This is a genomic window from Glycomyces sp. NPDC047010 (assembly GCF_040644205.1).
Lineage (GTDB): Bacteria > Actinomycetota > Actinomycetes > Mycobacteriales > Micromonosporaceae > Glycomyces.
In genome coordinates this window covers 280,067-498,447 of sequence record NZ_JBEYVY010000003.1, presented here as the reverse complement: position 1 = coordinate 498,447, position 218,381 = coordinate 280,067, and the positions used below count along the sequence as shown (strand labels likewise).

The window sequence follows — 218,381 nt, the reverse complement described above, 5'->3', positions numbered from 1 at the left end:
GCACCCTGGGGGACGCGAAGTTGCACCGGGCCGTTTCGGGGCCGGGACACGGGGGGCGGGCCGCCCCGCGGCCCGCCCCCGATCGGCTTCTGGGAGTGGGGAATCCCATATTGGCGGGCTTCGATGCTTGACGTTCGGGCTCGGTTGTATCAGGATGTTGTAGAAAGCGATTTCTATCGCTTTGGCGGGCTGAACAGAGCGGTCCACGCCGTTATCGGGTCGTGATCGGTACCCGATGGCAGAAACCGGTTCCCGGATCACCGGAGCGGTGGAGCGGACCGCGTGCTCGGCCCGGGGCCCGCCGCTCCGGTGACCGGACCGATGGTCGCGGTGGTGCATGCCGGGGTGGCCGCCACCGCCGGAGCGGCGGGCCTCTACTCCGCGCGATGCGGCCTTCCGCCGTGCGGCGCGGCGCGATGCGGCCGCGGTGGAACGCCCCGCGGGCTAGGGTGAATCGCCCGATTTCAACCAAGATTCAGGCCGTGTTCAACTACGGTCCCGCGCGAATACGGTCGCGCACGGTTGGCTGAGGGTGACCCAGACCCCCCGACGGGCCGACGTCCCGTCAGAAAGGTGGACGCACATGTCCCGCAAGGGCGCCCTCCTTCGCGGCGCGGCCGCACTCGCCGCCGCCGCAGCGCTGATCGGCGGCATCGCCTCCCCGGCCGCCGCCAAGCCGCACCGCCCCCACCACGACCCGGGCCCGGTCGTCATCGCCCACCGCGGTGCGAGCGGCTACCTGCCCGAGCACACGCTTGAGGCGTACCAGCTCGCCGTGGAACTCGGCGCCGACGTGGTCGAGCCGGACCTGGTGCTCACCAAGGACGGCGAGCTGATCGCCCGCCACGAGCCGGTGCTGGACGAGACCACCGACGTCGAGGACCACCCCGAGTTCGCCGACCGCGAGACCACGAAGCTCATCGACGGCAGCCCCGTCACCGGCTTCTTCGCCGACGACTTCACCCTCGCGGAGCTTAAGACCCTCCGGGCCGAGGAGCGCCTCCCCGACCTCCGGCCGCAGAGCGCCGCGCACGACGGCGAGTTCCAGCTCGTCACGTACGACGAGATCCTCGACTGGGTCGCGACCCTGGACGAGCCGGTGGTCACGTACCCGGAGATGAAGCACCCGTCCTACTACGCGGACAAGGGGATGAGCATCGAGGAGTCGCTCGCGGACCTGCTCGACGAGCGCGGGCTCGACAAGCGGCGCTCGCCGGTGTGGATCCAGTCGTTCGAGTACCAGAGCCTGCTGAACATCGACGAGCTGGTGGACAACCGGATCGGGCTGAACATCGACGGCCAGGGCGAGATCCCGAACGCGACGCTCAACGAGTACGCGCGGACCCTCGACACCATCAGCCTGAACAAGAACCGCATCTTCCCGCGCGACGCCGACGGCTACCTCCAGGAGCCGACGGACATCGTGGAGCGGGCGCACCGGCGCGGGCTGGACGTGCACGTGTGGACGTTCCGCGCCGAGAACGCGTTCCTGCCCGCGGACTTCCGGTCGGGCAGCGACCCGGCCGCGCGCGGGGACTACCTCGCCGAGTTCGAGCTGTTCTACGACCTCGGCGTGGACGCCGTGTTCTCCGACTACCCGGACCTCGCCGTCGAGGCGCGCGAGGAGTGTCGCCGGGGCTAGCCCAGGAATCGCAACACCGGGAGAAGAGGGGCCGCCCTGCCGCCGGGGCGGCCCCTCCTCGCGTCCGCGGTCTTGACCGGGGGAGGGCGATCTACTAGTTTCGATATATGAACGAGTATTCGCATGGCGAACACTCGGTGCCGTCACCTCACTCCTCCCGGAAGGCACCCTCATGAGACGCCAGCTCGCCCACGCCTCCATGTCCGCCATAGCGATCGCCCTGGTCGCCACCACCACCGCCGCCTGCGGCGGCGGCGGCGAGACCGACGACGGGGGGACGGACACCGTGTCGGTGGGCGTGATCCCCATCGTGGACGTCGCGCCCATCTACCTCGGGATCGAGCAGGGCTTCTTCGAGTCCCGCGACATCGAGGTCGAGCTGACCGAGGCGCAGGGCGGGGCCGCGATCGTGCCCGGCGTCGCCGCGCAGGAGTTCGACTTCGGGTTCTCGAACATCACCTCGCTGCTCCTCGCCCAGTCCTCGGGCCTGCCCGTCGAGATCGTCGCGAACGGCGTGGCCTCCACCGGTGTCGCCGGGGAGGACTTCGGGGCCGTCATGGTCCCCGCCGACAGCCCCATCCAGACCCCCGCCGATCTCGCCACCGCCACCGTCGCGGTCAACACGCTCAACAACATCGGCGACACGACGATCCGCGAGTCCGTGCGCATCGACGGCGGCGACCCCACGGACATCGGGTTCACCGAGGTCGCCTTCCCCGACATGCCCGCGCAGCTCAGCGCCGGGAACGTGGACGCCGCGTGGGTCGTGGAGCCCTTCAAGTCGATGATCGAGGCCGAGGGCGGCCGGCCCGTCGCGTGGAACTACGTGGACGCCGCGCCCGACCTGACGGTGGCCGCGTACTTCACCACCGCCCAACTGTCCCAAGAGGATCCGGACCTGGTGCGGCGGTTCTCCGAGGCCATCGCCGAATCGTTGCAGTATGCGACCGACAACCCCGACGCCGTACGCGATATCCTGGGGACTTACACCGACATCAGTCCCGACATCCGCGCAGCCCTGACCCTGCCGGCGTTCCCCGCAGAGGTCAACCGGGACTCCGTGGAGCGCCTCGCCGAACTCGGCGAGGCTGACGGCATCTTCGAGAACCCCCCGGACGTGGACGCGCTCCTGCCATGAGCGACGACAGCCCCGACGCCTTGAGCGGCAAGCGACTCCACTCCCCAAGACCACGCTCGAAAGGACCCCGGCCGCGTCCAGTCCCACCGCTGCTCCTCGGCGCGGCCGGGGTCGCCGCCGCCCTGCTCGCCGGGCAGCTCCTCCCGCTCACGCCCCTGGTGAACCCCAGGTACTTCCCGACCACGGGCGCGGTCCTCGCCGCGCTCGCCGACGACCTCGCGCGCGCCGAGTTCTGGCGGGCGCTCGGCGACACGCTCGTCGCCTGGGCCGCGGGGCTCGCCATCGCGGTCGCCGCGGGGGCGGCGCTCGGCATCCTCATCGGGTCGCTGCCGCCGGTGCGCGCCGCGACGGCGTCCACGATCGAGTTCCTGCGCCCGATCCCCTCGGTCGCTCTGGTGCCCTTGGCGGTCCTGCTGTTCGGCACCCGCCTGCCCTCGACGCTCCTACTGGTCGTCTACGCCGCGTTCTGGCAGGTCCTCGTGCAGATCCTCGCCGGGGTCCGGGACGTGGACCCCGTCGCGGCCGACACGGCGAAGAGCCTGCGGCTCACCGCCTGGCAGCGCCTGACCCGCCTCGCCTGGCCCACCGCCCTGCCGTACCTCATGACCGGGGTGCGCCTTGCCGCCACCGTGGCGCTCGTCCTGGCCGTGACCGCCGAGCTCGTCATCGGCTCGCCCGGCCTCGGCCACGAGATCGCCGTCGCGCAGACCTCCGGTGCGGCCGAGCGCATGTACGCGCTGATCCTCGTCGCCGGGGCCCTCGGGGTGGCCGTCAACCTGGGCGTCCGCGCCCTCGAACGCGAGGTGCTCGCCTGGCACCCGGCCGTGCGGGGTGAGGCGCAGTGGTGACCGTGCTCCGCAAGGCGCTCCTGGTCCTCGGCCTGCCCGCGGTGCTGTTCGCGGTGTGGTGGCTCGCCTCCGCGGGGTCCACGAGCTTCTACTTCCCGCCGCTCAGCGAGATCGTCGCCGAGTTCGGCGAGACGTGGACCGCCGAGCGGTGGAGGGACGACGTGCTGCCCAGCGTCGCCCGCCTCGGCGCCGGGTACGCGGCGTCCTGCGTCGCGGGGGTCGCGCTCGGGCTCCTCATCGGACGCGTCAGGTGGCTCTTCCATGCGACCGAACCGGTCCTCGAGTTCGCGCGGGCCGTGCCGCCGCCGGTGCTCGTGCCCGTCATCATGCTGTTCGCGGGCATCGGCGACGGCATGAAAGTCGCCGTGATCGTCTCGGGTTGCCTGTGGCCGATTCTGCTGAACACCGTCGCCGGGGTCCGCTCCGTCGAGCCGGTGCAGCTCGACACGGCCGCCGCGTACCGCCTGGGCCGCACCAGGACCCTCGCCACCGTGGTCCTGCCGGGCGCGAGCCCGCGGATCGTCACCGGGATGCGGCAGGCCCTCGCCATCGGGGTGATCCTCATGGTCATCTCCGAGATGTTCGCCGCGCAGTCCGGGCTCGGGTTCGCGATCGTCCAGTTCCAGCGCAGCTACGCGATCCCCGCGATGTGGAGCGGCATCCTGCTCCTCGGCTGCCTCGGCGCGGCCCTCGCCGCACTGTTCACCGTGTTCGACCGCGCGGTCCTGCACTGGTACCACCGCCAACGGACCGAGGAGGCCTGAGTGCTCGAAGTCGCCGGGATCGGCAAGGACTACCGCGTCGACGGCGGGGTCCACACCGCCATCGACGCCCTCAGCTTCCAAGTGGCCGAAGGGGAGCTGGTCTGCATCGTCGGGCCCTCGGGCTGCGGCAAGACCACGCTGCTGCGCATGTGCGCCGGGCTCCTCGCCCCCACCCGCGGCACCGCCGCCGTGGACGGGCGCGAAGTGGACGGCCCGCCCGAGGGGACCGCCGTCGTCTTCCAGGAGTACGGCCGCAGCCTCTTCCCGTGGATGCGCGTGGGCGCCAACGTGGAGCTGCCCCTCAAGCGCCTCGGCCTCACCCGAGCCGAGCGCCGCGAGCGCGTCGCCGAGGCCCTGCGCCTCGTGGACCTCGAAGGGAAGGAACGGGTCTGGCCCTGGCAGCTGTCGGGCGGGATGCAGCAGCGCGTCGCCATCGCCCGCGCCATCGCGTTCCGGCCCCGGCTCCTGCTCATGGACGAGCCGTTCGCCGCCGTGGACGCGCAGACCCGCGCCGACCTCGAAGACCTCATCCGCGACCTGTGGTCGCGCCTCGGCATCACCGTCGTGTTCATCACCCACGACATCGACGAGTCCGTGTACCTCGGACAGCGGGTCCTCGTGCTCTCCTCCCCGCCGACGACGATGCGCGCCGAGATCCACATCGACCTCGGCCCCGACCGCGACCAGCTGGAGACCCGCTCCGGGCCCGCGTTCGCGAAGCTCCGCGGCCAGGTGTGGGGCGAGATCCAGGCCGCGAAGCGGCGAGCGGCGTGAGGCGGCGACCGTGAAGACCGCGCCCTTGAAGACCTCGGTCGGGATCATCGGGGCCGGGCCCGCCGGGCTGCTCCTCGCTAATCTTCTGTCCGCCAAGGGGATCGACGTTGTGGTGTTGGAACGCCGCAGCCGCGCATACTGCGAGTCGCGGGTGCGCGCGGGCGTCCTCGAACAGGGCACCGTGGACACGCTGGTAGCGGCGGGCCTGGGGGAGCGGATGCTCGCCGAGGGGCAGGTCCACCACGGGATCGAGCTGCGCTTCGGCGGCGAGGGCCACCGGATCGACTTCGAGGACCTCGTGCCCGGCCGCGCGATCACCGTCTACGGGCAGCAGGAGGTCGTCAAGGACCTCATCGCGGCGAACCTCGCACGCGGCGTGGACATCCGCTTCGAGGTCGAGGACGTCGCGGTCGGGAGCCTCACCGATCCGTACCTGACCTTCGGCGGCCGGCGCCTCGACTGCGACTTCATCGCCGGGTGCGACGGCTTCCACGGCATCGCAAGGGAATCCGTGCCCGCCGGCGACATCGCGGTCTTCGAGAAGACCTACCCGTTCGCGTGGCTCGGCATCCTCGCCGACGTCGCCCCCTCCGCGCCCGAGCTCATCTACTCCGCCTCCGAGCGTGGCTTCTCCCTGCACTCCATGCGGTCCGACACGGTGAGCCGCTTCTACCTCCAGGTCCCGCCCGAGACCCGACCCGAGGACTGGACGCACGAGGCGATCTGGGCCGAGCTCAAGGCCCGCCACGAGACCGTCCCCGGGTTCACTCTCGCCACCGGGCCGATCACGCAGGTCGACGTGGCCGCGATGCGGTCGTTCGTCGCCGAGCCCATGCGGTTCGGGCGGCTCCTCCTCGCCGGGGACGCCGCGCACATCGTGCCGCCCACGGGCGCAAAAGGTCTCAACCTCGCCGTCGCGGACGTGCGGGTCCTCGCCCGCGCCCTGGGGGAGTACTACCGCACCGGGAGCGAGGCCCTGCTTGACGCGTACTCGGCGACCTGCCTCGACCGGGTCTGGCGCGCCCAGCACTTCTCGTGGTGGATGACGACCCTGCTGCACCGCTTCGAGGGCGACCCCTACGACCGGCGCCTCCAGCGCTCGCACCTCGCGTACGTGGCCCGCTCGCGGGCGCAGGCGACCGCGCTCGCCGAGAACTACACGGGACTTCCCTACACGGACTTAGCCGGGGATGCGCAGTGCGAAGTGGACGGTCTCGAACGGCTCCTCGCGGGCGTCCCGGGCCTCGTTGACCGCCAGGCGCTCGTCGAACAGGACCGTGCCGCGCCGCGACCAGAACTCGACCGCGCCCGGCGTGCGCGCGTCGGTGTGCAGGTACACGCCCGTGTACCGGTCCCGCGAGGCCACGAACTCCAGGCACGCGCCGACCATCGCGCCCGCCAGCCCGCGGCGGCGGTGCTCGGGGCGCACGTACACCCGGTACAGGCTCGCCGTGCGGCCCCCCTCGAACCGGGACGCGACCTCCGCCGGGTGCGGCGGCGACGTCGGCGTCTGGCCCCGCACCCCCGCGGTCGCCACGACCCTCCCGTCCCGCTCGGCGACGAACAGCGCGTTGTCCTCCGGAGCGAGGTAGTACGCCTCCAGGTCGATGATGTCGGAGTGCCATTGCGGCAGGTAGCCGTGCCCGAAGTCCCGGTACACCGTGTCGAGCATCACCGACCGGGCCTGCGCGAGGTCCGAGCGGTCGGCCTGGCGCAGAACGTAACCAGAGACATCCAGTGCTTCGCTCGCGGTTGCGGTACTCGACATGTGTGCCATTATTGCACCCGATTTGCAATAAGAAGAAGTTCGCGAGAAGAGACGAGGCCCACTCCGATGCCGCTGACCAGGCGCACCCTGCTCGCCGCCTCCGCGCCCCTGGCGCTGGCCGCCGGCGGGTGCTTCGCCGACGACGGGTCCGGGCCCGCCCGCCTCGTCCTCGCCAATGCCCTCACCCCCGCCGCCGGGCTCTCCCCGCACTCCGAGGACGCGTTCCTCCTCGCCCGCTGGTCCGTCGCCGAGACCCTCCTGGCCCTCGGCGACGACGGCCTCCCCGTCCCGCTCCTCGCCGTCGAGTGGACTCAGAACCCCGACGGCTCATGGGACCTCGCGCTCCGCGACGGCGTGCGCTTCCACGACGGGACCGCCCTCGACGCCGCCGCCGCGGCCGCCGCGCTCAACGCCGCCGCCACCGCCCCGGCCCCGCCCCGCGTCGTGGACGGCCTCGGCCTCACCGCCGAACCCACCGGCGACCTCACCCTGCGCGTCACCACCGCCGACCCCGACCCCGTGCTCCCGCAGCGCCTCTCCAGCCCCCAGCTCGCGATCCTCGCCCCCGCCGCCTACTCCGGCGACACCGTGGACCCCGTCGGCTCCGCGACCGGGCCCTACGCGATCACCGAGTCCACCGCCACCGGCGTCGAGCTCTCGCGCCACGACGACTACTGGGGCGAGCCCGCCGCCATGGACGGCTACCGCGCCGACTACGTCCCCGACGCCGCCACCCGCGTCGCCGCCCTCCGCTCCGGCGAGGCCCACGTCATCGAAGCAGTCCCCTACGCGCAGATCGCGACCCTCGACGAGGCGCGACTCCAGGACGCCCCCACCGGCCGCACCGTCAGCCTCTACCTGAACACCGGCGCCGGGCCCCTCGCCGACCCGGCCCTGCGCGCCGCCGTCGCCGCCGCGGTCGACCCCGCGCCGATCACCGACGACATCTACGAAGGCCGCGCCGACGCCCCCGAAGGGCTCTTCGGCCCCGCCCTCGCCTGGGCCGCCGACCACCGCCCCCGCACGCTCCCCGAGCCCGCCGCCCCCGGCGGCGAGACCCTCGCGCTCGCCACCTACTCCAACCGCGCCGAACTCCCCGAGGCCCTCACCGTCATCGCCGCCCAGCTCGAAGCCGCCGGATTCGCCGTCACCACCGAGGTCCGCGAGTACAACGACATCGAACCCGACATGCTCGCCGGGGCCTTCGACGCGTTCCTCATGTCCCGCTCCGTCGTCCAGGACTCCGGCGACGCCTACACCTACCTCGCCTCCGACTTCACCTCCGAAGGCGGCTTCAACGTCTCCCAGCTCGCCGACCCGGACGTGGACGCGGCCGTGGCCGCCGTCGCGACCGCCGCCGACGGCACCGCCGACCCCGCGGAGGCCGCCGCACTGCGCCAGGGCGCCGTGCTCGACGCCGAAGCCGTCGTCCTCGCCACCGTCGCGGTCGTCCCGGTCGCCCACGAACGGCTCGTCACCGGTGTCGCCCAAGGCGTCACGGACGTCGCGGCCGACCCCCGCGAGCGCCGCATCATCACCGCCGCGACCGCGATCGACTCGGGCCCGCACCGGTGACGTATTCGCAAGGCCCACAACGCGGCGAGCGGACGAACGGCGGCCGCCCCGACCCGCAGGACGGGGTCTAGGCCGTGGCGCTCCTGCGCGGCCTGCTCACCCGGCTCGCGGTCCTCGCGGCCGTCCTCGCCGCCATCGGCCTCCTGCCCTGGCTCGCCTCCCGCGACCCCGCCCTCACCGTCCTGCGCGCCCGCTACCCCGGACGCGAGGCCACCGAGACCGCCCTCGCGTCCGTCCGCGCCGACCTCGGCCTCGACGCCGGGCCCCTCGCGATCCTCCGCGACCGGCTCACCGGCCTCGCGCAAGGGGACCTCGGCACCTCCTGGGTCAGCGGCGAACCCGTCTCCGCCTCGGTCCTCCCCGCCCTCGGCGTATCCCTCACCGTCATGGCCGCCGCGTTCACCGTCGTCCTCGCCATCGCCTGCGCCGCAAGCCTCCCCGCCCTCAACCGCGCCGCCGAAGGCCGTACCGCAAGGACCGGCGGCATCGCCGTCGCCGGACTCGCCGCCCTCCCGGAGTTCCTCGTCGCCGCCCTCGGCGTCGCCGTCTTCGCCGCCTGGCTCGGCCTCCTCCCCGCCTACGGCTTCACCGGACCCGAGCACCTCGTGCTCCCCGCGCTCGCCATGGGCCTGTCCGGCGGCGGCGTCCTCGCCCGCCTGTGCCGCGACGCCATCGGCGCCGTCGGCGGCGAGGACTGGGTCCGCCAGTGGCGCACCGCCGGATACGACCGGGCCCGCATCGTCCGCGGCCTCGTGCGCCGCGCCCTCCCGCCGCTGCTCCCGCAGCTCGCCATCATCGCCGTCTCCATCACCGGCGCCGCCGTCGCCGTCGAGACCGTCTTCGCCGTCCCCGGCCTCGGCCGCACCGCCCTCGCCGCCGCCGACGCCCAGGACCTCCCCGTCCTCCAAGCCTGCCTGCTGCTCCTCGTCGGCCTCGGCTTCACCGCCGGCGCCCTCGCCCGCCTCGCCGCGAACCGCCTCGCCGGACCCGGCACCGCCGCCCCCGCCGCCCCGCCCGCCACCGGCACCCGCCGCACCGCCCTCATCTGGATCGCCTGCACCGCAACCCCACTGCTCGTCGCCCTCGCCTACGGACTCGCCCGCACCGGCGCCATCGCCCCCGGCGGGCGCCTCGCCGCACCGGACGCCGCGCACTGGCTCGGCACCGACGAACTCGGCCGCGACGTCCTCGCCCGCCTCGGCCAAGGAGCACTGTGGACGATCGGCGCGGCGGTCGCCGCATGCGTCCTCTCCTACGCGATCGCGCTGGCCCTCGGCCTGGCGCCGCGCCTCGCCCACCCGCTCGCCGAAGCCTGCAACTCGTTCCCCGTCGCCATCGCCGGAATCATCGTCGTCGTCATCCTCGGCCGCGGCCAGACCGGCGCCGTCCTCGCAGTCGTCGCCGTCTCCTGGCCCCCGCTCGCCGCCCACGCCGCCTCCCTCGTCACCCAGGCCCGCGCCGCCGGGCACCGCGAAGCCCGCCTCGCCCTCGGCCCCTCGCGCTGGTGGATGCTCCGCCGCCACACGCTCCCGCTCGTCGCCGGGCCCCTCGCCTCCCACGCGGGACTGCGCCTGCCCGGCATGGCCCTCGGCATCGCGTCCCTCGGCTTCCTCGGCCTCGGCGCGGGCCCCGACTCGCCCGAATGGGGCGCCAGCCTCGCCCGCTCCCTCCCGTACCTCGAACGCGCCCCCCTCGCGGCCCTCGCCCCCGCCGCCGCCATGATCGCCATGACCCTCGCCGTCATGGCCGCCCTCGCCCTCCCGCGCCGCCGCTGACCCGGGACAGAGGAACGCCCCGCCGCGATCGCGACGGGGCGTTCGGGTCCCGGCTACACCCAGGCGCGCGGGGAGTGGACGCCGACCACGGTGCCGCCCGGGGTGGCGACGCCCGCCACGCGGAGGCCCGGGACGTCCATCGGCTCGGCCGCGACCGTGCCGCCCAGTTCCTTGGCCTTGGCGCACAAGGCGTCAGCGTCGGCGACCGCGACCATGACGCTCCACTGCGGGGGCATCGACTTCTCGAAGCCGTCCGCCGCATGGCAGCCGCCGAACTCCTCGCCGCCGCCCCGCGGCGACAGTGCCGCGTACGGCGTCGGGTTCGCCGGGTCCTCCCACGGCGGCGTCACCGCCTCCCAGCCCAGCAGGTCCACGTAGAAGCGCATCGCCTCCGAAGGCGCCCCGTCGTAGTGGTACTCGGCCCACGCGATCGAGCCGGTCTCGCCCCACACGCCGAACCCCGTCGAGGGGTCCAGGGCCTCCACGAGGCCGAACGAGGCGCCGTTGGGGTCGCTGAGCATCGCGAAGCGGAGCATCGAGCCGACGCTCTCGGGCCCGGCGTCGACCGCCGCGCCCAGGCCGCGGGCCCTGCCCACCGCCTCGTCGCAGTCGGCGACCCGGAACTGGAGGTGCCAGGTGCGGGACGGCTCCATGCCGGGCGGGCACGGCATGATCCCCATGACCGGCCGCGGCGGCGCGTCCGGGGTCGCGCCCGGGAGGGAGAAGGTGGTGTAGTCGCCGAAGTCCGGGCCGGCGTTCTCCGACGACCAGCCGAACAGGCCCTCGTAGAACGCGGTGTCGCCCGCCAGGTCGGCGGTCAGGGAGTCCGACCAGATCGGTGCTCCGAGCGGGATCGATGGCATGGTGCGCTGCTCCTTCGCAGAGACGTCGTGACCATCCCAGGGTCGCAGGAAGGACCGACATCCGAGACGGATTCGGCTACTCCCGCGAGGACATGACCGTGAAGTACGCGCCCGTCGGCGACGCCAGCACCGCCATCCGCCCGCCCGGGTCGTCGACCGGCGCCACCGCGACCGCCCCGCCCAGGTCCACGGCCTTCGCGGCCGTCAGGTCCACCGAGTCGGTCCCGAAGCAGACCGTCCAGTGCGGCTTCATCTTCAGCTCCGGGCCCAGCGCCATGCGCGCCCCGCCGAAGTCCGCCGACCGCGTCCGCCCCTCGCGCGTCCGCAGGCCCACGTACGGCGCGTCGTGCCCCGGCTCGACCCCGTCCGGCGTGTGCAGCGACCAGTTCAGCAGCTCCGAGTAGAACTGCATGGCCTCCGCGGGCGCGCCGTCGTACACGTACTCCAGCCACACGATCGCGCCCGGCTCGTTCCGGGCCGTGAACCCGACCTTCTCGCTCAACGGCTCGAACAGCCCGAACGCGCCCCCGTCGGGGTCCTTCAGCGCCGCGTACACCAGGTCGTCGCCGACCCGGATCGGATTGGACGTGATCTGGGCGCCGAGCTTCTCTGCGTCGGCCGCCGCCCGCACGCAGTCGCCCACGTGGAACGCGACGCCCCACGCGGAGCCCCGGTCGCCCGAGACGGCCTCGGCGATCCCGGCCACGGCCCGCGCCTCGGAGACCGTGGTCCCGAGGCACAGCTCCGTGTAGTGCCCGAACTGCTCGCCCGAGTCGAACGCGGCCCAGTTGAACAGCCGCATGTAGAAGTCCACGTCCCCGGCCAGGTCCGGGGTCACGGCGTCGGCCCAGATCGGGGCGCCCAGAGGAATCGAGGTCGGCATGGCGTGCCCTCCCGTCGCGGTCGGTGGGGTCCAGCGTCCCAGGCCGGTGCGGGACTGGCAAGGGGCGGCGGCCCGGGGGAGTGCCCGGTGCCGCCGCCCCTGAAACGGGTTCAGCGCTGGCGCTGCTCGCGCAGCAGGTCGCGGATCTCCTGGAGCAGCACGACCTCGGCCGCCTCCAGCTCCTCCGACAGCTCGTTCTTGGGGCCGAACCGCTCCATGAGCTTGTTCATGGGGTACACGACCACGAAGTACACGGCCACCGCGGTCAGGAAGAACACGAGGATGCCGTTGAGGAACACGCCGTACGGGAACACGACGCCGTTGACGGTGAAGCTGCCGCCGACGTCCCCGCCGCCGGTGACGAGCGTGATGAGCGGGTTGAGGAACGCGTCGCCGAACGAGCCGACGAGCGCCGTCAGGGCCGCGCCCATGACGACCGCGACGGCCAGTTCGATCACATTGCCGCGCATCAGGAACTCTTTGAAACCTTTGATCATGCCCCTGATCCTCGCATCCGGGCCGGTCCCGGCCGCGGTCGTGGTCCGCGGTGTCGCTGTGACCGACGCGATATCACCCGTGCGGGAACACGCGGGCCCCCGCGGCGGTTGGACCCGTCATGCGACCGCGGCCGAGCAGGACCGCGGCGAACCCGAGAGAGGCAGAAGAGCCATGGGCGACATCACCATCGGCGGCGACCTGACCGTGGACCGGCTCGGCTACGGCGCGATGCGCCTGTCCGGCGACCCGGGCATCTTCACGCCGCCGAAGGACCGGGCCGCGGCCGTCGCGGTCCTGCGCCGCGCCGTCGAACTCGGCGTCGACTTCATCGACACCGCCGACTCCTACGCCCTCGGCGACAACGAGTCGCTCATCGCCGAGGCCCTCCACCCGTACGCCGACGGCGTCGTCATCGCCACCAAGGGCGGCAACACCCGCCCCTCGCCCGAGGAGTGGGTCGCCGTCGGGCAGCCCGCGTACATCCGCCAGCAGGCCGAACTCTCCCTGCGGCGCTTGAACACCGAGACCATCGACCTGTACCAGATCCACCGCCTCGACCCGAACCTGCCGATCGCCGAGCAGATCGCCACCGTCGCCGACCTCCAGCGCGAAGGCAAGATCCGGCACATCGGCCTCTCCGAGGTCACCGTGGAGCAGCTGAAGGAGGCCCAGGCGGTCGCCCCGATCGCGAGCGTCCAGAACCTCTACAACCTCATCAATCGCCAGAGCGAAGCGGTGCTTGAGTACACGGCCGAGCAGGGCATCGCGTTCATCCCGTGGTTCCCGATCGCCGCGGGCGAGCACGCGGGCCCCGACGGGCCCGTCGGCAAGATCGCCGCGGAGATCGGCGCGACCCCCGCGCAGACCGCGCTCGCGTGGCTCCTGCGCCGCTCGGACAACATCGTGCCGATCCCGGGCACCAGCTCGATCGCGCACCTGGAGGAGAACGTCGCCGCCCGCGAGGTGGTCCTCACCGACGCCCAGTACGCGGCGCTCGACGGCCTCGCCACTGCGCAGTAAGCAAGCCCCCGAACGGGTCCGCGTCCTCAGGCGCGGGCCCTTCGGTGTCCTACGGGTTCAGCGGGGCGATCCTGAACCGCTCGAACTCCGCGGTCGGCCCCGCCTCGTTGCCGAACGCGATCGTGTTGCGCCCCTTCACGAGGTCCACGATCACCGGGTACGTCCAGAAGTCGTTCCACGTCCACGTGCCGCGCATCGGGTACCGCCCCGCGGGCTTGCCGTTGACGACCAGGTCGCAGTGGCGCGTCACGATGTCCGTCCCGGACTGGCGGCCCTCGGCGCGCTCGCCGTTCGCGTACGACACGAGCAGCGCGTGCGGCCCCGCGGCCGCCTCGAACGCGATGGCCGCGCCCGCGCCACGCCCGTTCCAGCCGATCACGTGCCCGCGGTACGCGAAGTCGTTGACGATCAGGCACGACCCGCCCGAGCGGACCGCCTCCGCGGCGTCCACATCGACCAGTGCCGGTCCCTCCGCGGGCTCGACGTCGAGCCGCTCGGCTGCGGCCCGGAGCCGGTTGATCCCCGCGTGCAGGAACACCGGGCGCGTCAGATCGACCGGGACGCACTGGTTCTGCGGCCCCAGCAGCACGCCCTTCTCGGCCCCCGTGAACCGGTGGTACCGGTCCTCGGCGGCGTACACGTCGAACACCGGGTCCTCGCCCGGGTCCTCGGCCGCGCCCTCGTATCTGGCGAAGGCCCCGTCGTAGGAGCAGCGCACGGGCCGCCGCTCGACCAGGTCGATCTTGTCGAGCGCGACCTCGCCACGGGCGGTGCCGATCGCGCCGGACTTCGACAGCTCCACGGTGTTCGCCCCCTCGCGCAGCCGCACCGGCACGTGGACGACCGACCGGTGCTGCCAGTTCATCGTCGAGGGGTACTCCACGAACCGCTCCGCGCCGTTGACGGCCAGCACCTGCTGCGCGGGCTGCGGCTCGGTCGCCTCGGCGCCGCGGCCGTACATGTGGGAGTAGAACACCGCGAGGTCGTACTCGCCCTCCGCGGGCACCTCCACCGTGAACGTCACGGCCGAGTCGTTCATGTTCAGGCCGCTCACGTCGTGCTCGCCCGACGCGGCGAACCCGTCGCCCTCCCCGGGGTGCCCCTGCCGCGCGACCTCACCCGACGTGACCCGCGCGTGCTCGGCCTCCCACGTGCCGCGCCACGGCGCCGCCGGGACCGGCCCGGCCGCGCCCGGCGCCAGCGTGATCCAGTACGCGGCCATCCGGTCCGCTTGCGGTACGAGTACATCGAGGCGGCCCGGCGGTCCGGTGACCCGGCTCAGCGCGACGGGCGGGCCCGCGGCCCCCTCGTACCCGGTCCAGTCGATCCGGTGGACCGTCGCCGTCACGACCGGCCCCCACTCGTCCAGGCCCCGCACGGCCACTGTGAAGTCCCCGTCGCACCCGCCCGCGAGGACCTGCGCGGTCCGCCGCTGCGGGTCGATGCTCGCGATGCCCTGCAACGTGTCCGGCGTGTCCGGCCGCGGCGGCGTCACCTCCACCGTGGACCCGGTCATCCCCGAGTACGCCTTCAGCAGCCACCACGCGCCGCTGGGGATGTTCGTCTGCGGCGCCGCCCCCGAGTAGCCCCCCGCGGCCGTCCAGAACGCCATGTCCGCGTGGACCTTCGCGTCCTCGAACAGCGCCGCCCACTGCACCAGCTGCCCCGGCACCGACAGGTCCCGGTTGTTCGCGTACTCGTCGATGTTCACCGGCCGCGCCTCGATCCCGAGCTCGCGCTCCAGCTCCCGGTACGCGGCGTGGTGCCCGCGGAAGTCCGCGAGGGACTTCGGCGACAGCTCGTGCCAGGCCGTCCACTCCGGGAGCGTCCCGGTGTCGCGGGCGCGGCGCAGGAAGTGGCGCAGGAACTCGCCGTGGAAGTACGCCTCGTTCGGGCCCGCGAGCGGCACGCCCGGCGCGAGGCGCCGCAGCAGCCGCACCGTGGTCGTCCAGTCCGCCATGAACCGGTCGAACCGGGCCGGGTCGTTCTCCTTGAGCGCGTACCAGATCCAGTCGGGCTCGTTGAACGGCACGAACACCAGGCGGCCCTCGTTCGCCTCCGTCAGCATCGGCGGCACCACCGCGCACAGCCGCTCGTGGTAGACGTCGATCCCGACGTCCTCATAGGGCCACTCGGCGAACAGGTCCTGGAGGTACACGAACGCGACGCCCGCCCGCCCCCGCGGCCTCCCGTTGCGCCGCAGCACCGCCACCGCCCCCGACGCGTCCCCGCCCGGGTGCTGCGCGCCCCCGTCCGGCTTCACCGCGAGCGTGGTCAGGTCGAGCGCGTCCAGCAGCTCGTCGCCGGGCACGCCGTCCTCGGCGACGCCGTACAGCGACCCGGTCGCGCCGTGCAGCACCGGGCCGGTGGGGGCGGCGAAGTCGGCCTTGAGCACGGCCGCCGGGGGTACAGGGCCGGGCGGCCCCGCCGGCGGATCGGTGGGGACGGGGTTCATCAGCTGGGCCTTTCGGGGTTCTGCGGGTCGCGCCTCCAAGGGGGTCAGGAGGAAGGCGGCCCCGAGGTCTCGCGGACGATGAGCTCGGGCTCGGGCCAGCCCGGCACGGGCCGCGGGATCGAGCCGTCCACGCGGTGGCGCAGCAGCTCGAACGCGCCGCGCCCGACGCTCTCGAAGTCCTGGTTGACAGTGGTCAGTGCGGGGGTCGTGAAGCCCGAGAAGGGGGTGTTGTCGAAGCCCACCACCGACAGGTCGCCGGGGATCGAGCGGCCCGCCAGGTGCGCCGCGCGCATCGTCGCCAGCGCCAGGTGGTCGTTGCCGCACAGGATCGCGGTGACCTCCGGGTCGGCCACGAGCGGCTGCACGGCCTTGAACGCCTCGGCGATCGTCCACCCCGAGGGCACCGGCTCGGGGACGGCGCGCCCGGCCTCGCGCAGGACGCGCGCCCATCCCTCGGCCCGGTGGGCCTTGCCGCCGCCGAACGTTCCGGTCGACGTGGGGATCGCCAGGTGGTGCACCGTCTCGTGGCCCAGGTCCAGGAGGTACCTGGTGGCCTCGGCGGCGGCCTTGCCGTCGTCCATGCCGACCAGCCACGGCGAGGCCGCGAGCTCCTCGGCGGTGTAGGGGCCGATCGCGACCATCGCGTGGGGCTGCTGGTCGAGCAGGACCTGCTTGGCGCGCATGCCGGGTTCGTCGTGCGCCATGATGATCGTCGGCTCGCCAGCGCGCGGCAGGCGCGCGATGATGTCCGCGTCGGAGTGGGTGTCGGCGGGGTCGAGGACCGAGATCTGGACGCTCCAGTCGAGGGCCCGCGCGGCCTTCTCGATCCCGCGCAGCGCCGCTTCGGGCCCGTAGAGGGAGGTGTCGGCGGTGAGGACCGTGACCGACTCGGCCGCCCCGCCCGCGAGCGAGCGCGCGAGCCGGTTGGGCCGGTAGCCGAGCTCCGCGATGGCCTCCAGGACCTTGTCGCGGGTCGCGGCCGCGACCCTGGGGGAGCCGTTGACGACCCGGGAGACCGTCTGGTGCGAGACGCCGGCCAGCCGCGCCACGTCCCAGATACTGGCTGCCTTCTTCGGTTGCGCCATCGCTGCCGTCGCTTTCCATGTTTCGTTCGCGCGCACGCCTTCCGGGGCGCCGTGGGCGCCCCGGTCCCATACGACGATACGCCGCCCGGTGTGAACGTTCACCTATCTGTCGGTCCAAAGCCATTAGAGCACAGTTCCGTAACGGAGCGGTCATGCCGAAGTCACGGTTCATTCGAACTCATCAATGCCCTCAAAAGCCGCACAGGCCTCGTCAGCGCCCCTGGCCCCGCCGAAAACCCGGCCTGTGAGGGTGAGTTCACACACTCGAAATCTTTGGCGACAGCTTCTTAACACGCAGGCCGGGGCCGCGTAACACGTCCCGGTGAAGCTGGCTTCACTCCGGTAGGTAGGAGCGTCACGCGCCGGTCGCAAGGCCGGCGCGTGACAACCGCTCCCGAGCACCGTCGCTCCCCCTCAACGCCGGAACCTACTCAGCCCGATGCAACTACCTATTGGAGAGGAGGCGGCACGCCCATGGAGGAGCTCAACACCGGCAACACTGCCTGGATTCTCGCCTCAGCCGCCCTGGTCCTGCTCATGACCCCCGCCCTGGCGCTGTTCTACGGCGGTCTCACCCGCGCCAAGAGCGTCATCAACATGATGATGAAGTGCCTGGTCGCGATCGGCATCGTCTCGGTCGTGTGGATCCTCGTCGGCGAGTCCATCGCCGTGGGCGAGGGCACCACCCCGTTCTTCGGCTCGTTCACCTCGCTGTTCGGCACCCCCGACGCCGTCGCCGGAGTGATCGGCCTCAACGGCGTGCCCAGCGCCGTCTGGACCGCGTTCGGCATGATGTTCGCGATCATCACCGTCGCCCTCATCGCGGGCGCCGTCGCCGACCGCATGAAGTTCTCCGCGTGGGTCATCTTCGCCACCGCGTGGGTCGTCCTCGTGTACTGCCCCGTCGCGTACTGGGTGTGGAACTCGGGCGGCTGGATCAAGGAGTGGGGCGTCCTCGACTTCGCCGGCGGGACCGCGGTCCACGTCAACGCCGGCGCCGCAGCGCTCGGCCTCGCGGTCGTCGTCGGCCGCCGCATCGGCTGGAAGGACGGCAACTTCGCGCCGCACAACCTGCCGCTCGTCCTCCTCGGCGCGGGCCTGCTGTGGTTCGGCTGGTTCGGCTTCAACGCCGGCTCGGCCTTCGCCGCCGACGGCTTCGCGGGCCTGGCCTTCCTGAACACCCAGGTCGCCACCGCCGCCGCCGTCCTCGCCTGGCTCCTGGTGGACCGCATCCGCGGGATCAAGCCCTCGATCATCGGCGGCTGCTCCGGCGTCGTCGCGGGCCTCGTGGCGATCACCCCGGCCGCTGGCCTCGTGAGCCCCCTCGGCGCGGTCGCCATCGGCGCCGTCGCCGGCGTCATCTGCCCCTTCGCGATCGGCCTGAAGCACAAGTTCGGCTTCGACGACGCGCTCGACGTGGTCGGCCTCCACATGGTCGCCGGGTACTGGGGCTCGATCTCCCTCGGCCTGTTCGCGGTCGAAGAGGCCGCGGGCGTCAACGGCCTGTTCTACGGCGGCGACGCCAGCCTCCTCGGCAAGCAGACCGCCGCCACCGGCGCGGTCCTCGTGTACTCGGCGCTCGTGGCCTTCGTCATCGGCCTGATCCTCAAGTACACGATCGGCATCCGCATCAGCGAGGAGGAGGAGCTCGCCGGCATCGACGCCTCCGAGCACGGCGAGGCCGGGTACGACCTCCCCGTCAACGGCAACACCAGCGTCGACGCCCCCGTCGCCGCAGGAGAGCCCGAGAAGGTCTCCGCCTAGCACCCGCTTCCACCGCACTGCTGAGGACGGCCGCCCCCGCCACGGGGCGGCCGTCCCCTTTTTCGCGCCCCGGCGCGCACCCCGTTAAGCTCGTAGGAGTCCAGCCAACCCACCGAGAGGTCGTCAGCCCGTGTTCGACGCATTGTCAGATCGACTGTCGGGAATCTTCGAGTCGATCCGCGGCAAGGGCCGCCTGACCGATGCCGACATCGACGCCACCGCCCGCGAGATCCGCCTCGCGCTCCTTGAAGCCGACGTCGCCCTCCCGGTGGTCAAGACCTTCATCGCCCAGATCAAGGAGCGCTGCAAGGGCGCCGAGGTCTCGAAGGCCCTCAACCCCGCCCAGCAGATCGTCAAGGTCGTCAACGAGGAGCTCGTCGCGATCCTCGGCGGCGAGACCCGGCGCATCAACTACGCCAAGCAGCCCCCCACGGTCATCATGCTCGCGGGCCTCCAGGGCGCGGGCAAGACCACCCTCGCCGGGAAGCTCGCCAAGTGGCTCAAGGGCGACGGGCACTCCCCGCTCCTGGTCGCCGCCGACCTCCAGCGGCCCAACGCCGTCGGCCAGCTCCAGGTCCTCGCCGAGCGCGCGGGCGTGGCCGCCTACGCGCCCGAGCCCGGCTCCGGCGTCGGCGACCCCGTCAAGGTCGCCACCGACTCGATCGCCGAGGCCAAGCAGCGCGGCCACGACGTCGTCATCGTCGACACCGCCGGGCGCCTCGGCATCGACGAGGAGATGATGCAGCAGGCCCGCGACATCCGCGACGCCGTCAACCCCGACGAGGTCCTCTTCGTCATCGACGCCATGGTCGGCCAGGACGCCGTGAACACCGCCGAGGCGTTCCGCGACGGCGTCGGCGTCACCGGCGTGGTCCTCTCCAAGCTCGACGGCGACGCCCGCGGCGGCGCGGCCCTCTCGGTCCGCCACGTCACCGGCCGCCCCATCCTCTTCGCGTCCACCGGCGAGAAACTGGAGGACTTCGACGTCTTCCACCCCGACCGGATGTCCTCGCGCATCCTCGGCATGGGCGACATGCTCACCCTCATCGAGCAGGCCGAGGCCGTCTTCGAGGAGAAGCAGAAGGAGGAGTACACCGAGAAGCTCCTCAAGGGCGAGGACTTCACGCTGGAGGACTTCCTCGACCAGATGCAGGCCATCCGCAAGATGGGCCCCATCGGCAACCTGCTCAAGATGATGCCCGGCATGGGTCAGATGAAGCAGCAGATCGACTCGATCGACGACAAGCAGATCGACCGCACGACCGCGATCATCCGCTCCATGACCCCCGCCGAGCGCCGCGACTCGGCGCTCATCAACGGCTCCCGCCGCCTGCGCATCGCCAACGGCTCCGGCGTCACCGTCTCCGAGGTGAACCAGCTCCTCGCCCGGTTCAAGGAGGCGCAGAAGATGATGCGCCAGATGAGCGGCGCGATGGGCGTGCCCACCGGCAAGGCCACGAAGTCGCCGTACACCAAGCGCAAGGGCAAGAAGGGCGCGAAGAAGAAGGTCGTGCGCCGCGGCGGCCCCGCCTCCCAGCAGCAACAGCAGCAGGCCCCCCAGCTGCCCGCGGGGCTCGGCGGCCAGATGCCGGACCTGAGCCAATTCAACCCGGCCGACCTGCCCGACATCGACCTGGAGCAGTTCTTCAAGCAGCAGGGCCCCAAGGACAAGGACAAGTAGCGGCCGCGCGACGGGCCCCGGTGCTGGACATCGGGGCCCGCGCGGGCGATACTGCGAGGCGATGACTGCACTCGAACCGCTCGCGCCGCTGCACCTCCGGGTCGTCTGGCTCCCGTACGACACGGTCTGCGACCTCTACGTCGACGGCGACCGCATCACGTTCGACCCCGTGCCCGGCGCGCGCACCGTCGCCACCTCCGGCTACGCCCTGCCCGGCCTCGTGGACGCCCACTGCCACATCGGCATCCGCCGCGGCGCCGCGCCCATCGAGAGCCTCGACGAGGCCCGCGCGCTCGCCCGCACCGACCGCGACGCCGGGGTGCTCGCCATCCGCGACGCCGGATCGCCGTACCCGTACCCCGAGCTCGTCGGCGAGGACGGCCTCCCGCGCCTCATCCGCGCCGGGCACCACATCGCCGCCTCCAAGCGCTACCTCCGCGGCATCGGCCTCGAATGCGAACCGCACGAGGCCGCCGCCGCGCTCGCCCGCCAGGCCAAGCTCGGCGACGGCTGGGTGAAGCTCGTGGGGGACTGGATCGACCGCGGCCGCGGCGACCTCGCCCCCTCCTTCGAGCCCGAGGTCCTCACCGCCGCGATCCGCGCCGCGCAGGCCGAGGGCGCCCGGGTCGCCGTCCACACGTTCTCCGAAGAGGCCGCGGAGTGCGTCGTCGCCGCCGGGGCCGACTCGGTCGAGCACGGCACGGGCCTGTCCGCGGACCTCCTCGACACCATGGCCGCCAAGGGGATCTCCCTGGTGCCCACCATGATCAACATCGAGACGTTCGACGACATCGCGGCCGGTGCCGACGCCAAGTTCCCCCGCTACGCCGACCACATGCGGCGCCTCAAGCGCGGCTTCCCCGCGGTCGTGCGCGCCGCCTACGAAGCGGGCGTGCAGGTCCGGCTCGGCACCGACGCGGGCGGCGGCATCGACCACGGCCTCGCCGCCGAGGAGATGCGCCTGCTCCACGAGCAGGCGGGCATCCCCGCCGCCGAGGTGGTCGCCTCCGCCTCGTGGAAGGCCCGCGAGTGGCTCGGCCTCGCCCCCGACCTCGGCGACGTCGTCGTCTACGACCGCGACCCGCGCACCGACCTGTCCGCGGCCCGCGAACCGGCCCTGATCGTCCTCCGCGGCCGCGTCGTCCAGCACTGAGGGGCCGCCCGGCCCGGCCCCGCCCGGACGCCGGAGCGGACCCCGACCCGCCGTCCCACGCCCGGTTCGCGAAGCGGCCTCGTCACCACGCTGTGGTGCGAGTCGGTTATCGTGAACGTCCCCGCGCCGTTTCCGCCCGAGCAGAGAGTGCAGCGATGACCTATCCTCCGACTCCGGACCAGCCCGGACAGGGCGGCTTCCAGTACGACCCGTACGGCAGCCAGCCCGGTTCCCAGCCCCAGCAGCCGCAGCAGCCCGGCTACCCGCAGCCCCAGCAGCCCGGCTACCCGGCCGCACCGCAGCTCCCGCCCGCCGCCCCCGGCTACCCGCCGCCGTACGGCCCGGGCGGCTACGGCCCGCAGCTGCCCAAGGGCCAGGCCATCGCCTCGATGGTCCTCGGCATCATCGGCGTCGGCATCCTGTGCCTGCCGATCCCCTACGTCAGCGGCATCATCAGCCTCGGCTGCGGCGTCACCGCCGCGATCCTCGGCGGCATCGCCCTGAAGAAGGTCAACCAGGGCGTCGCGGCCGGCAAGGGCCAGGCCATCACCGGCCTCGTGCTCGGCATCATCGTCTGCGCGCTCGCGGTCATCGGCATCATCGCCGCCGGCGCGCTCATCGCCATGTTCACCGGCGCGGGCGCCGCGTCGACCACGTACTAGTCATCGCAACCGCTCAGAGCGGCGCGGGCCCCGGCCCGCGCCGCTTTTTCGCGCCCTCTAGATGGTGACCAGGCAGAACGGGTGTCCGACCGGGTCGGCGAAGACCCGGTACGTCTCCCCGCCGCCGTCGAGGCGGCTCGCCCCGAGCCCCAGCGCCGCCGCCTCGCCCGCGTCGAGGTCGGGCACGCGCACGTCGAAGTGCATCTGCTGCGGGTGCGCCCCGCCCGGCCAGGTGGGCGCGGTGAAGTCGGGGATCTGCTGGAAGGCCACGCCGGGCCGGTCGGGGGCGTCGCCGATGACGACCCAGTCGCCGTCGTCCTGGACCCGGACCATGCCGAGCAGCTCCTGGTAGAAGGACGCGAGCGCCGCCGGGTCGGGGCAGTCGATGATGAGGCCGTGCCAAGTTCCGATCATGCGGCCAGTCTGGCAGCGGGGTCCGACGTCGATGTCGCGATTCGGCCGACGGATTCAGGCCGGGGGAGCCGCGCGGACCGGCTCAGGGGGTACCGATCGGGTGAACCGGCTCAGGTGACGTCGTCGAAGCTCGCGGAGCGCCCGCGGGTCCGCTCGGAGGCGGGGGCGTCGTCCTCGGCGCCGGTCGCCGCACCGTTCGCGCCGTTCGAGGACCCGTTCGTGCCGCGCGTGATCGCGCCGCGGTTGACGCTGCGGCGGGTGGTCTCGACGTCGCGGGTGGCGTCCGTGAGGCCCTCCTGGAGCGGCTTCGTGCCGTCCTGGAGGTCGCGCATCGTGGACTTGAGGGGGTTCGTGAGCATCTCCTGGTCCTCTTCGGTCAGGATGTGCTTGCGGACGAACGTCTTCGGGTTGAGGTCCTCGGGCTTGATGTCGGTGCCGATCTCGCGGCTCAGGTCGGCCGCGGCGTTCGACGCCATGTTCCGGGCCTTGGAGATGAACCGGCGGAGGTTCGCGAGGGCCTTGGGCAGCTTGTCGGGGCCCCACAGGAAGATCGCGATGAGGATGATGACGAGGAACTCGGTTCCGCCCAAGCCTCCGAACACGCTGACCCTCCGATGACCGACTGTGACTGCTGGTACCTGAAAAACCTCCGCCTAGCGTACCCCCACGTCAGTCCGCGGCCGCTTCTAGAGTGACCTGGGCGCTGTGCTCCTCGCCATCGCGCTCGTACACCACGGTGACCACCGTTCCCGGCGCGAGCTTGCGGATGAGCGCGATCAACTGGGTGTTGTCGGTGACCCGGGTGCCGTCGAAGCTGGTCAGGAGGTCGCCGTCCTCCAGGCCCGCGTCGTCGGCGGGGGAGCCGTCCACGACCTTGCTCAGGGTCACGCCGGTCCCCAATTCGGATTCTCCGAGCTCCGCGCCGAGGACCGTGTGGGCGGCGCTGCCGGTCGCGATGATCTCGTCGGCGATGCGCTTGGCCTGGTTGATGGGGATCGCGAAACCGATGCCGATGTTCCCGGCCTCGCCCTCGGCCGCGGTCGAGGCGATGGCGGTGTTGATGCCGATGACCTGCCCGGCGATGTCGGTGAGCGGCCCGCCGGAGTTGCCGGGGTTGATCGCCGCGTCGGTCTGGATCGCGGCCATCACCGACTCGACCTCGCCGTTGTTGTTCTCGGTGAGCACGGGCCGGTCGACCGCTGACACGATCCCTTCGGTGACCGTGGACGACAGCCCGAGCGGCGCCCCCACGGCGAGCACCGGGTCGCCGACGGCGACCTTGTCGGAGTCGGCCAGGACCATCGGCGCGTGGTCGCCGCCCTCGATCTGGAGGACCGCCACGTCCGAGTCGGGGTCGGAGCCGATGACGGCCGCGGTGGTCACGGACCCGTCGCTGAACAGTACCTGGAGCTGCTCGGCGGGCTCGGTGCCGCCGCCGACGACCACGTGGTGGTTGGTGAGCAGGTACCCGTCGTCGGAGACGATGAAGCCCGAGCCGTTGCCGCCGTCCGCGGTGAGGACCGTGACGACCGAGGGCATGATCTGCTCGACCACGCCCGCCACGGACGTGAGGTCCCGCTGCGTCTCGGGGTCGGCGCCGGTGATCGCGCCGCCGACGTCGCCGCGGGTGGCCCAGATGCCGACGGCCGCGCCGAGCGTCCCGGCGATGAGCGCGGTGACCGCCGAGACCGCGATGACAAGCCCGAGCCCGATCCGCGCGTTCTGCTTGGGCCGCTCGGGGAGCGGTTCGACGGGGGTCGCCGTCGGCGCCGGGCGCGTCTCGATCACGGCGCGGCTGCCGGGGTCGCGCCACGGGTCCGAGGCGGCCGCGGGATGCCACCACGCGGCCTGGTCGGCGGGCGCCTGCGGGGCGGCGGGCGGCTGCGGGGCCGCGGGCGCGGGCCGCGGCGGGGCCATGGCGGGTTCGTAGTGCCCGTCCGCCGCGGGTCCGGCAGGGTGCGGTCCGGCCTGCTGCGCTCGGGGCGGCTGCTGCCATGGCTGCTGGGGTCGCCACTGGTCGCCCGGTTCTGCCTGGGGCGGCTGGGTGCCGGAAGTCATGTGAAGAGTCTATGCCGCATTTGCCGCCCCTTCACCCGCGCTGCGATTCCGGTCCGGACCGTGACGGAGCGTCCACACGGCACACCGGAGCGCGTCCACCCCGCTCGGCGGCGCATTCGCTCGGGCCGTGGTGCGGACAGAGTGAGAGCCCGCCCCAAGCGACGGCTTGGGGGCGAGCTCCCTTGTCGGATCGGCGGCGGGGTGACCACCAGCGGGGTGTTGGACCGTGAGGCCGCTACTCCAGAGCTCCTTCGAGCTCCTTCTGAAGCGTCTGGGCTTCCTCCGGCGTCATCTCCACGACCAGCCGGCCGCCGCCCTCGAGCGGAACGCGCATGATGATGCCGCGGCCCTCCTGAGTGACTTCGAGCGGTCCGTCCCCGGTCCGCGGCTTCATGGCCGCCATATTCGTCTCCCCTCGATCCAAGGCCGCAGGTTGCGACTCGACGTTGCTAGATCAAGTTTCCCCGATCCGCAGGCCGAGAGCCAACTCGCCCCTCCGAGTATGTGACAAAGTTGCGGAGAAAGTGCCTAAAACCGTTTAAATCGGACACCCGATTTGCGGTTTTTCGTTTCCCGTGCGCAGACCCCTGGAATACTGCCGGATCGTGACGATTGGTCCCGGTCAGGGGCTACTCCTCCGGCTATTCCTCCGGATCTTGCTCGTGCTCGGCCCCGAGGAGGAACGCGGTCCCCTCGATCTCGCGCCCGTACGGCGACACGAACGTCGGCAGCTCCTTCGGCCCCAGCGACCGGATGTACGACCAGAACAGGCGCACCGCCTCCGCCTTGTCGACCGCCTCGATCGGCATCGACAGCGTCACGAGCCAGTCGCTGCGCCGCTCCGGGGTCGGCAGGCTGCGGACCAGGTCCTCCCACGCGTCCGGCATGAGCTCCGTCCAGCCTTCGTCGGCCGCGGTGCTCTCGTCGGTCTTCTCCGGGTCCTCCAGGCGCCGCCGGTAGACGACCGCGGGGCCCACGAGCTCGCCGAGCGCGAAGACGCCCTCGGGGCCGGCCAGGGCGACCTCGTCGCCGTCCGCGGCGCCCTCGGGACGGGCGCCCTCCGGCTCGACCGACTCGACCTCGTACGCCTGTTGCTCCGCGTACTCGTCCTCGTGCAACACCAGCAGCCAATAACGCATGGGCTTATCCCATCACGACTCGCCGCGCGGCGCCGCGTCCCCTTCATCCTCGCGCCCTGCCTCACGTCCGGCGTCCCCGCCGTCCGCGCCGGACTCCTTCGCGAGCCGGAACGTGTCCTCGTCGAGCGGCTCCTCGAACGGCTCCGCATCGAACGCCTCCGCCTGGGTCTCCGGCTCGACCGGACCGTCCCCGTCGTACTCGGCGAGGGCCTCCTCGCCGCGGTCCTCTTCCACCGCAACGGGAACCGGCCCGTCGAGCTCGGCCCGCAGCTCGGCCAGCTGCTCGTCGCGGCGGCCGATCTCCCACGCGAGGCGGTACAGCGCCGCGTCGACCTGGTCGGTCCGGTAGCCGCGCGCACCGGTGTCGAACCGCAGGGCGCCCACGGACGCCTCGCTCACCGGCTCCCCGTCCCCGAGCCCCGGGGGCGCGCCCGCGGGCGCGAGGTCCAGCAGCGTGTCGCGGCCGGTGGCCCACACGACGATCGAGAACGCGATCCACACGCCGACGACGGCGACGATGACCGGGAGCACGAGACCCACGGGACCCTCCAAGCAGCTCTAAGCGAAGAACGCGAAATAGGCGAACAGCGCCATTGTGCAGACCGCGAGGGTCACTCCCAGACGCGGGTTGTGGGGGACGACCGCCTTCACCGGCTTCCCGTGGCGGTCCGTCAGCGGCAGCCGGGGCCGGTTCGCGGCCCCCACCAGCAGATACCCCACCAGCGCGGCCATGACGGGCGGCAGGAACATGACCCACCACGCGGCCTCGCCGCCCCCGCCGCTCGCCGCCAGGTAGATCAGCTGCCCCAGGAGGCACGCGACCATGCACGACCCGTAGATGAGGAGCTCGCGCAGCACGTGGTGCACGTTCGGCATCAGCGTCGGCCGCTGCGCCGCCCGCACCGTCGCCCGCAGCGACAGATCGGCCTCCCGCAGCGCGGTCTCGGCGTGCGCGAGCGCCGCGTCCGGGTCGTCCACCGCCTCCTCGGCCTGCTGGACCTCGTTCGAGGGCATCAGGTCCGGCGTGGACTGGCGCAGCCGCACGCTCAGCTCCACCACCTCGGAGGTCCGCGCGTCCAGTTCGGTCCGCACGCCCGCGAGCGCCGACCGGCGCCGTTCCAGGCGCCGCGTCGCCTGCGCGCTGCTCGCCGCCGAGTCGGCGTCGAGGCGCGCCAGCTCGTGGACCAGGTCCTCGTAGGCGCTCAAGCCCATCGGTCCTCCTGCAAGCTCAAAGGGACACCGCTCATCACGCCACCGCCTCGTCCAGGCGGCCCGGCCGCACGTACGGGACCGCCAGCGTCTCCGTGCCGGCGTGCCGGTCGATGACCAGGCACCGGTTCGCGCGCGCGTCCCAGGTCCGCTCGTACCCGCCGGTGATCGCCGCCAGGTCGTTCGCGGCGATGTTCAGCGCCACCACCCCGGCCACGTGCTCGCGCCCGGCCGTCCCTCCGATGTCGTCCAGGAACCGCCGCGCGCCCCGCCACCAGCCGATGACGTGCGCGCCCGTCGCTGGGCCGTGCAGCAGCAGGTCCCGCAGCGTCCCCGGCTTCCCGTCGGCGCCGTCGGCCCCGAACCACACCAGGTACACCGGCTTCCCGCGCGGCGCCGTCAGGATCGTCCCCGGCTCCAGCTCCCGGCACTCGTGTCCGGCGTCCTTCAACGCTTCCACCAGGTCCCGCGCGATGTCCTCCGCGCCCGCGGCCGTGGCCGCCACCTGGAACTCCACGCTCCCCGGCTCGTGCTGCCGGGCCACCGACAGCGCCGCCGACGTCAGCACGTCCGCCGCCACCGCCGAGGTCCCCAGCACCGCCAGGTGCCGCCCGGGGCTCCGGTCGAACTGGTAGCCCACCGTCGACATGTGCACGTCCACCGCGCGACCGACCAGCGCCCGCGGCGCGTGCGTCGGCGCCAGCGCCGCGAACTGCGGATCGGCCTCCAGGTGCTGCTCGTCGAACCCGCGGAACACCACCGGCTCCACGTCCGAGTCCCGCCGCTCCCACAGGTCCCGCCGCAGCTGCGCCAGGAGGTCGTCCGCGCTCGACGCGTCCGGGAACCGGCAGGTCCGGTTGCGGCCCTTCAGCCCCCCGGCGTCGTTCAGGATCGCCTGCCCGATCGACTCGACCGCCGCGTCGTTCCCCTCGTCCAGCAGGTGCTTCGCCCCCGGCAGCGCCACGCGCAGCGGGAACTGCCCGAAGATCGAGTCCTTCTTGGAGTACAGCGCCTCGATCCCCGAGATCGTCTGGGACGCCAGCACCAGGTGCACCCCGTACGAGCGGCCCTTGCGCGCCAGCTCCTCCAGATGCGCCACCGCCTCGCCCGCGAGCCGGTCGTTCCCCGCGAACAGCACGTGGAACTCGTCCACGACCGCCACGATCCGCGGCAGCCGCACCTCCGGCCGCAGCTCCCGCAGCCGCGCCAGCCGCGTGGCCCCCGCCCGCTTCATCAGCCCGGCGCGGCGCGTCAGCTCCGCGCGCAGCGCCGCCAGCACCGCCACCCCGTACTCGCGGTCGGACTCCACGCCCACGGCCCGCACGTGCGGGATCCACGACGGGTCCAGCGGCGAGGGGGTGAACTCCGTGAACGACACGCCCTCCTTGAAGTCCAGGAGGTACAGCTCCAGCTCCTCGGGGGAGTACCGGGTCGCGAGCCCGTACAGCACGTCGAGGAGGAACACGGTCTTGCCGCCGCCGGTGCGCCCGCCGATGAGCCAGTGCGGGGTCGCGTCGTCGAACGACACCTCCACGTCGCCTCCGGCGGTGCTCCCGGCCTGGTTGCGCCCGATCACCGTCGTCAGCCCGTTCCGGCTCGACTCGGTCCACAGCTCCTCGGGCACCAGGTCGGCCACGGACAGCTCGCCGGCCTCCTTGCGCTGGCGGGCCCGGGACCCGAACACGTTGCGGGTCAGGCGGGGCGGCGGCGCGGCGTCGAGGACGACGGGCAGCGGGAGGCTCCCGAGCCGGACCTCGTCGCCGCATTCGAGGTACGTGGCGTGCTCGATCGCGGGGAGCTGCTCGCGGTGCGGGTGGTTGCGCCAGCCGCACAGCACGAGGTGGCAGCGGGCGGAGGGCCCGGCGTGGGCGAGGGCCGCGAGGCGCTCGCGCATGGTCTTGCCGACCTCCGGCGGGAGCCCGGCGATGACGATGAGGTGGTAGGGCCGGTCGGCGATCGACTGGCCGCGCGCGGCGATGTCGCGCAGCTCGGTGAGCCGCTTCTCGGCGGCGGTGAGGACCCGCCCGAGCGCGAGGTGGTCGGTGGCGACCGTGGCGGCGATCCCGGCGTCCACGAGGGCGGTCGCGGGCGCGAACACCTGCCCGAGGGTCACGCCGTCCACCAGGGACAGTTCGAGGTCGGGGTGGGCGGCGGTGACCCGCACGAGCAGCGACTGGAGCATCCCGGCGACGCGCGGGTCGGCCGCGTCCCCGTCGCACACCAGGTGGCCCTTGCCGAGCAGGCCGGTCAGCGCGGGGAACGCGGCCTCGGCGGACCCGGAGTCGTCGTCCAGGAGGGCCGTCCCGATCCGCACGGCCTCGGTGCGCGACGGCTCGGTCCACAGGGGTGTGTCCGGGTCGGTCTTCGCGAGGTCGTCGCCGAGCCAGCCGGTGGCGGCGGTCGCCGCTGCGGCGCTGAGTCGTTGGGCCAGTTCACTTCTGCGGCGCTCGGTGTCGTCGGCGGCGAGCTGCGAGGCCGCCTCCACGAGGAGCCGCTCGGCCCGGTCGGCGGCCCCGGCGGCTTCGCGCAGCCGCGCCGCGGCCCGCTCCAGTTCGGTCCGCCAAGTCAATGCCGCCTCCAAGGGGGTGCCGTGAACGACACCACCTTACCGGGGGAGCGCAGCGCGTGAGGAGTCCGGAGCGGGGAGCGACACCCCTAGTGCTCGAACAGACCCAGCGCCAGATCGGCCAGGCGTCCCGGGTCCTCGGCGCCGCACAGCTCGCGGGCCGAGTGCATCGAGAGGATCGGCAGGCCGACGTCCACTGTGAGGATGCCGAGCTGCGTGCCCGAGAGCGGGCCGATCGTGGTGCCGCCGGGGATCGAGTTGCGGTTGACGTAGTACTGCCACGGGATGCCGGCGTGCTCGGCGGAGCGGCGGAATAGCGCCTCTTCTTCGGCGCCGCTGGCGTACCGCTGGTTGGCGCTGACCTTGATCATTGGCCCGCCGCCCGCGATCGGGCGGTGCGTCGGGTCGTGCTTCTCGGGGTAGTTCGGGTGGATCGAGTTGCCGGTGTCGGAGGACATCATCCCGGAGGCGGCCATGGCGCGGGTGAACGCCTGGGAGTCCTCCCCGAACAGGCGGCGCAGGACGGTCTCCAGGAACGGGCTCTGCGCGCCGGAGTAGGTCATTGACCCGATCTCCTCGTAGTTGAACGCGGCGAGCACGGGCACGTTCGGACCGGTCCCCTCGGCGGCGATGAGCGCGGCGACGCCGGCGTGGAGGCTGGTGAGGTTGTCGAGCCGCCAGGCCGCGAACAGCTCCTCGTCCTTGCCCAGGTAGGAGGGGGCGTCGAGGGCGACGGCGAACAGGTCGTGGCCGAGCACGTCGTCGGGGTCCACCCCGGCCTCTTCCGCGATGAACTCCAGGAACTCGCCCTCGCGCGGCTGGCCCAGGCCCCAGATCGGGGTGAGCTGGCCCTGCGGGTCGAGCGCGCGGCCCTCGTTGGCGCCGCGGTCGAGGTGGATCGCCAGGCGCGGGACGCGCAGCAGCGGCCGGTCCACGTCCACGAGCACCTCGGTGCCGTCGCGCAGGACCAGGCGGCCCGCGACGCCGAGGTCGCGGTCCAGCCAGGTCTGGTGCGGCACACCGCCGTAGACCTCCACGGCGACCTGCTTCCAGCCCGCCGCGCCGGTGTCCGGCCGCGGCTTGACCTTGAACGTCGGGGTGTCGGTGTGGGCGCCGAAGATGCGGAACGCGCGGGCGTCCTCGCCGGGGGTGCGCCAGGCGACGACCGAGCCGTCGCGCACGACGTAGTACCCGGGGGCGTCCCCGTTCGACCCGAGCGGCCACTCCTCCGTCTCGGCGAGCCGCCGGAACCCGGCCGCCTCAAGTCTCCGGCCCGCCTCCGCGCACGCGTGGTACGGCGTGGGGCTCGCGGTGATGAACGCGGCGAGGTCGTCGGTGTGCGACCGGTCGAAGCGGGGCATGATGCTCCTTCACTGGCGGGTGGCTGGTGCGGCTGTCAGCATAGAGCCATGCGTGCTCTGAGACTTGGCAGACGGGTGTTCGATGGCGGCGATTACGCGGTGATGGCGATCGTCAACCGCACGCCCGACTCGTTCTACGACGCCGGGCGGACCTTCGCGTTCGACGCGGCGGTCGCGGCCGTGGACAACGCGGTCGCCAGCGGTGCCGACATCGTCGACATCGGCGGGGTCAAGGCCGGGGACATCGGGCCGGAGGTCACCGCGGCCGAGGAGATCGACCGGGTCGTGCCGCTCATCGCCGAGGTCCACGACCGTCACCCCGAGCTCGTGATCTCCGTCGACACGTGGCGCGGTGAGGTCGCCCGCGAGGCGGTCGCGGCCGGGGCGGAGCTCATCAACGACACGTGGGCCGGGTGGGACCCGACGGTGATCGAGGTCGCCTCGGACACCGGCGCCGGGTTCGTCGTCTCCCACACGGGCGGGCTCGCGCCGCGCACGATCGCCGAGAAGGCGGTCTACGGGGACGTCGTCAAGGAGGTCCGCGCCGAGCTGGTCGAGCGCGCCGAGGCCGCGGTGGCCGCGGGCGTGCGGGCCGACGGCATCCTCATCGACCCGACGCACGACTTCGGGAAGACCACGTACCACTCGCTCGACCTGACCCGCCGCCTCGACGAGCTCGCGGACACCGGCTGGCCGGTCCTGGTCGCCCTGTCGCGCAAGGACTTCGTGGGGGAGACCCTGGACCTGCCGGTGGACCGGCGCCTGAACGGCACGCTCGCGGCGACGGCGATCTCCGCGTGGAACGGCGCGCGGGTCTTCCGGGCGCACGACGTGGCCGCGACCCGGGAGGTCCTCGACATGGTCGCCTCGATCAAGGGCGACCGGCCCCCGAAGGCCCCGCTCCGGAGCCTCTGACCCGGCGTCGCGACGCACGGTCACCGGCATGCCGGTGACCGTGAACACCATGCGGGGGTCTACATTCGAGACGGCTCACCCCGTCCCCGAGCGGCCCGACGCGGGCCCGGGGACACCAGTCAGAGATCTCGGAGGCCACCGATGAAGTTCAACCGCAGACGGCGTACCCCGGCGGAGACCGCCGCGGTTGAGGAAGCCCCGGTTGAGGAGGCTCCGGTTGAAGCCGTGGTCGAGGAGGCCCCGGCGGCGGGACCCGAGGCCGCCGCCGCGCCTGAACCGAAGGGCAAGAAGGAGTTCCCCGGCTCCGCCGCGTACTGGGAGAAGCGCTACGCGAACGGCGGGAACTCCGGCGGCGGCTCGCGCGGCACCAACGCCGAGTTCAAGGCCGAGGTCCTCAACAAGTTCACCGCCGAGCACGGGATCGAGTCCGTGATCGAGTTCGGCTGCGGCGACGGCGAGCAGCTCTCGCTCGCCGACTACCCCCGCTACCTCGGGTTCGACGTGTCGCCGACGCAGCTGCGCCGCACCATGGAGCGGTACGCGGACGACCCCACGAAGAGCTTCGCGCTCTACGACGGCGACAGCTTCGCCGACCCGGCCGGGTTCATCACCGCCGACATGGCGATGTCGCTCGACGTGATCTACCACCTCATCGAGGACAAGGTCTACGACCTGCACCTCAAGCACGTGTTCGGGGCCGCCCGCCGGAACGTCGTCCTGTTCACCGGCGACGCGAGCGACCCCTCGCTGGCGGGCGACTTCGCCGCCCACGTGCGCATCCGCCCCGTCCTCAAGGACGTCGAGGAGCGCTACCCCGAGTGGCGCCTGCGCGAGCGCATCGCGAACCCGCGCCCCTGGAGCGAGTACGGCGCCGACGGCTCGATCGCCGACTTCTTCATCTACGAGCGCGCGGAGGACTGAGCCGGGCGGGCCTGCTGCATGTGGGTCACGGCCTCGTCGAGGTCGTCGGTGACCAGCAGCAGGTCCAGGTCCTTCGGGCTGATCTTGCCGTCGCCGAGCATGGAGGCGCGCAGCCACTCGACCAGGCCGCCCCAGTACTCGGTGCCGATGAGCGCGATCGGGAACTTGCCGACCTTGCCGGTCTGCTCCAGGGTGAGCGCCTCGAACAGCTCGTCCATGGTCCCGAAGCCGCCGGGCAGCGCGCAGAACCCGCACGAGTACTTCAGGAACATGACCTTGCGGACGAAGAAGTACTTGAAGTCCAGCTCGATGTCCACGAACTCGTTGATGCCCTGCTCGAACGGGAGCTCGATACCCAGGCCCACGGACTTGACGCCCGCGTCGTAGGCGCCGCGGTTCGCGGCCTCCATCGCGCCGGGGCCGCCGCCGGTGATGACCGAGAACCCGGCCTCGCCGAGCTTGCGGCCCAGGTCCACGCCGAGCTTGTACTCCTCGGAGTCGACCTGCGTGCGGGCGGAGCCGTAGACGCACACGGCGTCGCCGAGGTCGGCCGCTTCGAGCGTGTCGAAGCCCTCCACGAACTCGGCCTGGAACTTCATGACCCGCCAGGCGGCGCGCTGCTTCCACTCCTCGCTGTGTTCGAGGTCGAGGAGCCGCTGGTCATCGGTGATTCGGGAGTCTGAAGTCATGGTGCCTCCACATAGGCCCGCAGCGCGTCCGCGCAGGAGCGGATGCGGGGGATCTCGACGCGTTCGTCCTGCTTGTGGGCGAGGTTCGGGTCGCCCGGCCCGAAGTTCACGGCGGGGATGCCGAGGGTCGCGAAGCGCGCCACGTCGGTCCAGCCGAGCTTGGCCCGGAACTCGCCGCCCGCGGCGGCCACGAACTCGGCGGCCTCGGGCCGGTCCAGGCCCGGGCGGCACGACGGGGCCGTGTCCGAGACCTCCACGTCGAACCCCGAGAACACTTCGCGCACATGGGCTTCGGCGGCGGCCTCGTCCCGGTCGGGCGCGAAGCGGAAGTTCACGTCCACCCAGCCCTCGTCGGGGATGACGTTCCCGGCGACCCCGCCGCCGATGAACACCGCGTTCAGGCCCTCGCGGTACGTGCAGCCGTCCACCTCGACCTCGCGCGCCTCATAGGCGTTGAGCCGCTCCAGGACCGGCGCCAGCCGGTGGATCGCGTTCTCGCCCTTCCAGGACCGCGCCGAGTGGGCCCGCTTGCCGCGGGTCGTCACGCGCACCCGCATGGTCCCCTGGCACCCGGCCTCGACCAGGCCGTACGTGGGCTCCAGGAGGATCGCGAAGTCCGCGGCCAGCAGCTCGGGCCGCGACTTCGACAGCTTGTTGAGGCCGTTGTGCACCGCCTCGATCTCCTCGCAGTCGTAGAACGCGAAGCTCAGGTCGAACTTCGGCTCCGTCACCGTCGCGGCGATCCACAGCGCCAGCGCGGTACCGGACTTCATGTCCGAGGTGCCGAGCCCCCACATGACGTCGCCTTCAGTGCGCGTGGGGAAGTTGTCGTTGACCGGGACCGTGTCGAGGTGCCCGGCGAGCATGACCCGCCGCCCCCGGCCCAGCTCGGTGCGGGCCACCAGGGTGTTCCCGACCCGCTCGACCGTCAAGTGCTCCAACCGCTTGAGGGCCGCCTCCACCGCATCGCAGATCGCCGCCTCGTCCCGCGACACCGACGGGATGTCGCACAGCGCCCGGGTCAGCTCGACGGGGTCGGCGAGGACTGCCTCACTCAAAACTGTCACATCCGCAGACCTTACCCGCCGCGTGGATAGGCTCTGAGGATGAGTGAATTCCTGACTGACGCAGCCTGGGGTGTCGGCGTGGCCACGGTCGCCGCCGACGGCACGGTCCTCGACGTGTGGTTCACCCGCCTCGGGCTCGGGGAGGCCCCGACCGGTGTGGCCGCGCCGGAGATCGACCGGGAGAACCCGACCGGGACCCGCTCGAAGGGCGTGTCGGTGCTCGTCAAGTCCCTCGCTGAGGAGCCGGTCGACACCGCCGACGTGTACCTGCGCCTCCACCTCCTCTCGCACCGCTTCGTCACCCCGCACACGATCGACCTGTCCGGCATCTTCGGGCTCCTCCCGAACAACGCGTGGACGAACCACGGCCCCGTCCCGGCGGACGCGGTGAACGCCGCGCGCCTGAAGCTGCGCGGCGAGGGGCAGACCCTCGAAGTGAAGTCGCTCGACAAGTTCCCGCCGATGGCCGACTACGTGACCCCCGTGGGCGTGCGCATCGCCGACGCCTCACGGGTGCGCCTGGGCGCGCACCTGGCCGCGGGCACCACGGTCATGCACGAGGGCTTCGTGAACTTCAACGCCGGGACGCTCGGCAACTCGATGGTCGAGGGCCGCATCTCCGCGGGCGTCGTCGTCGGCGACGGCTCGGACATCGGCGGCGGCTCCTCGATCATGGGGACGCTCTCGGGCGGCGGCAAGGAGGTCATCTCGATCGGCGAGCGCTGCCTCCTCGGCGCGAACGCCGGCATCGGGATCTCCTTGGGCGACAACTGCGTCGTGGCCGCGGGCTGCTACGTCACGGGCGGCTCGAAGGTGACCCTCCCGGACGGGACCGTGGTCAAGGCCGCGACCCTCTCGGGCAAGGACAACCTCCAGTTCTGGACGAACACGCAGACCGGCGTCCTCGAAGTGCGCCCGCGCACGGGCACGTGGGGCGAGCTGAACGCCGCCCTGCACAGCGCGCAGTAGCGTCCGCGCCTCCTCGTAGTACCTGGGTACCGCCCCTCATGCCTGAGCATGAGGGGCGTTTTCGTTCTTCGGACCGACGCGCGGGCCTGCGGATTCGCATAGCGTGGACCGCATGGACTATGTCGGAGAATTCGGCGGCGCGAATCCCACCGCCTCAGGTTTCGTCGTCACCACCACGGAGAACGTCCCGGGCTACGAGGTCCTGGAGACCCACGGCGAGGTGTTCGGCCTCACCGTGCGCTCGCGGAACATGTTCTCGGACATCGGCTCGGGCTTCAAGTCGATCCTCGGCGGCGAGCTGAAGGGCCTCTCGAAGGCCCTCGCCGCCTCCCGCGAGGAGGCCCTGACCCGCATGGTCGACCAGGCGAAGACCCTGGGCGCCAACGGGGTCGTGATGATGCGCTTCGACGTGTCGGACGCCCGCGACATGGGCACCGAGGTCTGCGCCTACGGCACGGCCGTCACGGTCCGCAAGCTTTCCTAAGGAAACCGGGAGAAAGAAAACGGCGGCACCGATCCGCAAGGGTCGGTGCCGCCGCTTCGTCTTCCGAAGAACTAGACCACGCTGAGCCCGAGCGGCTTGCCCGCGAGCGAGACCTTGCGGACCGCGAGCTGGTCGGCGATCGCGCGGATGGCGCGGGACGCCTCGCAGTCGGGGTCGGAGAGCACGAGCGGGATACCGGCGTCGCCGCCCTCGCGGAGCTTCGGGTCCAGGGGGATCTGGCCGAGCAGGGGCACGTCGGTGCCGACGTCGCGGGTGAGCGCCTCGGCGACGGTCTTGCCGCCGCCGGAGCCGAACGGCTCGATGTGGGAGCCGTCGGGCAGCTCCATCCACGACATGTTCTCGACGACGCCCGCGAGCTTCTGGTGGGTCTGCGTCACGATCGCGCCAGCGCGCTCGGCGACCTCCGCCGCAGCCTGCTGCGGGGTGGTCACGACCACGAGTTCGGCGGTCGGCAGGAGCTGCGCCACCGAGATCGCGATGTCGCCGGTCCCGGGCGGCAGGTCGAGCAGGAGCACGTCGAGGTCGCCCCAGTAGACGTCGGCGAGGAACTGCTGGAGCGCGCGGTGCAGCATCGGGCCGCGCCACACGACCGCGGTGTTCCCGGGCGTGAACATGCCGATCGAGATGACCTTCATGCCGTGCGCCTGCGGGGGCATGATCATGTCCTCGACCTGCGTGGGCGCGCCTTCGACGCCGAGCATCCGCGGGATCGAGTGCCCGTAGATGTCCGCGTCGGCGACGCCCACCGAGAGGCCCTTCTGCGCGAGCGCGGCCGCGAGGTTCACGGTCATGGAGGACTTGCCGACGCCGCCCTTGCCGGAGGCGATCGCGAACACGCGGGTGCGCGACTCGGGCAGGTTGAACGGGATGACCGGCTCGGCGCCGGCCTTGCCGCGCAGCTTGACCTGGAGGTCGGCGCGCTGCTGCTCGCTCATGACGCCGAATTCGAGTTCGAGCTCGGTGACGCCGTCCACGCCGTCGACGGCGGCGGCGATGTCGCGCTGGAGCGTGTCGCGCATGGGGCAGCCCGCGACGGTGAGGAGGATGGTCAGGGACAGGCGCCCGCCTTCGACCGCGACGGTGTCGACCATCCCCAGCTCGGTGATCGGACGGCGGATCTCGGGGTCGTTGACGTGCGAGAGCGCTTCGTGTACGGCCTCGACGACGGCGGCGTTGTCAGACATGACCCAATCGTAACCACGTGCCCGTCGGCGCCAATGTGAGCGTAGCCTTACCGACCGCTCGTCACCCGGTGCGAGCTATAAGTGCCATATGCTTCCGTTCGCGATCTACGACGTCTTCTCCGACCGCCCGTACGCGGGCAACCAGCTCGCCGTCGTCTACGACGGCCAGGACCTCACCACGGACCAGATGCAGGCCGTGGCCAAGGAGTTCGGTTTCTCAGAGACCGTGTTCACCCTCCCCGCAACCGATCCCGGGGCCGACTACCTCGCCCGGATCTTCACCCCTGCGGAGGAGCTGCCGTTCGCCGGGCACCCCACGATCGGCGCCGCGGTGGCCGTCACGGCCGCCGGTCGCGTCGCGCCGAAGGACGGCGAGGTCGTCCAGGAGTGCGGCGCGGGCCTCATGACCGTCGCCGTCGAAGGGGACGCGGCGAAGCTCACGTCCACCGCCATCTCGGTCGGCCCCGAGATCGACCGCGAGACCGCCGCCGCGGCCCTCGGCCTCGACCCCAACCGCATCATCGGCACGCCGAAGAACGCCAGCGCCGGCCTCGACCACAACTTCGTGCGGGTCGCCGAGGAGGACGTGGCCGCCGCGGTCGACGTGCCAGGGCACCTCGACAAGGTGTACGTGTTCAGCTTCGACGCCGACCACGCCGCGGTCCACGCGCGGCTGTTCCACGTGGGCGTGGGGGAGGACCCGGCGACGGGTTCGGCCGCGGTGGCGCTGGGGGTGCACCTGGTGGACGCGGGCCTGATCGCGGGGGACGGCGTGCACGCGTACGAGATCGCGCAGGGCGCGGAGATCGGGCGCCCGTCGTCGCTGTACGGCGAGGTGGTCGTGGAGGGCGGTGCGGCGGTGTCGGTCTCGGTGTCCGGTTCGGCGGTCAAGACCGCGGAGGGGACCCTGGTGGCGCTGCCGGACTAGCCCGGTACTCGGTGGTCGTGTACCGCTCGGCCCTGAGGCCCTCGGGCCACGGGGCCGGGCGGAGGTCGCCCGACCACAGCTCCTTCGGCCAGCCGCCCTTGCGCAGCAGCGCGGCGACGAACCGGTGCGGGCCGCCCGCGTGCCCCCACACGGCGGGCAGGAACGTGGCGCGGCGGCCTTCGGGGTCCTTGAGGGTGAGGCCATCCTCGCCGGGCCGCAGGGCGTCGAGGAGCGCCGGGAAGTCCCGCGCCTCCACGGGTTCCGAGGGGCCGAGGACGGCGACGGTGACGGCGAGTGCGGGGACCTCTTCGGGCCGTACGGGCTCCATCCGGGGGTCCTTCGCGGCGAGCCGGGCGTTGCGGACGACGTCGATGCCCAAGGGCCGCAGTGCGACGAGCGTCCCGATGCAGCCCCGCAGCACGCCGTCGCGCTCCAGGGTCACGAAGGTCGCGGCGCGTTCGGCGAGGCCGGGCGGGGCGTCGGCGAGGAGGACCGCGGCGCCGGGCGGGTGCGGGCCGAAGGAGGTCGCGACCGCGCTGCGCGCCAGCGCCGTCAGGACCGGGCCAGGGTTCGGCTCCATCCCCCGATGGTCCCACGTCGTGGGAGTCCGCGGGCCGTCCCCTGCGGTTCCGGCGGCGGGCCCTGTTGCGGCCGTGGCGTTCGGGTCCGGTGGTGCCCTGATGGTGGCGGTTTCGCGCCGTTCGGCCCGGCGCTGGTGCGTTTGGTCGGAGCACCGTGAGAGACTGCCCGCATGAATGAACCGCGACCGAGCCCCGACGCTTTCGTAGACGGCCTCGCCGAGGTGATCGACCTGCCGTCCGCAGGTCAGGGCCCGTTGACCGAGCTCGGGCGGCTCCAGCAGCTCGATTCGCTCGCAGGGAAGATCGCGCTGGTCACCGGTGCCGGTGCGCCCGACGGGATCGGGATGGCGATCGCGACGCGGCTGCGGCTGGCGGGCGCGACGGTCGCGATCGTGTCGACGACGAAGCGGATCCACGAGCGGGCGGGGGAGATCGACGCGGTCGGCTTCGTCGCGGACCTGACCGACGAGGCCGAGGTGGGCGGCCTGGCCGACGCCGTGGTGGACGCGGTCGGCGAGGTGGACATCGTGATCAACAACGCAGGGCTGACGTCGAAGTCGAACCCGGCGGTCGTCAAGCCCGTCGCCCAGCTGTCCTATGAGGACTGGCGTTCGGAGCTGTCGCGGAACCTCGACACGGCGTTCCTGGTGTCGCGGGCCTTCGTGCAGCCCATGGCCGAGCGCGGCTGGGGCCGCATCGTGAACGTCGCCGCCACCGCGGGCGTCGTCAATGCCGTCCCCGCCGAGGCCGCGTACGCCGCCGCGAAGGCCGGGGTCACGGGCCTGACGAAGGCGCTCGCCACGGAGGTCGTCGCCGACGGCGTCACCGTCAACGCGATCGCCCCGGGCCTCATCCGCACCGGCTCCTCCACCGTGCCCGAGCTCCAGCAGGGCCTCGACGGCCCGATGGGCCGCCCCGGGACGCCCGAGGAGGTCGCGGCCGCGGCCGTGTTCTTCTGCGCGCCTTCGGCCTCCTACGTCACCGGGCAGACCCTCGTGGTCGACGGGGGCCGGTCCCTGCGCGTCTGAGCCCCCGAACGGAGCCCGCCGAGCGCTTCGACGCCGGAGCGCCCCGCGCGGTTCCCCGGCGTCCGGATCGCCACATTCGCCGCTTTGCGCGCAACTCCGATCGCGCCGCGCTCGTTACCCTTGCGTGATCACATCGACGGCAACCACGACCCGCACCGAGGGGGCGCTCATGGACGAGGCGTTCGGCGAGACCGGAAGAGAGGCCCGGGGGCGCACCGTCACCGGGCTCGTCCTGCTCGTCGGCGGGCTCGTCGGCCTCGCGGCCGCGTTCGACCTCACCTACGAGCGCATCGCCTCGCTCATCGACCCGAACCACGCCATCTCCTGCGACTTCAACCCGGTGCTCTCGTGCGGCACCGTCATGAACACGTGGCAGGCGTCGGTCTTCGGGTTCCCCAACCCGATCATCGGGCTCGCGGCGTTCCCCTTGGTCATCTTCACGGGGGTCCTGTGGCTCTCCAAGACCGAGCTGCCGCGGTGGATCGCGCTGGCGTTCAACCTCGGGACGCTCGCCGGGCTCGGCTTCGTGTCCTGGCTGATCTTCCAGTCCGTGTACAAGATCGGGGTCCTGTGCCCGTGGTGCATGGCCGTGTGGACGGTGGTCCTGCCGATCTTCTGGTTCACCACGATCCGCAACCTCCGCACCGGCGCGATCCCGGTCGCGGCCGACTGGCGCGACGCCGTCGACGACATCCTGCGCTTCCACTGGATCGGCCTGGCCCTGCTCTACGTCGCCGTGATCGGCATCGTCGGCACGGGCTTCTGGGACTACTGGTCCACGCTGCTGTAGACGAAAGGCCCGGACGGGAACGTCCGGGCCTTCCTCTCGTCTTCTCCTAAGCGATCTTGAGGCCGATCGGCTCCAGCCAGCCGCCCTCGGACAGGAACTCCAGGACCTGCTCCACGCCCTCGCCCACGGTGATCTCGCTCGTGTCGATCTCCAGCTCCGCGTTCGGCGGCGCCTCGTACGGGTCCGAGACCCCCGTGAACTCCGGGATCTGGCCCGCGCGCGCCTTCGCGTACAGCCCCTTGCGGTCCCGCGCCTCGCACACCTCGATCGGCGTCGACACGTGCACGAGCACGAAGTCCGCGCCCGCGGCCTCGGCCATGCGCCGGGCCTCGGCCCGGTCCGCCTCGTACGGCGCGATCGGGGCGGCCATGCCGATGCCGCCGTGCCGCGCCACCTCGGCGGCGACGAACCCGATCCGGCGCACGTTCACCGACCGGTCCGCGCGCGTGAACCCCAGCCCCGAGGACAGGAGCCGGCGCACCACGTCGCCGTCGAACAGCGACACCGTGCGCGTCCCATCCTCCAGGAGCGCCTCGTGGACGCCCCGCGAGATAGTGGACTTCCCCGAGCCCGACAGGCCCGTGAAGAACAGCACCAGGCCGCGCTGGCGCCGCGGCGGGCGGGCCTTGCGCAGCTCCGCGGCCACGCTCGGCGGCGTGTGCCACTCCGGGAGCCCGAAGCCCCGGTCGAGCATGTCCGCGACCTCGGCCTCGCTCAAGGCGGTGCGCCGGAACGGCGGCTCGATGTCCTCGATCGGCCGCCACTGGCCGTCGCGCGTGTCGTACGCCAGCTCGCGCGGCACCATCGACCGGACGCCGTCGCCCCCGCCGAGCCCGTCCGGCCCGGTCATCAGGTGCGTCGCCCCGTACGCGGCCGCCACCTTCGCGGTCAGCAGCCCGTCGCGGAGCCGGTCGCCGCGCTTCGACAGCGGCACCGTCAGCACCGTGGCCGTCGGCAGCCGGTCCTTCGCCGCGAGCACCGACCGCACCAGCGCCGCCGTCGGCAGCCGCAGCTCCCGGCCGCCGTTCGTCTCGTCCCCGGTCGGGATCATCACCAGCACGTGCGCCGCGAGGTTGTGGGCCGCGCGCGCCAGCTGCGCGAGCTGCGGCCGGTGCAGCGGCCGCTCCGCGACCAGCGCCAGCACCCGCGGCTTCGTGTACGTCGTGCGCGCCTGCTCCGGGGTCGCCCGCAGGCCAGTGAACACCCCGTGCGCCGCGTCCGCTATCCGCCGCACCGGGCCGCCGACCCGCACCATGTCCGGCCCGAGCGCGTCCAGGCTGTGGCACTCCACGGCCGCGACCGGCGCCCCCTCCGGGTCGGTGATGCGAAGCACACGCCGCTTCGGGTCGGGGTTGTCCAGGAGCCGCGCGATCGCGATCGGCACGTCCAGGGTCACCGGCACCGGCCACGCCGTCCCGTCGGGGAGCGTCCCCGTCCTGGTCACCGACCGCGCCTCCGCCTCGCCCATGAACCCCCGCAGCGGCGCGTACGCGCCGTACAGCAGCAGCTCCAGGTCGGCCAGCTCGTGCGGGAGCGGGGTGTGGCTCGGCGCCTCGGCGAGGATCTCGTCGGGCAGTACCCAGTCAGACATCGGCGGTCGGGGTCCCTTCGCAGCGGATCGATCGGGGCGGCTTCGGTATCGGTCGAACCAGGGTATGCCACGGGTCCGACTCCGCACACTTACGGCTACGCAAGCGGGCGCCGTGGCTAGCCTCACCCGTCGCCGCCGCATCCTCAGCGGACCGTCCCGCATGCCGGACTGAGAAAGTGGCGCGGGCATTACCGGTAAGTTACGCTGACATCGCTCTATAGCACTAGTGCACAGCAGTTCACCGCGGACAAGGACGTCGGCGCGAGCGGCCCCTCAGGGTTTGCCCAGACCAGCAGTGGAGACCTCCATGGACTACTACGACTCCTCCAGCGGAACCGACGACAAGCAGCTGCGCCGCGACATCAGGCGCCTCGGCAACCTCCTCGGCCAGGCGCTCGTCCGCCAAGAGGGCCCCCAGCTGCTCGAACTCGTCGAAGAGGTGCGCGGCCTCGTCCGCCACCGGCCCGAGAACGTGGCCTCCCGCCTCGCCAAGCTCGACGTCACCGAGGAAGTGGACCTCGCCCGCGCGTTCGCCACCTACTTCCACCTCGCGAACATCACCGAGCAGGTCCACCGCGCCCGCGACATGCGCCGCTCCCGCGCCGAGAACGGCGGCTGGCTCTCCCAGGCCCGCGCCGAGATCACCCTCGAAGACGTCCCCGCCGACCAGATCGCGGCCGCCGCCGAGCGCCTCGAAGTCCGCCCCGTCTTCACCGCCCACCCCACCGAGGCCGCCCGCCGGTCCATCCTCATCAAGCTCCGCAACATCGCCGACCTCCTCGACGCCGAGGCCGCCGAGCGCGCCGTCCTCGGCTCCGCCGACGTCGACGCCGTCAACTCCCGCCTCGCCGAGATCATCGACCTCCTCTGGCAGACCGACGAGCTCCGCGTCGAGAAGCCCGAGCCCACCGACGAGGCCCGCAACGCGATCTACTACCTCACCGACCTCTACCGCGACGCCGCCGCCCGCGTCCTCACCGACCTCAACGCCACCCTCACCGACCTCGGCGGCTCCCCCCGCCCCGGCACCGCGCCCCTGCGCTTCGGCACCTGGATCGGCGGCGACCGCGACGGCAACCCGTTCGTCACCCCCGAGGTCACCAAGCAGGTGCTGCTCATGCAGCACGAGCACGGCATCGCCGCCGCCGAAGGCGCAGTCGCCTCGCTCATCAACGAGCTGTCCGTCTCCCAGTCCGTGCGGCCCGCGTCCCAGGAGCTCCTCGACTCCGTCAGCGCCGACCTCGACCGCCTCGGCACCGCGATCCCCGCCCGCTACAAGCGCATCCACGCCGAAGAGCCCTACCGGCTCAAGGCCCGCGCCATCGAGGCGAAGCTCGCCAACACCCGTACCCGCCACGCCGAGGGCCTTCCCCACCGCGCCGGGTTCGACTACGCCGACGGCCGCGAACTTCTCGCCGACCTCCAGGTCATGCGCGACTCCCTCGCCCGCCAGCGGGGCCAGCTCCCCGCCAAGGGCGTCCTCGACCGCGTCATCCGCACCGTCGCCGCGTTCGGCCTCCAGCTCGCCACCATGGACGTCCGCGAGCACTCCGAGGCCCACCACGCCGTCCTCGCCGAGCTGTACGACGCCACCGGCGAACTCGACCGGCCCTACGCCGAGCTCACCCCCGAGGAGCGCAGCGACCTCCTCGCCCGCGAACTCTCCGGCCAGCGGCCCCTCGCGCCCGCGAACGTCGAGCTCACCGACCTCAACCGCAAGACCTTCGACGTCTTCCACGCCGTACGCGACGCCCAGGAGCAGTTCGGCAAGGCCATCGTCGAGTCCTACATCATCTCGATGACCCACGACGCCGGCGACGTCCTCGCCCCCGTGATCCTCGCCCGCGACGCCGGGCTCATCGACGTCGCCCGCGGCCGCGCCGACGTCGGCTTCGTGCCCCTCCTCGAAGAGGTCGAAGAACTCGCCGGCGCCGACGTCCTCCTCGACCGGCTCCTCAGCCTCCCCGCGTACCGCGCGATCGTCGCCGCCCGCGGCAACGTCCAGGAGGTCATGCTCGGCTACTCCGACTCCAACAAGGACGCCGGGATCACCGCCTCCCAGTGGAACATCCAGGCCGCCCAGCGCCAGCTCCGCGACATCGCGCACAAGCACGGCGTGCGCCTGCGCCTCTTCCACGGCCGCGGCGGCACCATCGGCCGCGGCGGCGGCCCCACCCACGAGGCGATCCTCGCGCAGCCCTCGGGCACCCTCGACGGGGCCATCAAGATCACCGAGCAGGGCGAGGTCCTCTCCGACAAATACACGCTGCCCGCGCTGGCCCGCGAGAACCTCGAACTCACGGTCGCCGCGTCCCTGAAGGCGACGCTGCTGCACACCGAGCCGCGCCACCAGCCCGAGGTCCTGGCCCGCTGGTTCGACGTCATGGACCAGACCTCCGAGGCGTCCAAGGGCGCCTACCGGGCCCTCACCGGCCGCGACGGGCTCGCCGAGTACTTCTGGGCCGTGAGCCCCACGGAACTCCTGGGCGCGTTGAACATCGGCTCGCGCCCGTCGAAGCGCCCGAACACCGACGCGGGCCTCTCGGGCCTGCGCGCGATCCCGTGGGTGTTCGGCTGGACGCAGTCGCGCCAGATCGTCCCCGGCTGGTACGGCGTGGGCTCGGGCCTCGCGGCCGCCCGCGAAGCCGGTCTCGGCGGCGACATCGCGGAGATGTACGAGAAGTGGCACTTCTTCCGCAACTTCGTGTCGAACGTGGAGATGACGCTCGCGAAGACCGACCTGTCGATCGCGGGCCAGTACGTCTCGACGCTCGTGCCCGAGCACCTGCGCCCGATCTTCGACGCCATCAAGGACGAGCACGCCGCCACGGTTCGCGAGGTCCTCGCGCTCACCGGCGGGGAGCGGCTCCTCGCCTCCAGCCCGCAGCTGGCCCGCACCCTGGAGGTCCGCGACCGCTACCTGGCGCCGCTGCACCACCTCCAGGTGTCGCTGCTCAAGCGGTACCGCTCCGAGGGCGGCGCCGACGGCGACGTGGACCCGCAGCTCAAGCGCGCGCTCCTCATCACCGTCAACGGCATCGCCGCGGGCCTGCGCAACACGGGCTGACGGATACGAGCGTCGCAAATCGACCACGGGACCGGAGCGGTGCTCCGGTCCCGTGCTAGTTTCGCGCTTCGAATCCATCGGAGCGGAGACCATGGCGAGAAGTCTGCGAGTGAGCGTCCGGAACGCGAAGTTCCAGCAGTGGGAGACCCTGCTGCGCAACCGGACCAAGCGGCACCGGGCCGGGTCGTTCCTGGTCCAGGGGGTGCGGCCCATCACGATGGCCGTCGAGCATGGCTGGACCGTGCAGGAGCTGCTCTACGACGCCGACCGGCCGCGCCTGTCCGCGTGGGCCGAGGGCCTCCTCGACGCCCCGCACACCGAGCGCGCCGCCGTCTCCGCGGACCTCATGGCCGAGCTGGGGGACAAGGACGGCGAGGCGCCCGAGCTGCTCGCGCAGGTCGCGATCCCCAAGCGCCGCCTCTCGCAGCTCTCCTCGCGCCCCGGCTGGACCGGGCTCGTCATCGACCGGCCCTCCGGGCCCGGGAACGTCGGCTCGCTCATCCGCTCCGCCGACGCGTTCGGCGCCGACGCGGTCATCGTGACCGGCCGCAACGCCGCCGACCCCTACGACCCCAAGGCCGTCCGCGCCTCCACCGGATCGCTGTTCGCCCTCCCCGTGGTCAACGCCGCGTCCGCCCACGAGGTCGCCGAATGGGCGTCCAAGCAGGACCACAAGCCGTCCATCGTGGGCACCGACGAGCGCGGCGAGCGGGCCCTGTCCGAGCACGACCTCACCGGCGCGGTGCTCCTGGTTGTCGGCAACGAGGCCGAGGGCATGTCGAAGGCGTGGCACGAACTCGCCGACGCGGTCGCCCGCATCCCCATGGCCGCCAAGGCCGCCTCGTCCCTGAACGCCGCCAACGCGGGCACCGTCGCGCTCTACGAGACCGCCCGGCAGCGCGCCGAAGCGGGGAAGGCCGCCTAGGCCGCGTTCTCCAGGGCCTCGGCCTGCGCGTCCTCCGCGAGCTTGCGCTCGTGCTGGGCGACGGCCTTCGCCCACAGCTCGGTGGTCTCCGCGTCCGAGAGCGTCAGGTTGAACCGTCCCCTCAGGAGGGACGCGAACTCGCCGGCGTCGGCGACGACCCGGACGGTCTTGAGGTCGGGGTGGCGCGGGTCGTACACGGTGAGCGTGCGGGCCCGCAGGACCCACATGTCGTTCTCGCGCGGGTTCTGCACCGCGAGGGTCTTCACGAACGGCGACTCGGGCGAGGTGGACAGTTCCAGGCACCGCTCGGCGAACTCCTCAGGACGCCTTGCGGCGAGCTGGAAGTCGAACGTCAGGTTCGCGACGCGCGGGTCGATCGAGCAGCGCCAGGTGTCGCCGCTGAGGTTCCACACGCCGAAGTTGAACGCGCCGACCCGGTAGCTGCCGTCGCGGACCGGGAGCGGTTCGCGGAAGCCCGTGCCGATCCCCGCGTCCGCGAGGTACTCCGTGCCGCCGCCGCCGTGCCTGCCCTCGAAGCGCACCACCAGCGGCATGTGGTTCCACCAGGCGCCGTCGCCGTCGATCTCGCGCCGGACCCCGCCGAGGACGCGGCGCACGTCGAAGCCCATGGCCTCCAGTGCGAGCGCCAGGACTCCGTTGTGCTCGTAGCAGTAGCCGCCGCGCCCGCGCTCGACGAGCTTCGCGAAGAGCGCGTCGGGGTCGAGGCTGATGGGCCGCCCCAACTGGATGTCGAGGTTCTCGTAGGGCATCGCGGCGACGTGGGCGCGGTGGACCCGCCTGAGTGCGTGCAGGGTCGGGCGCCGCGGGGCCGTGATGCCCACGCGTTCCAGGTACGCGGTCAGCTGGGCGGAGTCGAACACCCCTCGACCATAGCGCGAACCGTCCCGGCCCGGGCCCGTCGTGATCGGACCGGTATGCGAAACCTGTTGCGGCGTCCGGACACTCCTGGGACACCGCGATTGGTGCCGGTGTGGGATAGTGTCGCCAGCTTCTCGACTGCTCACCGCCGCCCTGAGAACACCGCCCTGAAAAGCTAAAGCATTGCCCTGAAGGAGTCCCCCTATGGTCATGGGTCCGACCCACGCCATGTCCGGCGCAGCCCTATGGCTCGCAGGATCGGCCGTCGCGGACATCGCGTTCGGCATCGACCAGTCCTCCGCGGAGCTGGTCGTCGGCACGATCGTCTGCGCCGGCGCATCGCTCTACCCCGACATCGACTGCGCGGGCAAGGTCACCGAGAACAAGGGCGGGTCCACTGTGGCCCGCTCGTTCGGCGTCGCCTCCCTGATGGTCGCCGAGGTCGTCGAGCGGCTCTGCTACTGGTTCTACCTGCTCACCAAGTCCAAGAAGGACAAGCCCCGCAAGAACGGGCACCGCACGTTCACGCACACCTTCGTCCACGCCGCGATCGTCGGCACCGGCACCGGCTACCTCGCGTACTGGTTCGGGAAGCCCGCGGTGGTGGCGATCCTGTTCGTCCTCACCGGTCTCGCCGTGCGAGGACTGCTCGCCGAGACCGTCGAGAAGAAGGGGTGGATCGTCGTCACCGGCGTCTCCCTCGTTGCCGCCTACGGCATGTTCCGGCTGCTCCCGGAGGGCCGCGACTACTGGATCCTGGGCCTCGCCATGGGGATCGGCTGCTTCATCCACATCCTCGGCGACATGATCACGAAAATGGGGTCGCCACTGTTCTTCCCGCTCCCGATCCAAGGGCGCCGCTGGAAGGACATCGGCCTGCCGAAGAACATCGCGCTGCGCGCCGGCGGCAAGGAGGAGAACCGCATCCTCCTGCCGATCCTCACCGTCCTCGTCGTCATCGGCATGCTCTACAACCTGCCGGAGATCCAGGCGCTCCTGTTCGACCAGGGCGGCCGCGGCGCCTCCAACTAGCGCTCGGATAATCGCGGGCGCCCCTCGGGGCGGCGCGAGGTAGACTCGACCGGTCGCCGGAACAGCCCCCCGTCAGGGCTGTCTCCGGCCATCAGTCGTGCCCGCGATCCGCCGGGCGGCACCGTCTCGCACAGGGAGCCCGCGAATGTCCGAAGGCCAGCCGAAGCTCGCGAGCCTGCTCGATGCGGCCGCGGGGGAACCGAAGCTCGCGCGCCTCGCCGAACTGGCCTCCGGGTCCGACCGCCCGGTCGACGTCGTCGCCGTCCCCGGCGCCCGGCCCCTGGCGCTCGCCCAGGCCGCCCGGCACGCGGCCGGGCCGGTGCTCGCGATCACCGCGACCTCCCGCGAAGCGGAGGAGCTGGCCGAGTCCCTCGCGTCGTTCATCGCCGAGGCCGACATCGCCTACTACCCGGCCTGGGAGACCCTCCCGCACGAGCGGCTCTCCCCGCGCTCGGACACCGTCGGCGCCCGCCTGGACCTGCTGCACCGCATCCACGCCGGGGACGTGCCGCGCGTCATCGTCACGCCCGTCCGCGGCGCCCTCCAGCCGCAGCTCAAGGGCCTCGGCACCCGCGAGCCCGTGCACCTGCGCCGCGGCGACGAGACCGACCTCACCGACCTGGCCGCGCACCTCGTGGACCTCGCGTACGAGCGCGTCGACCTGGTGGAGAAGCGCGGCGAGTTCGCCGTGCGCGGCGGCATCCTCGACGTGTTCCCGCCGACCGCCCAGCACCCGCTGCGCCTGGAGTTCTTCGGCGACGAGGTCGACACGATCCGCGAGTTCTCCGTCGCCGACCAGCGCTCCCTCGACGCCGCCTCCGGCGAGGAGCCCGCCGAGCTGCGCGCCGTCGCCTGCCGCGAACTGCTCCTCACCGAGGACGTGCGCGAGCGGGCCGCCCAGCTCGGGGAGGCGTACCCGGGGCTCGGCGAGATGTGCGCGAAGCTCGCCCAGGGCATCCCCGTCGAGGGCATGGAGTCGCTCCTGCCCTCGCTCGCCGGGCCCGGGAACCTGGAGCTGTTCCAGGAGGTCCTGCCGCGCGACGCGCTCGTCGTCGCCATCGAGCCCGAGCGCATCCGCACCCGCGCGCTCGACCTGGTCGCCACCTCGAACGAGTTCCTCGAAGCGTCCTGGGCCGCCGCCGCGGCCGGGGCCGAAGCGCCCGTGGACCTCGGCGCGGGCACGTTCCACGACCTCGCCGAGGCCCGCACCGCCGCGCTCGCGAAGGGCCAGCGGTGGTGGACGATCTCGCCGTTCGCCGTCGCCCCCGAAGAGGACGCCCTCGGCGACGCTCCCGACGCCGCGGAACTCGCCGCGATCACCGGCGAGCCGCTCACCTACGGCACCGGCGTCTCGGACGACGGCCTCACCGTGGACCTCGGGTTCGCCGAATCCCCGCGCTACCACGGGAACACGGCCCAGCTCGTGGAGGACATGCGGACCTGGACGCGCGCGGGCCGCGCCGTCGCGGTCGTCTACCCGGCCCTCGGCGGCGCCGAGCGCGCCGCCGAGCAGCTGCGCGCCGAAGGCATCGGCGCGCACCTGGAGTCCGCGCCGGAGGGCTTCGCGCGCGGCGAGGTCGTCGCGTGCGTGGGCACGCTCGCGCTCGGGTTCGCGGCCGGGAACGTCGTCGCCGTCACGGCCGCGGACATCGCGGGCGGCAAGGCCCTCGCGGCCCAGCGGCCCCGCAAGGGCAAGGCCGCCAAGCGCAAAGGCGTGGTCAACCCGCTCGAACTCTCGCCCGGGGACTTCGTGGTCCACGACGCGCACGGCGTCGGCAAGTACGTGGAGATGGTGCGCCGCACCATCGCCGGGGCCGAGCGCGAGTACCTCGTCATCGAGTACGCGCCGTCCAAGCGCGGCCAGGGCGCCGACGTGCTGTTCATGCCGACCGACGCGCTCGACCAGCTCACCCGCTACGTCGGCGGCGAGCAGCCCACCGTCCACAAGCTCGGCGGCGCCGACTGGCAGAAGACGAAGCGCCGCGCCCGCAAGGCCGTCCGCGAGATCGCGGCCGAGCTGATCCAGCTGTACGCGGCCCGCCAAGCGGCCCAAGGGCACGCGTTCGCCCCCGACACGCCGTGGCAGCGCGAGCTCGAAGACGCGTTCCCCTACATCGAGACCCCCGACCAGCTGTCGGCGATCATCGACACCAAGAACGACATGGAGGCCCGCGTCCCCATGGACCGCCTCGTCATGGGCGACGTCGGCTACGGCAAGACCGAGGTCGCCGTGCGCGCCGCGTTCAAGGCCGTGCAGGACGGCAAGCAGGTCGCGGTCCTCGTCCCGACCACGCTCCTCGCGAGCCAGCACTACGGCACGTTCGTGGAGCGCATGGGCCAGTTCCCGGTGAAGATCAAGCAGCTCTCGCGGTTCCAGTCCGCGCGCGAGGCCGCCGAGATCCAGCGCGGCATCGCCGCGGGCGAGGTGGACATCCTCGTCGGCACGCACCGGCTCCTCCAGGCCGAGACCCGCTTCAAGGACCTCGGGCTCATCATCGTCGACGAGGAGCAGCGGTTCGGCGTGGAGCACAAGGAGAAGCTGAAGGCGCTCCGCACCGCCGTCGACGTGCTCACCATGTCCGCCACGCCGATCCCGCGGACCCTGGAGATGGCCGTGACCGGCATCCGCGAGATGTCGCAGATCTCCACGCCCCCCGAGGAGCGGCACCCCGTCCTCACGTACGTGGGCGCGTGGGAGGGCAAGCAGGTCGCCGCGGCGATCCGCCGCGAGCTGCTGCGCGACGGGCAGGCGTTCTACCTGCACAACCGGGTCGAGTCGATCGACCGGGCCGCGACGCGCCTGCGCGAGCTCATCCCCGAGGCCCGCGTGGCGGTCGCCCACGGGAAGATGAGCGAGACGCAGCTGGAGCAGATCATGCAGGGCTTCTGGGAGGGCGAGTACGACGTGCTCGTCTCGACCACGATCATCGAGTCCGGCATCGACATCCCGAACGCGAACACCCTCATCGTGGAGCGCGCCGACCTCCTCGGCCTCTCGCAGCTGCACCAGATCCGCGGCCGCGTCGGGCGCTCGCGCGAGCGCGCGTACGCGTACTTCCTGTACCCGCCGGAGCAGCCGCTGTCGGAGACCGCGCACGAGCGGCTCGCGACCATCGCGCAGCACTCCGAGCTCGGCGCGGGCATGTACGTCGCCATGAAGGACCTGGAGATCCGCGGCGCCGGGAACCTCCTGGGCGCCGAGCAGTCCGGGCACATCGCCGACGTCGGCTTCGACCTGTACCTGCGGATGGTCGGCGAGGCCGTGACGTCCTTCAAGGGCGGCACCGAGGAGCCCCCGCCGCCGGTCAAGGTGGAGCTGCCGCTCGACGCGAACATCCCGTTCGACTACATCGAAGTGGAGCGGCTGCGCCTGGAGATGTACCGCAAGGTCTCCGAGGTCCGCGACGAGGCCGAGCTGGACGAGGTGCGCGAGGAGATGGAGGACCGGTACGGGCCCTCCCCGGAGCAGGTGCTCACCCTGTTCCACCTGGCGCGCTTCCGGCTCCTCGCCCGCCGCCACGGGCTCACCGACATCGCCTTGCAGGGCAAGAACCTTCGGTTCTCCACAGTGGACCTGCCGGACTCGAAGCAGCTGCGCCTGGGCCGCCACTACCCGGACGCGCACTACAAGGCCCCCGCCGGCCTCATCAGCGTCCCGCGGCCCACCACGTCCCGCGTCGGCGGCAAGCCAGTGGAGGGCCTGGCGCTCCTCCAGTGGTGCGCCGACCTCATCACCGACATCGTCCCCGAGCCCGCGCCCGCCCCGGCCTGACCCGGGCTACGCCTGCTCGAAGTAGAAGCTCTTGATGAAGCAGTCGCGGGGCTGCCCGATCGCGAAGCGGACGCAGTCCACGACCGACCGGGCGCCCAGCGCGTCGCCCGTCCCGCGCGCCTCGTCCCAGCCCGGCCCCAGCGGGTCCGCGCCGTCGAAGTCCGGCGGGTACAGCGAGATCACCCGGACCCCGCTGGGCCGCAAGCGCTTCGACAGGACTTCCGTGAACCCGGCCTGCGCGGACTTCGCCGCGTAGAACGCCTCGTGCGCGGCCGACCGGTGGTTCCCGTACTCGCCGCACCCCGACACCATCGTCACGATGTCGGGCCGGGCGCTGCGCAGCAGCAGCGGCAGCACCGCCTTCGTCACCAGCACCGTCCCGGCCGCCCCCGCCGCGATCACCTCCGCGACCTGCTCGTCTGTGCACTCCATAAAACCGGCCGCCCCCAGGAACCCGCCCGCGTCCAGGTACGGCGCACCGTTGTTGACGAGCACGTCCACCGCGTCCGCGGTCTCGCCGAGCGACTCGGCGAACTCCCGCACCGACACCGGGTCCGCGAGGTCGCACTCGAACGCGTGCGCCCGCCCGCCGACCCTCCGCACCGCCTGCGCCGTCTCCTCCGCCGCGTCGAAGCGCCGCGCCGACACGAACACCTCCGCGCCGTCCCGTCCCAGCGACACCGCCAGCGCCCGCCCGAACCCGCGCCCGGCGCCCGTGACGACCGCCCGCAGCCCTGAGAACCCCATCCCGACCTCCCCATCCGTCTCCACCCCAGTGTCCTCACCCCCGCGGACGCGTCAAGTCCTCGGACCCGGTCCCGGGACCCCCGGCGGTCCGCGGCCCGCCGCTCTGATTGCATGGGGCCGATGGGAGCACCGATCGCCGCATTCCGCATCGACGTCCCGCAGGCCGCGCTCGACGACCTGCACGACCGCCTGCGCCTGGCGCGCTGGCCCGCCGCGAGTCCCGAACCGGGCTGGGCGAGCGGCGTCCCGGTCCTGTACCTGCGCCGCCTCGCCGACCACTGGCTCCACGACTACGACTGGCGGGCCCACGAAGCTGCCTTGAACGCGTTCCCCCAGGGCCTCACCGACATCGACGGCCAGCGGATCCACTTCCTGCACGTGCGCTCGCCCGAGCCCGACGCGCTGCCGCTCGTCGTCACCCACGGCTGGCCCGGATCGGTGGTCGAGTTCATGAAGGTCCTCGGCCCGCTCGCCGACCCGCGCGCCCACGGCGGCGACCCCGCCGACGCGTTCCACGTCGTCGCCCCCTCCCTGCCCGGGTTCGCGTTCTCCACGCCGCTGTCCGCGCCCGACTGGGACCACTCGCGCATCGCCCGCGCCTGGCTCGCCCTCATGGACCGGCTCGGCTACGACCGGTTCGGCGCGCACGGCGGCGACACCGGCTCGAAGGTCTCCCCGGCCCTCGGGCGCCTGGCCCCCGACCGGGTCGTCGGCGTCCACGTCAACGGCGGCCTCGAACTCCCGCCGCCGGGCGACCCCGGGCTCGCGTCCCTCACCGCGGACGAGCGCGCGCGGATCGCCTCCGTGCGGGACCTGGTGCGCGAGGGCACCGGCTACGCCGACCTCCAGTCCACGAAACCGCAGACGATCGCCTACGCGCTCAACGACTCACCGGTCGGACAGCTCGCGTGGATCGCCGACAAGTTCCACGACTGGACCGACCCGGCGGCCCGCCTTCCCGAGCACGCCGTGGACGTCGACCAGCTGCTCACGAACGTCACCCTGTACTGGCTCACCGGGACCGGCGCGACCTCCGCGCACCAGTACCGGGCCGTCCGCGACGAGCCCGCGGCCTCGTACTCCGACGTGCCCACCGGCGTCGCCGTCTTCCCGACCGACCCGGCGGTCCGCGGGCTCCTCGAACGCTCGCACCGGATCGTCCACTGGTCCGAGTTCGACCGCGGCGGGCACTTCGCGGCCATGGAGGCCCCCGACCTCCTCGTGCGGGACCTGCGCGAGTTCTACCGCCCCCTGCGCCGGGCCGCCCCCGGTGCCGCACAATGAGCCCATGGGCACACCGACCGCGCCGCGGCCGCTGACCGTGCGGCTGCTCATGGCGCTGCTCGTCCTCTCCTGGATCGACTTCATGGCCGTCCTCGTCCCCGAGTACTTCGCGTGCGGCCCGCACGACGTCCAGTGCGGGCGCATGGGGTACACGAGCCCGGCGTTCCTCACCGTGCTCGTGGTCGCCGCGTCGCTGCTCCTGCTGTACGCCTTCGGGATCTGGCACCGGCGCGCGTGGGCCTGGTTCCTCGCGGTCGTCACCACCGGCGTCCCCGCGATGGTGCTCCTCGCCGACGCGGACGCGTGGCTCTCGGCCCCGCCCCTGGAGAAGCTCGCGGGCGTCCTCGACCTCGCCTGCCTCGGTGCGCTCGTCTCGCCCCCCGTGTGGCGCTGGGCCGGGCCGCGGCCCCGCGACCGGGGAAACTAGTTCCCCACCAGCGGCTTCGCGGACGTACCCTGGAGGCAGCCCAGTGTTTTGGAGCCGCCCCGTGAACTACCGCGTCTCTCATGGCCCCGCACCGCTCTACGACAAGCCGCATTCGGTGGACCTCGCCCAGGTCATGATGGTGTTCCAGTACTTCATGCTGGTCAGCGTCAGCCTCGGCCTCGGGCCGCGCCTGCTGCGGTGGGTCGAGTCCCGCACCGCCGACGTGCCCGGCGTCTCCGAACTGGAGCAGGCGCTGCCCGTGGGCACGTCCTTCCCCATCGCGATCGTCCTGCCGCTCATCGCGCTGCTCACGATCCCCTACGCGGCCATCGTGTTCCAGCTCGGCCGCGGCCGCCGCTGGGCCCGCACCTTTGCGCTGGTCTTCGCGATCGCGAACACCGCGATCGGCATCGTCGGGGTCTCGCGGACCTACGGCGACGTCACCGCGCTCGTCATCTCCCCGATCTGGATCGTCATGGGGCTGTGCGTGATCGGCGGCCTCGCCTCCCGCAGCGGCCGCCAGTGGTTCACGCAGGGCGGGTGGGCGCCCTGGTACGCCCGGTACGAGATGGACCAGCTCGAACACCGCCGCTCCGGGCGCCGCCGCGTCCCTGCGGGCGACGAGGACAGCGCCGACTGAGATGCACTGCACACCCCGCTCCTGTCATGGAACCGGCCGCTGCCCCGTTCAGAGGCCGAACACCACCGGACAGGAGTGAGACCATGCAGCACCACCAGCACCGCATCATCGTCCTCGGCGCCGGATACGCCGGGACCTGGGCCGCGGGCGCCCTCGCGCGCCGCCTCCACCCCGCCGACACGGCGATCACCGTCGTCAACGCCGAACCCGACTTCGTCGAGCGCCTCCGCCTCCACCAGGTCGCCGCCGGGCAGGACCTGCCCAGCCGCGACCTCGCCGACCTGTTCTCGCGCAACGGCGTCCGCTTCCGCCAGGCCCGCGTCACCGCCCTCGACCCCGACGCCCGCACCGTCGCCCTCGACGGTGCTTCCGGTACCGGCGACGACCTCGCCTACGACACGCTCCTGTACGCCCTCGGCTCCACCGCCGCCGCGCAGGTCCCCGGCGCCGAGCACGCCCACCACGTCGCGTCCCGGCCCGCCGCGCTCCGCCTGCGGCGGCGCCTCGACGAGATGGACGGCGGCACCGTCCTCGTCGTCGGCGGCAACCTCACCGCGATCGAGGCCGCCACCGAGATCGCCGAGTCCCGGCCCGGCCTCCGCACCGTCCTCGCCACCTCCGGCGAACTCGGCGGCTGGATCGGGCCCAAGGGCCGCGCGCACCTCCTGCGCGCCTTCGACCGCCTCGGCATCGCCGTCCACGAGCACGCCGACATCACCGAGACCACCGCCACCGGGGCCCGCGCCGCCGACGGCCGCACGTTCACCGCCGACGCCGTCGTGTGGGCCGCCGGCTTCGCCGTCCACCCCATCGCCGCCGCCAGCGGGCTCGCCGTCCGCGACAACGGCCAGATCCTCGTCGACCGCCAGATGCGCTCGGCCTCCCACCCCGGCGTCTACGCCGCCGGCGACGCCGCGTTCACCCTCGCCGAGGACGGCGAACCGCTCCCGATGTCCTGCGCCTCAGCGGGATTCACCGCCATGCAGGCCGCCAGCGCGATCGTCGGCGACCTCACCGGCGCCCGCACCGGCCGCACCTCGCTCATGTACTACGGCAACCACATCAGCCTCGGCCGCCGCGACGCCCTCTTCCAGGCCCTCGCCCTCGGCTCCCGCGACACCACCTGGTCCCTCCGCGGGCGCACCGCCGCCCGCCTCAAGAACGCCATCCTCAAGGGCGCCGCGTTCGGCGTCGCCCACCCCACCTACGGCCTGCCCGTCCGCAGGCACCGGCTCACCTCCGCGCCGTCCCGCCGCGGCGAGGCCGTCCCGGCCTAGAGTCGGAGCATGGACGCCGTCGAGCGCTTCGAGGCCAGCCGGACGCGGCTGGCCTCCCTCGCGTACCGCCTCCTCGGCTCCGCCGCCGACGCCGAGGACGTCGTCCAGGACGCGTTCCTGCGCTGGCACGCCGCCGACCGCGACCGCATCGACGTCCCCGAAGCCTGGCTCACCAAGGTCACCACGAACCTCGCGCTGGACCGCCTCCGCTCGGCCCAATCCCGCCGCGAACGCGCCGTGGGCTCGTGGCTCCCGGAACCGCTCCTCGACGGAGACCCACTGCTGGGCCCGCTCGACACCGTCGAACAACGCGAATCGGTGACGATAGCCGTGCTTCTCCTACTGGAACGGGTCCCGCCCGTAGAAAGGGCGGTCTACATACTTCGGGAAGCCTTCTCCCACTCCCACAAGGAGATCGCCCGAATCCTCGACATCACCGAGTCCGCGAGCCAGCAGTACGCCCTGCGCGCCCGCCGCCGCGTCCGCGCCGAACGCCGCACCGAGGTCGACCGCGCCGCCGCGCGCGAGATCGTCGAGGCGTTCGTCTCCGCCGCGGCCTCCGGCCGCACCGACCGCCTCGTCGCCCTCCTCACCGACGACGCCACCGGCCTCTCCGACGGCGCGGGCCTCTCCGCGACCCTCATGTCCCACACCGGCGCCGCCCAGCTCGCCCGCGTCATGCGCGGCGGCTTCAAGCCCACCCCCGCCAAGCGCCGCCTCGCCGGGGGCTCCCCCTCCATCCACGCCGCCATCGTCAACACCACCCCGGCCCTCATCGCCGCCCTCGGCGACCGCGTCGTCGGCACCATCCTCTTCACCACCCACCACGGCCTCATCACCAACGCCACCTCGATAGCCACCCCCACCCGCCTGACCCGCCTCACCAAAACCTGGCAGACCACCCCCCACGAGAACCCCCCGATCATCGCCGAGTGGTGACCGGGCGACACTGCGAGGCCCGAGGGGTGTTGCCGTGTGCAAGCGGGCGCTGGATCCGCCGCGGTAACGGCTGCGGCGCCGATGTGGAGACTGCGGGCCGCTGGCGACCGGAAGCCGTTGCAGGGCTGGAATACCGCGCCGTCGACGAGGTGATGGCGCTGAGGTCGGTCTGATCCTTGGGCCTGCCGAGCCGCCGTTTGTAATCGGCGACCGTCGCGAGTGAAGGGTAGCGAAGCCCTTCGATGATCTCGGCTTCCTCGATGAGTCGGTAGGGATCCGCGTACGGTGAGAGCCAGGAGTTGGAAACCTCGATCCGGTTCCCATGGAGTCGGATCAGTTTGGCGTGGTTCAAAGGCCCTTCGAAGAACACGCCTTCGCCGCTGAGGGCCATTTCCCAGGCGTTGTCCCAAGTCGAGCCGATGGCGACGATATCGAGGTCTGACAGGGCCGGGATGTATCCCTCGACCCAGAGCCGGGCGCTTCCCGCGATCACGAACTCTTGCGGATCGAATCGGCCTTGCTCGATCAAGTCGCGGACCAGGCCGAGCAGCCCGTGTCCGGAATAGATCCTGTTGCCATCTGGAGGAGGCTTCACTACTCCTGCTTCGCCTGCGATCGAGTCCGTGGGGGTGCGCTCGATCGCGGGCCGACGATCCGCTACGGATCGAGATCGCGTTCGCGCAAGTACATGAGCGTCTCGCGGAGCCGCTCGGTCTCGGAGCGCTCCTTGAACTTGACGGACTGATGCCTGATCCAGGCGCGCACCGTCAAGGCCAGGGCGGTGACCACGGGTACCAGTAACGGCAGGCCGTTCAGCTCGAGAAGATCCATCTTGGCTCACTCCGCTCGCTCGTGTTCTTCATCGGACTCGCGCTCATAGATCGCGTGCACCGCATCCATGTCAATCACCAGGAGCTTCTGGCGCCCGGTGGACACGATTCCTGCCTCCCGGAATCGACGCAGAATGACCGACGCCGAATCCCGCGACACCTTCGCGATTCCCGCGATGTCCTGCTGACTGATCCCGGTGAACTGCGTACCGTCCGGCGTCGTCACGCCGATCCCAGCCTCCGCCAGGTTGACCAGGGCCCTGGCCACGCGGTGTTCGCTGCTGGTGAAGGAAAGCCCCTTCACATCGTCGAGCCCCACCTGACGCCTCGCCAGGTCCGCCCAATGGGCGCATGCGGCTCGGGCATTGGAGCGGACGAAGTCCACCCAGACCGCGCTGGGCAGGATCAGTGCGTTCACGGCTCCGATGGTGATGACGTCGGCCGTCCTCGATTCAGAGGCCATCAGCGCCAGTTCGCCCACGACCGAGTCCGGCCCGTGCAGCCCCAGAATCACGCCCGACGCGGGAGAGACCGCCTTCATGTGGCCGTCGATGAGATAGAGGACGAAGGCCGATCGCTCCCCCCTGCGGATCACGACGGTGCCCGGCGGGTAGGACACCTCATGCCCTTGAGACGAGAGCGATTCCCTCTCGTCGGCTGTGAGGAGTGGACCCCAGTTGTATGTGACCGCCGCCATGTTCTTAATCGTAGCAATGCGGATAGCTTGATCGGGGGACCCGGATTGCGATGTCGGAAATCCGACAAAGCCTCGCATCTGAGGGTGTTGTCGCCGAAGGCTCGGAGCTGCGCCGGTCTCCGAAGGCGCCGGAGGCCGCTTGGGCTGCGGTGGGCGGATTGTGGAGCGTTTGCTTGTGAGGTTAAGGTCACAGGGGCTGTCGATCGGGCGGCCCTGCTGAGGAAGTCCGTGCTTTGGAAGGAAATGCTGTGCGCACACTGAGACTGGCGGGTGTCGCCGCGGTCGGGCTGCTCGTGCTGGGGGCCTGCGGGAGCCAGCAGGGGGCGGCGCTGTTCGTCGGGGACGAGCGGGTGCCCGAGTCCACGATCGACGGTTACGTGACGACGATCGCGGACTTCCGCGCCGAGCAGGGCGAGGACCTCAGCGTCTTCAACTACTCGGACGACCGGAAGCAGATCGTCACGTACGTGCTCTACTCCGAACTCGGCCAGGCCGTCGGCCTCGACCCCGTGAGCAGTGCGGGCGCCGACGAGCTGGAGTCCGTCGCCGTCGAGGCCGAGCAGTACTTCCAGGCCCTCGTCGCCGAGGCGGAGCCGCGGGCGCTGACCGAGGACGAGATGGCGCGCGTCGTCGAGGCCGCGCAGACCGACGCGAACGTCGCGGGCTACGGGCAGGCGGACCTGGAGCTCCTCGCCGGGTTCACCGACGACCTCGCCTCCTATGTAGAGGAATACGACATCTCCGTGAACCCCCGCTACGGCGAATTCGACCTCAGCCCGCTCCCCTCGGTGTTCCCCGTCGAGGTCCCGCAGCGTTGAGCACCGTCACCTGGCTCCTGACCTCCCCCCGCATCCCCGCCGGCCTCCTCTCCGTCGAGGCGTGGGACGCACTGCAAGAGGCCGAGGCGGTGGCCGCGTTCGACGAGACGCCCGCCGTGGAGGCGATCCGCGGCGCCGGGATCGACGTCGACATCGTCGAGGACGCCGCCGAGTTCCTTGAGGAGGGCGGCGTCTGGATCGTCGGCGAAGAGGGCGACGAGGAGCTGCGCGAAGCGCTCGCCGAGTACGTGGCGGGCGGCGAGATCGAGCTCGAAGTCGTCTACGGCTCCTGGGACCCGGCCGGCGCCCGCCTGCTCGACCTCGTGGAGGCCGTGTCGCGGCTCCACGCAGAGGACGGCTGCCCGTGGCACCGCGGCCAGACCCACCAGAGCCTCGGCCCGTACCTGCTGGAGGAGTCCTACGAGGTCCTCGACGCGATCGCCGGGGGCGACCCCGACGAGCTGCGCGAGGAGCTCGGCGACCTGCTGTTCCAGCCGCTGCTGCACGCGTCGCTCGCCGAGGACTTCGACATCGACGACGTCGCGGGGGACCTGGTCGAGAAGATCGTCCGCCGCCACCCGCACGTGTGGGGCGACGCCGACCCCGACGACCTGTACGAGCACTGGAACGAGGCCAAGGCCGCCGAGAAGCCGCACCGGGACCACCCGGCCGACGGCGTCTCCCGCCAGCTGCCGTCGCTCGCGCTGGCCGCCAAGGTCATCGAGCGCTTCAGCGACCAGGGCGAGCCGCTCGACCTGCCGGAGCTTCCGGACGGGATGAAGCTCGCGCCGGAGGACGTGGGGGACTTCCTGCTCGCCGCGGTGAGCGCCGCGCGTGAGGCCGGGGTCGATCCGGAACTCGCGCTGCGCCAGGCGATCGGCGAGCGCGCCGGGCTCGAACGCCTTGACCCGCAAGGGCACGGGGCCGAGATCGAGTACGAGGACGAGGACGAGTACGACGAGGAAGAGGGCGACACCGAGGACGAGAACGGCGAAGGCGGCCGACAAGGGTAGACGCTTCTAGTCAACCTTTGCGGAAAACTTCACAATAACGTTCGGTTGGGCTTAACAATCGGTCCGATCTTTGTTACGGTCGTCCCCATGCCATCCGGTGACGCAAGTGTTCCGAGCCCGGCAGGGGCCGGCACCCAGGTCAAGGAAACAGACGGCCCTTCGGGGCCGTCCGTTCCGGGTTCCCCGACCCGCTTCGCACTGGGCTCGCCGAGCCCGGCGGACGGGGGCCCCATGGAACGGCTCGCCCGTGAATCGGGGGGCCTCGACGTCAACTCCAGGTACGCGTACCTGCTGTGGTGCCGCGACTTCGCGGCCACCAGCGTCGTCGCTCGTGCGGGAGACCGCCTGGCGGGCTTCATCACCGGATACCGGCGCCCGGCCGCGCCCGACACGCTCTTCGTGTGGCAGGTGGCCGTGGGCCCGGACTTCCGCAGGCGCGGACTGGCATCGCGCATGCTCGGCCACCTGGCCGGGACCGTGCGCGCCGACCAAGGGGTCCGCTTCGTCGAAGCGACCGTGACCCCCGACAACAAAGCGTCGATGCACCTGTTCGAGTCGTTCGCGAAGGCGAACGGCGCGGACCTGACGCGCGACGTGCTGTTCTCCGAGCACGAGCTCGGCTCCGGACACGAACCCGAAGTGCTGCACCGGATCGGGCCGCTCGCGCGCCCGATCGGGAAGCGGGGTGGGCCGCTCCCGGCCGTTCCGCGCGGCGACCGGAGCTGAGCCCGCCCTACCCGGGCACCGACAAGAGCCGGCCCGGGTAAGCGCCCGTCCGCGGAAGCGGACGGGGAGCGGAGGGCCGCCTATCAGGCCGACCCAGAGAGACTCATGCAGGTTTTCGAACAGGTCGAATCAGAAGTCCGCTCCTACTGCCGCAACTGGCCGACGGTGTTCGCCACCGCCAAGGGCAGCCGCATCACCGACGAGCAGGGAAGATCCTATGTGGACTTCTTCGCCGGGGCGGGGACGCTCAACTACGGGCACAACCACCCCGCGCTCAAGGAGGCGCTGCTCGCCTACCTGGCCGAGGACAACGTCGTCCACACCCTCGACACGTACTCGGTCGCCAAGCGCCGGTTCCTCGAATCGTTCCGCGACCTCGTGCTCTCCCCCCGCAACCTCGACTACAAGGTCCAGTTCCCCGGGCCCGCGGGGAACAACGCCGTCGAGGCCGCGCTCAAGCTGGCCCGCAAGTACACCGGCCGCGAGACCGTCGTGTCCTTCACGAACGGCTTCCACGGCATGACCCTCGGGGCCCTCGCGGTCACCGGGAACTCCATGAAGCGCGGCGGCGCGGGCGTGCCGCTCAACAACGCCGCGACCATGCCCTACGACAACTACATGGACGGCCGCACGCCCGACTTCCTCTGGCTGCGAAGCCTTCTGGAGGACCCGGGCTCGGGGCTCGACCGGCCCGCCGCGGTCATCGTGGAGACCGTCCAGGGCGAGGGCGGCGTGAACGTCGCCTCCGACGCGTGGCTGCGCGGCCTCGAACAGGTCTGCCGCGAGCACGAGCTGCTGTTCATCGTCGACGACATCCAGATGGGCTGCGGGCGCACCGGCCCGTTCTTCTCCTTCGAGCGCGCCGGGATCAGCCCCGACATCGTCACGCTCTCGAAGTCCCTGTCCGGCATGGGCCTGCCGTTCGCGCTGACCCTCATGAAGCCGCACCTCGACGTGTGGGAGCCCGGCGAGCACAACGGCACGTTCCGCGGGTTCGCCCCCGCGTTCGTCACGGCCACAGCGGCTCTGGAGACGTTCTGGCGCGACGACGACCTCACCGCCGCGGTCGACGACCGCGCCGCGTGGCTCGACGGCGAGCTCCACGGCATAGCCGAGTCCCACCCCGAGCTCGGGATCACCACCCGCGGCCGGGGCCTCGCCCGCGGCCTGGTCTTCACCGAGCCCGCGCACGCGGGCCTGGTCTGCCAGGAGGCGTTCGCGAACGGCCTGCTCATGGAGACCTCCGGCGCCGAGGACGAGGTCGTCAAGCTCCTCCCGCCGCTGACCACCACCAGGGACGACTTCGAGGAGGGCATCGGGATCGCCCGCGAAGCCGTCGCCGCCGTCGCGAAGGAGCAGGAAGCGAAGGAGGCCGCATGATCGTCAGAAGGCTCCAGGACCTCATCGGCACGACCGCCGACGTCGAAGGCGGCGACCGCGACCGGGCCGCCGGGACGTGGCGCTCGCGGCGCCTGCTGCTCGCGGGCGACGGGACCGGGTTCTCCCTGCACGACACCGTCCTCTACGCGGGGACCTCCACGACGATGCACTACGCCAACCACGTCGAGGCCGTCTACGTCATCGAAGGGTCCGCGAAACTCCGCGACCTGGAGAGCGGCGAGGTCCACCGGCTCGCGCCGGGGACCATGTACGTCCTCAACGGACACGAGCGGCACACCCTCGACGTGGAGGAGGACCTGCGCTGCGTGTGCGTGTTCAACCCGCCGGTCACCGGCCGGGAGGTCCACGACGCCGACGGCGTGTACCCCCTCATCACCGAAGAAGCCTGACGGAACGCGCCGCATCCCTTGCGGCGCAGAGAGGAACGAACGACCATGTCGCCCACCGACCTCTATCCGACGCGCCGGTTCGACGAGCCGCGCCTGATCTACCGCACCGAGGACCCCGCCGTCTGGGGCGGGGCCGCCGACGGGCCGCTCGCGCAGCAGCACCTCGACGGCCACACGCAGCACGGCTTCACCCCCGTGGAGCAGCTCCTCACCCCGGCCGAGCTCGCCGCGGCCCAGAACGAGATCGAGCAGCTCCTGCGCGACCCGTCCCTCGCCGGGGACGAGCGGGTCGTGCGGGAGCGGACCACCGACGAGGTCCGCTCGGTCTTCGACGTCCACAAGATCTCGCCGTTCTTCGCCGCGATGATCCGCGACGACCGGATCGCCGGGGTCGCCCGCCAGATCCTCGGCTCGGACGTGTACGTCCACCAGAGCCGGATCAACTACAAGCCCGGCTTCGGCGGCGCGCCCTTCGAGTGGCACTCGGACTTCGAGACCTGGCACGCCGAGGACGGCATGCCGCGCATGCGCGCGGTCAGCCTGTCCCTCGCGATGACCGAGAACTACCACTTCAACGGCTCGCTGATGATCATGCCGGGCTCGCACCAGACGTTCGTCTCGTGCATGGGCGAGACCCCCGAGGACAACCACAAGGCGTCGCTCGTCAAACAGGAGATCGGCACGCCCGACCAGGCGTCGCTGCGGCTCCTCGCCGACAAGTACGGCATCCACCAGTTCACCGGCCCCGCCGGGTCGGCGGTCTGGTTCGACTCGAACTGCATGCACGGCTCGAACGGGAACATCACGCCGTTCCCGCGCTCGAACCTGTTCATCGTGTTCAACGCCATCGACAACTCGCTGGTCGAGCCGTTCGCGGCCGACCGGCCGCGTCCCGAGTACCTCGGCTCGCGCGACTGGCAGGTCCTCAACTAGGCGCCCTAGGTGAGGACCGGGGGCGCCCCGCCCCTGGCAGGAAACGGCGCGGCCCCGGCTCCAGTGGAGCCGGGGCCGCATCGCGTCCGCGGTCGGCGGCGGCACCCGCAGCGGCGGCCGCCCCCGCGGAGGTTCACTCGCCGAGCGCCGGCTCCGCGTCCTCGTCGTACACCGGCGCCGGGAGGGCCGCGACGATCGCCGTCAGCTCCTCCACGGTGAGCCCGATGTCCGGTTCGGAGAACGAGACGCGCACCATGACCGCCCAGCCGTCAGGGTCGACCACCGTCACCTCGTACTCGCCCTCGAACCACGGTTCCTCCACGCCCGCTTCCGGGTCCGCCTCGTGCTCGATGCGCTTCTCCGCGATGTACGCGGTCCCGCCGTTCTCGGTCCCGGCCTCCGTGCAGTCGAAGTTCCGGCCGCACCTCGCCAGGTACGGCCCGGCGAAGTCGGCGTCGCTGAACCCCGGCACCCACCCGCCGGGCAGCGTGTACACCAGGTCGAACTGCCCCGACCCGCCCGCGAGCGGCAGGCTCCCGTTCATCACGTACTCGCGCAAGGCCACCGCGTTCTCGTCCACTGGGTCCGCCGGGTCCAGCTCGGGGAGCACCCACGGGTCGAACACCACCGCCCCCGGCACGAGCCCGTCGAGGACCTCCCCGGCCGCCACGGCGGTCGACTGCGCGCCGTCCCGGGCCCACGGCCGCCACGAGTCGTCGGACGCGAGCCACCCCGGCGGCACGTCCACGACCTCCCCGACACCGTGCAGGTTCGTCGTGTCGAAGTCCGCCTGGGGCATGGCCTCGACGGCGGCGACGAACCGCTCCAGGTCCGCCTCCGGGTTCCCGTCGCAGCCGTTCCAGGCCGCCCGCAGCCCGGACCCGTCGGGGTAGACCACGGCCGCGTGCAGCTCGCAGCCGTCGTCGGCGGTGTACAGGACGCGGCCGTCGTCCAGCTCGGTCCGGTCGAACTCGGCCGCGTCGTCGTCGATGAGGTGCTGCGGGAAGTACTGCTCGCTCGTGGGGCCCGGCTCGTCGGTCCAGCCGCCCGGCAGCAGCGCCTCCACGTCGAGCAGGACCCGGCCGCCGGCACCGCTCTCGTCCAGGCCGACCCGGACCGTCGCCGAGTAGCCGCGCAGCTGCACCTGCCCGTAGTTCCCAGGCCGCAGGTGCGAGAGGAACGCGAAGTCGCCGTTGTCGGCGACGTACGCGAGGGCCTCCTCGGCCTCCTCCGGGCTCACCGAGTGCTCGGCCGCGTACTCCTGGATCTCCTGCTCGGTCGGCTCGCTCATGACCGTCTCGAAGTCGGACGCCGTGAACAGGCCCGTGTCCAGCAGCAGCGGCACGAACGCGTCCCGGCCGGCCTCCGTGAGCGCCTGGGCGACCTCCGGGTCCCCGAAGCCCTCGTCCCCGGGCGCCGGGTAGCCGGACAGGGCCGTGTCCGGGTCCTCGCCGGACGCGGGCGGGCCGTCCGGATCGTCGACCAGGCCCGGCAGGCCCGTGATCGAGACGGCGAGGACTCCGGCGATGACGGCGACGCTGGTCGCCGACGCGCCCGCGAGGACCGCGCGGTGGCGGCGCCGCGCCTTGTAGCCGTCGCGCACGATCCCGTCGAGGTCGAACGCGCCCGCCGGGGGCTTCTCGGGCATGAGCTCCCGGAGCACCGCGCCGGGGTCGTCTTGCAGATTCATGGTGGTTCGCTTCCTTCCGCTACGCCCGGGCAGGGACGGCGGCGTCGGTGAGGAGCTCGCGCATCTTGGCGATTCCCTTGGCGCACTGGCTCTTCACGGTCCCCGTCGAACAGCCCATGGCCGCGGCGGTCTCGTCGACTGACAACTGCTCCCAGTACCGCAGGACGAGCGTCGCCCGCTGGCGCGGCGGCAGCCGGTCCAGCGCGGCGGCGAGTTCGAGCCGCACGTCGACCTCCTCCTGGGGGCGGTCGAGGCGCCGCACCGGCAACTCGTCGCTGGCGCGCTCCCGGCGCACCCACGACAGGCGGCGGTGCGAGAAGTACACGTTCGTGACGATGCGCCGCACGTACGCGGGCGCCCCGCCGGGCTCGACGCGCCTCCACGCGGCGAACATCTTCGTCAGCGCCTTCTGCACGATGTCGTCGGCCTCGAACCAGTCCCCGCACAGCAGGTAGGCGTACCGCCGCAGGCTGTCGCGCTGGGCGATCGCGAAGGAACGGAACTCGGCCTCTTGCTGCTCCTCGGACTCCACTGGGCCTCTTTCAGATGACGGGTAGGGGCCCGGCCCCGCGCACGGTGGTGGATGGCGGCGTGGCCCGGCACGCTACATACGCCTCCCGCGCCGTCCCGGTTGTCCCGTGCGGGGCGTTTTCTCGGGCCCGCGGCGCCTCCGAGACGGGGTCCTCAGCGGCCCTAGGGGATCGCCGCGCGGGCCGTGCGCAGCGCCCGCACCGATGTTGCGCACACCAGGACCGACCCCACTGCGGACGCCGCCGTCAGGGCGGCCCAGGCCGTCGTCGGGCCCTGCCCCTGCGCTACTGCTGCGATGAGGGCCGAGCAGCCGAGCGCGGTGGCGATCTGGACGAGGCCGAGGACACCGCAGAGGCGCGCGGCCCGGCGTTCGAGGTGGCCGGTGAGCACAAGCGCGGCGGCGCCGAAGGCGACGGCGGTCGCGGCGTCCACGACGCGCGCCAGGAGGGTCGCGGCCAACCCGGGGTCGCCCTCGCCGCCGAACACGTCCCACATGATCGTCATGGCGGGCAAGGCGATCACGAGCGTCCACGCGGTCCGCCGGGCCTGCGCGGCCTCCAGCTCCCGCTGGAACCCGGCGGCGACGGCCCGCGGCTCGCCGAACTCCGCGGCAGCCGCCTCGACGGCCTCGGCCCGGCTCAACCCGGCCGCGACGTGCTCGGCGACGGCCTCCTCGAAGCCGTCCTCGATCTCGGCGAGCATGTCCCGGCGGACCCGCCCGGGACCGCGCAGCGGCGCGGCGACCGCGGCGATGTACTCGTTCATGCGCCGAGGACCGCCGACATGACCTCGCGCAGGGACCTCCAGTCCCGCACGCCCTTGTCGAGGGCCTTCAGGCCGTCCTCGGTGAGCGCGTAGACGCGGCGGCGGCGGCCCGTGTCCTGCGACCAGGTGCCGCTGATGCTCCCGGCGCGCTCCAGCCGCCGCAGCGCCGGGTAGACCGTGCCGCTCGGGAGGTCGAGCCGCTCGCCGCTGTGCTCGCGCAGGGCCGTGATGATCGCGTAGCCGTGGGCCTCACCGCGTCTGAGGGTGGCGAGGATGAGGGTGTCGAGCTGTCCGTGAATGCCGTCCGCGTCCATGGGCCCAGGCTACGCCCCGATAGGTAGACGGTCTTGTTATGTAGAGCTTCTACATGTAGTCTCTCTACATGAACAGACACCTCGCCACCGCCTCCCTCCTCCTCGGCCCCCTGCTCGGCGCGATCGCCACGTTCCTGTGGGAGGGCGACCGCTACGGCGCCACCGCCTCCGTCGTCCTCATGTGCTCCACCGTCGCCTGGATCTACGGCCTCCTCGCGGTCTGGACCCGCGTCGGCGAGCGCAAGCCCTGGCTCGGCGCCATCGGCGCCGTCCTGTCCCTCGCCGGGTTCGCCGGCGGCATGGCGTTCAGCCTCCAGGGCTACTTCGAGGCGATCTTCGGCGTCTCCGGCGCCGACTCCCTCGCCGCGGCCGCCGAGCACCCGGTCGCCTCCGCCGTCGTCCTCTGGATCCCCGGCCCCGCCTTCCCCCTCGCCCTCTGCGCCCTCGGCGCCGCTCTCCTCTGGACCCGCCTCGCCCCTCTCTGGCCCGGCCTCCTCCTCATCGCCTCCGGCGCCCTCTTCCCCTTCAGCCGCATCACCCGCACCGAATCCCTCGCCCACGCCGCCGACCTCCTCATCCTCGCCGCCTTCATCGCCCTCACCCTCACCTACCTGCGCCCCGACCGCCCCACCCCCGCACCCGCCCCGTCCTGACCCCTGCGCCCCCGCACCGCTCCACCCGCGTAGTCCCGGTCACAGGAACCCGTTTGAAGGCCCCCGAGCCCGTCCGGTACAGTTACATCCCGTCAGCGCAACAAGCTTCGATGCGCTACGACACCATTGGGGTATGGTGTAATTGGCAACACAGCTGATTCTGGTTCAGCCGTTCTTGGTTCGAGTCCAGGTACCCCAGCCAATTTGGTGAAATCCAAACAATCAGGCCCGCCACCGTGCGGGCCTTTTTGTTTGCCCGCGGTCGTTCCCTGAGCCGCGGATATCAGCGGTTCGAGCAGCTCCGACACTTGGTTACCGACCACCTTCGGCTCCCGTTCCTCGTCCGCGACGGTGACGTAGAGCCGTCCGAAGAACCCGAGATGCACGGCTCGGTGCTGTGCTTCGGGCAGCACGTCAAGGAACCGCCGCGGATCATCGAGCAGCTCAAGCAGCATGGCAACCGCTCGCCCGGCCGCTTCCATACCGGTGCTGCCGATCCGTTCCAACCGCTCGGTTACTCGTGCGACCTGATCCCGGAGGTCGCGGATCTTCTCGTTGAGCCGTGCTTGCGGCCAGTCGGCATCACCGACGAGATCGAGAACCTGATCCTGCTGCCGCTCCAGACGTACCCGCTCGGCGGAAAGCTGCTCCCGCACAGCCGAATCAAGGCGCTGGCGCTCCCGCAACGCGAGATCAAGCTGAGTTCGAAGCTCGCTCGCGACACCCGTGGGAATCCGAAGCCTGCTGTAGTGCTCCTCCACCTCGGCCTCCATGACCGCGACGGGAACCCGCTCACTCCGGCACGTCTTGTTCGCCCGGCCGCTACAAACGAAGTAGGAGTACTTGCTGCCCTGACCGTTCGTCACCGTGTCGAGGTAGAACCGCGTCCGGCAACGCCCACACCAGAGCACGCCCTTCAGCGGGTGGTCATACACCCGCTTCCTGATGCCGCCGTTCTTGTGCCGTAGCACCTCCTGCACGCGGTCGAACAGCTCCTGGCTCACCAACGGCGTATGCCGCCCCTGGTGCTCCGCACCCTTGTAGGAGACCCGCCCCAGGTAGTAGCGGTTCTGAAGGATCGTCCCGACGGTGTACATCGGAATCTCCCGCCCGGCCGGGCACCGCTTGCTCGGCCGAGTCCTCAGTCCAGCGTCGGTCACTGTCCGCTGCAACTCCTTGAGCGAATAAGTCCCACTCCCGTAAAGCTCGAACATCATCCGAATGAACGGCGCCCGCTCCTCGTCCACGACCACCGTCCGGACCTGGCGCCCCTCAACCGTGGCCCCGGCATTCAAATACCCGATCGGAGCCTGGAACGGCGTACCTCCATTGGCAGCCTTCGCGCCCATCTTGTAGGCCACGTCCGCGCCCGAGGCCCGCGACTGGTACTCGTTGACCCCGTCCAGGATCGCGGCCACCAGATCACCGACATAGCTGTCCTCGGTGTAGTCCATGATCGAGATGAGCTGCACTCCGAGCTTCTTCAGCTCCCGCCGCGTCAGCGCCGCATCGGCCGAGTCCCGGTGCATCCGCGACCGCGCGTACACGATGATCGCCCCTACATCCTTCTCGTTCCTGATGCGCGCCATCATCTCCATGAACTTCGGCCGCCCGTCGACCGTCATTCCCGACTTCCCCGGCTCGACGTACTCGCCCACGACCTCCATCCCAAGCTCCTCGGCCCGGCGCTGGCACGCCTTCCTTTGCGCCGGAATCGAGTTCCCCTCGGGGTCGTAGTCCGTCTCCACCTGCCCCCGCGAGGACACCCGCAGATAGAGCACGGCACGCTTCGCCCTGACGTCCTGACTCATGATCGATCGGCCTTCCGCCTTGATGACTCGGTCCGACCTGCCTCCGCGCCCCCGGGCTCCCCCTCGCCACTCCGCTCCGACTCCAGCACGGCATCGATCAGACTCTCCACGATCAACCGCACATCAACGTCATCCCGAAGCGCCCCGGTTACCCGCACGCGCACCTCTCTGCCACCCACGAGGCTCACCGCCCCGCCACAGCAAAACAGCAGGTCAACCCCAAGGTAGACCTGCTTCTCTGCAACGTCGAGCGACGCGAATTATCCGACTCCGGAGCACCCCGAACCGCCCCGCGAACGGGAAGACCTTCGGGAACACCACAAGAACGCGCGCTGGCTACACGCACAAAGAAAACGACCAATGGCGATGTCTCGCCGCGATCGAACGGCCTGGACTCGTCGATTCTACCATTCGCCAAGTCCCAGAACTAGATCCAAATACCGGACTACCAGCCAAAACAGGGTCGACACGCGACAGCGACCGCGGATACGCTCAGGCCGTCGTATCAAGCAGGAGGCGGGACGTGGGACGCAAACTAGCGAAGTTCACTGAGACGAACCAGCCCGTCAAGTACATGGGCGGCTTCGATCATGCGCTCATCCACTGCCCGAGATGCGACGGCATGGCGGTCCGCCGTGCGGGCCGGGTGACCTGTGAGTCCTGCGCTTATACGAGCGAACTCGACCCCAAACCCCGGTCGAAGCCCGTCGAGCCGCCTCGAATCATCATGTGTCCTGAGTGCGACCGGTATGTGGGTTCCCAATGGTCGCTTCAGCAAGTGAAGGTCGTTCGTTGTCTCCGGTGCGGCTGGACCAAGGAACCCGACAAGCAAGGGTCTTGGAAGGTGCAGAAACGGCGGCGCCCCACCAGACTCTGGCTTGAGGTGGGCTTCCGCGGAGAGCGGCTCTGGGCGGTGAACGAGCAACACCTGAGCTTCCTGGAGGATTACGTCGCCGCAGGAGTCCGCGAAACCGGCCCGTTCAACAGCACTATCGCGAGCAGGCTCCCCGCCTGGATCAAGTCAGGCAAGAACCGCAACAACCTCCTCCGCGCGCTGGCGAAACTGCGGGCACGACTGCCAGGGAACATGCCGCTGACCCGCTAAGGGGTGTCTCGGTCGGTGAGGTTCTTGTGACAGGTGAGAACATCTCTACGATGGTCGACGCGAGGGATGGACAGTTGTCCTTAGCAGCGATCATGAACAGCACTTCGAAGGAGGCACCATGTCCGTGATCGCGAGACTGGAGTCCGCGATTCCTGCAATGGTGCAGTTTCGTGCCGCGCAGGCCCGTGGTGTGCGCTGGGGGGTGCTGCGCGGAGAGCTGGGGGTCGAGCTTCCTTCTGACTTCCGTGCCTTGGCGGAGGCATATCCAGCGCTTGAGTTCGAGGATTTTCTCCGTGTTGAGTTGCCCGAACCGGGGAAGGAGTCGTCTTTTGTGACGACTCACCGCCAAATGGCTGAGATCCTCGATGACTGGCGCCAAGAGGGTTACGCCGCAGGATATATACCGTTCCCCGAGCCTGGTGGACTGCTGCTCTGGGGCTTGTCCAACCAAGGGGACTCCTTCTTTTGGCGAACCTGGTCGGAGTCGCCCGACAACTGGTCGGTCGTAGTTTCGGGCAGGAACGGTGACTGGTCGGAGTATGCGATAGGCGTCGTAGATTTCCTCGCTGCGCTCTACCGCAAAGACTTCACCATTCCGGGCATGCCCAGGAATTGGCCGGGCGATGACCCCGATGTAGTAGCTGTCTGACCGCAATCCGGCCCTGAAGGTTCAACGGATCGGTGGCCGGGAGGTCTCCGCCGCGATCGTGGTTCCTCGCCGGGGAGGACCAGTGCCGCCGCCGATTCCAGCGTGATCACCCTGTGTGGGATACCGCAGCGATGAGCCACCGCGAGACAGGCGCCGACCCCAGTTGACTCACCTCGTTGATCCAACGTGCCTCAGCCAGTTCAGGAGAGAGCGAAACCTCCTCCCTCGAGGCGACTGCGCGCAAGATCGTCAAGGTGTCTCGTTTGCCCTCCAGGGTTGTCGTCACCGTGTCCAGGACCGTAAAGGCTTGCGCCGGGAGCGAGAGAGAAAGCTCCTCAGCTATCTCCCGAGAGATGGCTTGCTCGGCTGTCTCCCTGGCGGGTTTATATCCGCCTCCGGGGAGGCCCCAACGGGTGGTATCGCTGTAGGAGTGGCGGACCACGAGGAACCGACCCGACCCGTCCGGATGCAGCAGAAGCGCCTTCACCCCATACGTCGCCGGCTTGCGAACCTTCCACCACAGCCGCATGCCCGGCGCGATCACTCGGAGGACCGGCGCGGGCAGGCGGATGTGTCTCATTGGGCGATTATGACGGTCTTGAAGTTCGGGTCGTCGTATCGGAAGCGAATCATCCGGCGCGTGCCGGTGAACGGCTCGCGCGAGTGGATCATGGCCCGGTTGTCGACTATGAGCAGATCGCCAGGCCGCCAGCGATGCACCACCGCGATCGCTTCAGAGAGCGCCGCCTCGACTGCGGCGTAGAGGCCCTCCTCCGAGATCGAGAGAGGCAACGGCCCCTGAACGGCATTGGTCTCTAGCACAGACCGGAACCGCAGAACAGCGCCGTGCTGCGGATCGTGGACGACCAAGGGATGCGTGGCGGTAGACGGCCGCCATTCTGTCCTGTAGGTGATGCGAACCTGCGCCAGCTCGGGTCGCAACTTCAGCAGTGCATGGGCAGCGATACGGCCGTCGTAAAGGCAGGTCGCTCCGCCATCGCTCGCCGTCTCCAGACACCCGAGCGCGAAGTAGTGCAGCGGTTCAGGATCGTCCAACTGCTCCGTATGGCGAGGCAGCCAAGCCGCCGAGCCGGGGGACTCCAACAGTCGGACTCCTATCCAGCCGGCGCCAACATACGCTCCGAATCGAGCGGCGGCCATGGTCATCGCTTCCTGGTCGGGTTCGGCGCGGATGAGGCCATATCCGCGAACGTCCAGATCCAGGAGCAGTTCGCCGAGATCGATTGCAGCAGAACGCACAACAGGCTCCAAAGCCAAAAAGAGAAGAGGGTGCGGAGCCACCGCCCACCCGGTGGCTCCGCGGGGGAGAAGGGTCAGAGCGCGCCGCGTTCGGCGGCGCGAAGAAGGATGGACTCGACCTCGGCACGCCAGCGGCGCCGCCGAGCTTCAGGAGCAGCCTTCCAACCGGGGCGGGTGACCATCCCGCAGATCCGCCCACCTTCGTGAAGAAGATCGGCGATGGGTGTCAGCTCGTTCATCGCGCTGACGAGGCAGAGCACCACGTGCTCGGCGGCCGTGATGGGCTCGACGGCGAACCGGAACCCATCTACCTCGAACGTCCCGACCACACTCGCCGGAAGCGGCTCAGGCTCCTGCGGTTCTGGACGCTCGGCGTGCCAGGCCGCAACCAGTGCCGCGATCTGGCTCCGCTGCTGCGACTTCCACGCATCGGTCTGCTCCCGCCACGGCTCCTCCCACCGCACCTCGCGAACAACGCCGCCCGCGTGGACCGCGTACCCGATCTTCACGGGCGTCCCCTGGTAGTCCAGCCACACGGATGCGTAGCCCGTGCCTCGCCGCGCCATGACCGTCAGCTTGTTGCCTCTGCCGGTCAGCCACGATCCGAGGATCTCGGGGGCCGACCGGTTGCCCTTTCCATCGTTGACTCGTAGTCTCTGAGCCGTCACCATTTCTCCCTTTGGTGGATCTGGTGAGGCGGCCCGCCTGAAGTGTGGAAGCCGAAGGCGGGCCGCACAACACTGGCTTGCGCACCGCCTGAGCAGCCAGGGCTCATGTGTAAGCGGTGGATGACTCTCGGGAGCCATGCTTGTAGCATCGTCTACAGCGAAGCCGACAGGAAGACTCAAACCGTCTACAAGGTGTCTACAGATGACCCCAGGCCAGCAACTCAGAGCGGCACGAACCGCCGTCGACCTCAGTCTCGGCGACATGGCCCGCCGCTTGCCCTGGAGCAAAGCGGCCCTAGGCTTTTACGAGACCGACCAACGCCCGGTACCGAACGAGGTGATCACGGCCTACCGTGATGTGGTCGCCCAAGAACGGCATCGGCTCGCAGAGGAGGACGTCATTCGCCGCAGAGCCCTGCTTTCCCTCGGTGTCAGTTCGATCCCCGGCTTGCTCGGGGCCGATGGCGGTCCTACCGCTGCGCCTCAGCGAATAGGCGCAGGCGACGTTTCAGCAGTCAAGGACATGATCGCGCTGTTCTCCCGAGCCGATCAACGGCGAGGTGGCGGACATGCGCGCAATGCGCTCGCCGAATACCTCAAGACCGACGTGTCCGAGGCGCTCGCCGGAATCTTCCGAAGTGAGGCCGTTCGCCAGCAGCTCTTCTCCGCGGCAGGTGAAGCTTCGTACCTCGTCGGCTGGATGGCATTCGACGACGGTCGCCATCAAGAGGCGCAGCAAGCCTTCGCGCTGGCGGTCGAACTCGCTTCAGAGGCTGGAGACGCACCGCTCAGTGGGCACGTCCTGCGTGCGATGGCGCATCAGGCGAACGACCTCGGACAGACCGCCAACGCCGTCAACTTCTCCGCAGCTTCCATCACTGGCCCATCCATCGAGCTAGCCACGCCGCGCGAGCGAGCGCTCCTCCGAGTGGTGCGAGCTCGAACGCTGGTTTCGGCCGGCGAACACCGCACTGCTGCCCAAGTTCTCCTCCAAGCCGAGGATGATCTCGCATCCGCCGATCCGGGAATCGAAGAACCAGACCGCGTTTTCTTCTTCGGCGAAGCTTCCCTCGCCCACGAAACCGCCTGCGCATTGCGCGACATGGGCGACCTCGACGGAGCCGCTCGGGAGTTCGAGCGAAGTGTGGATGCACGCCGGGCGGAGACCTTCGCTAGGACGCACGCCGTCACCCTTGGGTATCTCGCCGAAGTGTTCGCTCAGCAGGGTGAACTCGAATCAGCCTGCGATGCATGGTCGCGAGCACTGGACGCCATGAACGGCATCCGTTCCGGCCGCGCCCGAAGCGTCGTCAAGACGCTGATCACGACGCTCGACTCCCACCAAGGTGCCGACGTCGAGGCCGCAGTCGAGCTCCGGGCCAGGGCCGAGGACCTCCTCCTCGCCTCCAGATAAGAAATCCAGGGAGAGCCATGTCAGAGGACATCACCGTTCGTCCGATCGCCCACGTTATCGGAGGGCGGAAGGAACCCACGGACGACTACTGGGGCGGCACCCAGGCGATCATCCGAATCGACGACCCCAACTTCACCGCAGAGTCGGTACAGGGCCTCGACGAGTTCTCCCACCTCGAAGTCGTCTTCCACTTCCACCTCACCGACAAGACCGACCTGCACTTCGGCGCCCGTGCAGCCCGCGACAACCCCGAATGGCCCAAGGTCGGCGTCTTCGGCCACCGCAACATGAGGCGAACCAACTGGCTCGGAGTAAGCCGCTGTAAGCTCCTCAAGGTCGACGGCCTCGACCTGCACGTCGAAGACCTCGACGCCATCGACGGAACCCCAGTCCTCGACATCAAACCCTGGTTCCAAGAAATGGGCCCTCGGGGCGACCTCCACCAGCCCGCCTGGGTAGGAGAAATGCTCAACGACTACTTTGCGCCCAAGCAAGATTAGTTCGACGAGCGAATTTAGTTATCTGGTGCCCATGGAAATCGGATCGCCGAATCCCACAAACACCAGATGCTTTTTGCGAAATGCAATCAGGCGCCGGAGTCAGACAAGTTGGCCTACGCCATGTCCGTGCAGTGCTGGCAGCGCCGACGACCTGCTGTTCCACTACGTCGGTTTTTGGGTGGAATCTGCTGCCCGGCCGGACAATTGCCTTGGTCGTGGTAGACGTCGGGGTCCGTGGGATTGATTGAGTGGTATGGCGAAACCTTCATTGGTTTACTCCCATCGCTGAGATTGACCATCGTACGACGAGACCTTCAGGGGTAAAACATCCATTCGATTACTTCGAATTGACTGCTTGTATTGATTCATAACATTCAATTCAATCCGAAGAATTCGGCCAAAGGTGATGTAGGGTGCGCATACTCCTATTCGCCATAGCTTTCGCAAGGAGCAAAAGTTGCGAATCGGTGTCACTGGGCATATGGATCTCACGCCTCTGACTGAGGACCTGGTGCGATCAGCTTTGAGAAATGAGATAGGAGCATACCAGGATGGCGACTTGGTTGGATTCAGTTGCCTTGCAACGGGAGCGGACTCGCTCTTTGCTCATGCGATCATCGATGTTGGCGGAAGCCTAACCGTGGTCGTCCCCTCCGCGGACTACCGGGACAGGCGGGTCGGTGCAGAGGACCAACCCGCCTACGACCTCTTGCTTCTCCGGGCGAGTGCTGTCGCCACAATGCCGCACGAAACCGGAGGTCGAGAAGCATACGCGGCGGCGAATGACCACATCCTCAGCTCGATTGGCCATCTCTTCGCAGTCTGGGACGGTCAACTGCCAGCGGCCAAAGGCGGAACGGCCGATGCCGTAGGCCATGCTCGGGCTCGAGGAATCCCCGTAACGATAATCTGGCCCGTTGGTGCGGAACGGACTCAATGACAAGTCCGAACCTCAAGACGACAGTACGCCGGGTAACGGCAGCGGCGAATTTCACTCCCAGCTAGATCGGGGTACCTCCGCTCTGACCTGCGTATCCGTCCGGGCGTCGTTGGTCGTTGTCGGTCATCCCGGTCGCCCTGGAGCGCCCCCAGCGCGCCCCCGCGCCCCGAGCGCGCCCCAGATAGAGCCGTCAAGAGGGGAGCGTACGTCTCTGGGCGAGTGGCTACGCTCGTTCCATGCCAGCCGACTACCCCCTGCTGCGAGAGGTCTTCCCCGATCTTGTCACCGAGCTGCGCGACCTCCTCGAACTTCAGGAGGAAACCGCCCTGGCGAGTGCGACCGAAGACCTCCGGCTCGTGGAGCGGTGCACCTGCAAGGACCGGAGCTGCCAGAGCATCCGGACCGTGTACCGGCCCGAAGGCGGCTCGTACGGGCCCGGCCATCGCAACGTGGTCCTGCGCCCGGCGAAAGGCATGCTGATCCTCGACGTCGTGGACGGGCAGATCATGTACGTCGAGATCCTCGACCGCCCGCGAATGCGCCGCCGTCGGCCGTGGTCCAGGAAATAACCCTCTGCGGAACAGACCTGCCACCTTTTCGCAGCCGACGCTTGTGGCGGCAAGTAGCCCTCGATGATCCTGCGGCGGTGCCGCTGACCGGCACGGTCTTAACTTCAGGCGACCCGGACGCCGTTCATGCCGGCCGCGCCCCTACGGAGCCGGAGTCTCGCGCAAGTGGCTCCGGCCGTGGTTCGAGGTACGCGACGTTCCCCGCGATCCGCTGTCGCTGCCCTGCCGCCCCTGCGCCCACCGTGCTTGACGCTCGCCTGCATGTCGCCTTCGTTCTCGCGCCGTCGTTCTGCTGGCGCCCGCCGCCGACCGGGCACCGGCCGAAGGTCGCATGCCCCGGGCGAGCGGCGCGCGCCAGGCGCGCGCAGCGCGCCCTTGATGACGTATAGAAAGTTTGAACATGAAGGGCAAGATGCGGAACAAGAACGGAATCCAGCCGGAGAAGACCGGACGCTGCGCCTATTAAGAAAGTCGCTAGAATCGATGACATCCAGTGGAAGGAGAATCAGGATCATGAAGAAGATCGAGCCGGACCATAGGAGCAAATCGGGTCCAGTTCACATGTACTTGGATGATCTAGACGAAATTTACAAGGCTATATCTCGGATATCAGTGCCCGAGGTGATCGTGAACGAGCAATATCGAACGGAAGAATTGTCCGATATTCGTGAAACGATTCCCGGGAAACTTAGCTCGATTTCATTTCGGGCAACAAACAGGGAAACATGGACTAGGGCCTATATCGATATAGATTCAAAAGGTCTTTATCTGAGTTCGTCGAGACGCCCTGGCGATGCGATTACCGATGCGGAAAAGGCAACAATTAGTGAAATCGAAGCTATTTCTAAGCGTTGCCTAAGGCGAGTTCGGCATTGGCGTTTTATAGATGTAATTGGCTGGGCACTGCCTCCTTTGGGTTTCGCGGCGATGTTTCAATTGATTGCGCAAGATGATATACCTAGAAGTAGCAAGGTAATTATTGTATGTATTATTGCATGCTTGTCTATTATTTCTGTAATTTACACTTGGAATTCTGAAAGATTCCGACGTTCAATAATTTATCCGATCTATCGTCGCGAGAAAGCTAGCTTCTGGAGTCGAAAAAGAGACGACCTTCTGCTATTGATAATCTCATCCGCGCTATCGCTACTTTTCGGATTGATAGGCGGATTGATACTGGGAGTGATTATTGGATGATTGCTTCTCGGTTTAGCTATTTTGGATTTTGATAATCAGGTTTTCGTAGATATCCTGCCAGAAGTATAAGCACGGCCCCAGAATAAGCTGTAGATGTAGTATCTCGCTTAGTGCGACAAGTCCTAGAATTATTGATTCAACCGGAAGCAAGTAAACTACAATAGATGCTGCGGTTGGGCCGTCGTCGGTGATGATTTGATAATTCAGTATGTAGGAAACCCCGGTCCCGAAGGTGCCGAGAATGAACACTGCTAGAACCGAAGTTAGCTCGAAATGGGGTATGGTCCATTCGAAGAATGGAACCATTGCCAGTGTAAGTAGCGTGGCACAGATAAGCTGACCAGTCGCCATTCGGAGCACGCCGAGCTCCTGGCTGACGAGGAACTTGCCGATGTAGACGTAGGAGATGCCGTAGGAGGCTGCGGCGCCGAGGCAGGCGAGTCCTCCCCAGCTTGCTATTTCGGTGGTGTGGTTCCAGGGGGAGAAGATCAGTAGGACGCCTGCGAAGCCGAGGGTGAGGCTCCAGGCGTTTTTGCGTGCCGAGGATCTGCTGCGGTAGGCGAGGACGGCGACGAGGACGGTCCAGAGCGGGGTGCTGGCGTTGATGACTCCGGCGGTGGCGGAGGAGACGGTCTGTTCGCCGATGCCGAAGAGGAGGTAGGGCAGGGCGTTGCCGAAGAAGGCGGCGACGGTGAGGTGGCCCCAGGTTTTGCGGTCGCGGGGGAGGTGCAGTCCGCTGAGCCGGAGGATGACGAGGAGGACGGCGGCACCGAGGGCCATGCGGAGGAGGGTGATCTGGATGGGGGTGAATCCGGTGAGGGCGATCTTGATCCAGAGGAAGCCGGAGCCCCAGAGGAGTGCGAGGGCGGTGACTCTGAGGCTTCCGGCGAGGCGGGGATTCATTCAGTCCTCGATGTGGATGCGGTAGTCCAGGCCGTTGAGGTCGGCCCGCATGGTGAAGGTCGTGACCTCGAAGGGCTGCTCGTCCTGGTCGATGCCGGTGTGGATGACGTCGATGACGGGGACGCCGGCCGGAATCTGGAGGCGCTCGGTCTCCTCGGGGGTCGGCATCCGCGAGCCGATCTCTTCCCGAATCCAGGTGATGCGGTGCCCTTGGTCCTCGAAGCGGCCGTAGAGGCTGCCCTTGCCCATGTTCGCAGAGGTCGCGAGGACGGTGCCTTCGGCGATCGCCCACGGGATGTAGGTGATGCCGACCTGGACGGGGTCCTCGTCGGCGAAGTACCAGTTCTCGCGACGGACCACCGTGTTGTCGTCGGCCGGGAGGTCCAGGCGCTCGGCGATCTCTTCGGGTGCCGGAACGCGCTCGATGGAGGTGCAGTCGACGCGGGCAGTCTTGCCCTGCTTCTCGACCTCGGCGCGGAAGGGCGAGAGTCCGGTCTCGCTCCGCAGGCGGTTGGAGTAGCGCTCGGCACCGAGCCGCAGGGGCCGCTGCTTCTCGCGGACGGTCGGGCGTGCGCGGTTGCGGCTCTCGATGAGTCCTTCTGACTCCAGGATCTTCACGGCTTCGGCTGCGGTGTTGCGCGCGACGCCGTAGTTGACGGCTAGCTCCCGCTGCGAGGGAATGAGGCTGCCTGGCGTGAGGGCCCCGCTGAGGAAGCTGTTGTTGCCTAGCTCTGATCTGTTCTATTCAGCCGAGATCAATCTTCTGGTGCGAATCCCAAGCGATCTAGGTTGCCGAGACCATCGCTCCGGAGTGATTTGGTTGCCTGCTGGTGTACGTGGTTGAGACAGGGACAGGTTTCGAGCATTCCGGCTACTGCGCAGTGCCAGATGCCCGCGAAGCGGAGTGCTTTTGCGACGTCCTTGAGCGAGTTAATGCCGGTCAGGCGTTGAATGAGCTTCTCGGTCAAGGTTCGGATCAGGCTGGCTGTGGCTGAGCCGCAGCGCGCTTCGACTTGGTCGAGGAGAGGGCCTGGTTCGAGACGGGCAGCTTGGTCTAGGTAGTGGGCGACCTTGGCGAGGTCTTCGCAGTCCTTCAGGCCGCGCAGCTGGCGGGCTTTGGGCGATCCGAGAAGTTTGATGAGTACTTGCCCCTCCTGGCGTTGCCAGTTTCGGTCTCGGTATCGGCGTAGCTCATCTTCGTCGGGTCGCTCGGTTGGGGCCGTGCCGGAGCGCAGCCTTGAGGCCGGGTATTGACCGCTGCTGTGGTCTTTGCACGGGTAAAAGCGGGGGCGACGGCAGGGTTGTCCGTCCTTCTTCGTGGGGGCTCCGCATTCAGGTGCAGACATGGAATCCAATTTCCCATGTCTTGGACGATGATGGTGTGGAGCTGTCGCTAACCGGACAACCGGGCGTCTAGCGGGAGTGCTCTGGGAGAGTTGATGTGGTTGGTTCCGCTGTCGATGTCCTGGACTCCGGGAGGGTAGGCCGGGAAACCGGCATTGGCGGGTCCTCTGAAAACTCCTCGCCCTGGGACTATGTATTAGGGGTTCTGGGGTGTAGTTGGTTACTGGGGATGAGCTGCGTAAACGTGGGTTTCGGCTGTGTCGGTTATGGGTGGGGTTCATGCGCGGGGTTGGGTGGGGGTCGACCTTGTGGGGTCGACCCCCTGGGGGTCAGGCGGGCCGGTTTGGGTTTCGCATTTCTGCGGCGAGGGTGGGGAGTTCGGTCAGGTTGTAGATGCCGGACCAGCCGATGATGTGCCAGCGGCGGTCGTCGAAGGCGTCTGGGAACTCCTCGGGGTGGGTGAAGGTGCGCTCGTTCCGAGTCGCGACGCTGATGCCCACGATCAGACTGGGGTTCTCCCATTCGGCCATGCATGATTTCCACCTGTCGGTTGCGACTGGAAGGAAGTTGAGCAGGCGGCGCTGGCTTGAGAGTTCGAAGAGCAGGACCGTGTCTCGTCGGTCCGCGTATCGGCGGACCTTGTCGTCGTACGCCGTGATCTTCCTGGCGAGGTACTTCAGGGTCTCGGTGCCGCGGTCGTGTTCTAGCCAGAACCGGAGGTTTTGGCCGTCTTGCCAGGAGACTTCCCCAGTGCCGTCGGGCTTGATGGAGATCAGGCCCAGGTCGCGGTCTGACCACTCCTCGACCTGTACGTCGGATCGGTGCCGTGCCGAGTCGTAGAGACGGCAGAAGAATGCGTTCACGCCTTCGGTGTGAGCGCGGTGCTGGGACAGGAATCGGTGTTGGGCCTGGAAGATCGCATCCTGTTTTCGCGGCGGTTTCTCTCCCTTGATCGCTGCGCGGATGTGCTGACCTCTCCAGCCGAGGACGTAGCGGTACGCCTTGCTGTCCGGACTTCGCCAGCGGTCCAGAAGGCCCAGCTCGAAGAGCGTCAGCAGGCGGGCTCCTGCCTGGTGGCGGGAGGGGAAGAACAGTGCTTCGAGCATGCCGGCGGTCATGATCTTTCGGAGTTCCAGCGTCTCGAGGATGTCGTAGTCTCGGCTGGTCAGGCGCTCGGTGAGTTCGGTGAAGTCGCCTGTGTTCGTGCCTGGGATTCGCTTTGCGCACATCTGCCCTCTCACCGCCCTTCCGTTGCTGCCGGGGCGGTTTGGGTGGCATAGGAGGGTGTGGTGAGGCGCTGGTACAGGGCCTGTACTTGAGGCAGGGCGTGCCCGTACGTCTCCAACAGGCCAGCCAACAAAGGCCCGCTGAAAAGCGGGCCTTTTGTTTGGCCCTGTCATGGCTTCGACAACCGGACAGCGTCTCCGGAATCGCTCGGCCGGTCGTAACTTCGTCGTCCTCGTTCCGCGATCTCCGTCTGTCGGACCGGTGTACTACGTTGAGCGGATGGTTGAACCCGAGGTGCCAGATATGCAGGTGGAGTTGCCCGCGTATGCGATCGAGATCGGAACCGAGCAGCTGGCCGGACCGGTGCGGGACTCGCTGGGCGGCTGGCCCTACCTCGCGGAGGGCCAGGAGTGGCCGGAGTGCTTCTGCGGCGAGCGGATGACGCTGTTCTTCCAACTCGACCTGCCTGCGGACCTAGGGCCGTTCGGCGGCGATCATCTTTCGGTCTTCCATTGTCGGATCCACAACGACTGCACCAATCCGCCCTTGGTCGAAGGCCGTCTCATGGACAAGTACTGGGACGCGCCGCAGCCGCCCGAGTCGGGTCCGTTCTGGAGGGTGCTTGTGCAGCGCGGGGCGACACTGCCTGCGACGGATTTCGAACCGTTGGTGAGGGCCCTGCCGTTGACCCTGCGCGCCTTCGATGACGAGCCGAGTGCGTACGGGATAGGAGCGCAGAAGTTCAAAGTCGGCGGGATGCCATCATGGGCTCAATACCCTGAGAGCTATCAGTGCGCATGCGGTGCCGATCTGGTGTACCTATGCCAGGTGCCGGAAGACTGGGAGTTCGACGTGTATCCAGGCTCTCCGAAGCAGCCCAACGGCATCGGCAAGACATTTCACCTGTTCCTCGGCAATGAAGTCTACCTGCTGGCTTGCCCGGCCCACTGCAACCCGGCGGGCAGTCTGGCCGGTGAACCAGAACTGAATCCGAGTTCCGGTAAGTCCGTGTGTGAGACGGCGGCGATCAGCCATTGCGAAACCGAGGCACACGGGCCCGCTCTGCGGGCTTTTTGTATGTTCTCGGCACAATGCCCATTCGCTGTTCATTTTGCTGTGGTGCGGCCACCTCGAAAATCTCTGCTTCGATCGCAACTCGCCGGGGGTTGGACGCGTTCTGTTCATAGAACCGGCTCACCGGACGCCGCCAAGGCCCGGGTGATCGAGAAGGACCCCTCATGCGACCCTCATCTGACCTACGCGCCCGATGGCGTGTGCCGGCCGCCATTGTGGCGGCCGTATTCGGAGCCGGTGTGTTCGCTGCACCCGCTCAGGCCCAGTCGTTCGAACCGGTGGACGTGTTCGTCGACGACGGTTCCCCGACTTCTCCTTTCGATCTTCCCGCGCTGTTCCAGGCCCGCATCGAGTTCGGTGAGGACTTCGAACCCGGGGAGCACACCGTCACCGCGACGGTGACGGTCGACGCCCCCGGCGGCCTGTTCGCGTTCGGGCCGGACGGGTCCGGTGGGGGGTGCACGTTCGACGCCGGGAGCACGGTGGCCACCTGCGTGAGCGAGGGCGCCGAGGCGGAGACCGCGTTCGGGTTCCGGTACAGCGTGCCCGACTTCGAGGCCGAGCCCGGGTACTACGACTACACGCTCGTGTTCGCGGTGGACGGCGAGACCGTCGCGACCGTCGAGGACGCGCTCAGGATCCTCGGGAACGACATGGGCGATGAGGCCGAGTACGTCTACTCGTTCTCGGACCACGGCTTCCCGTCGGTCGAACCCGGGGGCACCATCGAGCTCGTCCCCACGATCTACCAGCACACGGCCTTCTCGGACTACGCCGCGGCCGCCGTGGTCGCGTTCAGCGGGGCCGAGGTCGATGTGGAGTTCGCGGCCCCGGACGCGATCGCCGACTTCGACAACTGCATGGAGTCCTTCCGGGGCGTCACCTGCCTCATCACCGATATCGAGAACTCGCCGGGTACGGTCTTCGGCCTCACCGACCCGATCACGCTCGCGCTCGACGAGCAGTTCCCCGGCCCCTTCAACCTGTGCGGCTGCGACTACCGCGTCTACGTGATCAACGACGACACCTTCGAGGAGGAATTCGGGGGCGTCTTCTGGGACGAGGACTCGGACAACCTGATCGGCATGGTGCCGGTGGACGCGCCGCCTCCTTACGAGGGCACCGGCGTGGTCACCTTCCGGACCGCGGAGAACCACTTCGACCTGTCCGTCGCCGACACCGAAGCGGCAGGGCCGGAAGGCGAACGGGTCACGGTGACGGTGCCGGTCGCCAACGCCGGGACCGCGGCGGCGGTGCCCTTCTTCGACCCGCCGGGCTCCTATGTCGTGACCGGCGACCTGCCCGACGGACTGCGCCTGCACGCGGTCGAGGGCGGCGACGCCGCGACCTGCCCCGACGACTGGGCCGACCGCCTCGACGGGATCGACACCGAGGGCCTCGACTTCGCATGCTTCTTCCAGAGCCTCCGCGCCGGGGACCAGCTCGAACTGGAAGTGGCCGTTGACATCACCGACGCCGACTCCACCGACGTCGGGCGCCTGGAGGTGCTGGCGCTCGGCGACCGGTACTACCCCGGTGACTTCGAGGCCGACCCGAGCGACAACGTCGCCGACTTCACGGTCGACGGGCATGGCGGGCATGGTCAGCTGCCGAACACGGGCGCTTCCCTGGGCCTGGTCATCGCCGTCGCGGCGGTCGTCGTCGTGGCCGGCGCGGTGCTCCTCGTGGTGACCGCCCGGCGCCGCAGGAGCGGAGCGGAGTAGACGGGAACGGCCCCGCCGAGGCGGGGCCGTTCATCGTCTGTCTCAGCGGATCAGTTCGTAGTTCTCGTCGAGGACTTGGCCTCGGTGGGGTTTGTAGAGGTCGTAGCCGCGGGAGTCGCATTGGAGGCCGCCGTTGATGCAGTGGTCGACCATGGCGGCGAGGGTGTCGGGGGCCCAGGCGTTGAAGAAGTCGTAGTGCCAGGAGTAGCCGGGGCCGCTGGCGAGTTCGACGCCGGTCATGTCGCCCTGGACGGGCCAGTGGATCTTGAACTCGATCATGGGGACGGGGACCGGGTGCGTGGCGGGGCAGGAGCCGTTCACGGGGTAGGCCATGTGGCTCTTGTGGTTCGGCGAGTCCAGGTTGACGCCGTCCCAGCAGCTCGGGGACTGGTAGCGGATGTTCAGCCACGACGTGCAGTAGTCGGGGATGTCCCAGTTGAAGAAGGACTCGCCGCACTCGTAGCCCTCGACCTGGCCCGGCGCGTCCGCGAACTGCTGCTCGGTCGCCATCATGTCCCCGGCGACGAAGCGCAGGCCCTCCGGGAACGGCTGGACCGCGGTGTAGTCCTCGATCCCGGACTTGTAGTAGACGACGAGGTGCCAGTCCGTGAGGATCGGCTCGCCGCCGCGCATGAGGGTCGGGAACCAGTACGCCGAGTGGTCGTCGGGGACCAGGCAGGTCGTCTCGCTCTCCTGGAGGGACTCCAGAGTGGTGTACGCGTCGACGTCCTCGGCGCCGATGAACGTGTGGTCGTGGGACGCCCCGGGGACGCCGGGGTAGACGATCGGGTCGTCCTGGGCGGTGTGATGGATGGTGCAGTTGGCCTGGAACTCGTGGTGGGTCACCTCGTCGGCGGCGTTCGCCGCGGGGGTCACGACCAGGGCCGCGGCGGCCGCCGCGAGGCCCGCCAGGGCGATCGCGGCGTGGCGCAGTCGCATCTCGGTCTCCTTTCGAAGGGGGCGGGCCGCGGGGGCGGCCCGCCCGCGGATCATCAGGTGTAGACGCCGAACTCGTAGAGCGAGAAGCCCCACTCGGTGGCGCGGTCGGTGCACAGGACGCGCACGTAGCGGCCCGTGCCGGAGATCTGGAGGGTGTCCGCGCCGCCGTTGCCGCCGGTCGCGGTGTGGATCGTGGTCCAGTCGGTGCCGTTGTCCGACACCTGGACCTGGTACCCGGTGGCGTACGCGGTCTCCCAGACCAGCTGCACGGCGTCGAAGTCGCGGCGCGAGCCGAGGTCGACGCGCAGCCACTGGTCGTCGGCCCACTCGCTGGCCCAGCGGGTCGCGAGGTCGCCGTCGAAGGCCGCGGCCGGAGTGTGGCCGCCCCACTCCTGGAACGTCGAGGCGTCGGCGGGCCGGCCCAGGGCGATGTTCTCGCCCGCGACGTCGGGGAGCGTCACCTCGAAGGAGCGGCTCTCGACGCCGACGTTGCCGTGCCCGTCCTCGACCCAGACGTACAGCTTCCACACGCCGAGGATCTCGGGCGCGCGGATCGCGATGGTGCCGTCCGCGTTCACGGTGTAGTCCGCGAGCAGCATGTCCCACGAGCCGTTCACGTAGGCGCTGTTGACCATCGGGATGTATTCGAGCGCGTCCCCGTCGGGGTCGGACACGTCGAGGTCGACGGTGAACTCCTCGCCGCCGACGACCGGGCCGTCGAGGCCCAGGTCCATGCCGGTGATCACCGGGGGCGTGTTCGCCTGCGCGGCGCCGCCGTACGCCTCCGCGACCGCGTAGAACGACAGGCGCCGGTTGCCGCCGGGGTAGAGGTTGAACCAGACGCCGCCGAAGTCGCCCTCGGTGCCGAAGTGGAACATGGTGGCGCCCAGGGCCACGCCCTCGTGGCCGGTGATGCACTCCCACGCCTCGGTGTAAGCCGCGGCCTTGTCCACGTCGGACGGTTCGTCGGGGACGCCGTTCGCGTCGTCGGGGACCTCCCACTCGCCGGCCGGGCCGGTCTCGGTGACGACGTACGGCCGGTCGTACCCGCCCGCCTCCCATGCTTCCTGCACACCGCAGATGTCGCCGTAGGAGTTCACGGCCAGCAGGTCCAGGTCGGGGGAGTTCGCCTCGTAGTAGGGCCACGCGCCGGTCCACGCGTCGGTGGAGGTCACCGGGTGGTCGGCGTCGATCGCGTGGATCGCCACGGCTACGTCGTTGACGAACGCGGTGTACGCGTTGCGCTGCGCTTCGAGCGCCGCGCCCGAGTAGCAGTTCTGGAGGCCGAGCACCGACTCGTTGCCGACGTTCCACATGAGCACCGCCGGGTGGTCGCGGTAGGTCTCGACCCAGCCGGTGATGTCGCCGAGCGCCTGGTTCTTGTAGGTCGTGTCGGTGGTGTAGTCGATGCACCCGCCCGAGCCCGGCCCGCCGCCCGGCAGGAGCCAGAAGCCGAGCATGACCCGCACGTCGTGCGCGGCGGCCGCGTCGAGCAGCGGCAGCGAGGAAGCGTCGGTGCCCCACGTGCGCAACGTGTTCACGCCCATCGCGGCGACCTCGGGCATGAGCGCGGCGGCCTCGGCGGGGGAGGGGCCCCACGTGAGGCCCTTGATCACGAAGGGCTCGCCGTCCACGGTGAGCTGCCAGTTCCCCTGGGAGCCCACGACCTCCACTTCGGCGGGCCCGTCGGGGACCTCGGTGCCCCCGCCGGCGGCGCAGCCGTACACGTCGAAGCTCCACAGCGAGTAGCCGTAGCCGCCGACGCGGTCGAGGCCCTGCATCCGCACGTACCGGCCGGTCGCGTCGAGGGTGATCGACTCGGACCCGCCGCCGCCGGAGGACTCGGTGAAGGCGGTGGTCCAGGTGGAGCCGTTCGCCGACACCTGGATCTCGTACGCGGTCGCGTAGGCCGCCTCCCAGACGAGTTCGACCCGCGTCAGGTCGAACTGGCCGCCGAGGTCGACCTGGATCCACTGGTCGTCGCTGAACTGCGAGGACCAGCGGGTGCCCGGGTCGCCGTCGAACGCGGCCGACGCCGGGGTGTAGTCCGGGCTCTCCTCGGACGAGGCCGAGGCGGGCCGCTGGTGGGACAGCAGCGCCTCCTCTTCCTGGGCCTGGGCGGGCGCGAGGGCCACCGCCCAGGCGGCGGCCGCGCAGAACAGCGCGGTCAGCATCGCGGTCGCTCTGCGGGACATGGGGGTTCGCATCGTCGCTCCTGTTCGGGGTTGCGGGGTCACGGGTACGCCACCACGTAGGCGGTGAACGACCCGGCGTCGACCTGGTCGCCGGTCTCGTTGACGACCCGGCGGATGGTGCCGACGCCGCCGAGGGAGACGCTGACCAGGGAGGTGAGCCGGATGCCGCCGTGGCCGGGGGTCTCGAAGACCCGGTCGCACACGACGTCCGGGTTGACGTTGAAGAAGCAGTAGCCGCCCCCGCCCCACAGGGCGTGCTCGGCCACGGAGTCGTCCACTTTGTACGAGGCCCAGCCGTTCGCGCCGGTGCGCCAGGTCGCCTGGTCCGGCGGGTCGTACGGCATCTCGTTCTGGAAGAAGTAGGTGCGGCCGCGCTCGCCCGCCCAGATCACCTGGTACTCCTGGTAGTGCTCGGCGAAGAGGCCGTAGGCGACGACGTCGTCGCCGTGGACGACCATGCCGTTCGCGGCCGGGTTGACGTCCCAGCCGACCCCCTCGCCGTGGTCGCCGCGCCACAGCCACAGGTGGTCGGCGATGACGTTGCGGGAGTTGATCTCCAGGCTCACCTTCGCCGACCCGGGGTGCGCGCCGCCGATGCGCGCGAACAGGTCGTGGAGCGAGACCGGGTCCGCGCTGTGGTCGGCGCCGGACCCGGGCGGGCCGATCTGGACGAGGACGTCGGACTCGGCCTCCCCGGCGTCGATGAGGAGCCCGGCGATGACGACGCCGTCCACGTCGGCGACGGCGATCGCGGTCTGCCCGCCCGTGGGGATGATCGTCGCCAGGCCGAGCCCGAGGACCACGGTCCCCGGCGCGGTGACGTTCAGGGTCCGGTCGAACTCGTGCACGCCGGGGGTGAAGAGCAGGTGCCGCCCTTCGGAGAGCGCCCGGTCGACGGTGGCGACGTCCTCGCCCGGATTGACGACGAAGAACTCAGCGAGGGAGATCGAGGTGCCCGCGGGGGCGCCGCCCTCCCAGCTGGTCCCGGCGGCGTCGCGCCTGACCGCGGGCCTGAAGACCCGGAACTCGCCGTCGGAGGCGGTGTACAGGAACGGCTTCTCGCGGATGACGGGCGCCCGGTCCACGACCGTGTGGGACGGGTCGGGGAAGTGGTGCGCGGGCGCGCCGCCGGTGCCCACGAACACCATGTTCCACACCGAACCCGCCCATCCCCCTTGGAGGTTCGAGTTGCGGGTGAAGAACTGCTGCTGCGAGCCGGAGACGACCCGGCCGGAGAACCGGGAGTCGGCGAAGAACCCGCCGGAGGCCCAGCCCTCGTACCCGTCCCACAGCTGCATCTCGGTGGTCTGGAGGTCGATGCGGCGGAACGGGGCCGCCTGGGAGACCGCCCAGCGGGCGATCTGGCCCGCGGGGTTGCGGATGGTGAGGTTCTCGGCCGAGCGCCAGAAGTTCTGGGTGGCGTTCCCGAGGTAGTCGGGCCGGTCGTCGCCCTGGGGGAGCCAGTCGGCCTCGACCCTGACGTGGCCGTCGATGACGGTGTCGCCGGGGAGGAGCCCGAGCCCGGCGACCTGCGTGTAGAACCGCAGGTCGATGTCGGCGGCGTAGGTCCCGGGACGGAAGAGCACGGCGTGCCGCTCGCGCCCGAACTGGTTGGTGCGCATCTGGTCGGTGATCGCGTCGACCGCGCTCTGGATCTCGGCCGCCGGGGTGGACGGGCCGAACACGAGGGTGTTCGGGCCGAGGTCGGGGTCGTAGGCGTCGGTGGGCGGGAGGACGTCGGGGTCCTCGCCGCAGGCGCTCGGCGGCTGGGCCTGCGCGCGGGCGACGAGGCTCCCGGCGCCGAGGCCCGCCGCGACGGCGGCGGCCGCGGCGCCGCCGAGCGCTGCGCGCCGTTTGAAACCGCGGTGGTCCGGTGGGGGTTGTTCCTGCATATGGGCCTCCAGGGAGGTGCGGAAGGGAAGGAACGGACGGATGCCTGCCGGGCTGTATGGGAGAGCGCTCTCCCATGAATTCATGCTAGAACGCCGATTTCGAGATTGTCAAGTTCTTCGATATCTAGATATTTCGACCGAATCGGCGGCACGGATGGGTGGTTGCCGCCCTGATGCGGCTTTTCTTGCGGGAGAGCGATTTCCGAGACCGTGCTATAACTTGGCGATGAGCGCTGATCCCTCCCCGACGCTTGAGGACGTCGCGCGCGTCGCCGGCGTCTCGCGCGCGACGGTCTCGCGGGTCATCAACCAGACGAGGAACGTCGCCCCCGAGATCCAGGAGGTCGTGCGTCGCGCCGTCGAGGTCACCGGCTACGTCCCGAACCGCGCCGCGCGGTCCCTGGTGACCCGCCGCAGCGAAGCCGTCGGGGTGGTCGTGGCCGGGACCGACCTGAGCGACAGCCTGAACGCCGGGCAGTTCCTCACCGACCCGTTCTTCGGGCGGCTCCTCACCGGCATCATCGGGGCGCTGAAGCCGCGCGGGATCTTCCCGGCGCTCATGCTCGCGGAGAACCCGGCCGACGACCTCGCGATCACCGCGTACTTCAAGCAGGGCAACGCGGACGGGGCCCTGCTCATCTCCACGTACCCCGACGAGCGGCTGCCCGCGATGCTCGCCGACGTGGGCCGCCCCTCGGTGCGGTTCGCCCGGCCCGCGCACCCCGGTCCGGTGAGCTATGTGGACCTCGCGCACCGCGAGGGCGGCCGCATGGCCGCCGAGCACCTGGCCTCGATCGGCCGCCGCCGGCCCGTCGCGATCACCGGCCCGCTGGAGATCCCCGCGGCCCAGGAGCGCCAGGCCGGGTACGAGGAGGGCTGGGCCCGGCACGGCTGCCCGTTCGTGCCCGCGGCCGAGGGCGGGTTCACCTACGACAGCGGCGAACGCGCCATGAAGGAGCTGCTCGACCGGGTGCCGGAGCTGGACGCGGTCTTCGCCGCGAGCGACCTCATGGCGCAGGGCGCGATCCACGCCCTCGGCGACCAGGGGCGCCGCGTCCCCGACGACGTGGCCGTCGTCGGCTTCGACGACAGCGCCCCGGCCCGCCTGAGCCGCCCCGGGATCACCACGATCCGCCAGCCGCTCGAAGCGATGGCCGCCGAGATGGTCCGGCTGCTGCTCCAGCGCATCGAGGACCCCTCGCCGGACCCGACCTCGGTCATCTTCGACCCGGTCCTGGTGCTGCGCGAGTCGGCCTAGACCTCGTCGCCCGCGGTGATGAGCTCGGCCTCGGTCTCGGCGTCCTGGTGCGGGTGCGTCAGGTGGGTCAGTGTGCGCCTTCCCAACGCGAGGACGGCGATGGCGATGACGAGCGCCGCCACGGCGAACCAGTAGGGGGACCCGGCGCCCCAGGCGTCGGCGATGTAGCCGGTGACGGCGGGGGCGATGGCGCCGCCGAGGAAGCGCACGCCCGAGTACGTGGAGGACGCGACGCCGCGAGGCAGGTCCGTGGCCTCCATGACCGTCTCCGTCAGCGCGGTGTTGAGCACGCCCAGGAAGAGGCCCGCCAGGATCACGACGGTGATCAGCAGCGGAGCGGACTTGACGCCGATGCCCATGGCCGCCAGGGCGATGCCGAGCAGCGCGAACATCGAGTAGAGGACCGGGAGCAGCCCGAAGCGGCGGGTGAGGATCGGGGCGGCGAAGACCGAGGTGATCGCGACGGCGGCGCCCCAGCCGAAGAAGACCAGGCCGAGCTCGTGGGCGCCGAAGTCGAGGCCGGACTTCGCGGCGGCGGCTTCGATCGGGTAGGGGGAGTAGGCGAGCAGGGTGAAGAACGCGTAGTTGTAGAACAGCGCGGTGATCGCGAGGGTGCGCAGGGCCGGGTTGCGCAGGGCCGTGAAGCCCGCGGTGAGCGGCACGGGGGCCGGTTTCGCCACGGGGCCCTTGAGGAGGACCACGATCGCGACCAGCGCGATCGCCATGAGGACCGCGGTGCCGAAGAACGGGCCGCGCCAGGACGCCTCGCCGAGCGCGCCGCCGAGGAGCGGGCCGACCGCGAGGCCGATGCCCAGGGCCGCTTCGTAGAGGATCACGGCCTGGCGGCTGCCGCCGGAGGCCGCGCCGACGATCGAGGCGAGCGCGGTGGAGATGAACAGGGCGTTCCCCAGGCCCCAGCCCGCGCGGAAGCCGATGATCTGGCCGACCGTGTCGGAGGCCCCTGCGAGCCCCGCGAAGACGACGATGAGCGCGAGCCCGGCGATGAGGGTCCGCTTGACGCCGACGCGGCTGGAGATGTAGCCGCTGAAGAACATCGCGACCGCGGTGATCATCAGGTAGCTCGTGAAGAGCAGCATCGTCTGGGACGGGGACGCCTTGAGGCCCTCGCTGATCGCGGGCAGGATCGGGTCCACGAGGCCGATCCCCATGAACGACACCGCGCACGCGAACGCGATGGCCCACACCGCCGTCGGCTGGCGCAGGATCGACGCCTTCTTCGGCTCTTCCATTCGGGCACTTCCTCCTATGTGCGGGGCCGGGGGCCCCGGGGTTCATTCCTTGTTGAGCCGGTCCGCGAGCGCTTCGAGCAGGTCGGCGGCCCTGGCGAGCACGGCCAGGTCCTCTTCGCTCAGCGCTTCGAGCGCGGGCCGCACCTTCGCGGCGGCGCGCATCCGGAACTCGTGGAGCTCCTCGGCCCCGGCCTCCGTCAGGCTCACGACGGACGCGCGCGCGTCGGCCGGGTCGGCGCGGCGCACGACGAGGCCGTCGGCTTCGAGGCGGTTCACGGCCGAGGTCATCGCGGGCTGCGTGATCGCCTCGCGCAGGGCCAGTTCGCCCACGCGCAGGTCGCCGTCCTGCTGGAGGTTGGCGAGCGCGCGGAGCGAGATGAGGGACCGGCGGGTCCCGGCCCTGCGGGAGGCGGTGCGGGCGAAACGGCTCGCCTGGGAGGTGAGCCGCGCGGAGAACTGGTCGATGTCGTCGGGGCTCCGTGAAACCATAGAGAAAGTATATACACTGCTTATGTAAATTAGCGAACGGAAGCCCGGCGCCCCCCGCCGCCGGGCCTCCCCCTACGCCGCGAGGCCCCAGTACACGCCCCACGGGATCATCAGCGCGACACCGAGGAGGAGCGCCGAGAACCGCAGCTTCGAGCCGGTTCCCAGGTCACCCCGGCGGCGCCACCACTGCACGCCCAGTACGACCGCCCCGGCCAGCATCGCCACCGCCGCCGCCTGGAGCACCAGCCACGGCAGCGGCCTCCCCGCGACTACTGGGCCCAGCAGCTCCTGGCCGCCGCTCATGAGGATCCACGCCGAATAGCACGCCGCCAGCAGCGGCAGCAGCAGGCCGATCGACGCGACGGTCCGCGACGCCCAGGTCGCCGCCAGCGGCCCGCGCCCGGAGACCTTCGCGGCCAGCGCCGCCACCGGATACGCGAGGAACAGCACCCCGAACAGGCCGATCGCGGCCAGCAGCGCCGTCGCCGTCCCGAACCACGGCGCCGCCGCGACCGGGCCCGTCGACACCGCCTCCACCGGGATCGGGTCCACGACCACCCCGGTCTCCCCGGCCGCGAGGCCGTGGACCCAGTCGGCGACCACGTCCACGTACCGCGGGTCGATCTCGTCCCGGTCGTAGTCCGGGGCCTTCGTCCCGTCGACCGTGGCCACCATCCGGTGGTCCACGCCCGGGATCAGCCGCAGTGCGTAGTTCTCGTTCCCTTGCAGCGCGGCCTGGTACAGCTCCATCGTGCGGCCGGGCGGCGTGTTCAGGTCGAACTCCGCGAACACCCCGAGGAACGGCCGGTCCAGCTCGCTCAGCGGCGGCGTCGGGTCGTACCCGGCCAGCCGGAACCAGTCGTCCGCGACGAGCGCCGCGATCATCCTGTCGCCCAGCGCCGCGGTGAGCGCGTCACCGGCGCCCGCGTCGACCAGGCTGTTGCGGTTCATCCACGCCTGCGTGTCCTCGGGCGGCAGCCCGCTCCCGCCCGAGGTGATCACGAACGCCGCCGCCTCGGACCGCGCCGAAGCCTCGATCACCGTCCACGCGCCCTCGCTGTGCCCGTGCAGGCCCACCAGCGCCGGGTCGACCTCGGGCCGGACGCGGAGCGCCTGGACGGCGGCGTTCGCGTCGTCGGCGAGCTCGGTGAACGAGCCCTCGAACTGCGTGTAGCCCTCGTCCGTGCCGCGCTTGTCGTAGATCATCGCGACGATCCCGGCCTCCGCGAACGCCTCCGCGTTCGCCCGGTACCGGTCCCGGTCGGGCCCCGGGCCGGACCCGGCCACCAGGACCACGCCCGGGAGCCCTTGCGCGCCTTCGGGGGCGATGATCGTGGCCCCGACTTCGCGGTCGCCGCTGTGGAACACCACTTCGGTCTCCACGAGGGTCGCCTCCTGCGCCGCGGCGGGCGCCGGCGGCCCCACCGCGAGTGCGGCGGCGGCCAGCAGCCCGGCCGCCGCCGCTCCGATAGTCCTCTTGAGGGATGACATCTCGATCGCCTTCCATTGGGGAATCTCCTGGAACCCCAACGTATGCAATGCAGGCGGCCGCCGGGAATCATGCTGGGGCCCGTTCCGGCCGGGGGTGCGCCCTACCCTCCGCGGGCGCTGGCAGAATGGCCCGGTGCCCATCACCATCGCCCACCTGCGCGAACACCTGACGGCCTATCTCACCCGCTGGCCCGAGTCGGAATGCGAGGTCCGGCCGCTGCTCGAACTCGACTCCCCGTCCGGGTTCGACCGCAAGACGGTCCCCGGGCACGTGACGGCCTCCGCGATCGTCCTGAACGCGGGCGGCGAGGTGCTGCTGATCCACCACCGCACGCTCGACCGGTGGTTCCAGCCCGGCGGCCACCTCGAACCGGGCGACGAGTCGCTCCCGGCCGCGGCCCGCCGCGAGGCCACCGAGGAGACGGGCCTCGCCGCGCTCGACCTGCTCGACCCGGCCCCGATCCACATCGACGTCCACCCGATCCCGGCCAATCCGCGCAAAGGCGAAGGGGCCCATGACCACTACGACGTGCGGTACCTGTTCCGGGCCACTTCGACGGACCTGAGCCCGGCCGCCGCGGAGGTCCACGCCGCGGAGTGGCGGCCGGTCGCCGACCTCGACAACGCGGACCTGATCGCGCGCCTGAAGTCCTACTGACCCCGGTGCCGGGCCAGGTTGTGGTCGGCCACGTCGCGGCGGAGCATCCAGTCCAGGTCCGAGTTGTGCAGCAGCGCGACGAGCGCGGGTGTCGCGAGTCCGAGCGCCTCGGCGGTCGCGTCGAGCCGCCATTCATTGCCCGCGAGCGCTTCGAGGAGCCGCCCGCGGCGGACCTGGGTCTCGGAGAGCCGGAACGACTGGAGGAACGCGGGCCGGCCTTGCGTGTCCAGGATCGCCTCGCCCACATGGGTCTCGGTGCCGACGCTGAACGAGGGCCGGTACCTGACGAGCCGGAAGTCGCCCATCGCGTAGGTCTCGGTGAAGTGGTAGTCGGGGCCGAGGAGCCCCGCGGCCAGCGTCCCGTCGTGGAGCGCGGCCCATTCGCTCCGGACCGCGGACACCTGGTCGCGCAGGTCCGCCAGTGAGTCCACTCGGGACGCGTCGAGGCGGGCCTCGAACTCGGGCACCGAGTGGTACAGCGTCGCGTACCGCCAGATCAGCTCGCCGTAGGAGTCCTCGACGAGGCTGGGGTGGAGTCTGCGGTAGTCCTCGGGGTGCGGGGTGACGAGGGCGCCGGAGAGGGCGTCGGCCACGTACACGAGCACGCCGCACTGGCCGGGGTGGATCTCGAAGACCCGCAGCGCGTCTGCGAGGCCGTCGACGAGGGAGCCGTGGACGGTCCGGTCCGGCTGCGGGGCGAGCCCGCGCCGGAACGCCCGCGTGGACCACTCGGGCCAGGCGGTGACCGGGGCCTTGAACGCGAGCGGCAGGTAGGTCTCCAGGGCGCCGCGGCGGGGGAGGAACCGCACGCGGGTGCGCCGGTCCCCGAACCGCGGCTTCGCCTTCGGCCGCCGTGAACCGCGCACTGTGGACGCGGCCATGCGCAGCGCCGTCCCGAACTCGGGCACGCCCGAGCCGTCGCCGGTCCACTCGGCGGTGAGCCCGTGCGGCGTGTACCAGCAGCGGTCGCCGGTCGCGTCGAGCTCGTCGCCGGGGTGCATCCGCAGGCCCGCCACCGGCGCCTCGCGCACGAGCGGCACCACCCGGATCTGGCCCCAGACCTGGCCGGGGCGGGTCTCCAGGCCCGCGAACGTCAAGCGGCCCATGCGTCCTCCTCGGCGAGCCAGCGCGCCACCCGCGCGTCCACGGCGGCTCGCAGTTCGCCGAGACCGGCGCGGCCGTCGCCGAATCGCGCGAACGCGATGAGCTCGGGCAGGTCCTCGGCGTCGCGGACGCCCGCGGTCGGCACGCTCGGGGCGAGGCGGCGCACGCCGATGCCGTCGGCGTCGAACACCGGGTTGAGGTGGACGATCGCGGTGCGCCGCCGCGGGTCGAGGCGCACGGCCCAGACCCGCAGGACCTCGGCGGCGAGGCCCGCGGGGGCGTTGTCCCAGCCGTCGGAGACGACGACGAGCGTCTCCGGGCCGGTCTCCAGCGCGTCGAGGATCCGGTCCCCGAGCGCGGTGACGCCCCGCGGCTTCACCAGCAGCGCGTCGTCGTTGCCCGACAACCACAGCGGCCGGTACTCGCCCGCGAGCACTTCGAGCAGGTAGTGCGAGGCGAGCGCGACGACGAGGGGCCGCCGCCGCTTCTCGGTGGACCCGCTCGCCGAGTACGAGTCGTCGAGGACGGCCGCCACGCGTCCCCAGGTTCCGGCCCGGTCCCCGGCGGTCCGCCGGGCCGCAGAGCGGAGCGCGCCGGTGAGTTCTTCGCGCCGCTCGCCGCGCTCCTCCTCAGGGATCGCGAGGACGTACGCGGCCAGGCGGGTCAGCGGCATCCGGCCGAGCGCCGCGGCGTCGAGTGCGACGGCCTCGCCGCCGCTGCGCTGGAGCCGCAGCCGCTCGTTCCGGGTGAGCCGCGGGGCGATCTCCTCCAGGAACTTGTCGCGGGGGATGCGGTGCGCGGCCGCGAAGCCCTCGGCGACGGTGTACGGCAGTTCGAAGACCGCGGCCCGCTCGTGGTGGGCGCGGCGCCAGGTCTCGAACAGCGGGGTCCGGAACTTCCCGGTCTGCTTGGGCGCGAACAGGAACGCGGCGAGCTCGGCGCCCGCCTCCCCGGGGAGGCCGTCCAGGTCGAGGTGCGCGTGGACGGCGGCGCGCTTGAAGGCCCCGCGGTACTTGACGGCCTCGAAGCCGAGGTCGGGGCGGGACGCCAGCCACTCGCGCACGACCGCGCGGGTGCGCCGGTTGTTGACCTTGGCCTTCTGGAGAGCCGTGAACAGGCGGTACACGCGGGATGAGGGCAGTTCGCGGAGGGCCCGGCGGATGAGGCGGCCCTCGACCGCCCGCTGCTCCGCGGTCGCGTCGGCGCCCGTGGAGAGGAGCCGCTGCACGATCAGGGCCTTGTTGCGGTCGTTGATCCCGAGGGCCAGCGCCGCCGCGTACAGGTCGCGGTAGTTCACGAGCATGTACTCGTGCAGGAAGTCCACGGACCACTCCTGCCGCTCGGCGCCGGTGTGGAACTCGGCCTGGCCGGTGGCGGCGACGGCCGCGTTGACGAACAGCAGCACGTCCTCGGCGGCGACGAGATCGGCGACGGACTCCATGGGGACCTCTGCGAGTGAAGGGAACAGGTGCCGGCCGGGGAGTGGGCGGCGCGATGGCGATGGATCGCTTACGAAACGAGTCGGGAATCGCACCTGAGTCCCGCGGCCGGCCCGTCCACTGTAACGGCCGCCCGCGCGGGCGAACGGAAAACGGGGCCGCCCGCAAGAGGCGGCCCCGTCACCGGGAGCTTCTATGCGGGGTCGCGGTTCCAGGTCCAGGCGTAGTTCGTGTCCTCCACGTCCAGTGCCGGTTCGCACAGCTCCAGGGGCCGGAACGTGTCGACCATGACGGCGAGCTCGTCGAAGAACTCGGCGCCGATCGAGCGCTCGGGCGCGCCCGGCTGGGGCCCGTGCGTGAACCCGGACGGGTGCAGGGAGATCGAGCCCTGCTCGATGCCGGAGCCGCGGCGGGCCTCGTAGTTGCCGCCGCAGTAGAACATGACCTCGTCGGAGTCCACGTTGTGGTGGTTGTAGGGCACCGGGATCGCGTCCGGGTGGTAGTCCACCTTGCGCGGCACGAAGTTGCAGACCACGAAGTTCGGGCCCTGGAACACCTGGTGCGCGGGCGGCGGCTGGTGGATGCGGCCGGTGATCGGCTCGTAGTCGTGGATCGAGAACACCCACGGGTACAGGCACCCGTCCCAGCCGGCCACGTCGAACGGGTGGTGCGCGTACGTGAACTTCGTCCACAGCGTTGCCGACCCGCGGCCGCGGTGCTGCACGTACACGTCGACGTCCTCGCCCTCCACGAGCAGCGGCTCCGCGGGGCTGCGCAGGTCGCGCTCGCAGTACGGGGCGTGCTCCAGGAACTGGCCGCGCACCGACAGGTACCGCTTGGGCGGCGTGATGTGCCCGGTGGACTCGATGACGAGGGTCCGCAGCGGCTCGCCCTCTTCGGGGAGGACGCGGTAGATCGTGGACATCGGCATGACCAGGTAGTCCCCGGGGCCGATGTCGATGGCGCCGAACGAGGTCTCGACGCGCGCGGCGCCGGCCTCGACGTACAGCAGCTCGTCCCCGATGGCGTTGCGGTACAGGGGCGAGGGCTTGTCTGCGACGGCGTACGAGATCCTGACGTCCGCATTGGACAGCAGGTGCTCGCGGCCGAAGACCGCGTCCCCGGCCGCGTCCAGCTTGTGGGTGCGGAAGTGGCGGGGCTTGAGCGGGTGGTTCGGGGACGGCTCGGCCCGCTCGGGCCGGTGCTCGGTGCTCGCGCTGATGGCCGTGGGCCGGAAGCGGTGGTACAGGAGCGACGAGTCCGAGGAGAAGCCCTCCTGGCCCATGAGCTCCTCGGAGTACAGGCTCCCGTCGTCCTGGCGGAACTGCGTGTGTCGCTTGTCGGGGATCTGCCCGACCGAACGGTAGAACGGCACGACGACTCCTTTGTCGGATCGGACGGCGGCCAAGGGTGTCGCCCCCGTCACGGATATGCCCCGAGGATAGCGCCGCCCGCGCGCGGATTCGACCGCTCCGCGCACCCGGATGCGCCGACCCGCCTGCTTCGCGCACGCCGTGCGCGGACCGCTGGACCCGCGCCCGGGTTCCGCTCTAGGCTTCGGGCATGGCCGGAATGATCCCCGCGGTGCTGCGGGGCCTGATCGACGACGCCGCGCTCTTCCCACCAGGAAACGCGCTGCTCGAAGCCGCCGTCCCCGCCCACCGCGGGTACCGGCAGTCCTGGTACGAGCCGCTCGTCGGCCCGCTCCTCGTCCCGCAGTCGCGCCTCGGCGACCTCGACCCGGGCCGCGGCGACCTCCGCATCGCCGTCATCGTCGACGGCGACCCGGCCGAGGTCCTCAAGACCGTGGACGCCCTCGGGCCGCAGGTCACCGTCGCGCACTACGAATCGAGGCACCCCCTCGCCGACCTCAAAGAACACCTCCCCGGCAAGCCCGTCTACGCCGAGGTCCCGATGGACGAGGACGCGCTCGAAGCGGTCCGCCCCACCGGGTTCACCCCCAAGTTCCGCACCGGCGGCCTCACCCCCGACCTGTTCCCCGCGCCCGCGGCCCTCGCCGCCGCGATGCACGGGTGCCGCCGCCGCGGCATGCGGTTCAAGCTCACCGCGGGCCTCCACCGCGCCGTCCGCCACCGCGACCCCGTCACCGGCGTCCACCACCACGGCTTCGTGAACGTCCTCGTCGCCGCCGACGCCACCGCGAACAACGCCGGCCTCGACGAGACCACCGCGATCCTCGCCTCCGAGGACGCCGCCGACCTCGCCGCCCGCGCCAAGCGCCTCCTCGACCGCCCGCGCGCGCTGTGGACCGGCTTCGGCTCGTGCTCTGTCAGCGAACCGCTGCAAGACCTCCTGGACCTGGGACTGCTACGACGAGGAGACGCCGCATGACCAACGCCACCAGCTGGGTCGAGGGCGCCGACCCCGGCCCCTACGGCCTCGCCCACCTGCCCTACGGCGTCTTCTCGACCCGCAAGGACCCGGCCCCGCGCATCGGGGTCCGCATCGGCGACCAGGTCCTGGACCTGCGCGCGCTCGCCACCGGCCAGTTCTTCCTGCCGTGGATCCGCCCCGCCTTCCACGAGCACGACCTGAACGCGTTCCTCGCGATGGGCCCGCCCGCGTGGCGCCTCGTCCGCCACCAGCTCACCGAGCTCCTCGCCGACCGCCGCCACCAGGACCAGTCCGCGACGCTCCTCACCCCGGTCCACAAGGCCCGCATGCACCTCCCGTTCAGCGTCGCCGACTACGTGGACTTCTACGCCTCCGAGCAGCACGCCACGAACCTCGGCCGCCTCTTCCGGCCCGACTCGGAACCCCTGCTGCCCAACTGGAAGCACCTCCCGGTCGGCTACCACGGCCGCGCCGGGACCGTCGTCCCCTCCGGGACGCCGATAGTCCGCCCCCGCGGCCAGCGCAAGACCCCTTCAGGCCCCATCGAGTTCGGGCCCAGCGCGCGCCTCGACATCGAGGCCGAAGTGGGCTTCGTCGTCGGCGTCGGCACCGACCTCGGCACGCCCGTGAACCCCGACGACTTCACCGAGCACGTCTTCGGCGCGGTCCTCGTCAACGACTGGTCCGCCCGCGACATCCAGGCGTGGGAGTACGTGCCGCTCGGCCCGTTCCTCGGGAAGTCCTTCGCGACCTCGATCGGCCACTGGGTCACCCCGCTCGACGCGCTCGCGGCCGCGAGGACCGAGGCGCCCGTGCAGGACCCGGCCCCGTTCGCCTACCTCCAGGAGACCGCGCGGTCCGGGTACGACCTGTCGATGTCGGTGCGCTGGAACGGCACCGAGGTCTCGCGCCCGCCGTTCAAGGGCATGTACTGGACGCCGGCGCAGATGCTCGCGCACATGACCGTCAACGGCGCCTCCCTGCGCACCGGCGACCTGTACGCGTCCGGGACGGTCTCCGGCGACGGCGCCGACGAGCGCGGCTCGTTCCTCGAACTCACCTGGGGCGGCAAGCAGCCGGTCAAGGTCGGCGACGGCGAGTCCCGCACGTTCCTCGAAGACGGCGACACCGTCGTCATCGAGGCCACCGCGCCCGGCCCGGACGGCTCGGTCATCGGCCTCGGCGAGGTCACCGGGACGATCCTGCCCGCCGTCAGCTGAGGCCCGCGGCCTCGTTGACCAGCGGCAGCGTCCGGTGGGGGATCTGCTCCGCCAGGGCGATCACCGTCGTGGCGCGCAGCACGCCCTCGCTCGCGAGGACCCGGTCGATGACCCCCTGGAGCTCCGCGTTGGTGCGGGCGACGATGCGGCACAGCATGTCGCCCGCGCCGGTCACGGTGTGCGCCTCCAGGACCTCGGGGATGCGGGCGAGCCGCTGCGCCATCGGCCGGTGGCCCACGGCCTGCCGCAGTTCGAGCGTCACGAACGCCGTCACCGGGTAGCCGAGGGCCGCGGGGTCGACCCGCGGCCCGAAGTCCCGCACCACCCCGCGCGAGACGAGCTTGTCGAGCCGCGCCTGCACGGTCCCGCGCGCGACGCCGAGGCGCCGGGCGCATTCGAGGAGGCCGATGCGCGGTTCGGCCTCCAGGAGCCCGATGAGCTTGGCGTCGAGCGCGTCGATACCCGTTCCACTGGTCATATCGACCAGTGTATGCGCCTTCCCTCTGGTACATCTGCGCAAGTTGACCAGCTTTCGCGGAACTGCTTGCCCAGTGCCCCGACGTGAACAATGATCAAGGCCACAGGGGTCACCGCCCCGCCCATCAGCCCCACGAGGACTACGGAGGCCGCCATGGTCGACACCGCCAGCCGCTCCGCCGACGCCGACGCCCCCGGCCTGGTCGGCGCCGTCGAGCACGACATCCGCGAGGACGCCTTCCCCATCAAGGGCTGGGACCACGTCAAGTACTACGTCGGCAACGCCCGCCAGGCCGCCCACTACTACTCGACCGCGTTCGGCATGACGCTCTTCGCCTACCGCGGCCCCGAGCAGGGCTACCGCGAGCACGCCGAGTACGCCCTCAAGTCCGGCGGGGTCGTGTTCGTCCTCGCGGGCGGCACCACCGCCGACTCCGCGGCATCCGAGCACTACGCCCGCCACGGCGACGGCGTCATCGAGGTGGCCCTCGAAGTGCCCGACGTGGACAAGAACTACGCGCACGCGATCAAGCAGGGCGCCATCGCGATCGAGGAGCCCCACGACCTCACCGACGAGCACGGCACGATCCGCCGCGCCGTCATCGGCACCTACGGCGAGACCCGCAACGTCCTCGTCGACCGCTCCGGCTACACCGGCCCGTTCATGCCCGGCTTCGTCGCCGCCGAGCCGATGGTGACCCCGCCGCCGAAGCGGTTCTTCCAGGCGATCGACCACATCGTCGGCAACGTCGAGCTCGGCAAGATGCGCGAGTGGGTCGGGTACTACGAGCGCGTCATGGGCTTCACGAACATCGTCGAGTTCGTCGAGGACGCCATCGCCACCGAGTACTCCGCGCTCATGAGCAAGGTGGTCGCCAACGGCTCCCGCAAGATCAAGTTCCCGATCAACGAGCCCGCCGTGGGCAAGAAGAAGTCGCAGATCGACGAGTACCTGGAGTTCTACGGCGGCCCCGGCGTGCAGCACATCGCGCTCGCCACGAGCGACATCCTCGCCGCCGTCGACGCCATGCGCGAGCGCGGCGTGGAGTTCCTGGAGGCCCCCGACGCGTACTACGAGGACCCCGAGATGCGCGAGCGCATCGGCGAGGTCCGCGTCCCGATCGAGGAGCTCCAGAAGCGGCGTGTGCTGGTCGACCGCGACGAGGACGGCTATATGCTCCAGATCTTCACCAAGCCGCAGCAGGACCGGCCCACGATGTTCTACGAGATCATCGAGCGGCACGGCTCGCTGAGCTTCGGCAAGGGCAACTTCAAGGCCCTCTTCGAGGCCCTTGAGAAGGAGCAGGCCAAGCGCGGCAACCTCTGAGCGGGGAGCGACATGCACGCACCACACGGGACCGACCTGCACTGCCGGACCTGGCAGACCGAGGCCGCCTACCGGATGCTCCAGAACAACCTCGACCCGGCGGTCGCCGAGCGCCCTGAGGACCTGGTCGTCTACGGCGGCACCGGGAAGGCCGCGCGCAGCCGCGACGACCTCGCCGCGATCCTGCGGACCCTGCTGACCCTCGCCCCCGACGAGACCCTCCTGGTCCAGTCGGGGCGGGCGGTCGGCGTCATGCGCACCCACGAGTGGGCCCCGCGCGTGCTCATCGCGAACTCGAACCTGGTGCCCGACTGGGCGACCTGGCCCGAGTTCCGGCGCTTGGAGTCCCTCGGGCTCACCATGTACGGGCAGATGACCGCCGGATCGTGGATCTACATCGGTACACAGGGGATTCTCCAGGGCACGTACGAGACGTTCGCGGCCGTCGCCGCGAAGCGCTTCGGCGGCACCCTGAAAGGCACCCTGACGCTGACGGCCGGGTGCGGCGGCATGGGCGGCGCGCAGCCGCTCGCCGTCACCATGAACGACGGCGTGTGCCTCATCGTGGAAGTCGACCCGCACCGCCTGCAAAGGCGCGTCGAGACCCGCTACCTCGACACCGTCGCGGCCGACCTGGACGACGCCGTCGCCCAGGCCCTCGCCGCGAAGAAAGCCGGGGAGGCGAAGTCGATCGGCCTGGTCGGCAACGCCGCCGAGGTCCTCCCGGAGCTGCTCGCGCGCGGCGTCGAGGTCGACATCGTCACCGACCAGACCTCCGCGCACGACCCGCTCGCGTACGTCCCCGCCGGAGTATCCCTTGAGGACTCCGCGGACCTCGCGAAGGCCGACCCGGACGCCTACACCGACCGGGCCCGCGAGTCCATGGCCCGCCACGTGGAGGCCATGGTCGGCTTCCTCGACGCGGGCGCCGAGGTCTTCGACTACGGCAACTCGATCCGCGGCGAGGCCCTCACCGGCGGGTTCACCCGCGCGTTCGACTTCCCCGGGTTCGTCCCCGCCTACATCCGGCCCCTGTTCTGCGAAGGCAAGGGCCCCTTCAGGTGGGCCGCGCTCTCCGGCGACCCCGCCGACATCGCGGCCACCGACAAGGCCGTGCTCGACCTGTTCCCCGAGAACCGGTCCCTGCACCGGTGGATCTCGCTCGCCCGCGACCGCGTCGCGTTCCAGGGCCTCCCGGCCCGGATCTGCTGGCTCGGCCACGGCGAACGGGACGTCGCGGGCGTCCGCTTCAACGAGATGGTCGCCGACGGCACCCTGAAGGCCCCCATCGTGATCGGCCGCGACCACCTCGACTGCGGCTCGGTCGCCAGCCCCTACCGCGAGACCGAGTCCATGAAGGACGGCTCCGACGCGATCGCGGACTGGCCCCTGCTCAACGCCCTCGTCAACACCGCGTCGGGCGCGAGCTGGGTCTCCATCCACCACGGCGGCGGCGTCGGCATCGGCCGCTCGATCCACGCCGGGCAGGTGAGCGTCGCCGACGGCACCGCGCTCGCCGCGCAGAAACTCGAACGGGTCCTGTCCAACGACCCCGCGATGGGCGTCATCCGCCACGTCGACGCCGGATACGAGGAGGCCGACCGCACCGCCGAGGCCAACGGCGTCCGCATCCCCGCCCGGGAATCCTGATGGACGCCACGGGGTTCCGGCGGCTCTGGGACGAGATCGCCCCGGTCGGCCGCGCCGACAGCGGCGGCTACCTGCGGTTCTCGTGGAGCGCGACCGATCTCGCGCTCCGCGAGTGGTTCGACGCCCAGGCCGCCCGCCGCGGCCTGCGCGTCGAGGCCGACCGCAACGGCAACCGCTACGCCTGGTGGGACCTCACCCCGGAAGCGGTGGTCCCGCCCGGCGAGGCCCCCGACCGGCGCGCGGTCCTCACCGGCAGCCACTTCGACTCCGTCCCCCACGGCGGCGCCTACGACGGCCCCCTGGGGATCGTCTCCGCGTTCCTCGCCGTCGACGAACTCCGCTCCCAGGGCTTCGAGCCCAAGCGCCCCATCGTCATCGGCGCGTTCACCGAGGAGGAGGGCGGCCGGTTCGGCGTCCCCTGCCTCGGCTCCCGCCTCATGGCCGGCGTGGTCGACCCCGAGCGCGCCCGCGCGCTCACCGACCCGTCCGGGACCACCCTCGCCGACGCGATGCGCGCCGCCGGGGCCGACCCCGACGCGCTCGGGCCCGACCCCGAACGCCTCGCAGGGCTGGCCGCGTTCGTGGAACTCCACGTCGAGCAGGGACGCAACCTCGAAGCGCCCGTGGGCGTCGCCAGCGCCATCTGGCCGCACGGGCGCTGGCGCATGACGTTCACCGGCGCGGGCGACCACGCCGGGACCACGCGCCTGCCCGACCGGCGCGACCCGATGCTCACCTTCGCGTTCGCGGTGCTCGCCGCCCGCAAGGAGGCCCGCCTCGCCGGGGGCCTCGCCACCGTCGGCCGGGTCGAGGCGGTCCCGAACGCCACCAACGCCATCGCCTCGCAGGTCACCGCCTGGCTCGACTCGCGGGCGCCCGACGAGGCCGTGCTCGCGGAGATCCTCACCGGCTTCGAATCCAAAGTGTCCGAACGCGCGAAGCGGGACGGCACCGGCTTCACCATCGGCCCCGAGTCCGAGACCCCGATCGTGGAGTTCGACGCGTCCCTGCGCGACCGCCTCGCCGACCTCCTCGGCGGCGTCCCGGTCCTCCCCACGGGCGCGGGCCACGACGCGGGGGTGCTCGCCGCGCACGTGCCGACCGCGATGCTGTTCGTGCGCAACCCCACCGGCGTGTCCCACGCGCCGGGCGAGGGCGCGAGCGACGAGGACTGCGCGGCAGGCGTGGACGCCCTCGCAGCGGTGCTGCGGGACCTCGCGTGCTGACCTATTGGGCCCGGTACGCCCGGCTGCCCGGCGGCATCGCCGAATCCGTGGCGATCGACGTCGCCGACGGCCGCATCACTGCCGTCACGCCGGGGGCCGTGCCGCGCGGCGAGATCCTCGGCGGGCTCGTGCTCCCGGGCTTCGCGAACGCCCACTCGCACGCGTTCCACCGGGCCCTGCGCGGCCGCACGCACGACGGCAAAGGCACCTTCTGGACGTGGCGCAAGGGCATGTACGCCCTCGCCGAGCGCCTCGACCCCGACTCCTACCACCGGCTCGCCCGCGCGGTCTACGCCGAGATGGCCCTCGCCGGGATCACGTGCGTCGGCGAGTTCCACTACCTCCACCACCGGCCCGGCGGCCGCCCCTACGCCGACCCGAACGCCATGGGGGAGGCCCTGATCCAGGCCGCCGCCGACGCGGGCATCCGCATCGCGCTCCTCGACACGCTGTACCTCTCCGGCGGGTTCGGCGAACCCCTCGAACCCGCGCAGGAGCGCTTCGGCGACACGAGCCTCGAAGGCTGGCTCGACCGCGTCGAGCGGCTCGACCTGCCGCCGCACGCGGTCCTCGGCGGCGCCGTCCACTCCGTGCGGGCCGTCCCCGAAGAGGCCGTCGCCGCGTTCGCGTGCTCCACCGAGGGCCGCCCGGTCCACGTGCACCTCTCCGAGCAGCGCGCCGAGAACGAGGCGTGCCGCGCCGAGCACGGCTGCACGCCCACCGAGCTCCTGGAGCGCTGCGGGCTCCTCGGCCCCGACCTCACCGCCGTCCACGCCACGCACCTCGCCGACCACGACGTCGAACTCCTCGCCCGCTCCGGCACGAACGTCGCGTTCTGCCCCACCACCGAACGCGACCTCGCCGACGGCATCGGCCCCGCCCGCGCGCTCGCCGACGCCGGGGTGCGCCTGACCCTCGGGACCGACTCGAACGCCGTGATCGACATGTTCGAGGAGGCCCGCGCCGTCGAGATGCACGAGCGCCTCGTCAGCGAGGAGCGCGGCCGGTTCACCGCCGACGCCCTGCTGGACATGGCGACCGGCCACGCGGTCCTCGGCTTCCCTGACGCGGGCGCCATCGCGCCGGGCGCCCGCGCCGACCTCGTCGCCGTCGCCCTCGACACGCCCCGCACCGCCGGGGCCCGGCCCGACGGGATCGTCTACGCGGCGAGCGCCGCAGACGTGGTCGACGTGGTGGCAGACGGCCGCCACATCGTCCACGAAGGACGCCACCGGTACATCGACGCCGGTGCGGAGCTGCACGAGACGATCGGGGAACTGTGGCGATGAGCGGGTCCAAGAGCCTCCTGATCGACAGCATCGGCGAGCTGTTCACCGCCAACGACGACGGCGACCTCTACTACGACGCCGCGCTCGTCGTCGAGGACGGCAAAATCGCGTGGGTCGGCCACCGGCTCGAACGGCCCGCCGCCGACGAGTACCTCGACCTCGGCAACCGCGCCGTCGTCCCCGGCTTCGTCGACAGCCACGCGCACCTTGTGTTCGCGGGCGACCGCTCCGGCGAGTTCGACGCGCGCATGAGCGGCGAGCCCTACGACGGCGGCGGCATCCGCAACACCGTGGCAGCGACCCGCAACGCGAAGGACGACCGCCTGCGCGAGAACTGCGCCCGCCTCACCGCCGAGATGCTCCGGCAGGGCACGACCACTGTGGAGATCAAGTCCGGGTACGGGCTCACCGTCGAGGACGAGCTCCGGTCCCTGCGCATCGCGGGCGAGTTCACCACCGAGACCACGTACCTCGGCGCGCACACCGTCCCCACGGGCGCGGACCCCGACGAGTACACGGCCCTCGCGGCCGGGCCGATGCTCGACGCCTGCGCGCCGCACGCGAAGTGGATCGACGTGTTCTGCGAGCGCGGCGCCTTCGACGGCGACCAGGCCCGCGCCGTCCTCACCGCCGGCGCCGCCGCGGGCCTCCAGACCCGCGTCCACGCCAACCAGCTCACCGAGGGCCCCGGCGTGCGCCTCGCCGTGGAGCTCGGCGCCGCCTCCGCCGACCACTGCACGCACCTGTCGGACGCCGACGTGGACGCCCTCGCGAACTCCTCCACCGTCGCCACCCTGCTCCCGGGCGCGGAGTTCTCGACCCGCTCGCCCTACCCGGACGCGCGGCGCCTCATCGACGCGGGCGCGCGCGTCGCGCTCGCCACCGACTGCAACCCCGGGTCCTCCTTCACCTCCAGCATGGCGTTCTGCATCGCGCTCGCGGTCCGCGAGATGCGCATGACCCCCGCCGAAGCCCTGTACGCGGCGACCTCCGGGGGCGCCGACGCGCTGCGCCGCACCGACATCGGCCGGATCGTCCCGGGCGCCCGCGCCGACTTCGTCGTGCTCGACGCCCCCTCCTACGTCCACCTGGCCTACCGGCCGGGGACGCCCCTCGTCCAGGCCGTTTATCGCGAAGGCAGAGTCGTGGCCTAGCACCGTCGTCAACCAGAGGAACCGCGACGGCAGGGCCGCGGCACAGCACCGTCGTCAATTGAGAGGAGCAGCGATGTCGTCCACCGTCCGCATCAGGCCGGTCCCCGTCTCACCCGAGGAGGTCGTGGCCGTCGCGCGCGACCGCGCCCGGGTCGTCATCGACGACGAGGCCCGCGAGGCCATGGCGCGCAGCCGCGCCGTGGTCGACGCGATCGAGCGCGACGGGCGCCCCGTCTACGGCGTCTCGACCGGGTTCGGCGCACTCGCGAACACGTTCGTGGCGCCCGAGCGGCGCGCCGAGCTCCAGCACGCGCTGATCCGCTCGCACGCCGCGGGCGTCGGCGACCCGATGCCCGTCGAAGTGGTCCGCGCGATGATGCTGCTGCGGCTGCGCTCGCTCGCCATGGGCCGCTCCGGGGTCCGCCCCGAGGTCGCCGACGCGCTCGCGGCGCTCCTGAACGCCGACGTCACCCCGTGGGTGCCGCGGCACGGCTCCCTCGGCGCGTCCGGGGACCTCGCGCCCCTGGCGCACTGCGCGATCGTGCTCCTCGGCGAGGGCTGGGTGCGCGCGGCGGACGGGACCCGTGCGGAGGCGGGCCCGGTCCTCGACGCGGCGGGGCTCGCGCCGATCACCCTCTCGTCCAAGGAGGGCCTGGCGCTCATCAACGGCACCGACGGGATGCTCGGGATGCTCCTGCTCGCGGTCGCCGACCTGCGGCACCTGCTCACCATGGCCGACGTGTGCGCCGCGCTCTCCAACGAGGCGATGCTCGGCTCCGACCGGCCGTTCCAGCCCGAACTCCACGAGATCCGCCCGCAGCCGGGGCAGGCGCAGAGCGCCGCGAATATCCACCTGCTGCTCCAGGACTCCGAGGTCATGGACTCCCACCGCAACGACACCGCGCACGCCGTCCAGGACGCGTACTCGATGCGCTGCGCCCCGCAGGTCGCGGGCGCCGCGCGCGACGTCCTCGACTACGCGACCACCGTGGCGGCCAGGGAACTGCTCTCGGTCGTGGACAACCCGGTCGTGCTGCCCGACGGCCGCGTCGAGTCCACCGGGAACTTCCACGGCGCACCCCTCGGCTACGCCGCGGACTTCCTCGGCATCGCCGCCGCCGACGTCGGCTCGATCTCCGAGCGCCGCGTGGACCGCCTCCTCGACGTCACGCGCTCGCGCGGCCTCCCGGCGTTCCTCAGCCCCGACCCGGGCGTCAACTCCGGCCTCATGATCGCCCAGTACACGGCCGCCGGGGTCGTCGCCGAGAACCGCCGCCTCGCCTCGCCCGCCTCCGTCGACTCCGTCCCCACCTCCGGCATGCAGGAGGACCACGTCTCCATGGGCTGGGCCGCGGGCTGCAAGCTCCGCACCATCATCGACAACCTCGGCACCCTCCTCGCCGTCGAACTCCTCGCCGGCGTCCAGGGCCTCCAACTCCGCCAGCCCCTCATCCCCAGCCCGGCCGCCCGCGCCGCCATCGCCGCCGTAGCCCCCATCGCGGGCAAACCCGGCCCCGACCAGTTCCTCGCCCCCGTCCTCGAACAGGTCAAACACCAACTCCAAGGCCCATCCCTCCGAGCCGAGATCGAAGCCGCAGTCGGCCCGCTCCGGTAACCCATCGCCGCCTTATAGCGTATTCGCTATAATCAGGGGTATGGAACGATCACTGCCCCCGACGGTCGAGCGCCTGCGGGCGGAGCGGCTGCGCCGCCGCCTCTCGCAGGCCGACCTGGCCTCGCGCATCGGGACCACGCAGTCTGCCGTCGCGCGGTTGGAGTCCGGCGACGCCGATCCGCGCCTGAGCACCCTGGAGCGGTACGCGGGCGCGGTCGGCGCCGCCGTGGCGGTCGAGACCGCCGCGGGTCCCTCGCTGGACGCCACCGCCGTCGCGGTGCGGCGGTCGCTGTCCGGCGGCGACCCGAACGACGCACTGCGCCATGTGATCCAGTTCCTCGACGACGCCCGCGGCGCCGACGCCGCCGCGGTCCGCCGCTCGATGCGGACCGAGCCCGACACCACGGGGGACCGGCGCTGGGACGCGCTGCTCGCCGGGGTCGCCGAGTACGCGAGCCGCCGGGCCCGCATCCCGGTGCCGGGATGGGCGACCGCGCCCGGACGGTTCCTCAAGCGGTTCTGGCTCGTCATCGAGGACCTGCTCGGCCGCCCGGCCCCAGGGCTCGCCGCCATGTCCTTCGCCGACTCGCCGCCCGAGCTGGCGAACCGCGGCGTCTTCCTCGACCGGTCCTCTTTGGAGAGCGTGTGACCCTGCTGAGCCGCGAGGCGATCATCGACCTCCTCACCGAACTGGGGGCCGAGCTCGAAGCCGCGGGGGAGCGCGCCGACCTCTTCCTCGTCTGCGGCACGGCGATGGCCCTGGCGTACAACAGGCGCGCGACCCGCGACCTCGACGCGGTCTTCGAGCCGAAGCAGGTCGTCTACGCGGCGGCGCGCAGAGTCGCCGAGCGGCACGGCATCGCCGAGGACTGGCTGAACGACGCGGTGAAGGGCTTCCTCCCCGGCGAGGACCCGAACGCCACGCTCCTCTTCGAGAAGCCCGGCATCGCGGTTCGCGTCGCTTCGCCTCGGTACCTGTTCGCGATGAAGGCCGTCGCGGCGAGGGTCGGCCGTGACTCGGACGACCTCCGGCAGCTCTACGCGCTCGCGGGGTTCGCCTCGGTCGACGAGGCGCTCAACAGCGTCGAGGAGTTCTACCCGCCGCACCTGCTCAGCCCGAAGACCGAGTTCCTGGTGCGGGAGCTGCTCTCGTAGCCGTTTGGCGGATCCGCCCCGCGATGCTGTAATTGGGGCCCGTTGAGCTTGGAGGGCTTCATGACTGGGACCAGTGCCGGGGACGGCGTCCACGCGTACCTCGCCGTGCAGGCGGAGGCGCTGCGGGAGTGGCGGGGGCCGGTGATCGGGCGGGAGGACGATGCGGTGCACCGGATGCGGGTGGCGACGCGGCGGCTCAGGTCGGTGCTGGCGACGTACTCGGGGCTGTACGCGGAACTGCCGCTGACGCGCAGGCGGCTGCGGTGGCTCGCCGACGAACTCGGGAAGGTCCGGGACCTCGAAGTGCTGCGGACGCGGTTCGCGAAGCGGCTGGGGGAGGAGCGGCCCGAGTGGTTCCTGGCGCTCGAAGCGCAGGAGCGGGACGCGTACGGGCCGTTGGAGCTGGCGATGCTGCGGGAGCGGACCACGAAGCTGCTCAACGCGGCCCAGGCGCTCGCGGAGGCGCCCGTGTTCACGCCCGCGGCGGCGCAGCCCGCCGACGCGGTGCTCGGGCCGATCGTGGAGGCGTCGCGGCAGGAGATGCTGCGCGCGCTGGCGGCGATCGGGGGCGCCGAGGACGCGGACGAGGCGCGGCACCAGGCCCGCAACGCCGCCAAGCGGACCCGGTACACCGCTGAGGCCGCAGTGGTCCTCGGTGAGGACGCCGAGGAGGTCGCGGCAGAGGCAAAGAAGATCCAGAACCGGTTCGGGCGCTGCCAGGACGACGCGGTCGCCATCGCGTACCTGGAGGCGCACGCCCCCGATTCGCCGCTGCTGGAGGACGAGCGCCGCCGCCACGCGAAGCACGTCGCGCGAGCGGAGGAAGCGCTCGTCGCCATCTGACGCGCAGACGCGGAAGCGGCCCGACGGATCTCCGTCGGGCCGCTTCCACGTTGCAGGGGCTAGAGCCCCGAGAGTTTCTGCCCGGCGCGGATGACCGCCATGCCGAGGCGGTCGCCGGGGCGGCGGCCGAGGCGTTCTATCGGGCCGGACACGGAGATGGCGGCGACGACGCGGCCGGTCTTGTCCCGGACGGGGGCGGAGACGCTGACGACGCCGGGTTCGCGCTCGGCGACCGACTGCGCGAAGCCGCGGCGGCGGACCTCGGCGAGGGTCTTGGAGGAGAAGCGGCACTTCGGCAGCAGGGGCAGGATCCCTTCGGGCGGTTCCCAGGCGAGGAGCACCTGGGCGCCGGACCCGGCGGTCATCGGCAGGCCGGCGCCGACGGGGACGGTGTCGCGCAGCCCGGAGGCGCGCTCGGCCGCGGCGACGCACACGCGCTCGTCGGCCCTCCTGCGGTACAGCTGCGTCGACTCGCCGGTCTGGTCCCGCAGCAGGTTGAGGACCGGTTCGGCGGCGCTGAGGAGCACGTCGGCCGTCGACCCGGCGAGCTCGCCGAGCTTCGGGCCGGGACGCCAGCGCCCCTCGTGGTCGCGTTGCAGCATCTCGTGGGCCTCCAGGGCCTGCGCGAGCCGGTGGGCCGTGGCCCTGGGCAACCCCGTCTCGTGCACGAGCTCAGCCAGGCTGGCGCCGTTGGTGCAAGCAGTGAGGATGAGCACCGCCTTGTCGAGGACGCCCACTCCGCTGATAGTATTCGTTCTCACGAGCTGAACATTACCTCCCATATTTCGAGAAGTCCAACGACTGGGAACAGAGATGTCACGTACACCACACGAAGCCGAGGGCGCGCGACCGCAGACCCTCGCCGAGAAGGTCTGGAACGCCCACGTGGTCCGCACCGGCGGCCAGCAGCCGGACCTGCTCTACATCGACCTGCACCTCCTCCACGAGGTGACCAGCCCCCAGGCATTCGACGGCCTGCGGCAGGCCGGGCGCAAGGTCCGCCGCACCGATCTCACGATCGCCACGGAGGACCACAACACGCCCACCGACAACCTCTTCACCATCGCGGACCCCACCAGCCGCAAGCAGATCGAGACGCTCCGCGCCAACTGCGAGGAGTTCGGCGTCCGCATCCACTCGCTCGGCGACGCCAACCAGGGCGTCGTCCACGTCGTGGGACCCCAGCTGGGACTCACCCAGCCGGGCATGACCGTCGTCTGCGGCGACTCGCACACCTCCACGCACGGCGCCTTCGGCTCCATCGCGTTCGGCATCGGCACCAGCGAGGTCGAGCACGTCCTCGCCACGCAGACCCTGCCGCAGGCGAAGCCGAAGTACATGGCCGTCACCGTGAACGGCTCCCTCCCCGAGGGCGTCTCCGCGAAGGACCTCATCCTCAAGATCATCTCGATCACCGGCACCGGCGGCGGCAAGGGCCACATCGTCGAGTACCGCGGCCAGGCCATCGAGGAGCTCTCCATGGAGGGCCGGATGACGGTCTGCAACATGTCGATCGAGTGGGGCGCCAAAGCAGGCATGATCGCCCCCGACGAGAAGACCGCCGCCTACGTGCAGGGCCGCGCCCACGCCCCCCAGGGCGAGGACTGGGACGCCGCCGTCGAGTACTGGCAGAGCCTCAAGACCGACGAGGGCGCCGTCTTCGACAAGGAGATCGTCATCGACGCGGCCTCCCTGAGCCCGTTCGTCACCTGGGGCACCAACCCCGGCCAGGGCGTCGAGCTCTCCGGGAACGTCCCCGACCCCGCCGACCTGGACGACGCCGTCGCGCGCACCACGGCCGCGAGCGCCCTGGAGTACATGGGCCTCGAAGCGGGCACGCCCATGCGCGAGATCGACGTGGACGTGGTCTTCCTCGGCTCCTGCACCAACGGCCGCATCGAGGACCTCCGCACGGCCGCCGACGTCATCAAGGGCCGCAAGGTCGCCGACACCGTCAACATGATGGTCGTCCCCGGCTCCGCGAAGGTCCGCGAGCAGGCGATCGAGGAGGGCCTCGACCAGGTCTTCATCGACGCCGGCGCCGACTGGCGCTTCGCGGGCTGCTCGATGTGCCTGGGCATGAACCCGGACCAGCTGACGCCGGGTCAGCGCGCCGCCTCCACCTCGAACCGCAACTTCGAGGGCCGCCAAGGCAAGGGCGGGCGCACCCACCTGGTCAGCCCGGCCGTCGCCGCCGCCACCGCCGTCGCGGGCCGCCTCGCGGGCCCCGCGGACCTGTAGGAAGGGCAAGGGACATGGACAAGTTCACGACCCACACCGGCCGCGTGGCCCCGCTGCGCCGCTCGAACGTCGACACCGACCAGATCATCCCGGCGGTCTACCTCAAGCGGGTCACCAAGACCGGCTTCGAGGACGGCCTGTTCGCCGAGTGGCGCGAGGACGAGAAGTTCCTGCTGAACCAGGACGAGTACCGCCACGCCACGATCCTCGTCGCGGGCACCGAGTTCGGCACCGGCTCCTCGCGCGAGCACGCCGTCTGGGCCCTGAAGGACTACGGCTTCAAAGCGGTCATCGCCCCCCGCTTCGGCGACATCTTCCGCGGCAACTCGCTCAAGAACGGTCTGTTGACTGTGGAGCTGCCCGACGCGGCCGTCGAGGAGCTGTGGCACCTGGCCGAGGTGAACCCCGAGGCCGAGGTCACCGTGGACCTGGAGGCGTGCGAAGTCCGTGCGGGGGACCGCACCTGGGGCTTCGAGTTCGACGAGTTCCTGCGCTGGCGGATGATGGAGGGCCTTGACGACGTGGCGCTGACGCTCCGCGACGAGGCCAAGATCGCCGCCTTTGAATCGAACCGGGACGCTTGGCGGCCTAGGACTCTCCCCGCGGCGGCCTAGCCGCGCAGAGCCGATCCTTTTAGCGCTCACGTACGGAGCCGGTGGCGTCGCCACCGGCTCCAGGCGTGTTCCGGGCCCCGCCAACGGGGTTGCGAGCGTCGATTTCGGGCACCGGATTAAAAATTCCTTGCGACACAACGGGTCGATTTTCGCGGAAACAGTTGCCTTCGCTCTCGAAACGTCATAACGTGCGCTTAACAAGCTGGTATGACTCCAGAACCTTATCGGGAGGGTAGGACTCGTGAACAAGGCAGAGTTCGTCGATCGGATCGCCGCTCGCACTGGCGACCGCAACGCCGCGAAAGAAGTCGTGGATGTCGCGATCGACGAGATACAGCGCGCGGTGGTGAAAGGGGAGAAAGTCTCCTTCGCCGGTTTCGGCGTCTTCGAGAAGCGCCAGCGCGCTGCTCGCATGGCCCGCAACCCGCGCACCGGTGAGGCGGTCAAGGTCAAGAAGACCGTCGTCCCGGCGTTCCGCCCCGGTACCGGGTTCAAGGAACTCGTGACCGGCAAGCGCAAGGCGGCCAAGTCCGCCACGGCCGCGAAGAAGGCCGCGCCGGCGAAGAAGGCCGCCACCAAGAAGGCGACCACGGCCAAGAAGGCCGCCAAGAAGACCACGCGCGCCGCGTCCACCGCTGCGCGCTCGACGGCCACGAGCCGCGTGGCCGCCAAGAAGACCGCGACCAAGAAGGCGACGCCGGCGAAGAAGGCCAGCACCGCCAAGAAGGCCGTGCGCAAGACCGCCACCAAGGCCACGGCCAAGAAGACCGCGGCGAAGAAGACCGCGAAGCGCGGGCGCAGCTTATGCCGTGCCCCGAACCGGTTCGGGGCACGGTGGGGCACCCGTCCGACTCGCACGGGGAAGAGGGCATTCAGGAGCCGCCTGAATGCCCTCGCTGCTTTTCCGGAATCGGATCGGACCCGGCCGGGCCGCGGCCCGGCGGCCGCCGGGGGCGATTAGGACGCGGCGGAGTCGAACAGGCCCGCGGAGAAGCCATTCATGAACTTCCCCTCTGGATCGACGCGGGCGCGCAGTTTCGCGAAATCGCCCATTCGCCGATAACGCGAACCGATTTCATTCATTGGTATCGTGAACAATTTCCCCCAATGGGGCCGCGCAGAAAACGGTTCCAATGCCGCTTCGAGCGCACCGACCACCGGACGCACCGCCGCATCGTCACTCGTCCACGTGAAGTGCAGCCCCACGGTGTCGCGCTCGAACGCCGGAGAGAGCCACAGGTCGTCCGCGGCCATCGTCCGCACCTCGCAGATCTGAAGGACCGACCCGAGCCGCTCCCCGATGCCCGCCAGGGCCTCCAGGGCCGCCACGGCGTCGCCGCGGCCGATCAGGTACTCCGACTGGATCTCGTCCCCCGACGAGGGCGTGAACTCAGGCTTGAAGTGCGGCAGGCGCTCGTGCCACGGGCCCGTCTGGCCCTGCTGCACGGTGCACGCGGCCGGGTCCACGCCCGGCACCGGGTGCCGCGGCCCGTCCGCCAGGGGCGCACCGTGGCGGCTGGAGGGCGGGAACGGGTGCGTCTGGTCCTTCGTGCGCTGCTTGACCCAGAACTGGAACCGCGGATCGGCGCCCCACGGCGTGAACAGGCTCGTGGAGTACGCCGAGCCCGTGAGCTCGTCGAAGTTCGCCAGGACCGCGTCCAGGCCCAGCCCGTCGTACACGTACTGGCGCATCTCGAACGCGGGCAGCAGGTCCAGGGTCACCGAGTGGACGACCCCCAAGGCCCCCAGGTGGACCACCGAGCCCGCGAAGTCCTCCTCGCCGCGCCTGACGGTGCGCAGCTCCCCGTCGGGGCCGATGAACTCGATCGCGGCCACCGCGGTCGCGAGGTTCCCGTTGCGGTCCCCGGAGCCGTGTGTGCCGGTGGCGATCGACCCGGCCACCGAGATGTGCGGCAGCGACGCCATGTTGTGCAGCGCGAACCCGGCCCGGTGCACCGCGGCGCTCAGCTCCGCGTAGGTGAGCCAGCCCGCGGCCCGCACGGTGCCCTTTAGGATGTCCAGCTCCGCGAACGGCTCCATGCCGGCGAGGGACAGCATCACGCCGTCGGAGGCGGCGATCGCGTTGAACGAGTGGCCCGATCCGAGCACGCGGACCCGGTCCGCCCCGGCGACGATCCCGCGCGCCTCGTCGAGGGTCGTCGGCTTCTCGAACGAGGCGGGGGAGAACGCGACGTTCCCGGCCCAGTTGTGCAGTGGGGCGCGCTCAGGCACGGGCCTACCTCCTGTGAAGGCGCACTCCGGCGCCGGAATCCGTTTGCGGAGGCAACCCTAGCGCGACCCCTCGGGGCCTACAGCCGCTCGATCCCCGCGGGCTTCTCCAAACCCGGTGCCCTACAGCCGCTCGATCCCCACCAGCTTCTGCCCCGACAGCGACAGCACCCACGCCTCGCCCGGGCGCGTCGACACGTCCGGGGCGTCGATCCCGTCCTCGTCGGCGAGGATCGCGACCGTGTCGCACACGACCTCCGGTTCGGCGCAGACGATCACGGCCCCGCCGCCGCCCGCGAGCTCGCGCACGCGCGCACTGGAGCGCTCGGGGTTGCGTTCGTGCGCTTCGGTGTCGAACACCGAGTCGCCGGTGAGCGTGCAGCGCACGGCCTGCGCGATCGGCTCCACGGTCTGCACGCTCGCCCGCCCGGTCGCCGTGAACGCCCGGTCCGGCTGGTACAGCGACGCGAGCGCGGCCAGCCGCACCGCCTGGTCCTGCCCGCGCAGGCTCAGCGGCCGCGCCACCACCGGCCCGTCCCAGTCCTGCTCGACCTCCGCGGGGGCCGTCAGGAGGACCGTGGACGTCACCGCGGGCAGCGCCGCGAACGCCGACAGCACCTGCTGGTCCCGCGGCCGCGTCAGCGCCTCGCGGGCCTCGGCGAGGGTGAGCCAGCGGCGCTCGCCGATCTCGTCGTCGGCGGTGAACACCGCGTCGGGCTTCTCGGTGCGCATGGACCAGTAGTCGACGTGCTTGTACACGTCGCCTTCGGGATTGGGGAGCACGTACGAGGCCCGGCACAGCCACAGCTGCGGGATGACCGGGACGCCGGTCTCCTCCTCGACTTCGCGGCACGCGGCCGCGAGCGGGGGCTCGCCCGGGTCGAGCTTGCCCTTGGGCAGCGACCAGTTCCCCACCACGGGCCGCCACACCGCGACCACCTCGACCAGACCGCGCTCGCCGTTGCGCCACAACAGGCCGCCGGCGGCGGCCACCCGCCTCTGCGTACCGCTCACGCTCATACCGTACTGGGGATCACCCACTGCGGGGAAGCTCGCCACTCGCGCGGAGGACGCGGTGGGGGATCTACTCGCGCATCGTGAAGATGCGCACGGCGACCACTGTCCCCGCTTCGTCCGTTTCGAGCGAAACGCGCTGTCCCAGGCGGAGGAAGCGCAGCCCGGAGACGGCGAAGGCCGCCGCGTCGAAGGCGACGCGGCGGCCGTTGTCGAGGACGGCCTCGCCGGAGGCGTCCTCGTTGAAGATCGAGACGGTGCCCTGCATGGCTTCAGCATGGACCAGGGCGGGCCCTGAAAGCCAGAGGCGCAGCTGATTACTTGCGGCTGTGCCTTCTTCTCCGGAACTGCTTCCGGCTGCGCTGCTTCCGGCTGTGCTACTTCCTGATCTGGCGGCGCTCAGAGCCGCCGATCGCCTTGTAGCCCTTGTAGGCGAACCAGCCGATGACACCGATGATGCCGACGACGATCGCGGCCTTGATGAGGAAGCCGAGGGCGCCGAAGATGAAGCCGATCAGGGAGGCCACGATCCAGATCACGATGATGGCACCGCCGAACAGGGCCGCGAGCCAGCCGAAGAGCCGCCAGTTCATGTCACTCACTCCGAGTCGAGTCGTATTCCGGGTCGACTGGGTTCGGCCGACCGGCTAGATGTCACTTTGACTCTATGATGACATCATAACCGATCCGGCGCAACCCGTGAGTCCCCGCCGACCGACCGTCCACCGCGGCGCGTACCTGCGGGTTCACGCCGCGTGAGCCGTACCCCCGGTGCAGGGAGTCAAACCCCACGCTCCGCTTCCCGTCGCCCGTGCGCCCCGGTGAGGACGTTAGAGTGCAATGCACTGACGATCCCGTACACAACGGCACAGGCCGAGCCCATGCGGCCCGTGCCCACCGAGAAAGCGAGCCAGCAGGTGAACGAGCCTAGCCCTGAGGCGCAGTACACCTTCCGCCGCCGCGGCGGCGACCGCATCACCCCGGACGTCCAGGCGTACGCCAACATCGTCAAGGGCGGCATGCTCGGGCTGACCCGCCGCACCTGGTCCGGGATGGAGAACATCCCGCTCACCGGGCCCGCGATCCTCGTCTGGAACCACTACTCCGACATCGACCCGCTCCTGGTCGTCCACTACGTGTACAACGCCGGGCGCCACCCGCGGTTCCTCCTCAAGGACTCGATCACCAACGTGCCCGTGATCGGCCCGCTCCTCAAGCGCGCCGGGCAGATCCCGGTCAAGCGCGGCAGCGCCGAGGCCGCCGACTCCCTCCGGGTCCTCAAGGACCAGCTCGCCAAGGGCAACGTCGTGATCATGGCCCCCGAAGGGACCGTGACGAAGGAGCCCGACCGCTGGCCCATGCGCGGCAAGACCGGCGTCGCCCGCCTCGCGCTCGAATCCGGCGCGCCCGTGATCCCGGTCGTCCAGTGGGGCGCCCTCGGCATCCACGACCGCAACCGCGACCCGAAGTTCAAACTCGGCCGCAAGGCCGTCACCGTCCGGGCCTTCCCGCCCGTCGACCTCTCCCCCTGGCTCGGCGAGGAGCCGACCCGCGAGGACCTCGCCGCGGTCACCGACCGCATCATGGAGGCCCTCCGCGCCGGCCTCGCCGAGGTCCGCGGCCAGGAAGCACCCCCCTTGTTCGACCCCCGGCAGCACCGTCCCGAGGAAAGCGAGTCTTCTGAGTGAAAGCAGCCGTGATGGGAGCCGGTTCGTGGGGGACCGTCTTCGCCAAGATCCTCGCCGACGCCGGGACGCCGGTCACCATCTGGGCGAGGCGGGAGTCCGTGGCGGCGGCGGTGAACACCGGCCACCGCAACCCCGACTACTTCCCGGACATCGAACTGCCGCGGCTCGTCTCGGCCACCAGCGACCCCGCCGAGGCGCTCGCGGGCGCCGACCTCGTGGTCCTGTCCGTGCCGAGCCAGACCCTCCGCGGCAACCTCGCCGCCTGGTCGGGCCTGCTCGAACCGCAGTCGACGCTCCTGAGCCTCATGAAGGGCATCGAACTCGGCACGACCGAGCGCATGACCGAGGTCATCGCCGAAGTCACCGGCGCCGCCGAGTCGCGCATCGCGGTCCTGTCGGGCCCGAACCTGGCCCGCGAGATCGCCGAGCAGCAGCCGACCGCCTCGGTCGTCGCCTGCATCGACCACGGCCGCGCCGTGGACATCCAGAAGGCCGTCACCACCGGCTACTTCCGGCCGTACACGAACACCGACGTCGTCGGCTGCGAACTCGGCGGCGCCGTCAAGAACGTCATCGCGCTCGCCTACGGCATGGCCGCCGGGATGGGCATGGGCGACAACACGAAGGCCACGATCATCACCCGCGGCCTCACCGAGACCACCCGCCTGGGCGTGCGCCTCGGCGCCGACCCGGCCACGTTCGCCGGGCTCGCGGGCCTCGGGGACCTCGTCGCCACCTGCTCCTCGCCGCTGTCGCGCAACCACACCTTCGGCGAGCAGCTCGGCCTCGGAGCAACCCTGGAGGAGGCCGCGCGCGTCACCAAGCAGACCGCCGAGGGCGTGAAGAGCTGCCGCTCGATCACCGACCTCGCCCGGAAGGTCGGCGTCGAGATGCCCATCTGCGACGCCGTCGAACGGGTCTGCCATGAGGGGCTCGACCCCAGAGCCGCGGTCGCCGAACTCATGGGGCGCGAGACCAAACCAGAAATCGACAGTTTGAGGTCCGACAATGACTAAACCGACCGTCGCCGTCTTCTTCGGCGGGCGCAGCGTGGAGCAACCAGTCTCGTGCGCCTCCGGCTCCGGGGTCGCGAAGGCGCTGCGCGAACGCGGCTTCGACGTGACCTCCATCGGCATCACCCGCACCGGCGAATGGGTCGAACTGCCCGCCGACTCCCTCTTCGCGATCGACGCCGCCGACGCCCTCCCCGAGGTCACCGCCGAGGCCGGCAAGTCCGTCGCCGTGGACCTCGGCCCCGGCTCGCGGCCGATCGCCGACGTCGCCTTCCCGGTCCTCCACGGCCCCTACGGCGAGGACGGCACCATCCAGGGCCTCTTCGAGATGGCCGACCTGCCGTACGTCGGCTCCGGCGTCCTGTCGAGCTCCCTGTCCATGGACAAGGAGTTCTCCAAGCGGCTCCTGGCGGCCGAAGGCGTCCCGCAGGGCGCGTTCGCGGTCCTCAAGCCCGGCGAGGAACTCGACGCGGACGCCGTCGTCGAGAAGCTCGGCCTGCCGATCTTCGTCAAGCCCGCCCGCGCCGGCTCCAGCCTCGGCATCAGCCGGGTCAAGGCCGCCGCGGACCTTGCCGACGCGGTCGCCAAGGCCCGCGAGGTCGACGAGAAGGTCGTCTTCGAGGCGGCGTTCCTCGACGTGCGCGAGATCGAGATGGGCGTGCTCGAAACGCTCGACGGGGACCTGGACGTCACGTTCCCGCTCGAAGTCCTCGCGATGGGCGAGGAGGGCTGGTTCGACTTCGACGCCAAGTACCTCGACAACCCCGAGCCGTTCAACCTGCACCCGGACTACCCCGAGGGCGTCGCCGAGCGCGCGCAGGAGCTGGCCCGCAAGGTCTTCCGGCTCCTCGACTGCCGCGACCTCGCCCGCGTCGACTGCTTCCTGGCGCCCGACGGCACGGTCTACCTCAACGAGGTCAACACCATGCCGGGCCTCACGCCGATGAGCGGCGTCCCGCAGGCGTTCGCCGCCGCGGGCGTCTCCTACGGCGACCTCGTGGAGCGCCTGGTCACTCTCGCGGCGGCCCGGGTGGGCGACACGAAGGACGCCGCGTAACCTGGACCCGAGCTCTGTACCGCCTCGGTGGTGCGAAGCGACCGCATCACCGTGTGCGCGCCAGGCCCCGACTGTGCTTCGAAAGACAGCCCCGGGTGCACTCCTGAGCGCGCTACACTCACGCGTTTCTGCACGTCAGGGATGCATTCCGCCTCGTCATATCCTTCGAGGCAACGCATGAATTACTGGAGAGATCATTGCAAGCTAAGGCGAAAGTCAAGCTTTCCCGATCCCTCGGCATCGCTCTGACGCCGAAGGCCGCCAAGTACATGGAGCGCCGTCCCTACCCTCCGGGGCAGCACGGCCGCGGCCGCAAGAAGGAATCGGACTACAAGAACCAGCTGGTCGAGAAGCAGCGTCTTCGCGCGCAGTACAACATCTCCGAGCGCCAGCTGCGGAACGCGTACGCCGAGGCCGTGCGCCGCTCCGGCAAGACCGGTGAGAACCTGGTGAGCCTGCTCGAATCCCGCCTGGACGCCTTCGTGCTCCGCGCCGGGTTCGCGCGCACGATCTACCAGGCGCGCCAGTTCGTCAACCACGGCCACTTCACCGTGAACGGCCGCAAGGTCGACATCGCCTCCTACCGCCTGAAGGCGGGCGACTTCATCCAGGTCCGCAAGAAGTCCCGCGAGACCACGCCGTTCCAGCTCGCCGCCGCCGGCGCGTGGGCCGGCGAGCAGACCCCGGCCTACATCGAGTCCCACCTCGAAGGCCTGATCGCCCGCTTCCTGTCGGTGCCCGAGCGCAAGCAGATCCCCGTGATCTGCGACGAGCAGCTCGTCGTCGAGTACTACTCGAAGTAAAGCCTGAGCGACTGAACGCCGCCGAGGCCGGCCATGCGTCGGCCCGGCGGCGTTCGGACGTCGTTCGAGTGCCGTCCGTCACGGTCAACCCCCTGGTAGGCGGCTCCCGGGCGCGAGTAGACTCGCTCAGTGGTGCAGTGCGTCCCTTGTCGGGTCGCCCCGCGGTCGCACGTCGATCGCACCCGGCGCCCTGTCTCTTCGGGGACTGCCGCACCGTTCTTTCGCCCGCCCGAAGCTCTCAGCCTCGGATGGGCGTGCCAGTAGCTCCGCACACCAGTTCCACGTGCGGGGTTTTCAGACCGAGTTGTCACGGTAGCGGAGGACATGCCGAAAAAAGACGGTGCCATCGAGATTGAAGGCAAGGTCGTCGAGTCCCTCCCGAACGCCATGTTCCGGGTGGAACTCACCAACGGCCACAAAGTACTCGCTCACATCAGCGGCAAGATGCGCCAGAACTACATCCGGATCCTCCCCGAGGACCGGGTCGTGGTGGAGCTCTCGCCGTACGACCTGTCGCGCGGGCGGATTGTCTACCGTTACCGCTGACCTGACGACTACATGAAGTAGGACTCGTGAAAGTCAAGCCGAGCGTCAAAGTGATCTGCAAGAACTGCCGCGTGATCCGCAGGCACGGACGAGTGATGGTTATCTGCTCGACCGACCCGCGTCACAAGCAGCGTCAGGGCTAAGCAGCACACACGCCAGCAGGAAGGCCCCAGAAGGGGAAACCGCCGCCAGTGCGCAAGCACAACCCACGGCTCGGAGGCCGTGGCTCGCATCGCCCGTCAGGGCAGGGGACGAACGAAACCCCGGCGAGAAGGCAGTGGTCAGACCTCCGACAACACTAGGAGTACGCCTCAGTGGCACGCCTGGTTGGAGTGGACCTCCCGCGCGACAAGCGCCTGGAGATCGCACTCACCTACATTTACGGCATCGGCCGCACGCGCTCGCTTGAGACGATCGCCGCGACCGAACTCGACCGCGACAAGCGCGTCAAGGACCTCACCGACGAAGAGCTCGTGTTGCTCCGCAACTACATCGAAGAGCACTTCCAGGTCGAGGGCGACCTGCGCCGCGAGGTGCAGGCCGACATCCGTCGCAAGATCGAGATCAACTGCTACCAGGGTCTCCGTCACCGCTACGGCCTTCCGGTCCACGGTCAGCGGACCAAGACCAACGCCCGTACTCGCAAGGGTCCGAAGAAGACCGTCGCGGGCAAGAAGAAGGCACGTTAGGAGACCATCTGATGCCACCGAAGACTCGCGGCGGTTCCAAGAACCCGCGCGCCAAGAAGAAGAACGTGCCCCACGGGCACGCGCACATCAAGAGCACCTTCAACAACACCATCGTGTCGATCACCGACCCGACCGGTGCCGTGATCGCCTGGGCCTCCTCCGGCCAGGTGGGCTTCAAGGGCTCGCGCAAGTCGACCCCGTACGCCGCGCAGATGGCCGCCGAGGCCGCCGCCCGCCGTGCGATGGACAACGGCATGCGCAAGGTCGACGTCTACGTCAAGGGCCCGGGTTCGGGCCGCGAGACCGCGATCCGCTCCCTCCAGGCCGTCGGCCTTGAGGTCGGCTCGATCAACGACGTCACCCCCCAGCCGCACAACGGCTGCCGCCCGCCGAAGCGCCGCCGCGTCTAACGCGACGCGCTTCAACGGAGCTCTTCAATCCAAGTGTCTAGGCGTCAAATAGCGGGCGCCCCGAACAAAGGAAACATCGCACAGTGCTTATCACTCAGCGGCCCACGCTCACCGAGCAGCAGATCAGCCCGACCCGCTCCAAGTTCACCATCGAACCCCTGGAGCCCGGCTTCGGCTACACGCTCGGCAACTCACTGCGGCGCACGCTGCTGTCGTCCATCCCGGGCGCGGCGGTCACGTCGATCAAGATCGACGGCGTCCTGCACGAGTTCTCCACCATCCCCGGCGTGAAGGAAGACGTCGTGGAACTGGTGCTGAACGTCAAGCAGATCTGCGTCTCCTCGGAGAGCGACGAGCCGGCCACCATGTACCTGCGCAAGGAAGGCCCCGGCGACGTCCTCGCCGGCGACATCCAGCCCCCCGCGGGCGTGCAGGTCCACAACCCCGAGCTCAAGCTGGCGACCCTCAACTCGAAGGGCCGCCTCGACATGGAGTTCGTGGTGGAGCGCGGCCGAGGCTACGTCTCGGCCCCGGCGAACAAGGCCGACACGAACGAGATCGGCCGCATCCCGGTCGACTCGATCTACTCGCCCGTGCTGAAGGTCGCCTACTCGGTGGACGCGACCCGCGTCGAGCAGCGCACCGACTTCGACAAGCTCACCGTCGACGTCGAGACCAAGGCGTCCACGACGCCGCGCACCGCGCTGGCGTCGGCCGGCTCCACCCTGGTGGAGCTGTTCGGCCTGTACCGCGAGCTCGACACCGAGGCCGAGGGCATCGACGTCGGGCCCAGCCCGGCCGACCAGCAGCTGGCCGCCGATCTGGCCCTGCCGATCGAGGACCTCGACATGACCGTCCGGTCCTACAACTGCCTCAAGCGCGAGGGCGTCAACACCGTCGGCGAACTCATCAACCGCACCGAGGCGGACCTGCTCGACATCCGCAACTTCGGGCAGAAGTCGATCGACGAGGTCAAGATGAAGCTCGCCGGCATGGGCCTGAGCCTGAAGGACTCCCCCGGGACCTTCGACCCGAGCGAGGCCGCTGTGGCCTACGGCGGGTCGCCGGTCGCCGAGTCCGACGAGTACGAGGACGACGGCGAAGACCTCCGCGAGACCGAGCAGCTCTAAGAGCCGCGTGAATACGGCGGTCGGTTCCGTAAGACGGCCGGCCGTGTCAAACCAAGAGGAGTAAGAAATGCCTAAGCCCACTAAGGGCCCGCGTCTGGGCGGTTCCCCGGCGCACGAGAAGCTCATGCTCTCGGGCCTCGCGGCCTCCCTGTTCGAGCACGGCAGCATCACCACGACGCTGACCAAGGCCCGCCGCCTGCGTCCCTACGCTGAAAAGCTGATCACGCACGGCAAGAAGGGCACGCTGCACCACCGCCGCCTGGCGCTGGCCAAGCTCCGCAACAAGGACGCCACGCACGACCTGTTCGAGCAGGTCGCCCCGCGCTTCGCCGCCCGCGAGGGCGGCTACACCCGGATCATCAAGGCCGGGAACCGCAAGGGTGACAACGCGCCGATGGCGATCATCGAGCTCGTCGACTAGTACGGCTTCGAACCGCGCGCAGGGCACACGCTCTGCGCGCGGTTCTGTTTTCAGGGCAAGTACGGCACAGCAGTCCACGGGAAGGGATTCCGGCATGGAGGACACGACGCGCCTGCGTCTGGGCGTCGCCTACGACGGGGCCGAGTTCTCCGGCTGGGCCCTGCAACCGGGCCTGCGCACCGTCGCCTCGGAGGTCATCCGCGGCCTCGAACTGCTGTTCCGCGACATCGCCGACTTCACCGTCGCCGGGCGCACCGACGCGGGCGTCCACGCCACCGGGCAGGTCGTCCACGTGGACGTGCCGACCGCGAAATGGGAGGAGCTGCGCGAGCGGCTCCTGTGGCGCCTGCGCGGCATCCTCCCGCCCGACGTGCGCGTCGTGTCCGCTGAAGCCGTGGACCCGACATTCAACGCGCGCTTCGCGGCCCGCTGGCGCCGCTACCGGTACCGGGTCGCCGACGCGGTCTTCGGCGTGACCCCGCTGCGCCGCCTCGACACGCTCGCGTGGCCGCGGCCGCTCGACGTCGGGCGCATGCACGCCGCGTCCCAGGCCCTCCTGGGCGAGCACGACTTCGTGGGCTTCTGCAAGCAGCGCGAAGGCGCCACGACCATCCGCGAACTCCTCCAGTACGACTGGGCCCGCGACGAGGACGGCACCGCCGTCGCCACCGTTCGCGCGGACGCGTTCTGCCACTCCATGGTCCGCAGCCTCGTGGGCGCGTCCCTCGCCGTCGGCGACGGCCGCCGCGACGAAGCCTGGCTCGCCTCGATCCTCACGATCGGCGAGCGCGCCAACGACGTCCACGTCGTCGGCCCCCACGGCCTCACCCTCGTCGAAGTGTCCTACTCGGACGACCCGGGGGACTGGGCGGCCCGCGTGGACCTCACCAGGCGGGTGCGCACCGCCGGACCGGGGGCACAGTGAACCCCGAGGAGCTGAACGCCCTGCCGATCGAGGGCCGCGCCCGGTACGCCGTGCTCGGCGTCCTCCAGCGGGCCATGAGCGCGCGCCTCGACTGGGTCGACGCGGCCTCCGGACTCGAAGGGGCGTCGGACGATCCGCGCTGGCCCGGCGCGCTCGCGCGCGTCTTCGGCGAGCTCGGGGACGACGCGGTGCTGCGCGCCTGGGAGTGGGGCTGGATGCCCCGCGAGGTGACGAGCGCGCTGAAGAAGTCCCTCAGCCCCGAAGCGGCGCGTGCCGGGGCCGTGATGATGCGCGGCCAGCTCGCCCGGTACACCGAGGCGCAGCTCAGCGACCGCTGGATCGCCCACCGCGACGAGCTCGACGCGGCCTCGCCGTACGCGAACGTCGCCGAAGCCGTTGCGGGCCTGGGCCGCTGGGACCGGATCGTCGCGTGGTCGGAGGTGCTCGAAGCGCTCGACTGCGTCGGCGGCCTCCCGAAGATCCCGCGCGTCGAGCCGCTCCCGGGGACGCCCTTGATCGCGCACAAGCTCGGCGTGGCCGAGTCCTCCAAGGAGTACGAGAAGATCCGCGCGCTCCTGGCGAAGGCCGAGTCCACGGACTCGGACGCCGAGGCCGAGGCGTTCACCGCGAAGGCCCAGCAGCTCATCGCCCGCCACAGCATCAACGAGGCGCTCCTGGCCGAGTCGGGGCAGGAGAAGCGCGAGCCCGAGGCGCTGCGCATCGTGGTCGAGCGGCCGTACGAGCAGCCGAAGGCAGAGCTGCTCGCCCAGATCGCCGACGCCAACCACTGCCGCTCGGTGTACTGGGCCGAGGGCGGCTTCATGACGGTCATCGGCGACCGCACGGACCTGCGCTCGGTCGAGCTGCTGTACCACTCGCTGCTGGTGCAGGCGACCGCGGCGATGTCCCGGGTCGGCTCGGTGTCGGCCCGGCGCGGCAAGTCCCAGACGCGGTCGTTCCGGCAGTCGTTCCTCGCGTCCTTCGCGATGCGCATCGGCGAGCGGCTCCGCGAATCCGCCGACGACACCGCCCGCGAGGTCGCCGAGGAGACCGGCACGGACCTCGTCCCGGTGATGCGCCAGCGCGACGACCGCGTCGACGCCCGCACCGACGAGCTGTTCCCGCGCCTGAAGACCGGCCGCTCCACCCGCATCACCAACTACGAGGGCCACCTGGCGGGCCTCGCCGCGGCCGACGCCGCCCGCCTCCACCCCCAGGAGCCGATCGCCCGCCGCTGAGAAACGTCACCGGGGGTCCGGGCGGTGTTCATCCGCGGGTCAGGCCGGTGTCCCAGGCTGAGGCGATGAGACGTTTTCTCACCGCAGGCGCGGTGGCGGTCGTGGCCGCCTCTGCGCTGTTCATCGCCCTCCCCTCGCCCGCCGACGCGCACCCGAAGCGCGACTTCGACCTCCAGGCCCACCGCGGCGGCATCGGGCTCGTCGTCGAGAACACGCTGCCCGCGTTCGCGAACGCGCTCGAACTGGGGGTCAGCACGCTCGAACTCGACGTGCAGATCACCGAGGACGGCCACGCCGTCGTCACCCACGACCGCCGCGTCACCGGCGCGAAGTGCCTCGACACGGCCCCGGCGTTCGCGGGGGACCCCGAGTACCCGTACGTCGGGAAGTACATCGTCAACCTGACCCTCGAACAGGTCCGCACTCTCGACTGCGGGTCCCTCGCCCAGGCGGCCTTCCCCGGGCAGGAGCTGCACCCGGGCGAGCCGATGCCGCTCCTGTCCGAGGTCTTCGACCTGGTGCGCGAGTACCGCGCGAACGGCGTGAAGCTGAACATTGAGACGAAGGTCGAAGCCGGTGCGCCGCAGGAGACCGCGCCGCGGGAAGCATTCGTGGAGACTGTCGTGGCCGACATCCGGGAGGCTCGGATCGGGCGGCAGGTGACGATCCAGAGCTTCGACTGGGGCGCGCTCATGCTCATGGGCGAGACCGCGCCGGAGCTGCCGCTCGTGGCGCTGACGAACATCGACTTCCTCCAGACCGGCAAGCCCGGGGCCTCGCCGTGGCTGGGCGGCATCGACATCGACGACTTCGGGGGCGACCCGATCGCCGCGGTCGACTCGTTCGGCGCGGACGCGTTCTCGCCCGTGCACGGCTCCCCGCAGAACGGGAAGGTCGGCGACGCGAACTACGTGCCGTACGTGACCGAGGCGATGGTGGACCACGCGCACGACTTCGGGATCAAAGTGGTCCCGTGGACCGTGGACGACGAGGCGACCATGCGCAAGCTCATCGACGACGGTGTGGACGGCATCATCACCGACTACCCGGACGTGCTGCGCGACGTGATGAAGGACTACGGCTTCAAACTGCCGAAGAAGTACCGCTCCTGTAGGTGATCATTCCGTTACTCGATCTCGGTTCGGCGACAGGACGGTCCTGTTTGCTCTCCGGACCGTCACGGTTCGGGCGCAACGGGAACCGCAGTGCGAAACAGGCGGTCTCATGGAGGTAGTCCCCGCTACCCCCAAGTGAGAAGGGATCCTCCATGAGACGCCTGCTGAAGGCCGCGATACCCGCGGTGCTCCTCGCCGCCTCCCTCGCCGCGTGCTCCGAACCGGGCGGCGACTCCGCCGTCAGCGACATGGCCGGCGAGGCATCCCCCGGCTACGCCGACCCCGACGGGGCGGAGTCCTACGGCCTGAACGAGGCCGTGGACCCGGACGACGATCCCGAGTCCACGTTCGCCGTCGACGTCGACACCGCCTCCTACGACTACGCGAGAAGGTCCCTTCTGGACGGCGAGCTGCCGCCCGACGACCAGATCCGGCCCGAGGAGTTTGCGAACTCCTTCGACTACGGCTACGAGGAGCCCGCCGGGAACGGCTTCTCCGTCCAGGTCGACCACCAGGAGCTCCCCGAGTGGTACGACTCGGGGGACGCCTCGCAGGTGCTGCGCGTCGGCCTCCAGACCAGGACCGTGCCCCACGCCGAGCGCGCGGACGTCAACCTGACCTTCGTGATCGACGTGTCCGGCTCGATGGAGGGCGACCGCATCGCCATCGTGCGCGACTCGCTCCACATGCTCGTCGACGAGCTGCGGCCGGACGACGCGGTCGCGATCGTCACCTACGAGACCGACTCCGACGTGCTCCTGGAGATGACCGGCGTCGGCGACGGGGAGGAGCTCCACGACGCCATCGACGACCTGGAGGCGCGCGGCTCCACCAACATGCAGGCGGGCCTTGAGGACGGCTACGAGCTGGCCGCCGAGTCGTTCGACGCCGACCGCGACAACCGGGTGATCCTGCTGTCCGACGGCGAGGCCAACGTGGGGCTCACCGAGCACGACGCGATGCTGGAGGAGATCGGCGGCGAGATCGCCGACGGGATCACGCTCCTCACCGTGGGCGTGGGCGACTCCTACAACCAGGAGCTCCTTGAGCAACTGGCGGACAACGGGGACGGCTGGGCCGTGTACTTCGCGTCGGAGAGCGAGGCCGAGGAGGTGTTCTCCGAGCGGCTCACCTCGACGCTCGGCGTCACGGCCGAGGACGCGAAGATCCAGGTGACGTTCGACCCCGACACGGTCGCGGACTACCGGCTCATCGGGTTCGAGAACCGCGCCATCGAGGACGACGAGTTCGAGGACGACTCGGTCGACGCCGGCGAGGTCGGCCCCGGCCACAGCGTCACCGCGCTGTACGCCCTCACCCCGACCGGCGAGTCCGGCGAGTACGCGACGGTCGCGGTGCGCTGGACCGATCCCGAGACCGGCGAGACCGGCACCGCGGAGGCGTCGGTCGACACCGGGTCGGGCGCCGACGGCTCGGATGCGGGCCTGACCACCGCGGTCCTCGCGGCGGCCTTCGCGGAGGCCCTCCGCGGCGGCTCCGAGTTCTCCTGCGCGGACCTCCTCGCCGACGCCGAGGCCCTCGCCGCGGAGTCCGACGACCCGGACGTGGACGAGCTCGCGGAACTGATCGCCGTCGCGGCCGAACTCCAGGGGTAGCATCGCCGGGGCCGGGCGGCGCCCGGCCCCGGATCGAGCCTTCGTCCCGCGCCGTCCGTCCCCGGAATCCCGAAATTGAGCGCGCCGCCTCCCGGCCGCTAGCCGCACGGCTTGCGTCGCAGCGTCTGCGGCATTTCCCCAGGCCCCAGCGTTTTTGAACACGTTCGGAACACATTCGCCGGGCCTTGTGAAAGCTTTCACAAGAACGTGGATCCGGACGTTCGGGCACCTATGTTCAAGGCATGGACGCAACCCAGCTCCTCGCCCAGGCCGCCGAAGCGGCGGCCGATCCCGCGGGCCTCATGCCCGCCCGGCAGCAGATGGCGCTGTCGCTCGGATGGCACATCATCCTCGCGTGCTTCGGCGTCGCCTTCCCCGCGATCATCTTCGTGATGCATCTGCGCGGCATCCGCAAGAAGGACCCGGTCGCCCTCGGCCTCGCGAAGCGCTGGGGCAAGGCCTCGGCCGTGCTCTTCGCGATCGGCGCGGTCTCCGGGACCGTCCTCAGCTTCGAGATGGGCATGCTCTGGCCCGGCCTCATGGGCACCTACGGGGACGTGCTCGGCCTCCCGTTCGCGTTCGAGGGCCTCGCGTTCTTCCTCGAAGCGATCTTCCTCGGCATCTACCTCTACGGCTGGGGCCGCATGCCGCAGAAGCTCCACCTGCTCATGGTGGTGCCCATGGCGATCACCGGCGTCATCGGCACCTACTGCGTGCTCGCCGTGAACGCCTGGATGAACGTCCCCGTCGGCTTCGACATTATCGACGGCGAGGTCACCAACATCGAACCGTGGGCCGTGCTGTTCAACCAGCACGCCTTCATGCAGTTCGCGCACATGTGGGTCGCCGCCTACATGGTCGCCGGGTTCTCCATCGCCGCCGTCTACGCCGCGGGGATGCTCAAGGGCCGCCGCGACCGCCACCACCGGCTCGGGTTCATGGTGCCGTTCGCGTTCGCCACGGTCGCCGCGCTCGCGCAGCCGTTCGTGGGCCACTTCCTCGGCGAGGGCCTGGACGAGCGGCAGCCCTCGAAGCTCGCCGCGTTCGAGCTCGCCCTGGAGACCGACGACGGCGCCTCGCCGCTGCGCCTCGGCGGCGTCGTCATCGACGGGGAAGTCAAGGGCGCCATCGAGATCCCCTACCTCGGGTCGATCATCTCGATGGGCTCGCTCGACCCCGTCCCGGGCTTCGACCAGATCGCCGACGAGGACGAGCCGCCCGTCAACATCACGCACCTCGCGTTCCAGGCCATGATCGGCCTCGGCCTGTTGCTCATGGCCGCGGTCGCCCTCTACTGGTTCCTCAGATGGCGCAAGCGGGACCTGCTCGACAACAAGTGGTTCCTGCGGTTCATGGCGATGACCGGGGTCCTCGCGGTGCTCGCGATGGAGGCCGGGTGGATCGCCACGGAGGTCGGGCGGCAGCCGTGGATCGTCTACGGCGTCATGCGGACCACCGAGGCGGCCGGGGACCACGCGGGGGAGCTGTGGGGGATCTACGGCGGCTCGGTCGTCCTCTACGGCGGGATGACGATCGGTGCGATCGTGGTCCTGCGGTCGATGGCCCGGCGCTGGCGCAAGGGCGCGGGGGACCTGCCGAGCCCGTACGGGCCGCAGTCGCCGCTCGCGAAAGCGGAAGGGCCCGAGGAGATCCGCGACTGCGGCGATGAGAAGGAGGACGCGCGATGATGACCCTTGAGTTCGCCGTCGCCGCGGCGCTGTTCGCCGGGGTCCTGTTCTACGCCGTGCTCGGCGGGGCCGACTTCGGGTCGGGCTTCCACGACCTGGTCTCGGGCGGGAGCCGCCGGGGCGCGGAGGTGCGCACGCTCATCGACCAGAGCATCGGGCCGGTGTGGGAGGCCAACCACGTGTGGCTCATCTACGTGCTGGTGATGTGGTGGACCGGGTTCCCGGAGTCGTTCGCCGCGGCGATGACCACTCTGTACGTGCCGCTGCTGCTGGCGCTCGTCGGGATCGTGCTGCGGGGCGCGAGCTTCGCGTTCCGCAAGTACAGCGAGACGCTCGCGCAGGCGCGGCTGTTCGGGGTCGTGTTCGCGACCTCGTCGGTGCTGGCGCCGTTCTTCCTCGGCACCGTGGCCGGGTCGCTCGCCTCGGGGCGAGTCCCCGAGGGCGGGTACGGGGACGCGTGGTCGTCGTGGATCGCGCCGACGCCGCTGCTGACGGGCGCGATCTCGGTGGGCACGTGCGCGTTCCTGGCCGGGGCGTTCCTGACCGCGGACGCGGCCCGGCGGGGCCGGACGGCGCTCGCCGAGCGGATGCGGCGCCGGTCCATCGCGGTCGGCGCGGCCACGGGCCTGGTCGTCTTCGCGGGGCTCATCCCGATCGAGCACGACGCGCCGACGCTGTGGGAGGGACTGGTCGGACGCGCCGCCCCCGTCATCGCCCTCTCGGCGGTCGGGGGTGCGGCGACATTGGTCCTGCTGTGGCGCAGGCGCTTCGGCCCGGCGCGGCTGACCGCGGTGGTCGCGGTGGCGGCCGTGATGGCGGGCTGGGGGATCGGGCAGTACCCGTGGGTCCTGGTCGACCAGGTCCAGATCACTGAAGCGGCGGGCGCGCGGGCGACCTTGCAGGGCCTCCTGGTGGCCGTCGGCATCGCGGCCGTGGTCGTCGGCCCGGCACTGGGCTACCTGCTGTATCTGACGCAGACCCCGCAGTGGAGCGACCAGGAACCCGAAGGGGCCGAACGCGTCCACTGGAGTGCCAGGCTCAGTGATTGACCACATAGGACATACTTGATTCCGCGGTGGATGGAATGGAGGGCCGGGCGCGCGGTGCGCCCGGCCCTCCGCGCGAGCCCTGGGGGACCGCGGGGGAGTGCTTAGATGCTCAGCGACCAGGAGTTGAACGTGCCGGTCGAGCCGCCCGAGTAGGTGTCGGTCACCAGGAGCGTCCAGGTGCCGGACCTCGCCTCGCTCGACAGGTTGAGGCTGTAGCTGCGGCTCCCGAAGTTGCCGGTGGCCGAGCTCGACGCCTGGACGGTGCGGACCGTCCCGTCGGGCGCCTGGAGCTGCACCTGGATGTCGCCGTAGTACGGGTGGGTGATGCTCACCGTCACCGAGCTGGTGGACGAGGCGGAACCGCTGCAGCTCAGGGAGATCGCGCGGGTGATCGTGCCGCCCTCGGTGATCGTCCCGGCGGTGGTGTTCGAGCCGGAGCAGCCGGTCGGGTCGCCGCCGGAGGAGCCGCAGTAGTTCGTCAGGTGCGACTGGATGGCGGTCTTCTCGGCGGAGTCGATCGTCAGGTCGTACAGGTACTTGACGTGCGTCCACGCCTTGACGTAGTCGCAGCGCACGGAGCTGTTGGAGGGCATCCACTCCGCGGGGTCGTAGTCGCTCTTCGAGGAGTTCGCCGAGGTCGTGGCGATCCACAGCTGCGGCGAGTTGATGTCGTTCGCGAACGCCTGGCGCTCGGCGGTCGTCCACGCCCACGCGCCCGACGCCCACGCCTCGGAGAGCGCGACGACGTGGTCGATGGTGGCGTTGGAGACCGTGGTGGTCCAGGTGTTGTCGAAGTCGGACTGCCAGTTGCCGGAGGTCGGCTGGCAGCCGTCGCTGGTGACGACGTTCTGGCCGTCGCGCTTGAGGATGTACTGGCGGGCGGTGCAGCCGCCCGAGCCGGACACGGACTTCCAGTGCGGGAACAGGTCCCGGTCGTAGGTGGAGCCGTGGGACTCGGCCGCGACGGTGAGCGCGTTCAGTTCGGACTGCGCGGTCGCGGTGGAGGGGATGCCCGGCGGGCGGACGGCCTCGGCCGGGGCGGCGTCGACCGCGAGGAGGCCGAGCAGCGCCAGCGCGGCGGCGGCGAACGCGGCCGTGGCGCGGCGGGTGAGCTGGGACCAGGAAGACATGTGGGACTCCTGAGGCGATGGGGGAAGGTGATGGGGGGAACGGCGATGGGGAACCGGTTGCGGGGCAGGCAGACGGGGAATCGGGTGCATTTGCCTGCTTCGATGTAAACATGGGATCATGGGCTCAGGCAAGGGTTTCGGGCGAATGTTCACGAGCCGGACACGACGGCGCCGCCCGGCCGACGGCCGGGCGGCGTCATTGAATAATCCTTACTGGACTTCGCGGCGGGGGCTCAACTGGTCCACGAACCAGATGTCGAGCACGTCGCCGACGACGGTGCGCACCGCGTCGTTCGCCTCCGTCAGCGCCTCGCCGTCGGTGCGACCGATGACGACGTACATCAGGTAGTGCCCGTACGTGTTGTAGCCCAGCTGGGTGTCGGCGCGGCCGAGCTCCTCGGCGTCGCCGTCGGTGCGCAGTACTGCGAACCCGCCGTCGAGGTCGCTCGCGATGGCGGCCCGGAGCGCTTCGGCCTCTTCGGCGGTGGCGAGGTTGAGGACCCCCGCGGTGGCGGCGTACTCGCCGTCGGGGTTGACGATCGTGGCGCGCGCGGCCTGCGTGCAGTCGGCGTCGGCGAGGAGGTCGGCGAGCTCGTCGAGCCCGGCCTCGGCGCAGTCGGACAGCTCCTCGGCCTGGAGCACCTCGTAGGTGCCGGCCGCCCCGGCGGGCGCGAGCGGCCCGGTGCCGAACAGCTCCTCCGCGGTGAACGGGGCGGCGTCGGTCTCGCGGCTCGCGATCGGGTCGACGACCTCGGGCGCCTCCGACGCGTCATCCACTGAGGACTCCTGGTCGTCGTCGGCCCCTGCGTTCTGCGCCGCCGGGTCCTGCTCGCCCTCGCGGAGCACGATGAACGCGCCCGCCGTGCACGCCGCCGCGACCGCCAGGCCGCTCACCACCGCGAGCGCCACCAGCCACCACTTCGTGCGGCGCCGCGCGCGCTGGGCGGCGCGGCGCAGGGGGCGCGAAGCGTGGATGCTCTCCAGGTGCGCCTCCATCTCCTCCTCCGGGGAGCGCGTCGCGTCGAGTTCGAGCTGCGCGCGCTCCTCCGGACTGAGGCGGACGGTGGGCGCGTTCATCTGCGCGCGCTCGTCGTACCGATCCCAGTCGAATCCCGGTTCGTGCTGGTTCCCTTGTCCCGCCTGCTGCGGGACCCCGAAGGGGGACGGGCCATGTGCCATGTTGGCAGCTTAGCCCCGCACGGGGGCGAAACGGCGAATCGTTCCCCCTGGAGATGGACGGCGCGAGCCCGGTTCATCTCCCCGGGTGACACGTGTGACCCGCGGTTCCCCGCCAGCCGGTCCCGCCGCCGCACCCCGCCCCGGCAGGCGACAATGGTCCGCATGTCCAATGGCCCAGCCGACCAGCCCGAGCACTACTTCAGCGAGCAGCCCGCCGTCGACGACCGCGAGCGCACCATCGCGTTCGACCTCGACGGCGTCGAATACGAGCTGACAACCTCCACCGGCGTCTTCTCCGGCGGCCGCCTCGACCCCGGCACGAGCGTGCTCCTGCACAAGGTCGTCCTGCCCGAGGCCGCCGGCGTCTTCCTCGACCTCGGCTGCGGCTACGGGCCCATCACCAAAGTGCTCGCGCAGCGCGACGACGCCGAGGTCTGGGCCGTCGACGTCAACCGCCGCGCCCTGGACCTGACCCGCCGCAACACCGAGCAGGCCCCGGGCACCGTGCACGTCGCCGTCCCCGAGGAGGTCCCCGCGGACCTGCGCTTCGACGAGATCTGGTCCAACCCGCCCATCAAGGTCGGCAAGGACGCGCTCCACGACCTCCTCGACACCTGGCTCCCGCGCCTCAAGGACGGCGGCGTCGCCTGGCTCGTCGTCTCCAAGCACCTCGGCGCCGACTCCCTCGCGCGCTGGCTCACCGAACGCGGCTGGACCGTGGACAAGCACGCGAGCGCGAGGGGCTACCGGGTCCTGCGGGTGGACCGGGCCGAGGCGTAGCGGAACGGGGTGCCTTTGCTTTGAAAGCAAAAGCACCCTGCCTCAAGAACTATTTTGCTTTCAAAGCAAAGCCATGCCGGAAACTTCCTTTGCTTTGAAAGCAAAGGGACCGGCGGGGCGCCCAAGGCGCCCCACCGCCCTGCTTACTGGATGCCCTCCTTCACGAGCCGCCACTGCTGGCAGGCCGCGCCGTTGGCGGTGTACTGCTGCGCGACTGCACCATCTGCCGTCGAGCAGCCGTCGATCTCAAGAAGCTTGCCGCTGTTGGCGTTCGCGAACGTCCAGTAGCCGCCGCTGGTCGCGGCCGTCCACGACTGGGTCGCGTGGCCGGTCGAGCCCCACTGGACGGCGTCGACACCGTCGGCGGTCTGCGCCGAGGGGATCTCCAGGAGCTTGCCGCTGTTCTGGTTGGCGAACTGGACCGTGGCGCCGCCGGTGACGGTCCACCGCTGGGTCGCATGGTTCGTGTCGCCCCACTGGCCCACGGCCGCACCGTCCGTCGTCAACGCGCTGACGACCTCGAGGTACTTGCCGCTGTTGCGGTTCTGGACCTGGAAGACCGGGTCGAGCGCGGTGCTGCGGTACAGGTGGATCACGTCGAGCTCGGCGAAGTTCGTGGCCTTGGTGAACCGGATCGTGTTGACGCCCGCGTTCAAGGTGACGGACTTCTGGGCCCAACCGAACCGGCCCCAGTCCACGGTGACCGGGTAGCTGATCGAGGAGGCCGTGCCGCCGTTGACGCTGACCGAGTGGGTCGCGGTCGAGCCGTAGCCGTTGTCGTAGCGGACGTTCATCGTGTAAGTGCCCGCGGCGGGAACGTTCACGGTGAACTCGACGTAGTCGCCGGTGTCGTTGATGTTGCCGATCTTCGACCCGTTCGACGCCTGCACGTGGGTGACCGTGGAGACGCTGTTCAGGGTCGCGTTCTCGGCCTCGTACTGGAGGGCGTCGAGCGGGACCGAGCCCACGCGGATGTCGTTCAGGTCCGTGGCCGTGTTCTCGACGTTCACGGCCTGGTAGAGGGTGCGGCCGTCGGCGCCGTAGTCGATGCCCTGGGCGAAGCCGGAGAAGTTCCCGCCCTGAGTGTCGGTGGCGTCGTAGGTGACCGCCATCGGCAGGCGCTCCCAGGGGCCCTCGCCGAGGTTGTAGTTGACGTAGAAGTTCTGGCCGCCGTCGATGTTGCCGCTCGCGTCGAGCGACCACTTCGAGGCCACCACGACCATCCCCTTCGGGCCGCCGCTCGGCACCCACTTCACGTACGGGGAGGAGCCGATGCCGCGGCCGTTCGCGAGCTGGATCGGCGTGCCGATGCTCGTGGTCGAGCCCCAGTTCAGGCCGTCCGCGGAGATCTTGTAGTAGACCGGCGCGGTGTTGTTGGACTGGCTGGGGCGGTTGACGACCTCGAAGGTCGCCATGTAGGTGCCGTTGGGCAGCTCGGTCACCGTGATCATGCCGGGCCGGTCGCTCTGGTTGGTCGGCGCCGAGACGTTGACGAGGGAGCCCCAGGTCTGGCCGCCGTCGGTGGAGCGGCGGTAGGAGACCGCCTGGAGGACGCCGTTCGCCTTCTGGCGCTCGTCGGAGTAGTACGCGACCAGGCCGCCGTTCGCGTCGATCGCGAGCGAGGGCTCCCACACGGTCGTGGTCGTCGACGACGGGGTCGGGTCGTAGACCGCGGGGCCGCCGGTGTCGATGGTGGACAGGTAGCTCCAGCTGGTGCCCTGGTTGGTGCTCTTGTAGACGACCAGGCGGCTGGTGGACCGGTCCTCGGGCATGACCATGCCCGCCAGGAGGATCGTGCCCGCCGTCAGGTTCCCGGTGGTCTCGGTGACCTCGAACAGGAACGGCTGCGCGGTGCGGGTCAGCGCCGGGAACGTGTCGCTCGGGTTCACGTCGGCGACGTGGGTCCAGCTGGCGCCGTCGTTGGTGCTGCGGTAGATCGGGTAGACCTGGTCGCCGTTCTGGAGGACCAGCTGGTCGTACGTGACCAGTTGCGTGCCATTGGAACTGCCGCTGTTCTTGAGCACGATGATCTTGGCGTAGGTGGTCCCGGCGGGCGTGCCGCCCTCGGGGTTGAACGAGCTGCCGGCCGCGGGCGAGTACACCAGCGCGCCGTTCCCGGTGGTGACGGCCGAGGCGGGAGCGGCCCACGCGAGGGACGCGGCCACGGCGGCGGTGAGGAGGAGGACCGCCGCGAGGAGGAGGGCGCCCCCTCTCCGGAGGTCGAGGGGATAGGGGTGTCGCATGAGGAGCTCCCGTTCTTTACAACGTTGTAGTATGGGTGCGGGTCATCGTAAGACCCTTCGGGGCTGGAGGTCAAGCCCCAGGTCACAGGTGCAAAACCGGCCTCAAACGGGCCGCGGAGGGCAATGGCGACAGCCCCGCGGACCCGCGAACCGCCGTGTCCGCTTGCTGACACACCGGTTGCGAAAACCGCTCGCGATGGCGTAGCGTGACCGCCGAACGACGAAACCCGCGGGAGTCCGATGCATCGGGCTGAGAGGGGACTTGGTAGTCCCGACCGTCGAACCTGATCCAGGTCATGCTGGCGCAGGGAGAAGGAGCCTATGCGAGCCATTCGCCTACCCCGACTGCACGTCATCACCGACACCCGCGACTCTGTCGCGGGGGGCCGGATCTCCGAAGCAGGTGCGCCGCAGCGCGAACCGCTCCGGGTTGCCCCCGCCGAGGCGGGCGTACCCGGCTCCGAAGCGGCTGCGCGCCGGCGCGACCCGCTCGAAGCCGTCGCCGCCGCGCTGGCGGCCGGGGCCCGCCTGATCCAGGTCCGCCCCGAGGACCACTACACCGATCGGGCCGCCTTCGACCTCGCCGCCGCCGTCGCGGACCTGTGCGACGCGTACGGGGCTGTATGCCTGGTCAACGACCGCGTCCACATCGCCCAGGCCGTCGGCGCCGACGGCGTGCACCTCGGTGCGGACGACCTCCCGCTCGACGCCGCCCGGCGGCTGCTGCCCGCGGCGATCATCGGCGGGACGTGCCGCGACCCCGAATCCGCGCGCGCGGCCCGGCGGGCCGGTGCGGACTACCTGGGCGTCGGCCCGGTATGGGGGACCACCACGAAAACCGGCCTGCCGCAGCCGATCGGCCTCGCGGGCCTGGCCGCGGTGTGCGCGGCCGTGGACCTCCCGGTGATCGCGATCGGCGGCATCACGGCGGAGCGCGCGGCCCTGTGCAGGGAGGCCGGGGCGCACGGGGTTGCGGTGGTCGGCGCGGTCGCAGCCGCGGAGGACCCCGCCGCTGCTACGGCGGAACTGCTTGCGGCCGTGGGCGAGACGCCCGACGAGCGGCCGGACGGAATGGGCACCGGCGCAGGCGATCGGGCCGCTTGGCGGCCCGTGGCCTTCGGGGCCGGGCGCCGTTCGGCGGGCGTGCCGGAAACGGGCGGCTCCGCGAGTGACCTGGCGGCTTCGCCCACCGTCGACCCCGCGACCGACCCCGCCGTCGCGTTCGGGACCACCGGCCCTGCCGTCGCTATCGGCGCCGCTGATGCTCGGCGCGGCGAGGCTGCGCGCCCGGTCGGGTCCGATGACACTGCGCGCCATCAGGAATCGCCGTCGCCGGAGCCTGATCGACTACTCGACCCCCTGCGAGGGACGGGCGCGGGCTGATGCGCGTGGCCGTCGTCGGTGGCGGCTCGATCGGGCTCGCCGTCGCGTGGCGGGCGGCGCAGGCCGGGGCGGAGGTCGTCGTGTACGACCCGGAGCCCGGGTCGGGGGCGTCCCGTGTCGCCGCCGGGATGATCGCGCCCGTCACCGAGTCGCATTACGGGGAGGCGGCGCTGACGCCGTTCATGGCCGCGTCGGCCGACGCCTGGCCTGCGTTCGCCAGCGAGCTCGAAGCGGCCTCCGGGCTGCCGGTCGGGTTCCGGGACGTCCCCACGGTGGTCGTGGGCATCGAGGACGGTGACCGCGCTGAGGTCGAGCGGCAGACCGCGCTGTACCGCGAGACCGGCCGCGGCGTCGAAGTCCTTGCGGGACGGTCGATCCGGAAGGCCGAGCCGCTGCTGAGCCACCGGGTCCGGGCCGGGGTGCTCGCGACCGAGGACCGGGCTGTCGATCCGCGTGCTGTGCATGCGGCGCTGCTCGTCGCGGCCGAACGCGCTGGCGTCGAGTTTGAGGCGGTCGAGGTCGCCGACCTCCGGGCGCTCGGCGCGGACCAAGTCGCGGGCCGCGGGGCGTTCGGCGCCGACCAGTCTGCGAACCTCGGGGCGTTCGGGGCCGACCAGGCCGTGGACCCCAGGTTGTTCGGGGTCGACGAGGTCGCCATCGCGGCGGGCTGCGGCTCGGCGCGATTCGGGCTGCCGGTGCGGCCGGTCCGCGGGGTCGTGCTGCGGCTGCGCGCCGCCGCGGGGCAGGCCGTGCCGCGGACCACAGTGCGCGGCTACGTGAAAGGCCAGTCGGTGTACATCGTGACCCGCGAGAACGGCGAGGTCGTGGTGGGCGCGACGAGCGACGAGCGCGGCTTCGACCGCACCACCGGCACCGCCGGAGCGGTCCACGATCTGCTGCGGTGGTCGATCGCGCTCGTGCCCGAGATCGCGGAGTACCACCTCGGTGAGGTGACCGTCGGCTTCCGCCCCGGCACCCCCGACAACCTCCCGATCATCGGCCGCCTCGCCCCGGGCCTGGTCGCCGCGACCGGTCACTACCGCAACGGCATCGCCCTGATCCCGGCCACCGCCGACGCGGTCGCCGCGGTCCTCGGCGGCGAAACCCTGGCGTCGATCGCGGCCTTCGACCCGGCGCGGTTCGAGGGCAGCCTTCAGCCCGGGCGTCCGGCGAATCCGGGCGCCCCCGAATCAACAGTGCCTGAAGGGTCCGACAGTCCGAGTGAGCGGGAGGAAACGTGAGCGTCGTCGTCAATGGGGAAGTGCGAGAAGGGGTCGCGACCGTCGCCGATGCGGTGGCGGCCGTGACCGAGGCGCGGCGGGGGATCGCCGCGGCCGTCAACGGGGAAGTGGTGCCCAGGTCGGAGTGGGACCGGGCGCTCGCCGACGGGGACGCCGTCGAAGTCCTGACCGCCACGCAAGGAGGCTGACAATGTCCACTGTGCTCAGAAAACGCGACACCGCGTTCACCATCGCCGGGCGGACCTTCGGGTCCCGGCTCATCCTCGGGACCGGCGGCGCCGCCAGCCACGTGCAGCTCGCCGAGGCCATCACCGCCTCCGGGACCGAACTGGTCACCGTGGCGCTCAGGCGCGTCGACCCCGGCGCGTCCGGGTCCGTGCTCGACGTCATCGAGCAGTGCGGCGTCGGCGTCCTCCCCAACACCGCGGGCTGCTTTACCGCCGAGCAGGCCGTGCGCACCGCGCATCTCGCCCGCGAGGCGTTCGGCACCGAGTGGATCAAACTCGAAGTGATCGGCGACGAGGACACGCTCCTGCCCGACCCCGTCGAACTCCTCGACGCTGCCGAGACCCTCGTCCGCGACGGGTTCACGGTCCTCCCGTACACCAGCGACGACCCGGTCCTCGCCCGCCGCCTCGAAGACGCCGGATGCGCCGCCGTCATGCCCCTCGCCGCGCCCATCGGCACCGGGCTCGGCGTCCGCAACCCCCACAACCTGGCGCTCATCTGCGACAACGCCGTCGTCCCCGTCATCTGCGACGCCGGTATCGGCACCGCCTCCGACGCCGCCCAGGCAATGGAACTCGGCTGCGCCGCGGTTCTCCTCGCCACCGCCGTCACCCGCGCCGCCGACCCCGCGCTCATGGCCGCCGCCATGCGCGACGCCGTCAACGCCGGGCGCGCCGCCCGCCTCGCCGGACGCATCCCCAAGCGGCACTTGGCGAAAGCGTCCACAGCCTTTGAAGGGATGGCCGACCTGTGAACCGCGCCCACCCGCAGCCGCCCGTCGCCCTCACCATCGCCGGATCGGACTCCGGCGGCGGCGCCGGCATCCAGGCCGACCTGCACACGTTCGCCGCGCACGGCGTCCACGGCACCAGCGTCCTCACCGCGGTCACCGCCCAGAACACTCGCGGCGTCACCGCCGCCGAAGCGGTCTCCGAGGCACTCGTCCGGGCCCAGCTCGACGCGGTCCTCGCTGACTTCCCTGTTGCCGCCGCCAAGACCGGGATGCTCGGCGGGGTCCGGCTCCTGGAGCTCGTGGCCGAATACGGACGGGACGACCGGCTGCCGAACCTCGTCGTCGACCCGGTCATGGTCACCACCACCGGCGACTCCCTGTACGCCGGGGACCCGGCCGCATACCTCGGCGGGCTCGGGCCGCTCGCGACGGTCCTGACCCCCAACCTGATCGAGGCGCAACTGCTACTGGGGCGCGCCATCGCCTCGGTCGAGGACATGCGCGAGGCCGCCCGCGCGCTGGCGACCTACGGGCCGCGGGCCGTGCTGGTCAAAGGCGGACACCTCAAAGGCGGCGACACGGCCGTCGACGTGCTGTGGTGCGACGGGCAGATGCTCGATCTGGCCGCCCCGCGCGTCGCCACCCGCAACGACCACGGCACCGGCTGCACCCTCGCCTCGGCGATCGCCGCGCGCCTCGCCCTCGGCCACCCGCTCGCGCAGGCGGTCGCGGGCGCCAAGGTCTACGTCACCGAGGCCCTCAAAGCGGCCGCCGACTGGCACTTGGGCACTGGCCCCGGGCCGGTCCACCATCATCACGGCCGCAAGAGCGCGGCCCTCTGAACGGCATGGCAAATCGCAGGCACACCAAGCACCGCCCGGATCCGAAATCACGGGCCCCCGGTCAAAACCCTGGCACGGGGGTACGACAGCGCCCGGCGAGCGGCGGAAGGCGGGCAGCACAAGCATCGCCCGAATCGGGAAATTCGGGCCCCCGGTTCAAACCCTGCATTGCAGGTACGACAGTTCGCGGCCGGGCCGCGGGTCGGTTGATCGAGATCACTGAGGAGAGAGCATGAACGGCAGGAGCAAGGTGTACGTCGAAGGGGCGCGGGCGGGTGTGCGGGTTCCGTTCACCGAGGTGGCGCTGAGCGGCGGGGAGGCTCCCGTGCGGTTGTACGACACGTCGGGGCCCGGGTCGGAGCCGGAGGTCGGGCTGCCGCAGCTGCGGGCGCACTGGATCGCCGAGCGGCACGGGGCCGGGGAGACCGTCGAGGTCGGCGGCCGCGAGCTGCCCTGCCGGACGCAGCTCCACCACGCGAAGCAGGGCGTCGTCACCCCCGAGATGGAGTTCGTCGCGATCCGGGAGGGCCTCGACGCCGAGTTCGTGCGGGCCGAGATCGCCGCCGGGCGGGCGATCCTGCCCGCGAACGTCAACCACGCCGAGACCGAGCCGATGGTCATCGGGAAGAACTTCCTCACCAAGATCAACGCGAACATCGGGACCTCCGCCGTCTCCGACTCCATCGCCGCCGAGGTCGAGAAGCTCACCTGGGCCGTCAAATGGGGCGCCGACACCGTGATGGACCTCTCCACCGGGAAGCACATCCACGAGACCCGCGAGCACATCATGCGCAACTCCCCGGTCCCCATCGGCACCGTCCCGCTCTACCAGGCCCTCGAAAAGGTCAACGGCGACCCGGTCAAGCTCACGTGGGAGGTCTACCGCGACACCATCATCGAGCAGGCCGAGCAGGGCGTCGACTACATGACCGTCCACGCCGGGGTCCTCCTGCGGTACGTGCCCCTCGCCGCCGAGCGCGTCACCGGAATCGTCTCGCGCGGCGGGTCGATCATGGCCGCGTGGTGCCTCGCGCACCACCGGGAGAACTTCCTGTACGAGCACTTCCGCGAGCTGTGCGAGATCTTCGCCGAGTACGACATCGCGTTCTCTCTCGGCGACGGCCTGCGCCCCGGGTCCATCGCCGACGCCAACGACGAGGCCCAGTTCGCCGAGCTGCGCACCCTCGGCGAGCTCACCCACATCGCGTGGGAGTACGACGTGCAGGTCATGGTCGAGGGCCCCGGGCACGTCCCCATGCACAAGATCAAGGAGAACGTCGACCTCCAGCAGGAGATCTGCGGCGAGGCCCCGTTCTACACGCTCGGGCCGCTCACCACCGACATCGCGCCCGCCTACGACCACATCACCTCTGCGATCGGCGCCGCCATGATCGGCTGGTTCGGCACCGCGATGCTCTGCTACGTGACCCCCAAGGAGCACCTCGGCCTCCCGAACCGCGACGACGTCAAGGAGGGCGTCATCGCCTACAAGATCGCCGCCCACGCCGCCGACCTCGCCAAAGGCCACCCGCAGGCCCAGGCATGGGACGACGCCCTCTCCAAGGCCCGCTTCGAGTTCCGCTGGCAGGACCAGTTCAACCTGGCCCTCGACCCCGACCGCGCCCGCGAGTACCACGACGAGACCCTCCCCGCCGAACCCGCGAAGACCGCCCACTTCTGCTCCATGTGCGGCCCCAAGTTCTGCTCCATGAAGATCTCCCAGGAACTGAAGGAGTACGCGGCGAAGGGCATGGCCGGCAAGAGCGAGGAGTTCGCCGCCTCCGGGGGCCGCGTCTACCTGCCCGTGGTCGACCAGTAGCGCCGACCGGCAGCGCCGACGAGGAGCTGTATCCGAGGTCACGGCGGCCGCCTTCAAGGGGGCCGCCACCACCGCGTAGACTTGGCAGCTGTTGTTCGAGTGCCCCCAGCGGGGGCGCTGTCCAACGAATCCCGGACGGCCGTCGAACGGCCGGCGCGCGCCGCATCGCGGCCGCGGGGATTCAGGCGGTCCCGCCCTCATCTGCGGGATTCGTTCCACACCGACAACGAAAGCTAGGTAACACTGTGCCGACGTACACTCCCAAAGCGGGTGACCTCGACCCGCAGTGGCTCGTGATCGACGCGACCGACGTGGTGTTGGGTCGTCTCGCGACGCACACGGCCGAACTGCTCCGCGGCAAGCACAAGCCGACGTTCACCCCGAACGCAGACACCGGCGACTACGTCATCGTGGTCAACGCCGAGAAGGTCGTGCTGACCCGCAACAAGCTCCAGACCAAGAAGGCGATCCGCCACTCCGGCTACCCGGGCGGTCTCAAGGAGAAGTCCTACGCCGAGCTGATGGAGAAGGCCCCGACGAAGGTGGTCGAGAAGGCCGTCATCGGCATGCTGCCGAAGACCAAGCTCGGCCGCAGCGTGTTCAAGAAGCTGAAGGTCTACGCGGGCCCCGGCCACCCGCACGCCGCCCAGCAGCCGAAGCCGTACGAGATCACGAAGGTCGCGCAGTAGCGCGCGGTCAGGAGCAGACACATGAGTGACGAGATCCAGGCCACCGAGGCCGTCGAGACCGAGGCCGTCGAGGCCCCCGCCGCTGAGCCCGAGACCGAGACCGCCGAGGTCGTCGAGGTCGCTGAGACCCCTGAGGCCGTCGAGGTCCCGGTCGAGGTCCCCGCCGACGTCGCCGCCGCGCCGTCCGTGCCCAGCATCCCCGCGATCCCGATCGACCGCCCGATCCAGACCGTGGGCCGCCGCAAGCGCGCCATCGCCCGCGTCCGCCTGGTCCCGGGCACCGGCAAGTACGTCGTCAACGGCAAGAGCCTTGAGGACTACTTCCCGTCCAAGGTCCACCAGCAGACCGTCGCGGAGCCCTTCGTGACCGTCGAGGCCGGCGACAACTTCGACGTCCTCGTCAACATCCACGGCGGCGGCGCCACCGGCCAGGCCGGCGCCCTGCGCCTCGGCATCGCCCGCGCCCTGCTGGAGGTCGACCCGAACATGCGCCCGGCCCTCAAGGCCGCCGGCTTCCTGACCCGCGACGCCCGCGAGAAGGAATCGAAGAAGTACGGCCTCAAGAAGGCCCGCAAGGCGCCGCAGTACTCGAAGCGCTAGCACGCACCGCCCGGCCGGGGCGAAGCTCACGAGCCGTGAGACCACCCGGCCGGGGGACGCGCTAGTCTGCACAAGCGACGGGGCTGCCGAGGAGGACATCCTCGGCGGCCCCTTTTTCCATGCCACCCGGCAGGCCGAACCGGCGCTGCCACCGACCGACCGGTCCGGTCCCGCTCCGCAGGGCACGCGAGAGGCCCGCGGACGCCGCGCCCGGCACCAAGATGGGAAGCCACACCGTGTCACGACTGTTCGGCACCGACGGCGTACGGGGGCGGGCGAACGCCGACCTCACGCCCGACCTGGCACTCCGCCTCAGCATCGCCGCCGCCCGCGTCCTCGGCGCCACCGGCAGGCGCACCGTCGCCGTGATCGGCCGCGACCCCCGCGCCTCCGGCGAGATGCTCGCCGCCGCCAGCGCCGCCGGCCTCGCCGCCGCCGGAGCCAAGGTCATCGACCTGGGCATCCTTCCCACGCCCGCCGTCGCACACCTCACCGCGCTGACCGGCGCCGACTTCGGCGTCATGGTCTCCGCCTCCCACAACCCCATGCCCGACAACGGCATCAAGTTCTTCGCCACGGGCGGGCGCAAACTCCCCGACGACGTCGAGGACGCCATCGAAGCCGCCATGGACGACCCCGCCCCCCTCCCGCAGGGCGAGGGCGTCGGCCGCATCGCCCGCTCCGTCGACCCCGTCGAGTCCTACATCGAGCACCTCGTGGCCGTGTGCCCGAACCCGCTCACCGGCATCAAGGTCGTCGTCGACCCCGCCAACGGCGCCGCCACCGGCGCGGCCCCCGAGGCCCTCCGCCGCGCGGGCGCCGAGGTCGTCACGATCAACGCCGACCCCAACGGCCTCAACATCAACGAGGACTGCGGGTCCACGCACATGGACGGCCTGCGCGCCGCCGTCGTCGCGCACGGGGCCGACGCCGGGATCGCCCTCGACGGCGACGCCGACCGCTGCCTCGCCGTCGACGCCGAGGGGAACACCGTCGACGGGGACGCCATCATGGCGATCCTCGCGCTGGCGATGCGCGACGCGGGGAACCTCCGCGGGGGCGTCCTCGTGACCACCGTCATGAGCAACCTCGGCCTGCACCAGGCCATGGGCGAGGCCGGGATCGAGCTGGAGACCACGAAGGTGGGGGACCGGTACGTCCTGGAGCGCCTCGCCGAGGGCGGGTTCTCCCTCGGCGGCGAGCAGTCCGGGCACATCATCATGTCCGACCACGCGACCACCGGGGACGGCTCGCTGACCGCGATCATGCTGCTCGCGCGCATGGCCGCGACGGGGCGGACCCTGAAGGACCTCGCGTCGGTGTTCACGCCCGCGCCGCAGGTGCTGCTGAACGTGCGGGTCGCCGACAAGTCGGTGATCGACCACGAGGACGTCAAGAGCGCGGTCGCGCTGTGGCAGGCGAAGCTCGGCGCCGACGGCCGGGTCCTGCTGCGGCCCTCCGGGACCGAGCCGCTCGTGCGGGTCATGGTCGAGGCGTCGGAGGAGCCCGTCGCGCAGTCGGTCGCCGCCGAGCTCGCCGCGGTCGTGGAGCACGCCCATTCCTGACCATTGACCACCGTCTCTGTACGCGGGAGGGCCCCCTCGGGGGTGCCCTCCCGCTGGCACAGATGGACTAGGCTCACGGACTATGGACAACCCAATCGTCTGGATCCTGATCCTCGTTCTGCTGATCGGCCTGATCGTGCTGTTCGCCGTCATCGGCGGCCGCAACAAGCTGGTCCGCCTGCGGAACATCACCCAGGAGTCCTGGGCGCAGATCGACGTGGAGCTCCAGCGCCGGTACGACCTGCTCGACAACCTGATGTACATCGTGCAGCAGGCCGCGGGCGCCGAGAACGCCACGCTCCGCCAGGTCGCCGAGGCCCGCTCGGCCGCGATGCAGGCCCGGCAGGACCCGAACGCCGGGCACGGCGTGCAGGGCCAGGTCGAGGGCCAGCTCGGGAACGCGATCCGCGGCGTCATCCACATGCAGGAGGCGTACCCCGCGCTCCAGACCAACCAGAACTTCCTCCAGCTCCAGACGGAGATGGCCGAGACCGAGAACCGCATCGCCGCCCCGCGCCGGTTCTACAACGCGAACGTGCGCGAGTACAACACCGCGCTCCAGGTCTTCCCCGGCTCGATCTCCGCGAAGATGGGCGGCTTCACGCCCGAGGAGTACTTCGAGCTGGACACGCCCGAGGCCCGCACCGCCCCGAAGCTCCGCGAGATGGGCCAGCCCGGCTTCATGCAGCAGCCCCAGCAGCAGCAGATGCCGCCGCAGCCCGCGCCCGGCCAGCTCCCCGGCTACGGCCAGCCCCAGCAGCCCGGTTACGGCCAGCAGCCCGGCTACCAGCAGCCGATGCAGCAGCCCGGGTACGGCCAGCAGCCGCAGCAACCGGGCTACGGGCAGCAGCCCCCGCCCGGGTACGGCCAGCCCCAGCAGGGCTACGGCCAGCCCGGCTACCCGCAGCAGCCCCAGCAGCCCCAGCAGCCCGGGTACGGCCAGCAGCCCTACGGCCGGTAGCCCGCCGCCCCGATCCCCCCTGCCCCGCCGAGAGCCCCGAGCGACCCCGGCACACCGTAAGAAGGAATGCGCCCCGTGGACAGCAGCAACTGGGTGATCTACGTCGTCTGCGGCGTGATCGTCGCCGCCATCGCCTACTTCGGCTGGCGCGCCCGCCAGAAGAAGATCGCGATGTACCGGGCCTGGGCGGCCCAGTACGGCTTCACGTACGAGCCGTCCGACAACTCCGTGGTCGGCCTCTCCAGCGAGGACCCGTTCAACAACGGGCACTCCCGCAAGGGCATCGACGTGTTCCGGGGGATGTACAAGGGCTCCCACATCGTGTTCTTCCAGTACCAGTACACGACGGGCTCCGGCAAGGAGCAGCAGACCCACACCAACCAGATCGTCGCGATCGGCCTGCCCACGACCCGGCCGCTGCTGGACATCAGCCAGGAGAACTTCCTGACGAAGCGGTTCGCGAAGGACATCGACTTCGAGAACCAGGCGTTCAACGACTTCTTCCGCATCAAGTCCCCGAACCGCCGCTTCGCCTACGACGTGATCCACGCCCGCACCATGGAGTGGATGCTCGCCGACCAGCGCGCCCGCTCCTACCAGTGGCGCTTCGAGGGCCCGTGGCTCATGACCTTCCGCTCCGGCGCCCTCAAGCTCGACGAGGTCTTCTTCTACGCCGACTTCCTCGTCGACATCTACGCCCAGGTGCCCAGACACGTCTGGTCGAACAGCTAGCTGCAAGGGCCGCGCCATCCGGCGCGGCCCGCGCCTTTTGGAGGACCCCTTGGCCGGACTGGTGGTGGTCTTCGCGCTGTTCGTGATCGTGGCCGCGGGGGCGGTGATCGGCGCGGTCCTGCTCCTCAAGGCGGACACCGTGCAGCGTGCCAAAGGCGATCCCAACGCGGAGTGGGCCGCGGTGTACGGGCTGCACTACCTGCGGGAGGACCGCATGGTGCTGCGCCTGTCGCAGTGGCCGCCGTTCAGCGGCACGCTCAGCGAGCGGTTCACGCACGTGACGCGCGGGTACTACCGCGGCAAGCCGCTGCTGTGCTACACGTTCCGGTACACCACGGTCGTCGACGTCTTCGTCCGCGACCGCCAGACCGAGAGGGTGGTGTCGCTGGTCGCGGTCGGCGTGCGCGGATCGTTCCCGGTCCTCGACGTCGCGCCCCTGGGCACCCAGGCGTGGCTGCTGAGCAAACGGGTCGAGTTCGAGCATCAGGCGTTCAACGACCGGTACGTGGTCGGATCGCCGGACCCCCGCTTCGCCTACGACGTGATCCACCCGCGCCTGATGGAGTGGCTCATGGCCGACGCCCGCGCGCTCACCACCGGCTGGCGCCTGGAGGGCCCGTGGATCATGGCGTGCAGCGAGGGCCCGCTGCGGGTCGCCGAGGTGCCCGTGCGCGCCGACTTCCTCCACGACGTGATCGCGTACATGCCCGGCCACGTGTGGCCCGACCAATAGCGATATCCTTGTTCCGGCCGCCCCGTGCGGCCATTGGCCCGTGGTGTAATCGGCAACACTACTGATTTTGGTTCAGTCGTTTCAGGTTCGAGTCCTGGCGGGCCAGCCAGAATGCGGACGCCGTCAGGCGTCGTAGCGGCCGCGGGCCTGGATGATCTCCAGCGTGTCGTCCCGGACCCGGTAGACGAGGCGGTGCTCGTCGTCGATCCGGCGCGACCACCAGCCGGACAGCGGGCCCTTCAGCGGCTCGGGTTTCCCGATGCCCGTGAACGGCTCGCGCTTGATTTCCTCGACCAGGCGGTTGATCCGCTTGACGAGCTTGCGGTCGGTCTCGGCCCAGAAGGTGTAGTCCTCCCAGCCAGCCTCGGAGAAGACCGTCTTCACTCAGTCGTCCTCGACTTCGATGAGGTCGCGGACGGTGCCGCCCCCGGCGTCCATCTCGGCGATGGACTTCATCAGGCGCTCGGCGTTGCGGCGCGACCGGAGCAGGAACATCGTCTCCTGCCACGCTTCGTAGTCCTCTTCGGACATCAGGACGGCGTTGCCGGCCTTCGAGGCGATGCGGACGGGGGCGTGGTCGTCGTTGACCTTCTTGATGAGCGGGAACAGATCCCTCCGGGCCTCACTGGCTGTGATGGTCATCGGGCCGCCTCCTCTCGCAGCAGTGGGACTTTACATGGTACACGACATGTACGGAAAAACGTACCAGCCTGCCTCAGCGCATGCCGTCAATGACCGCTGCGAAGCCTGTCTCCGATGCTCCGATGAGGGCGCCTTCGTCTCCGAGGACGGGGGTGCGGAGGCGGAGGCGGGAGCGGAGGTGGGGGAGGGTGGTCTCGGCGAGGGCGGAGCGGACGGGGGCCGCCGCGGAGAGGTAGAGCTCGCGGAGCCAGCCGCCGAAAAGGATCTCGTCGGGGCCGGTGGCCGTGACGACGGCGCCGAGGGCGCGGCCCAGGTCCTCGCCGGAGCGGCGGAGGCCGTCGCGGGCGAGGGCGTCGCCCATGCCGGCGGCGGCGGTGGCGTGCTCGATGTCCTCCGCGTACCCGAACACCTCCATCTCGGCCTCCAGGCACCCGCGCAGGCCGCACGCGCATTCGCGCCCGCCGGGCTGGACCACGATGTGCCCCAGCTGGATCGAGCCGCCGCGCTGGGCGCGGCCGTCGGCGACCAGGCCCGCGGTGAGGCCGCGGCCGCCGTGCAGGTACAGGAGCTTCACGGACTCGTGGGCGTCGCCGCGGGACCACTCGCCGACCGCGGCGGCGGTCGCGGTGTCCACGACCTGCCAGGCGCGGCCGGTCGCCGACGCGAGGTCGGCGGCCAGGTCGCGCCCGGCCCAGCCGAGCTCGGTGGAGTGGGCGACGACGCCGGCGTCGACGAGGCCCGGGACGGCCGCGACCGCTTCGAGGGCGTCGCGGGCGGTCCCGCCGGTGACGACCGCGACGGCCTCCACGGGGTCGGTGCCGTCGAGTTCGGTCTCGGCGCGTTCGAGGACTTCGCCGCCGAGGCCGACGAGCGCGAACCGCACCCGGTCGGCGCGGATCTCGACGGCGGTCACGGTGGCGGCCTTGGGGACGCACTCCACGAGGGTGGAGGGCCGGCCGGCCGAGCCGGTCGACCGCCCCGTCGTCTCGTGGAGGTGCCCCGACTCGGCGAGGTCCGCCGCGAGCGCGCCGATCGTCGACCGGTTGAGCCCGAGGGCCTCGGTGAGTTCGGCGCGGGTCTGGGGACCGTGCCGGTGGAGCTGCTCGACGAGCGCTGCGCGGTTGCGTCGCCGCAGCTCCTCGGTCCCGGTCCGGGCCACCGGTCAGTGCCTGCCGAAGAGCTTGCCCCGGCCCCGCGACATGGCGTCGACGCCCGCCGCGAGGAGCAGGACCGCACCGGTGACGCCGAACCGCACCCCGGCGCTGAGGCCCATGAGCCCCATGCCGTTGTTGATGATCGCCACCACCGCTCCTCCCAGGAGGGCAGCCCGCACCGTGCCCTTGCCTCCGAAGAGGCTAGCACCGCCGATCACCGCCGCCCCGACCGAAAGCAGCAGCACATTGGACCCTCCGGTGTTGGGATCCACCGAGGCCGCACGGGATGCGGCGACGACGCCGCCGACCGCGGCCATGCCCGAGCAGATGACGAACGCGGCGATCCGCACGCGGTCCACGTTGACCCCGGCGCGCACGGCCGCCTCCGGGTTCCCGCCGACCGCGTAGAGGTGGCGCCCGAACCTGGTGCGGTGCAGGATGAACGTCCACACCGCGAACAGGCCGCCGAGGATCACCACGACGACGGGCACGCCGGTGAGGGAGATGATCTGCGGGTTCGCCGAGCGCTCCAGGTTGAGCAGGAACACGCCCGCGGCCAGGAGCGCCGTGAGCGCCCCGATCCGCGCGAGCACGACCGCGAGCGGCTCGTGCACGAGCGACCGCGCGATGCGCCGCCGCCACCGCTGTATCTGTATGGCGCCGTAGGCGGCCGCGGTGACGGCCAGGAGCGCCCAGCCCTGCCACCGCTCCAGGTTGCCGCCCGCGATGGTCTTGACGGTCTCGTCGTTGATGGAGATGTTGCTGCCCTCGTCGAGGATCATCAGCACGATCCCCTGGAACGCCAGGAACGCCGCCAAGGTGACCACGAAGGAAGGGATGCCGAGCTTCACCACGAGCGTCCCGAGCACCAGCCCGATGACGACGCCGGTGGCGAGCGCCGCGCCGATCGCCAGCGGCCAGGGCATCCCCCAGTCGGTGAGGATCACGGCCATCACGGAGGCGCACACGCCCGACGCGAAGCCCGCGGACAGGTCGATCTCGCCGAGGATGAGCACGAACACCAGGCCCATCGCGATGCACGCGACGGCCGCGCCCTGCCCGAACAGGTTCGCGAGGTTCCCCACGGACAGGAACACGGGCTTCGACAGCCCGAAGAACACGCACAGCGCGATGATCCCGGCGACCGCCGGGAGCGCCCCGACCTCGCCGGACCGGACGTTCGCCCAGTAGTCCTTCGCGTGGTCGACGACGGCCTGCACCGCGCCGGGGGCGGGCGGGGCCGCCTGCGGGGTGTCGGCGTCGTTCGGAAGCACAGGGGTGGTCACGGCCGGGCTCCGTTCTGGTCGGTCAGGCCCAGCTGGCCGGAGCGGCCGCTGGTGATCAACTCGACGACCTGCGACTGCGTGGTGTCGGCCGCGTCGAGCACGGCGGCCATGCGCCCCAGGTAGAGCGCGGCGATCCGGTCGGCCACGGCGAACACGTCGTTGAGGTTGTGGGAGATGTAGAGGACGGCCAGGCCCTGGTCGGCGAGGCGCCGGATGAGTTCGAGGACCTGGCGGGTCTGGGCCACGCCGAGCGCGGCGGTCGGCTCGTCGAGGATGACCAGCCGCGAGTTCCACAGGACCGCCTTGGCGATGGCGACGGTCTGGCGCTGCCCGCCCGAGAGGCTCGCGACGGGCTGGCGGAGGTTGCGGATGGTGCGCACCGCGAGCGAGGAGAGGGTCTCGGCGGCGAGCTGCTCCATCGCGTCGTCGTCGAGGACGATGCCCCGGAGCTTCTCGCGCCCGAGGAAGAGGTTCTCGACGACGTCGAGGTTGTCGCACAGGGCGAGGTCCTGGTAGACGACCTCGATCCCGAGGCCCGCGGCGTCGCGCGGCCCGGAGATGGTCCGGGGCTCCCCGTCGACGCGGACCTCGCCGCCGTCGACGCTGTGGATCCCGGCCACGCATTTGACCAGAGTGGACTTCCCTGCGCCGTTGTCGCCGACCAGGGCGCAGACCTCTCCGGCGTCGATCGCGAGATCGACGTCGGAGAGGACCTCCACCGGTCCGAAGCGCTTCGAGATGCCGGTGAGTTCGAGCAGCACCGTATTCTTCTCCTTTAACCGATCCCGTGCTCGGTGCACAGGGCCGCGTAGTCGCCGGCGCACAGCTCCGCCGCGTCGGCGAAGCCCTCGTCGACGACGGTCTGGATGTTCTCGACCGTGACCGAGATGGGTTCGAGCAGCACCGCGGGCACGTCGTTCCCGGACACCGGGTCGACGACCGAGGCGTCGGTCTCGGGCTTCTCGCCGTTCGCGAGGGCCACCGCGAGCTCGGCCGCGCTGGACGCTTCCTGCTGGATGGGCTTGTAGACGGTCATGCACTGGTCGCCGGTGAGGATGTTCTGGAGCCCCTGGACGGTGGCGTCCTGGCCGGTGACCGGCACGGTGCCGTTCAGGTTGTTGCGCTGGAGGACGGTGATCACGGCGTGGGCGAGGCCGTCGTTGGCGGCCAGCACCCCGTCGATCTCGGCGCCGGTGTCGGTGAGCATCTGCTCGAACAGCGTGCCGCCCTGGGCGTTGTCCCAGTCGGGGACCCACTCGTCGGGGCCCTTCTCGAAGGTCCCGTCGGCGTACAGCGGGTCGAGGACCGAGTCGTACCCGTTCTTGAACAGGGTCGCGTTGTTGTCGGTGGGGGAGCCGTTCAGCTCGGCGATGAGGGAGGGGCCCGCGGCGCCTTCGAGGCACGTGACGAGGCCCTGGCCCTGGAGGACGCCGACCTGCTCGTTGTCGAAGCTGACGTAGTAGTCCGCGCCGCCGTCCTCGGTGAGGCGGTCGTAGTCGATGGTGGCCACGCCCTGGGACTTGGCCTTCTCGATGACCGTCTTGCCGGTGCCGGAGTCGAGGTTCACGGTGACGAGGACGTCCACGCCGTTGGTGAGCATCTGGTCCGCGATGGTCTGGAAGTCCTCGCGGCTGCCCTGGGCGTTCTGGATGTCGTAGTCGACCCCGGCCGCCTCGAACGCCTCTTCGAGGTACTTGCGGTCAGCGGTCTCCCACCGGTCGGACGAGGCGGAGTCGGGGAGGATGACGCCGATGAGCGGGGTGTCGCCGTCGCCCCCGGCGCCGTCGTCGCCGGAGCCGCAGGCGGCCGCGGTCAGGGCCAGGGCCGCCGCGCCCAGCGCGGCGAGGAGTCGGAGCGGGCTGCTGGTGGAGTGCATGAGAGGTACCTCCGAGATTTGTTGTTGACTGCAACATATGATGGGCGACACACATCGCACAAGAGGCGGCGGGGTGGAGAACGTGTTCCAGACGTAACGATTCGGTAATGGGGCGACTGCGCTTCTCTGCACGGCTCGCAAGCTTCGCCGAGGCGTCAGCGGTCCGGCGGCCCGGGCCGTTCACGTCGGCGCCACCGACTACCATGGCCCATCATGAGCAGTGAGCGTTCTGCGATCATCCTGGCCGCCGGCCTGGGCACCCGCATGAAGTCCACCAAACCGAAGGTCCTCCACGAGGTGCTCGGCCGCACCCTGGTGGGCCACGTCCTCCGCAGCGTGCGGGCGATCCGCCCCGAGCGCCGGATCGTGGTCGTCGGGGCCGCCGCGGACCAGGTCCGCGCCCACCTCGCCGAGGTCGCCCCCGAGGCCGACACGGTCTTCCAGGACAAGCAGCTGGGCACCGGCCACGCCGTGCGCATCGCCATGGACGCCAACCCCGACCTCAAGGGCACCGTCCTGGTCGCCTTCGGCGACGCGCCCCTGCTGCGCGCCGCGTCCATCGCCGAGCTCGTCGAGGTGCACGAGAAGAAGGGCAACGCCGTCACGGTCCTCACCGCCGTCGTCGACGACCCCACCGGCCTCGGCCGCATCGTGCGCGACAACGAGGGCAACGTGCTCCGCAACGTCGAGCACCGCGACGCCGACCACGCCGAGCTCGCCATCCGCGAGATCAACTCCGGCACGTTCGCGTGCGACGCCGACGTGCTGCGCGAGCAGCTCGACCGCCTCTCCACCGCGAACGACCAGGGCGAGTACTACCTCACCGACATCATCGAGCTCGCGCGCGAGGCCGGGCACACCGTCGGCGCCGTCGTCGTCGACGACCCCACCGAGACCCTCGGCTGCAACGACCGCGCGCAGCTCGCCGAACTGCGCCGGATCCTCCAGGGCCGCATCAACACCGAGCTGATGAAGTCCGGCGTCACCATGGACGACCCGGCCACCACCTGGATCGACGCCACCGTCAAGGTCGCCCCCGACGTGCTCATCCACCCGGGCGTGCAGCTCAAGGGCGCCACCGCCGTCGACTCCGGCGCCGAGATCGGCCCCGACACGACGCTCACCGACACCATCGTCGGCGCGGACGCCGAGGTCGTGCGCTCGCACGCCACGCAGGCCCACATCGGCGAGGGCGCCCACGTCGGCCCCTACGCCCACCTGCGCCCGGCCTCGAAGCTCGCCGAGCGGTCGAAGATCGGCGCGTTCGTCGAGACGAAGAACCTGGAGATGGGGGCGGGCGCCAAGGCCGCGCACCTCGCCTACCTCGGGGATGTGACGGTCGGCGCCGACGCGAACATCGGCTGCGGCGTCATCGTCGCCAACTACGACGGGGTCAAGAAGCACCACACCGAGATCGGCGAGGGCGTATTCGTCGGCTGCGACTCCGTGCTGGTCGCCCCGGTGTCGGTCGGCGACGGCGCGTACATCGGCGCCGGGTCCACGATCGTCAAGGACGTCGAGCCCGGCGACCTCGCCGTCGCCCGCGCCCGCCAGGCCGCGCTGGAGGACTGGGTCGCCAAGAAGCGCCCCGGCACCGTCTCCGACAAAGCAGCAAGGCGAGCGAAAGGTGAGGCGGGAGTGTCCGAAGCGTGACGCGACACTAAACGCGCCGGTCCCCTCGCGCTTCCGGGCAGGGTCGGGGACACTGGAACCGTCGAGGTTCTGGTGAGACGACCTATGGGGGAGCCCACGTCATGGCGAGCATGTCCGCTGTCAACTCCAAGATGCTCATGCTGTTCTCCGGGCGCGCGTACCCGGAGCTGGCCGAGGAGATCGGCAAGCACCTGGGGGTCGCGCCGACCCCGATGAGCGCGTACTCGTTCGCCAACGGCGAGCTGTTCGTGCGCTACCAGGAGTCCGTGCGCGGCTGCGACGCCTTCGTCGTGCAGTCCATGCCCGCGCCGATCAACGAGTGGGTCATGGAGACCCTCATCATGATCGACGCGCTCAAGCGCGGCTCCGCCAAGCGCATCACGATCGTCCTCCCGTTCTACCCGTACGCGCGCCAGGACAAGAAGCACCGCGGCCGCGAGCCCATCTCCGCGCGCCTGGTCGCCGACCTGTTCAAGACCGCCGGCGCCGACCGCATCCTCACCGTGGACCTGCACACCGCGCAGATCCAGGGCTTCTTCGACGGCCCCGTCGACCACCTCTTCGCCATGGGCACGCTCGCCCGCTACGTCGAGGAGAAGTACGGCGACCGCCCGATGGCGATCGTCTCGCCCGACACCGGGCGCGTGCGCCTCGCCGAGCGCTGGTCCGACCGGCTCGGCGGCTGCCCGATCGCGTTCGTGCACAAGACCCGCGACCCGCTCAAGCCCAACCAGGTGGTGGCGCACAAGGTCGTCGGCGACGTCGAGGGCCGCACCTGCCTGCTCATCGACGACATGATCGACACCGCGGGCACCATCTGCTCCGCGGCCGAGATGCTCGCCAAGTCCGGCGTCGAGGACATCGTCATCGCGTCGACGCACGCGATCATGTCCGGCCCCGCCGTCGAGCGCCTCGCCAAGGCCCCCGTCTCCGAGGTCATCGTGACGAACACGCTGCCCCTCCCCAAGGAGGCGCAGGACCTGGAGAAGATCACCACCCTGTCCATCGCCCCGCTCGTCGCGAAGGCCATCTGGGAGGTCTTCAACGACGGCTCCGTCACGACCCTGTTCGGCGGCCTCTCCTAAATCACATATCGACGCCCGTGGCAAGCCCCACCGGATGCGCGTAGTACTCTGGTGGGGTTGCCGACGGCGAGGGTGTCCTCCAGAGGGCGCCGTAATCGACGCAAAGGCGTAGGTCTTTTCAGGGCTGCTGTGCCCTTCTGAATGCCGACGTGAGCGTCGAGCGCCGCATGAATCGTTGCTAAAACACAGGGGAGTATTTCCGTGTCCGAAGTTCGTATCAGCGCAGAGCCTCGCACTGACTTCGGGAAGGGCGGTGCCCGCCGTACGCGCAGGGCTGGAAAGGTTCCCGCGGTGGTCTACGGCCACGGCGAGAAGCCGCGCCACATTTCCCTTCCCGGACTCGAATTCGCCGCCGTCCTCCGCAAGGGCGGCCTGAACCAGCTCATCCAGGTCGAGGTCACCGACGGCACCCGCGAACTGGTGATCCCCAAGGACATCCAGCGCGACCCGCTCCGCGACGAGATCGTCCACGCCGACCTCCTGATCGTCCGCCGCGGCGAGACCATCACCACCGACGTGCCGATCTCCTTCACCGGCGAGGTGGAGAAGGGCGGCCTGGTCGTGCACGAGCTCACCAGCCTCAACATCGAGGCCGAGGCCACCGCCATCCCCGACTCCATCGAGGTGGACCTGGAGGGCCTGGCCATCGGTGCGCAGCGCACCGTCGCCGAGATCGCCGTCCCCAAGGGCGTCGTCATCCTCAACGACGGCGAGCAGTCCGTCGCCACGGTGAGCGAGCCCCGCTCCGAGGCCGCCGCCGACTCCGAAGGCGACGAGGCCGCCGAGGCCCCCGCCGCCGCGGAGTAGATTCGACTCATGACCGACACCCCGACGCTCGTGGCGGGCCTGGGCAACCCCGGGCCGAAGTACGCCGCGAACCGTCACAATGTCGGTTTCATGGTCGCCGACGCCCTCGCCCGACGCGTCGGCGGCAAGTTCGCCGTGGTCCGCAAGGTCCGCGCCGAAGTCTGCGAGGCCCGCCTGGGGGTAGGCGGGCCTCGCGTCATCCTCGTGAAGCCCCTGACCTTCATGAACCTCTCGGGCGACTCGGTCGCCCCGCTCGCGCAGTACTACGGGGTCCCCGCCGAGTCGGTGATCGCCGTCCACGACGAGCTCGACATCCCGTTCGGGGAGATCCGCATCAAGCGCGGCGGCGGCGAGGGCGGCCACAACGGCCTGCGCTCGCTCTCGAAGTCCCTCGGCACCAAGGACTACGCCAGGGTACGGTTCGGCGTCGGCCGCCCGCCCGGCCGCCAGGACGCCGCCGACTTCGTCCTCAAGGACTTCGCCAAAGCCGAACGCCCCGAAGTGGACCTCGGCATCGAACTGGCCGCCGACGCGGTCGAGGCGATCATCGAGAAGGGCTTCGTGATGGCGCAGAACGTCATCAACGCGCCCTCTTAGGTTCTCCCTGCACCGCTTCCACTTTCAGGTGGACTCCCCTGACGCTCCTCGCGTGTGGACCGGTCTCATGTACTCCTTAGCGTGACAATTCCGTCACTCTTCGTCCACTCGGTCGTTAGATCCCTTGTGACGGTTACCGAGGCACTTGAGAGCTCCGAGAGCACCCATGGCGTGCAGGCGCGCGGGCGCGTCTACTCCATCAGTCCTCAGGGGACCAGGCCCTACAGCGGCCCACCCGCGTGGCAGCGCAAGTACTTCGCCGGGATCATCGCCTCGGACGTCACCGCGGGCATCCTCGGCGCGGGCCTGGCGTTCGGCGCCAGGTTCGGGCACCTCGACGGGCACACCCGCGTGTACGCGCTCGCGCTCATCGCCCTGCCTGCCGTGTGGCTCTTCGCGCTCGGGCTCTCGCGGGCCTTCGAGAAGCGGTACCTGTTCGTGGGCACCGAGGAGTACCAGCGCGTCGTGCACGCCGCCGTGGGCCTCACCGCCGTCGTCGCGATCGTCTCCTATGGACTCGAAGTCCCGACCTCGCGGGTGTTCGTGCTCATCGCGATCCCCACGGCCGCAGCGTTCTCCATCACCGCGCGCTTCGCGTGGCGCAAGTGGCTGCACCGGATGCGCCGCTCCGGCAGGTGCATGAAGCGGGTCGTCCTGGTCGGACACGAGTCCTCCGTGGCCGCGCTCATCGTGCAGCTGCGCCGCGAGCACTACCACGGGCTCAACGTCGTCGCGGCCTGTCTGCCGACCGAGCGGCCCCGGGGCGCCCTGCTGGAGTTCAACACCCGCGTGCGCGGCAGCTTCGACCGGATCGCCGAGGCCGTCGCGGCCGAGCGCGCCGACACCGTGATCGTGCTGTCGTGTCCCGAGATCGACGGGCAGGCGCTGCGGCGCCTCGCGTGGAAGCTGGAGCGCAGCGAGGTCGACCTCATCGTCGCGTCCGCGCTCGTCGACGTCGCGGGCGACCGCACCACCGTGCGCCCCGTCGACGGCCTCCCGATGCTCCACCTCGACCACGCGCGCCTCACCGGCGTGCGCCGCGTCGCCAAGGACGCCGTGGACCGCCTCGGTGCCGCGTTCATGCTGCTCATGCTGTCGCCGCTGCTGCTCGGCGCCGCGTTCCTCATCCGCTGCACCTCCCCGGGCCCGGCCCTGTTCAAGCAGGAGCGCATCGGCAAGGACGGGCAGCCGTTCACGATCTGGAAGTTCCGCACCATGTACACGGACGCGGAGCGGCGCCTCGCGGAGATCGCGCACCTCAACGAGTCCGACGGCGTGCTGTTCAAGATGAAGGACGACCCGCGGATCACCCCGATCGGGAAGTACCTGCGCCGCTTCTCGATCGACGAGTTCCCGCAGCTGGTGAACGTGCTGCGCGGCGACATGAGCCTGGTCGGGCCGCGCCCGCCGCTGGCCGTGGAGGTCGCCGCGTACGAGTCCGACATGCGCCGCCGCCTCGCCGTGAAGCCCGGCATGACCGGCCTGTGGCAGGTCTCGGGCCGCTCGGACCTGCCGTGGGAGGAGGCCGTGCGCCTGGACCTGCGGTACGTCGAGCACTGGACGCTCTCGCTCGACTTCGTGATCCTGCTGCGCACCGTCACGGCGATCCTGCGCCCGCAGGGCGCGTACTAGCACCATGCCCCCCGAGGTCGGGTGTGTCGCTGCGGCGGCGCCCCCGGCTTCAACGATGACACCGGGGTCCGACAGGGCCCCGGGTGCCGAGGAGACCGTATGGACCCGCGAACCCCTCCCATTCACCGGGACGTCCCCGCTCAGCATTTGGACGCGGAAGGGCCGCAGCGTAGACTGACCGGCATGCACGACGCCCCAGGCCCCGCGTCCGAGACCGGAGCCCCCACCGCCACGCCCGAGGCCGCGGCGCCCGCCGACACCGCCTTGGCCGCGTCGCTCGCGACCGGTGCGGGGGAGCTGCTGCTGCGGATCAGGGCCGAGCTCGGCTTCGGCGACCCGCGTGCGCTCAAGGCCGCGGGCGACCTGCGCGCCAACGACTTCCTGCTGGGCCGCCTCTCCGAGGACCGCCCCGGCGACGCCGTGCTCTCCGAGGAGGGCAAGGGCGAGGCGGGCCGCGTCGGCACCGAGCGCCTCGCCGCCGACCGCGTCTGGATCATCGACCCGCTCGACGGCACCCGCGAGTACTCCGAGGAGGGCCGCGACGACTGGGCCGTCCACGTCGCCCTCTGGCAGCGCGGCCTCGGCCTCACCGCCGCCGCCGTCGCCCTGCCCGCGCAGGGCGTGACCTTGCGCACCGACGCGGTCTACGCGGTGCCCGCCGAGGCGCCCGCCAAGCCGCGCATCGCCGTCTCCCGGACCCGCCCGCCCGCCGAGGCGCTCGCCGCGGAGGCCGCGCTCGGGGCGGAACTGGTGCCGATGGGCTCGGCCGGAGCCAAGGCCATGGCCGTGGTCGCCGGTACAGTTGACGCCTATGTCCACGCCGGCGGGCAGTTCGAGTGGGACTCCGCCGCGCCCGTCGCGGTGGCCCTGGCCTCCGGCTGGCACGCCTCGCGGATCGACGGCGCTCCGCTGCGGTACAACGCGTCCGACCCCTACCTTCCCGATCTGCTGGTCTGTCGCCCCGACCTGGCGGAGCCGCTGCTCCGCGCCGTCAACGGGCACTGACCGCACCTGGTCCGCAAGGGCCGCAACGACGACCGACACCCCGTCCGGGGTCGAGCTGAGAGGAGCACTGCGCCGGTGAGCGACTATCGAATCAGCCATACCGCCGCGCTGGAGGCCGAGGCGATCTTCATCTTCCGTGAGGTCGCGGCCACCTGTCAGCGCCCCGTGCTGCTGTTCTCGGGCGGCAAGGACTCGATCGTCATGCTGCACCTGGCGCAGAAGGCGTTCGCGCCCGCGCCGGTCCCGTTCCCGGTCATGCACGTGGACACGGGCCAGAACTTCGCGGAGGTCATCGACTACCGCGACCGCCGGGTCGCCGAGACCGGCGTGCAGCTCATCGTCGCGTCCGTGCAGGACGCCATCGACCGCGGCATGGTCACCGAGCCGCCGGACGGCACCCGCAACCGCATCCAGACGCCCGTGCTCCTGGAGGCCGCCGAGAAGTACCAGTTCGACGCCCTGTTCGGCGGGGCCCGCCGCGACGAGGAGAAGGCCCGCGCCAAGGAGCGCGTGTTCTCCTTCCGCGACGACTTCGGCCAGTGGGACCCCAAGAACCAGCGGCCCGAGCTGTGGAGCCTGTACAACGGGCGCGTCCACCCGGGCGAGCAGATCCGGGTGTTCCCGCTGTCGAACTGGACCGAGCTGGACGTGTGGCGCTACATCGGCTCCGAGTCGATCCCGCTGCCCGAGGTGTACTTCGCGTCCGAGCGGGAAGTGGTCGACCGCGGCGGGATGCTCTACGCCGTCAACGAGTTCATCAAGCCGCGCGAGGGCGAGGCGGTCTTCAAGGAGACCGTCAGGTACCGCACCGTGGGCGACGCGAACCTGACGGCCGGAGTCCGCTCCGAGGCGACGACGATCGAGGAGATCATCGCCGAGGTCGAGACCACCCGCGTCACCGAGCGCGGCGCGACCCGCGGCGACGACAAGACCTCTGAAGCGGCCATGGAAGACCGCAAGCGGGAAGGGTACTTCTAGATGACCGACACGCTGACCTCGCGCGAGGACACGCACGAGCTGCTGCGGTTCGCCACGGCCGGCTCGGTCGACGACGGGAAGTCGACGCTCATCGGGCGCCTCCTGTTCGACTCCAAGTCGCTCTTCGACGACCAGTGGGACGCCGTGGAGGCGGTCTCCGCGGGCCGCGGCGACGAGTACACCGACCTGGCGCTGCTCACCGACGGGCTCCGCTCGGAGCGCGAGCAGGGCATCACGATCGACGTCGCGTACCGCTACTTCTCCACGCCCGAGCGGAAGTTCATCATCGCTGACACCCCCGGGCACATCCAGTACACGCGGAACATGGTCACCGGCGCCTCGACCGCCGACCTGGCGCTGATCCTCGTGGACGCCCGCAAGGGCCTGGTGGAGCAGTCGCGGCGGCACGCGTTCCTGTGCTCGCTGCTGCGCGTCCCGCACATGGTCCTGTGCGTCAACAAGATGGACCTCGTGGACTACGACGAGGCCGTGTTCAAGCGCATCGAGAACGAGTTCAAGGCGTTCGCGACGAAGCTCGAAGTCCCGGACCTGACGGTGGTTCCGATCTCGGCCCTCAAGGGCGACAACGTGGTCCACCGGTCCGAGAACATGCCGTGGTTCCAGGGCCCGAGCCTCCTCCACCACCTGGAGAAGGTCCACATCGCCTCGGACCGCAACCTCGTGGACGTGCGCTTCCCGGTCCAGCACGTGATCCGGCCGCACTCCAGCGACAACCACGACTACCGCGGCTACGCGGGCCAGATCGCCTCCGGCGTCATGAAGCCCGGCGACGAGGTCATGGTGCTGCCCAGCGGCTTCACGTCCCGCATCGCGTCGATCGAGACCGCCGACGGCCCCCTCGACGAGGCGTTCCCGCCGCTGTCGGTCACGGTCCGCCTGGAGGACGAGCTCGACGTCTCCCGCGGCGACATGCTCTGCCGCCCCGGCAACCAGCCGCGCGTGTCCCAGGACATCGAGGCGATGGTCTGCTGGATGGACGAGGCCCGGCCGCTGCGCCTGCGCGGCAAGTACGCGATCAAGCACACCACTTCGGACGCGCGCGCCGTCGTCAAGGACGTGCAGTACCAGCTCGACGTCAACACGCTCCACCGCGACGAGTCGGCGAACGAGCTGAAGCTCAACGAGATCGGCCGCGTCACGCTCCGCACCACGAAGCCGCTCCTGTGCGACGACTACCGCCGCAACCGCTCCACCGGCGGCTTCATCATCATCGACGAGTCCGACAACCGCACCGTCGGCGCGGGCATCATCGTCTAGGCACCGCAACGAGAGAGGGCCCGGACCGTTTCGGTCCGGGCCCTTTTTTCAGGTCTCCTCCCACGCCTTCTTGACCCTGACGGGCGCCTTGGCGTACCAGGCGTCCTCGATCAGCTCGGTGAGCCGGGGCTCGTCGATGCGGTCGAGGTCGACGAGGATCATCGCCGACCCGTCGTAGTGCCTGGTGGTGTAGAAGGCGGGGTCCCCGGAGGCGAGGAGGGCGGCCTTCTCGCTCGGGTCGCAGACGATGGCGAGGCCGCCTTCGGCCTCGGTGCGGAGTCGTGCGAAGAAGCGGCCCTTCACCTTCAATGAGGGCGTCTGCCAGCTGGTGGTCTCTTCGACCTCGGGGTAGCGCATCGCGATCTCGACCACGTCGTCCCAGGTAGCCATATGTCCATGTTCCCGCAAGGGTGCGACATTTTCAGGCCGTCAGGGGTTGATCCAGTTGCCGATCGTGATGAGGCTCGCGGCGGAGGCGCCGAGGACGGCGGTGGCGACGACGGCCGCGGCCAGGAGCCGCAGGGGCGTCTGGGTCCAGTCGGGGCCGATCTGGTGGCGCATCGCGGGCATCGAGCCGGTGCCCGGCTCGGGCTGCGGGGACTCGACCGCGTCGGGGATCTCGACGGCCTTGGGCCGCATGAAGGCCGACGTGGGGAGCAGCTGCGTGTCGTCGGAGCGGAGGCCGCCGTCGATGCGCACGTGGTCGACCTGGACCGTGACGGGCCCGACGGCGCCCCGCAGGCCGTCGCCGACCCGCGCGAACTGCGTCGTGTCGTCGGCGCGGGGCCGCGAGGGCTCCATGCGCGGCTGCGAGGTCTCCCACGAGTACCGGAACCGGTTGGAGGACTGCATCTCCGGCTGCGAGCCCTCGCGTCCGGCCCGCGGGACGGACCAGCCGCCCGCGCTCGGCTCCTCGCGGGGCGCGGAGGGCTCGAAGCGGCCGTGGTCGTCGGGGCGCTCCCAGGAGTAGCGCGGCCGGGACGGCTCGCGCGTGTGGGGGAGCTGGCCGGAGACGGTGTCGACCTGGACGGTCTTGAGCTCGTCGGTGCCGCGGCCGTCCCCGACCCGGGGCAGCTCCCCGGTGGTCGGGTGCGCCGGGTCGCCGTATCGCGGTCCCCAGTTGTCGCTCACGGCGGACTCCCTAGTTCTCGACGGTCGAGAGGATCCGGTCGCGGTGGCCTTCGAGGTTCTCGATCTCGGCCTGCTGCACCGTGATCGTGCGCTGCGCCGCGTCCGCGACCAGCTCGTCGTCCGTGAGGTCCAGCGCGGCCTTCGCCATGTCGACGCCGCCGATGTGGTGGTCGATCATCAGGTTCGCGAACATGACGTCCGCGTCGGTCCCCGTGGTGGTCTTGAACTCCGCGAGCTCCTCGTCGGTCGCCATGCCGGGCATGAGCCCGCCCGCCTCCTCGGAGTCGTGGGCGTGCTCCTCGCCGGCCCACGCCATCGGCTCGCCGCTGGAGAGCTGCACGCCCCACTGGCGCAGCCAGGTGCGGTACATGCCCATCTCGGCGCTCTGCGACGTGGCGATGTCGTACGCGACGATCTTCATCGTCTCGTCCGAGCCGTTCTGCCACTCGTACATCGCCATGTCGACGGCCTGCTGGTGGTGCGTGATCATGTCGCGCGCGAACCCGGCCTCGACGGAGTCGTTGCCGGGCGAGGACGTGCCGACCACGTAGCCGACCGCCCCGCCCGCGGCGAGCATGAGCACGGCGGTGATCGCGATCAGTAGTGCGGGCCTGCGCCACAAGCCGCTCATTGGTCCTCCTTCGGCGGGCGCCCTCGCGGAGCGCCCGCACCCTCGTGATGCCTAACGAGCGTCGGCCCGAAAGGTTCGCCGCGGTCACCCGGCCGTCTGGGCGTCCTCGACCGTGGTGGAGACGCCGCCGGAGCAGTTCGCGTTCGCCTCGGCGGTGTTGTCGGCGTTCTGGATGTAGTAGTCCAGGAACTCGTCGATCTTCGGGTCGTTGATGTCGTTCGTCTGGTACTGGACGCCCCACGCCTGGATCGAGACCTCGGTGCCGAGCTCCGGGTAGGGGCTCATGAGGGTGTAGTCGCGGCCGTTGATCTTCTCGGCGAGCTGCGCGATGCCGTCGCCGTCGACCAGGGCCGGGTCGTAGGTGAGCCACACGGCGCCGTGCTCCAGGGAGTGGACCGCGTTGCCGTCGACGATCGCGGCCGCGTACACCGAGCCGGTGCAGGTCTGCCACGCGCCGAGGTGGTTGCCGCCCGAGGGCGGGGTGGTCTCGTATTCGAGGGCGTCGTTCGAGGTGTCCTCGTCGCCGTCGACGTGGGTCTGCTGGACCACCCACGGGTGCTCCAGGTCGTCCTCGGTGACGTCGCCGTCCTGGAGGGCCGAGGAGACCTCGGAGTAGTTGGCGAAGTCGCCGTAGTAGTCGGTGACGCCTTCCGGGGGCTGGCTCCGGTCCCAGACGACGAACACGGCGGCCCCGATCAGGCCGAGCGCGACGACGCCGACGCCGCCGAACGTGAAGATCATTCCCCACGGCTTCGGCTGCTTCACCTGGACCGCGCGGCCCTTGCGGCCGGGCCCGGACTTCGCGTCCTTCTTCGCCGAGGAGTTGTCGAAGGCGCTCTTGCCGGAGCTCTTGGCGGGGGTCTTCCCGGCGCCCTTGGCCGGGGTCTTGCCCGCGGCCTTGGCCTTGGACGAGCCCTTGGCCTCGGCCGACTCCTTCACCGGAGTCTCCTCGGCGTCCTTGTCGGTGCCTTTGCCTTTGCCAGTGCTGCCCTTGCCGGCGCTCTTGGTGGCGGATTGCTTCTTGGTAGCCATATCGCGGGGCGTGCCTCTATCGTCGACGACAGGTTGAGCCAGCGGCACCGGGGGAGGGCCCGGCATGAACACCACTCGCGTACGCCACCTTACCTGGTCGGGCCGCGACCGTTCTTTAGAGCGCGGCCCGTTCCCGCCCCGCTACGACTCGACCGTCGTGTTCACGCCCCCCGCGCAGGTCGCCATCGACTCCGGGTTGAACCGCTCGTTGAGGACGAACTCGTCCAAGTACGCCTCGATCACCGGATCGGCCGGGTCGTCCGTCTGGTACCGGTTCCCCCACGACTGGAGCGACACCGCGGGCCCCTGCCCCGGGTACGGGCTCATCAGCGAGTAGTCGCGGCTCTGGATCAGCAGCGCCAGCGCGTCCACCGCCTCCGGCGCCACCAGCTCCGGGTCGTACGTCAGCCACACCGCCCCGTGCTCCATCGAGTGGACCGCGTGCCCGTCGATCAGCGGCGCGTCGTACACCGACCCCGTGCACGTCTGCCACACGCTCAAGTGGTTCCCGCCCGCCGGGGGCACCAGGTCGTACACCGGCGGCTGGCCGTCCCAGTCCGTCGCCACGTCCACGTGGTCCTGCTGCGCCACGAACGGGTACTCCAGGTCCTCGGCGGTGACCTCGCCGTCCTGGATCGCCGCCATCACCGTCACGTAGTCGCCGTACTCCCCGTAGAACGACTCCACGCCCTCGATCGCGACGTCCTGCGCCGCCTCCTGCGAGGACTGGTCGGCCGCGGCCCCGCCGTCGTCCCCCGAGTCCTCGGCCGGAGTGCAGGCCGCGAGGGCCGCCAATGCGAGGAGGGGGGTGATCGCGGTCCAGCGGGTGCGAAGCGTGCGCATGTTCGGGAGCCTTCCGTCGGAGTTGCCACTCCACAACCTACCGGTGCAGGCCACACGCGCCTTTATCACTCGCAGGCGCCGGAGCCGGGAGTCTACGATTACCGGGTGACTCCTGAGACGCTCGCAGAGAAAGTGCTGTCCGCTACGCGCGCTGCCTTCGAGGCCCTCGGCCTCGACACCGCCGTACTGCCCGCCGTGACGGCGGTGGAGCGACCCAGGGACCCCAAGCACGGCGACTACGCCTCCAACATCGCCCTCCAGACCGCGAAGAAGGCCGGGACCAACCCGCGCGCCCTCGCCGAGAAGATCGCCGAGAACCTGGCCAGCACCGACGGCGTCGCCAAGGTCGACATCGCCGGACCCGGCTTCCTCAACATCACGGTCGACGCGGCCGCCGCGGGCGAGATCGCCGGGCAGATCGTCGCCGCCGGCGCCTCCTACGGCGCCAACGACTCCATGTCCGGGCAGAACGTCAACCTGGAGTTCGTGTCCGCGAACCCCACCGGCCCCGTGCACATCGGCGCCGTCCGCTGGGCCGCCGTCGGCGACGCCCTCGCCCGCGTCATGCGGGCCTCCGGCGCGCAGGTCACCTCCGAGTACTACTTCAACGACGCCGGCTCCCAGATCGACAACTTCTCCAAGTCGCTCCTCGCCAGCGCCAAGGGCGAGCCGACCCCCGAGAACGGCTACGGCGGCGCCTACATCGCCGACATCGCGGCCGAGGTGCTCAAGCGGCGCCCCGACGCGCTCGACGCCGACGACCCGCAGGAAGTCTTCCGGCAGGTCGGGGTCGAGCTCATGTTCGCCGAGATCAAGAGCGACCTCGAAGCGTTCGGCACACACTTCGACGTGTTCTTCAACGAGAAGGACCTCCACGACAAGGGCGAACTCGACGCCGCCGTGGAACGGCTCGACAAGCAGGGCCACATCTTCGAGTCCGAAGGCGCCATCTGGCTGCGCACCACCACCTTCGGCGACGACAAGGACCGGCCGCTGAAGAAGTCCAACGGCGAGTGGACCTACTTCGCCGCCGACTGCGCCTACTACCTCGACAAGCGCGAGCGCGGCTTCGGCAAGCTCGTGTTCATGCTCGGCGCCGACCACCACGGCTACATCGGCCGCATGCAGGCCATGAGCCGCGCCTTCGGCGACGAGCCGGGCACCATGGAGATCCTCATCGGCCAGCTGGTGAACCTCCTGCGCGACGGCAAGCCCCTGCGGATGTCCAAGCGGGCGGGCACGGTCCTCGGCCTCGACGACATCGTCTCCGCGATCGGCGTGGACGCCGCCCGGTACGCGCTGGCGCGCTACTCCGCGGACTCCTCGATCGACCTCGACATCGACCTGTGGACCAAGCACTCCAGCGACAACCCGGTCTACTACGTGCAGTACGCGCACGCCCGGATCGCCGGGGTCCTCCGCAACGCCGCCGACCGCGGCGTCGCCAAGGGCGACACCTACGACGCGTCGGTCCTCACCCACGAGCGCGAGTCGGACCTGCTCAAGGCCCTCGCCGAGTTCCCGTCGGTGGTCGCCACCGCCGCGGAGCTGCGCGAGCCGCACCGGATCGCCCGGTACGCGGAGGAGCTGGCCGGGGCCTACCACCGGTTCCAGCACGACTGCCGGGTCCTGCCGATCGGCGACGAGGAGCCCACGGACCTCAACCGCGCGCGGCTCTGGGTCGTCGACGCCACCCGCACCGTCCTCGCCAACGCGCTGGCGCTGCTCGGCGTCTCGGCCCCGGAGCGGATGTAATGCGCACGCACGAAGCCGGTGCACTGCACGGCGACTTCGACTCGCTGCGCCCGTCGTGGCTCGGCGTGCCCGCGGACGTGAACACGATCCTCCCGCAGTTGTGGGCGAAGAACGTCGAGCGCGCGGAGGACGGCGTCCTCCACGTCGGCGGCGTGTCCGCCGAGAAGCTGGCGGCCGAGTTCGGCACGCCCGCGTACGTGTTCGACGAGGACGACTTCCGGGCCCGCTGCCGGGCCTGGACCGAGGCGTTCGCCGACGCCGACGTGTTTTACGCGTCGAAGGCGTTCTGCTCCAAGGCAGTGCTCCGCGCCGCCGCCGAAGAGGGCCTGTTCGTGGACGTGTGCACCGCGGGCGAGCTCGCGGTGGCCCTCGCGGCCGGGCTCGACCCGGCCCGGCTGGGGCTGCACGGGAACAACAAGTCGCTCGCCGAGCTGCACCAGGCCGTGGAGATCGGGGTCGGCCGGATCGTGGCCGACTCGTTCCAGGAGATCGAGCGGCTCGAAGCGATCGGGAAGGAGCTCGGGAAGCGCCCGAACGTGATGATCCGCGTGAACGTGGGCGTCGAGGCGCACACGCACGAGTTCATCGCGACCGCACACGAGGACCAGAAGTTCGGTTTCTCCCTCGCCGACGGCGTCGCCTACGATGCGGCGCGCCGCGTCATCGCCGCCGAGCACCTGAACCTCCTGGGCCTGCACTCGCACATCGGGTCGCAGATCTTCGACACCGCCGCGTTCGAGGTCTCGGCCGCGCGCGTGGCCCGCCTCCAGGCGAAGCTCCAGGCCGACTTCGGGATCACGCTCGACGAGCTGGACCTCGGCGGCGGCTTCGGCATGGCCTACACGACGCAGGACGACCCGCAGCCGCCCGCCGACATCGCCTCGTCGCTGCGCAAGATCGTGGCCGACGAGTGCGCGGCCGCGGGGATCGGCGTCCCGCGCCTGTCGATCGAGCCGGGCCGCAGCCTCGTCGGGCCGTCGATGTTCACCCTCTACGAGGTGGGCACCGTCAAGCCGGTGACGCTCTCGGGCGGGGCCTCGCGCCTGTACGTCTCGGTCGACGGCGGCATCTCCGACAACATCCGGACGGCGCTCTACGATGCCACCTATTCGGCGACGCTCGCCTCGCGTTCGTCCACCGCGACACCGGCGCTCGCCCGCGTTGTGGGAAAGCATTGCGAATCCGGCGACATTGTTGTTAAAGATGAATTCCTCCCGGCCGACGTGAAGCCGGGAGACCTGCTCGCGGTCCCTGGAACCGGCGCCTACTGCCGCTCCATGGGCTCGAACTACAACCACGTGCCGCGTCCGCCGGTCGTGGCCGTCCGCGACGGCCAGGCCCGGGTGATCCTGGCACGCGAGACCGTCGACGACCTCTTGCGTCTCGACGTCGGCTAGACCGGGCGCGCCCGCGCGTCCGGCTGAACCCACAGAAAGAGGACACCAGCGATGAAACTCGCGCTACTCGGATGCGGCAACGTCGGCAGTGAAGTCGTGCGCCTCATGCGAACGCGCGGGGAGGAGCTGGCGGCCCGGGTGGGTGAGCCGGTCGAGATCGTCGGCATCGCCGTGCGCCGCCTCGACCGGGACCGCTCGCACCTGCCGGTGCCCAAGGAGATGTTCACCAACGACGCGCTGGGCCTGGTCAAGCGCGAGGACGTCGACATCGTCGTGGAGGTCGCCGGGGGCATCGAGCCCGCCCGCACCTGGATCACCACCGCCCTCGGCGAGGGCAAGTCCGTCGTGACCGCGAACAAGGCCCTCCTCGCCGAGGACGGCCCGGCGCTGTCGGCCGCCGCGAAGGCGGGCGGCGCGGACCTCTACTACGAGGCCGCCGCCGCGGCCGCCATCCCGCTCATGCGCCCGCTGCGCGAGTCGCTGCACGGCGACACGATCAACCGGGTCCTCGGGATCGTCAACGGGACCACGAACTACATCCTCAGCAGCATGTCGCAGACCGGCGCCGCGTTCGAGGAGGCACTCGGCGAGGCCACCGAGCTCGGCTACGCCGAGGCGGACCCGACCGCGGACGTCGACAACTACGACGCCGCCGCGAAGGCCGCGCTCATCGCCTCGCTCGCGTTCCACACCCACATCGACCTCGGCGAGGTCTACCGGGAGGGCATCCGCGACGTCTCCGCCGCCGACATCGCGTCGGCCGCCGCCGAAGGGCGCGTCGTCAAGCCGCTGTGCATCGCCACCCGGGAGGCCGACGGCGTGTCCGTGCGCGTCCACCCGGCGATGATCCCGCGCAACCACCCGCTCGCGAACGTCAACGGCGCGTACAACGCCGTGTTCGTCGAGGCCGAGTCCGCCGGCCGCCTCATGTTCTACGGTGCGGGAGCGGGCGGCACCGAGACCGCGTCGGCGGTGCTCGGCGATATCGTGGCGGTGGCGCGCAACAAGCGCGGCGGGATCACCGCGTTCCCGCCCGAGGCCGCCTACCAGGACCTGCCGGTGAAACCCATCGGCGAGGCCCGCACCCGCTACCACGTCAGCCTCGACGTGGTGGACGAGCCCGGCGTGCTCGCCCGCGTGGCGGCCACCTTCGCCCACCACGGCGTCAGCCTCGCCACCGTCCACCAGTCCGGCCGCGGCGACGACGCCCAGCTGGTGGTGGTCACCCACACGGCCGCCGACAAGCAGTTGTCGGACACCGTCGAAGAACTGTCGCAGCTGACGTCGGTGCACCAGGTCACCAGCGTCATGCGCGTCGAAGGAGAATAGGGACGCCATGTCCAGCAACATGCGCCCGGGGTGGCGCGGCCTGATCGAAGAGTTCAGGGACCGCCTCCCCGTCACCGAGGCCACCCCCGTGGTGACCCTCCAGGAGGGCGGCACGCCGCTGCTCCCCGCGCCCGTCCTGTCCGCGAAGACCGGCTGCGACGTGTACCTCAAGATCGAGGGCCTCAACCCGACCGGGTCCTTCAAGGACCGCGGCATGACGCTCGCGGTCTCCAAGGCCGTCGAGGACGGCTCGAAGGCCGTCATCTGCGCCTCCACCGGCAACACGTCCGCGTCGGCCGCGGCCTACGCCGCCCGCGCCGGGATCACCTGCGCGGTCCTCATCCCCGCCGGGAAGATCGCCCTCGGCAAGCTCGCCCAGGCGCTCGTCCACGGCGCCAAGGTCCTCCAGGTCGACGGCAACTTCGACGACTGCCTGTCCATCGCCGACAAGCTCGCCGTCGAGTACCCGGTCACGCTCGTCAACCACCTGAACTACAACCGCATCCTCGGGCAGAAGACCGCCGCGTACGAGGTCGTGCAGGTCCTCGGCGACGCCCCCGACATCCACTGCCTCCCGGTCGGCAACGCGGGCAACATCACCGCCTACTGGCTCGGGTACAACGAGGACCATGCCGCGGGCGCGTCCACGAAGCTCCCGCGGATGCTCGGCGTCCAGGCCGCCGGGTCGGCCCCGATCGTCGACGGCCGCGTCGTGGAGCACCCGCAGACCATCGCCACCGCGATCCGCATCGGCAACCCGGCATCGTGGACGAAGGCCCTCGACGCCAAGGCCGAGTCGAACGGCGACATCATCGCCGCCACCGACCGCGAGATCCACGCCGCGTACATGCTCCTGGCCCGCTCCGAAGGCGTCTTCGTCGAACTCGCCTCCGCGGCCTCCGTCGCGGGCCTGCTCAAGCAGGCCGCCTCGGGCTGGCTCGCACCCGGCCAGACCGTCGTCTGCACGGTCACCGGCAACGGGCTCAAGGACCCCGACTGGGCCGTCTCCACCGCGCCGCAGCCGCAGACCGTCCCCGTGGACGTCCTGCAAACCGCGACCGCGCTGGGACTCTAGTTGGAAGCCATCACGACCGGGCCGCGGGCCACCGTCCGCGTCCCGGCCACCTCAGCGAACCTCGGGCCGGGCTTCGACTCGCTCGGCCTCGCCCTCGACCTGTGGGACGAGGTCACCGCCGAGGCCACGAGCGGCACGAAGGTCCACGTCACGGTCGAAGGCGAGGGCGTCGGCACCGTCCCGGGCGACGAGCGGCACCTCGTCGCCTCCGCGATGCTCCGCACGTTCGCCTCGCTCGACCTCGCGCCGCCAGGACTGAACCTCAAGTGCCGCAACAGGATTCCGCACGCCCGCGGGCTCGGGTCCTCGTCGGCGGCGATCGTCGCGGGCATCATGCTCGCCGACGCGCTGGCCGGGGCCGGCCTCACCCGCGCCCAGAAGCTCAAGCTCGCCAGCGAGATCGAGGGCCACCCCGACAACGTGGCCCCGTGCCTCCTCGGCGGCTTCACCATCGCCTACTCCACAGAGGACGGAGCGCGGGCGGTCGCCCTCGACCCGTCCCCGCGCCTGCACCCGTGGGTCTACATCCCGCGGTCGAAGGGGCTGACCTCGGTCGCCCGCGCGGCGCTCCCGGACAAGGTCGGGTACGCCGACGCGGTGTTCAACCTCTCGCGTTCGGCGCTGCTCGTGGCCGCGGTGACAGTGCGTCCCTCGCGGCTCTTCGAGGCCACCGACGACCGCCTCCACCAGCGGTTCCGTGCCGCGGGAATGCCGGAGAGCGCGAGGTTGTTGGAACAGCTGCGCTCCGCCGGGATCGCAGCCGCGATCTCGGGCGCAGGGCCAACAGTGCTCGCCCTGGCGGTGGACGGCGCACCCGTTCCCGAGGCCCCCGAGGGCTTCGAGGCGAGGCGCCTGGACGTCGCCGACGGCGCAGTGCAGGTCGCACCCGTTCCCAGCGAATGATCCTCGGGTCCGTTGTTGGGAATGGCAAAGGTGCGCTACTATTCCAGTTAGACGACCACCCGGTGTCGTGACTGCTCGAAGCCTTGCTTATGCTTGTGGTCACAACAGCTGCGGCGCATCCAGCGCACGCCTGATCTCTTGTTTGGGTCTTCACCCTCAACCATGGATTTGTGACTTTGCAAAGCTCCAGCGTGGCATGGCACGGTTTCGACGAAGGAACAGTCGCTGTCCGCATGGATCGCAATCAGCGGAGATCGGCGCCACGTGTCTCACCGTGCACGATCATTCAACGCGAGCTCGCCGGTCACAAACCCAGAGGCGTCGCCTCGATCAGGACCGTCTGCTCAGCTGACGGCCCAGGGGTGTTGCACCCGGTGTCAACCGTCGTCTTCCATCCGCCGCGCCCGCTCGGGCCGAGGCGGTCGAAGCGATGGCGGGACGCAGACCAGAACATCGGCATTGCGGCTATTTGAAAGACGCGGAAACTCCTCGAATCCCATTCGAAGTTCCGCCAGGGAAGGAATCCATTGAGCGACACCACCGGCACGACGTCGGACCGGATGAGCGATGCGGCGCCGGCTTCGGGAGAGGAACTCCCCGAGGCCAGGAAGCGCCGCCGGGCAGGAACCGGTCTGGCCTCACTGCTGATGCCCGAGCTCCAGCAGATGGCGCAATCGCTCGGCATCACCGGCGTTGGCCGGATGCGCAAGAGCGAGCTGATCGCCGCCATCCAGGAACGGCAGGATGAGGGCTCGCAGCCCGGCGGTGCCAGCGCAGAACAGGAGGCCCCGCCAGTGCCTGACTCCGAACACACACCGACCGCCGAGGGTCCGCAGGCCACTGTAGACACCGCACCGGACGACAACGGCTCCGAGAGCGCCGACGCCAAGGGCGGCAGTGCCGTTCGCCGGGCCACCCGCCCGGCCGGCCCGCCGCAGCCGCGCCGTCGTCAGGAGCACCAGTCGACCGTGCAGGACGCGGAGGAGAACGGGAGCGGCGACGCGAACGCGTCGTCCGCGCAGTTCGAGTCCGATGAGGACCGGCCGCAGCGCCGCCGCCGCACCCGTGAGAACGGGCGCGAGAACGGCCGCCAGGACGGCGGCCGCCGCGACGACCAGCCCGAGTCCCGCAACGAGTCCCGTGAGCGCCGCAACGAGCGCAACGACGACTACGACGACGACCGCGGCCCCCGCGACGGGGACGGCGACGGCCGCCGCCGCAAGCGCCGGGACCGCTCCGACCGCCGCCAGCGCGGCGGGCGCGACGAGAACGAGCGCGGCCCGCAGGGCGGCGGCAGCGGCGGCGCCCAGAACGACGAGCTGCTCGTCCCGGTCGCCGGCATCCTCGACATCCTCGACAACTACGCGTTCATCCGCACCACCGGCTACCTCGCCGGACCGGACGACGTGTACGTCTCGATGTCGCAGGTCCGCAAGTACCGGCTGCGCCGCGGCGACGCCATCACGGGCGCCGTCAAGCCCACCCGCGGCGAGGAGCCCGGGAACGGCAACGGCGGCAACCAGGGCAAGCAGCGCCGGGAGAAGTACAACCCGCTGGTGCGCCTCGACACCGTCAACGGCATGAACCCCGAGGACGCGAAGAAGCGCGACGAGTTCTACAAGCTCACGCCGCTGTACCCGCAGGAGCGCCTGCGCCTGGAGACCGAGCCGAACGCGCTCACCACCCGGGTCATCGACCTGGTGGCGCCGATCGGCAAGGGCCAGCGCGCCCTCATCGTCTCGCCGCCGAAGGCCGGCAAGACGATGGTGCTCCAGGCGGTCGCCAACGCGATCACCACGAACAACCCCGAGTGCCACCTCATGGTGGTCCTCGCGGACGAGCGGCCCGAAGAGGTCACCGACATGCAGCGCTCGGTGAAGGGCGAGGTCATCGCCTCGACCTTCGACCGCCCGCCGTCGGACCACACCACGGTCGCCGAGCTCGCCATCGAGCGCGCGAAGCGCCTCGTGGAGCTCGGCCACGACGTGGTCGTGCTGCTCGACTCGATCACCCGTCTGGCCCGCGCGTACAACAACTCGTCGCCGGCCTCCGGGCGCATCCTGTCCGGCGGCATCGACTCCACCGCGCTCTACCCGCCGAAGCGCTTCCTGGGCGCCGCGCGGAACATCGAGCACGGCGGGTCGCTGACGATCATCGGCACGGCGCTGGTCGAGACCGGCTCCATGGGCGACATGGTGATCTTCGAGGAGTTCAAGAGCACGGGCAACACCGAGCTCAAGCTGGACCGGAAGATCGCCGAGAAGCGCACGTACCCGGCGATCGACGTCCACCAGTCGAGCACCCGCAAGGACGAGCTCATGATGAGCCCCGAGGAGCAGGCGGTCATGCTGAAGCTCCGCCGGGTCCTGTCCTCGCTGGAGCCGCAGCAGGCCATCGACCTGCTCATCGACCGGCTGAAGAAGACCCAGACGAACGCCGAGTTCCTGATGTCCATCGTCAAGAGCACGCCCGGCGAGTAGTCGGACGAGGCGTGAGGCCGCCCTCGCTGAGAGCGGCCTCACGCCTTACCATTGAACGCTGGTGCGCAGGTCGCGCACCCTCCGACAGCCCCCCGGGGCTCGATTCGGTACCGGTTCACGGCGTAAGCCGACCCGGCGACCGGCATGAAAGGGAAGTCATGAAAGAGGGCATCCACCCTGAGTACGTCGTCACCGAGGTGACCTGCTCCTGCGGGAACAGCTTCACCACCCGGTCGACGGTGACCAGCGGCAAGATCCAGGCTGCGACCTGCAACAAGTGCCACCCGTTCTACACCGGCAAGCAGCGCATCCTCGACACCGGCGGTCGCGTGGCCAAGTTCAAGGCCCGCTACGCCAAGGCTGCCGAGAAGGCCCAGGCCGGCAAGTAGCCGTGCTCCGCGGCGTCCGTGTCTCCTCGACACGGGCGCCGCGTTTTTCGTCCCGTCCGATGTCTTGCAAGGCTTTCTTAAGGAACAGAGATGACGTCCGCAGCCGACAACCGCCTGGAAACGCTCATCGCGGAGTACCGCGACCTCGAAGTCCAGATGGGCGACCCCGCACTGCACGCCGACCAGGCCCAGGCCAGGCGGGTCGGCCGCCGCTACGCGGAGCTGTCCCCGATCGCGAAGACGGCCGAGGACATCGAGTCGGCCAAGGACGACCTGGAGACCGCCGAGGAGCTCGCCAAGGAGGACTCGGAGTTCGCGGAGGAGGCCGACCGGCTGCGCAGGCGCATCCCTGAGCTGGAGGAGAAGCTCGCCGAGCTGCTCGTGCCGCGTGACCCGGACGACTCCAAGGACGTCATCATCGAGATCAAGGCGGGCGCGGGCGGCGAGGAGTCCGGCCTGTTCGCCGGGGACCTCATGCGCATGTACCTGCGGTACTTCGAGCGCCAGGGCTGGGCCGTGGAGACCCTCGAAATGGTCCCCACCGACCTCGGCGGCGTGAAGGACTCCTCGATCGCGGTGCGCACGAAGGGCAGCCCCGAGGGCGGCAACGGCGTGTGGTCGCGCATGAAGTTCGAGGGCGGCGTCCACCGCGTGCAGCGCGTGCCCGTGACCGAGTCGCAGGGCCGCGTCCACACCTCGGCGGCCGCGGTCGTCGTCATGCCCGAGGCCGAGGAGGTCGACTTCGAGCTGAACATGAACGACGTGCGGGTCGACGTGTACCGGTCCTCCGGGCCCGGCGGCCAGTCGGTCAACACCACCGACTCCGCGGTGCGCCTCACCCACGTGCCCACCGGCGTCGTCGTGACCTCGCAGAACGAGAAGAGCCAGCTCCAGAACAAGGAGGCGGCGATCAAGGTCCTGCGCGCCCGCCTGCTCGCGAAGCAGCAGGAGGAGGCCGCCGCCGCGGCCGGCGCCGCACGCCTCTCGCAGGTGCGCACCGCGGACCGCTCCGAGCGCATCCGCACCTACAACTTCCCGCAGAACCGCCTCACCGACCACCGCGTCGGCTTCACCGCGTACAACCTCGACCAGGTCATGGACGGCTCCCTCGACGAGGTCCTGGACGCCCTCGCCGCCGCCGACCGCGCCGAGCGCATGGCGCGCGGCGCCGAGTGATGCAGCGGGAGGAGCTGCGGATCGCGCCTTGGCCTGAACTCATTGCCGAGGCGGCGGACCTGCTCGCGAAAGCGGGCGTCCCGTCGCCTCGGGTCGACGCCGAACTCCTGGCCGCCCATGTGACGGGCCTGAAACGCAGCCAGCTGCTCATCGCCCCCGCGCCGACCGCTGTAATCGGGCTGGCATTCACCGCGCTCGTGGTGCGCCGGGCCGCCCGCGAACCGCTCCAGCACCTCACCGGCTCGGCCGCGTTCCGCTACGGCGAGCTCGCGGTGGGGCCCGGGGTGTTCGTGCCCCGGCCCGAGACCGAGCTCCTCGTGGACTGGGCGCTCGCCCACTTGCCGCGGGGCGGCACCGTCATCGACGCGTGCTCCGGTTCCGGCGCCGTCGCGTACTCGATCGCGACCGAGCGGCCCGACGCCCGCGTGTGGGCCGTCGAGGTCGACCCGGACGCGTTCGAGTGGCTCGAATCGAACCTCGACGGCACCGGCGCGGTCCCCGTCCTCGCCGATGCCACGGCCGCCGGGACGCTCGCCGAGCTCGACGGCCTCGCGGACCTCGTGACCGCGAACCCGCCGTACGTGCCGTTCGAGATCGAGGTGGCCCCCGAGGTCGACTTCGACCCGTCCGGGGCGGTCTACGCCGCCGAGGCCGGGCTCGCGGTCATCCAGCCGCTCGCCGTCCGCGCCGCGAACTGGCTGAAGCCGGGCGGCTGGTACGGCTTCGAGCACGACGACACCCACGGGACCGTGGCCCCCGAGATCCTCCGTGTCAGCGGATTCACGGATGCGGAGGACCACGACGACCTCGCCGGCCGGCCGAGGTTCGCTACGGGAAGGCTAGGCTTGCTGCCGTGAGGCTGTTCAATTGCAGGAAGATCAAGGACCGCGCCACGGGCATCAAGTCCGCCGCGCGCGCCGTCACCGGCGGCCGTCTGGTCGTCATCCCCACCGACACCGTGTACGGGATCGGCTGTGACGCGTTCAACCACGCCGCGGTCAGGGCCGTGCTCGCCGCCAAGGGCCGGGGACGGGACATGGCCCCGCCGGTGCTCATCGGCTCCAAGCGCGCCCTCGACGGCATCGCCTCCGACGTCCCCGACTCGGCGAAGGCGCTCATCGACGCCTTCTGGCCCGGCGCCCTCACCATCGTCGTGCCCTACACCCCGACCCTGACGTGGGACCTCGGCGACACCGACGGCACGGTCGCCGTGCGCATGCCGCTGCACCCGCTCGCGCTCGAACTCCTCAAGGAGACCGGCCCCATGGCCGTCACCTCCGCGAACAAGACCGGCCAGCCCCCGGCCGAGACCGCCACCGACGCGAAGGCCCAGCTCGGCTCCGACGTCTCCGTGTACCTGGAGGCCGGGCCCAGCGAGGACAACCTGCCCTCGACGATCGTCGACTGCGTCGCGCACCCGCCGCAGATCCTCCGCGAGGGCGCCCTGAGCCTGGAGCAGATCCGCAAGATCGTCCCCGACACGCTCGACCGCGACGGCTACGGCCCCGGCCAGCGCCCCGAGGACCAGGAGCCGGACGAGGCCGACGAGGCCCCCGAAGCCGCTGAGGCCGACGCCTCCGAGACCGCCGAGGCGACCGGCGAGGCCCCCGCCGAGGAGCGCTCCGCGTGAGCGCGCCCTTCTCGGTCCTCCACGTGTGCACCGGCAACATCTGCCGCTCGCCCATGTCCGAGCGCATCCTCGACGGGCTCACCGGCGACGACGTGTTTAACCACGGCGCCGGGACCTCCTCGTGGCACGAGGGCGACGACATGCAGCCGTTCTCCGCGCGCGAACTGGAGGACCGCGGCTACGAGGGCGCCGGGCACGGCGCCCGGCACCTCGTCCGCGCCCACGTCGAAGCCTCCGACCTGATCCTGGTCGCGACGACGGGGCACGCCGACTTCATCGCCGAGTCCTACCCCGAGGCCGCCGGGAAGACCTTCCTCGTGCGCACCTTCGGCCGCATCGCCGCCGACGCCGCGGACGAGATCCCCGAGGGCGACGTCCACACCCGCGGCAAGGCGCTCCTGGCGCTCGCCGAGCAGCGCCGCGGCGACTACGAGGACGCCGACCTGGCCGACCCGTGGGGGATGAGCCGCACCGAGTACGGCCGCATCGCCGACCAGCTGGAGGCCGCGCTCAAGCCGGTCGCGGCCGCCCTGGAAGGGCCGTCGTGAGGGCCGCGCGGGGCTTCCTCAAGCCGTGCTTCGCCGTCGCCGGGATCGCCGCGGTGATCGCGGCCGTCGTCGGCGGGATCACCGCGGGAGGGCCCGGCGCCTGGGGCGCTCCGGCAGGAGTAGCGTTGGCCGCCTTGGGTTTCGCCGGCTCGGTGCAAGCGGTCGCAGCAGCCGAGAAGATTGACCTGCGTCTCACCCTGCCTATGGCTTTGATCACATACGCATTCAAACTCGTGATCGCCTTTTTTGCATTGTGGACGGTCCAATCGACGGTCCCGAATGCCTTGCTCCCCTTCGCCTGCGGGATCATCGGCGGTGCCGTCGCGTGGCTCGCGACCCAGGCTGTCTGGGCATACAAGGCAAAGATCCCCTACATCGAGCTCGACCAGCCGTCTTGACGCGTCCTTGACGCCCGCATGCGATGCGACACGCGGTGTTTCGTGGAGGTTGACAATTGCGCACCGATGGCCCTCATCTCAGCGAACCCGCTGGGCAGTTCCTGCGTAGTAGCTGTTAGAGTTCAATCCGACATGGCCGACATGGAACCCCCCGAACGCAAGCCCCAGCCTGACGGTTCTGACATGGGCTGGCGCGCTCTGGGATATCTGCTGTCCGGGATCATCGTCTGGGGTGGTCTCGGATATCTCGTCGACCTGTGGCTCGGACTGCCCAAAGTCGGGCTCCTGGTAGGGATGCTGGTCGGTGCTGGAGCGGGGATGTACCTGCTCATCAAGCAGATGTCGCCGTAGTTTTTTGTGACCGACACTGACTGAGAGGCGTGGCTCGCGTGACCGACTCAGCCATCGTGCTGGCCGAAGGGGAGTCCCACTTCCCGCCCGGTATCCACAGCTTTGACTTTGCCGACTGGTTCTCCGGGCTCACCGGGACCGCGCTCGCCCACATGTTCACCACCATCACCCTCGGTGTGTGGCTGACGGTCGCGATCCTCATCGTCTTCTTCCTGTGGGCCTACCGCAAGCCCCAGATCGTCCCCACCAAGAAGCAGTGGCTGGCCGAGTCCGCCTACGGCTTCATCAGGAACACCGTCGCCATCGACCTCATGGGCAAGAAGGACGGCGTGAAGTTCGCCCCGTACCTCGCGACCCTGTTCCTGTTCATCGTCCTCATGAACTTCTGGGCCGTCGTGCCCGGCATCCAGATCTCCCCGAACGCGCACATCGCGTTCCCGGCGATGCTGGCGATCCTCTCGTGGATCATCTACGTCTGGGTCGGCATCAAGCAGCACGGCCTGGTCAAGTGGCTGAAGATCACCGTCGTCCCCCCGGGCGCGCCGCTGTTCATCTACCCGCTGCTGATCCCGATCGAGATCCTCCAGAACATCATCCTGCGCCCGGTCACCCTGGCCCTGCGGCTCTTCGCGAACATGTTCGCGGGCCACCTCATCCTGCTGGTGTTCATCCTCGGCGGGTTCGAGATGCTGAACTCCAGCAACTTCTTCGTCCAGGGCCTGTCGATCTTCTCGTTCGGCATGGGCATCGCGATGACCCTCTTCGAGCTCATCGTCATCCTGCTCCAGGCGTACGTCTTCACGCTCCTGACGGGCATGTACATCCAGGGGTCCCTCGCGGAAGAGCACTAGAGCTCCCCGAACTTCCACCCCTCACCCAAAGATTTCGCAATTGAACAACATCGTGCGCGTGACGGTCACGCCACGCTGACACCTAGGAGAAAGCCAGATGGAAGGCTCCGTCAACGTCATCGGTTACGGTCTCGCTGCGATCGGCCCCGGTATCGGTGTTGCCCTCATTTTCGCCGCGTGGATCACCGCCACCGCCCGCCAGCCCGAGTCGGCCGGCATCACCCGTCCGATGCTGTTCATGGGCTTCGCCCTCGTCGAGGTCCTCGCGCTGTTCGGTCTCGTCCTGGCCTTCGCCCTCGGCGGCACGGCCTAACTAGCCCTTCAAGGGAGTCATCATGATTCACGCCGCCGAAGGAGGGGCCGGGATCCTCTTCCCGATCTGGCAGGAAATGCTGATCGGCGCCATCGCTTTCGGTCTGCTGTGCTTCGTGCTCATGAAGTTCGTCTTCCCCCGCATGGAGAAGACGTTCGAGGCACGGGTCGACGCGATCGAAGGCGGCATCGAGCGCGCCGAGCGCGCTCAGGAAGAGGCGAACCAGACGCTAGAGGAGTACCGCCGGAAGCTCGCCACCGCGCAGGAGGAGGCCGCCGCGATCCGCGACGAGGCCCGCGCCGACGCCGTGGCAGCCAAGGAGGAGATCCTCGTCTCCGCCCGCGAGGAGTCCAACCGGATCATCGCGGCCGGCCACGCCCAGGTCGAGGCCTCGCGCCAGCAGCTCGTCCGCGAGCTGCGCAGCGAGGTCGGCAACCTGGCGGTGGACCTGGCCGGGAAGATCATCGGCCAGCGCCTCGCCGGAGACGCCGACACCACCGCGACCGTCGACCAGTTCCTGGCCGAGATCGCCGATGAGACGGCCGAGACGAGCGGAGCGCGCTGATGTCGACGACTGGACGCGAAAGCATCGAGGCCGGCCGGGCCGTGCTGGAGGCAGCCGCCTCCGGTGCCTCGGCCGAGCAGCTCACCGAGTGCGGCGATCAGCTGCTGGGAGTGACGCGGTTCCTCGTCGACCAGCCTCGGCTGCGTCGCGCCCTGTCCGACCCCGCCCGCGAGGCGGACGACCGGGAGGGCCTGCTCCGCGGGCTCCTCGCCGGTCAAGTCGGCGACACCTCCGCTGACGTGGTCGCCGCCCTGGTGCGCGGCCGCTGGAGCAGCCCGTCCGAACTGGTGGACGGCACCGAGCAGCTCGCCGTCGAGGCGCTGCTGCTCGCCGCCGCCAAGGACGGCAGCCTGGCCAACGTCGAAGACCAGCTGTTCCGCTTCGGGCGGCTCGTTGACGGCGACGCCGAGCTCTCCTCGGTCCTCGGTGCCACCGGCACCGACCCCAAGGGCCGGGCCGAGCTGACCGAGCGCCTGCTCGGCGGCAAGGCCGAGCCGGTGACGGTGAAGCTCGCGGCCGCCGCATGCTTCGGCATCGGCGGGCGCAGCTTCCACGCCTCGCTGGCCTACCTGGTCGAGGTCGCCGCGGCGGCCCGCGACGAGGCCGTGGCCTACGTGACCGTGGCCAAGCCGCTCGACGAGCAGGGCGAGCGCCAGCTCGCCGCCAAGCTGTCGCTCGTCTACGGCCGCCCGGTGGCGCTCAAGGTCACCGTCGACCCCGCGATCGTCGGGGGCATCCGGGTGCAAGTCGGCTCGGAACTGTGGGACGGCTCCGTCTCGCGCCGCCTCGACGAAGCCCGCCAAGCCTTGGCCGGACGCTGATCCAGCCGGTAGAAACAGAAAGGTAAACGTTCAGATGGCTGAATTGACCATCTCCTCTGACGAGATCCGCAACGCGCTCGACGCGTACGTCTCGTCGTACCGGCCGGAGATCACCCGCGAAGAGGTCGGTACCGTCACGAGCGCCGGCGACGGCATCGCGATCGTCGAGGGCCTCCCGTCCGTCATGGCCAACGAGCTCCTGGAGTTCGAGGGCGGCGTGATGGGCCTGGCCCTGAACCTCGACGTGCGCGAGATCGGCGCCGTGCTCCTCGGCGACCCGACCAAGGTCGGCGAGGGCCAGCCCGTGAAGCGGACCGGCAAGGTCCTCTCGGTGCCGGTCGGCGACAAGTTCCTGGGCCGCGTCGTGGACGCCCTGGGCAACCCCATCGACGACCTCGGCGACATCGAGGCCGAAGGCGAGCGCGAGCTCGAAGCCCAGGCCCCCAACGTCATCAACCGCCAGTCGGTGTCCGAGCCGGTCGAGACCGGCATCAAGGCCATCGACTCGATGACCCCCATCGGCCGCGGCCAGCGCCAGCTGATCATCGGCGACCGCAAGACCGGCAAGACGCAGGTCGCGATCGACACGATCATCAACCAGCTCGCGAACTGGGAGTCCGGCGACCCGAAGAAGCAGCTCCGCTGCATCTACGTCGCGGTCGGCCAGAAGGGCTCCACCGTCGCGGCCATCAAGGGCATGCTCGAAGAGCACGGGGCGATGGAGTACACCACCATCGTCGCGGCGAACGCCGACGAGCCCGCGGGCCTGAAGTACCTGGCCCCCTACACCGGTTCGGCCATCGGCCAGCACTGGATGTACGGCGGCAAGCACGTCCTCATCGTCTTCGACGACCTGTCGAAGCAGGCCGAGGCGTACCGCACCGTGTCGCTGCTGCTGCGTCGTCCCCCGGGCCGCGAAGCCTTCCCCGGCGACGTGTTCTACCTGCACTCCCGCCTGCTGGAGCGCTGCGCGAAGCTCTCCGACGAGCTGGGCGCGGGCTCGCTGACCGGTCTCCCGATCATCGAGACCAAGGCCGGCGACATCTCGCAGTTCATCCCGACCAACGTCATCTCGATCACCGACGGCCAGGTCTTCCTCGAAGAGGGCCTGTTCAACTCGGGTGTGCGGCCGGCGATCAACGTCGGTACGTCCGTCTCCCGTGTCGGCGGCGCCGCGCAGACCAAGGGCATGCGCTCCGTCGCGGGCTCCCTGCGTCTGGACCTGGCCCAGTACCGCGACCTGGAGGCCTTCGCGGCCTTCGCGTCGGACCTGGACGCCGCGTCCCGCGCGCAGCTGGACCGCGGTCTGCGCATGGTCGAGCTCCTCAAGCAGGGTGTGGCCGCGCCGCTCCCCATGGGCGAGGAGACCATCTCGATCTGGGCGGGCACCTCCGGCGCCCTGGACGACATCCCCGTCGGGGAGGTGCGCCGGTTCGAGAACGAGTTCCTGACCTACATGCGCGCCAACCACAAGGACGTCGTCGCCCAGCTCAATGCGGGCAAGGACAAGGTCGCCGGCGACATCGAGGACACCCTCAACCGCGCCGTCGCCAAGTTCAAGCAGATGTTCAAGGCCAACGTCGACGACCTGAACGTGACCGACATCGCCGAAGACGCCCTTGAGGGCGACGTCGACGTCGAGACCGTCAAGCGCGTCAAGAAGGGTTAGCCATGTCAGCGCAGCTTCGTACTTTGCGCAAGCGGCTGAAGTCGACCCAGTCCATCAAGAAGATCACCAAGGCGCAGGAGCTGGTCGCGACCAGCCGCATCGCCAAGGCGCAGGACCGGGTGGCGGCTTCGCTGCCGTACGCCCGGGCCATGACCGGTGTGATGACGTCCCTGGCGTCGAACGCGTCGATCAACCACCCGCTGCTCCAGCCGCGTGCGGCGGTGCGCCGGGCGGGCGTCCTGGTGGTCACGGCCGACAAGGGGATGTGCGGCGGGTACAACGCGAACGTCATCCGCACGGCCGAGCAGCTGATCACCCGCCTCTCCGAGGAGGGCAAGGTCCCGGTCCTGTACGTCGCCGGCCGCAGGGGCGTCGACTACTACCGGTTCCGCTCCCGGCCGATCGAGCACTCGTGGACCGGGTTCTCCCAGCTGCCGAGGGTCTCGGACGCGCAGGAGATCACGCGGACGCTGCTCGCGGCGTTCATGTCCGGCGCCGACGACGATGGTGACGACGCGGGTGCGGACGGTATCCTCGGGGTGGACGAGCTGCACATCGTCAACACCAGGTTCGTCTCGCTGCTGACGCAGACGCCCGAGCCGCGGCAACTGGCGCCCCTCGAAGTCGAGGAGGTGGAGGAGTCCGAGCTCGACGAGCACGTGCTCCTCCCGGACTACGAGTTCGAGCCGAACCCGGAGGCGCTGCTCGACGCGCTGCTGCCGAAGTACCTGACGACTCGCATCTACGCGGCGCTGATCGACAGCGCGGCCAGCGAGTTGGCGTCGAAGCGCCGGGCCATGAAGGCGGCCTCGGACAATGCCGATGAATTGATCAAGACCCTGCGGCGGAGCGCGAACGCGGCGCGGCAGGCGGCGATCACGCAGGAGATCAGCGAAATCGTGGGCGGGGCCAGTGCCCTTTCCGCCGCAGGAAGAGAGTAACGATGACTGACACCCAAGGAGTGGGGCGCGTCGTACGGGTCATCGGGCCCGTCGTCGACGTCGAGTTCCCGCGAAACGCCATCCCGGCGATCTTCAACGCACTCCACGTTGACGTGACCTACGGCGACGAGCCGAAGACGCTGACCCTGGAAGTCGCCCAGCACCTGGGCGACAGCCAGATCCGCGGCATCTGCATGGCGCCGACGGACGGCCTCGTCCGCGGCGCCGAGGTGCGCGACACCGGCGGGCAGATCAAGGTCCCCGTCGGCGACGGCATCAAGGGCAAGGTCTTCAACGTCCTGGGCGAGTGCCTCAACCTCCCCGAGGGCGAGACGCTCGAAGCCGACGACCACTGGGAGATCCACCGCCACGCCCCGGCGTTCGCGCAGCTGGAGCCGAAGACCGAGATGCTGGAGACCGGCATCAAGGCGATCGACCTCCTCGCCCCGTACGTCAAGGGCGGCAAGATCGGCCTGTTCGGCGGCGCCGGCGTGGGCAAGACGGTGCTCATCCAGGAGATGATCATCCGCGTCGCCCAGAACTTCGGCGGTTCGTCGGTGTTCGCCGGTGTCGGCGAGCGCACCCGTGAGGGCAACGACCTCATCGCGGAGATGGACGAGGCGGGCGTGCTGCCCAAGACCTCGCTCGTGTACGGCCAGATGGACGAGCCGCCGGGGGTGCGCCTCCGCGTCGCCCTGTCGGCCCTGACGATGGCCGAGTACTTCCGCGACGTGAAGAACCAGGAGGTGCTGCTCTTCATCGACAACATCTTCCGGTTCACGCAGGCCGGCTCCGAGACCTCCGCGCTGCTGGGCCGCATGCCCTCGGCCGTGGGCTACCAGCCGACCCTCGCGGACGAGATGGGTGAGCTCCAGGAGCGCATCACCTCGCTGCGCGGCAAGGCGATCACCTCGATGCAGGCCGTGTACGTCCCCGCGGACGACTACACCGACCCGGCGCCGTTCACCGCGTTCACGCACTTGGACGCGACGACGAACCTGGAGCGGAAGATCTCCGACAAGGGCATCTACCCCGCGATCGACCCGCTGGCCTCGAACTCCCGCATCCTGGAGCCCGAGGTCGTCGGTGCCGAGCACTACGCGGTCGCGTCGACGGTGAAGCAGATCCTCCAGAAGTACAACGAGCTTCAGGACATCATCGCGATCCTCGGCATGGACGAGCTGTCCGAAGAGGACAAGCTCGTCGTGGGCCGCGCGCGCCGCATCGAGCGCTTCCTGTCGCAGAACACCTTCGCGGCGAAGCAGTTCACCGGCGTCGAGGGCTCGTTCGTCCCCGTCAAGGAGACCGTCGAGGCGTTCAAGAAGATCGCCGAGGGGGAGTACGACCACTTCCCCGAGCAGGCGTTCTTCATGTGCGGCGGTCTCGACGACCTGCACCGGAACGAAGAGGAGCTCCGCAAGAAGGGCTAGTCCTTCTTCGCAGCACTGACGGGAACGGCCCCGGAACCGCGAGGTTCCGGGGCCGTTCCCTTTGCCTTGCTCTAAATACCGCGGCCTCTCCTGTGGAGCGCGGCCATGACCGCGGGGACGCCCACGATGCCCGCCGCTGCCGCGGCGGCGACCGCCGCTCGCGGTTCACCGGGGTTCGCCTTGGTGGCGCGCAGGGCCCATCTCAGGGCCTCCTTGCGGTCCCCGATGGCCGCGTGCCAGCAGGCGATCTGGCCGTAGACGCGGGCGGCGCCCTCGGGGCTGCCGTGGATCTCCGGGTGCCGGTCGAGGATCCACCGCAGCGAGGAGATCTTGGTGTCCCAGCGGGTCTCGAAGTGCGACCCGGCCCAGTTGACGAGCGCGTACGGGGTGTCCACGTGCGCGATGGGACGGCGCCGGGACGCCCGCAGGAGCATGTCCCAGTCCTCGTTCTGGCTCCCCGGCGCGTCCTCCGCGACGAGCCCGAGCCCGCCCAGGAGCGCCGAGCGGCGGAACAGGAACGTCGAGGAGTGGAGCATCATCATGCGGGACCTGAGCAGGTCCGCGTGCCGCACCGTCGACTTCTGCGCGAGCCGCGCGTTGCGCTTCCCGCGATAGTCGACCTCGATCGCGGCGGTGCACAGCTCGGCCTCGGTGCCCAGGGCCGCGACCTGCGCGGCGAGCTTCCCGGGGAGCCATTCGTCGTCGTCGTCCAGGAACGCGACGAGATCGGTGTCCAGCGCGGTGATCCCGGTGTTGCGGGCCCCCGCCAGGCCCGGGGTGCGGTCGTTCTTGACCTCCCGGACCGGCCGCCCGCCCTCCGCGTCGGCGAGGTCCCCGGTGGGCTTGGCGCGGTCGAAGACCACGACCACTTCGAGGTCGCCGGGGTAGAACTGCGTCAGGACCGACCGCAGGGCCGCGCGCACCTGCTGCGGGCGGTCGTGGGTCGGGATCACGACGCCGACCGAGGGCCATTCAGTCACGGGCGCTCACCTCTTCGCGTGCGGGGTCCTCCACGGGGGCCTCGTCCTCGTTGAGGTACCCGTACCGGCCGAGAAGAGGCCGGGTCAGGGTCGAGACCATCCGGCGCGTGCCGTCCGACAGGTCCTCGGTCCACGCCTCGTCGGGCCGGATCGGGATGCGCCCCACGGTGAACCGCATCGGGTTCCCGGCCGCGGAGTGGCTCGGGCCCAGGTCGGCCCAGCCGTCGCCGATGAAGTTCAGGTCCGACTCGACCAGGTCGAGCCCGCAGAACCGCGCGAGCGAGGCGATGACCCGCCTGGGCCGCTGGATGATCCGCTCGTACCTGACGCGCCGCACCGGCACCCCGCGGCGCGCGAGCAGGCTGAACGCGGCGTTCTGCGCGTTCCACAGCATCGCGGCCTTCGCGGGGGAGTAGCGCGTCATCTGGTCCCCGGTGGGGGACTCGGGCCGCGACACCTTCTTCGTCCACGAGTACGCGACGCCGCGCGAGTCGCGCACGACGTGCATCACCCGCAGGTCGATCTTCGGCGACCACCGCAGGCAGTACGCGAGCGACGCGTGCTTGGACGAGTCCACCACGACCTGCGCGCGCGTGTCCTTCGCAGCGGCCGTGTAGATCTTCTCGAAGTACTCGGCGTACTCGGTCACGAGCTGGTGCTGCGCCGGGGCGAGCTTCTTCGAGGCGAGCGCCGGGATGTGCCGCGTCCGGTCCACGGTCGCCTTCAGGGCGTTGAGCCGCTCGACGTCCACGTCCTCCCAGGACCCGAACGCCCGGCCGCCGATGCGCTGCCAGAACTCGCAGTGCGAGAACGTCGCGCCGCACGCGCACATCTCGTTCCCCACGAGGTCCCGCTCCCACAGGTGGGTGATCTCCCCGAGCGGGACGACCCCCGGCAGCTGCCCCAGCAGCCGCTCCAGGAGCGTGGTGCCGCTGCGGCCCAGGCCGCCGATGAAGACCACTTTCACGCGGTTCTCGGACTGCTCGGACTGCTCGGCCGTTCTCCAGCTCACTGAACCCTCGCTCACCCTCGTTGCCCCCCTGTTGACCCCTATAACGATCCGAGGTGGGGTCGGGGACACGCCCTGAGGCGAAAAATCCCGGAAAACCGCCCGCGGGGCCTTAGCGTCTGATGTCATGGAGCGCTTGGGCCCTGCACGCGTCGACGGCGCGGACGGCCGACCTTCCCCCCGAGTCCGCATGGGCGGCATCGGCATCGACCCGGTCACCGGGGCCGGTGCGGTCGCGCACGTCCTCGACGCGATCGACGCCGGGCGCGGCGGGCAGATCGTCACGCCGAACGTCGACATCGTCGCGGCCGCACGCCGCAGCCGCGCACTGCGCGCCGTCGTCAACGCCGCCGACCTCGTCACCGCCGACGGCGCACCGCTCGTATGGGCCTCCCGCGTCGCCGGGACACCGCTGCCCGAACGCGTCGCCGGATCGGACCTCGTGTGGAGCCTCGCGGCCGCCGCCGCCGAACGGGGCCTGCGCATCGCGCTCCTCGGCGGCACCCCCGACGCCGCCGCCCGCCCCACCGAGCGCGCCGCGGAAGTCCTCGAAACCCGCTACCCGGGGCTGAAAGTCGTCGGCGCCTGGTGCCCGCCCATGGGCTTCGACCGCGACGACGCGCACTGGAACGCCCTCACCGAGCGACTCACCGCCGCCGCCCCCGACCTCGTCTACGTCGGCCTCGGCTTCCCCAAGCAGGAGCATGTCATCGTGCGCCTGCGCGCCACCGCCCCCCGGGCGTGGTTCCTCGGCTGCGGCGCGAGCATCGACTTCATCGCCGGACACCGCCGCCGCGCCCCGGGATGGATGCAGCGCACCGGCACCGAATGGCTGTTCCGCATGTGCTCCGAGCCCCGCAGGCTCGCCCGCAGGTACCTGCGCGACGACCTCCCCGAAGCGGCGAGGCTCCTCATCGAGGCCGCGAAGGCACGCCGGAACCGGCCGTAAGCGCCCCCGGCGGGCCGCTAGCGCCTGCGCGCGATGTACACGACGTCCGTGGCCCACTTCGACATCGGCGAGCACAGCGCCGCGTCGACCGCCTTCGACGCCCACGCCCACGGCGCCCGGTAGCAGCCCTGCGTGAACATCGTGAAGCCCTGCATGCCGACCAGGTCGAACCCGTGCCGGTCGAACAGCTCCCGCATCTCCTCGTGCGACAGCTCCTGGAACCACGTGTGCGCGTCCAGGCGCCCGAACGTCTTGCGCAGGTGCCGCAGCGACGACGCGTTCCCGTGGTTCTCCACCAGCAGCAGCCCCGAGTCCGCGTCCGGCAGCGCCATCGCCGCGAAGTCCATCAGCTGGTCCCGCAGGTGCAGGTCCACATTGAGCACGAACCGGAACGCCGTCACCAGGCGCTGGCGCGTCTCGTCAGGCTCCGGCACCGCCAGGCCCGGCGCCACCAGGTGCGCGTGCCCGGGCGTGCCCAGCTCGCGGCCCTTCTGGAGCATCGCCTCCGACGTGTCGTACCCGTGCGACACCGACACCAGCCCCGCGAGCATCCGCGCCACCCGCCCCGTCCCGCAGGCGAAGTCGTGGTGCACCGGCGGCATCCCGAACGCGTGCGGCACGAAGCCTCGCAGCCAGCCCGTCTGGCGGCTCGACACGATCGACGAGAACGTCCCCGGCGCGTACGTGCGCTCGGCGTACTTCTCCACCGCCGTCGGGTCCTGGAAGACCTCGGTGTAGTTGGCTGCCACGGCGTTCCTCTCGACGTTCAGATCCCGGCCCGGTAGCGCAGGAGCGCCACCGCCCACACGGCCGCCGCCGCCCCGAGGGCGACGAGCGTCCACAGCGGGCCGAACGGCGCCGCCGCCAGCGGCAGGACCCCGAACAGCAGGCCCGCCGCGAGCAGGGCGCGCCGGGTCAGCGCCCCGAAGGGATGCAGTCCGAAGGCGCGCCACAGCTGCGCGAGTGGAACCAAATTATTGACCAGAACGGCCGCCGACCACGCGATCGCCGCGCCGACGACCCCCATCGCGGGAATCAACGCGAGGTTCAATCCGACATTGACGACGAGTGAAATCGAGACGTCGATCAGCTGCCACGAGGTCTTCCCCGCCATCGACAGCATCGAGTCCACCACCCCGCACGCCGCCCCGATCATCATCGCGGGCACCAGGATCCACACCACCAGGCGCGCCTCGTCGCTCGCGTACCCGCCGCCGAACATCCGCAGGTACCAGTCCGCGAGCAGCCCCACCGCCAGGTACACCGGCCACGTCAGCGCCACGATCCACGCCGTCGACTCCTGGTACAGCGCCCGCGCCGACGCGGGCTCCCCGGCGGCCATCGCCGCCGCCGCGCGCGGCTGCACCGACTGGCCCACCGCGCCCGAGGCCATCTGCCCGACGATCACGAACCGCGTCGCCACCGTGTACACCGCGGCCGCACCCAGGCCCGCGAGCGCCGCGACCATGATGATGTCGAGGCGCTGCAACCCCAGCTGCGCGACGCTCGCCGCCGCCCGCGGCGCCGTGAACCCCCAGAACGCCCGCCCCGACACCCGGTCGGGGAACGCCGGGTCCACCGCGGTCGCCCGGTGGCGCCGCAGCAGGTACCAGGCCGCCGCCAGTGCCGCCGGCAGGTACGGCAGCACCCACGCGAACGTGATCCACTGCGCGGTCGCCGTGCCCGCCAAAGCGATCGCGCCCAGGCCCACGAGCTGCGCGGCGGTGCGCCCGAGCTTGTCGATGACCACCGACGGGCCCATGAGCCGGTACCCGCGGGTCGCCGCGAGCAGCGCCTCCATCGCGACCGACGCGGGGATGAACACCGCGAGCAGCCGCACCAGGTCCGGGCTCGCGAACATCGGCGCCGTCACGAGCAGGATCGCCGCCGCCGCGAACGACGCGACGGCCGCGGGCCACAGGCCCAGGCGCAGGACCGACCCGATGGCCGCGTCCCGCCCGTTCTTGTGCAGCCGCGCGACCCAGTACACGAGTCCCGTCGGCGTCCCCAGCCGCGCGAGCGCGCCCGCGAGCATGAACACCGAGGTCGCCGCGAAGAACGCGCCCGCCTCCGCGGGCGACAGCGCCACGGCCGCGAGCCACGTGACGGCCAGGCCCCCGAGCCCGGCGACCGCGGCCCCCACGAGGTTCGCGAGGCCCCCGCGCGCGGTCCCGCGCAGCTCCTCGCGACCGGCCTCCCGCTCCGCGACCGACGCGGTCAGCGCCGCCAACTCGGCACGCCCCCAAGCCATTCCGCGAGCCGCTCGTCATAGGGCCCGTAATGCTCGGTCAGCAGCTCCCGCAGCTCGGCGGACATCGGCGAGGGACGCCCGCGCGCGTTGTGGCGCGCGAACGCGAAGTCCCCGATCCACGGCAGGCCCAGGAACCGCAGGACCCGCTCGAACGCGTCGTCGGGGCGCGTGAAGAACTCGCCCGAGTCGAGCACGAGCACCCGGTCCCGGCCCACCCGCTCCGCAAGCGGCTCAAGGAAGTCCGTGTACTGCCCGCGCGCGGTGTACGCGTGGTGCTGGTGGTCGAAGCTGTACAGCGACGGGTCGGCCCGCAGCCGCGCCTCCACGCCGTCCAGGCGCGAGGACTCGGCCTCGATCGCCTCCGCGAAGTCCGCGATCGGCTCGAACCCGCGCGCCACCTCGTGCGCATGGTGCGACCAGGCCCGCTCGACCGGGTCGCGCACGAGCACGATCACCTTGACGCCGGGCAGGTCCCGCGCGAACCGCTCCGCGGCCAGCGGGTGGTACAGGTAGTACGGGCTCGACTCGAACGCGACCGGCGCGAGGCCGGTCCGGTCGGCGACCCGCGCCGCCGCGCCCTGCGTCGGGAAGTGCCCGCGGTACCAGGCCGCGCCGCGCCGGTAGTTCGTGTCGAAGTAGTGGACGCCCTTGTGGAACACCGGCTTCAGGATCGCCGGGTGCTGGGCCAGGGCCCGGTACAGGGACGTGGTGCCGCAGCGCTGGCCGCCGCACACGAGCAGGCCCGGCAGCATCCTGGAGGAGGCCGTCAGGCGCCCGAAGGTGCGCGACGAGTGGCCGACGACGGCCTTCAACTGGGTTGGGATGCGCTCGCGCATGGTCCGCTGGCTCATGGTGCTTCCTTGCAGTTCAACAGGTACCGTCGGTGGAGCCGGCCTGCGCGGTCCGCTGGCGGGCGATGTGGCGCAGCAGGGTCGGCAGGAGCCAGCGGCCCAGCGCCCCGAGCGCGGCGCCCGCGCGCTCGGCCTGGTCGCCCATGTAGCGGGCGGCGAGGTCCACGAGGTACAGGAGCGCGGTCGGCTCGGCCTCGCCGGGTGCGACGCCCATGGGCGCGAGGATCGCGGGCGCGTCGGCGACGAGCCCGAGGACGGCCGTGGTCGGGTCGGTGGCCTTGGTGACGATGTCGTCCTGGAGCCGGTAGTGCGCGGCGTCGAACCCGTAGGGGACGCCGGTCTCGAACCGCTCCAGGTCCCACAGGTAGATCCGGTCGCCGGTCTCGCGCGTGTTCCACGGGGCCCAGTCGCCGTGCCAGGCGCCGAAGGTCATCGACGTGGACGCGTACCGGTCCAGCAGGGTCTCCCCGGCGGTCTGGAGCGTGTCGGCGTCGGGTTCGCCGCGGTCGGTGAGGGCCTTGAGCCGCAGGCGCAGCCGTGCGGCGTAGTCGGACTCGCCGAGCGGGAACCGGCCGGTGCCGCACGCGTCCGCGAGCTCGCGCATGGCGGCGCTGCGGCGGCCGGGCCCGAGGTCGGCGGGCGCCTCCCACGCGGGGAGCGCGGAGGTGACCATGAGGTTGTGGCCGTTCCAGTTCCCCGAGTACAGGAGCCGCGGCACCTGGAGCAGGCGCAGTTCGCAGAACTCGCTGAGGCGCTTGGTCGCGGCGGTCTCGGCGTCCACGAGCTCGCGGGTGAGCGCGTTGACGCCGAGCTTCGCGAACGCGACGGTGTTCGCGTCCCCGTCGAGGATCTGGAGCACCGGCTTGCGGTTGGCCCGCGCCGGTCCGATGTGGATGCTCAGGTGGACGTCGTGGCCGAGGACCGCCGCCAGGTGGTCGTCGATCCCCTCGGCGCCGCCGACCTTGACGCGGTGCGGCAGGAGCATCCGGTCCAGGCCCAGGCGCAGCGCCAGGACCGCGGCGTCGCGCTTGAGGCGGGCGCCGCGCGCGGCCGGGCGCGCGTACCGGGAGAGGGCCGCGGCGGCCACCTTCCGGTCGGCGGCCGGGATGAGCACGCGGGGCTTGCGCCGCCCGGGGACGACGATGTACGGGCGCGCGGGCGCGTCCGCGGCGGCGCCGCCGGGGTACAGCTGGTCGACGACCTCGGCGAGGTACGTGGCCCGCCGTCGCAGGTCGTCGGCGGTCTTCAGTGCTCGACTCATCGGTTCTCCGTCTCTGGGCCCTGGGCAGCGGGCTCGCTGGTTCTGTTGGCGGCGAGGAGGACGTAGCTGAGCAGGGTGAGCAGGAGCGGCGTCACGAGGGCGTTGTAGTAGAACATCGTCAGCAGCGAGAACCCGACGACGGCGCTCCCGGCGATCCCGACCGCGGAGTGGTCGGATCTGAAGCGCCACAGGACCGCGAGCGCGAACCCGAGGTACGTCACAGTCCCGGCGATGCCGTGGGCGAACATGACCTGCCACAGCTGCCCGTTGCCGCCGAGGGTCCGCCCGCCGCAGCGCGGGCACTCGGGGGTGGGGCCGACGGCGATCGACTCGCCGGACCCGAGGGTCTTGCGGGTGGACCCGAACCCGAGGACCGGCGAGTGCGCCATGACCAGTTCGGTGGCCCGCTCGGAGGAGAACGCGCGGCCCTCGTCGGAGTGGCCGTTGTCCATGCGCGCCTGCACCACCGTCCCCAAAGGCGTGAGCACGACGAGGAGCACGGCCGCGCATCCGGCGCCGCCGAGCGCGAGCATCCCGCCGGGCCTGCCGGACACCAGGAGCCGCAGCGCGGTGAACACCGCGACGGCCGCCAGGCCCAGCCACAGGCCGCGGTTCATCGAGTAGACCGCGGGGATCAGCGACACGGCCAGGAGCACGACCGCGCCGACGCGCCACTTGGCCTTGACGGGCGCGCAGAACGCGGCGACGACGAACCAGACGGCGGTGATCGCGAAGTTGTTGCCCCACGTGTTCGTGTAGCCCCACGGGGCGGCCGGGCGCGGCGTCTCGTAACCGAGGAAGTCCATGGTCTGCGCGGCCTGCGGGTGGACCAGCGACTGCACGAACCCGTCCTTCGCGACGGCCTTCGGCAGCAGCGCCTCCACCGGGGACGTGTACTCGAAGCTCCCGAAGAACGTGCCGAGCAGCCCGCCCGCGACGGTGACGGCGAACAGCCACGCGAGCAGCCGGATCAGGTGCTCGCGGCGGAGCTTCCCCTCGACGACAAGGTTGTACGCCCACAGCGCGATGAGCGTGCAGCAGCAGTAGAACCCGAACCGGTAGGTCGCGCCGGGCAGGCTCGACAGGAACGTCTCGGGGACCACCCCGGGCGGGTCCACGCCGAGGTTCGCGAGGCTGAGGACCACCGCGAGCAGGAACAGCAGCCACCACCCGAACGCGGGCGGCACCACGATCGACTTGCGGCGCACCAGCTTCACGGCCGCGACGGCGGCCACGAACGGGATGGCGAGGACCCCAAGGCCCAGCGCCCACCACAGCGGGTAGGCCGCGAGGAGCCACGTCAGCGACGCGCCTTCACGTCCCTGTCCGGTGTCGGGTCCGGTGCGGTCGGCCGTGCGGTCGGCCGCGAGCAGCGTCATCGGGGCTCGGCGGCCGGGGCCGCCGACGGCACGGCCGGGATCACCTCGGTCGATGCGTCCTCTCCGGACTCCACGGGTTCGAGGGAGTCGGTCGGGGTCTCGTCGGCGGTCGGCGGGCGCCGCGCCGCCAGTTCGCGGCGCGCGGTCGGCAGCGGCACGGTGTTCATCGGGCCGAGCACGGCCGGGAGCAGGACCGCCCCGAGCAGCGGCGTGTCGATCTGCCGCATGGCGACCGCGGCGGCCGCGGTCTCGCTGATCGCGTCCCGCTGGGACTGGACGGCGAGGATCACGGCGTCGGCGTGCCCGGCGAGCAGCTGCGCGTCGGCGGAGCACGACAGCGGCGGCGCGTCGACGACGACGAACCGGCCCGCCTCGGCGAGCTTCGCGAACGTCTCGGCGGCGGCCTCGCTCGTGGGCCCGGCGGCCCTGGCGGCGGCGCCGGGGCCGATGACCGAGAGGCTCGGCTGCCGCGGCGCGGCCTGCACGGCCTCGGACAGGTCAATGCGGCCCGACCACGCGTCGGCGAGGCCCGGGACCGGGTCGGTGCCGAACAGCTCCGGCAGGCCCACGGTGGTGCTCGGGTTCGCGGCCACGGCCGTGACGCGGTCGCCCGCGCGGGCCATGGCGGTGGCGAGGTTCGCGGCGACGACGCTCGCGGCCGGGCCGGGCGCGATCCCGGCGACGACGATGACGCGCTGGTCGTGCGTCAGCTGCGAGGCGACGATGTTCCGCAGCTGCGCGAACACGCGCCCGCCGGGGCTGTAGGCCCCGAAGACCTCGCGGCGCTGGAACTTCACGCCCGGCGGCACTGAGGCGATGACGTCGAGTTCGCACCGGTCGACCAGGTCGGCCGGGTAGGACACCTTGCGGGCCAGGCGGTGCCGGGCCCACGCGAGCATGAGGCCCAGCGGCAGCCCGACCCCGAGGGCCGCGGCGAGGTTGAACATCGCCTTCGGGCTGATCGGGGCCTGCGGCAGCGACGCGGAGTTGATGACGCGCCCGGGCGTGACGGCCTCGGTCTGCGCCTGGAGCCCGGCGATCTCGGTCTCCAGCTCCCCGGCGCGGTTCCGGAGGTCCTCCAGGTCGGATTCGAGCCCGGCCCGGCCGCCGTCGCCGGAGTCCATGCCGTCGAGCCGGTCCTGGGCGTCGGCGATCTCGCCGCCGACGGTGTCCAGTTCGGTGCTCGCGGCGGCGATCTCGCGGTCGAGCGAGGCGGTGGCCCCGGCGAGGCGGTGCGCGAGGTACGCCTCGCTGAACGCGACGGAGCCCTCCTGCGCGGCCTGCGCGCTCCCGGCCTGGAAGCTGATCTCCAGGACCGCGGTGTTCGGGGGCACGGTCACCGACACGTGCGAGACGAGGTCGTCGGCCGGGTCGGCGCCGAGCGCCTCGGCGGCCGCGTCGGCGACCTCGGTGGACTTGACCAGCTGCGCCTCGGTGTCCAGGTTGACCTGTCCGGCGGTGCGCGCCCCCTGGACGGCGGTGTCCCCCTCGGTCGGGAGGACCAGGACCGAGGCCGTGGACTCGTACACCTCCGGGCTCAGCTCGGTGTAGGCGACGCCGGCGGCGAGCGCCGCGGCGACGGTACCGATGACGAGCCACCAGGAGCGGCGGACGATGACGCCGTAATCGGCGAGCGTGCGGGCGGCAGGGGTCCTCAACGCGAAGCCCTTTCTCGTTCTAGGGATCTCGAAGGAGTAACGAGCGATGTGTCCGATAGGTGACGGGCGCGCGGCGCGGCGCGCGCGACAGGGGTTGTGTTTGCGAGAGGTGGCGAGTAGAAAGCAATTTGTTCGCTAATATGGTGATTCGCAATATTGAGTCCGGATCACATTGGACGGAAGAAGGTGGACCATGGGCGGCTCCGACTCGCGGCAGCGACTTCCGCTCGCGACAGGCCGGGGCATCGTCACGGTCCTCGCCGTCCTCCCGCTGGTCCTGGCGGGTTTCGTCATCGGCTACGGCGTCGGCTCGGGCGACGGCCGCTTCGGCGAGCCGCTGCGCGAGGCGTGGGAGGGCGGGCGGGGCACGGTCGACCACCGGCCCCTCGCGGCGTCCTTCACCGCCACGGCCGTCGAGGGCCGCGCGCCCGACGCGCCGTCGGTGCTCCCCGTCGGGTTCTCCGACGACCTCGGCATCGCCGTCGCGCACCTCCAGTTCGCCGTGGACGAGACCACCGTGCGCCCCGCGCACACCGCGCAGCTGCGCCTGCCGGTCGCCGTCCCGCCGGACTCGGAGGGCATGACCGTCGAGGTCGCCTCCGTCCACCCGGTGAGCTGCCTGTGCTCGCTGACCGCCGCGACGGCGCCGCCGTACGGCACGGTCTGGGACGCCGTCGAGGTCAACGCCTCCACCACCGAGATCGTCTTCGACGTCACCGGCGCGATCAACGCGCCCGGCCGCTACGGCTTCGCGGTCACCAGCCCCGACCGCAAGGCGTACCTGGAACTCGAAGGCGCCGAGTACGACGCGGGCCCGGCCTTGCGCACGGTCTCCGAACCGGACGCCCCGACCGGCCCCCTCCCGCCGACGGCCCCGGCCCCGACCGACCCGGGCGCCGCCACCTCGGCACCGCCGATCGCGCCCTCCGACACGCCGTCCCAGTCGCCCTCCGAGTCGCCGTCCGAGTCGCCGTCCGCCTCGGCGTCCCCTTCGGAGTCGCCCACGCCCACAGGGGGAACGATCCCGACGGCCCCGCTGGACCCGGTGGGCTCCGCGGACCCCACGGGCGTCCCGGGGATGCCCGCCGCCGACCCGACCGAGCCGCTCCCGGAGTCCGGGCAGTCGGAGGACCAGCTGAGCACCTGCACGACGGGGGAGAAGCTGGTGCCGACGTGCGGCGCGCTCGTAGGGGTCGCGCCCGCCGCGCACACCAGCCGCGTCAAGGAGGACGAGCTGCTCGCCTTCGAGGAGCGCGCCCAGCACACGCAGCAGATCTACCACGCGTACGAGCGCGGCGACGACCGCCTGTTCCCGACCGACGCGCAGATCGCGCTCACCCAGGACCCGGAGCGGCCGCGCACGCTGTTCATCAACTGGAAGCCGCGCATGGCGAACTGGGCCGAGATCGCCGCGGGCGACCCCGAGACCGACGCCTACCTGGACCGGCTCGCCGAGCACATCACCGCGAACTTCGACAAGCCGTTCTTCTTCACCGTCCACCACGAGCCCGAGAACGACGTGGTGCAGAAGGCGGGCTCGGGCATGGAGGCCGCGGACTACGCGGCGATGTTCCGGTACGTCGTGGAGCGGCTGCGCGCGCACGGCGTCGACAACCTCGTGACCGTCATGAACTACATGGGCTACCTCAAGTGGGTCGAGAAGCCCTGGCACGACCAGCTGTACCCGGGCGACGACGTGGTCGACTGGATCGGCCTGTCGGGGTACGGCCAGTCGCTCCACGACGACGGGCGCTCCGACTTCGGGGAGATCGTCGACCAGACCAAGGGCGACACGGCCTGGCCCGGGTTCTACCACTGGATCGCGAAGGAGCATCCGGACAAGCCGATGATGCTCGCCGAATGGGGCGTGTTCCACGAGGACGACTACCCCGACCACCAGACCGCGGTCTTCCAGGCCGCGCGGTACCAGATGGCGCACTACCCGCGCCTGAAGGCGATCGTGTACTTCGAGACGCCCGCGGACTCCAACGGCGGCAGGAACTCCGAGATCCACCTCGACGACGGCGCCCTGGAGGCGTTCCGCGACCTGATGCGCTCGCCGTACTTCGACGTGCGCCTGGAGTGAGATTCACCGCAGTTCCGCGGCGAAGCCCGCGGAACTGTCAGACCCGGCGGCGACCCTGGAACGGAGCATCCCAGGGCGGGCGGGTTCTTCCCTCCCACCCAGGGAGGGCGCGCCCTCAGCCCGCGCACACGCGCGCGCCGCCCTCAGTCCGCTTGCGCCGCAGGCGCCTTCGGGTGCCGCTTGTACGGCGACACGTACCGGTCGCCCGCGATCCAGAACCGCCAGGCCGCGTCCGCGGCCTTCGTGATCCCCGTCCGCGGCCCCGCGAGCACCTCTGCCGCCTCCCCGCCGTTGACGGCGCCGACCATGTCCCGGCCGTCGTCGCCCCGGTCCCAGCCCATCGCCTGCGCCAGCCGCGCCGGCCCTCGCGCCAAGTCCCTTTCGGCGACGTTCTCGCCGCGCCGCCCCTGAGCGAGCGGCGCGCCCTCGACGACCTCACCGGCGCGCAGCAGCACCGCCGCGCCGGCCCCGTCGGCGCCGCACACCAGGTTCGCGCAGAAGTGCATGCCGTACGTGAAGTACACGTACAGGAACCCCGCGGGCCCGAACATGACCCTGGTCCGGGCGGTCGGCCCGCGGAAGGAATGCGAGGCCGGGTCGTCCTCGCGGTACGCCTCGACCTCCGTCAGCCGCACCGACACGCCGTTCGCGGTCACGATGCAGCCCAGCAGCTCCGGGGCCACCACCACCGAGTCCCGGGCGAAGAACGACCGGTCCAGCGGGCTGCTCACGCGCACCCGGTGGGCGCGTCCTCGGCGGCAGGGACCTTCTCGGCGATCACCGTCGACAGGTCGTTCAGGACGTCCACGGGCTGCTCGTGCTCGGCGGGCACGTCGACGCCGACCGGGACCTGCCGGTCCAGGGTCGTCCACTGCCCGCCCGTCTCGTCGGAGTACCAGCAGACGCCGTTGAGCATGTACACCGCGTCGGTGTCCGCGACCTCCGCGGAGGCCGCCCCGCAGGTCGCCACGACCGCCGGGTCGCCGTACGCGAGGACCGACTCCGCGGCGCGCTCGCCGCCCTCGACGGGCCGCGCGTCCAGGCCGCCCGCCGCGTCCGGCGCGGTCGCCGTCAGGGCGAGGCAGATCACGGCGTCGTCTTCGGACAACTCCGGCGCGGTCACCGTCACCGGCGACAGGTCCGCCTGCACCAGATCGGAGTGCTCCTCGGCCACGGGGGCCATCGCGTTGTAGATGAGCACCCCCGCCACGGCCGCGACCGGCACCGCCACCACGGTCGCGATGACCGCGGGAAGCCTCTTCTCGCCCACCGGGCGCCCCCTCAGAAGTTGAGGATCGAACACGTCAGCGTGCGGGTAATGCCCGCCACCCGCTGGACTCTACCGACCACCGCATGCCCCAGCGGATCGCCGGAGGACGCCTCGGTGAGCACGACCACGTCGTACGGGCCGGTCACGGTGTCGACGCGGACCACCCCGTCGATCCCGGACACGGCCTCGGTCACCGACTCGGCCATGCCGACCTCGGTCTGGATGAGCATGTACGCCTGCGCCATCGTCGGACCACCTCCCCGTGACCGGCGAAGCGCGGTGGCCCGGACCCGACACGGGCGGGCCTGACCGCATCCCGTTCGCCGTTGAGCGAAGATTACCGAGTGATCCACCGACCTTCAAGCGACCGAGGAATGGAGCGAACGTGAGCGAGACCGTCGCAGAGGTCGGCGAATTCCGCCTCATCGAGCGCTTCACCCGCCATTTCGGCACCACCGACGCGGTCCTGCTCGGCCCCGGCGACGACGCCGCCGTGGTCGCCGCCCCCGACGCCCGCGTCGTCGCCTGCACCGACATGCTCGTGGAGGGCAACCACTTCCGCCGCGACTGGTGCTCCGCCGCCGACGTCGGCCACAAGGCCGCCGCCGTCAACCTCGCCGACATCGCCGCCATGGGCGCCCGGCCCACCGCCCTCCTCGCCGCGGTCTGCGCCCCCCAGGACACGCCCGCCGAATGGCTCGAAGGGCTCGCCTCCGGCCTCGCCGACGAAGCCTCCGCGGTCGGCGCCGCTGTCGTCGGCGGCGACACCACCCGCGGCGACCAGCTCACCATCACCGTCACCGCCCTCGGCGACCTCGAAGGCCGCGCCCCGGTCACCCGCTCGGGCGCCCGCGCCGGCGACGTGATCGCGCTGGCGGGCAAGCTCGGCTGGGCCGCCGGCGGCCTCAACGTGCTCTCCCGCGGCTTCCGCTCCCCGGGCGCCCTCGTCGGCGCCTACCGCCGCCCCCAGCCGCCGTACGCCGCGGCGCGCGACGCGGCCCTCATGGGGGTCAACGCCATGATCGACATCTCCGACGGCCTCCTCGCCGACCTCGGCCACATCGCGACCGCCTCCGGCGTCGCCATCGACGTCGACACCACCGCGCTCCCGATCCCCGAGCCGATGCGCAACGCCGCCGAAGCCCTCGGCTCCGACGCCCGCCGCTGGCTCCTCACCGGCGGCGAGGACCACGCCCTCGCTGCGGCCTTCCCCGCCGACGTCCTCCTCCCCGAAGGCTGGCGCCGCATCGGCACCGTCCTCGACGGCGGCGGCGTCACGGTCGACGGCCGCAAATGGTCCGGCCCCACCGGCTGGGACCACTTCTCGGGCAGCTAGACGCCAGTGGGGAGGGGCGCCGCGAGGCGGCGCCCGCCCCGGCCGCCGCGGACGGTCCGGACCTGACCCACCCTCCCTGGGTGGGTAGGTCCCCAACCTCCCGCCCGGGTACGACGAAAACGCCCGGGCCTCGGCCCGGGCGTAGCGAGGATCACGTGATCCCTAGATACGACAAAGCGCCGCCGGGGCCGAGCCCCGGCGGCGTAAGTCTCTGCGGCGTCAGCCCTTAGCGGGTGACCTTGCCGGCCTTGATGCACGAGGTGCAGACCTTGGCGCGGCGCTTGTTGTCGCCGGAGCCAGTCGCGATGCGGATGGTCTGCAGGTTCGGGTTCCAACGACGACGGGTCTTCTTGTGGGACCACGGGACGTTGTTGCCGAAGCCCGGGCGCTTGGCACAGACTTCACACACGCTCGACATAATCCATAACTCCTGCTTGACGTTCATTTCGGCCCGCCTGAGGGCGGGCAACCCGGCAATTCTAACGGACCGTGCGAGGCCCCTGCCATCCAGGTCAGGGGACCTGCGCCACAGCCGCGGCCGCGCGTCCTTCCAGGACGCCGATTCACTGCTCTGTACTGTGGCGGCTGCCGCGGTCCGCTACCGTCGGTGACTCTAGGATGGGCGGTAATCCCGTAGGCTGGCCGCATACAGATGATGTGCCGATGCCCATAGCTTCTTTGGTGAGTCGAACATGAGCAACACCCCGCAGCAGCCTGCCGACGGATGGCAGTCCCCGCAACAGCCCCCGGTGTACCGCCCCAACGAGCAGCCGCCGGAGGAACCGCCGCCGTGGTCGCCCGAGAGCCAGCGGATGTCGGGGATGAGCCAGCAGCAGCCGGGTCCTGTCGAGGCCGACGGGACCGTCAAGTACGTCGGCGGCCCCGGCCAGCCCTCCCAGCCGCCGTTCGGCCCGCCCCCGGGAGTCCCCATCTCCCCGTTCGACCAGCCGGCGCAGATGTCCCCTCAGCAGATGCCTCCGCCGATGCCGCCGCAGTACTCCCCGCAGCAGATGCCCGCGGCCGACCCGTTCGGAGGCGGCGGCGGGATGCCGGTCTCCGGAATGCCGGTCTCGGGGATGCCCCCGGTCTCGTCGATCCCGGCCTCGGGCATGCCGGTGTCGGGACCCGCGGGCCAGTACGGCCAGCAGCCCCCTTACGGGCAGCAGCCGCCGTTCGGCGGGGGCCAGTTCGGCCCCCAGGGCGGCCAGCTCGTCCCGGTCTCCGGCGGCGGCGGGGCGCAGCCGTGGGGCTCGCCGGACACCATCCAGCGCAAGAAGAAGGGCGGCAGGGGCCCGATGTGGCTGCTGCTCGTCGGCGTCGTCGTCATCGCCGCGGCCCTCGGCGTGGGCGGCTTCTTCCTGTTCAACCCGGGCGACGACCCCGGCGACGACCAGACCGCGACCATCTCCACGCAGGAGGAGGACCCGTCCGGCGAGGCGACCGAGTCGGGGGCCGAGTCCGGCGACCCGTCCGCGAGCGAGGAGGCCACCTCCGAGGAGGCCCCCGAGCCCGAGACGCCCGCCGCCACCACGGTCCTCGCCAACGACGGCTCCGGCCTGAGCATCCTCGTCCCCGAGGGCGCCGCCGAAGCCGCCAGCCCGCCCGACGTGTTCACCGACGTCACCGGCTCCACGCTCGGCGCCGACGGCCCGACCGTGTACTTCGGGACGTTCGACCCGGCCGCGATCGGCGTCGCCGAGGACGTGAACCTGGAGACCCTCGGCGCGAACCTCCAGGCCGCCGCCGCCACCTGGGCGGGCGGCGCCGCCGAAGGCGCCACGGGCAGCCAGTACCGCGTGGACGCCCGCGCGGCCTACTTCAACACGTTCACCGTCGGCGGCAACACCGTCATGACCGCGATCGTCCAGAACGGCAGCTCCTACGTCGGCTTCGTCGGCTCGGCCACGCCCGAGCAGGTCGAGGCCCTGGAAGCGGCCCGCACCAGCATCAGCTTCGGCTCCTAGGACCGGCCCTGACCGAACACGCTCCGGGGGAGGAGGCGGCACCGACGGGTACCGCCGCCTCCCCCGAACGCGTATCCTCATGGCCCGTGGTGCAAATCCCTGAGACCGGGCGCCAGGCGCTCGACGCGGACCTCATGCGCGAGTGGGCCGCGCGCGGCATCGACACGCTCACGCGGCACCGCCGCGGGGTGGACGAGCTGAACGTGTACCCGGTCGCCGACTCGGACACGGCGACGAACATGGTGGCGACCCTCCAGGCCGCCTTCCAGGGCGGCACGCCGGGGCTCGGGCTCGAAGCGCTCCTGGACGAGGCCGCCGGGCGGGCACTGCTGTCGGCCCGCGGGAACTCCGGGGTGATCCTCGCGCAGATGCTCCGCGGCCTCGCCGACGTCTGGAACGCCGACACCGTGGACGCCAAGGGCTTCGCCGCCGGACTCAGGTCCGCGACCGACGCCGCAACCGGGGCCGTCGCCGTGCCGCAGGCCGGGACGATCCTCACCGTCGCCGAATCCGCCGCGTCCGCGGCCGCGAAGGCCGCGCCGTTCGGGCTCGTCTCCGCCTCCCGCGCCGCCGCCGAGGCCGCCGCCGAAGCGGTCGCCGCGACCCCCGGGCAGCTGCCCGCGCTGGCCCGCGCCGGGGTCGTGGACGCCGGGGGCCTCGCGCTCGCGCTGCTGCTCGAAGCGCTCGTGGAGACCCTCACCGGGTCCCGCCCCACGGGCGCACTGGACCTCCTCGAACGCCACCGCGTGCGCGCCGTCGAGGAGACCGAGCAGGTCCCGCGCGAGACCGGCTCCGAGGTGTACGGCTACGAGGTCCAGTACCTCCTCGAAGCGAACGCGGGCGCCGCCTCCGAGCTGCGCCACCGCCTCACCGACCTCGGCGACTCCGTGGTCATCATCGGCTCCCGGGCCGCCCGGGACGTCACCACGTTCAACGTCCACGTGCACGTCAACGACATCGGCGCGGCCATCGAGGCCGGGATCGAGCGCGGCCGCGTCCACCGGATCTCCGTGACCCGCTTCGACGACACCGCACTCGACGGCACCCTCGCCCACGCGGACGCCCGCATGCACGCCGCCCCCGCGCGCCGCCCCGCCCACGCGACCGAGCCGGCCCGGGCGCTCATCGTCGTCACTGAGGCCGCCGGGCTCCGCGAGTTCCTTGCGGGGGAAGGCTGCCGCACCGCGACCGGCGCCACCGTCGGCGCCGAACTCGCCGCCGCGCTCGCCGACGGCGCCGACAGCGCGGTCGTGATCTCCGACACCGAGGCGGCCTCGCGCACCGCGGACCGCGCCGTCGAAGCCGCCCGCGCCGACGGCCACCGGGCCGCCGCGATCTTCGCCGTCACCCCCGTGCAGGCCGTCGCCGCCGTCGCCATCCACGACCCCGAGCGCGAGTTCGACGACGACGTCGCCGCCATGGCCGAGACGATCCGGGCCTGCCGCACCGGCGAGGTCCGCACGGCCCCCGATGGGTTCACCGCGAACGTCCAAGGACAGGCCCCGGCCGCCTTCGCCGACGCCGCCGGAGCCGCCCGCGACCTCGCCGACCGGCTCTGCGCCGAAGGCGCCGAACTCCTCACGGTCCTGCCCGGCGCCGGGTCGGACCCGGAAACTGTCACAGCCTTGAGTCATCATGTGCGCGAGGCGTGGCCGACCGTGGAGATCCAGCAGTTGCCCGCCGCCGACACTGAGCCGCTGCTGCTGATCGGAGCCGAATGACCGTAGGGCTGGAGACCCGCCTCCGCGAGGTCCTGGGCAAGAAGACCGCCGACGCCCTCGCCGACGGACTGGGACTCGACACCGCCGGGGACCTCCTCGGGCACTACCCGTTCCGCTACGCGCAGCGCGGCGAGCGCACCGACCTCGCCTCGCTGGGCATCGGCGACGACGTCACCGTCGCCGCGCAGGTCCGCGCCGCCGTCAAGAAGACGTTCACGCCCCGCTCCGGCAAGGGCCGGGGCCGCGGCGGCCGCGGGGACCTCCTCGAAGTGGTCGTCGCCGACGAGCCCGGGCGCTCACTCACCCTCACGTTCTTCAACCAGGGCTGGCGCGCGAAGGAACTCGTCGCCGGACGCTGGGGCCTGTTCGCGGGCAAGGTCGCCCAGTTCCGCGGCCGCCTCCAGCTCAACTCCCCGCAGTACCAATTGCTCGCCGAGGACGCGGCCGACCCCGGCAGCGCCATCGAGGAGTTCGCCGGAACCCTCATCCCCGTCTACCCGGCCACCGCCGAACTCCCCACCTGGAACATCGCCAAGGCCGTCCACACCGTCCTCGGCCTCGTCCCCAGCCCGCCCGACCCCCTCCCCGCGTCCCTGCGCGAGCGGCTCGGCCTCCTCGACTACGGGACCGCGCTGCGCCAGATCCACCGCCCCGACTCCCACGAGTTCCTCGGCGCCGCAAAGAAACGCCTCAAATGGCAGGAGGCACTGGTCATGCAGACCGTCCTCGTGCGCCGCAAAGCCGAGTCCGCGGGCGAGGCCGCCGACCCCTACCCCGAAGGCGGCGCGATCCTCGACGCGTTCGAGGCGCGCCTCCCCTTCGAGCTCACCGCCGGGCAGCGCCAGGTCGGCGCCGAGATCGCCGCCGAACTCGCCCGCGAGCACCCCATGCACCGCCTCCTCCAAGGCGACGTCGGCTCCGGCAAGACCCTCGTCGCCCTGCGCGCGATGCTCCAGGTCGTCGCCCACGGCGGCCAGGCCGCGCTCCTCGCCCCCACCGAGGTCCTCGCCGCCCAGCACCACCGGTCCATCGCCGAGATGCTCGGCGACCTCGCGCAGGGCGGCCAGCTCGGCGCGCCCGCGGAAGCCACCCGCGTCGAACTCCTCACCGGCTCGGCCACCGCGGCCCAGCGCCGCCCCGTCCTCGACGCCGTCAAGACCGGCACCGCCGGGATCGTCATCGGCACCCACGCGCTCCTCTACGACGGCGTCGAGTTCGCGAACCTCGGCCTCGTCGTCGTCGACGAGCAGCACCGCTTCGGCGTCGAGCAGCGCGACGCCCTGCGCGCCAAGGCCAAGCACACCCCGCACACGCTCGTCATGACCGCCACCCCCATCCCGCGCACCGTCGCCATGACCGTCTACGGCGACCTGGAGACCAGCCGCCTCACCGAGCTCCCCGCGGGCCGCAGCCCCATCGCCACCCACGTCGTCCCCTACGGCGACGGCCGCTGGATGCAGCGCACCTGGACGCGCGTGCGCGAAGAGGTCGCTGCCGGACGCCAGGCGTACGTCGTCTGCCCCCGCGTCGGCGGCGACGACCAGGACGACCCGAACGCGGGGGACAAGCGCCCGCCGCTCGCCGTCACCGACATCATCGAGGAGCTGCGCGGCAACCAGCTGCACGGCCTGCGCCTGGGTCTCCTCCACGGCCGCCTCGACGCCGACGAGAAGGACCGCGTCATGCGCGCCTACGCCGCGGGCGACATCGACGTCCTCGTCGCCACCACCGTCATCGAAGTCGGCGTCAACGTCCCCAACGCCACCGCCATGGTCGTCCTCGACGCCGAGCGCTTCGGCATCTCCCAGCTCCACCAGCTCCGCGGCCGCGTCGGCCGCGGCACCCACCCCGGGCTCTGCCTCCTCGTCTCCGAGGCCATGGAGGGCACGCCCTCGCGCGAGCGCCTCGACGCCGTCGCCTCCACCACCGACGGCTTCGCGCTGGCCGAACTCGACCTGGAGCAGCGCCGCGAGGGCGACGTCCTCGGCGCCGCCCAGTCCGGCATGAAGTCGCACGTGAAGCTGTTGTCGCTGTTGAAGGACGTCGACATCATCGCCGCGTCCCGCACCGAGGCCGCCGCGCTCATCGACGCCGACCCGGAGCTCAAGCGCGAGCCCGCGTTCGCCGCCCTCGTGGACGATCTCGCCGCCGACCGGGGCGAGTTCCTGGAGAAGGGCTGACGGCGCGCGGGCGGACTAGACTCGGCTCCAATGACCAGGATCATCGCCGGCAGCCTCAAGGGCCGCCGCCTCGCCACGCCCCCGGGGGACCGCACCCGGCCCACCTCCGACCGGGTCCGCGAAGCGCTGTTCAACTCGCTCGCACCCGGAGGCGACCTCGACGGCCTCCGCTTCGCCGACCTCTACGCCGGGTCCGGCGCGGTCGGCATCGAGGCGCTCTCGCGCGGGGCCTCCGCGGCCCTGTTCGTGGAGTCGCACGCGCTCACCGCGAAGCTCCTCCGCAAGAACCTCGCCGACCTCGGCGCGACGGGCGGCGACGTGATCTGCGCCCCCGTCGAGAAGGCCGTCCAGAACGGCCCGGCCGAACCGTACGACATCGTCTTCGCCGACCCGCCCTACGCCGTCACCGACGCGGCCGTCGCGGACATCCTCGAAGCGCTGGTCGAACACGGTTGGCTCGCACCGGACGCCGACGTCGTCGTGGAGCGCGGCGGCAAGGACGCCACGGTCCCCTGGCCCGCGAAGATCGCAGAAGACCGCGTCCGCCGCTACGGCACCACGGCACTTTGCTACGGTCACGCCCTGTGAAACCTGAAGCCCGAATCGCCGCCTGCTCCGGGTCATTCGATCCGGTGACGTACGGTCATCTCGACATCTTCGGACGCGCCGCCCAGTTGTACGATGAACTCTGGGTCGCGGTCTTCCACAACGCCTCCAAGAACGCGCTGTTCAGCGTCGAGGAACGGGTGGAGCTCCTCAAAGAGACCACCGCGGACATGCCCAATGTACGGGTCGCGTCCTTCCAAGGACTGGTGGTCGACTTCTGCCAGAAGCACGGCGCCGGAGTGCTCGTCAGAGGCGTGCGCGCGGCCTCCGACTTCGACTACGAACTACAGATGGCCCAGATGAACTACGGGTTGGCGGGCATAGAGACGGTGTTCATCCCCACCAACCCCCTCTACTCGTTTCTGTCGTCCTCGATGGTCAAGGACGTCACGAAATGGGGCGGCGACGTCTCGTCGCACGTGCCCGAAATCGTCCAATCGCGACTGATCGAGCGCTTGCGGCAGGAATAGCAGCACTTTCCACCCTCATACGGGACAATGTCCCCATGACAGACATCGACGGGAGCAAATCGGTGGGTGCGCTCGACCGGATCGAAGAGATCATCGCTTACGTGGAGCAGGCGAAAGCCGTCCCCATGTCCCGCGCCTGCAAAGTCGACCGGGCCGAGATGATCGCCATGCTCGAAGACCTCCAGAACGAACTCCCCGGCGACCTGCGCCGGGCCGAGGCCATGCTCCAGGAGCGCGACAACATCATCAACGCCGGCGAGCGCGAGGCCGAGCGGATCATCGCGGAGGGCGAGTCGGAGCACGCGCGGCTCGTCTCCCGCCACGAGATCACCGTCTCGGCCGAGCACGAGGGCAACCGCATCATCGCGGAGGCCCGCGGCGAGGCCCAGCGCCTCCGCGACGAGGTCGACGAGTACGTCGACACCACGCTCGCCAACTTCGAGCAGTTCCTGCACCGCGCCCTCTCCGGCGTCGAGCGCGGCCGCGACAAGATGCACACCCTCCGCGAGATCGGCAGCTTCGCCCCTGCGCAGCAGGAGCAGTTCGAGGACGAGAAGCCGCTCCCGCAGCTGTAGCGGGGAGGCCGCGGTCTCGGCTGCGGCCCGGCCCGGCTCCGTGCCCGGCCGTAGGTCCGGCCGCGGGCCGGAGCGCCCGGCGGCGCAGCCGCGCGGGCGCCTGCGGGCGGGCCGCTCCCGGGTGGGAGGGTAGGCCGCCAGTCTTGCCCGCGGGTCCGACAATCCGGGCCCGCGGACGGGCCGGGTATCGCCGACATCACGTCCACGCTCCGCTCCGGCCTGGGTTGGGCCGGGCACCGGGGCTGATGTAGCATTACCGGTCGGCCTCGATCGAGGCGAACCTCCCTGAACGAAGGACCGCTGCACACCCATGACGACCGCTCCTGATCCCGCCGCGCCGCTGGTGTTCGACACCGCGGAGCTCGGGCGCAGCTCGGGCACGACGATGCACGTCGCGCTTGAGGTCCCGGCACCCGCCGGACTCGGTCTCGCGGGCTACGCCGTCCCGGAGTCGGCCCCGCTCGACCTGGACTTCCACCTGACCGCGGTCAGTGAAGGCGTCCTCGCCGACGGCACGGTCGCGGCGGTCGCCGCAGGCGAGTGTGCGAGGTGCCTCGCACCCGTGGAGGACGCTCTCAACGTCCAGGTGCAGGAGCTGTACGCTTACGAAGGCTCCGTCACCGACGAGACCACCGAAGCCGACGAGATTCTGCGGCTCAGTGGCGATCTGCTCGATCTGGAGCCCGCGGTTCGGGACGCGCTGGTGCTGGCCATGCCGGTCACCCCGCTGTGCCGACCTGACTGCCCGGGGCTGTGCGCCGATTGCGGCGTCCCCTGGGACGAACTGCCCGACGACCACGTTCACGAGACCGTGGACCCCCGTTGGGCGGGTTTGGAGAAGCTTCGGCTCGCCGACACCGACGGCGAATCGAAATAGCACAGCGAATAAGTATGGAGTTCTGAAGTGGCTGTTCCGAAGCGTCGTATGTCGCGCAGCAACACCCGGCACCGTCGGTCGCAGTGGAAGGCGACGCCGATCCAGCTGGTCGAGTGCCCGCAGTGCCACGCCAAGAAGCGCGGCCACCAGGTCTGCGAGGTCTGCGGCACGTACAAGGGCCGCCAGGTCCTCGAAGCCTAAGTCCTCCCGCTTATGGGCGACAAGGCAGTACAACATTTCCAAGCGGTGTTCGGGGTCAGCGATATCGACCCCGAACTGCTGCGTCTCGCCCTGACCCACCGCTCGTACGCGTACGAGCACGGCGGGCTGCCCACGAACGAGCGGCTGGAGTTCCTCGGGGACTCCGTGCTCAGCCTCGTGGTGACCACGGCGCTCTACCAGAACCACCCCGACCTGCCCGAAGGGCAGCTCGCGCGCCTGCGCGCGTCGGTGGTGAACATGAAGGCGCTGGCGGGAGTCGCCCGCCGCATGGGCGCGGGCGGTATCGGCCCGCACCTCATGCTCGGCAAGGGCGAGGAGACCTCCGGCGGCCGGGGCAAGAACTCGATCCTGGCGGACGCGGTGGAGGCGCTGCTCGGTGCGGTCTACCTCCAGTACGGGGTGGAGACCGCGAAGCGGGTGGTCCACCACTTCTTCGACCCGCTCATGGAGGCCGCGGCCGGCCAGGGCGCGGCCCTGGACTGGAAGACCAGCCTCCAGGAGCTGACGGCCGACTCCGGTCTCGGCGTGCCCGAGTACCGGATCACCGAGTCGGGCCCCGACCACGCCAAGCAGTTCACGGCGTGGGCCGTGGTCGCGGGCGAGGAGTTCGGCGAGGGCACCGGCGGCTCGAAGAAGGACGCCGAGCAGATCGCCGCCAAGCTCGCCTGGCAGGTCCTCTCGGACCGCATGGGCGTCAAACAGCGATAAGCCTGCAACGAGGGGCGGGAACCGGGTCTCCGGTTCCCGCCCCTCGGCGTTGTCCCACGTGAACGTATGGGTGGGCGGGTGGGTACGACCATCCCTAGCCCCCACCCACCCGGGGAAGCATGGCTGCGATCCTTCCGCGGGGGTCCGACAAAAAGCGGGGCCCGGGGAGGTCGTGTCACCCGAACGGGTCACGCCGAAGGCTACGGCCTACCTCTGACACTTCGGGCAGTAGTGGGCCGAGCGGTCGCCGATGACCTCGCGGACGATCGGGGTGGCGCAGCGTCTGCAGGGCTGGCCGGCGCGGCCGTAGACGGCGAGCTCGCGGGCGAAGTAGCCCGCTTCGCCGCGGGCGTCGACGTAGAGCTCGTCGAAGGAGGTGCCGCCGACGGCGAGGGACTCGGTGAGGACGTCCTTGACATGCCCGAGGAGTTCGAGGGCCTTGCGGCGGCTCAGGGAGTCGCCGGAGCGGCGGCCGCGCAGGCGCGCGCGCCAGAGGGCCTCGTCGGCGTAGATGTTGCCGACGCCGGAGATCCAGCCCTGGTCCAGGAGCGCCTTCTTGACCTCGATGGTGCGCTTGAGGAGCCGGTCGGCGCTCGCGGAGGCGTCGAAGGCGGCCTCGAAGACGTCGGGGGCGATGTGGCCCATGGTCTTCGGCACGTCGTCGCCCATGTCGGACAGCTCCCAGTACCCGAAGGTCCGCTGGTCGATGAACCACAGTTCGCGCTCGTCGGTGAACACCAGGCGCCCGCGCAGGTGCTTGTGGGCCTCGCGGCCGTCGGTGACGACGTGGAGCTGCCCGCTCATGCCGAGGTGGCAGATGAGCGCGCGGCCGTCGTCGAGGGCGAGCCACATGAACTTGCCGCGGCGGCCCGATCCGGTGATCTCCAGGCCCTTGAGGTTCGCCTGGAAGTCCGCGACGCCGGGCGCGTGGCGGCGGACGGTCCGCGGGTTGTAGACCTCGGCGGTGCTGATGCGTCCGCCGCGGAAGGCCGCGTCGACCCCGCGGCGGACCGTCTCGACTTCGGGGAGTTCTGGCACGTTTCAAGTATGCCCAGGGACTCCGGTCAGCTCAGTTGCGGGTGCTTCTCCCTGACGGTGTCGATGCCGTAGTTGATGGCGAACGCGATCGCGGCGAGGCGCGAGTTGACGCCGAGCTTGCCGAGGACGTTCTGCACGTGCGACCGGACCGTGGAGACCGAGACCCCCATCTGGTCGGCCATGTGGCTGGTCGGCTCCCCGCGGACGATGCGGCGCAGCACGTCGTCCTCGCGGGGCGTCAGGTGGTGCGCGAGCTCCAGGGCGTCGTCGTCGCCGAGGAGCGGCGCGGGCTGGAGTGCGGCGCGCAGGAGCTGCGGGTCGTAGTAGGGCGGGCTCGCGAGTCCGGTGTCGATGGCCCGGAGCAGTTCGCTCGGGAGGATGTGGGTGTTCGCGATGCCGGCGGCGGAGACGGAGACGGCCTTGCGGAGCACCGACCCGTCCTCGCGGTCGGTGATGAGGAAGACCGGCCGTTTGCAGTCGGTCAGGACCCGGTTCCGGGAGACCGCTTCGAGTGCGACGAGACAGCAGTCGACCTGGGCGTCCGCGGCGGCGAGCGCTTTGGCGCTGCGTGCCTCGACGGGGTGGTCGCCGCGTCGGTGGAGCAGGGGTCGAATGCTGGCGGAGAAGACCTGGTTCGGGTCGTACAGCATGACACGCACGGTTGGCACCTCATCCTTCGGGTGTTCTTCGGTCGCCTCCCCAGATGCGCGCCGATCAGGCGGCCACCCCAGCATGACTGTTGGTAATCGTCCAGTCCAGCATTGAGTCGGATGGACGACAGTACGGGGTCGCAGCGCCGTTCACCTGCGATAATGCGGCCCGTGAGGGGCTAGCCGAACATCTGCACCCAGTAGATGGTGCCGTCCCGGTCGTACGCGCCGATGCCTATGACGTCGTAGCCGCAGTTGAGGATGTTCGCGCGGTGGCCCTCGGAGTTCATCCACCCCTCCATGACCGCTTCGGCGTCGGGGTAGCCGTAGGCGATGTTCTCGCCGACGCCGCCTTCGTAGCCCTGGGCGTTGGCCCGGTCGGTGGGGCTGCGGCCGTCCTGGGAGGTGTGGTCGAAGTAGTCGTTGACGGCCATGTCCTCGGCGTGGAGGCGCGCGGCGGTGTCGAGGCGGGAGTCGCGGGCCAGGTCGCCGCAGCCGTTCTCGGAGCGGCGGTCGTTGACGATGCCGAGGACCTCCGCTTCGGCGTCGGCGTACGGGGCGTCGCTCCCGCCCCCGGTGTCGTCGCCGCCGCCGGAGCCGCCGTCCTCTTCCTCCTCTGCGGCCGTGGTGGTCTCGGCCGCTTCGGTGGTGGGCTCCTCCTCGGCGTCCTGCGGGAGGATCTCGGCTTCCTGGATGTCCGCGAGCGGGGAGACCGTGGGGGACTCCTCGGCGGATGCCGAACCGGCGGTGCTGGTGGTCGGGTCCTGGGACGTGGCCTCGGTGCCGTCGAGTGGCGAGCCGACCGCCCACAGTGAGGTGGCTCCCGCCGCCAGGCCGAACGCTGCCAGGATGGCGATGAACATCCGGCGCGTGCTCTCGGCGGGATCGCGGTGGCGTCCGCCCTGGAGTCTTCGCATGGGGGTACGGCTCCGTCGCGGGGGGAAATACACGGGGGTTATTCGCGTTTCACGGGGACCCTATCAGGTCCGCTCCGGCCGCGCACTGAGCACACGGTGACCGGGCGCTCACCGGGACACCCCCGCAGGTGTGACCCCCGTCGAATCCGGGGGTCCGAGCATGTGCAAAGCTTGACGAAGACCGCCGGAAAGGCGGAAGATGGTGGGTGACGGCCAGTGTTCACGAGCCGTGCTCCACTGGTCCGGCGAGGGGCAATCGGCCCCGGCGGCTAAAAAAATCACTCAGCAAATGCGACGTCTATTCCGGTGCGTACGCCAACGCCACCTGACGACGTGATCGCAAGGAGAAACTATGGCGAAAGCCCTCTACGGCCACATCGGCCAGGCTCCCAACAAGCGCCTGCTCGAAGAAGTGGTCCAGCTACGCGCGCGAGTGCGGAACCTCGAGACCGAGCTTGCCGAGCTCCGGTCCCGCGAGGACGAGATCGAGCAGGATCAGGTCGAGGAGCTGATGCGGCTGCACGAGCCCGCGTTGACCTAGACCGTCACTCGCACAACGGAAGATAGGCGCGCCAGCTGCCAGCAGCGGGCGCGCATTGTCGTGTCCGGGGGCGAAACCCCAGGAGAGCGGTCCGGGTTCGTCCTCTTTGAGAGCTTTGATCTCCCCGATCCGGTCACAGCCGCCTTGTAGGCTGGGACGGTCCCGTACCCCGCCGACGCCGACAGCCGGAGCGACCGTTGCACCTGAAGAGCCTCACGCTGAAGGGATTCAAGTCCTTCGCCTCGGCCACTACCCTGCGCTTCGAGCCGGGGATCACCTGCGTCGTCGGCCCGAACGGCTCCGGCAAGTCCAATGTCGTCGACGCCATCGCCTGGGTCCTCGGCGAGCAGGGCGCGAAGTCCCTGCGCGGCGGCAAGATGGAGGACGTCATCTTCGCGGGCACCACCGGCCGCCCCGCGCTCGGCCGCGCCGAGGTCACCCTCACGATCGACAACTCCGACGGCGCGATCCCCATCGACTACTCCGAGGTCTCGATCACCCGCCGCATGTTCCGCTCCGGCGAGGGCGAGTACGAGATCAACGGCGACCGCTGCCGCCTCCTCGACGTGCAGGACCTCCTCTCCGACGCCGGCATCGGCCGCGAGATGCACGTCCTGGTCGGCCAGGGCAAGCTCGACTCCTACCTGCACGCCCGCCCCGAGGACCGCCGCGCGTTCATCGAGGAGGCCGCGGGCGTCCTCAAGCACCGCAAGCGCAAGGAGAAGGCCCTCCGCAAGCTCGAAGGCATGCAGGGCAACCTCGACCGGCTCTCCGACCTCACCGGCGAGCTGCGCCGCCAGCTCAAGCCGCTCGGCCGCCAGGCCGAGCTGGCGCGCCGGGCCCAGACCATCCAGATGGACCTGCGCGAGGCCCGCCTGCGGCTCCTCGCCGACGACCTGTCGTCGCTGCGCTCCAACATCGCGAAGGACCTCGCCGACGAGGAGGCCATCAAGGAGCGCCGCACCGTCCTCGCCGACGAGCACGAGCGCCTCGCCTCCCAGGTCGGCGAAGTCGAGAACGCGCACGCCGCCGACAAGCCGCGCCTGGCCCGCCTCCAGGAGACCTGGTACCGCCTCCAGGCGGTCGCCGAGCGGCTCCGCTCCACCGCGCAGCTCGCCGCCGAGCGCCGCCGCTACCTCGCCGAGGAGCAGGACGACCGCGCCGGACGCGACCCCGAGGTCCTGGAGACCGAGGCGCAGCGCATCCGCGAGCAGGAGATCGAACTGCGCGAAGGCATCGCGGAGGACTCCGAGCGGCTCGCCGCCGCCGTCGAGGCCCGCGAGGAGACCGAGACCGCGCTCAGCGACGCCGAGCAGCGGATCGTCGGCGCCGTCAAGGCCGCCGCCGAGCGCCGCGAGGCCCTCGCGACCCTGCGCGGGCGCGTCGACTCCCTCAAGTCCCGCACCGCCGCCGCCGCAGAGGAACTCGAACGCGCCTCCATCGCGCTCGCCGAAGCGAAGGAGCGCGCCGAGGCCGCCGCCGAGGCGCACGCCGAAGCCGAGGCCGAGAACGAGGCCGTCGAGACCGACTCCGAGTTCGACGACGCCATCGCCGAAGCCAAGGCCCGCACCGCGGCCGCGAAGGCCGAGCTCGACCGCCTCCAGGCCGCCGAGCGCGACGCCGACCGCGAAGCCTCCCAGTGGGCCGCCCGCGAAGAGGCCCTCGCCGTCGGCCTGCGCCGCAAGGACGGCGCGGCCGCACTGCTCTCGCGCGACGACGCCGTCCCCGGAGTCCTCGGGTCCGTGGCCGCGCTGCTCACCGTCAGGCCCGGGTTCGAGCCGGTCCTCGCCGCCGCGCTCGGGCGCCTCGCCGACGCCATCGCCGTCACCGGCCCCGCCACCGCCGCCGAGGCCATCCGCCTCCTGCGCGACGAGGACGGCGGACAGGCCGGTTTCTTGATCGCCGGTGCCCAGACCCAGGTTTCGGTCCCCAGTGGACTCCTCCCGGTCTCCGACACCGTCTCCGCGCCCGCCGAGCTCTCCTCCACCGTGCGCGCCGTCCTCGCCGGGATGGTCGTCGCCGACGACCTCGACGCCGCCCGCGCGATCGTCGAAGCACACCCCGGCCTCACCGCCGTCACCCGCGCTGGTGACGTCCTCGGCGCCGCGACCGCCCACGGCGGCTCCGCGAAGGCCCAGTCCTACATCGAGATCCAGGCCGCCGTCGACGAGGCCCGCGACAAGAAGATCGCCGCCGAGTCGCTCGCCGCGCAGCTCGGCGAGCGCCTCGACGCCGCCCGCGACGCCCACGCCGACGCCGAGGCCGACGCCGAGCAGGTCCGCGGCGCCCAGCGCCAGGCCCAGGCCGCACACAGCGTCGTCGCCCGCCGCCTCGCCGAACTCGGCGCCGCCGCCCGCGGCGCCGAAGCCGAGGTCGCCCGCCTCGCCCAGGCCAAGGACCGCGCCCAGACCGCCCGCGAAGCCGACAGCGCCGGGATCGAAGGACTCGAAGCGCAGCTCGACGAGCTCGAATCGCTCCCCGAGATCGAGGAGCCCTCCACCGACGAGCGCGACGTCCTCTCCCGCCAGCTCGACGCCGCCCGCCAGAACGAGATGGAGACCCGGCTCGCGGTCCGCACCGCCGAGGAGCGCGCCTCCGCGCTCGCCGGACGCGCCGACGCCCTCGCCCGCCAGGCCCAGTCCGAGCGCGCCTCCCGCGCCCGCGCCGAGGCCCGCCGGGCCGCCCGCGCCCGCGGCGCCGCCGTCGCCGCCCTCGTCGCCGAGGCCGCCGAGGAAGCGGGCGTGCGCCTCACCGACTCCCTCGAAGCCGCCGCCATCGAACGCGACACCGTCGCCGCCGAGCAGTCCCGCCGCGAGGCCGCCCTCACCGAGCTGCGCACCCGCGCCGCCGCCACGGCCGCCGAACTCGAACGCATCACCTCCGCGGCCCACCGCGACGAGGTCGCCCGCGCCGAGCAGCGCCTGCGCATCGAAGCGCTCGAAGAGAAGGCCGGGGCCGAGTTCGGCGTCGACATCGAGACCCTCATCGCCGAGTACGGGCCCGACCAGCCCGTGCCGCCCAGCGCCGACGAGGTCAACGCCGCCGCCGAGAAGGGCAAGCCGGAGCCGCACCCGGCCGACTTCGACCGGCCCCTCATGGAGAAGCGCGCCGCCCGCGGCGAACGCGAGCTGAAGCTCCTCGGCAAGGTGAACCCCCTGGCGCTGGAGGAGTTCGCGGCACTCGAAGAGCGGTACAAGTTCCTCAGCGAGCAGCTCGAAGACGTCAAGAAGACCCGCGCCGACCTCACGACGGTCGTCAAGGAGGTGGACGACCGCATCCAGCAGGTCTTCGCCGAGGCGTTCGCCGACACCGCCCGCGAGTTCGAGCACGTCTTCCAGACCGTGTTCCCCGGCGGCGAGGGCCGCATCCTGCTCACCGACCCCGACGACCTGCTCCGCAGCGGCGTCGAGGTCGAGGCCCGCCCGCCCGGCAAGAAGGTCAAGCGGCTCTCGCTCCTCTCGGGC

At 70.9% G+C, this 218,381-nt stretch carries 209 protein-coding genes, 2 tRNA genes, 5 pseudogenes and 1 riboswitch (1 of these 217 cut by a window edge); of the genes and pseudogenes, 133 read left to right on the top strand and 83 right to left on the bottom strand.

Features of this window, described 5'->3' with window-relative positions; genetic code table 11:
• Positions 1-583 precede the first annotated feature (583 nt).
• The 6 genes and pseudogenes from AB0A65_RS08770 to AB0A65_RS08745 all read left to right on the top strand — a co-directional run.
• Positions 584-1,642: a glycerophosphodiester phosphodiesterase family protein gene (locus tag AB0A65_RS08770; RefSeq protein WP_359948489.1), complete on the top strand. Its 1,059-nt coding sequence runs from the start codon at positions 584-586 to the stop codon at positions 1,640-1,642.
• 172 nt (positions 1,643-1,814) lie between these two features.
• Positions 1,815-2,780 (top strand): ABC transporter substrate-binding protein, encoded by a 966-nt coding sequence (locus tag AB0A65_RS08765; RefSeq protein WP_359948486.1) that lies wholly within the window; start codon positions 1,815-1,817, stop codon positions 2,778-2,780.
• A complete protein-coding gene (locus AB0A65_RS08760) occupies positions 2,777-3,628 on the top strand; it encodes an ABC transporter permease subunit (protein ID WP_359948483.1) in 852 nt (283 codons plus the stop codon). The genes AB0A65_RS08765 and AB0A65_RS08760 overlap by 4 nt, the downstream gene beginning before the upstream one ends.
• The gene (locus AB0A65_RS08755; RefSeq protein WP_359948480.1) at positions 3,625-4,392 is read left to right on the top strand and encodes an ABC transporter permease subunit; all 768 of its coding nucleotides are present in this window, start codon (positions 3,625-3,627) and stop codon (positions 4,390-4,392) included. The genes AB0A65_RS08760 and AB0A65_RS08755 overlap by 4 nt, the downstream gene beginning before the upstream one ends.
• Positions 4,393-5,166, top strand: a complete 774-nt coding sequence (locus tag AB0A65_RS08750; protein WP_359948477.1) for an ABC transporter ATP-binding protein — start codon at positions 4,393-4,395, stop codon at positions 5,164-5,166.
• Positions 5,167-5,191: 25 nt separating this feature from the next.
• Positions 5,192-6,361: pseudogene (locus AB0A65_RS08745) on the top strand (4-hydroxybenzoate 3-monooxygenase); the annotation flags it as partial.
• Here the strand turns inward: AB0A65_RS08745 and AB0A65_RS08740 are convergent.
• Complete coding sequence (locus AB0A65_RS08740; protein ID WP_359948727.1) at positions 6,347-6,838, bottom strand: GNAT family N-acetyltransferase; 492 nt, start codon at positions 6,836-6,838, stop codon at positions 6,347-6,349. The pseudogene AB0A65_RS08745 and the gene AB0A65_RS08740 overlap by 15 nt on opposite strands.
• A gap of 162 nt (positions 6,839-7,000) precedes the next feature.
• On the opposite strand from AB0A65_RS08740, the gene AB0A65_RS08735 reads away from it, so the two are divergent.
• Both AB0A65_RS08735 and AB0A65_RS08730 read left to right on the top strand, forming a co-directional pair.
• Positions 7,001-8,509: an ABC transporter substrate-binding protein gene (locus tag AB0A65_RS08735; protein WP_359948724.1), complete on the top strand. Its 1,509-nt coding sequence runs from the start codon at positions 7,001-7,003 to the stop codon at positions 8,507-8,509.
• Positions 8,510-8,583: 74 nt separating this feature from the next.
• On the top strand, positions 8,584-10,284 hold the full coding sequence (locus AB0A65_RS08730; RefSeq protein WP_359948474.1) for an ABC transporter permease subunit: 1,701 nt from the start codon (positions 8,584-8,586) through the stop codon (positions 10,282-10,284).
• A gap of 53 nt (positions 10,285-10,337) precedes the next feature.
• On the opposite strand, the gene AB0A65_RS08725 is transcribed toward AB0A65_RS08730, so the two are convergent.
• The 3 genes from AB0A65_RS08725 to mscL form a co-directional block, all read right to left on the bottom strand.
• Positions 10,338-11,147, bottom strand: coding sequence for a VOC family protein (locus AB0A65_RS08725; RefSeq protein ID WP_359948471.1), 810 nt, complete (start codon positions 11,145-11,147; stop codon positions 10,338-10,340).
• A gap of 76 nt (positions 11,148-11,223) precedes the next feature.
• Complete coding sequence (locus AB0A65_RS08720; protein ID WP_359948468.1) at positions 11,224-12,030, bottom strand: VOC family protein; 807 nt, start codon at positions 12,028-12,030, stop codon at positions 11,224-11,226.
• A 110-nt stretch (positions 12,031-12,140) separates the two neighbouring features.
• Positions 12,141-12,527: a large conductance mechanosensitive channel protein MscL gene (gene mscL, locus AB0A65_RS08715; protein ID WP_359948465.1), complete on the bottom strand. Its 387-nt coding sequence runs from the start codon at positions 12,525-12,527 to the stop codon at positions 12,141-12,143.
• Between the two features lie 172 nt (positions 12,528-12,699).
• Between mscL and AB0A65_RS08710 the strand changes: the two genes are divergently transcribed.
• The gene (locus tag AB0A65_RS08710) at positions 12,700-13,548 is read left to right on the top strand and encodes an aldo/keto reductase (RefSeq protein ID WP_359948462.1); all 849 of its coding nucleotides are present in this window, start codon (positions 12,700-12,702) and stop codon (positions 13,546-13,548) included.
• A 49-nt stretch (positions 13,549-13,597) separates the two neighbouring features.
• Here AB0A65_RS08710 and AB0A65_RS08705 read toward each other — a convergent pair whose 3' ends face one another.
• Together AB0A65_RS08705 and AB0A65_RS08700 are read right to left on the bottom strand one after the other, a co-directional pair.
• Entirely contained in the window at positions 13,598-16,003 is a 2,406-nt protein-coding gene (locus AB0A65_RS08705) for a cellulosome protein (protein WP_359948459.1), read from the bottom strand.
• Positions 16,004-16,047: 44 nt separating this feature from the next.
• A complete protein-coding gene (locus AB0A65_RS08700; RefSeq protein ID WP_359948456.1) occupies positions 16,048-17,088 on the bottom strand; it encodes a LacI family DNA-binding transcriptional regulator in 1,041 nt (346 codons plus the stop codon).
• Positions 17,089-17,562: 474 nt separating this feature from the next.
• Here AB0A65_RS08700 and AB0A65_RS08695 point away from each other — a divergent pair, with 474 nt between their 5' ends.
• The 4 genes from AB0A65_RS08695 to AB0A65_RS08680 all read left to right on the top strand — a co-directional run bounded on the left by AB0A65_RS08695 (position 17,563) and on the right by AB0A65_RS08680 (position 22,348).
• Entirely contained in the window at positions 17,563-18,852 is a 1,290-nt protein-coding gene (locus tag AB0A65_RS08695; RefSeq protein ID WP_359948453.1) for an ammonium transporter, read from the top strand.
• Between the two features lie 130 nt (positions 18,853-18,982).
• On the top strand, positions 18,983-20,533 hold the full coding sequence (ffh, locus tag AB0A65_RS08690) for a signal recognition particle protein (RefSeq protein ID WP_359948450.1): 1,551 nt from the start codon (positions 18,983-18,985) through the stop codon (positions 20,531-20,533).
• A 61-nt stretch (positions 20,534-20,594) separates the two neighbouring features.
• On the top strand, positions 20,595-21,686 hold the full coding sequence (locus tag AB0A65_RS08685; RefSeq protein WP_359948447.1) for an amidohydrolase family protein: 1,092 nt from the start codon (positions 20,595-20,597) through the stop codon (positions 21,684-21,686).
• A gap of 155 nt (positions 21,687-21,841) precedes the next feature.
• On the top strand, positions 21,842-22,348 hold the full coding sequence (locus AB0A65_RS08680; RefSeq protein ID WP_359948444.1) for a DUF4190 domain-containing protein: 507 nt from the start codon (positions 21,842-21,844) through the stop codon (positions 22,346-22,348).
• Positions 22,349-22,405: 57 nt separating this feature from the next.
• Here the strand turns inward: AB0A65_RS08680 and AB0A65_RS08675 are convergent, their stop codons facing one another.
• From AB0A65_RS08675 to AB0A65_RS08635, 9 genes are all read right to left on the bottom strand, one after another.
• On the bottom strand, positions 22,406-22,762 hold the full coding sequence (locus AB0A65_RS08675) for a VOC family protein (RefSeq protein ID WP_359948441.1): 357 nt from the start codon (positions 22,760-22,762) through the stop codon (positions 22,406-22,408).
• A gap of 110 nt (positions 22,763-22,872) precedes the next feature.
• Positions 22,873-23,352, bottom strand: coding sequence for a hypothetical protein (locus AB0A65_RS08670; RefSeq protein WP_359948438.1), 480 nt, complete (start codon positions 23,350-23,352; stop codon positions 22,873-22,875).
• A 79-nt stretch (positions 23,353-23,431) separates the two neighbouring features.
• Positions 23,432-24,820, bottom strand: a complete 1,389-nt coding sequence (locus tag AB0A65_RS08665) for a trypsin-like peptidase domain-containing protein (RefSeq protein ID WP_359948435.1) — start codon at positions 24,818-24,820, stop codon at positions 23,432-23,434.
• Between the two features lie 235 nt (positions 24,821-25,055).
• Positions 25,056-25,223 (bottom strand): DUF3117 domain-containing protein, encoded by a 168-nt coding sequence (locus tag AB0A65_RS08660; protein ID WP_359948432.1) that lies wholly within the window; start codon positions 25,221-25,223, stop codon positions 25,056-25,058.
• Positions 25,224-25,461: 238 nt separating this feature from the next.
• On the bottom strand, positions 25,462-25,959 hold the full coding sequence (locus tag AB0A65_RS08655) for a hypothetical protein (RefSeq protein ID WP_359948429.1): 498 nt from the start codon (positions 25,957-25,959) through the stop codon (positions 25,462-25,464).
• Positions 25,960-25,971: 12 nt separating this feature from the next.
• Entirely contained in the window at positions 25,972-26,499 is a 528-nt protein-coding gene (locus AB0A65_RS08650) for a DivIVA domain-containing protein (RefSeq protein WP_359948427.1), read from the bottom strand.
• An 18-nt stretch (positions 26,500-26,517) separates the two neighbouring features.
• On the bottom strand, positions 26,518-27,171 hold the full coding sequence (locus AB0A65_RS08645) for a hypothetical protein (protein WP_359948424.1): 654 nt from the start codon (positions 27,169-27,171) through the stop codon (positions 26,518-26,520).
• A 34-nt stretch (positions 27,172-27,205) separates the two neighbouring features.
• Positions 27,206-29,737: an FtsK/SpoIIIE domain-containing protein gene (locus AB0A65_RS08640; RefSeq protein ID WP_359948421.1), complete on the bottom strand. Its 2,532-nt coding sequence runs from the start codon at positions 29,735-29,737 to the stop codon at positions 27,206-27,208.
• Between the two features lie 86 nt (positions 29,738-29,823).
• Positions 29,824-31,095 (bottom strand): M18 family aminopeptidase, encoded by a 1,272-nt coding sequence (locus AB0A65_RS08635; protein WP_359948418.1) that lies wholly within the window; start codon positions 31,093-31,095, stop codon positions 29,824-29,826.
• Between the two features lie 48 nt (positions 31,096-31,143).
• On the opposite strand from AB0A65_RS08635, the gene folP reads away from it, so the two are divergent.
• Together folP and AB0A65_RS08625 are read left to right on the top strand one after the other, a co-directional pair.
• Positions 31,144-32,010, top strand: a complete 867-nt coding sequence (gene folP / locus AB0A65_RS08630) for a dihydropteroate synthase (RefSeq protein WP_359948415.1) — start codon at positions 31,144-31,146, stop codon at positions 32,008-32,010.
• Positions 32,011-32,235: 225 nt separating this feature from the next.
• Positions 32,236-32,931, top strand: coding sequence for a class I SAM-dependent methyltransferase (locus AB0A65_RS08625; protein ID WP_359948412.1), 696 nt, complete (start codon positions 32,236-32,238; stop codon positions 32,929-32,931).
• On the opposite strand, the gene AB0A65_RS08620 is transcribed toward AB0A65_RS08625, so the two are convergent.
• A complete protein-coding gene (locus AB0A65_RS08620; RefSeq protein WP_359948409.1) occupies positions 32,910-33,620 on the bottom strand; it encodes a TIGR00730 family Rossman fold protein in 711 nt (236 codons plus the stop codon). The two genes, AB0A65_RS08625 and AB0A65_RS08620, sit on opposite strands and share 22 nt — an antisense overlap.
• Positions 33,617-34,687 carry a succinyl-diaminopimelate desuccinylase gene (gene dapE, locus AB0A65_RS08615; protein WP_359948406.1) on the bottom strand — a complete coding sequence of 357 codons (1,071 nt, stop codon included), beginning with the start codon at positions 34,685-34,687 and terminating at the stop codon, positions 33,617-33,619. Before dapE ends, AB0A65_RS08620 begins: the two co-directional genes overlap by 4 nt.
• 39 nt (positions 34,688-34,726) lie before the next feature.
• Here dapE and AB0A65_RS08610 point away from each other — a divergent pair, with 39 nt between their 5' ends.
• Together AB0A65_RS08610 and AB0A65_RS08605 are read left to right on the top strand one after the other, a co-directional pair.
• Positions 34,727-35,656 carry a DapH/DapD/GlmU-related protein gene (locus AB0A65_RS08610; protein WP_359948403.1) on the top strand — a complete coding sequence of 310 codons (930 nt, stop codon included), beginning with the start codon at positions 34,727-34,729 and terminating at the stop codon, positions 35,654-35,656.
• A 112-nt stretch (positions 35,657-35,768) separates the two neighbouring features.
• Positions 35,769-36,140 (top strand): YbjQ family protein, encoded by a 372-nt coding sequence (locus AB0A65_RS08605; protein ID WP_359948400.1) that lies wholly within the window; start codon positions 35,769-35,771, stop codon positions 36,138-36,140.
• Between the two features lie 71 nt (positions 36,141-36,211).
• Here AB0A65_RS08605 and AB0A65_RS08600 read toward each other — a convergent pair whose 3' ends face one another.
• Complete coding sequence (locus tag AB0A65_RS08600; protein WP_359948397.1) at positions 36,212-37,345, bottom strand: Mrp/NBP35 family ATP-binding protein; 1,134 nt, start codon at positions 37,343-37,345, stop codon at positions 36,212-36,214.
• Between the two features lie 88 nt (positions 37,346-37,433).
• Between AB0A65_RS08600 and AB0A65_RS08595 the strand changes: the two genes are divergently transcribed.
• Positions 37,434-38,273 carry a PhzF family phenazine biosynthesis protein gene (locus AB0A65_RS08595; protein ID WP_359948394.1) on the top strand — a complete coding sequence of 280 codons (840 nt, stop codon included), beginning with the start codon at positions 37,434-37,436 and terminating at the stop codon, positions 38,271-38,273.
• Here AB0A65_RS08595 and amrA read toward each other — a convergent pair.
• Complete coding sequence (amrA, locus tag AB0A65_RS08590; protein WP_359948391.1) at positions 38,233-38,853, bottom strand: AmmeMemoRadiSam system protein A; 621 nt, start codon at positions 38,851-38,853, stop codon at positions 38,233-38,235. The two genes, AB0A65_RS08595 and amrA, sit on opposite strands and share 41 nt — an antisense overlap.
• A 171-nt stretch (positions 38,854-39,024) precedes the next feature.
• Here amrA and AB0A65_RS08585 point away from each other — a divergent pair, with 171 nt between their 5' ends.
• Both AB0A65_RS08585 and AB0A65_RS08580 read left to right on the top strand, forming a co-directional pair.
• Complete coding sequence (locus AB0A65_RS08585; RefSeq protein ID WP_359948388.1) at positions 39,025-39,882, top strand: SDR family NAD(P)-dependent oxidoreductase; 858 nt, start codon at positions 39,025-39,027, stop codon at positions 39,880-39,882.
• Positions 39,883-40,006: 124 nt separating this feature from the next.
• Positions 40,007-40,672: a vitamin K epoxide reductase family protein gene (locus AB0A65_RS08580; protein ID WP_359948385.1), complete on the top strand. Its 666-nt coding sequence runs from the start codon at positions 40,007-40,009 to the stop codon at positions 40,670-40,672.
• Between the two features lie 46 nt (positions 40,673-40,718).
• On the opposite strand, the gene cysC is transcribed toward AB0A65_RS08580, so the two are convergent.
• On the bottom strand, positions 40,719-42,263 hold the full coding sequence (gene cysC, locus AB0A65_RS08575) for an adenylyl-sulfate kinase (RefSeq protein ID WP_359948382.1): 1,545 nt from the start codon (positions 42,261-42,263) through the stop codon (positions 40,719-40,721).
• Between the two features lie 307 nt (positions 42,264-42,570).
• Here cysC and ppc point away from each other — a divergent pair, with 307 nt between their 5' ends.
• Positions 42,571-45,330 carry a phosphoenolpyruvate carboxylase gene (gene ppc, locus AB0A65_RS08570; RefSeq protein WP_359948379.1) on the top strand — a complete coding sequence of 920 codons (2,760 nt, stop codon included), beginning with the start codon at positions 42,571-42,573 and terminating at the stop codon, positions 45,328-45,330.
• A gap of 91 nt (positions 45,331-45,421) precedes the next feature.
• Positions 45,422-46,255 (top strand): TrmH family RNA methyltransferase, encoded by an 834-nt coding sequence (locus tag AB0A65_RS08565; protein ID WP_359948376.1) that lies wholly within the window; start codon positions 45,422-45,424, stop codon positions 46,253-46,255.
• Here AB0A65_RS08565 and AB0A65_RS08560 read toward each other — a convergent pair.
• A complete protein-coding gene (locus tag AB0A65_RS08560; RefSeq protein WP_359948373.1) occupies positions 46,252-47,136 on the bottom strand; it encodes an arylamine N-acetyltransferase in 885 nt (294 codons plus the stop codon). The two genes, AB0A65_RS08565 and AB0A65_RS08560, sit on opposite strands and share 4 nt — an antisense overlap.
• Before the next feature lie 202 nt (positions 47,137-47,338).
• Here AB0A65_RS08560 and AB0A65_RS08555 point away from each other — a divergent pair, with 202 nt between their 5' ends.
• Together AB0A65_RS08555 and mfd are read left to right on the top strand one after the other, a co-directional pair.
• Positions 47,339-48,166, top strand: coding sequence for a metal-dependent hydrolase (locus AB0A65_RS08555; protein ID WP_359948370.1), 828 nt, complete (start codon positions 47,339-47,341; stop codon positions 48,164-48,166).
• A 145-nt stretch (positions 48,167-48,311) separates the two neighbouring features.
• Positions 48,312-51,938: a transcription-repair coupling factor gene (gene mfd / locus AB0A65_RS08550; protein WP_359948367.1), complete on the top strand. Its 3,627-nt coding sequence runs from the start codon at positions 48,312-48,314 to the stop codon at positions 51,936-51,938.
• Between the two features lie 6 nt (positions 51,939-51,944).
• Here the strand turns inward: mfd and AB0A65_RS08545 are convergent, their stop codons facing one another.
• Positions 51,945-52,685, bottom strand: coding sequence for an SDR family oxidoreductase (locus AB0A65_RS08545; protein ID WP_359948364.1), 741 nt, complete (start codon positions 52,683-52,685; stop codon positions 51,945-51,947).
• A gap of 120 nt (positions 52,686-52,805) precedes the next feature.
• Between AB0A65_RS08545 and AB0A65_RS08540 the strand changes: the two genes are divergently transcribed.
• The 5 genes from AB0A65_RS08540 (at position 52,806) to AB0A65_RS08520 (ending at position 57,252) form a co-directional block, all read left to right on the top strand.
• Positions 52,806-53,969: an epoxide hydrolase family protein gene (locus tag AB0A65_RS08540; RefSeq protein ID WP_359948362.1), complete on the top strand. Its 1,164-nt coding sequence runs from the start codon at positions 52,806-52,808 to the stop codon at positions 53,967-53,969.
• Positions 53,970-53,973: 4 nt separating this feature from the next.
• Entirely contained in the window at positions 53,974-54,396 is a 423-nt protein-coding gene (locus AB0A65_RS08535; protein ID WP_359948359.1) for a hypothetical protein, read from the top strand.
• A 61-nt stretch (positions 54,397-54,457) separates the two neighbouring features.
• Positions 54,458-55,036, top strand: coding sequence for a hypothetical protein (locus tag AB0A65_RS08530; protein ID WP_359948356.1), 579 nt, complete (start codon positions 54,458-54,460; stop codon positions 55,034-55,036).
• Between the two features lie 83 nt (positions 55,037-55,119).
• Positions 55,120-56,313 carry an FAD-dependent oxidoreductase gene (locus AB0A65_RS08525; RefSeq protein ID WP_359948354.1) on the top strand — a complete coding sequence of 398 codons (1,194 nt, stop codon included), beginning with the start codon at positions 55,120-55,122 and terminating at the stop codon, positions 56,311-56,313.
• Between the two features lie 9 nt (positions 56,314-56,322).
• A complete protein-coding gene (locus tag AB0A65_RS08520) occupies positions 56,323-57,252 on the top strand; it encodes a sigma-70 family RNA polymerase sigma factor (protein ID WP_359948351.1) in 930 nt (309 codons plus the stop codon).
• Here the strand turns inward: AB0A65_RS08520 and AB0A65_RS08515 are convergent.
• From AB0A65_RS08515 to AB0A65_RS08505, 3 genes are all read right to left on the bottom strand, one after another.
• On the bottom strand, positions 57,236-57,847 hold the full coding sequence (locus AB0A65_RS08515) for a hypothetical protein (RefSeq protein ID WP_359948348.1): 612 nt from the start codon (positions 57,845-57,847) through the stop codon (positions 57,236-57,238). The two genes, AB0A65_RS08520 and AB0A65_RS08515, sit on opposite strands and share 17 nt — an antisense overlap.
• Before the next feature lie 62 nt (positions 57,848-57,909).
• A complete protein-coding gene (locus tag AB0A65_RS08510; protein WP_359948345.1) occupies positions 57,910-58,083 on the bottom strand; it encodes a hypothetical protein in 174 nt (57 codons plus the stop codon).
• A gap of 6 nt (positions 58,084-58,089) precedes the next feature.
• Entirely contained in the window at positions 58,090-58,779 is a 690-nt protein-coding gene (locus AB0A65_RS08505; protein WP_359948342.1) for a Crp/Fnr family transcriptional regulator, read from the bottom strand.
• 248 nt (positions 58,780-59,027) lie between these two features.
• Between AB0A65_RS08505 and AB0A65_RS08500 the strand changes: the two genes are divergently transcribed.
• The 6 genes from AB0A65_RS08500 (at position 59,028) to thpD (ending at position 64,059) form a co-directional block, all read left to right on the top strand.
• A complete protein-coding gene (locus AB0A65_RS08500) occupies positions 59,028-59,597 on the top strand; it encodes a hypothetical protein (RefSeq protein ID WP_359948339.1) in 570 nt (189 codons plus the stop codon).
• Complete coding sequence (locus tag AB0A65_RS08495) at positions 59,594-60,610, top strand: MazG family protein (protein ID WP_359948336.1); 1,017 nt, start codon at positions 59,594-59,596, stop codon at positions 60,608-60,610. Before AB0A65_RS08500 ends, AB0A65_RS08495 begins: the two co-directional genes overlap by 4 nt.
• Positions 60,611-60,808: 198 nt before the next feature.
• Complete coding sequence (ectA, locus tag AB0A65_RS08490) at positions 60,809-61,336, top strand: diaminobutyrate acetyltransferase (RefSeq protein ID WP_359948721.1); 528 nt, start codon at positions 60,809-60,811, stop codon at positions 61,334-61,336.
• A gap of 105 nt (positions 61,337-61,441) precedes the next feature.
• Positions 61,442-62,716, top strand: a complete 1,275-nt coding sequence (ectB, locus tag AB0A65_RS08485; protein ID WP_359948333.1) for a diaminobutyrate--2-oxoglutarate transaminase — start codon at positions 61,442-61,444, stop codon at positions 62,714-62,716.
• Positions 62,713-63,126: an ectoine synthase gene (locus AB0A65_RS08480; protein WP_359948330.1), complete on the top strand. Its 414-nt coding sequence runs from the start codon at positions 62,713-62,715 to the stop codon at positions 63,124-63,126. Before ectB ends, AB0A65_RS08480 begins: the two co-directional genes overlap by 4 nt.
• A 45-nt stretch (positions 63,127-63,171) precedes the next feature.
• Entirely contained in the window at positions 63,172-64,059 is an 888-nt protein-coding gene (gene thpD, locus AB0A65_RS08475; RefSeq protein WP_359948327.1) for an ectoine hydroxylase, read from the top strand.
• Between the two features lie 133 nt (positions 64,060-64,192).
• Here the strand turns inward: thpD and AB0A65_RS08470 are convergent, their stop codons facing one another.
• From AB0A65_RS08470 to AB0A65_RS08455, 4 genes are all read right to left on the bottom strand, one after another.
• The gene (locus AB0A65_RS08470; RefSeq protein ID WP_359948324.1) at positions 64,193-65,749 is read right to left on the bottom strand and encodes a hypothetical protein; all 1,557 of its coding nucleotides are present in this window, start codon (positions 65,747-65,749) and stop codon (positions 64,193-64,195) included.
• 19 nt (positions 65,750-65,768) lie between these two features.
• Positions 65,769-66,281, bottom strand: coding sequence for a SigE family RNA polymerase sigma factor (locus AB0A65_RS08465; protein WP_359948321.1), 513 nt, complete (start codon positions 66,279-66,281; stop codon positions 65,769-65,771).
• Positions 66,282-66,442: 161 nt separating this feature from the next.
• A complete protein-coding gene (locus AB0A65_RS08460) occupies positions 66,443-67,045 on the bottom strand; it encodes a permease prefix domain 1-containing protein (RefSeq protein WP_359948318.1) in 603 nt (200 codons plus the stop codon).
• Positions 67,042-67,359: a helix-turn-helix transcriptional regulator gene (locus AB0A65_RS08455; RefSeq protein ID WP_359948315.1), complete on the bottom strand. Its 318-nt coding sequence runs from the start codon at positions 67,357-67,359 to the stop codon at positions 67,042-67,044. Before AB0A65_RS08455 ends, AB0A65_RS08460 begins: the two co-directional genes overlap by 4 nt.
• Positions 67,360-67,427: 68 nt before the next feature.
• Here AB0A65_RS08455 and AB0A65_RS08450 point away from each other — a divergent pair, with 68 nt between their 5' ends.
• Together AB0A65_RS08450 and AB0A65_RS08445 are read left to right on the top strand one after the other, a co-directional pair.
• Entirely contained in the window at positions 67,428-68,012 is a 585-nt protein-coding gene (locus AB0A65_RS08450; protein ID WP_359948312.1) for a hypothetical protein, read from the top strand.
• Positions 68,013-68,139: 127 nt separating this feature from the next.
• Positions 68,140-68,214, top strand: a tRNA-Gln gene (locus AB0A65_RS08445).
• A 604-nt stretch (positions 68,215-68,818) separates the two neighbouring features.
• On the opposite strand, the pseudogene AB0A65_RS08440 reads toward AB0A65_RS08445, so the two are convergent.
• Positions 68,819-69,823 (bottom strand): annotated as a pseudogene (locus AB0A65_RS08440) (recombinase family protein); the annotation flags it as partial.
• 523 nt (positions 69,824-70,346) lie between these two features.
• Between AB0A65_RS08440 and AB0A65_RS08435 the strand changes: the two are divergent.
• On the top strand, positions 70,347-70,928 hold the full coding sequence (locus AB0A65_RS08435) for a hypothetical protein (RefSeq protein WP_359948310.1): 582 nt from the start codon (positions 70,347-70,349) through the stop codon (positions 70,926-70,928).
• A 118-nt stretch (positions 70,929-71,046) separates the two neighbouring features.
• Complete coding sequence (locus tag AB0A65_RS08430) at positions 71,047-71,577, top strand: SMI1/KNR4 family protein (RefSeq protein ID WP_359948307.1); 531 nt, start codon at positions 71,047-71,049, stop codon at positions 71,575-71,577.
• Between the two features lie 106 nt (positions 71,578-71,683).
• Here the strand turns inward: AB0A65_RS08430 and AB0A65_RS08425 are convergent, their stop codons facing one another.
• From AB0A65_RS08425 to AB0A65_RS08415, 3 genes are all read right to left on the bottom strand, one after another.
• A complete protein-coding gene (locus AB0A65_RS08425; protein WP_359948304.1) occupies positions 71,684-72,157 on the bottom strand; it encodes an NUDIX domain-containing protein in 474 nt (157 codons plus the stop codon).
• On the bottom strand, positions 72,154-72,837 hold the full coding sequence (locus tag AB0A65_RS08420; RefSeq protein ID WP_359948301.1) for a TauD/TfdA family dioxygenase: 684 nt from the start codon (positions 72,835-72,837) through the stop codon (positions 72,154-72,156). The genes AB0A65_RS08425 and AB0A65_RS08420 overlap by 4 nt, the downstream gene beginning before the upstream one ends.
• A 74-nt stretch (positions 72,838-72,911) precedes the next feature.
• Positions 72,912-73,508, bottom strand: coding sequence for a hypothetical protein (locus AB0A65_RS08415; RefSeq protein ID WP_359948298.1), 597 nt, complete (start codon positions 73,506-73,508; stop codon positions 72,912-72,914).
• A 199-nt stretch (positions 73,509-73,707) separates the two neighbouring features.
• Between AB0A65_RS08415 and AB0A65_RS08410 the strand changes: the two genes are divergently transcribed.
• The 4 genes from AB0A65_RS08410 to AB0A65_RS08395 all read left to right on the top strand — a co-directional run bounded on the left by AB0A65_RS08410 (position 73,708) and on the right by AB0A65_RS08395 (position 78,125).
• Positions 73,708-74,919, top strand: a complete 1,212-nt coding sequence (locus tag AB0A65_RS08410; protein ID WP_359948295.1) for a helix-turn-helix domain-containing protein — start codon at positions 73,708-73,710, stop codon at positions 74,917-74,919.
• 17 nt (positions 74,920-74,936) lie between these two features.
• Positions 74,937-75,419 (top strand): SAM-dependent methyltransferase, encoded by a 483-nt coding sequence (locus tag AB0A65_RS08405; RefSeq protein ID WP_359948292.1) that lies wholly within the window; start codon positions 74,937-74,939, stop codon positions 75,417-75,419.
• A 1,176-nt stretch (positions 75,420-76,595) separates the two neighbouring features.
• A complete protein-coding gene (locus AB0A65_RS08400) occupies positions 76,596-76,928 on the top strand; it encodes a hypothetical protein (protein ID WP_359948289.1) in 333 nt (110 codons plus the stop codon).
• Positions 76,929-77,441: 513 nt separating this feature from the next.
• Positions 77,442-78,125: a hypothetical protein gene (locus AB0A65_RS08395; protein ID WP_359948286.1), complete on the top strand. Its 684-nt coding sequence runs from the start codon at positions 77,442-77,444 to the stop codon at positions 78,123-78,125.
• A gap of 12 nt (positions 78,126-78,137) precedes the next feature.
• Here AB0A65_RS08395 and AB0A65_RS08390 read toward each other — a convergent pair whose 3' ends face one another.
• The 5 genes and pseudogenes from AB0A65_RS08390 to AB0A65_RS08370 form a co-directional block, all read right to left on the bottom strand.
• Positions 78,138-79,028 (bottom strand): DMT family transporter, encoded by an 891-nt coding sequence (locus tag AB0A65_RS08390; protein WP_359948283.1) that lies wholly within the window; start codon positions 79,026-79,028, stop codon positions 78,138-78,140.
• The gene (locus tag AB0A65_RS08385) at positions 79,029-79,535 is read right to left on the bottom strand and encodes a UTRA domain-containing protein (protein WP_359948718.1); all 507 of its coding nucleotides are present in this window, start codon (positions 79,533-79,535) and stop codon (positions 79,029-79,031) included.
• 75 nt (positions 79,536-79,610) lie between these two features.
• A pseudogene (locus AB0A65_RS08380) lies at positions 79,611-79,727 on the bottom strand (GntR family transcriptional regulator); the annotation flags it as partial.
• 56 nt (positions 79,728-79,783) lie between these two features.
• A complete protein-coding gene (locus tag AB0A65_RS08375) occupies positions 79,784-80,374 on the bottom strand; it encodes a hypothetical protein (RefSeq protein ID WP_359948280.1) in 591 nt (196 codons plus the stop codon).
• A gap of 327 nt (positions 80,375-80,701) precedes the next feature.
• Positions 80,702-81,613 (bottom strand): replication-relaxation family protein, encoded by a 912-nt coding sequence (locus AB0A65_RS08370; protein WP_359948277.1) that lies wholly within the window; start codon positions 81,611-81,613, stop codon positions 80,702-80,704.
• Between the two features lie 265 nt (positions 81,614-81,878).
• On the opposite strand from AB0A65_RS08370, the gene AB0A65_RS08365 reads away from it, so the two are divergent.
• Entirely contained in the window at positions 81,879-83,075 is a 1,197-nt protein-coding gene (locus AB0A65_RS08365) for a hypothetical protein (RefSeq protein ID WP_359948274.1), read from the top strand.
• A gap of 251 nt (positions 83,076-83,326) precedes the next feature.
• A complete protein-coding gene (locus AB0A65_RS08360) occupies positions 83,327-84,397 on the top strand; it encodes an LPXTG cell wall anchor domain-containing protein (protein ID WP_359948715.1) in 1,071 nt (356 codons plus the stop codon).
• Positions 84,398-84,439: 42 nt separating this feature from the next.
• Here the strand turns inward: AB0A65_RS08360 and AB0A65_RS08355 are convergent, their stop codons facing one another.
• The 3 genes from AB0A65_RS08355 to AB0A65_RS08345 are packed head-to-tail and all read right to left on the bottom strand — an operon-like array spanning position 84,440 to position 89,423.
• Positions 84,440-85,336, bottom strand: coding sequence for a DUF1996 domain-containing protein (locus tag AB0A65_RS08355; RefSeq protein WP_359948271.1), 897 nt, complete (start codon positions 85,334-85,336; stop codon positions 84,440-84,442).
• Between the two features lie 53 nt (positions 85,337-85,389).
• On the bottom strand, positions 85,390-87,543 hold the full coding sequence (locus tag AB0A65_RS08350) for a discoidin domain-containing protein (RefSeq protein ID WP_359948268.1): 2,154 nt from the start codon (positions 87,541-87,543) through the stop codon (positions 85,390-85,392).
• A 26-nt stretch (positions 87,544-87,569) separates the two neighbouring features.
• Entirely contained in the window at positions 87,570-89,423 is a 1,854-nt protein-coding gene (locus AB0A65_RS08345; protein WP_359948265.1) for a hypothetical protein, read from the bottom strand.
• A gap of 226 nt (positions 89,424-89,649) precedes the next feature.
• On the opposite strand from AB0A65_RS08345, the gene AB0A65_RS08340 reads away from it, so the two are divergent.
• Complete coding sequence (locus AB0A65_RS08340) at positions 89,650-90,681, top strand: LacI family DNA-binding transcriptional regulator (RefSeq protein WP_359948262.1); 1,032 nt, start codon at positions 89,650-89,652, stop codon at positions 90,679-90,681.
• On the opposite strand, the gene AB0A65_RS08335 is transcribed toward AB0A65_RS08340, so the two are convergent.
• From AB0A65_RS08335 to AB0A65_RS08325, 3 genes are all read right to left on the bottom strand, one after another.
• Complete coding sequence (locus AB0A65_RS08335) at positions 90,678-91,931, bottom strand: MFS transporter (protein WP_359948259.1); 1,254 nt, start codon at positions 91,929-91,931, stop codon at positions 90,678-90,680. The two genes, AB0A65_RS08340 and AB0A65_RS08335, sit on opposite strands and share 4 nt — an antisense overlap.
• Positions 91,932-91,973: 42 nt before the next feature.
• Entirely contained in the window at positions 91,974-92,420 is a 447-nt protein-coding gene (locus tag AB0A65_RS08330; RefSeq protein ID WP_359948256.1) for a MarR family transcriptional regulator, read from the bottom strand.
• 72 nt (positions 92,421-92,492) lie between these two features.
• Entirely contained in the window at positions 92,493-93,911 is a 1,419-nt protein-coding gene (locus AB0A65_RS08325) for an alpha/beta hydrolase (protein ID WP_359948253.1), read from the bottom strand.
• Between the two features lie 133 nt (positions 93,912-94,044).
• Between AB0A65_RS08325 and AB0A65_RS08320 the strand changes: the two genes are divergently transcribed.
• The gene (locus tag AB0A65_RS08320; RefSeq protein WP_359948250.1) at positions 94,045-94,569 is read left to right on the top strand and encodes an NUDIX hydrolase; all 525 of its coding nucleotides are present in this window, start codon (positions 94,045-94,047) and stop codon (positions 94,567-94,569) included.
• Here AB0A65_RS08320 and AB0A65_RS08315 read toward each other — a convergent pair.
• From AB0A65_RS08315 to AB0A65_RS08305, 3 genes are all read right to left on the bottom strand, one after another.
• The gene (locus AB0A65_RS08315) at positions 94,563-95,675 is read right to left on the bottom strand and encodes a hypothetical protein (RefSeq protein WP_359948247.1); all 1,113 of its coding nucleotides are present in this window, start codon (positions 95,673-95,675) and stop codon (positions 94,563-94,565) included. The two genes, AB0A65_RS08320 and AB0A65_RS08315, sit on opposite strands and share 7 nt — an antisense overlap.
• A complete protein-coding gene (locus tag AB0A65_RS08310) occupies positions 95,663-97,114 on the bottom strand; it encodes a hypothetical protein (protein ID WP_359948244.1) in 1,452 nt (483 codons plus the stop codon). The genes AB0A65_RS08315 and AB0A65_RS08310 overlap by 13 nt, the downstream gene beginning before the upstream one ends.
• A gap of 191 nt (positions 97,115-97,305) precedes the next feature.
• A complete protein-coding gene (locus AB0A65_RS08305; protein WP_359948241.1) occupies positions 97,306-98,487 on the bottom strand; it encodes a homogentisate 1,2-dioxygenase in 1,182 nt (393 codons plus the stop codon).
• A 188-nt stretch (positions 98,488-98,675) separates the two neighbouring features.
• Between AB0A65_RS08305 and AB0A65_RS08300 the strand changes: the two genes are divergently transcribed.
• Complete coding sequence (locus AB0A65_RS08300) at positions 98,676-99,464, top strand: hypothetical protein (RefSeq protein WP_359948238.1); 789 nt, start codon at positions 98,676-98,678, stop codon at positions 99,462-99,464.
• Entirely contained in the window at positions 99,461-100,687 is a 1,227-nt protein-coding gene (fahA, locus tag AB0A65_RS08295; protein WP_359948235.1) for a fumarylacetoacetase, read from the top strand. Before AB0A65_RS08300 ends, fahA begins: the two co-directional genes overlap by 4 nt.
• On the opposite strand, the gene AB0A65_RS08290 is transcribed toward fahA, so the two are convergent.
• Complete coding sequence (locus AB0A65_RS08290; protein WP_359948233.1) at positions 100,680-101,165, bottom strand: Lrp/AsnC family transcriptional regulator; 486 nt, start codon at positions 101,163-101,165, stop codon at positions 100,680-100,682. The two genes, fahA and AB0A65_RS08290, sit on opposite strands and share 8 nt — an antisense overlap.
• 153 nt (positions 101,166-101,318) lie before the next feature.
• Here AB0A65_RS08290 and hppD point away from each other — a divergent pair, with 153 nt between their 5' ends.
• The 9 genes from hppD (at position 101,319) to AB0A65_RS08245 (ending at position 111,423) form a co-directional block, all read left to right on the top strand.
• Positions 101,319-102,491, top strand: coding sequence for a 4-hydroxyphenylpyruvate dioxygenase (hppD, locus tag AB0A65_RS08285; protein WP_359948230.1), 1,173 nt, complete (start codon positions 101,319-101,321; stop codon positions 102,489-102,491).
• A gap of 12 nt (positions 102,492-102,503) precedes the next feature.
• Positions 102,504-104,141, top strand: a complete 1,638-nt coding sequence (gene hutU, locus AB0A65_RS08280) for a urocanate hydratase (RefSeq protein ID WP_359948227.1) — start codon at positions 102,504-102,506, stop codon at positions 104,139-104,141.
• Complete coding sequence (locus AB0A65_RS08275; protein WP_359948224.1) at positions 104,141-105,367, top strand: allantoate amidohydrolase; 1,227 nt, start codon at positions 104,141-104,143, stop codon at positions 105,365-105,367. The genes hutU and AB0A65_RS08275 overlap by 1 nt, the downstream gene beginning before the upstream one ends.
• On the top strand, positions 105,361-106,656 hold the full coding sequence (locus AB0A65_RS08270) for a formimidoylglutamate deiminase (RefSeq protein WP_359948221.1): 1,296 nt from the start codon (positions 105,361-105,363) through the stop codon (positions 106,654-106,656). The genes AB0A65_RS08275 and AB0A65_RS08270 overlap by 7 nt, the downstream gene beginning before the upstream one ends.
• Positions 106,653-107,810 (top strand): imidazolonepropionase, encoded by a 1,158-nt coding sequence (hutI, locus tag AB0A65_RS08265; RefSeq protein WP_359948217.1) that lies wholly within the window; start codon positions 106,653-106,655, stop codon positions 107,808-107,810. The genes AB0A65_RS08270 and hutI overlap by 4 nt, the downstream gene beginning before the upstream one ends.
• Before the next feature lie 73 nt (positions 107,811-107,883).
• Positions 107,884-109,425, top strand: a complete 1,542-nt coding sequence (gene hutH / locus AB0A65_RS08260; protein WP_359948214.1) for a histidine ammonia-lyase — start codon at positions 107,884-107,886, stop codon at positions 109,423-109,425.
• Positions 109,426-109,465: 40 nt separating this feature from the next.
• Positions 109,466-110,074 carry a helix-turn-helix domain-containing protein gene (locus AB0A65_RS08255; RefSeq protein WP_359948211.1) on the top strand — a complete coding sequence of 203 codons (609 nt, stop codon included), beginning with the start codon at positions 109,466-109,468 and terminating at the stop codon, positions 110,072-110,074.
• The gene (locus tag AB0A65_RS08250) at positions 110,071-110,580 is read left to right on the top strand and encodes a hypothetical protein (RefSeq protein ID WP_359948208.1); all 510 of its coding nucleotides are present in this window, start codon (positions 110,071-110,073) and stop codon (positions 110,578-110,580) included. Before AB0A65_RS08255 ends, AB0A65_RS08250 begins: the two co-directional genes overlap by 4 nt.
• Positions 110,581-110,640: 60 nt before the next feature.
• Complete coding sequence (locus tag AB0A65_RS08245; RefSeq protein WP_359948205.1) at positions 110,641-111,423, top strand: CHAD domain-containing protein; 783 nt, start codon at positions 110,641-110,643, stop codon at positions 111,421-111,423.
• 59 nt (positions 111,424-111,482) lie between these two features.
• On the opposite strand, the gene AB0A65_RS08240 is transcribed toward AB0A65_RS08245, so the two are convergent.
• Complete coding sequence (locus tag AB0A65_RS08240) at positions 111,483-112,169, bottom strand: IclR family transcriptional regulator (protein ID WP_344469158.1); 687 nt, start codon at positions 112,167-112,169, stop codon at positions 111,483-111,485.
• 67 nt (positions 112,170-112,236) lie between these two features.
• Between AB0A65_RS08240 and leuC the strand changes: the two genes are divergently transcribed.
• From leuC to AB0A65_RS08225, 3 genes are all read left to right on the top strand, one after another.
• Complete coding sequence (leuC, locus tag AB0A65_RS08235) at positions 112,237-113,664, top strand: 3-isopropylmalate dehydratase large subunit (protein ID WP_359948202.1); 1,428 nt, start codon at positions 112,237-112,239, stop codon at positions 113,662-113,664.
• A 14-nt stretch (positions 113,665-113,678) separates the two neighbouring features.
• On the top strand, positions 113,679-114,278 hold the full coding sequence (gene leuD / locus AB0A65_RS08230; RefSeq protein WP_359948199.1) for a 3-isopropylmalate dehydratase small subunit: 600 nt from the start codon (positions 113,679-113,681) through the stop codon (positions 114,276-114,278).
• A 241-nt stretch (positions 114,279-114,519) separates the two neighbouring features.
• On the top strand, positions 114,520-115,239 hold the full coding sequence (locus tag AB0A65_RS08225) for an HU family DNA-binding protein (protein WP_359948196.1): 720 nt from the start codon (positions 114,520-114,522) through the stop codon (positions 115,237-115,239).
• Here AB0A65_RS08225 and AB0A65_RS08220 read toward each other — a convergent pair.
• The 4 genes from AB0A65_RS08220 to AB0A65_RS08205 all read right to left on the bottom strand — a co-directional run bounded on the left by AB0A65_RS08220 (position 115,236) and on the right by AB0A65_RS08205 (position 118,114).
• The gene (locus AB0A65_RS08220) at positions 115,236-116,510 is read right to left on the bottom strand and encodes a D-arabinono-1,4-lactone oxidase (protein ID WP_359948193.1); all 1,275 of its coding nucleotides are present in this window, start codon (positions 116,508-116,510) and stop codon (positions 115,236-115,238) included. The two genes, AB0A65_RS08225 and AB0A65_RS08220, sit on opposite strands and share 4 nt — an antisense overlap.
• A gap of 120 nt (positions 116,511-116,630) precedes the next feature.
• On the bottom strand, positions 116,631-117,521 hold the full coding sequence (locus AB0A65_RS08215; RefSeq protein ID WP_359948190.1) for an NUDIX hydrolase: 891 nt from the start codon (positions 117,519-117,521) through the stop codon (positions 116,631-116,633).
• 70 nt (positions 117,522-117,591) lie between these two features.
• Complete coding sequence (locus tag AB0A65_RS08210; protein ID WP_359948187.1) at positions 117,592-117,789, bottom strand: cold-shock protein; 198 nt, start codon at positions 117,787-117,789, stop codon at positions 117,592-117,594.
• 109 nt (positions 117,790-117,898) lie between these two features.
• Positions 117,899-118,114: a hypothetical protein gene (locus AB0A65_RS08205; protein WP_359948184.1), complete on the bottom strand. Its 216-nt coding sequence runs from the start codon at positions 118,112-118,114 to the stop codon at positions 117,899-117,901.
• Between the two features lie 297 nt (positions 118,115-118,411).
• Here AB0A65_RS08205 and AB0A65_RS08200 point away from each other — a divergent pair, with 297 nt between their 5' ends.
• From AB0A65_RS08200 to AB0A65_RS08125, 16 genes and pseudogenes are all read left to right on the top strand, one after another.
• Positions 118,412-119,209, top strand: coding sequence for a lysophospholipid acyltransferase family protein (locus tag AB0A65_RS08200; protein WP_359948181.1), 798 nt, complete (start codon positions 118,412-118,414; stop codon positions 119,207-119,209).
• A gap of 11 nt (positions 119,210-119,220) precedes the next feature.
• A complete protein-coding gene (locus AB0A65_RS08195; protein ID WP_359948178.1) occupies positions 119,221-120,225 on the top strand; it encodes an NAD(P)H-dependent glycerol-3-phosphate dehydrogenase in 1,005 nt (334 codons plus the stop codon).
• Entirely contained in the window at positions 120,218-121,279 is a 1,062-nt protein-coding gene (locus AB0A65_RS08190) for a D-alanine--D-alanine ligase family protein (protein ID WP_359948175.1), read from the top strand. Before AB0A65_RS08195 ends, AB0A65_RS08190 begins: the two co-directional genes overlap by 8 nt.
• A gap of 197 nt (positions 121,280-121,476) precedes the next feature.
• A complete protein-coding gene (gene rpsD / locus AB0A65_RS08185) occupies positions 121,477-122,082 on the top strand; it encodes a 30S ribosomal protein S4 (protein ID WP_359948172.1) in 606 nt (201 codons plus the stop codon).
• A gap of 324 nt (positions 122,083-122,406) precedes the next feature.
• Complete coding sequence (gene infA / locus AB0A65_RS08180; protein ID WP_026929479.1) at positions 122,407-122,628, top strand: translation initiation factor IF-1; 222 nt, start codon at positions 122,407-122,409, stop codon at positions 122,626-122,628.
• A 26-nt stretch (positions 122,629-122,654) separates the two neighbouring features.
• The gene (gene rpmJ, locus AB0A65_RS08175) at positions 122,655-122,771 is read left to right on the top strand and encodes a 50S ribosomal protein L36 (protein ID WP_359948168.1); all 117 of its coding nucleotides are present in this window, start codon (positions 122,655-122,657) and stop codon (positions 122,769-122,771) included.
• 171 nt (positions 122,772-122,942) lie between these two features.
• On the top strand, positions 122,943-123,317 hold the full coding sequence (gene rpsM / locus AB0A65_RS08170; protein WP_359948165.1) for a 30S ribosomal protein S13: 375 nt from the start codon (positions 122,943-122,945) through the stop codon (positions 123,315-123,317).
• Positions 123,318-123,328: 11 nt separating this feature from the next.
• Positions 123,329-123,727, top strand: a complete 399-nt coding sequence (rpsK, locus tag AB0A65_RS08165; RefSeq protein WP_136529806.1) for a 30S ribosomal protein S11 — start codon at positions 123,329-123,331, stop codon at positions 123,725-123,727.
• A gap of 83 nt (positions 123,728-123,810) precedes the next feature.
• Complete coding sequence (locus AB0A65_RS08160) at positions 123,811-124,857, top strand: DNA-directed RNA polymerase subunit alpha (RefSeq protein ID WP_359948161.1); 1,047 nt, start codon at positions 123,811-123,813, stop codon at positions 124,855-124,857.
• 67 nt (positions 124,858-124,924) lie between these two features.
• A pseudogene (rplQ, locus tag AB0A65_RS08155) lies at positions 124,925-125,318 on the top strand (50S ribosomal protein L17); the annotation flags it as partial.
• A gap of 54 nt (positions 125,319-125,372) precedes the next feature.
• The gene (gene truA / locus AB0A65_RS08150) at positions 125,373-126,203 is read left to right on the top strand and encodes a tRNA pseudouridine(38-40) synthase TruA (RefSeq protein WP_359948711.1); all 831 of its coding nucleotides are present in this window, start codon (positions 125,373-125,375) and stop codon (positions 126,201-126,203) included.
• Positions 126,200-127,441 (top strand): DUF2786 domain-containing protein, encoded by a 1,242-nt coding sequence (locus tag AB0A65_RS08145; protein ID WP_359948158.1) that lies wholly within the window; start codon positions 126,200-126,202, stop codon positions 127,439-127,441. Before truA ends, AB0A65_RS08145 begins: the two co-directional genes overlap by 4 nt.
• A gap of 65 nt (positions 127,442-127,506) precedes the next feature.
• Positions 127,507-128,559, top strand: coding sequence for a glycerophosphodiester phosphodiesterase family protein (locus tag AB0A65_RS08140; RefSeq protein ID WP_359948155.1), 1,053 nt, complete (start codon positions 127,507-127,509; stop codon positions 128,557-128,559).
• 149 nt (positions 128,560-128,708) lie between these two features.
• A complete protein-coding gene (locus AB0A65_RS08135; RefSeq protein ID WP_359948152.1) occupies positions 128,709-130,172 on the top strand; it encodes a von Willebrand factor type A domain-containing protein in 1,464 nt (487 codons plus the stop codon).
• 242 nt (positions 130,173-130,414) lie between these two features.
• Entirely contained in the window at positions 130,415-131,860 is a 1,446-nt protein-coding gene (locus tag AB0A65_RS08130; RefSeq protein WP_359948149.1) for a cytochrome ubiquinol oxidase subunit I, read from the top strand.
• On the top strand, positions 131,860-132,909 hold the full coding sequence (locus AB0A65_RS08125) for a cytochrome d ubiquinol oxidase subunit II (protein ID WP_359948708.1): 1,050 nt from the start codon (positions 131,860-131,862) through the stop codon (positions 132,907-132,909). Before AB0A65_RS08130 ends, AB0A65_RS08125 begins: the two co-directional genes overlap by 1 nt.
• 101 nt (positions 132,910-133,010) lie before the next feature.
• Here AB0A65_RS08125 and AB0A65_RS08120 read toward each other — a convergent pair whose 3' ends face one another.
• Positions 133,011-134,039 (bottom strand): proprotein convertase P-domain-containing protein, encoded by a 1,029-nt coding sequence (locus AB0A65_RS08120; RefSeq protein WP_359948146.1) that lies wholly within the window; start codon positions 134,037-134,039, stop codon positions 133,011-133,013.
• Between the two features lie 210 nt (positions 134,040-134,249).
• On the bottom strand, positions 134,250-135,218 hold the full coding sequence (locus AB0A65_RS08115) for a hypothetical protein (RefSeq protein ID WP_359948144.1): 969 nt from the start codon (positions 135,216-135,218) through the stop codon (positions 134,250-134,252).
• 162 nt (positions 135,219-135,380) lie between these two features.
• On the opposite strand from AB0A65_RS08115, the gene AB0A65_RS08110 reads away from it, so the two are divergent.
• On the top strand, positions 135,381-135,998 hold the full coding sequence (locus tag AB0A65_RS08110) for a methyltransferase (RefSeq protein WP_359948141.1): 618 nt from the start codon (positions 135,381-135,383) through the stop codon (positions 135,996-135,998).
• Between the two features lie 143 nt (positions 135,999-136,141).
• Here AB0A65_RS08110 and AB0A65_RS08105 read toward each other — a convergent pair whose 3' ends face one another.
• Positions 136,142-138,241: an RICIN domain-containing protein gene (locus AB0A65_RS08105; RefSeq protein WP_359948138.1), complete on the bottom strand. Its 2,100-nt coding sequence runs from the start codon at positions 138,239-138,241 to the stop codon at positions 136,142-136,144.
• Positions 138,242-138,462: 221 nt separating this feature from the next.
• Positions 138,463-138,569, top strand: a riboswitch (TPP riboswitch).
• 152 nt (positions 138,570-138,721) lie between these two features.
• Between AB0A65_RS08105 and thiE the strand changes: the two are divergent.
• From thiE to AB0A65_RS08040, 13 genes and pseudogenes are all read left to right on the top strand, one after another.
• Positions 138,722-139,282: pseudogene (gene thiE, locus AB0A65_RS08100) on the top strand (thiamine phosphate synthase); the annotation flags it as partial.
• Positions 139,283-139,623: 341 nt separating this feature from the next.
• Positions 139,624-140,865 carry a glycine oxidase ThiO gene (thiO, locus tag AB0A65_RS08095; protein ID WP_359948135.1) on the top strand — a complete coding sequence of 414 codons (1,242 nt, stop codon included), beginning with the start codon at positions 139,624-139,626 and terminating at the stop codon, positions 140,863-140,865.
• Complete coding sequence (gene thiS / locus AB0A65_RS08090; RefSeq protein ID WP_359948132.1) at positions 140,862-141,053, top strand: sulfur carrier protein ThiS; 192 nt, start codon at positions 140,862-140,864, stop codon at positions 141,051-141,053. Before thiO ends, thiS begins: the two co-directional genes overlap by 4 nt.
• A 2-nt stretch (positions 141,054-141,055) precedes the next feature.
• Positions 141,056-141,847 carry a thiazole synthase gene (locus tag AB0A65_RS08085; protein ID WP_359948129.1) on the top strand — a complete coding sequence of 264 codons (792 nt, stop codon included), beginning with the start codon at positions 141,056-141,058 and terminating at the stop codon, positions 141,845-141,847.
• Positions 141,844-142,668, top strand: a complete 825-nt coding sequence (gene thiD / locus AB0A65_RS08080) for a bifunctional hydroxymethylpyrimidine kinase/phosphomethylpyrimidine kinase (RefSeq protein WP_359948126.1) — start codon at positions 141,844-141,846, stop codon at positions 142,666-142,668. The genes AB0A65_RS08085 and thiD overlap by 4 nt, the downstream gene beginning before the upstream one ends.
• 232 nt (positions 142,669-142,900) lie before the next feature.
• Positions 142,901-144,487 carry a phosphomethylpyrimidine synthase ThiC gene (gene thiC / locus AB0A65_RS08075; RefSeq protein ID WP_359948123.1) on the top strand — a complete coding sequence of 529 codons (1,587 nt, stop codon included), beginning with the start codon at positions 142,901-142,903 and terminating at the stop codon, positions 144,485-144,487.
• A 245-nt stretch (positions 144,488-144,732) separates the two neighbouring features.
• Entirely contained in the window at positions 144,733-145,176 is a 444-nt protein-coding gene (gene rplM, locus AB0A65_RS08070) for a 50S ribosomal protein L13 (protein WP_091053344.1), read from the top strand.
• Positions 145,177-145,197: 21 nt separating this feature from the next.
• Positions 145,198-145,776: a 30S ribosomal protein S9 gene (gene rpsI / locus AB0A65_RS08065; RefSeq protein ID WP_359948119.1), complete on the top strand. Its 579-nt coding sequence runs from the start codon at positions 145,198-145,200 to the stop codon at positions 145,774-145,776.
• A gap of 236 nt (positions 145,777-146,012) precedes the next feature.
• Positions 146,013-147,341 carry a phosphoglucosamine mutase gene (glmM, locus tag AB0A65_RS08060; RefSeq protein WP_359948116.1) on the top strand — a complete coding sequence of 443 codons (1,329 nt, stop codon included), beginning with the start codon at positions 146,013-146,015 and terminating at the stop codon, positions 147,339-147,341.
• Between the two features lie 82 nt (positions 147,342-147,423).
• Positions 147,424-148,302: a LemA family protein gene (locus tag AB0A65_RS08055; protein ID WP_359948113.1), complete on the top strand. Its 879-nt coding sequence runs from the start codon at positions 147,424-147,426 to the stop codon at positions 148,300-148,302.
• 75 nt (positions 148,303-148,377) lie between these two features.
• Positions 148,378-149,034 (top strand): hypothetical protein, encoded by a 657-nt coding sequence (locus AB0A65_RS08050; RefSeq protein ID WP_359948110.1) that lies wholly within the window; start codon positions 148,378-148,380, stop codon positions 149,032-149,034.
• A gap of 49 nt (positions 149,035-149,083) precedes the next feature.
• Positions 149,084-149,767, top strand: coding sequence for a hypothetical protein (locus AB0A65_RS08045; RefSeq protein ID WP_359948107.1), 684 nt, complete (start codon positions 149,084-149,086; stop codon positions 149,765-149,767).
• A gap of 34 nt (positions 149,768-149,801) precedes the next feature.
• Positions 149,802-149,876, top strand: a tRNA-Gln gene (locus AB0A65_RS08040).
• 14 nt (positions 149,877-149,890) lie between these two features.
• Here AB0A65_RS08040 and AB0A65_RS08035 read toward each other — a convergent pair.
• The 6 genes from AB0A65_RS08035 to AB0A65_RS08010 all read right to left on the bottom strand — a co-directional run bounded on the left by AB0A65_RS08035 (position 149,891) and on the right by AB0A65_RS08010 (position 154,725).
• Positions 149,891-150,151, bottom strand: coding sequence for a Txe/YoeB family addiction module toxin (locus AB0A65_RS08035; RefSeq protein WP_359948104.1), 261 nt, complete (start codon positions 150,149-150,151; stop codon positions 149,891-149,893).
• Entirely contained in the window at positions 150,152-150,409 is a 258-nt protein-coding gene (locus AB0A65_RS08030) for a type II toxin-antitoxin system prevent-host-death family antitoxin (RefSeq protein WP_359948101.1), read from the bottom strand. It abuts the gene before it with no gap.
• Positions 150,410-150,482: 73 nt separating this feature from the next.
• Positions 150,483-151,568 (bottom strand): ROK family protein, encoded by a 1,086-nt coding sequence (locus AB0A65_RS08025; protein WP_359948098.1) that lies wholly within the window; start codon positions 151,566-151,568, stop codon positions 150,483-150,485.
• 3 nt (positions 151,569-151,571) lie between these two features.
• Complete coding sequence (locus tag AB0A65_RS08020) at positions 151,572-152,783, bottom strand: ABC transporter permease (protein WP_359948705.1); 1,212 nt, start codon at positions 152,781-152,783, stop codon at positions 151,572-151,574.
• A gap of 62 nt (positions 152,784-152,845) precedes the next feature.
• On the bottom strand, positions 152,846-153,607 hold the full coding sequence (locus AB0A65_RS08015) for an ATP-binding cassette domain-containing protein (protein WP_359948702.1): 762 nt from the start codon (positions 153,605-153,607) through the stop codon (positions 152,846-152,848).
• A gap of 17 nt (positions 153,608-153,624) precedes the next feature.
• On the bottom strand, positions 153,625-154,725 hold the full coding sequence (locus tag AB0A65_RS08010) for a substrate-binding domain-containing protein (protein WP_359948095.1): 1,101 nt from the start codon (positions 154,723-154,725) through the stop codon (positions 153,625-153,627).
• 213 nt (positions 154,726-154,938) lie between these two features.
• Between AB0A65_RS08010 and glmU the strand changes: the two genes are divergently transcribed.
• The 8 genes from glmU (at position 154,939) to AB0A65_RS07970 (ending at position 163,760) form a co-directional block, all read left to right on the top strand.
• Positions 154,939-156,378, top strand: a complete 1,440-nt coding sequence (gene glmU, locus AB0A65_RS08005; protein WP_359948092.1) for a bifunctional UDP-N-acetylglucosamine diphosphorylase/glucosamine-1-phosphate N-acetyltransferase GlmU — start codon at positions 154,939-154,941, stop codon at positions 156,376-156,378.
• Between the two features lie 101 nt (positions 156,379-156,479).
• Positions 156,480-157,463, top strand: a complete 984-nt coding sequence (locus tag AB0A65_RS08000; protein WP_359948089.1) for a ribose-phosphate diphosphokinase — start codon at positions 156,480-156,482, stop codon at positions 157,461-157,463.
• Positions 157,464-157,664: 201 nt separating this feature from the next.
• Complete coding sequence (locus AB0A65_RS07995; protein ID WP_359948086.1) at positions 157,665-158,270, top strand: 50S ribosomal protein L25/general stress protein Ctc; 606 nt, start codon at positions 157,665-157,667, stop codon at positions 158,268-158,270.
• 9 nt (positions 158,271-158,279) lie between these two features.
• Positions 158,280-158,867 (top strand): aminoacyl-tRNA hydrolase, encoded by a 588-nt coding sequence (gene pth, locus AB0A65_RS07990; RefSeq protein WP_359948083.1) that lies wholly within the window; start codon positions 158,280-158,282, stop codon positions 158,865-158,867.
• 171 nt (positions 158,868-159,038) lie between these two features.
• Complete coding sequence (locus AB0A65_RS07985; RefSeq protein ID WP_359948080.1) at positions 159,039-160,499, top strand: sugar transferase; 1,461 nt, start codon at positions 159,039-159,041, stop codon at positions 160,497-160,499.
• A gap of 183 nt (positions 160,500-160,682) precedes the next feature.
• Positions 160,683-161,504 carry a 3'(2'),5'-bisphosphate nucleotidase CysQ gene (locus tag AB0A65_RS07980; protein WP_359948077.1) on the top strand — a complete coding sequence of 274 codons (822 nt, stop codon included), beginning with the start codon at positions 160,683-160,685 and terminating at the stop codon, positions 161,502-161,504.
• A gap of 75 nt (positions 161,505-161,579) precedes the next feature.
• A complete protein-coding gene (cysD, locus tag AB0A65_RS07975; protein ID WP_359948074.1) occupies positions 161,580-162,482 on the top strand; it encodes a sulfate adenylyltransferase subunit CysD in 903 nt (300 codons plus the stop codon).
• On the top strand, positions 162,483-163,760 hold the full coding sequence (locus AB0A65_RS07970; RefSeq protein WP_359948071.1) for a GTP-binding protein: 1,278 nt from the start codon (positions 162,483-162,485) through the stop codon (positions 163,758-163,760).
• 48 nt (positions 163,761-163,808) lie between these two features.
• On the opposite strand, the gene AB0A65_RS07965 is transcribed toward AB0A65_RS07970, so the two are convergent.
• The 5 genes from AB0A65_RS07965 to AB0A65_RS07945 all read right to left on the bottom strand — a co-directional run bounded on the left by AB0A65_RS07965 (position 163,809) and on the right by AB0A65_RS07945 (position 167,397).
• On the bottom strand, positions 163,809-164,150 hold the full coding sequence (locus AB0A65_RS07965) for an MmcQ/YjbR family DNA-binding protein (RefSeq protein ID WP_359948068.1): 342 nt from the start codon (positions 164,148-164,150) through the stop codon (positions 163,809-163,811).
• Between the two features lie 39 nt (positions 164,151-164,189).
• Positions 164,190-164,891: a hypothetical protein gene (locus tag AB0A65_RS07960; RefSeq protein WP_359948065.1), complete on the bottom strand. Its 702-nt coding sequence runs from the start codon at positions 164,889-164,891 to the stop codon at positions 164,190-164,192.
• Between the two features lie 10 nt (positions 164,892-164,901).
• Positions 164,902-165,522 (bottom strand): DUF305 domain-containing protein, encoded by a 621-nt coding sequence (locus AB0A65_RS07955; RefSeq protein WP_359948063.1) that lies wholly within the window; start codon positions 165,520-165,522, stop codon positions 164,902-164,904.
• An 84-nt stretch (positions 165,523-165,606) separates the two neighbouring features.
• Entirely contained in the window at positions 165,607-166,554 is a 948-nt protein-coding gene (locus AB0A65_RS07950) for a DUF3105 domain-containing protein (RefSeq protein WP_359948060.1), read from the bottom strand.
• A gap of 141 nt (positions 166,555-166,695) precedes the next feature.
• Complete coding sequence (locus AB0A65_RS07945) at positions 166,696-167,397, bottom strand: DUF3105 domain-containing protein (RefSeq protein WP_359948057.1); 702 nt, start codon at positions 167,395-167,397, stop codon at positions 166,696-166,698.
• Between the two features lie 105 nt (positions 167,398-167,502).
• Between AB0A65_RS07945 and argS the strand changes: the two genes are divergently transcribed.
• From argS to thrB, 5 genes are read left to right on the top strand one after another with little or no spacing between them, the layout of a single operon-like run.
• The gene (gene argS / locus AB0A65_RS07940) at positions 167,503-169,152 is read left to right on the top strand and encodes an arginine--tRNA ligase (RefSeq protein WP_359948054.1); all 1,650 of its coding nucleotides are present in this window, start codon (positions 167,503-167,505) and stop codon (positions 169,150-169,152) included.
• Positions 169,152-170,549: a diaminopimelate decarboxylase gene (gene lysA, locus AB0A65_RS07935; protein ID WP_359948052.1), complete on the top strand. Its 1,398-nt coding sequence runs from the start codon at positions 169,152-169,154 to the stop codon at positions 170,547-170,549. Before argS ends, lysA begins: the two co-directional genes overlap by 1 nt.
• Positions 170,550-170,600: 51 nt before the next feature.
• The gene (locus tag AB0A65_RS07930) at positions 170,601-171,878 is read left to right on the top strand and encodes a homoserine dehydrogenase (RefSeq protein WP_359948050.1); all 1,278 of its coding nucleotides are present in this window, start codon (positions 170,601-170,603) and stop codon (positions 171,876-171,878) included.
• Between the two features lie 7 nt (positions 171,879-171,885).
• Positions 171,886-172,953, top strand: coding sequence for a threonine synthase (gene thrC / locus AB0A65_RS07925; RefSeq protein WP_359948047.1), 1,068 nt, complete (start codon positions 171,886-171,888; stop codon positions 172,951-172,953).
• Complete coding sequence (thrB, locus tag AB0A65_RS07920; RefSeq protein ID WP_359948044.1) at positions 172,954-173,856, top strand: homoserine kinase; 903 nt, start codon at positions 172,954-172,956, stop codon at positions 173,854-173,856.
• 304 nt (positions 173,857-174,160) lie between these two features.
• Here thrB and AB0A65_RS07915 read toward each other — a convergent pair whose 3' ends face one another.
• On the bottom strand, positions 174,161-174,586 hold the full coding sequence (locus tag AB0A65_RS07915) for a hypothetical protein (protein WP_359948739.1): 426 nt from the start codon (positions 174,584-174,586) through the stop codon (positions 174,161-174,163).
• On the opposite strand from AB0A65_RS07915, the gene rho reads away from it, so the two are divergent.
• From rho to atpD, 15 genes are all read left to right on the top strand, one after another.
• Complete coding sequence (gene rho, locus AB0A65_RS07910) at positions 174,504-176,336, top strand: transcription termination factor Rho (RefSeq protein WP_359948699.1); 1,833 nt, start codon at positions 174,504-174,506, stop codon at positions 176,334-176,336. The two genes, AB0A65_RS07915 and rho, sit on opposite strands and share 83 nt — an antisense overlap.
• Before the next feature lie 158 nt (positions 176,337-176,494).
• Entirely contained in the window at positions 176,495-176,725 is a 231-nt protein-coding gene (gene rpmE, locus AB0A65_RS07905) for a 50S ribosomal protein L31 (protein ID WP_106364949.1), read from the top strand.
• A 90-nt stretch (positions 176,726-176,815) separates the two neighbouring features.
• Entirely contained in the window at positions 176,816-177,901 is a 1,086-nt protein-coding gene (gene prfA, locus AB0A65_RS07900; protein WP_359948040.1) for a peptide chain release factor 1, read from the top strand.
• Positions 177,901-178,758, top strand: a complete 858-nt coding sequence (prmC, locus tag AB0A65_RS07895; RefSeq protein WP_359948037.1) for a peptide chain release factor N(5)-glutamine methyltransferase — start codon at positions 177,901-177,903, stop codon at positions 178,756-178,758. Before prfA ends, prmC begins: the two co-directional genes overlap by 1 nt.
• The gene (locus AB0A65_RS07890) at positions 178,755-179,531 is read left to right on the top strand and encodes an L-threonylcarbamoyladenylate synthase (protein WP_359948034.1); all 777 of its coding nucleotides are present in this window, start codon (positions 178,755-178,757) and stop codon (positions 179,529-179,531) included. Before prmC ends, AB0A65_RS07890 begins: the two co-directional genes overlap by 4 nt.
• Positions 179,528-180,079 carry a phosphotyrosine protein phosphatase gene (locus tag AB0A65_RS07885; protein ID WP_359948031.1) on the top strand — a complete coding sequence of 184 codons (552 nt, stop codon included), beginning with the start codon at positions 179,528-179,530 and terminating at the stop codon, positions 180,077-180,079. The genes AB0A65_RS07890 and AB0A65_RS07885 overlap by 4 nt, the downstream gene beginning before the upstream one ends.
• Positions 180,076-180,477 (top strand): hypothetical protein, encoded by a 402-nt coding sequence (locus AB0A65_RS07880; protein WP_359948028.1) that lies wholly within the window; start codon positions 180,076-180,078, stop codon positions 180,475-180,477. Before AB0A65_RS07885 ends, AB0A65_RS07880 begins: the two co-directional genes overlap by 4 nt.
• A 132-nt stretch (positions 180,478-180,609) precedes the next feature.
• Entirely contained in the window at positions 180,610-180,828 is a 219-nt protein-coding gene (locus AB0A65_RS07875) for an AtpZ/AtpI family protein (RefSeq protein WP_091053281.1), read from the top strand.
• A 38-nt stretch (positions 180,829-180,866) separates the two neighbouring features.
• The gene (gene atpB, locus AB0A65_RS07870) at positions 180,867-181,679 is read left to right on the top strand and encodes a F0F1 ATP synthase subunit A (RefSeq protein WP_359948025.1); all 813 of its coding nucleotides are present in this window, start codon (positions 180,867-180,869) and stop codon (positions 181,677-181,679) included.
• Between the two features lie 97 nt (positions 181,680-181,776).
• A complete protein-coding gene (locus tag AB0A65_RS07865; RefSeq protein ID WP_359948022.1) occupies positions 181,777-181,992 on the top strand; it encodes a F0F1 ATP synthase subunit C in 216 nt (71 codons plus the stop codon).
• 22 nt (positions 181,993-182,014) lie between these two features.
• Positions 182,015-182,557, top strand: a complete 543-nt coding sequence (locus AB0A65_RS07860) for a F0F1 ATP synthase subunit B (protein ID WP_359948019.1) — start codon at positions 182,015-182,017, stop codon at positions 182,555-182,557.
• Entirely contained in the window at positions 182,557-183,378 is an 822-nt protein-coding gene (locus AB0A65_RS07855; RefSeq protein WP_359948016.1) for a F0F1 ATP synthase subunit delta, read from the top strand. Before AB0A65_RS07860 ends, AB0A65_RS07855 begins: the two co-directional genes overlap by 1 nt.
• A gap of 34 nt (positions 183,379-183,412) precedes the next feature.
• Positions 183,413-185,047, top strand: coding sequence for a F0F1 ATP synthase subunit alpha (gene atpA, locus AB0A65_RS07850; protein ID WP_359948013.1), 1,635 nt, complete (start codon positions 183,413-183,415; stop codon positions 185,045-185,047).
• A 2-nt stretch (positions 185,048-185,049) separates the two neighbouring features.
• Entirely contained in the window at positions 185,050-185,988 is a 939-nt protein-coding gene (locus AB0A65_RS07845; RefSeq protein WP_359948010.1) for a F0F1 ATP synthase subunit gamma, read from the top strand.
• Between the two features lie 2 nt (positions 185,989-185,990).
• Complete coding sequence (atpD, locus tag AB0A65_RS07840) at positions 185,991-187,418, top strand: F0F1 ATP synthase subunit beta (protein ID WP_359948007.1); 1,428 nt, start codon at positions 185,991-185,993, stop codon at positions 187,416-187,418.
• A 71-nt stretch (positions 187,419-187,489) separates the two neighbouring features.
• Here the strand turns inward: atpD and AB0A65_RS07835 are convergent, their stop codons facing one another.
• Positions 187,490-188,398, bottom strand: a complete 909-nt coding sequence (locus tag AB0A65_RS07835) for a glycosyltransferase family 2 protein (protein WP_359948004.1) — start codon at positions 188,396-188,398, stop codon at positions 187,490-187,492.
• Positions 188,391-189,410: a sulfotransferase gene (locus AB0A65_RS07830; RefSeq protein WP_359948001.1), complete on the bottom strand. Its 1,020-nt coding sequence runs from the start codon at positions 189,408-189,410 to the stop codon at positions 188,391-188,393. Before AB0A65_RS07830 ends, AB0A65_RS07835 begins: the two co-directional genes overlap by 8 nt.
• Positions 189,411-189,534: 124 nt before the next feature.
• Between AB0A65_RS07830 and AB0A65_RS07825 the strand changes: the two genes are divergently transcribed.
• Entirely contained in the window at positions 189,535-190,356 is an 822-nt protein-coding gene (locus tag AB0A65_RS07825) for a WecB/TagA/CpsF family glycosyltransferase (protein ID WP_359947998.1), read from the top strand.
• A gap of 17 nt (positions 190,357-190,373) precedes the next feature.
• On the opposite strand, the gene AB0A65_RS07820 is transcribed toward AB0A65_RS07825, so the two are convergent.
• From AB0A65_RS07820 to AB0A65_RS07795, 6 genes are read right to left on the bottom strand one after another with little or no spacing between them, the layout of a single operon-like run.
• Entirely contained in the window at positions 190,374-191,105 is a 732-nt protein-coding gene (locus tag AB0A65_RS07820) for a class I SAM-dependent methyltransferase (RefSeq protein WP_359947995.1), read from the bottom strand.
• A gap of 17 nt (positions 191,106-191,122) precedes the next feature.
• Positions 191,123-192,607, bottom strand: a complete 1,485-nt coding sequence (locus AB0A65_RS07815; protein WP_359947992.1) for a polysaccharide biosynthesis C-terminal domain-containing protein — start codon at positions 192,605-192,607, stop codon at positions 191,123-191,125.
• Positions 192,574-193,458: a sulfotransferase gene (locus AB0A65_RS07810; RefSeq protein ID WP_359947989.1), complete on the bottom strand. Its 885-nt coding sequence runs from the start codon at positions 193,456-193,458 to the stop codon at positions 192,574-192,576. The genes AB0A65_RS07815 and AB0A65_RS07810 overlap by 34 nt, the downstream gene beginning before the upstream one ends.
• A gap of 16 nt (positions 193,459-193,474) precedes the next feature.
• On the bottom strand, positions 193,475-194,719 hold the full coding sequence (locus AB0A65_RS07805) for a hypothetical protein (protein ID WP_359947986.1): 1,245 nt from the start codon (positions 194,717-194,719) through the stop codon (positions 193,475-193,477).
• Entirely contained in the window at positions 194,716-196,098 is a 1,383-nt protein-coding gene (locus tag AB0A65_RS07800; protein WP_359947983.1) for a hypothetical protein, read from the bottom strand. Before AB0A65_RS07800 ends, AB0A65_RS07805 begins: the two co-directional genes overlap by 4 nt.
• Positions 196,095-197,756, bottom strand: a complete 1,662-nt coding sequence (locus AB0A65_RS07795) for a Wzz/FepE/Etk N-terminal domain-containing protein (RefSeq protein WP_359947980.1) — start codon at positions 197,754-197,756, stop codon at positions 196,095-196,097. The genes AB0A65_RS07800 and AB0A65_RS07795 overlap by 4 nt, the downstream gene beginning before the upstream one ends.
• A 193-nt stretch (positions 197,757-197,949) precedes the next feature.
• Here AB0A65_RS07795 and AB0A65_RS07790 point away from each other — a divergent pair, with 193 nt between their 5' ends.
• Positions 197,950-199,842, top strand: a complete 1,893-nt coding sequence (locus AB0A65_RS07790; RefSeq protein WP_359947977.1) for a glycosyl hydrolase — start codon at positions 197,950-197,952, stop codon at positions 199,840-199,842.
• A gap of 143 nt (positions 199,843-199,985) precedes the next feature.
• Here the strand turns inward: AB0A65_RS07790 and AB0A65_RS07785 are convergent, their stop codons facing one another.
• The 3 genes from AB0A65_RS07785 to AB0A65_RS07775 are packed head-to-tail and all read right to left on the bottom strand — an operon-like array spanning position 199,986 to position 201,357.
• Positions 199,986-200,573, bottom strand: a complete 588-nt coding sequence (locus AB0A65_RS07785; RefSeq protein WP_359947974.1) for a DNA-3-methyladenine glycosylase — start codon at positions 200,571-200,573, stop codon at positions 199,986-199,988.
• Positions 200,570-201,112 carry a DUF3515 family protein gene (locus AB0A65_RS07780; protein ID WP_359947971.1) on the bottom strand — a complete coding sequence of 181 codons (543 nt, stop codon included), beginning with the start codon at positions 201,110-201,112 and terminating at the stop codon, positions 200,570-200,572. Before AB0A65_RS07780 ends, AB0A65_RS07785 begins: the two co-directional genes overlap by 4 nt.
• Positions 201,113-201,123: 11 nt before the next feature.
• Positions 201,124-201,357, bottom strand: a complete 234-nt coding sequence (locus AB0A65_RS07775) for an Lrp/AsnC ligand binding domain-containing protein (RefSeq protein ID WP_359947968.1) — start codon at positions 201,355-201,357, stop codon at positions 201,124-201,126.
• Between the two features lie 140 nt (positions 201,358-201,497).
• Between AB0A65_RS07775 and AB0A65_RS07770 the strand changes: the two genes are divergently transcribed.
• Entirely contained in the window at positions 201,498-202,448 is a 951-nt protein-coding gene (locus AB0A65_RS07770; RefSeq protein WP_359947965.1) for a thiamine-phosphate kinase, read from the top strand.
• A gap of 226 nt (positions 202,449-202,674) precedes the next feature.
• Here the strand turns inward: AB0A65_RS07770 and rpmB are convergent, their stop codons facing one another.
• Positions 202,675-202,866 (bottom strand): 50S ribosomal protein L28, encoded by a 192-nt coding sequence (rpmB, locus tag AB0A65_RS07765; protein WP_030157716.1) that lies wholly within the window; start codon positions 202,864-202,866, stop codon positions 202,675-202,677.
• A 274-nt stretch (positions 202,867-203,140) separates the two neighbouring features.
• Between rpmB and AB0A65_RS07760 the strand changes: the two genes are divergently transcribed.
• The 9 genes from AB0A65_RS07760 (at position 203,141) to rnc (ending at position 211,771) form a co-directional block, all read left to right on the top strand.
• Complete coding sequence (locus tag AB0A65_RS07760) at positions 203,141-204,412, top strand: hypothetical protein (protein WP_359947963.1); 1,272 nt, start codon at positions 203,141-203,143, stop codon at positions 204,410-204,412.
• Positions 204,413-204,498: 86 nt separating this feature from the next.
• Positions 204,499-206,133, top strand: a complete 1,635-nt coding sequence (locus AB0A65_RS07755; RefSeq protein ID WP_359947960.1) for a DAK2 domain-containing protein — start codon at positions 204,499-204,501, stop codon at positions 206,131-206,133.
• Complete coding sequence (gene recG, locus AB0A65_RS07750; RefSeq protein ID WP_359947957.1) at positions 206,130-208,313, top strand: ATP-dependent DNA helicase RecG; 2,184 nt, start codon at positions 206,130-206,132, stop codon at positions 208,311-208,313. The genes AB0A65_RS07755 and recG overlap by 4 nt, the downstream gene beginning before the upstream one ends.
• A 30-nt stretch (positions 208,314-208,343) precedes the next feature.
• Positions 208,344-208,901, top strand: coding sequence for a 16S rRNA (guanine(966)-N(2))-methyltransferase RsmD (rsmD, locus tag AB0A65_RS07745; protein ID WP_359947954.1), 558 nt, complete (start codon positions 208,344-208,346; stop codon positions 208,899-208,901).
• On the top strand, positions 208,898-209,389 hold the full coding sequence (coaD, locus tag AB0A65_RS07740) for a pantetheine-phosphate adenylyltransferase (protein WP_359947951.1): 492 nt from the start codon (positions 208,898-208,900) through the stop codon (positions 209,387-209,389). The genes rsmD and coaD overlap by 4 nt, the downstream gene beginning before the upstream one ends.
• Before the next feature lie 62 nt (positions 209,390-209,451).
• Complete coding sequence (locus AB0A65_RS07735) at positions 209,452-209,964, top strand: hypothetical protein (RefSeq protein WP_359948694.1); 513 nt, start codon at positions 209,452-209,454, stop codon at positions 209,962-209,964.
• A 310-nt stretch (positions 209,965-210,274) separates the two neighbouring features.
• The gene (locus tag AB0A65_RS07730) at positions 210,275-210,841 is read left to right on the top strand and encodes a YceD family protein (protein WP_359947949.1); all 567 of its coding nucleotides are present in this window, start codon (positions 210,275-210,277) and stop codon (positions 210,839-210,841) included.
• A 27-nt stretch (positions 210,842-210,868) separates the two neighbouring features.
• Positions 210,869-211,042 (top strand): 50S ribosomal protein L32, encoded by a 174-nt coding sequence (gene rpmF, locus AB0A65_RS07725; protein ID WP_091053207.1) that lies wholly within the window; start codon positions 210,869-210,871, stop codon positions 211,040-211,042.
• A gap of 12 nt (positions 211,043-211,054) precedes the next feature.
• Positions 211,055-211,771 (top strand): ribonuclease III, encoded by a 717-nt coding sequence (gene rnc, locus AB0A65_RS07720; RefSeq protein WP_359947945.1) that lies wholly within the window; start codon positions 211,055-211,057, stop codon positions 211,769-211,771.
• Between the two features lie 207 nt (positions 211,772-211,978).
• Here rnc and mutM read toward each other — a convergent pair whose 3' ends face one another.
• The 3 genes from mutM to AB0A65_RS07705 form a co-directional block, all read right to left on the bottom strand.
• Entirely contained in the window at positions 211,979-212,809 is an 831-nt protein-coding gene (gene mutM, locus AB0A65_RS07715) for a bifunctional DNA-formamidopyrimidine glycosylase/DNA-(apurinic or apyrimidinic site) lyase (RefSeq protein ID WP_359947942.1), read from the bottom strand.
• A gap of 26 nt (positions 212,810-212,835) precedes the next feature.
• Positions 212,836-213,459 (bottom strand): response regulator transcription factor, encoded by a 624-nt coding sequence (locus AB0A65_RS07710; RefSeq protein WP_359948692.1) that lies wholly within the window; start codon positions 213,457-213,459, stop codon positions 212,836-212,838.
• Between the two features lie 179 nt (positions 213,460-213,638).
• Positions 213,639-214,376 (bottom strand): CAP domain-containing protein, encoded by a 738-nt coding sequence (locus AB0A65_RS07705; RefSeq protein ID WP_359947939.1) that lies wholly within the window; start codon positions 214,374-214,376, stop codon positions 213,639-213,641.
• A 352-nt stretch (positions 214,377-214,728) separates the two neighbouring features.
• On the opposite strand from AB0A65_RS07705, the gene AB0A65_RS07700 reads away from it, so the two are divergent.
• Together AB0A65_RS07700 and smc are read left to right on the top strand one after the other, a co-directional pair.
• Positions 214,729-214,917 (top strand): hypothetical protein, encoded by a 189-nt coding sequence (locus tag AB0A65_RS07700; protein WP_106364912.1) that lies wholly within the window; start codon positions 214,729-214,731, stop codon positions 214,915-214,917.
• A 197-nt stretch (positions 214,918-215,114) separates the two neighbouring features.
• Positions 215,115-218,381 carry the 5' portion of a chromosome segregation protein SMC gene (gene smc, locus AB0A65_RS07695; RefSeq protein WP_359947936.1) on the top strand. It continues 276 nt past the right edge of the window, so the window shows 3,267 of its 3,543 coding nt (coding positions 1-3,267); the start codon lies at positions 215,115-215,117; the stop codon falls past the right edge of the window.

Excerpts from the sequence above, each read along its gene's own strand:
- AB0A65_RS08770 (WP_359948489.1), top strand. The coding sequence starts at position 584 with ATGTCCCGCAAGGGCGCCCTCCTTCGCGGCGCGGCCGCACTCGCCGCC.
- AB0A65_RS08765 (WP_359948486.1), top strand. The coding sequence starts at position 1,815 with ATGAGACGCCAGCTCGCCCACGCCTCCATGTCCGCCATAGCGATCGCC.
- AB0A65_RS08760 (WP_359948483.1), top strand. The coding sequence starts at position 2,777 with ATGAGCGACGACAGCCCCGACGCCTTGAGCGGCAAGCGACTCCACTCC.
- AB0A65_RS08740 (WP_359948727.1), bottom strand. The coding sequence starts at position 6,838 with ATGCTCGACACGGTGTACCGGGACTTCGGGCACGGCTACCTGCCGCAA.
- AB0A65_RS08735 (WP_359948724.1), top strand. The coding sequence starts at position 7,001 with ATGCCGCTGACCAGGCGCACCCTGCTCGCCGCCTCCGCGCCCCTGGCG.
- AB0A65_RS08725 (WP_359948471.1), bottom strand. The coding sequence starts at position 11,147 with ATGCCATCGATCCCGCTCGGAGCACCGATCTGGTCGGACTCCCTGACC.
- AB0A65_RS08720 (WP_359948468.1), bottom strand. The coding sequence starts at position 12,030 with ATGCCGACCTCGATTCCTCTGGGCGCCCCGATCTGGGCCGACGCCGTG.
- mscL (WP_359948465.1), bottom strand. The coding sequence starts at position 12,527 with ATGATCAAAGGTTTCAAAGAGTTCCTGATGCGCGGCAATGTGATCGAA.
- AB0A65_RS08710 (WP_359948462.1), top strand. The coding sequence starts at position 12,700 with ATGGGCGACATCACCATCGGCGGCGACCTGACCGTGGACCGGCTCGGC.
- AB0A65_RS08705 (WP_359948459.1), bottom strand. The coding sequence starts at position 16,003 with ATGAACCCCGTCCCCACCGATCCGCCGGCGGGGCCGCCCGGCCCTGTA.
- AB0A65_RS08700 (WP_359948456.1), bottom strand. The coding sequence starts at position 17,088 with ATGGCGCAACCGAAGAAGGCAGCCAGTATCTGGGACGTGGCGCGGCTG.
- AB0A65_RS08695 (WP_359948453.1), top strand. The coding sequence starts at position 17,563 with ATGGAGGAGCTCAACACCGGCAACACTGCCTGGATTCTCGCCTCAGCC.
- AB0A65_RS08685 (WP_359948447.1), top strand. The coding sequence starts at position 20,595 with ATGACTGCACTCGAACCGCTCGCGCCGCTGCACCTCCGGGTCGTCTGG.
- AB0A65_RS08680 (WP_359948444.1), top strand. The coding sequence starts at position 21,842 with ATGACCTATCCTCCGACTCCGGACCAGCCCGGACAGGGCGGCTTCCAG.
- AB0A65_RS08675 (WP_359948441.1), bottom strand. The coding sequence starts at position 22,762 with ATGATCGGAACTTGGCACGGCCTCATCATCGACTGCCCCGACCCGGCG.
- AB0A65_RS08665 (WP_359948435.1), bottom strand. The coding sequence starts at position 24,820 with ATGACTTCCGGCACCCAGCCGCCCCAGGCAGAACCGGGCGACCAGTGG.
- AB0A65_RS08660 (WP_359948432.1), bottom strand. The coding sequence starts at position 25,223 with ATGGCGGCCATGAAGCCGCGGACCGGGGACGGACCGCTCGAAGTCACT.
- AB0A65_RS08655 (WP_359948429.1), bottom strand. The coding sequence starts at position 25,959 with ATGCGTTATTGGCTGCTGGTGTTGCACGAGGACGAGTACGCGGAGCAA.
- AB0A65_RS08645 (WP_359948424.1), bottom strand. The coding sequence starts at position 27,171 with ATGGGCTTGAGCGCCTACGAGGACCTGGTCCACGAGCTGGCGCGCCTC.
- AB0A65_RS08635 (WP_359948418.1), bottom strand. The coding sequence starts at position 31,095 with ATGCCCCGCTTCGACCGGTCGCACACCGACGACCTCGCCGCGTTCATC.
- folP (WP_359948415.1), top strand. The coding sequence starts at position 31,144 with ATGCGTGCTCTGAGACTTGGCAGACGGGTGTTCGATGGCGGCGATTAC.
- AB0A65_RS08620 (WP_359948409.1), bottom strand. The coding sequence starts at position 33,620 with ATGACTTCAGACTCCCGAATCACCGATGACCAGCGGCTCCTCGACCTC.
- AB0A65_RS08610 (WP_359948403.1), top strand. The coding sequence starts at position 34,727 with ATGAGTGAATTCCTGACTGACGCAGCCTGGGGTGTCGGCGTGGCCACG.
- AB0A65_RS08605 (WP_359948400.1), top strand. The coding sequence starts at position 35,769 with ATGGACTATGTCGGAGAATTCGGCGGCGCGAATCCCACCGCCTCAGGT.
- AB0A65_RS08600 (WP_359948397.1), bottom strand. The coding sequence starts at position 37,345 with ATGTCTGACAACGCCGCCGTCGTCGAGGCCGTACACGAAGCGCTCTCG.
- AB0A65_RS08595 (WP_359948394.1), top strand. The coding sequence starts at position 37,434 with ATGCTTCCGTTCGCGATCTACGACGTCTTCTCCGACCGCCCGTACGCG.
- amrA (WP_359948391.1), bottom strand. The coding sequence starts at position 38,853 with ATGGAGCCGAACCCTGGCCCGGTCCTGACGGCGCTGGCGCGCAGCGCG.
- AB0A65_RS08585 (WP_359948388.1), top strand. The coding sequence starts at position 39,025 with ATGAATGAACCGCGACCGAGCCCCGACGCTTTCGTAGACGGCCTCGCC.
- cysC (WP_359948382.1), bottom strand. The coding sequence starts at position 42,263 with ATGTCTGACTGGGTACTGCCCGACGAGATCCTCGCCGAGGCGCCGAGC.
- ppc (WP_359948379.1), top strand. The coding sequence starts at position 42,571 with ATGGACTACTACGACTCCTCCAGCGGAACCGACGACAAGCAGCTGCGC.
- AB0A65_RS08565 (WP_359948376.1), top strand. The coding sequence starts at position 45,422 with ATGGCGAGAAGTCTGCGAGTGAGCGTCCGGAACGCGAAGTTCCAGCAG.
- AB0A65_RS08555 (WP_359948370.1), top strand. The coding sequence starts at position 47,339 with ATGGTCATGGGTCCGACCCACGCCATGTCCGGCGCAGCCCTATGGCTC.
- mfd (WP_359948367.1), top strand. The coding sequence starts at position 48,312 with ATGTCCGAAGGCCAGCCGAAGCTCGCGAGCCTGCTCGATGCGGCCGCG.
- AB0A65_RS08545 (WP_359948364.1), bottom strand. The coding sequence starts at position 52,685 with ATGGGGTTCTCAGGGCTGCGGGCGGTCGTCACGGGCGCCGGGCGCGGG.
- AB0A65_RS08540 (WP_359948362.1), top strand. The coding sequence starts at position 52,806 with ATGGGAGCACCGATCGCCGCATTCCGCATCGACGTCCCGCAGGCCGCG.
- AB0A65_RS08535 (WP_359948359.1), top strand. The coding sequence starts at position 53,974 with ATGGGCACACCGACCGCGCCGCGGCCGCTGACCGTGCGGCTGCTCATG.
- AB0A65_RS08525 (WP_359948354.1), top strand. The coding sequence starts at position 55,120 with ATGCAGCACCACCAGCACCGCATCATCGTCCTCGGCGCCGGATACGCC.
- AB0A65_RS08520 (WP_359948351.1), top strand. The coding sequence starts at position 56,323 with ATGGACGCCGTCGAGCGCTTCGAGGCCAGCCGGACGCGGCTGGCCTCC.
- AB0A65_RS08510 (WP_359948345.1), bottom strand. The coding sequence starts at position 58,083 with ATGGATCTTCTCGAGCTGAACGGCCTGCCGTTACTGGTACCCGTGGTC.
- AB0A65_RS08505 (WP_359948342.1), bottom strand. The coding sequence starts at position 58,779 with ATGGCGGCGGTCACATACAACTGGGGTCCACTCCTCACAGCCGACGAG.
- ectB (WP_359948333.1), top strand. The coding sequence starts at position 61,442 with ATGCAGGTTTTCGAACAGGTCGAATCAGAAGTCCGCTCCTACTGCCGC.
- AB0A65_RS08480 (WP_359948330.1), top strand. The coding sequence starts at position 62,713 with ATGATCGTCAGAAGGCTCCAGGACCTCATCGGCACGACCGCCGACGTC.
- thpD (WP_359948327.1), top strand. The coding sequence starts at position 63,172 with ATGTCGCCCACCGACCTCTATCCGACGCGCCGGTTCGACGAGCCGCGC.
- AB0A65_RS08470 (WP_359948324.1), bottom strand. The coding sequence starts at position 65,749 with ATGAATCTGCAAGACGACCCCGGCGCGGTGCTCCGGGAGCTCATGCCC.
- AB0A65_RS08460 (WP_359948318.1), bottom strand. The coding sequence starts at position 67,045 with ATGAACGAGTACATCGCCGCGGTCGCCGCGCCGCTGCGCGGTCCCGGG.
- AB0A65_RS08455 (WP_359948315.1), bottom strand. The coding sequence starts at position 67,359 with ATGGACGCGGACGGCATTCACGGACAGCTCGACACCCTCATCCTCGCC.
- AB0A65_RS08450 (WP_359948312.1), top strand. The coding sequence starts at position 67,428 with ATGAACAGACACCTCGCCACCGCCTCCCTCCTCCTCGGCCCCCTGCTC.
- AB0A65_RS08430 (WP_359948307.1), top strand. The coding sequence starts at position 71,047 with ATGTCCGTGATCGCGAGACTGGAGTCCGCGATTCCTGCAATGGTGCAG.
- AB0A65_RS08425 (WP_359948304.1), bottom strand. The coding sequence starts at position 72,157 with ATGAGACACATCCGCCTGCCCGCGCCGGTCCTCCGAGTGATCGCGCCG.
- AB0A65_RS08415 (WP_359948298.1), bottom strand. The coding sequence starts at position 73,508 with ATGGTGACGGCTCAGAGACTACGAGTCAACGATGGAAAGGGCAACCGG.
- AB0A65_RS08410 (WP_359948295.1), top strand. The coding sequence starts at position 73,708 with ATGACCCCAGGCCAGCAACTCAGAGCGGCACGAACCGCCGTCGACCTC.
- AB0A65_RS08405 (WP_359948292.1), top strand. The coding sequence starts at position 74,937 with ATGTCAGAGGACATCACCGTTCGTCCGATCGCCCACGTTATCGGAGGG.
- AB0A65_RS08400 (WP_359948289.1), top strand. The coding sequence starts at position 76,596 with ATGCCAGCCGACTACCCCCTGCTGCGAGAGGTCTTCCCCGATCTTGTC.
- AB0A65_RS08395 (WP_359948286.1), top strand. The coding sequence starts at position 77,442 with ATGAAGAAGATCGAGCCGGACCATAGGAGCAAATCGGGTCCAGTTCAC.
- AB0A65_RS08390 (WP_359948283.1), bottom strand. The coding sequence starts at position 79,028 with ATGAATCCCCGCCTCGCCGGAAGCCTCAGAGTCACCGCCCTCGCACTC.
- AB0A65_RS08375 (WP_359948280.1), bottom strand. The coding sequence starts at position 80,374 with ATGTCTGCACCTGAATGCGGAGCCCCCACGAAGAAGGACGGACAACCC.
- AB0A65_RS08365 (WP_359948274.1), top strand. The coding sequence starts at position 81,879 with ATGGTTGAACCCGAGGTGCCAGATATGCAGGTGGAGTTGCCCGCGTAT.
- AB0A65_RS08360 (WP_359948715.1), top strand. The coding sequence starts at position 83,327 with ATGGGCGATGAGGCCGAGTACGTCTACTCGTTCTCGGACCACGGCTTC.
- AB0A65_RS08355 (WP_359948271.1), bottom strand. The coding sequence starts at position 85,336 with ATGCGACTGCGCCACGCCGCGATCGCCCTGGCGGGCCTCGCGGCGGCC.
- AB0A65_RS08350 (WP_359948268.1), bottom strand. The coding sequence starts at position 87,543 with ATGCGAACCCCCATGTCCCGCAGAGCGACCGCGATGCTGACCGCGCTG.
- AB0A65_RS08345 (WP_359948265.1), bottom strand. The coding sequence starts at position 89,423 with ATGCAGGAACAACCCCCACCGGACCACCGCGGTTTCAAACGGCGCGCA.
- AB0A65_RS08340 (WP_359948262.1), top strand. The coding sequence starts at position 89,650 with ATGAGCGCTGATCCCTCCCCGACGCTTGAGGACGTCGCGCGCGTCGCC.
- AB0A65_RS08335 (WP_359948259.1), bottom strand. The coding sequence starts at position 91,931 with ATGGAAGAGCCGAAGAAGGCGTCGATCCTGCGCCAGCCGACGGCGGTG.
- AB0A65_RS08330 (WP_359948256.1), bottom strand. The coding sequence starts at position 92,420 with ATGGTTTCACGGAGCCCCGACGACATCGACCAGTTCTCCGCGCGGCTC.
- AB0A65_RS08325 (WP_359948253.1), bottom strand. The coding sequence starts at position 93,911 with ATGTCATCCCTCAAGAGGACTATCGGAGCGGCGGCGGCCGGGCTGCTG.
- AB0A65_RS08315 (WP_359948247.1), bottom strand. The coding sequence starts at position 95,675 with ATGGGCCGCTTGACGTTCGCGGGCCTGGAGACCCGCCCCGGCCAGGTC.
- AB0A65_RS08310 (WP_359948244.1), bottom strand. The coding sequence starts at position 97,114 with ATGGAGTCCGTCGCCGATCTCGTCGCCGCCGAGGACGTGCTGCTGTTC.
- AB0A65_RS08300 (WP_359948238.1), top strand. The coding sequence starts at position 98,676 with ATGGCCGGAATGATCCCCGCGGTGCTGCGGGGCCTGATCGACGACGCC.
- fahA (WP_359948235.1), top strand. The coding sequence starts at position 99,461 with ATGACCAACGCCACCAGCTGGGTCGAGGGCGCCGACCCCGGCCCCTAC.
- AB0A65_RS08290 (WP_359948233.1), bottom strand. The coding sequence starts at position 101,165 with ATGACCAGTGGAACGGGTATCGACGCGCTCGACGCCAAGCTCATCGGG.
- hppD (WP_359948230.1), top strand. The coding sequence starts at position 101,319 with ATGGTCGACACCGCCAGCCGCTCCGCCGACGCCGACGCCCCCGGCCTG.
- hutU (WP_359948227.1), top strand. The coding sequence starts at position 102,504 with ATGCACGCACCACACGGGACCGACCTGCACTGCCGGACCTGGCAGACC.
- AB0A65_RS08275 (WP_359948224.1), top strand. The coding sequence starts at position 104,141 with ATGGACGCCACGGGGTTCCGGCGGCTCTGGGACGAGATCGCCCCGGTC.
- hutI (WP_359948217.1), top strand. The coding sequence starts at position 106,653 with ATGAGCGGGTCCAAGAGCCTCCTGATCGACAGCATCGGCGAGCTGTTC.
- hutH (WP_359948214.1), top strand. The coding sequence starts at position 107,884 with ATGTCGTCCACCGTCCGCATCAGGCCGGTCCCCGTCTCACCCGAGGAG.
- AB0A65_RS08255 (WP_359948211.1), top strand. The coding sequence starts at position 109,466 with ATGGAACGATCACTGCCCCCGACGGTCGAGCGCCTGCGGGCGGAGCGG.
- AB0A65_RS08245 (WP_359948205.1), top strand. The coding sequence starts at position 110,641 with ATGACTGGGACCAGTGCCGGGGACGGCGTCCACGCGTACCTCGCCGTG.
- leuC (WP_359948202.1), top strand. The coding sequence starts at position 112,237 with ATGTCACGTACACCACACGAAGCCGAGGGCGCGCGACCGCAGACCCTC.
- leuD (WP_359948199.1), top strand. The coding sequence starts at position 113,679 with ATGGACAAGTTCACGACCCACACCGGCCGCGTGGCCCCGCTGCGCCGC.
- AB0A65_RS08210 (WP_359948187.1), bottom strand. The coding sequence starts at position 117,789 with ATGCAGGGCACCGTCTCGATCTTCAACGAGGACGCCTCCGGCGAGGCC.
- AB0A65_RS08205 (WP_359948184.1), bottom strand. The coding sequence starts at position 118,114 with ATGAACTGGCGGCTCTTCGGCTGGCTCGCGGCCCTGTTCGGCGGTGCC.
- AB0A65_RS08195 (WP_359948178.1), top strand. The coding sequence starts at position 119,221 with ATGGGAGCCGGTTCGTGGGGGACCGTCTTCGCCAAGATCCTCGCCGAC.
- AB0A65_RS08190 (WP_359948175.1), top strand. The coding sequence starts at position 120,218 with ATGACTAAACCGACCGTCGCCGTCTTCTTCGGCGGGCGCAGCGTGGAG.
- infA (WP_026929479.1), top strand. The coding sequence starts at position 122,407 with ATGCCGAAAAAAGACGGTGCCATCGAGATTGAAGGCAAGGTCGTCGAG.
- rpsK (WP_136529806.1), top strand. The coding sequence starts at position 123,329 with ATGCCACCGAAGACTCGCGGCGGTTCCAAGAACCCGCGCGCCAAGAAG.
- truA (WP_359948711.1), top strand. The coding sequence starts at position 125,373 with ATGGAGGACACGACGCGCCTGCGTCTGGGCGTCGCCTACGACGGGGCC.
- AB0A65_RS08140 (WP_359948155.1), top strand. The coding sequence starts at position 127,507 with ATGAGACGTTTTCTCACCGCAGGCGCGGTGGCGGTCGTGGCCGCCTCT.
- AB0A65_RS08135 (WP_359948152.1), top strand. The coding sequence starts at position 128,709 with ATGAGACGCCTGCTGAAGGCCGCGATACCCGCGGTGCTCCTCGCCGCC.
- AB0A65_RS08130 (WP_359948149.1), top strand. The coding sequence starts at position 130,415 with ATGGACGCAACCCAGCTCCTCGCCCAGGCCGCCGAAGCGGCGGCCGAT.
- AB0A65_RS08125 (WP_359948708.1), top strand. The coding sequence starts at position 131,860 with ATGACCCTTGAGTTCGCCGTCGCCGCGGCGCTGTTCGCCGGGGTCCTG.
- AB0A65_RS08120 (WP_359948146.1), bottom strand. The coding sequence starts at position 134,039 with ATGTCTTCCTGGTCCCAGCTCACCCGCCGCGCCACGGCCGCGTTCGCC.
- AB0A65_RS08115 (WP_359948144.1), bottom strand. The coding sequence starts at position 135,218 with ATGGCACATGGCCCGTCCCCCTTCGGGGTCCCGCAGCAGGCGGGACAA.
- AB0A65_RS08110 (WP_359948141.1), top strand. The coding sequence starts at position 135,381 with ATGTCCAATGGCCCAGCCGACCAGCCCGAGCACTACTTCAGCGAGCAG.
- AB0A65_RS08105 (WP_359948138.1), bottom strand. The coding sequence starts at position 138,241 with ATGCGACACCCCTATCCCCTCGACCTCCGGAGAGGGGGCGCCCTCCTC.
- thiO (WP_359948135.1), top strand. The coding sequence starts at position 139,624 with ATGCGCGTGGCCGTCGTCGGTGGCGGCTCGATCGGGCTCGCCGTCGCG.
- AB0A65_RS08085 (WP_359948129.1), top strand. The coding sequence starts at position 141,056 with ATGTCCACTGTGCTCAGAAAACGCGACACCGCGTTCACCATCGCCGGG.
- thiC (WP_359948123.1), top strand. The coding sequence starts at position 142,901 with ATGAACGGCAGGAGCAAGGTGTACGTCGAAGGGGCGCGGGCGGGTGTG.
- rpsI (WP_359948119.1), top strand. The coding sequence starts at position 145,198 with ATGAGTGACGAGATCCAGGCCACCGAGGCCGTCGAGACCGAGGCCGTC.
- AB0A65_RS08055 (WP_359948113.1), top strand. The coding sequence starts at position 147,424 with ATGGACAACCCAATCGTCTGGATCCTGATCCTCGTTCTGCTGATCGGC.
- AB0A65_RS08030 (WP_359948101.1), bottom strand. The coding sequence starts at position 150,409 with ATGACCATCACAGCCAGTGAGGCCCGGAGGGATCTGTTCCCGCTCATC.
- AB0A65_RS08010 (WP_359948095.1), bottom strand. The coding sequence starts at position 154,725 with ATGCACTCCACCAGCAGCCCGCTCCGACTCCTCGCCGCGCTGGGCGCG.
- glmU (WP_359948092.1), top strand. The coding sequence starts at position 154,939 with ATGAGCAGTGAGCGTTCTGCGATCATCCTGGCCGCCGGCCTGGGCACC.
- AB0A65_RS08000 (WP_359948089.1), top strand. The coding sequence starts at position 156,480 with ATGGCGAGCATGTCCGCTGTCAACTCCAAGATGCTCATGCTGTTCTCC.
- pth (WP_359948083.1), top strand. The coding sequence starts at position 158,280 with ATGACCGACACCCCGACGCTCGTGGCGGGCCTGGGCAACCCCGGGCCG.
- AB0A65_RS07980 (WP_359948077.1), top strand. The coding sequence starts at position 160,683 with ATGCACGACGCCCCAGGCCCCGCGTCCGAGACCGGAGCCCCCACCGCC.
- AB0A65_RS07970 (WP_359948071.1), top strand. The coding sequence starts at position 162,483 with ATGACCGACACGCTGACCTCGCGCGAGGACACGCACGAGCTGCTGCGG.
- AB0A65_RS07965 (WP_359948068.1), bottom strand. The coding sequence starts at position 164,150 with ATGGCTACCTGGGACGACGTGGTCGAGATCGCGATGCGCTACCCCGAG.
- AB0A65_RS07955 (WP_359948063.1), bottom strand. The coding sequence starts at position 165,522 with ATGAGCGGCTTGTGGCGCAGGCCCGCACTACTGATCGCGATCACCGCC.
- AB0A65_RS07950 (WP_359948060.1), bottom strand. The coding sequence starts at position 166,554 with ATGGCTACCAAGAAGCAATCCGCCACCAAGAGCGCCGGCAAGGGCAGC.
- AB0A65_RS07945 (WP_359948057.1), bottom strand. The coding sequence starts at position 167,397 with ATGCGCACGCTTCGCACCCGCTGGACCGCGATCACCCCCCTCCTCGCA.
- lysA (WP_359948052.1), top strand. The coding sequence starts at position 169,152 with ATGCGCACGCACGAAGCCGGTGCACTGCACGGCGACTTCGACTCGCTG.
- AB0A65_RS07930 (WP_359948050.1), top strand. The coding sequence starts at position 170,601 with ATGAAACTCGCGCTACTCGGATGCGGCAACGTCGGCAGTGAAGTCGTG.
- thrC (WP_359948047.1), top strand. The coding sequence starts at position 171,886 with ATGTCCAGCAACATGCGCCCGGGGTGGCGCGGCCTGATCGAAGAGTTC.
- rho (WP_359948699.1), top strand. The coding sequence starts at position 174,504 with ATGCCCGAGCTCCAGCAGATGGCGCAATCGCTCGGCATCACCGGCGTT.
- AB0A65_RS07915 (WP_359948739.1), bottom strand. The coding sequence starts at position 174,586 with ATGGCGGCGATCAGCTCGCTCTTGCGCATCCGGCCAACGCCGGTGATG.
- rpmE (WP_106364949.1), top strand. The coding sequence starts at position 176,495 with ATGAAAGAGGGCATCCACCCTGAGTACGTCGTCACCGAGGTGACCTGC.
- prfA (WP_359948040.1), top strand. The coding sequence starts at position 176,816 with ATGACGTCCGCAGCCGACAACCGCCTGGAAACGCTCATCGCGGAGTAC.
- prmC (WP_359948037.1), top strand. The coding sequence starts at position 177,901 with ATGCAGCGGGAGGAGCTGCGGATCGCGCCTTGGCCTGAACTCATTGCC.
- AB0A65_RS07875 (WP_091053281.1), top strand. The coding sequence starts at position 180,610 with ATGGCCGACATGGAACCCCCCGAACGCAAGCCCCAGCCTGACGGTTCT.
- AB0A65_RS07865 (WP_359948022.1), top strand. The coding sequence starts at position 181,777 with ATGGAAGGCTCCGTCAACGTCATCGGTTACGGTCTCGCTGCGATCGGC.
- AB0A65_RS07860 (WP_359948019.1), top strand. The coding sequence starts at position 182,015 with ATGATTCACGCCGCCGAAGGAGGGGCCGGGATCCTCTTCCCGATCTGG.
- AB0A65_RS07855 (WP_359948016.1), top strand. The coding sequence starts at position 182,557 with ATGTCGACGACTGGACGCGAAAGCATCGAGGCCGGCCGGGCCGTGCTG.
- atpA (WP_359948013.1), top strand. The coding sequence starts at position 183,413 with ATGGCTGAATTGACCATCTCCTCTGACGAGATCCGCAACGCGCTCGAC.
- AB0A65_RS07845 (WP_359948010.1), top strand. The coding sequence starts at position 185,050 with ATGTCAGCGCAGCTTCGTACTTTGCGCAAGCGGCTGAAGTCGACCCAG.
- atpD (WP_359948007.1), top strand. The coding sequence starts at position 185,991 with ATGACTGACACCCAAGGAGTGGGGCGCGTCGTACGGGTCATCGGGCCC.
- AB0A65_RS07825 (WP_359947998.1), top strand. The coding sequence starts at position 189,535 with ATGGAGCGCTTGGGCCCTGCACGCGTCGACGGCGCGGACGGCCGACCT.
- AB0A65_RS07815 (WP_359947992.1), bottom strand. The coding sequence starts at position 192,607 with ATGGCTTGGGGGCGTGCCGAGTTGGCGGCGCTGACCGCGTCGGTCGCG.
- AB0A65_RS07810 (WP_359947989.1), bottom strand. The coding sequence starts at position 193,458 with ATGAGCCAGCGGACCATGCGCGAGCGCATCCCAACCCAGTTGAAGGCC.
- AB0A65_RS07805 (WP_359947986.1), bottom strand. The coding sequence starts at position 194,719 with ATGAGTCGAGCACTGAAGACCGCCGACGACCTGCGACGGCGGGCCACG.
- AB0A65_RS07800 (WP_359947983.1), bottom strand. The coding sequence starts at position 196,098 with ATGACGCTGCTCGCGGCCGACCGCACGGCCGACCGCACCGGACCCGAC.
- AB0A65_RS07790 (WP_359947977.1), top strand. The coding sequence starts at position 197,950 with ATGGGCGGCTCCGACTCGCGGCAGCGACTTCCGCTCGCGACAGGCCGG.
- AB0A65_RS07775 (WP_359947968.1), bottom strand. The coding sequence starts at position 201,357 with ATGGCGCAGGCGTACATGCTCATCCAGACCGAGGTCGGCATGGCCGAG.
- rpmB (WP_030157716.1), bottom strand. The coding sequence starts at position 202,866 with ATGTCGAGCGTGTGTGAAGTCTGTGCCAAGCGCCCGGGCTTCGGCAAC.
- AB0A65_RS07760 (WP_359947963.1), top strand. The coding sequence starts at position 203,141 with ATGAGCAACACCCCGCAGCAGCCTGCCGACGGATGGCAGTCCCCGCAA.
- recG (WP_359947957.1), top strand. The coding sequence starts at position 206,130 with ATGACCGTAGGGCTGGAGACCCGCCTCCGCGAGGTCCTGGGCAAGAAG.
- rsmD (WP_359947954.1), top strand. The coding sequence starts at position 208,344 with ATGACCAGGATCATCGCCGGCAGCCTCAAGGGCCGCCGCCTCGCCACG.
- AB0A65_RS07730 (WP_359947949.1), top strand. The coding sequence starts at position 210,275 with ATGACGACCGCTCCTGATCCCGCCGCGCCGCTGGTGTTCGACACCGCG.
- rnc (WP_359947945.1), top strand. The coding sequence starts at position 211,055 with ATGGGCGACAAGGCAGTACAACATTTCCAAGCGGTGTTCGGGGTCAGC.
- AB0A65_RS07710 (WP_359948692.1), bottom strand. The coding sequence starts at position 213,459 with ATGCTGTACGACCCGAACCAGGTCTTCTCCGCCAGCATTCGACCCCTG.
- AB0A65_RS07705 (WP_359947939.1), bottom strand. The coding sequence starts at position 214,376 with ATGCGAAGACTCCAGGGCGGACGCCACCGCGATCCCGCCGAGAGCACG.
- AB0A65_RS07700 (WP_106364912.1), top strand. The coding sequence starts at position 214,729 with ATGGCGAAAGCCCTCTACGGCCACATCGGCCAGGCTCCCAACAAGCGC.